Consider the following 230686-nt stretch of genomic DNA (forward strand, 5'->3'; position numbering starts at 1 on the left):
AGGATAGAAGTCATAAGAGATTTTTTCCTACTAAAATGCTTGTTCCATAAATCTAACGAGTGAAGCCTAATCATCTAGGTTTTTGTCTATGGTTATATTGTAAAAATAAAAACTCCGAAGTTTCTCAACTTCGGAGAGCGGGTGAATATAATAATATCCATTTATTACATTGAAAAATTATCTAAATATTGATATAGAAAATAATTTTTTAGAATAATTATAAGTACAATTAAAATTATATAAATATAAAAATAAGTTGAAATTTTAAACCTTTTAACAATAAGAAAAATGAAAATTAATAAAATAGTTAATACATCAATAATGAAAGATTGAACAACTCCAATTCCTATTAAAGAATGAAAAAAATATGTGAGCCAATTTATTATAAATAATGATAAAATAAAATACCATAATTTGTTTTTTCTAAAATTTTCCATCAGAATATATATCTTTTTTTAATTCTACAATAAATGGTTTTGCTTTTCTGTATCTTTGTAGCAGATACCATGCTTTAAAATGATTCCCCGTATTTGGTGATGGTTTATAATCTTCTCCGTGAAGCAAAATATCGTTCCAATCTAGTCCAAAATGATCATACAAAGTATAACGAAAAGTTCCTGTCCAATATTTCCTTTTTAAATCACAAAAATAGTTAATTAATTCTATCTTTGTAGCATAAACTTGATGAATTGTAATTCCTAGTCCCATAGCATTATTTATAAATCCATCAAAACTCATTCTTGGTATATACAACGGCTTATTATTTAAAAATTTTAAATCTGCTGTACCTTCATAAATGACAGCCTTGATACTATTTGTTATTTTTTTGTGATATTCTTGAAACTCATCACTTCCAAAGACATGTTTTATTAATCTTTTATCCATATAGTTTCCTTTTGTACCATTAAAAAATTTTTGACACATATCTAAACCTATAGATTCCATTTCAAACATAGAAACATCAGTAAATAAGTCTTTCATCATTCCAAACAATTCATTATCAGATTTTTTGAAAATTACAGAATTTTTCTCCCAAAATTTTTTTTGAGAATTTTGAATTTCCTTTAAATAAGAAACATCTTTCAAATCCTCTGCAACTTTTCCATTTAAATCTAAACCAGGTTTTATTTCGGTTTCAGCGAGTAATTTGTAAGGAATTCTAATGATGCTGTTTTTTGCGTCCTTTCTATCCAATTCATCGAGTAAGCTTTGTACATTTGGGCTTAATAAACTATACATAATTTTAATTTTTAAAAGTTAATTTTTTTCAAAATCTCTCTCAAAAAAATGAGAGAGACTTCAAAAAGATTTTTAAATTTAGTTTGTAACAATTACATTTGTAACTTCTCTAGGCAAAGTAGTTGCTAAGTCGCTTCCTTCCATTTTAGCATCTTCTAGTAATGCAAAAGGACTTTCAAAAACCAATTCATCTGGATTTTCACAGTTTTCTAAATCTGTTTCTGGGAAAATTGGTAAAGCATCTGTAACTTCTAAACCTGCAGATTTTGCCTGTAAAATGGTAAGAGAGGTAGGGATAGTACTAATCCAATATTTGCCTTGTGGTTTGCCTGTAGGCTCTCTAAGCTCATCTGCTATAGAAAGAAACATAGGATCACCAATTACTGGTACTTCACCACCATTCCAGATTTTGCCAGTTGCCATATAGAAATTTACTGCATCTTCAAAACCAGGCTTTACCGTTACTACTACTCTTGCCATACCTGCTTGCAAGAAATTTCTAAACAATGGATCTAGCTCTTCTGATAAGTACATTTCTTTCCAATGTTTATTTTCTGCCCAGTAATAAGGATAGAAAGTATAATCCATCACATTCCACTCAAAGGCTTGTTCTAAAAATTTGGCAAGTGAAGTGTAAGCATCTAAATTCTCATCTATGGTTACACTAAAACTTTCCATGGTCTGATTGTCGTCTGTAGAAAGAGCTTTACCAATACCATTATAGTCTTGTAGTAAATAAGCAATACAATTATGCTTTAAGATATTGCTTTCCATTTCACGGTAGAATGTGCTTACTTTATCTTTATTCTTTTCTTCTTCCGCCTTAGATGCGGCGTCTGCATCTGCCTGAGCTTGTTTAAAATCTGCGTACTGCTTATCATATTCTTCAATAATCGCATCAAAACTTGTTTTTTTCCAATTATTGACAAAGACATCAGATAATTTACAACTTAGCTTCAGAGTAATGGTAACTGTGCTAAGGTCTTGTCCTTTGTATGATAATTTTAGTTTATCCTGAATATTGAGACCAGAAATTGGAGTTATATTTCCGTTAGAATCACTATTATAGTAAATTTGTTTGCCATCTAATGGATGATAAACCCATATTTTTGCATTGGTAATCCATCCAGAACTTCTTTTATAAGAAACAGAACCTTCAAATTTTTCGCACAAATAATTTTGTGGGATATCATATTCTATAATTCCGGAATTACCTGGATTCATCTTAGATTCTGAAACCGATTTAAATTTCTCTGGCATTTGCTCTAATTTCACTTTATAATAATCTGCCCAATATTGAATTGTAGCTTCTTCTGATGTTGCATCTTTCATCTGCTTAATGCCAGTAACCTTTCTTGGATCTATAGGTGGAGTTAATATTGTTTTAACCGATTTTGTTGCCAGCCTATGTAGTCGTGCAGGTTCAGGAATCATAAATTCAAACATGGTACGTTTTCCATAATTAAAAATTTGATTCTTCACTTTTTTATCTACCCATCTGTAAACCCCAGTAATATGCTGCGGAGTAACATCACTTCCAATTTTGCCTCGATTGTCAAATTCATGTACATTATTCAACTGAACATCATGCACTATTTTCTGGATTCTCTCCTCTGAAATTTTTGAAACTACACGTTCCAATGCACGCTCTGTTATTTCTTGCGCTTTAATAGTAGCCTGTCTTGTACTTTCTCTTTGTGCATTGCTGTTTGCAAAACTACCTCCCATATCAAATTTCCAAGCTGCACCGTTAGCACTATATGAGGTGTGTGCCTCTATATTTTGCTGTCTATCTAATTCTCTCGCTACCTCGCTCTGCATTTCTGAACGATTCACTTTCGAAGTATCGGTCATTTTTTCTACTTCTTGGAACTTTGTAGTTGTTGTAGTAGTTTCTGTAAGTGTTCTCTCTGATATTGATTTATGTCGAAGTTCACTTGCCATTACATTTTCAATATTTGAAACTTCACCAGGCACATAAGCATGCACACTTTGAACTACTTTTAAATAGTCTGCTACACCTAATCTTTTAATTCCAAAATTTTTAGGGTTAAATGCTTTTTTACCTGTGTTTCCTTGAGCTAATACTAATTTTGCAAAATAGTGATCAACCGTAGGATCGTTTAATTTAAAAGTAAGTATACCCTCTCTATTATTCTTGAAATAAAATTTTGCGGTAAACTCTGTAAAGTCGTATAATTCAGAAATTGTGAACTGATCATTAAAGATATTATTAATCAATAATTTTAATCCATCAATTGAGAACTCTTTAGGAATAAATTCAAGGATGTTTCCAAGAGAACCTTTCACTTGACATTCTAAAGCATCTATTTCCCAAGAAGTATCTGGTACTTCTAAAACCAAATCAAAATCATAAAGCTGTTTAAAATCAACTATATCCCATCTAATATTGACTTTAGGAGTTAATACAGCTGAAAAAGGATTCTGAGCAGTAACATTTTGAATACGAACAGACGCACCACCAATATTAGCATATTCTTCTTTATCTAATTCAGTAGCAGTAACTATTTTGGTTGCAAATTCAGAATTTTGGGCATTAATCATTCTATCTAATTCTTCTTGTGTAAAAACTCCCTCTACTGGTAGAATTCTTACATCTGGTGATGCCTCATTATTGAAACTTTGAATAGTTTGATTCGAAGATTCTACATTATAGCCACCCACAAACTCTCTATTCAAAACATCTGACATTGTTTCAAATGATTTCTGAGAAAGTTTTTCTTTGAGATATTCTGAATCAAAAGTCGAATAACTAAATTGGAAATTTGGTAAGGTAGGATAAGGAACTGCATCTAAAAGGGCTTGTTGTTCTTCAGATGTCTGTTCCTCTGTAAAAGAATATCTAACAAGATTTAACTGAGCTTCATATTCATCCAACAATGGTTCAATACTTGTCAGATAGTCTTCTTGAGAAGTTTTTAGTGCATTGTTATAGTCTCTCTGATAATTTTTAGAAATAAGATTAATCTCTGACTTCAGATGATCTATCCTAGATTTTTCTGAAATTGCTAGTGCCAATTCTTGATTTTTTTTAGCGTAGTTTGCTAATTTTCTCTCTGTTGAAGCTGAAAGTCTGTTAAAATCGGGATCCTCCGCAATGTAAGAAGTAGAAATTAAGCTTTCATTTACGGTAAATACATTAGGAGTATCTTCCGCATCTATCCCATCATCTATAATACTATCAACAAACAATCTCCCTGGCAAAACTACTTTTGCATCTCTAAGAATTAAGTGAGATTCATTATTTTGGTGTAAAGAAAAATGAATAGCTTTTATAACTTGCAGAATAGATTCTTTTACATAAAAATCTTTTTGTGTCAGTACTTGATAAATCAAATTATCCCATAATTTTGAATAGGAAGAAGGAAAAGTAACAGTCTGAGGCAAAAAATTTACAATATTCTCTAACTCATTTTTTGCAATTTTTTCAGCAGCTGGGAAATAATCTGAAAAATCTGTTACTACCTCACTTTTTGTTTTATAAAAATAGTTGCTATTTTGAGAATCTATTATAGAAATTTGATTCTCTAAGGCTGTAATTTTAGAGCCGTTAGAACTATCCCAAATTCCAACTGGAATAGCTTCTCCAAAAAGAATTGAATGATCTTTTGAGAGGTGTACAAACCCAAGATTTTTCTCAGGGTGAGTTTCTGTAAGCTGTGGATTTCTAAGGCTTACAAATCTAAATAATGTTTGTGATGCATTATTTTTACTGTTATTGTTGTTCATATTTTGTTCTGGTAACATTTTTATTTTTTTTAAATTGTTAATAATTTGTTTTTTGAGATTTACTCTCTGTATTTGCGCAAATAAGAGTGTTTTTTTAGTTTTCAAGCATAAGATATGCTGTCCAATAATTATAAATTATTGAATTTCATTAAATTAAATGCTTTTTGAATCTTTGATTAGTTTCTGAAATTTGCAGTGACACCAAAACGTGTCGTAACAAATTTTTGGCTTTTTAATCCTCGTTTTTAGTATACTCAAGAATAACTCTAACAGAAGTTCTCCCAGTTTCATTAGGTTCTATTATCTCTTGTCCTTCTGAATTAATATAACTATGGTTATTTATAATTATCAGTTTATCCCATTCCATTAAATAAATATTTTGGATAAATTTTCCATAAATTTCATATTTACCATCTACAAAGTCACTATTTAAGATTACCCCACCTTTACTATATATTCTTTGGCCTTTACGAACATTTAAAAATAAAGCATCATAATTTATAATTTTATCTATTGATAAATGAATCAAATCTACACTTGTTTCCATTTCAGTAATATCTCTTTCAATAACAGTTCTGTATAATGTTCTACCGTCATAAATACCTATATTTAGTTCTTCATTAATCGCATATTTTGTTTTGTTTATTTCGGAGAGTAATTTCCAATCGGGGTTTAGAATCTTTTCAAAATTTTCTGTAGCAGGGCATGAAATAAGTGTATAAACTATTAAATTATTATCATTATCTCTTTTATAAAAATTAGAACTATATGGTCTAGCTAAAATATTTTCACAATAATTAGAGTCTGTGATTATTCTATTTTCAAAAGGAATGCATATATAAAAAAGATCTGAATCAATATTAATAGGTAAAGGTTGACCGGCTATATAATCATTATGTATATTCTGACAAACATAAATATCATTATTAATAAGCTCATCTTCTGGAATAAATACAACATTATCTCCTGCATTAACATTTTCCAATGGGATGAATGGTTCAACACCTATTTTAGTATAGAGTATATATCTAATATCTTCAGGGATTGTTATTTTCTTCCATGAACTGTCCAACACTATATTCCTCTTATTATCATCTACTTCACTACGGTAAATCCCTCCTTCAAAAGCTACTAAATCGTATTTTTTATAATTTTCACCTTCTTTAAAATTTGATATTCCATAACCATTAATTTGACTTATAGGAATCTTTTCTTCCTTATGCCAATAAGAGTCTTGCCACTCCCAGAAATCCTCTTGCTTGGGTTTGTCTCCATTTTCAAAGACTTTTTTTAGTTCTTGTTTTGATTTCATAAACGATTGTTTTTGATAATTAAAATATTAGTAAAGAGCATTCCAGTTAGTCCCATCAAACCCATAATGCTTGTTATCTGAAGTGTTAAAGAACAAGTCTCCTGAGTTTGATGTACTAGGAAAAGTTGTTCCTTTAGAAGCATTAATTTCTAATGCCTTTTTATCTTCCCAGCCAAAAGTACCATCAGGATTTGCCACAATGTTTTTTGTATAAGAAGCATCTGCACTTGGCATATAACCTGCACCTATAATAAATTTACCGTTAAATTTCACCCATCTCTCAACAAAATCACCCGTAATAAGACCTGTAGAATAATCATTATGCCCATGTCCTGGTGTAGCATTATCCCAAAAGTTAGAAGAAGTAGTTGAAGGAATACTATGAATACAAAGCTTATTACTGAAGTTGTAGGCAGCATTGGTAGAAGTTCCTCCTGCCCTTGCTCCAATAAAGACATTGTTATTTCCAGAAGAAATTCCTATCCCAGATCCATATCCAATCATTACATTATCTTTTCCAGATGTAATATATGAGCCTGTTGAGCTTCCAACCAATACGTTTCTTTGTGCATCTTCTTTTATATTATTCCCAGCAGATGTTCCAACACATACATTATGTTTTCCGGTAATATTACCTCCTGCGTTTCCTGTCATTGCAGCACCAATAGCAACATTACCTCTACCAGTTGTTAACGTCTGTAAAGACCCCCACCCAAAAGATGAGTTGTAGTCACCTGAAGATAATACTTTTAATCCTTCTGCTGAAAAACTAGAATTACCGCCACCTGTAGCAACTGCTGACATTCCTCCAAAATATATATTAGAATCTGCACCAACTGATGGAGTGGCCACATAATTCAAAGATGCTTTACTAGAATCTTTTATAGAAATAGAGGTTGAAGAAACGCTTCCTCTCAATGATACTCTGTCTAATGTATCTGCCTCAGAAGGTGTAATATCCACATACTGTGAACCACTCCATCTATATAGTCTGTTAGAATTTTTAGCTAAAAATAATTTACCCACTTCTCCATTTATTGGAAAATCTTCCATGGCATCATATTCTAAAATATCATCTACATAGCTTGGTAATTGTTCTGATGGGACTTTCCCATTTACTAAATCTGCCTTTTTAGATAAATCAACTCTATTTGCAGGAATAATATCTCCTTCATCCTCTTTGTGCCAAAAAGAGTCTTGCCATTCCCAAAAATCTTCTTGTTTTGGTTTATCTCCATTTTCGAAAACTTTTCTTAATTCTTGTTTTGATTTCATTTTTTTGTTTTTAAGTGTTAATAATGTCTCCTAAAAGGATAAAAATTTCATTAGAAAAATTCCTATCCATTGTTCTAAAAAGCCTTCCTTCATAAAATTCAGTTTTGATTGTTAATAATTAAGTTCATAATCTTGAAATCTCAATTCCATTTCATCAAACTCTTTAGAAAAAAATTGTTCCATTTCCTTTAACTCACATTCTGAATGGAGCTCTTCTTTTTCTTCTTTAGTTAATGATGCAATAGAGATTTCTTTTTCCTGAAAAACATCAGGAACGTCTTCAGATGTTTTCATTTTTTTTCATTTTTTTGTTAAACATTTTTAAATTATTCGCGAAAAATTTTGTGATTTTAATGCATAATTCTTGCTGTTCGATTCACTGTAAAGTGTCGGATTGAAATAATGGAAATCGTAAAATTTTTAGTTATCTATGCGTCTTTCTCTTTCTTTTTAAAGAGTTTTTCTCTAATGAACATTATGGACTGTTCAAATAAGAATTTTAGAAATTTTGGTTTCATAATATTTTGTGTTTAGTGCTATTTTGATATTTCAAAGATAAATTTTGAAGGCGACAAAACTCTTCGCAATATTTTTATCTAATAGAAATTTTTCATCATTTGTGTTTTTTGTTTTGTATTTATGTTTGATTCAAAGGTATACCTAAGAAGCGCCAGAACTCGTCGTGTTAAATTTTATTTTTGATCAGTTTCTGAACAATTTGATTAAGTGCTTCTTTGTTTTCATTTACAAAAGAAAGTCCAGCTTGTATTAATGCATCAAGATTATCTTGTTTTACATTATCCATTTCTGGAGAAGCATTTTTAAGAGAAGGATTTAATCTATAATAATTTTTTTGGTTTCTATTTCCAAGGGTTTGGAACATTTGAGTAAGTTGATAATCTACGGTCTCTGCATTAGAGGACATCAAAATATCAATCACTGGACTAATCCACTTTATTTTCCCTGCCTTTTCTAAACTTTTATAAGAGTAAGGTTTAGTTTCTGAACCAGTTCCAACGGAAACAATAATCATATCATTTATTGATGGTCTATTTGGCTTCATGTGAGATTTCAAAACCTCTGAAAAAGGAATTTTTCTAGCCTCAGCATAGGCACAAAGTGCAGGATTATTGGCAAACAAACCTCCATCTATCAAACTAAAATATTGTCCATAAACTGATTTAATTTTAGCAGGAGAAAAATATGTTGGCGCTGCAGAAGTAGCTCTACAAATATCTCTGACTAGAAAATTATTAGTGGGTAGTTTTGCATCCCACGAATTAAACAGTTGAGCTTTTCTATTCTCAATATCATATGCTGTAATTAAAGATGGTTTTGCTAAATCTTTCAATTCAAGATTTCCAAAAAAATCTAAAAGGTGTTTCTCTAATTCTTCTTCAGAAATTTTTTCACTGAAAAGACCAAAAGGATTTACCAATCTTTCCCAAAATCCAACACTAAAAATATTTTCTCCTTTTTCAGAGTATAATTCAAATGCTTTCTGGATAGAAAATTTAGCTTTCTTATTTTCTTCTGGATAAAGTAAAATTGAAGCTAAAATTCCGCCAGTACTACTACCTGCAATCAAATCAAAATAATCCCCCAATTTTAAACTAGGATTATCTTTTTGCTGAAGTTGCTCTTCTATGTATTTCAAAATAATACAAGGAATAATTCCTCTTATCCCTCCTCCATCAAGAGAAAGTATAGTAATTTTTTTGCTCATTATTTGGTGTTTGTTTAAAGGTGAAAACAAAATAATTCATTAATAGAGATAAAGAATGATAATCTTCCTTGAATTATATTGTAGTGAATTAATAAAACAAATGTAGATGAAGGTTACGCCAAAACTCGTCGTAAGAAATTAATGTTAAAAAATTACATATCCCAATATGTCTCTTTTCATTTTAATTAGATTGCGCCAACTTACCTTAGTAAAGTTTTTAGAAACTGGTAGGTATCTTCGTTCAAAATGAGGCAAATCTTTAAATCTAACCCAGTTACCTCCCCAATCCCAACCATTTTTTGCAAATATTTTAACACATTCATACCAATCGGCAATTTGGTCCCCATCCCAATCTTTTTTAGTATCAAAACTTGCTTCTTTTCCATCAATAATCAGACATATATCAACTGCCAAACCATAATTATGTATACTTTGTCCTGCTTTAGCATTAGTCACTTTCTTTTCTTTTGTGAGCCTTCCTCTCGCATATAATAGTTCTTGTTCTTCAAAAGTTCTGAGTCCTTGGGTAATTCTAATCTTGGCTCTTCCATTTAATGATTCATCACACTGATTAATAATCTTAGTTACTTCTTCTCTTACTTTGGGATGAAGTTTTGCAATTCTTTGCCTGGTAATTTTGTCCATAATTTTAATATTTAATTTATTGGACAAAACTATTTTTTCGAAGCGCCAAAAGTTGACGTAAATAAAAAAATCCGCCTATAAAGGCGGATTAAATTAAAAACTATTTAGTTAAGAAAAGTAGTTTTTAATACTCTCTTGCAAATGAATTTTAATATCATCTATCAAACATTGTGGTTCTAAAACTTTCACTTCCTTACCATAAGAAAGAATCTCTTGCATAAAATCATAAGTAGGGTGAAGACACATCTCAAATATTACTTTTTCACTATTCTCAAGAGATATCTCTTGAGTTGAATGTAAAGGAAAACTTTTAATATATTCTGCTTGTTGCTTAGTGCATTCCAAAACAATTTTGTGAGGTTTTTGTTCTTCTAGATTCATCACTCCAAAAGAATTTTTGAAATGTTCCTTTACATCTATTTTATACTTCTCTTTAAAAGAAGCTTTATAAACATCTAAATATCTTATCCGATCCAATCCAAAAGATTTTGTTTTTTTATCTTTGGTATCTACTGCAAAAAGGTACCAACGATCTTTAGATTCTTTTAGAGCAAGTGGATGAACTTTTCTTTTTGTAACCTTTTGATTAAGAAAACTATAATGTTCAAATTCAACAACTTTTTTATTTCTTATTGCAAAAAGCAAATCATAGAAAGAATCAATTCCCCTTGGTTTTCTTGACTCTAAAAAAACAAAATCTGCAAAATCTGGATAAGTATTAATTGCATTTATAATCTGATAAGACTCTAAGAGTCTCTGATTATACTCATCAACTTCCATTACTGGTCTACTCGCAATAAAATATCTATTATCACCCTTCTTTTTATTCTGGATAACAAGATTAAATAAAGAATTGATATCTTTTATGTCTCTTTGCAGAGTTCTAATTGAATATTGATATACATTAGCGTCTTGAAATTCCCTCGAATTGAGAAGATAATTTTCTATTTCTTCATAAGTTGCAGGACAACGCTCAAGTCGCTTTATGATTAAAGCATAACGTGCCAAAAAGAAATCTTTTTTCATGGTTTTAATTATTTTATTGGCACAAAATTAGAAAGTCAATGCGCCAAAGGATGACGCATATAATTCAATTAATATGTAAAAAAATTAAAAAAAACAAGACTTAGCTCTTTTTTCTTTTTTTTTCCGCTTATTCTTATGAATTCCTCAACATCGTCTTCGGAATAAACTTTATTTTCTCTAATCCAATCATGAAGTTCAGCCTTAAAAAACATTAGACTCCCTTTAGTAGGCCTATAAAAAGGAATTAAAGCTCAACAAGTTAATTTTGTCAGTTTGCTATAACTTATATTTAGATATTTACAAGTTTCAATAGAATATTAATTAAATTTGTAAAAATACCAGTTTATGATAAAAACTTTTACCAACTTATTTTTTGCCACCGTTTTATTCGCGGTTAATTCTCAAGCTCAGACCATTCAAGAATCCGACTATACCTTAAACTACAAGGACAATAAAATTGAAGTTACCTTCAATAAAGGCGTTTCACTCAAAGCTTTTGACAACAAAACCCAAACCCTAAAGAGAATTGCACAGGCAGTGAATCAAAACACTTTTGTCCTAGACAGCCTTAATCCTGCACAGGTCATCAAACTGGAATATACTTTTAATGACGATACTTCCAGAACTGCAAAAGCCAATTATATTGTGGCAAAATCAGCCTCTACAGGGGTAATGAATGTCTATTTCAACCATACCGTAAACAATACCTTAGCGCAATATCAAAATGCCGTAAACTTGGCAGACCAACTGGATAACAAACTCATTGATTATATCAACGCTTGTCAAAGCACCTTAGATATTGCCATTTACAACAGCTACTCTCCAGATAGCTCTACAGGAATTGCTGGGGCAATCAATAGTGCATATGCTCGTGGGGTGAAAGTAAGAGTAATCTATGATGGAAGCACTTCTAGTGTGATGATTCCTTTGCTCAATCCTGCTATTCCCAAATTACCTAGTCCTACAACTTCTGACTATGGTATCATGCACAACAAATTTGTCATTTTCGATGCCGACAGCTCAGACCCAAACACCCCTTGGGTATGGACAGGTTCTACCAACTGGACTGCCGTTCAAATTGATGGTCCAGATAAAAACAATGCCATTGCTATTCAAGACCAAGCTTTAGCACAAGCCTATAAAAGCGAGTTTGAAGAAATGTGGGGTTCTAGTACTCTTACACCAAATACCACACTTTCAAAATTCGGACCATATAAAACAGACAACACACCTCACAATTTTGTAATTGGGGGCAAAGTAGTCAATGCCTATTTCAGCCCTTCTGATGGAGTGACAGCTAAAATTGTGAATGTCATCAACTCGGCCAATACAGACATAGAAATTGCAGATATGCTCATCACTAGAGACGATATCCGTGATGCTTTAATCAACAAATACAATGCAGGTTTGTCAACCATCAATGCAGTATTCGACAGCCAAAACCCAACGGGGAATGACTTTGCAGCTTTACAATCTGCCATTGGAACTACAAAAGTGGTAAAATATTCAGGAGCTGGAATTTTACACCACAAATTCATGTTGGTAGACAATTACAATGCGGGTTCGGACCCTCAAGTCTTGACAGGCTCTCACAACTGGTCAACTTCTGCAGAAACCAAAAATGATGAAAACACCCTAATCATTCACGATAAAGTAATCACAGACCAATATTTCCAAGCATTCGCTTACCTCTACAATTTCGCAGGGGGCGTACTCAATGCTACAGAATTTGCACAGCAAAATCATCAGCTCATTGCATATCCAAACCCAACAGCTGATGTTGCTTACATCAAATCAGACAGCCGTACAGCCAACCAAAGTGGTTCATATACCATTTTCAATGTAGCAGGAAACAAAATACTGGAGAAACAGTTTACCCAACTGAAAGATGCCCCAATAGACCTTACAACATATCCAAAAGGACTCTACTTCATCAACCTGAAAATCGGAGACAAAACCTACCAGACAAAACTCCTCAAAAAATAACACAAGAATCTATCTCCACCGAGATAGATTTTTTTTATTAATTATCCACATTTAACACAAAATATACATTTTCAGTTTCTTAAGTTAATTTATTTTGTATAAATTTGTTATAAACTAATAAGCCGAAACTCATATTACTCAATTCACACAAACGCTTACAAAAAGATTTTTAATTAATCTTCAATAAGTTATTCGTTTTTATCATATTTGAAAGATGCGTATATTATGAGTTGTTGGAAATGCTAATTAAACAAATAACTTATGGAAAATATATTAGAATTAAAGACTATTAATGAGCTGAATCAGTACTCATTTTTTATTCCAGCTTATCAGAGAGGCTATAAATGGACACCCAAAGAGGTGGAAGACTTATTGAATGACATAAATGAATTTAAGCCTAGACTCATCGGTGACACAGATGAAAAAACTTGGTACTGCCTGCAACCTATTGTTGTTAAAGAAATATCATCTTTAGACGGTAAAACACCCGAGTTTGAAGTTATTGACGGCCAACAAAGACTAACAACTATCTTCTTGATTCTTCAATATTTAAATCAAGACTATGTTCCAGAGAAGCGAGATAAACTTTTTGGACTAGACTATCAAACTAGACAAGGAACAAGTGATTTTCTTAACTCTTTAGATATAAATAATATTGTTGAGGAAAACATTGATTTTTACTACATTAATAATGCTTACCAAAAAATTAATCAGTGGTTTGATTCAAAGGGTGACAATTTTGATAAAAGTGATTTTCGTTCCAAGTTTAAGTTCCATTCAAAGGTAATTTGGTATCAAAGCAATGAAGAAAATCCTATATCTATCTTCACAAGAATAAACATTGGGAAAATTCCTTTAACTAACTCCGAACTCATAAAAGCGCTATTTTTAAATAGCTCAAATTTTGAAAAAAGTAAACTAGAGAAGTTGAAGTTACGTCAACTCGAAATTGCAACTGAATGGGATCAAATTGAGCAATCACTTCAAAATGATAGATTATGGTATTTTATTTCAGGAAATAAGATCTCAACCAATAGAATAGAATTAATATTCGACCTAATGAATGAAGAAGGAGATAAAAATGACTCTTATTCAACTTTTAGATTTTTCAGTAAAAAATTCAATAGCAAAACTCAAGAAGCAGTTGAAGAAAATTGGAAGGAAATCAAAGATTATTACCTAAGATTTAATGAGTGGTTTAACGAACGAGATTTATATCACAAAATTGGGTTCTTGGTATGTATCAATGCTGCTTCAATAAAAACTTTGTACAAAAAATCAAGTACATTAACCAAAACTGAATTCAGACAGTTTCTAGATAGTCAAATTAAAGATAATCTCAAAAATATTTCACTTGAGGATTTACAATATGGTGATAAGAATGTTAAATGGGTGCTCCTTTTATACAACATTCTGACAATGCTTAACAGCGAAAAAGACAATTCATATTTCCCTTTTGACATCTTTAAAAATGAAAATTGGGATATTGAACATATAACTTCAGTTAAAGACGCTATTCCAGATAAAAATCGTGGCGATTGGGTTCAAGATGCATCAGCGTTTATTGACGACACTAAAGAGGGAGGAAAAGAGCTAAAGGAAAGAGCAAATAAATGTGATGTAACTAACGATGATGAATTCAAAAGTTTATTTGAAGACATAGTTTCACATTTTAATTCAGATATAAATGATGAGGATATAAATGACTTATCGAATCTTACTTTATTGGATTCTCAAACAAATAGAGGTTATAAAAACGCTGTTTTTCCATTAAAAAGGAAGACAATCATAAATAGGGACAAGTCTGGAGTTTTTATACCTATTTGTACCAAAAATGTATTCTTGAAATATTTCAGTGAATATCCACCTAAAATTTCTTTTTGGACTCAAGATGATAGAGTAAAATATGAAGCTGACCTTTTTAAAGTTCTCAATAACTATATAACTGCATAGACATGACAAATTCAACATACAAAGGAAAAATACTTGGGTTTACTGAGTTAATCCAAGCACATAAACTCGAGATTCCGATTATTCAGAGAGATTATGCTCAGGGTAGGAAAGACAAAAAGGAAATAAGACTTAATTTTCTAAAGGCATTGTATGAATCAATAACAACAAATAATCCAATTAAACTTGATTTTATTTATGGTAGTTGCCAAAATGGAGCATTTCAACCTTTGGATGGTCAGCAGAGATTAACAACATTATTCCTTTTGCATTGGTATTCTGCTGCAAAAGATAAAGAACTATTTACTAACACAAAAATACTCCTTAGCAAATTTTCGTACGAAACACGCATAACTTCAAGAGATTTTTGCCTTGCACTAATTGAAAATGATATTGACATACCTGATTCCAACTCTAATATCAGTGATTTAATTATAGATTCAAATTGGTTTTTTCTCTCTTGGAAGAGCGACCCAACAATAGATGCAATGCTTAGAACCATCGATGATATTCATAAACAATTTAATAAAGTTGATAATCTTTGGGAAATCCTGAATAAAAAACCAAATCTAATTTCATTTTATTATGTTGAACTTGAGAATATTGGCTTAACAGATGATCTTTACATAAAAATGAATGCAAGAGGAAAATTACTGACACCATTTGAAAACTTTAAAGCTAGTTTACAAAAGAAAGTAGAAGATGAAAAGTGGGAAACTTTAACAAGTATTCAAGATTCATTTGCATTTAAAATTGATACTGTATGGACTGATTATTTTTGGCATCAATTCAGGAAAAACAATACAATTGATGAAGCGTTTATGCGTATGATTGCATCCGTTTGTATGATTAGACAAGCTATTGATAGAACAATAACTAAAGCAGAGGAAAGAACTAATCTTATTACAACAATACAAGAGCAACCTAACTCAATCAGACCTGGACATTTCACTAAAAGTAGTTTTGAATACCTAACAGACACATTTAATATTTACGAAAAGGTTTATAAGGAGAATACTGATCTTAAGCCTTCTTTTATTATGTGGAGGCATTCCTCACGAAAATCTATTCTTTCAGAGATAGTTTTTGATGACAATACTTATTCAACTGTCCAAATAAATAGTGCAACTTATACTCAAAAAATACTCTTTTTTGCTCAAACTGAATATCTCAAAAGAAATAACACTTTCAACAAAGAAAAATTTGAGGAATGGATGAGAGTAGTAAGAAATATAGTTTCGAGAGGGGATGTTGACAAGGATGGTAATAGACCCGACATAGTTAGAAGTCCTCAGGCTTTTGATGGTGCTGTGAACCTAATAAATGAATTATCCGAGTATTGTTCAGATATATATAATAACCTCTCGACAATAACTTCATTAAAATCACAATTCGCTAAAGAACAAATCGAAGAAGAGAAAACTAAAGCCAAATTAATTATTCAGTACCCTAACTATCGTGAAACAATTTTTAGTGCAGAAGACAATGAATTACTCAGAGGAAGAATCGAATTTCTTTTCTATTGTATGGATTATGACAAAAATCCCGAAAATTTTGATTTCCAGTTATTCTCAACACTAACTTCTGTAATGAATACCCACTTCAACTCTGAAGACAATCTAAACAATGATTTAAGGCGAGCATTATTATCTATTGAAATTGCAGGCAATTATGATTTCTATTGTTATTGGTGGTCTTATTGGCATATTGCAGGAGCAACCAAGCGTAGATTGTTTGACAGATTTAGGGAGTTAGAATACTTCATTTATTCAGAATGGAGAGAATACTTTAAGAAACTTGTTCTTGAACTATGTAACAAAGACCTTGAAGCAATTGCTACAGATTTTACGCCACCTGTAAATTTTCCTAAATGGAAAATGAGAATGATAAAGGAGAAAGATTTATTAGACAAGAAAGGCAAATCCAATTACATTGCAATATCCGATGATAATTCAAGCTGTTGGTTATTAAAAAGCAAAAGACCTCGTGATACAGACGGAAGTTATGAGATTAAATAGAAGCATTTCCCACAACAGGTTTAACTGTTACACAACTCCTCTTTTTAGAAAATAATCATTAAACAAAATAAAATTCAACCTCTTTAGAAACAATTTTAGAGAGGTTTGTTTTTTAGTTAAGGTTACCCCCATGACTCAGGTTTCTAATCCGTGACCTACAAACACATTGAAACGTTTAGTTTTTAATAACATCGTCAAGGTTCCAAAACCACCACTGTCCGCAACAAGTAACATAATGAACATTATATACACTGGAGCTGTCTCGGCGGGCTTCCGCCATCATCCCTACATACTCCCTATAATTTGGAATTATGTTTAATACCTTCCTAGCAACATGCAAAGCCTTTATGGGCTACACCTTCCAATCGCTCATTAGGTCAAAATAAATACAGAAACCAAAAGAGATCTCTAAATCTCCCTACATACTCGATCTTCAAATTCTGTTATATCTGAGTATATTAATAAACTCAACACGGTATCCAAAATATAGTTTTATATAAAATATTTCAGATATCCTAAAATTCATATCCATTAAAATTCTATTTTACTGTCTTTGGGAGTAGAAGGTAGCTTTTTATTTCTATTGTCAAGTTGAAATTATTTAATTCTACAACTCGCAGAACTATAATTAAAAAAATCAATTTCTAAATACTTAAAAAGGCAATAATCTATCATAATTAAAATAATTAGAGTCTTAATCATAATATCTAATAATTTCTATAACTATTATTAATATTGTAACTTTTTTAAAATTATCATTATAGATAGAAATAGATTTTTTAAGTTAAACTTTAGCACTTGTTAACTCTGTATAAAATAAGCATGTCCTTTACAATTACTAGAGCAATTAAATGTTTACTTTTAATTTAATAAAATATTTTTTTATTCATAAAATTACTTCTTTCTGATTAAGCGTTTTTTTAAATTATTCATGTCTTCACTTACTTTTTTATCTAAAATTTTAGCATAATGTTGAGTAGTTTTAATGCTTTTATGCCCAAGCATTTTACTTACGCTCTCCATTGATACATTATTAGATAAAGTAACAGTAGTAGCAAATGTATGTCTTGCACAATGAAAAGTAAGTTTTTTATTAATATTACAATTATCAGCTATTGTTTTTAAGTATTCATTTATTTTTTGGTTTGAATAGACTGGCAACAACTTTCCAGAATTGGAAACTAAGGGATGATTTTCATATTTTTTAATAATTTCTTCTGCTATTGGTAAAAGAGGAATATTTGAATTTGTCCCAGTTTTTTGACGATTTGTTATTACCCAAAGGTTTCCATCAACACCTATAGTAATTTGTTCATTTGTAAGATTAAAAATATCAACATACGCTAATCCCGTGTAACAACTGAAAATAAAGATATCTCTAACTAGATTTAAACCTTTACCAATAAAATCTTTATTTTTAATTGTTCTTATTTCTTCCTCCGTAAGAAAATTAACATTAACTTCCTGGAATTTACCTTTGTAAAAAATTACCAAATCTTTTTCAATCCAATTATTCTGATAACACAATTTTAATATTTTACTTAAATTTTTGGTGTGTTTTACTGCTGAATTATTATTTATATTGGGTTTGGATCGCAAGAAAAAATCAAAATCGTTTAGAAATGACGGTTCCAATTTCTGAATATCAATATCAGATTTTTTATGAACCTTCCACAAAAATTCTTTTAAATGAGCCAAGCAAGTTTTAAAATTCTTAAGTGTAGCTGGTGCGTATTCCTTACCCAAAAGTTTTTCAATTTTGGAATTGTGTTCTTCAAAAGTTGGAATGAGGTATCTTTCAGTAGTATTTGCACCTGTTAATAAGTTTTTAATGTCTAATGCAGCGAAACTTTCCCTTGACATCGCTAATTTGTTTTCCAAGATTAGAACATTGGATTGCAAGATGTCTAAATACTTATTTATAGCTCTCGCTTCTTCAGAATTACCCTTTAAACGATTTTGAGCGGAACTCCATTTGGAAATTTCAACATCTTTTCCAGTAGAAAATTCTGCGCGCTTTCCATTCACGGTAATTCGCAAATAAATAGGAACGCGTAAATTAGATTTTGTTTTGGATTTTTTCGCATAGAATAATACCGAAACTTTTGCATTCATACTGGTGACTTTAAAGGTTAAAATAAATTTAAAGTGCCCCTTTTCACAAGATGTTCAAAAATAAAACAAGCTTATTCATGGGCTTTTCCAGAGAATTCGGTTACCTATATGCTAAAAAATTTAGAGGTAACCGAATAGGTCACCTCACGAATTGAGAAAAATTGATATTATTTGATATCTAATAAAAACAAAAAGCCCCTAAATCTTGCGATTTAAGGGCAATTGCTTGAAATTGAACATTTCAACGTGGTTTCTCCAGGAATCGAACCAGGGACACACGGATTTTCAATCCGTTGCTCTACCAACTGAGCTAAGAAACCTTTTTTGTTTCATCACTGTGTTAAAGTGGTGCAAAAGTAAGCACTTTATCTATATGACGCAAGTCTTTTCAAAAGAATTTTACATTTTTTTTTGAACTCCTTGATTTTCAAGTTCATTATTTTTTAACTTTCTTTTAATTGTTCACTCATTTCTTCTAAAACGGGCTTAATCGTACTTTCTGGAAGGTCACTTATTCTGATATACATGAGTCCGTCTATCGCATCATTGAAATTAGGGTCTACATTAAATGCGATAACCTTAGCATTTTGCTTGATATATTTTTTTATTAAAACCGGCATTCTCATCTCTGGCTCTAAATCATCAATGAGCTTATCAAACTTATTCAAATCATTGTCTAAACCTTCAAAAAAGAGGTGTTTTTCCTTTACTTTAAGCTTTACCTTAAAATCGTTTTTAGGATGCACGTATTGTGCGACTACAGAATCATAATAATGTGAACGCATAAATTCAATCATCAAAGACTTAGAAAAATCGGAGAACTTATTACTGATGCTTACTCCACCCATTAAGAATTTATGTTCAGGATTTTTGAGGCAAACATGCACAATTCCTCTCCATAATAAGAACAGTGGCAATGGTTTTTGCTGGTATTCTAGGTTCACATAAGCACGACCCATTTCTATCACTTTTCTAAAGAAAGGTTGAATTTCTTGGTCAAATTCAAACAATGAACTCGTATAAAAGCCACTAATTCCATATTTTTTCATGACCTGAGCTCCTAATGCCATTCTGTACGCTCCAGCGATTTTTTGAGCACTATTATCCCAAAGAATAAGATGATGGTAATGCTTATCATACTCATCTAAATCAAAAGGCAAGTTTGTACCCTCTCCTATTGCTCGGAAAGTTAACTCACGCTGTCTTCCGATTTCTCTCATCATTGAAGGAATTTCGTCATATTCGGTGAAATACACTTCGTAATTAGAGTTGGAGAATAAGAGTTTATCTTTCTTTTTAAGATTTTCTATATCTTTTAGAATGTCTTCATGAGGTGTTTCGTCTATGATATTCTGAATCACTTCTTGTCCAGATTTCAGCGGAAATTTAATCGGCAAATTAGACAGTTTAAAAAGCGCTGCAATGGATTTTCTCCTTTCATAGTAAGACTTCATCATGTAGACTTTCTTTCTCAAGAAATCTCCTAATTCTTTCACCGATTCATATTCTTCTTGAATTTTTGGCGAAACAGGCTTTCCTATTCTTATTCTAATCGGCTTGTCTCTTTTCTTCATCATTTCAGATGGAAGCAAGAGCGTTTGTAAATCTGCATGAATTTTGGCAATGCTATAAAACTTACTCGAATTCTTGGTATGGAAATACATCGGAACCACTGGAACCTTTGCTTTTTTTATCAATTTAAGTGCTGGAATTTCCCATTCTTTATCCAGAACTTCATCAAAAACATTATTGCGATTCGACACTTCTCCCGCAGGAAAAATACCGATACAACCGCCTTCCTGAAGGTGTTTCAATGTATCACGCATTCCAGAAATACTGCTGTATGCTTCTTTTCTGGTTTCAAAAGGATTCACAGGAATCACATAATCTTTCATAGGCTCTATTTTCTGTAAAAGAAAATTGCCCATGATTTTAAAATCTGGTCTAATTTCTGTAAGGATTTTACACATCAGAATCCCATCAATCGCTCCTAGAGGATGATTGGCTACCAAAATGAAAGGTCCTGTTTTAGGGATTTTAGCCAAATCTTCTTCGAAGGCTACGTATTGGATTTCTAATTTTTTGAGAAAAGCATCGAAAAAAGCTACTCCTTCATGGTGTTTTATGCTGTCATACAATCTATTGACATCATTCAATTTGGTAAGTCCCATAATGGTAGAAGCAATCGGACTTTTAATAAATCCGAATTTCTGCAATCCTGCTGCTTTGATAAAATCTTGTTTAGAAATGAGGCTCATGGTTGGTTATTGCGTAACGATTTGTACTGTGTTTTTTGAAATTTGTTCTAAAAGGATTTTTTTGTCAGCGTAGAAAGTAGAAAGCTCGTCCATATTGGCATTTCTTACCGTGTAGAGCGAAACATTCTTCACAACATCTGTGCTGAATTGTTGAGTTAACGTTTGATTTACCTCATCTATTTTCCCAAATTTATCTTCCAGACAAAGCGCCAAAGAAATCGCAGAGTTCTGCATCATTGAAACTTTAATTTTATGTTTTGCCAAAAGATTAAAAATCTGACTGATATGATCTTCTGCAATGAAAGAAAAGTCTCTCGTAGAAATATTCATTAACACTTGATTTTCTTTTAGGATATAACTTTCTTCGCTTTGGTTTACATCAGAATTTCCTACTTTAGTTCCAGGTTTTTCTGGCTCTACAAAAGATTTCACATAAAAAGGAATGTGCTTTTGTTTCAGCGGTTGTAAGGTTTTCGGGTGAATTACCGAAGCTCCGTAATACGCCATTTCTATGGCTTCTTCGTAAGAAATATTAGAAAGCAAGGTTACGTTTTCAAATTTTCTAGGGTCACCTGTCATCACACCCGGAACATCTTTCCAAATGGTCATGGCTTCAGCATTTAAACAATACGCAAAAATCGCCGCAGAGTAATCTGAACCTTCTCTTCCTAAAGTTACGGTAAAGTTATTGGCTTCTGAACCGATGAAACCTTGAGTAACATACGATTGATTCTGGTCTAGACCGCTAATATTCTTTTCGGTTTCTTGCCAGTTGACTACGCCTTCTCTGTACGTATCATCCGTTTTAATGTAATCTCTTGCATCTAGCCAAGCATTGCTAAAATTGATATCATTAAGATACTCACTCAGAATTTTAGACGAAATCATTTCACCACAACTCACTACTTGATCATACACAAAATTGTAATTTGGCGATTTATTTCTTCTCAAAAAAGCTTCTAAATCATCAAAAAACAAAGCTACTTCCCCAAAAATTTTATGATTTTCGGCAAAAAGACCTTTAGTGATTTCTAAGTGAGATTGTTTTATTTTTTCTACCTCATTTTGGTAATCTTCCTTCTTAAAATAGTATTCTACTACTTTTTCTAATGCGTTGGTAGTTTTTCCCATGGCAGAAACTACTAATAGGCATTTTTCAAAACCTTGCGAGCTTAACACTTTCGCTACATTCTTTACACTCTCTGCATCTTTTACTGATGCTCCTCCGAATTTAAAAATTTTCATCTTCTTTTATCTAAAATCAATTCAAACCTTCAAATTTATTAAATTATTTCCATATGAATCAATTGAATATTTTTTGGGAAATATGACTAAAAATTACGAAATTTACAAACAAGCAAATACCAAAAAAATGTCTGAACAAACTTTTCAAACTTTAGGTGAATTTATCATTGACAAACAAGACGATTTTAAATATTCCACAGGGGAACTCTCTAGACTTTTGAGCGCCATAAGATTGGCTTCTAAAGTAGTGAATAGAGAAGTAAACAAGGCGGGAATCGCAGAAATCATCGGTCATGCCGGAAACCAGAATGTACAAGGTGAAGACCAACAAAAACTAGATGTTTTAGCCAATAATCTTTTTATAGAAGCCCTTTCTCAGCGTGAAGTAGTCTGCGGAATTGCCTCTGAAGAAAGTGATGATTTTATAGAAATTAAAGCGACAAGCAACGCTCACCTTAATAAATATGTGGTTTTGATTGATCCATTAGATGGTTCATCTAATATTGATGTAAATGTTTCAGTAGGAACTATTTTCTCTATCTACAGACGTGTTACGGAACCTGGAACACCTGTTCAACTGAAAGATTTTTTACAAAAAGGCGTAAAACAAGTTGCAGCAGGTTATGTAGTTTACGGAAGTTCTACCATGATTGTTTACACTACAGGAAATGGTGTGAATGGATTTACTTTAGACCCTTCTATTGGCACTTATTACCTTTCTCACCCGAATATGAAATTCCCAACTACGGGAAAAATTTATTCCATTAACGAAGGAAATTACATTAAATTTCCTCAAGGTGTGAAAGATTACATTAAATATTGTCAGTTAGAAGAAGGAGACAGACCTTATACTTCTCGATATATTGGTTCATTGGTTTCAGATTTTCACAGAAATATGATTAAAGGTGGAATTTACATCTATCCTTCTACGTCACAATCTCCAAAAGGAAAACTGAGATTATTATACGAATGTAATCCAATGGCATTATTAGCAGAACAAGCTGGCGGAAAAGCGAGTGATGGCTACAGAAGAATTCTGGAAATAGAACCTACAGAATTACACCAAAGAGTACCTTTCTTCTGCGGAAGTGCTGCAATGGTAACCAAAGCCGAAGAATTTATGGCAAAAGCTTTAAAACCTTAGAAATTTATAAAATTACTGATTATAAAATCGTAAAGTCTCTCTTGATTTTACGATTTTTTTATTATTTTTATATCAAAATATCATCATGATTCTCACTTTTTTGTCCTTGTCTATTCTGCACTTGGTTTTCGTTTTGTTCATTATTCTTTTACCTTCTGTTTTATGGATTTTTGCCCTTATTGACATTTTAAAAAGCAATTTTAAGGATTCTACCAATAAAATTATTTGGGTTTTAATTGTACTTTTGTTGCCCGTTTTAGGCTCTATTCTGTATTTTATTTTTAGAGGCCAACAAAAAACAAATTAAATGAACGCTCAATTTACTAGACACGAACTCATCTTTAAACAAGCGAGTGGAACTTCTAGAGGAGTTCTTACCACTAAGGAAACTTATCTTTTAGAAATTTCTGAAAATAACAAAAAAGGAATTGGCGAATGTGCCATTTTCAGAGGATTGAGCTATGATGACGTTCCTGATTATGAAGAAAAACTCACTTGGCTTTGCAAAAACATAAATTTAGATTTTGAAGTTTTAAAAAAAGAACTGCTGCATTATCCTTCTATTATTTTTGGATTAGAACAAGCGCTTCTTAACCTAGAACATGGCGAAGATTTGTATTTTCCGAGTGATTTTACTGATGGTAAAGATTCTATAAAAATCAATGGACTCATCTGGATGGGAAATGCAGATTTTATGCAATCTCAAATTGAAGAAAAATTAGCAAAAGGTTTTGACTGCATCAAATTAAAAATAGGGGTAGATTGGAAATCTGAAAAAGAAATCATCAAAAAACTCAGAGAAAAATTCCCGAAAGAACAATTGGAACTAAGAGTAGATGCTAATGGTGCTTTTTCTTATGAAGAGGCTAGAATGGTTTTACAAGAATTGGCGGATTTAGGAATTCATTCGATTGAACAACCGATAAAAAAGAGCCAAGTAAAAACTAAAAAGAGCCAAGAAACTGATGAAATAAATTCAACGGACTGCTGTGTTCCTTGGAATGACATGGCTAAATTATGCGCAGAAACACCTACACCTATTGCTTTAGATGAGGAACTTATTGGCGTGATAGATTTTGAAGAAAAAAAGAAACTTTTAGAAACGATTAAACCACAATACATCATTCTAAAACCAGCTTTAGTAGGCGGATTTTCGGGTTCTGATGAATGGATTGTCCTTGCTGAAAGTTTAGACATAGATTGGTGGATTACTTCTGCTCTAGAAAGCAATATTGGCTTGAATGCGATTTGCCAGTACACTTATACTAAGAAAAATCCGTTACCTCAAGGATTGGGAACAGGTGCACTTTTCACGAATAATTTTGAAACTCATTTGCAATTAGAAGGCGACCAAATGTGGCATAAAAAATAAAACCTTGAAATAATTTTCAAGGTTTCTACATAGTAGTTTTAATAGTCATGGAAAGATTAAACTGTATCTATAAAAAGTTCATCTATCCATTTTTTAATGATTAATAGTAATTTCCTCTTAGCGTTTTTCATTTTAGTCAGGACTGCCTTCTTTCTGTAATTTTTTATTATCTCTTAAATATTTTATCAATTTATCTACGATTTGTTTAGAATCATCTGAATATTCATTTTTAAGCCTTTGAACTTTATCTGCTTTCACTTTTGAAGCGCTGGTTTCCTGAACACTTACAAAAACTTCTAACAAAACAAAATCATCTGGAATGACGAATAAATCGGTAATGTATTTATAGTCATTATTCTCATCCAAAACATTAAATTGCTCTGCATTTCCTATTTCCACGAGCGGAACTTTTACATTTTGGAAAGCGAATATTTCTTTTTTTCCTCCTGATTGATAAGCAATATTAATTTTGATTTCGTAATTATTGAAATTGGTTTTTTCCCAGACTTTAGCACCACTTGCATTGCATTCTATATGGTGAAGTTGATATACCAATGCATTTCCTTTTACGATTTCAGGAATAAATTGCGCGGAGAATGCTGTTAATCTTTCCTTTTGATTTTTGGTAACGATTTCTCTTTTCACTTTAAAAGCAGGAATTCTTTGGTCAAAAAGGTAGGTTCTTTTTGCAGAAAAGGAATCGGTATACTTAAGCACATCTCTATCAATTTGATTTTTAATGATTTTGTAGCTTAAATTCACAAACGTATTAAGATTGGTATCGAAAAAACGAAGAAAGCTAGGACCAATGCTTTTTTCGGCATTTAATTCTTCGTATTTATTTACGGGAGGTTTTTCAAAAATCACAAGGGATTCTTCGCCTACAATGGGAATAGATGAAGCGTCTTTTTTATAAAAAAAATCTTGTGCAAAACTGATTTGTACAACAAAAATTAAAAAAAGAAAATAGAATTTTTTCATTTTTATTGTTTTACTATTCAAAGTTAGGATTATTGCTTGTAGCTTTTTTTTTATTGACCGTGATAATTGTCATAAAACCCAAAAAAAAGCTTCTGCAAAAGACAGAAGCTAAAATGAATTCTTTGCTATACAATAGTGTTAATTAAAAATACAGAAATAAGAATTCATAATTATTATTACAAAAATCATGCTAAACACATAAAAAAACGCCTTATTGCTAAGACGTTTGGTTGTTAGTTTTTTTTCACTTGTGTTTCTAGAATGTTTTCATGATTGTTTTTACCGTGACAAAAGTAGTGAACCATGATAAACAAGTCAATTACACTTTTGTGTAATATCACAATTTTATTTCAAAGACTAAATGCAGTCCTTTTTCACTTGGTTTAATGGTGTAATTTCCACATAAATTTTGAATTCTACGCTGCATATTATTAAGACCATTTCCTGAAGTTAAACTCTCTCCTAATCCTACTCCATCGTCTATAATCTCCATGGTGAAACGTTGATCTTTTAATGTAAAAAGAATATCTACATTTTGAGCTTTACTGTGTTTATAGACATTATTTAGCGCTTCTTTAGCACAGAGGAAGAAATTTCTTCTGATTTCTGCATTCAATTTAGTATCAGGAAGTTCTACTTTTCTGGTAATATTGATTTTAACATCTGTTTTCTTGAAAAAATTCTCAGCATAAAGCAATACATATTGCATAAAATTTCCCAGATTGTCATTACTAGAATTAAGGCTCCAAAGCATTTCTCGCATCGAGAGGTTCATTTCTTCTGAAGTCTTAAGTAAATCATCTATATCTTCTTTGAGATGCTGTTCTCCCACTTTTTGTTTTAAAAATTCTGCTTGAAGTTTCAACGCAGAAATCCCAGCACCCAGATCATCATGCATATCATGAGAAATTCTCTCTCTTTCTTCTTGAATTTTTTTCTGAATTTCTAATTCTTTTTCTAGAATTACATTACGATGTTCTATCTCCTGAAGCAGTTTTTCATTAATGAATGCTGCTTGTTTTTTTTTGTACACCATCACTACCAAAATAATAAACCCTACAAACATTAATAGAATAATGATTGCAAAAATAAGTACCAATAATACTGGGTCTGGTAGAATTTGAGTCAAAATTTATTTTTTAAAAGAGTTAAACGTACGTAAAACATTATAATCTACACATCTTAAACCTTTTATAAAAAAGGAATACATCATGATATTACAAATACTAAATAAAAAATTAATCACATTAAAAATATCTTGATTATAATTATATAACCATGTTCCAAGATACATTCTGAACAAAGAAAAAATACTCCAAAAAAGTAGAGCAAAACTTACCCAAAATGATTGTTTTACTGTGATATTCTGCTCATCTACAAATCTAATAATGTATAAAAACCACTGTAAACTCGCTAATAAGAAAAACAGAATCATCATGAGAAATACATTATTATTGAATTTTGGAAAACCAATAGAAAATTGGAAATACAATGACATTCCTACAGAAATAGCCGCAATAGCATTTAAAAAATAATGGTCTTTTTTTGTTTTATAATCTTGGATATAAAAATACCTGAAATACAGTATGGAAAATATGATAAATGGGAAAAACAAATAAGTCTGATGAATCTTAAAAGCTTTTCTTATAAATACAACCCCTAAAACATCTACTATAAATACAGCCACTAAATAGAGGAAAAAATATTTTTGTTTGGCAGTATATCCTTTTTTCACCCATAAATAAATAGAGTATATCATTGCTATGGCCACAACAATGTCATACGTATAATCTAAAATTTTATCTATCAATATCAACATTATGGGCAATCATTAGGACAAAAAGTATTCAAATCAAAACCAGACAAACTTTCTACATCACTCCCTTGAGCGTTTTGACAGTCTGTAATAAAAGTCATTTGACCAACACTTTCATCATTATACAATTTTAATTTTTTTCTCAAAATATTAGCTTCGGTTGAGGTGAGTAAAGTTTCATAATTTACCCTCTGTGCAAGTGTAATTTTAAAATTTTTGACATTTGCCTTAGCTGTTACTTTATTTTTGTAAGCTAACAATTCATCTTTGGTAATTTTTACTCTTAGCGTATTTCCTTGAGCACCTTGTACTACTGCATCTATTTGAGGTTTAATATTTTGGATATAATCATTTTCCATGATTTGGTAATCCGTCTCAGAAACTTCCACTATGTTATTTACATCTAGCATTGCATAAGCTTTATTACCTACATTATTGCCAGATTTATCCATATAGTAATACAGCAGATAAAGAGAACCATCAAATTTAGTCAATTCCTGATATTTATTCAGGAACTTCGCCTTATTAAATTGAACAAAACTGAATGCTACTCTGTCTGCATTCACAGGAATTTGATCAATCATTTTTAAATAATTTTCTTTGCTTACTTTAAATGATTTTACATTTTTAGGATTTAGTCTTTTAAGGATTTTATACGTTACGGTATCAAAACTGTGTCTCATTGCAGAATCTAATTTTACTGGCATCGGTACATGCGCCAACAGTAAATCTTCTTTAGACAAATTTTTCTTGTCTCCACAGGAAAACAACAAGAAAAATACTACAATATACCCTAATAAAGAGAGAGTAGTCTTCTTTTTCATAATTCGATTTTTAGTTATTAATTATTGATTTTTAAACAGGTTTATGGCTTCTACTTTATTATTCACATGTAGCTTTTTATAGATATTTCCTACATGTTTTTTTACAGTATCTAGTGTAACTTCTTTTATATCTGCTATTTCTTTGTAAAGATGACCTTTCGCTAGAAGATCCAGAATATCATGCTCTGTTTTAGAAAGTTCATTCAGATGATTATTGAAATTGGTTTTTTCTTCTCTAAAATATTGCAGAACTCTTTTTGCCACCCCGAAACTCATCGGAGCACCGCCTTTATAGGCATCTTTAATAGAGGCAATAATCTTATCCATGCTTTCTCCTTTTATTAGATAACCTGTGGCTCCAACTTTTAGCGCTTCATAAATGTGCAAGTCATCTTCAAAACTCGTACACATCATAAATCGAGTAGCAGGCAATGTATCTAATATTTGGGCGATGACTTCTATCCCGCTCATATCAGGAAGTTTAATATCCATTAAAACCACATCGGGGTGAATCTCTTGTAAGGAAACAAGAGCTGCTTTACCAGAATAAAATTGACCTACACAATGCAAATCGGCATCGTAATCAATTATCTTTTTGAGCGCATTGTTGTAATGCTTCTCGTCTTCTACGATAGCTACTGAGATTGACATAATATTTTCATCGTTTGTTAATTACAAATTTCAATAGAAATTTTGTAAATATCAATTACACTTTTGTGTAATTTTGTTTGTGTAAATAAAAATAGTCTTTTTTTTCATACACAGCAAAAAAAATCACATTTTTTAAAAATGCGATTTATTATTTAGAAATTAACAGCAATAATTGGCATATATTAAATTATTAACAAACACTGTTTTCACATTTTTTTAACCTCAAATCATAAACGATAACAGACTGGTTAATTATTAATTTACTTCCACTTGTAAAAATTCCTATTCTTAATTTTAATTTTTTTTTTACAAACCAATGTTTCAATTTTTTTATTCAACTAAAAATAGTTTTTTAAATATGAGAATAATAATTAAAATGTTGAAAATTCTATCATAAAACTATATTCTCATCAACGATTATTAGACTATTTTTTAATTTAAAAAAGAATTTAATTTTTCTTAAATTTGCAGGATTCAAGAACTGATTATGGAAGAAGAAAAAAAACCGCTCAATTTTATTGAACAAATCATCGAAAATGATTTAGAAAATGGTTTAGATAAATCTAAATTACGTTTTAGATTTCCACCAGAACCTAATGGTTATTTACACGTAGGACATACCAAAGCGATTTGTATCAACTTCGGTTTAGGAGAAAAATATGGTGCTCCTGTTAATTTAAGATTTGACGACACAAATCCCGAAAAAGAAGAGCAAGAATTCGTAGATGCCATCAAAGAAGATATTAAATGGCTTGGCTTCAAATACGACCAAGAGTTATACGCTTCTGATTACTTCCAGCAGTTGTATGATTGGGCCGTAGAAATGATTAAACAAGGAAAAGCCTATGTAGATGAACAGCCTTCTGAAGTAATTACAGAACAAAGAAAAAATCCTACCGAAGCAGGAATAGAGTCTCCATATAGAAACAGACCTATAGAAGAATCTCTAGATTTATTCGAAAGAATGAAAAACGGAGAGTTCGAAGAAGGTACAATGTCTGTAAGAGCTAAAATAGACATGACTTCGCCAAATATGAACATGCGTGACCCTGTTATGTACAGAATTCTGAAAAGACCACACCACAGAACTGGTGAAAAATGGAAAATCTATCCTATGTATGATTGGGCTCATGGTGAATCTGATTATTTAGAGCAAATTTCACATTCCCTTTGTTCATTAGAATTCGAAAACCACAGACCTCTTTATGATTGGTATTTAGACCAAGTCTATGAAGACGGAAAAGTAAGAAATAAACAAAGAGAATTTGCGAGAATGAACGTTACTTACATGGTAACATCTAAACGTAAATTACAAAGATTAGTAGCAGAAGGTGTAGTAACAGGCTGGGATGATCCTAGAATGCCTACGATTTCTGGAATGAGAAGATTGGGTTACACTCCGAAAGCCATCAGAGAATTTATTGATAGAGTGGGCGTTGCAAAACGCGAAAACCTCATCAATATTCAGTTGCTAGAATTCTGTGTGAGAGAAGACCTCAACAAAATTTCTACCCGAGTAATGTCTGTGGTAAATCCTGTAAAACTTATCATCGAAAATTATCCTGAAGATAAAGAAGAATGGCTAGAAACAGAAAATAATCCTGAAGACGAAAATGCAGGAACTAGAGAAGTGCCTTTCAGCAGAGAACTTTACATTGAAAGAGAGGATTTCATGGAAGAAGCACCGAAAAAGTTCTTCAGATTAACCATTGGTGGAGAAGTAAGACTAAAATCTGCTTACATTATTAAAGCCAACAGAGTAGAAAAAGACGAAAATGGCGAAATTACCACTATTTACGCTACTTATGATGAAGAATCTAAATCTGGAAGCGGAACTGAGGCAAGTATGAGAAAAGTAAAAGGAACGCTTCACTGGGTTTCTGCAAAACATGCTTTACCGATTGAAGTAAGAATCTACGACAGATTATTTACTCACGAGCAACCAGACGCAGAAAAAGAAACAGATTTCATGGAATTCGTGAACAAAGATTCCCTGAAAAAAGTTCAAGGTTTTGCTGAGCCAAGCCTTAAAAATGCAAAAGTGGGAGACCATTATCAGTTCCAAAGAATTGGTTATTTTACTCCTGATAAAGATTCTACAGCAGAGCAATTAATCTTCAACAGAACGGTTACGCTAAAAGATAGTTTCAAACTAGAACAATAAAAAAGAAAGCTTCATCACCGCGATGAAGCTTTTTTTAGTTATTTTAATTTCTATTTTTCAATAAAATCCAGCCGTTATATATTCTTCCGTCTGCTGCATTGATGAGATACCAATAAGCATCCGTGGCTAAGTTTCTTCCATTGAATTTACCATCCCAAATAAATTCGGTATTGCTAATTTGTTTGTAAACCAAATTTCCGAATTTATCAAAAATCTGCAAAGTAGAACTCTCAGGGAAAACATCTAGTCCCAAAAGTTTCCAATAATCATTAATTCCGTCTCCATTTGGCGTAAGCGTATTGATAATGCTGAAAATCCTTCCCATTCTCATATCTCCACGGCAATCTGAATCTGAATATCTTACATAAAAAGTATAATCACCAGGTTTCAAATTTCCAAAACGATTGCTTTCTTGCCAATTCATCATATCCATAGAATAGAGAATCTTTCTACCAGCGATGCCTATTGCAATTACATCATAATAATCATTTTGACCTCTAAGAGTTGTAATTTCTGGAGTGTCTATATTTATTACTTTGAAGGTTAAAGTATAATCACAATTAAGGGAATTGGTAAGTGTTAATTTATACGTTCCAACTTGTTTTACGCCAGAGATAAAATCTTTATTAGCTCCTTCAGAAATGCTTCCATCTGGATATTCCCATTTGTAATAAACAACATTTAAACCTGTGAAATTTGGCCTTATTTCTAATCCTATTTCGTCATTTTTACAATAATAATAGTCTGAAATTTCAATCATTGGAGTTTTCTTCAAAACAACATCTATTGTAAAATAATTAGGACAAAAACCACTTTGCGAAACTTTTACATAAAATTTTGTAATTCCTTTTTCTGCATCAAATAAATAAGAAGAAGACGTTTGAATTTTATTTTGAGAACTTGTCATATCCTGATAGGTTTCAAAATATTCGTAAGTGTATGAAAAGTTACTAAATGTAGTTTCAAAATCTGTTAAACTTATGGTTTCCTTATTATCATTTCCTGTATCACAAACATCTTTGTTAAATTGGTTCTGACTTAAACTTAACTGAGTTCCGTTTACAAAATTTACTTCAGCGCTACTTCCACAATCTTTTAGATTTTCTACATAGACCCAAATTTTAGAAGTATAAGGATTGAGAATAAAATTGCTTGGATTCTGTATTTCTCTACCCGAAATGCTAATATCTGTCTGATTAAGATAAAAAGAAAAAACGTTTTCCGAACTTGGAATTTGCACCATTTGAGCAGTGTAATCCATCAAATTCACATCATAAAAACCATCTACATTATTATCACAAATTTGAATAATAGAATTTCTTGCTTTTGCAGGAAAATAAGACAACAAATTGATTGGAGCTACCGAATAACAACCATAAGTTCTAGATTGAAAACGCGCATATACATATACATTACCCGCAGAAGTAGTAAAAGGTGAAGTTATTTTACCAACATTAGTTCCGTTATTAGCATCTGATTCAGTAACATAATACGTTATATTTAAATCTGAGAGTAGAACTTTATTAATATTTTGGTCAAAAATCTGAGAAGTAGCCAAATCTAAGTCAAATGATTCTCCAAAGTTTAAATCTTTATCACAAAGTTTCAGAACTGCATTTTTGGCTAAATAAATAGGCGGATAAAATTCTAAGTTAAAAGTAATTTTAGCAGCAGAAACACAATTCGAAAGCCTATCTCTTACTCTCACATATACCACACTTCCATTAGAAATAGGAATTTTGGTGGGATTATAATATGGATTACTGAAAATTTTATTTTGTGCATCATAAGACTGATAATACGCAAAATCTACATTTTCATTATTTATATTAATTTGAGATTCGTATAAAGTAGCATCTAATTCTTCTAATCCATCTGCATTATTATCACAAATATTTTTAACTACAGTTGTAACTTCCGATTTAATTTTTGGAGTACTTGTAAGATTAAATGTTACGGGAAAGATTAACACACAATCCCGATAACTCACTCTAGCATACACCACAAGACTTCCGTTTATTGTAGCTGTGGTAATATTGGTTCCACTTACATTAGCTATTGCAGCGGCATTGGAAGCAAAAAATAAAACCTGTGTTCCAGATTGATAATTAACTAATCTATAATAATTACTAAGTTGAACAGCTTCTGTATTATCATACAAATCATCACAAACAGAGAATTGATCTATATTCTTAACCAAATGAATTAAATATACATTAATCGCTTTTATTGAATAACAATCTGTACCTTTATCAAACCTTGCATAGAAAGTTTTGGTAACAAAATCTCCATCATCCGTAATGATTTGATTGGCAGGAATTATTTTATTTGGATCATTCGCCATTGCATCTTGGTAATTTCCAAAATAAACAGGTCCAGTAACCGTTCCGTCTAAAGGATCTAGAAGCATTCCTTTAGTAAGTATGTCTAGATTTACGGGTATATCTTGCGTACCATCAAAACAAATATAAGTATTAGAATCATTTAGTATTATCACTCCAAAAATTACATTCATATTAATTTCTGCAATAGAAAAACAGCCACCAGGATATTCTACCCTTGCATATACTTTATACTGTCCGTCTCTAATAGTAGTCATGCCGCTACTATAAGGAGATGCATTGTAAGCGTTGTCATAAGAACTAAAAACTCTTATTAAAGAAACTCCTAAATCTGCTGTAACTTTATCTTTAACCAAATCTATCCAATTAAAATTTTCAATTCCATCATTATTAGAATCACACATTTTAACTTCAATATCTACTGGAGACTTGACAATAGGCGTTGGATTAAATTTCACTGTTACAGGGCCTAAAACATTAGTACAAGTTTGGTAATCTAATCTTACAAAGAACTGGCTTCCATCTACTAAATCATAACCTGTTATTTGATTTATATTATTTAAAGCATCATCATAAGACTTGTAATAACGAATTATTCCATAGTAATTGTTCCCAACTAATTTTATATTAAAATTACTTAACAAATAATTACGCTCAATTTTATCATTCAGCATATCGCAAACTTCAACCTGATTGGTAAGAATATTCTCAGAAAAAAATTGAAATTGGAGCGTTGTAGTTCTTTTACAATTTGGCGTGTTTTTATTGGAAACCGTTACATTAAAATTTTTATTTGCACTTATCGAGAAAGGAGTATTTTCGTCTATAGCCAAACCACTTGCTGCATCTATAAATTCAAAATTGAAATTAGAAATATCGTTAGTTGTAAGAAACTGTTTATAATCTGCCAGCGTAATTTTATCAGCAATGTTACAAACTATTTTAGAATAAGGCTGAACTGTAGGATAATCTGTGGCAAATTTTATATTAATATCATCAGTATAAGTAATAGATTGCCCGTTACAAGTATTGTAAACGATGTTTACTTTAAATGTTTCATCTTTTTGAGGACAAACCATCTGATTTTTACTATAACCAATCACTCTTCCTGCTCCATCAAACCAAGTAAAATAAGGCACTAAATTACTTCCAGAAGGCTCAAAAATCCATGCTTCATTTTGAGCTGACCAAACTCCTGTATTTCTTCCAGGAGCTGAAAGCCCCAAATTACCAGAGGCATCATTTATTCCAATTAAAGCATTTGGATATTTTGCCAAATTACAAGGAAGCTCTTTATTTTTAACAAAAACCTCTATCTTATTGCTTCCTTCCGAAAGAACAATCTGCGAAGTGGAAGTTTGAGATTCACATCCCGAAACATTTCCTGCTTCAAAATTCACAATAAATTTTCTAAATGGAGCTGAACCTATAACAGAATAATTTATTTCAGAATTATCAGTTTTTAGAAAATACATATCGTGAAGTACTCCAAAAATAGATTTTTTAGGCAAATTTTGACTTGGCAAAGTATCTGTAAAATTAGGTGCATTAGGCTGATTTGCTTGTCCTATATCAAAACTTATCATTCCATTAGAGCCAATTACTAATTTATTATAAGTATTTTCATAAAAACAAAAAGTAAAAGGCAAATCTATTGTTCCAGAGAAAGAATCGTCTATATTTTCTTTAATTACCGTTTTGTTCGTAGCTGAATAAGGAGAATATGGAATTGACGAAACCGAATAAGAGTCTGTAAGTTTAAATTGAGGATAATTAGCCGTTAAATTAATGCAATTACCATTTACAAAAGGATAATTACAATCTATAAGCAGACTTTGATTTCCTTGACCATCGGAGATATAGAAATCCGACTGGCTTTGAGACTTAAAAAAACCAACCGATATTACAAATAATGTAAGAATATAAATAATTAATTTTCTTAATCTCATTAAAATTAGGTTTTACCAAAATTATTAATTAAAAACGAAAAAAAGAGATGTTTATTAAAAAAAAGCCGAGAAAATTCTCGGCTCGTTTTTTATCTTCTTTCGTAATATCTTGCTCCCACTAAAACTGGGCTTTCTTTTTCTACTTTTACCAATCCAAATCCTTTCCAATCTGGATTTACAGAAGTACCGAGTTTTTTTCGGTGGAGATTTTCATACGTGTCAAAATCTATTGCTCTGCGCTGATTCAGCACTTCGAAAATATTCCATTTTTCTACCACAGATTTCCATTCCTTCCCTATTTTACCGGCAAAAACTTTAGATTTACTTCCGCTTCCGTAGGCTAAAAATCCTAGTTCTTTTCCGGCTAAATCTTCCCCATTTTCATAAGAAACTTGGAAAGCAGAAAGCAATGCCATAAAAATAGAAGCGGTGTACATATTCCCAATTTCTGAACTTGCACGTTGCGTAATTTCTATTTTTTCAGCAACTAAATTTTTATACTCATCTGTTTGAGCGATGGCTTTAATATCATCAGAGCTTGCGGTATTCATTCCGTTTTCTATACCAAAAATTTCAGTGAATAATCGCTTCCCGTGGAATGCATACGGAAGGTGAAAAATCAAAAATCTCCAATTTTCATAAGGTTTCTCTCTTCCGCTTTCTTCTTTGTAGTGTTGATAAGCTTCTCTAATTCTATCTTGGTAACATTGGTTAGAATATTGACCGTCAAAAACAGGCTCATCTGTAAAAATTTCTACTTTGTCTGCGAAACTATCCGGTAAATTCTGTACCAAATCTTTAGTAGTTTCTCTTCTTGGCTTAAAAAAATCAAAAACGCTTTCTGTAGCTACTCCAAATTTATTTTCAATTTCCAAAAGTGTAGGATTTGCAGAAACCAAAAATGCAACTGCACCACCACCTTGCGTATATTCACCAGTAGAAGCCAATTCATATTTTGCATAATCAGAAGCAATTACAATGGCTTTTTTTTCTGGATTCGCTCTTACAAAATCTAGTGAATTGTGCAGCGCATCTACAGCACCTACACACGCAAAAGTCATATCTATTACGTCACAATTTTTGAAACATCTTGCTCCAAATTCTTTTTCTAGCTCTTTTTCTACCATTTGCATGGCATAAGTAGCAGTAGGTTTTGCAGCATCTAGCGCAGATTCTGTTCCTAGATAAATTCTAGAAATTTCTTTGGGATTTATTTTATAATCTTGTATTAATTTTAAAAGTGCTTCTGCGGCAAAAGTAGCTGCGTCTTCATGTACATCTGGAAAAGCCATCCTCTTCAGCCCTAAACCTTTTTCTAGTTTTGCAGGCTCTATTCCTCTTTTTTCGGCTAAATCCTTAATTTCTAAATATAAACTTGGCACAAAAAAACTTGCCGCTTCGATTCCGATTTTCATCATAATTCCTCAATTTTTGTACGAATTTAACGAGTTGAAAATTCCTGACAAAAGAATTATACTAAGAATTTTGTTTTTTATTTTAAATCTAAATAATTTTTAACATCAAAAAGCCCTTTTACAAAAAATGTAAAAGGGCTTTAATTTATTAGAAAAAATTAATTAGTTGCTGTAAGAAGTAATCGCTTTATTCAGCATTTCTATTTGAGTGTTTAGACTAGTGCTTGAAGGATTCTCTCTAAATAGTTTCATCTTTCTTTCTAACCCTTTTTTCAGCATTTGCACAATCATCATTTTCGCTTGTACATTATCGCCAATTTGACTTTTCGCTTGTCCTAAAACTTTCGTAAGATTGTGTACTGCTTTTGTATTATCAGAATCCATAATCCAATTGAAGCCTTCTTCTGCAGGTGCTGCTAATTTAGGATTTTGAAACTCAATAAAAGGATAAAACGCTACAAGAGAGGCAATATTTGGCATTTGATTAGTAATTTTATTTTTTACAATCACTGGCAAAAGCGTCATCACTAAATCTTCCGAAGCGCTTTCCAAATCTATTTTTTCAGCATAATTTACCACTTTTTCAGGAGCAACTTGTGCAATTCCAGAAAGTGAATTTCCTTTTACTGAATTAGAAACAGCATTGATTCCTTTTTCAAATAGTGGTAGATATTTAGGGTTTTTAGTCTTTGCTAAAACGCCAATTGCAGCTCCTTTTACCAAATTTTTCTCATCATTTTGCGCTAATTTTTCTACATCTGCTAAAAATGATTTTGGATCTTCTGGCAAACCTTCTAGCGCTAATAATCTATTTCTGTAAAACTTATCTTTCAAAGCTGCTGCATATAATTTATCTGCAAACGGATTTTTAGAAACTTGATCTTTGGCTTCTTCTATTGCCGTGTATTTGCTGTAAAAATCTTTAGCAGTAGTGTATTGTAGATATAATTGTTCTGGGGTTTTGTCTTGTTTAATATCGCTGAGCAATAAACCTTCAGGATTTGTATTAATCAATTCAGGATTTTTAGTCACATCAAAAACGAAGTCATTTTTCGCTTTTGCGGTTACCCAAATATCTTTTCTAGAAATTTTACCGTTTTCTAAGACATCAATAGACAATGGAAACTCAAATTTTTCTTCTTGGGTTTGAGCAATATTCACGGTGACTTGTTTTTTCATTGGGTCAAAAGTAGATTTTACTTCTAACTTCGGATAACCTTTCCCGAAATACCATTGATTAAAGAACCAGTTTAAATCTTTTCCCGAAACTTTTTCTAGAGAAAGTCTCAGTTGATGCGCTTCTCCAGTTCCATATTCATTGGTTTTAAGATAATCTGAAAGTCCAGTAAAAAACGCTTCATCTCCCAAATAATTTCTTAGCATGTGTAGAATTCCGCCTCCTTTATTATAAGAAACGCCATCAAACATGTCTTCTCTATCGGTATAATTAAATCTCACCAAATCTTTACCAAAATTTCTTGGGTCTGCTTTAGAATTTTTGAGAGATTTTAATCTTTTATAATCGGCTTCATCTTTTCCGTACTTGTATTCGTTCCAAAGACATTCTGAATAATCTGCAAAACTCTCATTTACAGTAAGATTACTCCAACTTTCTGCGGTTACTAAATCTCCGAACCAATGATGGAATAATTCGTGAGCGATTACATCTTCCCATTTGTTTTCGTCTGCTAAATCGCCCGCTTTTTGCTGTGCAGATTCTTCGTGAATCACTGCGGTCGTGTTTTCCATAGCACCAGAAACGTAATCTCTACCTACAATCTGTGCATATTTTTGCCAAGGAAAATCATAGTTTAATTTTTTAGAAAAGAACTCTATCATTTCTGGAGTATTCCCAAAAATTTGTTTCGCATACGGTTCGTATTCTTTTTCTACATAATAATCTACGTCTATATTTCTCCATTTATCTTTAATCACGGCATATTCTCCCACTCCCATGAAAAATAAATACGGAGCGTGTTTTTTGTCCATTACCCAATGATCCGTTCTCAGGTTTTCACCTAAATTTTCAGAACTTTTTAAAATCCCGTTAGAAAGGGTTACATATTGTTTAGGAACCGTCATGTAAATTTCCTGCGTGGTTTTCTGATTAGGCTTATCTATAGTAGGAAACCAACAAGAAGAAGATTCTGTTTCGCCTTGAGTCCAGATTTGTGTAGGTTTATCTGCATCTTTTCCTTGAGCATTGATGAAATAAAGTCCTTTTGCATCATTAATTGCAGCAGAACCTTTTTGTTTTACTTCATTTGGTCTCGCTACATATTTGATATAAACCGTATAATCTTGATTTTTTTGGTAAGTTTTATCCAAAGAAATTTTTAGAGTATCTTCTTTGTAATCATATTTCAAAGGAGTTCTTGCACCATTTTTCTCTAATGCTACCTCATTAATAATCATTCCTTTAGCATCTAAAACCAATTCATCAGAAGCATAAAAAAAAGGTGAAGCAGTAATCCAAGCCTCTCCGTTCATTTGCTCTTTTTCAAAATTGAAATTCACACGCAATTTGGTGTGTTTCAGTTCTGTAGATTTGGTATGAGTAGCTCTGTAAACACCAGTTCTGCCAGAAGTTTCGGTTTGTGCAAAAGTGTAATTGTCAGTAGAAAAAAGCCCTAAAAATAAGGCTGCAATGAGTAGTTTCTTCATTCTAAAATTTTGTATTTCGGTTAATTAGTCCCATTTATGTACTCTTTGTTACGTATAAAAACTTTGCCAAAGTTAAAATTATTCTAAAATTAACTTTGGCAAAATCCTAAAAAAAATCAAAATTTACTCCCTAAATCTTAGAGGAAATAAATTTTGATTCTCAAATATTTAATGAATTATCATTTAAATCGCTACTGGCGCTTTAATTCCAGGATGTGGATTGTAATTTTCTAACGTAAAATCTTCAAAATCGAAATCAAATAAATCTTTAATTTCTGGATTGAGTTTCATAGTTGGCAATGCTCTAGGTTCACGAGAAAGTTGCAATTTTACCTGCTCAAAATGGTTGTTATAAATATGAACATCTCCGAAAGTATGCACATAATCTCCCACTTCTAAACCACAAACCTGCGCCACCATCATACAAAGCAATGCATAACTCGCAATATTAAAAGGGACGCCTAAAAATACATCAGCACTTCTTTGATACAATTGTAGTGACAATTTTCCATCTGCCACATAAAACTGAAACAATGCATGACAAGGCGCTAGAGCCATATTTGGAATTTCTGCTGCATTCCAAGCAGAAACGATGAGTCTTCTAGAATCTGGATTTTTCTTTATTTGCTCTACTACTTCTACGATTTGGTCTACCACTTTTCCATCTTTTCCTTCCCAGGTTCTCCATTGTGCTCCATAAACTGGACCAAGATTTCCGTTTTCATCTGCCCATTCATTCCAAATAGAGACCCCATTATCCGTAAGATATTTGATATTGGTATCGCCTTTTAGAAACCACAACAATTCATAAATAATAGACTTCAAATGCACTTTTTTGGTCGTTACCAAAGGAAACCCTTTAGACAAATCATATCGCAGTTGGTAACCAAAAACGCTTCTGGTTCCCGTTCCTGTTCTATCGGTTTTATCGGTTCCGTGGTCTAAAATATGCTGGAGTAAATCTAAGTAGTTTTGCATAATAGTTCAATATTCTTGGTTCTAAGTTCTGAGTTGACTTCTACAAATTAAAGAAAATTTCACCAAATATTTTTGATGAATTGAGTTAAGTTATTCACAATGAATGTTTCACCAGATTTTTTACCATTCATGGCTTTTGCTAATGGCGATTCTGCTGAAATGATGAATATTTTTTCTTGATTGAAACTCAATTCGCCTAAAGAAACTGCAATAAAAAATTTGCCTTTATCTGTTTCCACTAAACTTCCCAAATTGACGGTTTTATGAGAAATAGGCTGAATATTTTTAAGAACCTGTTGAGATTTCAGTTGTTCATTCAGTTGAAGCTGAAGGTTATTAATTTCTTGCTGAAGCATTTCTCGGGAAGTTTCATACTTGTCTCCCATAGAACTTTTGGTATCATTATTAGAAGCTCTGGTTTCGGCAATGAATTGTTCTAATTTCTGTATTTTTTCAGAAATTTTTTGCTTTACCAGTTCTAAAAGTTCAGCTTTATTCATCTTTTAATTTTTGGCTAAAGCCCTAATGATTTACTTATTAAAAAGTCGGACTTTAGCCCGACTCTATTGATTATTTTTAACATCAAACCCTATTATCTAAGATTTTATATTTTATTTATTTTTCGAAAACAATATGTTCCCATTTGTACATTTCTATAGTTGGTTTTGTATCAAAATCTGTAGTTAAACCAGAGAAAATACTTTTGAATTTTCCTTTTACCGTTTCGTCTAAAATCTGTACTTTCAAGTGTTGAGAATCTGATAAATTAAGGATTACCAAAACTTCATCATTTCCATTTTTTCTAATATAAGCAAGTACTTGATCTGGAGCGCTGGTTTGCAAAATTTGGGTAGTTGCTTGGTCATCGCCTCCTCTCAAAGCAGGGTTTTTAGATTTAAGCTCGAATAATTTTTTGTAGAAATTTTCTAATTTATTTTCCCCATTCCAAGGAATTGGGTCTTTCTCGAAAAATTCTAGTCTCTTATTTAATAATGGTAATTCTTGACCGTTGTACATCAGCGGAACTCCATTCCAAGTTGCAGAAAACACGGCTAGAGTTTTGGCCATTTCGCCATACTTTTCATATTCTGTTCCGTTCCATGTATTTTCATCATGATTGGTGGTAAACCAAGCTCTCATGCTTTTATTTCCGATGGTAGAATATTGTGATAATAGATTCGTTAAATCTGTAAGTGGTAATTTTTTCTGATAAAACTCTTTGGTAAGGTGCATCCATTTCCAGCTGTAACTCGCATCAAAAACTGTAGCATAATCTGGATTGTCTAATTCATCATATTCTCCTAACCAAAAAAGTGGTTTTATGGTTTCTACTTCAGGTTTTGCTTGTTGCCAGAAATCTACTTCTACCCATGAAGCTAAATCACATCTGAATCCATCAATGTTCGTTTCTCTTACCCAATATTTCATGGCTTCAATCATGGCTTCACGCATTTTTGGGTTCTGATAATTGAGTTCTATGATGTCATCCATTCCAGAAGCAATTTGGAAATCATTGGTTTTAGGATCCATCAAATAAAAATCTGGATGAGTTTTGGTCCAAACATGATCCCATCCTGTATGATTCGCCACCCAATCGATAATTACTTTAAAACCCAATTTATGGGCTTCGTTTATCACACTTTTAAAATCTTCTAAAGTCCCAAATTCTGGATTGATAGAGGTGTAATCTTGTGCAGCATATTGACTACCAAGCGTTCCTTTTTTATTTTTTTGAGCGATGGGTGTAATTGGCATAAACCAAAGTGTTTCTACACCCATTCTTTTAAGTCTTGGTAATTCTTTTTCTACAGCTTTGAAGGTCCCTTCTTTAGAAAATTGTCTTACGTTTACTTCATAAATGTTGGTGTTATGTTTCCAGTCAGTTGTCATTGTTTTCTGATTTTGTAAAGCGGTGCAAGAGATTAGTGACAAGCCTAACATTGCAGATAAAAAAAGCTTTTTCATAGTTGAAATTTTAGCGAAACAAATGTAGTGATTGTATGCTAAAACCAATAAAAAATCCGGAAAAGTTTTCCGGATTTTTATCATAAATTTCAATATTATTTAATCATCATCACCTTCATCATCGATGAAATCATCGCCAAAACCATCATCTTCGTCTTCGTCTTCCGTAGCAAACTCGTCATCAAAATCATCTTTAAAATCTGCGTCTAAATCTGCAAAATCATCATCCATGAAAGCAGCGGCAACAGAAGCTTTGCCAGAAACGCCACCAGATTTTCCTGGAGCTTTTAATGGCACATTACCAAATCTAAAAACGGTAATTGGATAATTTACTGCTGGTTTTTCATCTATAATCTCTACTAATTCACAGAAAAATTCCCATAAATCAATAAGACCATACTGAAACTGCACTTTGTCTCCTACTTCTTGGAAGGCTTCCATGAGGTAAACATCTGACATGATTTCTCCGTCTCCATCATCGCTCATATCTTCTAGTGGAACGGTTTTCACCTCCATTCCTTCTTCATCTAGAATACTGAACATAGACAACTCGTCACCCTGCAAACTGAAAGCACTTTTGATCCCATTATGTAAGTTCCAAAGGGTTTGCTTTTCTTTAATTTCAATATCTCTAAAAATATTGTCTTTTGAATCTAGAATTACTCTAATTTTATAAACCATATTTTACTTTTTACTAATATTTAGAAGCTAATTGTATTAAAGTATTTTTATTGATTTTGATGTTTAAAATTTCGGTTACAAAGATAAAACAAAAGAAATATGACTTTCTAAAAAAATAAATTTTTATTCAAAAAAGTTTTTATTAAATTCCCAGCGTTTTCTGGTGCCAATATACAGAAATTATTAATACTACAAAGCTTTTTCTAGATAAAAAGTAAAGAGTGTTCCTTCTAGATATTTGCTTTCTACAGTAATACTTTGGTGATGAGCTTCTAGAATATGTTTTACGATGGCAAGACCTAGCCCAGAACCGCCGTCTTTACGGTTTCTGCTGGTTTCTACCCTATAGAATCTTTCGAAAATTCTAGGCAAGACTTCTGGCTTGATTCCCATTCCGTTATCTTGCACGATAATTTTCACTTTTTCTTGCTCAGTTTTAGTGATTACTTTAATCAAAGCTTCTTCCCTATTAGAATAATGAATGGCGTTTGAAATAAGATTGGTAAGTACTTGAGAAATTTTTTGCTTATCTGCTCTTACCATAATAGCAGTTTGCGAGGTTTGCAAAACTAATTTTGCAGATTTTTTATGCGCTTCGATTTCTAATAAATCGAAGATTTCTTTTGTCAAAGCATTGATATCAAAAACAGAATAGTTGATAGAAATTTCTGCAGCTTCGTATTTTGAAATTTGGTCTAAATCGGTGACGATGTTCAGTAATCGCTCTACAGAATTCCCGATGCGTTCTAGATACTTATCTCTGATGTTAAGATTTTCTACCGCGCCATCCTTCAGAGTTTCTACATAACCTTGAATAGAAAAAAGTGGTGTTTTCAGCTCATGAGAAACATTACCGATGTATTCTTTTCGGTAATCTTCCATTTCTTTCATCATGTCGATTTCTGAAACGTTTTTTTGGATTCTCTCTCCTAACTGTTGAAAATTTACATTTTCTTCTTCTTGAAGAATATTTTCGGGAAGAATATCAGAAATTCGCTTGATTTGTTTCTTTCCATACGAATTGAATAGTAATTCTAAAACGAAATAATTGAGTAATGCAATAAAAACGAGACTGATGCTTAGATAAAAGTAAAAAGAGTGAGTATCTGCAATCACTATTTGCTGTACATAATTGAAAGCCAAGGCTACTATTGTCATGGCACAAGTAAGAATACATGCTGCAAAAAGAGAAAGTCTATTGATTTTCATATCACATTTTCTGAGAAAAACGCTAGATTTACACTACTAATTTGTAGCCAATTCCTTTGAGTGTTTGGATAGAATTATCTCCTAATTTTTCCCTCAACCTTCTGATGTGTACATCTATGGTTCTCTCTCCTACGATTACATCATTTCCCCAAACTTTGTCTAAAATTTCTTCTCTTTTAAAAACTTTTTGGGTGTTAGAGGCTAGAAGATAAAGCAAATCAAATTCTTTTTTCGGGAGTAAGAAATGTTCGCCATTTTTGGTGACTTTAAAATTATCTTTATCAATCACCAAGTCGCCCAATTCTATTAATTTAGACTGTTCTGCAACTTGAGTAGTGAGTTGTAAAAGTGCATTAACTTTAGAAATAAGAACTTTTGGCTTGATAATTTTCACAATATAATCATTAGCTCCTGCATCAAAACCTGCTAACTGAGAAAACTCTTCGCTTCTGGCTGACAAGAAGACAATAAGTGTTTTTTGCAAATCCTTTATTTGACGCATTTCTTGGCACGTTTCTATCCCATCTTTTTCTGGCATCATTACATCTAGTAAGATTAAATCTGGGATAATTTCTTTGGCTTTAACGATGCCTTCATTGCCATTGTTAGCCGTAAAAACCTGATATCCTTCTTTTTCGAGGTTGTATGACAAGATTTCTAAAATATCTTGTTCATCATCTATTAAAAGAATCTTTTTTCCTTTCATCTATACATTTTAACCTCTCAAAATTAATGAAAATTTACATTGGAAACATAATTATTTAAAACTTCACAATAATTTAACATAAAAGAATTTTTGGTAAAGATTTCTTAAAACAAAATTAATTTTAGCTAAACCAGACTTGGCTGTGTTTCTTTCTTTCTTTGCGCCAAATAAGAAGTAAAAAAAATGAATTTTAGAAAAATAAGTTTAGCAGCACTATTTTTAATGGCATCGCAACAAGTGATTTTTTCTCAAGTTACTAAAACAGACTCTACAAAAACCAATTCTGAAAAAGTAATAGAAGGAATTCAATTGAGAGGCAATACCAATAAAAAATCTGAAAGCGCTATCTTAGGTGAACAAAGAAAAGCTATTGTACAGAAACAGTCTATTGGTGCAGAAGAGATTTCTAGAAAAGGAATTTCTAACCTAGAACAAGGGCTCACCAAAATCACAGGGATAAACACTGTAGAATCTAGAGGTTTATTCGTGAGAGGATTAGAAGAGAGATATAATTCACTTTTGGTAAACGGATTAGCAACTCCATCTAATAACCCATTCCAGAAAATTATTGAATTAAAACAATTTCCTACCGACATTGTAGGAAAATTTGATGTTTATAAAACCTACAATGCCAATCTTTATGGAGATTTCGCAGGAGCTACCTTTGATATTGAAACTTTAGTTCCAGAGAATTCTTTTACTAAAATGGATTTTTCGGTAGGTGTAAATTCTATAAGCACTTTTAGAAATCATTTTAAAATTAATCAAAACGCTAATAACATGTCTGGTTTCATTGGCTTAAATGCTGAAGACAGACAACTTCCTGTAGAAGTAAATGGTTACAGACCGAGTGGAGCTTACATTCCTAACACCTCATTTAAAGATACCTGGAATGTAGACAATGTAAAATCACTTCCTAATACATCCATAGGATTTACTACTTCACAAAGATTAAAATTTAAAAATGGTGGAAATTTAGGATTCCTTTTTAATCTTACTCAAGGTACTGAATATAACTACAAAGAAGGAAACGATAACACTTTTGACACTAACGGAGTTTACAAAAACAAACTTTACAAAAGAGAATACAATTATAATATCCAATCTACTGCTTTAATTGGTTTAAGCTATAAAAAAGCTGGAACTAAAGTAGATTTAAACGGTACTTTCTTACAAAACTCTTTTAACCAAATTCAAGATTATGATGGTTACAGAGATAATAAGGACCAAGATATCATGTTCTTCCGTACTAACCAGCAAGACCTTTCTAGGTTAACAGATGTACAGTTATTGGTTTCACAAAAATTAGGAGACAGACATCAGTTTAAAGCTGGTGGAAGCTGGGTAAACAACTGGTTCCAACAGCCAGACAGAAAAACTTTTTATGGTTTCAGAACGGGTGACAATCAATTATTAATGAGCTACGGTGGAAACAACTTAATCAGACAATATCTTGATTTAAGTGGAGTAAACTATTTTTCTGCAATGGCAGAGTACCAAGTAAATCTTGGCAAAAAACAAGAAGACAATTACTACCCTGTTACTATTTCTGCTGGTTATAGCGGTTTTGCAGACAGCAGAACCATGTCTTATCGTTTTATCTATTCTACAACAACTGGGGTTCAAGATATTATCAACATAGATTCTCCAGACAGCAGTTTTGCTACAGCAAATGCTAATGGAAAATTCCAATGGCAAGAAAGTGCTCAACCTAACTACAAAGCTTTCCTTTATCAGTTTGTAAATGCTGGATATGCGAATTTAAATTTCAAGCCTAATAAATCTTGGGATATTCTTGCAGGAATTAGAGCAGAAAACAACATTACCATTACCAGATATAAACTGATTACAGATAACATCAATGGTAGTTTCAGAAACATTACCAAGAATCAAAATTATTTCTTGCCTTCACTTTCTGTTAAAAAAGCGCTTAATAACAAATCTAATTTAAGACTTGCGGTAAGTAAAACGATTACAAGACCTATTCTTATCGAAACCATGCCTATAGAATATATTAACCCAGACAACAATACTATCTTGGGGAACTACAATATTCCGAATACCAGTTTTGGCAATGATTTTAAAGGTCTAGACAATAGTCAGAACTATAACTTTGACTTAAAATATGAGATTTTCCCTAAATCAAGTGAAATTTTTGCAGTTAACTTTTTCGGAAAAATCGTAGACAGAGCCATCGAAAGAAGTTTAATATCTTCTTCAAACTCTAATGGTACCACTACTACTTTCTTTAATGCTAAACAAGCAAAACTTGCAGGGTTAGAATTAGAAGGCACATTTAACTTAGGAAGAATTTCAGATAATCTAAACAGATTAAATTTTGGAGCTAATTTCACTTACATCTATTCTGATGTAGAAAAATCTGATGCTCAAAAATCTGAAACTAATTTCAGCAAAAAAAGAGGATTACAAGGTGCAGCTCCGTGGATGCTGAATGTAGATTTAAAATATGATTTCAAAAATTCTAATAACTTAAAGAGAACCGCTTCTTTGGTTTACAATACTTCTGCTAAGAAAATCTATGCAGTAGGTTTCGGAGGATTAGACCATGTTTATGAACAACCTTTCCATCAGTTAGATTTCATATTCCAATCTGAACTTTCTAAAAAAGTAGATGTGAAATTCGGAGTTTATAATATCCTTAACCAAACATACAAACTAAAAATGGGCGACGAAAGCACCATTAATATCTCAACTCCAAACTTATTGTTAGAAGACTATAAAAAAGGAATTTCTTACAACTTAAGTTTCGGAATTAAATTTTAATAAATAAGTAAAAATAAAAATTATCAATTAATATGAAAAAGAACATTTTCAAATTATTAGCTTTAGCTACAGTTTTCACCGTATCATTACAATCTTGTACTGTAGAAATCAGAGAAGATGCAGACAAACCTACTACAGATGGTTCTGGAACTACTACTGGTTCTGTAATGTCTGGTTCTGGAACACTTTCTGGAACAATTACTAAAGACTTGACCATCAAAAAAGGAACTTATTATATAGACGGACTAGTAAGAGTAACTGACGGAGTAAAACTTACTATAGAACCAGGAGCTACTTTTTATGCTAAAACTACTACAACCAGTGGTTTAATCATCTTAAAAGGTGCAAAAGCATATATGGAAGGTACTGCTACTGAACCTATCGTTTTTACTACAGAATCTAAAAAACCAGGAGATTGGTGTGGTATCACAATCTACGGTGATGCTCCTATCAAAGCTAACGGAGGTGGTTCTACTGCAACTTCTGAAGATGGATTAAATCAAATCTATGGTGGTACTGATGTAGGCTCTAACTCAGGAGTATACAGATATATAAGAGTAGAATATGGTGGTAAAAAAATTGGAGACGGAACTTCAGAATTTAACAATATTACTTTCTATGCGGTAGGTTCTGGTACTATTGTAGAAAACATAGTTTCTTACAAAGGTACAGATGACGGTGTAGAATTTTTTGGAGGAACTGTTTCTGCTAAAAACTTCATTTCTTACGGAAATTTTGATGATTCTTACGACTGGCAAGACGGTTGGTACGGACAAGACAACAGCAATTGGTTCGCTTACCAAACAGGAACAGGTAACTTCGGTATGGAAATAGAATCTTCTAACAATGCAGATGCAAACTTCCCTAAAGTAGCTGGTATTACATTAATTAGAGCGGCAGGTACTAATCCAGAAGTTGCTGGTTCTTCTGAAATCTCAGCAATTCAATTTAAAAAACATGGAAATGGTAAATTTTCAAATGTTTACATGGAAGGTTACAAAAACACTGGTGGAAAACAAGCATATCCTGTTCTTATCCAAGATTCACCAACGGATGTAAGCCAAGTAATCGCTGGAAAAATTGCTGTAACTCCAATTAATGTTGTAGATTCAGACAACGCTGGAGTATGGGGTTATTCTGGATTCACTTCTACTGCTCCAAAAACAATTACCAATTCTGCGGTAACTAAAGTTTCTATCACTGGTGGAAACTGGTCAACTGTAGAAGGTGTAGATTTAACTACTCTTTTAAAATAATGAGCTAATGTAAATCAAGTTCATATACAAATAAAAACGCCCCGAAGAATTTCGGGGCGTTTTTTATTTAATTTTTTTAAATGTAAAATCGTAAATTAAGACTCCTCATCTTCATATTGCTCCAGATAATAAGCAAAACTAAAATCTTCTACCTCATCTTCGGCATCTTCTAAAGTGGTCAATAAATCTTCGAAAATTTCTAATTGCTCTACACTCATATTGACAAACTCTAGATGAAGTGGCGTTTCTAATTCGCCTGTAATCACATCAAAAAGCGCATCGAGATTATCCCCAAAATGCTCTGGTAAAGGTAATTTTTCTTTCAGTTGAGTATAAAAATCCTCATAATCACCAATTTCTAAAAAATCTATATATACTTCCATAATTTTATTTCAAGTTTCAAAGTTAGTAAACATCTCGCTTACAGCATCCAACTATCGGCAAATTTATTTTTCCTCGAAACTTCTGTAATGATCAAACGTCACGAAAACCAACCCATCATTAGAAAAAACTACTCTATCTGCATTTCTATTGCCACAATTATAATTAAGATCTGCTTCGTAATATTTTCGTCCAGATTTTGTTGGGAGAGATTTTTGTCGGTTTGTCCAAATATCACCACCAATAGCTTTTCCGGGAGCAACTTCGCAAAGATTTCCTCTGCTTGGAACCCAACCCATAGATTTTGCTTCGGATTTTGTGATATAATAATCGGGTAATTCTCCGTGTTGTTTCAGATATTTTACCACCAATTCATCATTGGTTAATTCATTAATATTATTTCTTGAAGAATTTTCATAAGAATAAGAATTGTTGTGATTCTGATTGTCAGATTTTTGGTAAGAAATTTCTGTATTTTTTGTATTGTTTTTCTTCTCAATTTTATAATTATTGAAAAGGTACATTAGAAGCATTCCAAGTGCAAATGCAATAATTATATAAAAAAGTGACTTTTTATTATCCATGTTTTTTTGATTCTATCTCTTTAATTTTCCAACTTAATCTCTCCATTCTTCCGGAATATCACAAACCGGAATTGGATTCATTTTATGTTGCGCAGCTTTGTGCATTTTGCTGAAAATTTTGAAAACTTCTAAATCTCTTCCAGAGTATTCTGCTTCGGTTTTTGTTCCCCATTCTTTTTGGATTTTTTCCAATTCAGGATAGGTGGCGCCGATTTGTTGTTCATCTGTTCTATCCACATCCCAAAGTCCATCTGTAGGAATCGCATTTTTGATGGATTCTGGCAAATCTAAAGCTCTTGCCAAAGCATATACTTCAGTTTTGTACAAATCTGCAATCGGCGAAACATCTACTCCACCATCGCCATATTTGGTATAAAAACCAATCCCGAAATCTTCCACTTTGTTCCCAGTTCCACAAACTAAAAGTCCGTTGATTTGTCCGTAATAATACAGCGTCAGCATTCTCAATCTGCTTCTGGTATTGGCAAAAGCCAATTTTTCAGCAGGAAACTCCTGGTCTTTTACTTCAAAAGTTTTATATAACGCTTCGAAAGGTTCATTTAAATCTACCGAAAATCCTTCCACATTAGGAAATTGAGTTTTTAGAAAATCTATATGTTCCAAAGCACGAGAAGCTTGGTCTGTTTTTTGACGAATCGGCATTTCTAAAGCTAGAACCTTCAAGCCTGTCATCGCGCAAAGCGTAGAAACCACACCAGAATCTACCCCTCCTGAAACTCCTATTACATAACCTTTTGCTCCTGCTTTTTCTGCATAATCTTTTAGCCAAGAAACTATTCTTTCAATTATTTTTTCTGATTGCATGTATTTCAATTTTTACTGTTTTAAAAATTTTCTTTCTTTAATTCATACCAATAACACTCTGCACCATCCAGCTCATCTACAAACTTTTCTTTTTCTTCGAAACCCAATTTTCTTAAAGTATGGATAGAAGCGTCATTTCCAGAATGAGCATGAGCACAAATTTCATCTAAATTCAAGTCGTTAAAACCATATGCTATAAATGCTTTTGCAGCTTCTGTAGCATAACCTTTACCCCAATATTCTGGTAAAAATCGATAGCCCAAATCATACACATTTTTAATTCCGTTGATTTCTTCTGTTAAAAATTTCAATCCACTCCATCCAATTAGTAAATTGCTGGCTTTTTCTATCACTCCATACCTTCCGATTCCGTTCTCTGCATATTGCTTTTGAATCATCTTAATAACCTCTACAGATTGTTCTATTTGACTCAATGGCGCGATGCCTATATATTTCATTACCTCTGCATTAGAATCTAATAAAAACAGACGTTCTGCATCATCTAAATTCAGCGGTCTTAAAATCAATCTTTCTGTTTCTAAAAATTCTACCATCCTTTTATTTTTTACTATTTTTGCGAAACTAATTTTTTGTAAAAATAATTAAATTTTTACCGAACCAACTGATGAGTTTGGTCAAATGTTTTAACCAATGAAAAAATATATAGCATATTCTCTTCTTTGCAGCTTCTTATTAATTCTTTTTTCTTGTAATAAAGAAGCAGAAAAACGCTGGAAAGTAGAAATCAAAAACACTGAACCTGTAAAAGTTATTGATATTTCTTCTGCTTTTTACAATGACAAAATTCCGTTTCAGAATTTCAAAAAAGATTTTGGTTTTTTCTTAGCGCCACAAGTTTCAGATGCTACTTACGAAAAAAAACGTGCAGACACCATCGAAAAAAGAATATATAAAGACGCCTTAAATAAAAATAATCTAGCGAATTTAGAAAAACAATTGGCTACACTTTTTGCTCATATAAAATACTATTTCCCTGAATTTCAAAACCCACAAGTTTACGTATTCTCTTCGGCTACAGAATTGTATGAAGAACCTATTTTGTATGTCCCAAATGAAGGTGTACTTTTCATAGATTTATCTGCATTTTTAGGAGAAAAATCTGAGTTTTATGAAGGGATAGATGTTTACATGAGAAAAGAAATGACGCCTCAAAATGTTTTGCCAAAAGTAGCAGAAACCATAGCTGCAGATTATGTTCCTGCAACTCCAGACCATAATAAATTTTTGGATAAAATCATCAATTTTGGAAAGTTAATGACCTTACAAGACGCTTTTCTTCCTGAAACGATGGATCAATTCAAAATGCATTATTCTAAAGACCAACAATCTTGGGCGATTTCAAATGAAGAAAATATTTGGAATTATTTTGTAGAAAATGATTTGCTTTTCAGCGATGACAATAGATTAGATGAAAGATTTTTGGCAAAAGCACCTTTTTCTAAATTTTACACCGAAGTAGACCCAAAATCTTCTCCTAGAGTAGGTGCTTTTATCGGTTGGCAAATTTGCAGACAATATTTAGAAAACAATCCAGCGGTAACTTTGCAAAAATTCCTACATTTACCTGCAACAGAGATTTTTAACAAAAGTAATTATAAACCTAAAAATTAATTCGTGAAATCGAAAATTTGTTGAGTTGTAAAATCGTTTTTTTAGATTTCAACTTTGCAATTTTACGATTTTACAACTTTACGAAAATGAGACAAACACAGATAACAATTAACGTAGAATTAGACGAAAATCACGTTCCAGAAAAAATGACTTGGAATGCTCAAGATGGTGGTGTCGAAAATCAAGAAACCAAAGCCACCATGATTTCAGTTTGGGACGAAAAGGCGATGGAAGCATTACGTATCGATTTATGGACTAAAGATATGCCTGTAGATCAAATGAAAATGTTCCTACATCAGATTTTCGTTTCTCTAGGACACACCTACCAAAGAGCAACTGGCGAAGATGATGTAGCCGAAAAAATTCAAGAATTTGCGGAAGATTTCGCTTTTATGAGTAAGATAAAATAATTAGTTCAAAATGAAATTCAATACCAAAGTAATACATGGTGGTCAACACCACGAAAAAGTAACAGGTTCTGTAAATGTTCCTGTATTTCTCACTTCTACCTTTGCACAATCTTCACCTGGTCAGCATTCTGGTTACGAATATTCTAGAGCGGCAAATCCTACCAGACAAGCGTTAGAAGACGCACTGGCTTCTATAGAAAATGGAGCTCGAGGTTTAGCTTTTGGTTCTGGTTTAGCAGCCATTGACTGCGTTTTGAAATTGTTGAACCCTGGAGACGAAATCATCGCTGTAGACGATTTATACGGTGGAAGCTACAGAATGTTTATCAGACTTTTTGAGAAATATCAACTGAAATTTCACTTTGTAAATCTTGAGAATCCTGAAAATATTCTTCCATTAATTAACGAAAAAACCAAATTGGTTTGGCTAGAAACTCCAACCAATCCATTAATGAAATTGGTTGACATTCAAAAAGTTGCAGAACTTATCAAAGGAAAAGATATTCTTTTAGCGGTTGATAATACTTTCGCAACGCCTTATATTCAGACGCCTTTAGATTTAGGTGCAGATATTGTGATGCACTCTGCTACCAAATATTTAGGTGGACATTCTGATGTCATTGCAGGAGCGTTAATTGCTAAAACACCAGAATTAGGAGAAAAATTACATTTCATTCAGTTTGCAAGTGGCGGAATTTTAGGACCTCACGACTCTTATTTGGTTTTGAGAGGTATTAAAACTTTGGCTTTAAGAGTTCAGAGACATTCTGAAAACGGACAAAAAATTGCTGAATATTTACAAAATCATCCAAAAGTGGACAAAGTCTTTTATCCTAATTTAGCGAACAATCCTAAGTTAGAATTGGCAAAAAAACAAATGAAAACTTTCGGAGGAATGATTTCTTTCACCTTTAAATCTGGCAAAAAAGAAGATTCTATCAAATTTTTAGAAAAATTAAAGGTGTTTACTTTGGCAGAAAGCTTAGGCGGTGTAGAATCTTTAGCGAACCATCCTGCTTTAATGACTCACGCTTCTATTCCTGCAGAAAAACGTGCAGAATTAGGCATTACCGATGATTTGGTAAGACTTAGCTGCGGTATCGAAGATGCCGAAGATTTAATCGCTGATTTAGAACAAGCTTTTAACTAAAAATCTATGTTGACGAGAAAAACCATCTTAGAAGATTTACCTCAACTGTCGAATTTATTTGACCAATACAGAACTTGGTATCATAAGGAAAGTGATATTGAAGGTGCTAAAAATTTTCTAAAAGAAAGATTAAAAAACCAAGATTCTGAAATTTTTGTAGCAGAAGAAAACGGAATTTTGACTGGTTTTTCTCAATTATACCCATTGTTTTCTTCTACAAGAATGAAAAGATATTGGCTTTTGAATGATTTATTCGTCAACGAAAATCACAGAGGGAAAGGTCATTCTAAAGCATTAATAGAAAGAGCAAAAGAATTATGTATCGCAACAAACGCTTGCGGAATTCTTTTAGAAACCGATAAAACCAACGAAATTGGCAACCAACTTTATCCAAGTTGTGGTTTTGAGCATTATAATCACGCCAATTTTTATGAGTGGACCAATCCATCTTAACCAAAATTAAAACTTAGTTATGACTGAATTTCAAAAATATATTCAAAGATATTTAGACCAAATTCCAACAGAAAATTGGTTGGAAGAAATGATTAATTCTGGGGCAGACACAATTCAGATTTTTTCTGGTTTAAACAATGAAAAATCACTTTTTGCATACGCAGAAGGAAAATGGACGCTCAAGGAATTACTTCTTCATTTAATAGACACCGAAAAAATTTTCCAATACAGAGCACTTCGTTTTGCCAGAAAAGACCAAACCGAATTGTCTGGTTTTGATGAAAATCTTTTTGTAGAGAATTCTTTTGCTAACGATAGAACTTTGGTAAGTTTGTTAGAAGAGTTCAGAATTGTGAGACAAACGTCTATCATTTTCTTCGAAAATTTACAAAATGTAGCACTTACCAACACGGGGAAAGCTAATGGAAACGAAATTTCTGTAGAAACCATCGGAAGATTAATCGTGGGACACAATTTCCATCATTTAAAAATAATTGAGGAAAGATATTTACCGAATTTATAATATATAAATCATGGAAAAGGCATTAGAAATATTAAAAAACGGAGGCGTTATACTCTATCCTACAGATACGATTTGGGGAATTGGTTGTGATGCAACCAATGTAGAAGCCATCAACAAAATTTTTGAAATCAAAAAGCGTGAGAAAACCAAATCCATGATAATTTTGGTGGAAAACGAACGCAGATTACAAGATTTAGTAGACGTTCCAGAAATGGCTTGGCAAATTATTGATTTGTCTGAAAAACCTGTCACCATCGTTTATGAAAATCCTAAAAATCTACCGAAAGAAATTTTGGCAGAAGACGGAAGCATAGGCATTAGACTGGTGAAAGATGATTTTTGCAAAAAATTGATTTCTAAACTCAATAAACCTTTGGTTTCTACTTCTGCCAATTTTAGCGGAGACAAATCACCATTGAAATTCTCTGACATTTCGCAAGAACTCATTGATGCGGTAGATTATGCAGTAGAAGAAAACAGAGAAAGCGTTTCTAAATATTCTGGTTCTTCAGTGATAAAAGTTTGGAGCGATGGAAGAGTGAAAGTTTTAAGGGAATAATTAAGGTTTTATCAATTTTATAATTAATCTTATCTTTGCAAAAAATTAATTTCTCGCAGATTTAGCAGAAACCGCAGATTAAACCTGCAAAATCGGCTCAATCTGCGAGAGTTTTTATACAAAAATGAAAATCAATTTAACCCAAAATAAAAATTTCAAACTTTTTAAAATCATTTCTAAAGTCGCACAAGAAAACAACCAAACGGTCTATATTGTTGGCGGTTACGTTCGTGATTTATTGATGCAAAGAAAAGCACCAACAGACATCGATTTTGTAACCGAACAAAGCGGAATAGAACTCGCAAAAGCGGTAGGAAAAGAACTCGGAGATTTGAAAGTTTCTGTGTTCAAAACTTACGGAACTGCGATGATTAAATACCAAGACTTGGATTTAGAATTTGTAGGTGCCAGAAAAGAAAGCTATTCCGAAGATTCTAGAAAACCGGCGGTAGAAACAGGAACTTTGGAAGACGACCAAAAACGCAGAGATTTTACCGTAAATGCATTGGCAATTTCTCTCAATGCAGAAAATTTTGGAGAACTGATTGATCCTTTTAACGGAAGAGAAGATATGCAGAACAAAATTCTGCGAACGCCTCTAGAACCAGCTCAAACGTATTCAGACGACCCGCTCAGAATGATGAGAGCCATTAGATTTGCATCGGTTTTACATTTTAATATTGAAGAAAATTCCCTAGAAGCCATCAAACAAGAAGCAGAACGCATCAAAATTGTTTCGATGGAACGCATTATGGTGGAATTCAACAAAATTATGTTAAGCGAAAAACCTTCGGTTGGTTTAAAATTGATGGAAGAAACCACCCTTTTAGAAAAAATTATTCCTGAATTAACTTCACTCAGAGGAATAGAAGAAGTGGAAGGACAATCGCACAAAGATAATTTTTGGCACACTTTGGAAGTAGTAGACAATATCTCTAAAAACACTGATAATCTTTGGTTAAGATGGGCTGCTTTATTGCACGACATCGGAAAAGCACCGACTAAAAAATTTGTAGAAAAAGTAGGTTGGACTTTCCACGGACACGAATTTCTAGGTTCTAAAATGGTGAAAAACCTTTTCACGAGATTAAAATTACCATTAGGACATGATATGAAATATGTGCAGAAAATGGTAAAACTTTCATCCAGACCTATAGCTTTGATTGACGATGGAACTTCTGATTCTGCCTTGAGAAGATTGCTTTTTGATGCTGGTGAAGATTTAGAAGATCTGTTTACGCTTTGTAAAGCAGACATCACTACTAAAAACGCTTCAAAACAAGAAAAATTCAAGAAAAATTTTGAATATGTAGCGAAGAAAATAAAGGAAGTGGAAGAAAAAGACCACGTTAGAAATTTTCAACCACCCATTTCTGGAGAAGAAATTATGGAAATGTTCCTGTTGAAACCTGGTCGTGAAATTGGAATTTTGAAAGAAAAAGTAAAAGAGGCCATTTTAGAGGGCATCATTGCAAATGATAAAGACGAAGCCAGAAATTTCATCATTAAAGAAGCGAAACTTTTAGGATTAGAAATGAATTAAAAAAATATCCCTCAAAAATTTGAGGGATTTTATTTTAGTCTGATATTTTGTCTAAATAATCAAAATTTCTAACCGCTTCTAGCGTTTTATCAATTTCGGTGTCATTAATAGAATCAGAGATAAACCACGTTTCGTAACCACTTGGCGGAAGATAAATTCCCTGAGCCAACAATTGGTGGAAGAAATTATTGAAAAGTGAATGGTTAGAATCTGCAGCTTCCTCAAAATTTGAAACCCTATTCGTATGGAAGAAAATACTCATCATACTTCCTTTTCTGTTGATTTTATGGGCAATTCCTTTTTCATTAAGAATTTTACCAATTTCAAAATCTAGCGTTTCTGTGGCCTTATTTAGCTTTTCGTAAAAATTAGGATTGTTTTTGATGAGTTGAAGCGTAGTTAAACCCGCTCTCATTGCTAGAGGATTTCCACTGAGCGTTCCTGCTTGATAAACATCTCCTCTTGGCGAAAGTTTATTCATAATTTCGTTTCTTGCAGCAAAAGCTCCAACTGGCATTCCACCACCAATTACTTTTCCGTAAGTCACGATATCTGCTTTTACATTGTACAATTCTTGCGCGCCACCAAAAGCCAAACGGAAACCTGTCATTACTTCATCAAAAATCAATAAAGCACCGTTTTCATCACAAACTTTTCTTAGATTTTGAAGAAAATTATTTTCTGGCAAAACACAACCCATGTTTCCAGCAACCGGTTCTACAATAATCGCAGCAATTTCACCTTGATTATGACGGAACAAATCCTGTACTTGTTCTATATCATTGTATTTTGCTAAAAGTGTGTCTTTTGCAGTTCCAGAAGTTACGCCTGGAGAATTAGGATTCCCGAAAGTTGCCGCTCCACTTCCTGCTTTAATCAAAAATGAATCTGAATGACCATGATAGCAACCTTCAAATTTGATAATTTTTTCTCTTCCTGTATAACCTCTTGCTAAACGAATTGCGCTCATACAAGCTTCCGTACCCGAAGAAACCATTCTGATTTGGTCAATATTCGGAACATTTTCGATGATGAATTTTGCAATTTGTGTTTCTAATTCCGTAGGCGCACCAAAAGAAAAACCTTTTTCTGCTTGTAATTTCACCGCTTCTACTACCTCATCATGAGCGTGACCTACAATTGCCGGCCCCCAAGAATTAATGTAATCTACATATGTTCTATTATCTTCATCCGTTAAATAAGCACCTTTCGCAGATTTCAAAAAAACAGGAACTCCTCCTACAGATTTGAAAGCACGAACTGGCGAATTAACACCTCCTGGAATATATTTGTACGCTTCTTCGAAGAGAGCTGAACTTCTTTGGTATAACATTTTTTGAAAGTTATGATTTATAAATTATGAGTTAAATAATATTATCTAGGTTTTCTATTTTTAAGATAAATAAGTTGACCTTCTTTTACTTTATCTCCATATTCCATGCGATTTCTGTCATAAAGTTTATCGAGTCTTATTGCAAATTTCTGAGCGATAGAATACATATTATCTCCTTTTTCGGCACGATATGTTTCCACACTTCCTACAGAATTTTTCTTTTCGAGGAAGAGAATTTGTCCTTCTTTTAAAGTCTGAGAAGAAAGCTCGTTCCATTTCATTAATTTAGAAGTAGATACTCCGTATTTTTTAGAAATATCATGCAAACTAACTTCTGATGCATCATCATAATCTGGTTCAACTGGAATCACGATGTATTTCAAAGCTTCATTAGGATGTGCTTTCATCAAAACCGACAATAAAACTTCTTCTTTAGTCAATTTTACAGGTTCTGGAGCATCTATTACCACTTTTGGAGCTTCTTCTTTTGTAGGACTTGGCAAATTTTTCGCTAAAAACTCTTTATCATTCGCCAAATCAGGATACAATGCCAAAAGCTTTTCAGTGACTTGTTCTTTTTTGATATAATCAAATTCAAAAAGTTTATATTTCTGAATTTTATCAATCAAAATATAAGCATATCTAGGATTGGTCGCATAACCCGCTTTTTTCAAACCATGGGCCCAACCGTTATAATCTTTAGGATCTAAAAGAAATAAATTTTTGTAAAAAGGACGATTTACCAAGAACAAAGAATGATCTCTGTATGATTCTCTAGGATCTTCATATACTCTGAAACATTCATTAGGAGCATCATCAGTATGACTCATGGTTTTTCCCATCCAGTTTTCTTTACACTTAATCCCAAAGTGATTTTTCCCTTCTTGTGCCAATCTAGACTGGCCACCACCTGTTTCTAAAAGTCCTTGCGCCAAAGTAATAGAAGCTGGAATATTGTATAATTCCATTTCTTCTACAGCATATTGTGCAAATCGCTGAATGTACTGGTCTTCTGTTTTCCAAGTTTGGGCTTGGTAACTATTTGCAATAATTAATATGAATACTGAAAAAAATTTCTTCATTAACTTTCTATTATGATTGTAGGTCTATTTTTCTTTTTCAACATTTCGTTTGCGCCTTTTATTCCTTGCAAACCTCCTGTATGAAAAGCTAAAATCTTGCTATCTTCTGGGAAATAATCTTCTTCTATGAGTTCAAAAATCGTCCTGAGCATTTTCCCAGTGTAAACAGGCTCTAAAATAATGCCAAAATCTTGATAAAATTTATTTATAAAACGAATATTTTCGTCTGTTATTTTGCCAAAACCGCCATCAGAAGCATCAAAAATGGTGAAATTTTGTCTTTTAGAAAAATTTAAAATCCTTTTTTCTAAAGATTCATCTTTTACCGCTTTGAAACCTAACACTTTTTGATGTTCTTTAGCAAATTTAGAAATTCCTGAAATGGTTCCTCCTGTTCCTATAGCACTGCAAAGATAGCCAAAATCTTGAGTTTCTTCATTGAGCATAAACTGAATTCCCTCCACCGCATTTTCATTGGTTCCTCCTTCTGGAACCACCAAACTGTTAGGAAATTCTTCTTGAAGGTTTTTCATCAAAGTTTCCTTGTCTCTATAAGCTTCTCTAGTCACAAATCTGAAAGTCATTCCGTTTTTGTGCGCTAAAGAAAGAGTGGGATTTTCTTGCCAAGAGTTTTCTAATTCATCTCCTCTGATAATTCCTAGAGTTTCGATGCCAAATTCTTTTCCCAAAGCTGCCGCTGCTGCAATATGATTAGAAAAGGCACCTCCGAAAGTGATGATTTTTCTTTCTGAAACTTCTTTTTCTAAATATTTTTTGACATTGTAAAACATTTTCCAATATTTATTTCCTGAAATTTCGGGATGGGTAAGGTCTTCTCTTTTGATGAAAAGTCTTACTTTTTTTCCGATAGGAATTTCTATAATTGAAATTTTATGCTCGGGTAAATTCATGTTTTTATGTTTTCATTAAAAATCACACTCTGTACTTCCAAAAGCTCCAAATTTTTCTGATTTCGAGGTAGTTTAAATCTTCTTCCATAGCGTAAGCTTCTCTTTCTAAACTGATATTTCGGTAAGCCAAATGTTTGTCTTTTAACTTAAAACACCAATAGTAATATTCTACTACATACCATAAATAAAAGAAAATAATGAGGAGTTCTAATTGCTGACGAATGTGTATTTTTTCATGATTAATGAGTATTTTATTTTCCTTAAACGCAGATTCACGAAGAAAAATGAACGGAAAAATGGTAATTCCGTTGATTCTAGTCTTTCGGAGAAGGCGTAAACTGAAAATAATCATAGAACAAAGATAAGAAAAGTTAAAAGGAGCAATTAACACAATGATTTAAAATTATGATTGAATTTTTTGTAATTTTATGGAATGAAATTTGATAAAGAATTAGTAGAAGGCGAAGATTTTTATTATAATGAATTAGGTTACAAAGTTTTCACCGAAAGATACCACTTAAGACGCGGTTACTGCTGTAAAAGTGGTTGCAAGCATTGTCCTTATGGTTATGATAAAAAGACTGATTCTTTTAAAAAAATTGAGAAAAAACCACATAAATCATAAAAAATGAAAAAATATTTTTTCCTTTTGTTAGCTTCAGCAGCACTTTTTGTTACGTCTTGTTCACCATTTAATGTGAGAACAGATTATGCTGAAACTGCCAATTTTAGTTCTTATAAAACGTATCAGTTTAGAGTAGATGATTTAAAACTGAATGATTTAGACAAAGACCGTGTTTTAAACGAAGTAGCTAAAAACCTACAAATGAAAGGTTTATCAGCATCTCAAACTCCTGATTTAGTTGTAAACTTGAAAGCTTCTCATAAAAAAGTAGAAAATACCAGAATTGAGCCTAGTTTCGGAATGTACGGTTGGGGAAGACCTTTTGGATGGGGAGTTGGAATGAGCAGAGCTTGGACTACCGACTACAACAGAGGAAGTTTGATTATTGACATCGTAGATGCTAAAACTGGAAAATTAGTTTGGCAAGGTGTAGGAAGCGGAATCAATGTAGATTCTCCTAAATCTAAACAAAAACAAATTCCAGCGATTGTAGCAGAGATTATGGCCAATTATCCGCCTGTGAAAAAATAAAAATCCTTTTCACTTTAATATTATTGTTCAAAAACCTACGGCGCGAGCAAAGCTCGCACCGTAGGTTTTTTCTTACTTTAAAACAAAAAAATCGGGAAGTCTTCCCGATTTTATAATATAGTATTAGATGAAAATCTATTATTTTTCTAAAACTTCTGTAATAGGATTTCCTATGTTCCCACTTGGATTTTCAACTTTCAGCATTTGAGCTAGAGTTGGCGCAATATCTGTCATGTGATATGGTTTTGCACTTTGTCCATTTTTAACTTTCCAACCCATAAAAATTAATGGAATGTGGGCATCGTATGAATTCCAAACGCTATGAGTAGTTCCTCTTTTAGCATAAGTCGGCAACATGCTGTCATGCGTAATGATTTGAATATCACCACTTCTTTGCCAGTTATAACCATTAATAATTCTGGTTTTAATTGGTTCTGGAATTGCTGCTTCTGCTACTTCTTCTAAATCTACAGCGTACAATACTCTTTTATCTTTATTCAGCAAACCAAGAATGGTTTTCTTTACCTCATCTGTTTCTAATCCTTTTTCCTTGATAACATTTTGATTAAGATAAACTTGGTAATTATCAATTCCTAAAATCAATTTACTTCCTGCATATTTTTTTTCAAGTTCTTCACTAATACTTTTTTCTAAACCTTCATCAAAGAAACCTGTTGCCATTTTATTGGCTTGCATATAACCTTCTGAATGCGCAGCACCGTGATCAGCAGACAAGAATACTAAATAGTTTCCTTTTCCTACTTTTTTATCTAATTGCTGGAAAAATGCTTCTAAATCCTTGTCTAATCTTAAATAAGTGTCTTCTATTTCTATAGAATTTGGCCCAAAAGCATGACCTACATAATCTGTAGAAGCGATATTAATTGTTAAGAAATCTGTAATTTGGTCTTCACCCATTCCGTAACCATTGATAGAAGCTTCTGCCATTTTTAGGGTTAAAGAATTCCCAAAAGGCGTTGTTCTAATCACTCCTTTTTTAGCATCATAATCTTTTGCTAAATTTTCATAAGGAAAAGTAGGTGTTTTAGCACTTCCTAAAAGGCTTTCCCAAGCTACATTATCTGCCGTACTTTCGAAATATTCTGAAATAGGAAGTAATGTTTTCCAACCATTTGCAACTAGTTTTTTACCGTTTTCTTCTTTGTTAAATTCATTCAACCACTGTGGCAATTCTTTCAAATAATAATCAGAAGTAATGAAATTCCCTGTGGTTTCATCAAACCAAAAAGCCGCAGTAGGATTATGACCCGCTGGTAAAATAGAAGCTCTGTCTTTTAATGAAACGCCAACTACTTTTGAACGGAAGTTAGTTGCAATTCCTAACTGGTCTGTAATGGTAGTACTCCAAAGATTTCTAGGAGAATGCTGACCTATTTTTTTAGCTTCTGTTCCTACAGCATTTACCGTTTCATCTGTAGTACAGTAAACATTTTTGCCCGTTTCTTTATCGGTCCAGTCGTTTCCCGCAATTCCGTGAATTGATGGTACAGAACCTGTATAAATAGAGGTATGACCTAATGCAGTAACCGTAGGAATATAATCAATCATCACATTATTAAAACTGTAGCCTTCATTTAATAATCTTTTGAAACCACCGTTTCCATATTTTGCTTGATATTTATACAAGAAATCCCAACGCATCTGGTCTACCACAATTCCTACCACCAATTTTGGTCTTTCTACTCCATCATTGTATTGAGTATTTTTATTTTTTTGTGCATCTACAGATAACAAAGCCAATGTTACTAATGCAAGAGTGCTAATTTTTCTAAGCATTTTTCTAGAAATTTTAATTTAGGCAAATTTAAAGGTTTTTATGATAGCCGAAGTTTAATTTTACATTAAAAATTAAACCCTGTCACCTAACAAAAAACGCACCTAAAAGATGCGTTTTATTTATTTTATAAAAGGAGTTTTTTAGAATTTTAAATCTCCGTTTACTTCTCTTACCGCTGCTGCTGCAGTTGCAAACTTTTCTTTTTCTGCTTCAGTCAATTCGATTTCTACGATTTTTTCTACTCCATTTTTTCCGATAATCGCAGGAACACCTAAACAAATATCAGACTGACCGTATTCTCCGTCTAACATAAGTGAACAAGGAATCATTTTCTTTTGGTCACATGCAATTGCCTGAACCATTACAGAAACTGCTGCACCTGGTGCATACCAAGCTGAAGTTCCTAATAATTTAGTTAATGTAGCTCCACCTACTTTAGTTTCTTCTACTACATACGCTTGTTGTTCTTCTGACAAGAAAGAAGTTACAGGAACACCGTTTCTAGTTGCTTTAGATAATAAAGGAAGCATACCAGTATCTGAGTGTGCTGCAATTACCATTCCGTCTACATCAGAAATTGGAGCTTCTAAAGCTTCTGCTAATCTATATTTGAAACGTGCTGAGTCTAGAGCACCTCCCATTCCAATGATTTTATTTTTTGGTAAACCAGAAGTTTTGTGAACTAAGTAAGCCATAGTATCCATAGGGTTAGAAACCACGATGATGGTTACATTAGGAGAATATTTTACTAAGTTAGCAGTTACATCTTTTACAATTCCTGCATTGATACCGATTAACTCTTCTCTAGTCATTCCAGGTTTTCTAGGAATACCAGAAGTGATTACCGCTACATCTGAACCAGCAGTTTTACTATAATCACCAGTAGTTCCCGTAATTTTAGTATCAAAACCATTCAAAGAAGCAGTCTGCATTAAATCCATTGCTTTACCTTCAGCAAAACCTTCTTTAATGTCTACTAAAACTACTTCTGAACAGAAGTTTTTCATGGCGATATATTCTGCGCAAGATGCACCTACAGCTCCTGCTCCAACTACAGTTACTTTCATTTTTTTTATTTTTTTAAAGTTTAAAATTAAGTTGCTCAAATTTAATGATTATTTGAGGATTAGACAATTTTCTTGATATGAATTACATCCTAATTTTAAAATTTTTCAATCGTGTAAATAGATGTAAAAATTACCATAAATCAAGGACAAAAACAGAGACATTGCTTACCTTTGTTTTAAATTTTGAAGGATGGAAAATTTTTTGAAGCATTTACAAGACGGATATTCTAACAGAAAATATGATTTAGATAAAAAGAAAATCGAAACCTTTATCGATGATTTTTTCAGATTCGTATTTTTCCTAGAGCTTCAAAGATGTGCTTCAGAAAATGAAATCGCCCATCGATTACAACAATTTAAAATAGATTTTATCAAGATTCTGTATTCTGTTTTTGATGACAAAGAAAAAGCCATAGAATGTGGAGAGTATTTTTTTACCAAATTCCCAGAAATCTATAAAACTTTAGAACAAGACGCTGCATTTGCCCTAGAAAATGACCCTGCTGCAACCTCTGTAGAAGAAGTTACTTTTTCCTATCCTGGTTTTTATACGATTGCAATTTACAGATTGGCTCATGAATTGCAACTCAAAAAAATTCCGTTGATTCCTAGAATTTGGACAGAGTTGGCGCACAGCAAAACAGGAATAGACATTCATCCTGGTGCTACCATTGGTTCGCCATTTTTTATCGATCATGGTACGGGAATTGTAATAGGTGAAACCTCAGAAATTGGAAATGGTGTCAAAATTTATCAAGGAGTTACTTTGGGAGCGCTTTCTGTTTCTAAAGAAATTGCCAATACCAAGAGACATCCTACCATAGAAAACGGTGTGGTTATTTATGCGAATGCTACCATTTTAGGAGGAGAAACCGTGATTGGCGAGAACAGCATCATCGGTGGTAACGTTTGGATTACAGACAGCCTACCGAAAAATTCGGTGGTTTTTCACAAAGGTCAAGTGACGGTTAGAAATAAATTTCCGGGTAATGAACCGATAAATTATTTTATCTAGTGATGGATGATGGATGCTAGATGATGGAAGTTTAATGTGAAATAAAAACTGAACTTAATTAAAATTACGAAACTTGCTGCCCGACTTGAACGGAGCTCTTTTTAAAATTTTTTTGGTTCTCTCCTTTAGGAGAGTTAGTGAGGAAAAAATTTAAAAAAAGCGGGAGTGGAAGGCGGAAAAGCTGCCCAAATAAATAATATTTAAAATTTAAAAAATATGAAAGTTAATAATGTACTAGAAGTGATTGGCAACACTCCTTTGATAAAGTTAAATAAGATTTTCGGGAGTGATGTAGAAGTGTGGATGAAACTAGAACGCCACAATCCTGGTGGAAGCATAAAAGACAGAATTGCTCTTGCGATGATAGAAACGGCGGAAAAAGAAGGAAAAATTAATAAAGACACCTTGATTATAGAACCTACTTCGGGAAACACAGGTGTAGGTTTGGCAATGGTTTGTGCGGTAAAAGGCTATAAATTAGTGCTGGTAATGCCAGAATCTATGTCTGTAGAACGTAGAAAACTCATGTCTGCGTATGGCGCTGAATTTGTTTTAACACCTAGAGAATTAGGAACCAATGGTGCGGTGAAAAAAGCTTACGAACTGGCTTCAACGATTGAAAATTCATGGATTCCACAGCAATTTGAAAATGATGCGAATCCAGAAATTCATAAAAATACCACTGCTCAAGAAATTTTGGCAGATTTTCCAGAAGGATTTGACTACGTGATTACAGGTGTAGGAACTGGCGGCCATATTACGGGCGTAACAGAAGTTCTGAAAGAAAAATTCCCGAATCTGAAAAGTTATGCCGTAGAACCTACAGATTCACCAGTTTTAAGCGGTGGAAATCCTGGTCCGCATCCTTTGCAAGGAATTGGTGCTGGTTTCGTGCCAAAAGTGTTGAATTCTGAAATTCTGGATGGTGTAATTCAGGTAGAAAAAGCAGAAGCTTACGATTTTGCTAGAAAATTAGCAGCTCAAGAAGGAATTTTAGCAGGGATTTCTACAGGTGCTTCTCTTGCTGCAATTGCTAAGAAATTACCAGAATTACCAAAAGGCGCTAAAGTGTTGACCTTTAATTATGACACTGGCGAAAGATATTGGTCAGTTCCAGATTTGTTTCAAGAAAATGAATCTGAATTGAAATAAATAAAAAACGCTCCAAAAATTTGGAGCGTTTTTTTTAGTTTTCTTCTTCGAAGTACAGCATATAATATTTCCCGTTTTCGTCTTGTCCTTGTTGGATAAGTTTTCGGTCACCGTGAACGTAAATATGGAAGTTTTTATCTAATTTGATAACGCTTTTTAAAATTCTGGCGTTTTTCTTTACAGCCGCATCATTGATGGCAAATTCGTCTGACAAAGCATAATCTCTTTCGTCTTCGTATTGTGTTTTGAAGGCATTGAAACTTTGGATTACTTCTTGGTCTTTCAAAACTTCTCCTGTGAATTCTTCCATCTTAAATTCTTCTTTTTCTTTGAAAAAACTCAACGATTTATTCAAGAAATCTGCTTGGTCTGCTTTGGTGATTTCAAATTCCTGCGGAAGCTGTTTTGTGATGTATTCTTTATATAAATTCAAGGTTTCTTGTGTTTCAAAATACTCATCTTGACGCTGACGAACTTGCAAAAAATCGTCCATCCAATAACTGGTTTCGGCTCTACTCGTTCCATCAATAATAGACATGAGATAGCCTTGTTCTTTGTTGGTATTGTAAATCAAGCAACCTTTGTCAACTTTATTCAGATTGATTCCTTGTAAAGTTTCGAGTTCAAAGTTTTCATTTTTGGTAGAAACTTTTAGGAAAGTGTCTTTGTTTTCGGATTTAAAAAGTCCGACTGCGTCATATCTTTCTCCTTTTACGATGCAATCTTTGAAAAAACAAACGTAGAATTCTCCACCTTTGGTTCTAGGATTGGTAGAATGTTCGTAAAGCAGTTTTGCCAATTTTTTGGACTGGTTTTCTAACAATTCTGGTTGTTCAAAAATCTCTGAAACGTAGGTAAACACTTCGTTGTTTTCGATATTAGAACTATGAAAAAACTCGAAAAAGATTTCGGGTTTAAAGTTTTTAAGGAAATAATCTTTGAGCAATTCTTTCATCTCATCTGTGATGAAAACTTCTGAATCTGAGGTTACCAAAGCTTCCTGATGCGTTTGGTTTCCTACGTAATTGATGCAAAGATGTTCTAGTGTGGTTTCTTCTGTGAAAATCATGCTGCGAAAATAGGGAAATTTACGGAGATTTTTTCGCGGCCCGGCGAAAGCGGAGCTCTTTTTTCTGTCTAAAGTTGGTTTCAAATTTCTAAAAATATTCAAATGTTTACTTCTCTTCGGTTTATTCTGCTCGTTATGACAGAAAAAAAGCGGGAGCTGTAGACGGAAATGCCGCCCAAATAAAAACAAAAAAATCCCGCATTGCTGCGGGACTTTCCATTTTTAAAAATTAGACTTATTTTCTAATGATTAGCTTGATGGTTTTCTCTTGGGTAGAAGTTTTCACTTTTACTAGATATAGACCAGCGGCTAAATTAGAATTGTTAACATGAAGAGAAGCTTTATTATTATTTCTTATTACTTTGCTGCTGAAATCGCCTACTAGCGTTCCTTGAGCATTGTAAATCTGAACTAAAATTTTACCGTCTTTAGGTGTATCAAATCTTAAATTAAATTCACCAGAAGAAGGGTTAGGATAAAGAACTACTTCTTGATTTGTGATTACATCTGGTGTAGATTTAGCTGGAGCAGCCACTTTAGCTACAGGTGCTTGTTTTTCAACAGTAGGACATGGGCAAGATAATAAACCTAGATTTACTTTTCCATTGTCATAATTATTGTTGATGGCATCTACTATTGCATTCAATTGGCTTGCAGAATACATAGACGCTTCGCCTGCGAGAACTTTATTGGCTTCAGCTAGAATTTGATAAACTGTCCAGCCTGCAAATGTTCCAGAGTTTACTATTAAATCTCCTAATTTAGTTGCGCTAGAAGAGAAATTAGCATCCCATTCATCAAATCTTACGCTCAAAGTAAGTGCTACTACTTGACCAGCAAATACGTTTTGATAAGTTTGACCTGGATTAACATAAGAATTTTCTAATGCTCTAGGTGAAGAACCACTTGGTAAGAAATCATCTACGGCTTTAGCAGAAGAAAGTTTAAGATTTCTAAGGGCTGTTCCTACCATTAAACCTGTAGGGAATGCTGCTGCAAAATTAGCATCTCTATAAGCACCCCAGTTTTTACCAGCGGCTTTGGCACCCCAACCTCCTTGAGTAACAGTAGTGAATCCGTCACAAGTTGGTACCTTAACTTCTACATTTTTAGAAATCATACAACCATTGGCGTCTTTTACGGTTACGGTGTAAGAACCTGCTCCTACTGTAATTGTTTGAGTAGTTTCACCATTAGACCAAGAATAAGTATAAGGTGAAGTTCCACCACTTACATTAGCAGTAAGTTGAACTTTGCCATCATAGCAAACTAATTTTTCTGCAATTATGGTAAGCGCTAGAGGTGTAGGTTGAGTAATGGTAATCTCTTTTGAAACTTCGCATCCATTGGCATCTTTTACAGTGTAGGTATAAGTTCCAGTTGATACTTCCCAACTTCCGGTTCCTGTGTATGGTGCGGTTCCTCCATCGGCTGTTACTGTTACGGTTGATTTGCCTCCGTTACATAAGATTGGAGTGTAAGATACTTCCATAGATAGTTTGCTAGGTTCTGAAATCGTGATTTCTTTTGAAACTTCGCATCCATTGGCATCTTTTACTGTGTAGGTATAAGTTCCTGCTAATACATCCCAACTTCCGGTTCCTGTGTATGGTGCGGTTCCTCCGTCAGCTGTTACTGTTACGGTTGATTTGCCTCCGTTACATAAGATTGGAGTGTAAGATACTTCCATAGAGAGTTTGCTAGGTTCTGAAATCGTGATTTCTTTTGAAACTTCGCATCCATTGGCATCTTTTACTGTGTAGGTATAAGTTCCTGCTACTACATCCCAACTTCCGGTTCCTGTGTATGGTGCTGTTCCTCCGTCGGCTGTTACTGTTACGGTTGATTTGCCTCCGTTACATAAGATTGGAGTGTAAGATACTTCCATAGAGAGTTTGCTAGGTTCTGAAATCGTGATTTCTTTTGAAACTTCGCATCCATTGGCATCTTTTACTGTGTAGGTATAAGTTCCTGCTACTACATCCCAACTTCCGGTTCCTGTGTATGGTGCGGTTCCTCCATCGGCTGTTACTGTTACGGTTGATTTGCCTCCGTTACATAAGATTGGAGTGTAAGATACTTCCATAGATAGTTTGCTAGGTTCTGAAATCGTGATTTCTTTTGAAACTTCGCATCCATTGGCATCTTTTACTGTGTAGGTATAAGTTCCTGCTACTACATCCCAACTTCCGGTTCCTGTGTATGGTGCTGTTCCTCCGTCGGCTGTTACTGTTACGGTTGATTTGCCTCCGTTACATAAGATTGGAGTGTAAGATACTTCCATAGAGAGTTTGCTAGGTTCTGAAATCGTGATTTCTTTTGAAACTTCGCATCCATTGGCATCTTTTACTGTGTAGGTATAAGTTCCTGCTACTACATCCCAACTTCCGGTTCCTGTGTATGGTGCGGTTCCTCCATCGGCTGTTACTGTTACGGTTGATTTGCCTCCGTTACATAAGATTGGAGTGTAAGATACTTCCATAGATAGTTTGCTAGGTTCTGAAATCGTGATTTCTTTTGAAACTTCGCATCCATTGGCATCTTTTACTGTGTAGGTATAAGTTCCTGCTACTACATCCCAACTTCCGGTTCCTGTGTATGGTGCGGTTCCTCCGTCAGCTGTTACTGTTACGGTTGATTTGCCTCCGTTACATAAGATTGGAGTGTAAGATACTTCCATAGAGAGTTTGCTAGGTTCTGAAATCGTGATTTCTTTTGAAACTTCGCATCCATTGGCATCTTTTACTGTGTAGGTATAAGTTCCTGCTACTACATCCCAACTTCCGGTTCCTGTGTATGGTGCTGTTCCTCCGTCAGCTGTTACTGTTACGGTTGATTTGCCTCCGTTACATAAGATTGGAGTGTAAGATACTTCCATAGAGAGTTTGCTAGGTTCTGAAATCGTAATTTCTTTTGAAACTTCGCAACCTTTAGAATCAGTTACTACCACACTATAAGTTCCCGCTTTTACAGAAATACTAGAAGTCTTTTCTCCATTACTCCACAAATATGTATATGGAGCAGTTCCAGAAGTCACATTTGCAACTATGGTGGTATTATCTCCATTACATTTAATAGGATCAAAAGATAAGGAAACCTCTGGTTTTGGATTGACAGTTGCCACAACTGGAGTTCTAGCACTTTCACAACCTAATCCATCACTTCTGAAACAAGCAACATAATAGGTAGTTGTTTGACTGATATTTGGAGCATAATTAGAACCAGTAAATAATAAATTACCACCAGTTGGTGCGTCATACCATCTCGTTATAGCATTATCTGCACTTGCACATTCCGCTGAAAGCTGTACAACTCCTGGTCCGCAAATAGAACCCGCGGTTACTTTAGGAGCTTGTGGTTTTCCATTATATTCACCAAATGCAAAATCCTCTAATGCAGCACTTACACTAGCGGAATTTCTTGTTTCCATTAAGAAACTTGCATAACAGGTTTCAATTAATCTATCTAATTTTACATATCCTTCAAAGAATGAACCTGTAGGATATGTATTAGGAGGAGGCGTACCTACTGATGGCACGTTTTTACCTTGATAAGTCCATCCTGGATAGTTTGGCGATTGAACAGATTGTGTATTAACCACTGCCTTACTTGTTCTAGTAACCAAATCTAGTGGACCGTCTGATCCTCCAGAACCTACCCAACGATAAACTCTGATAGTTACTTGACCTCCACCATTCGTAAAATTACTCAAGATAAGCAAATCACCTATGGCATGTGGTGGTGCAAAAGTTCCAGAAGTGGTTCCTACTGGACCAGAGCCATTTTGAAAGAACCAGAAACCAATTTGAGCGTCACCATTAATAGCAGTTCTATCTCCAAAGAAATAGAGCTCATCGCCATTAATTAGCACTGCTCCAGCATTGGTAATATCTCCTTTGTCATTAACTTGACCAATTGACCAGTTCCACAAAGGGGTATCCTCTATGTCTTTAGAGGCATCAAATTTATTGTCATCACTTACGTTTGCACGATCATGAACAAAAGCTTTGACAATGTTTCCATTAAGTGCTGCAGGCCAATCACTTGGATCTCCATCTACCGTAATGGTCTGTGCACCTATAAATACATAAAAAGACGATAGTAAAACTAAAAAGAAACTGAGTCTTTTGAGAAAATAATTTTTTAAACTCATAATAAAAAGTTTTTTTTGATTAACATTAATCCTCGGGGTTATCTCCCTAAAAAACTTTCAAAAATGAAATGATTTTAATGTAGAAGTAATCAATAAGAATAATAGACTTTTTTTAAAACCAACTCATTAAAGCGACATGTCACTCGTAAAATGTTTCATTTAATTTTATAAATAAACATTTAGGCTATGTGTTAGATTAGTAAATACTTTGTTCTCATCATTTGTTTTATTTTATGGTTGTTTAGCATTACAAAATTATGACAAATGACATAGGATACACTAATACAAAATACGTAATTTAAAGTAATAGATGTCAACGAATCAAAAAACAAAGACCATAATAAGACTATACAAATCTTATTATAAATAAAAAAACCGCACCCAATTGGGCGCGGTTTGCTTTATATTTAAATGAAGTTTATTTCACTTCTTCAAAGTCTGCATCTTGTACATTTGCTCCTGCAGATTCTTGCTGCGGCTGTGCTTCTTGAGTTGCTTTGTACAATTCTTCTGAAGCGGCCATCCAAGCTGCATCTAATGCTTCTAACTTAGGTTTAATAGCATCTGCATCTTTGGTTTCGTAAGCTGTTTTCAGTTCTGCGTGTGCTGCTTCGATTGCTGCTTTTTTATCTGCAGATAATTTTTCTCCAAATTCTTTTAATTGTTTTTCAGTTTGGAAAATCATTCCATCTGCTTTATTGATGGTTTCTACATCTTCTTTTCTCTTCGCATCTGCTGCTGCATTTTCTTCTGCTTCTTTTTTCATTCTTTCGATTTCTGCATCAGAAAGTCCAGAAGATGCTTGGATTTTGATAGATTGCTCTTTACCAGTTCCTTTATCTTTAGCAGAAACGTGTAGAATACCGTTTGCATCGATATCAAAAGTTACCTCAATTTGTGGAACTCCTCTTGGTGCAGGTGGAATATCTACTAAATCAAATCTACCAATTTCTTTGTTATCATTAAACATTGGTCTTTCCCCTTGTCCTACTCTGATGGTTACCGCAGGCTGATTATCGCTTGCAGTAGAGAAAACTTCAGACTTTTTAGTAGGAATGGTAGTATTCGCTTCAATTAATTTAGTGAAAACTGAACCCATAGTTTCGATACCTAAAGAAAGCGGAGTTACGTCTAATAAAAGAACGTCTTTTACATCACCTGTTAAAACTCCCCCTTGAATTGCAGCACCAATTGCTACTACTTCGTCTGGATTTACTCCTTTTGAAGGCGATTTTCCGAAGAATTTTTCTACTGCTTCTTGAATTGCAGGAATTCTGGTAGAACCACCTACTAAGATGATTTCATCAATATCAGAAGTGCTCATTCCAGCATTTCTAAGAGCCGTTTTACATGGTTCGATGGTTCTTTGGATTAAATCATGTGCTAGTTGCTCAAATTTAGCTCTGGTCAATGTTTTCACTAAGTGTTTAGGACCAGTTGCAGTAGCAGTGATATATGGTAAATTGATTTCAGTTTGAGTAGAAGAAGACAATTCAATTTTTGCTTTTTCAGCAGCTTCTTTTAAACGTTGAAGTGCAATTGCATCAGATTTTAAATCTACCCCTTCTTCAGATTTGAATTCATCTGCCATCCAGTCGATGATTACGTTATCAAAGTCGTCACCACCAAGGTGTGTATCACCATCAGTTGCTTTTACTTCGAAAGATGCGTTACCATCTACTTCGTACATTTCTAGTACAGAAACGTCATGGGTACCACCACCACAGTCGAAAACCACTACATTTAGGTCTTTCTTGCCTACTTTATCTAAACCGTAAGCTAAAGCTGCAGCAGTAGGTTCGTTGATGATTCTTTCTACTTTAAGACCTGCAATTTCACCAGCTTCTTTAGTCGCTTGTCTCTGTGCATCGTTAAAGTAAGCAGGAACCGTAATTACCGCTCTGGTTACTTCTTGCCCTAAGAAATCTTCAGCTGTTTTCTTCATTTTCTGAAGAATCATTGCAGAAATTTCTTGTGCTGTATATTCTCTATCGTCTACTTTTACTTTTATGGTATCATTAGGACCTGCTACAACAGGATATGGAACTCTAGAAATTTCTTCTTTATCTTTAGAAAACTGTGTTCCGATAAATCTCTTGATAGAATAAACGGTTTTAGTAGGATTAGTTACTGCTTGTCTTTTTGCAGGATCACCCACTTTTCTTTCTCCATCTTCTGTAAATGCTACAATAGATGGTGTGGTTCTTTTACCTTCTGCATTTGGGATAACTACAGGATCTTTACCTTCCATTACCGCAACGCAAGAGTTGGTCGTACCTAAATCAATTCCGATAATTTTGCTCATAATATTTATATTTTATTTTTTACTTAACTAATTTGACTTGGATTTCTCCAATTTTATACCATTGAGAAAATTGTGACAAATTGACATTTTCTTAAAAACTGTCATCTTTTAAATTCTCAATTTCACTTCTCTATTCCCGTGTTTATCATTATATTTGGATAAAACTTTTTACAGATATGCCACAATTCAATCCTAGAGACATTACCTGGTTAGGTTTTAATGCAAGAGTTTTGCAAGAAGCGATGGACGAAACCGTTCCATTACACCTGAGAATTAGATTTTTAGGGATTTTTTCTAATAATCTAGATGAGTTTTTCCGAGTGCGAGTTGCGGGACTAAAACGAGCCCTAGAACTGAAAGAAAAACTTGCAGTAGAGACGTTTTTTGACAAGCCTCAAAGAATTTTGGACAAAATCAATAAAATTGTCATCAAACAACAAGAAGATTTTGAAAAAACTTGGGACAAAATCCAAGAAGAAATGGCAGAGCAAAAAGTTTTCATTAAAACTCCTAAAAAACTCACCGAAAAACAAAAGGAATTTGTTAAAAAATATTTTGACGAAGAAGTAGAAAGCAACGTCATTCCTATTCTGCTTCAAGACCATGTACCACTGCCTTATTTGCGAGAAAAAAGCCTATATCTAGGCATTGCAATGCGCAGAAAAGATTGGAAATTCAGCACTAAATTCGCCATTATAGAAGTTCCGACCAGAGCCAATGGAAGATTTGTCATTTTGCCACCAGAAAATCCTGAAGAAACTGACATAATGCTTCTAGAAGATGTTATCGCCTTTAATTTACCGCACATTTTCTCCTATTTCGGGTATGATGATTTCAAAGCAAATTCTTTTAAGGTGACCAAAGATGCAGAATTTGACCTCGATAATGACATCAGAACCAGCTTTGTAGAAAAAATTGAAAAAGGAATTAAATCTAGAAGAAAAGGAAAACCTACCCGTTTTGTTTTTGACAAAGACATGGATAAATCTTTGGTGGAATTTCTCATCAAAAAACTCAATCTTACCAAAAGAGACAGCATTATTCCAGGGCAAAAAATTCATAATTTCAGACATTTTATGGATTTTCCTGATGTTTTTAAAAATTATGAAAAACCAATAGAGAGAAGTTCTTTTACGCATCCAGAATTTGACCATGAAGGCAGAATTACAGATGTTATCGTAAAAAAAGATGTGCTTCTTACCTTTCCTTATCACACTTTTACACCAGTTATTGACTTGCTGAGAGAAGCTGCAATGGATCCTGATGTAAAGTCTATTCAAATCACGGCTTACAGATTAGCCAGCAATTCTAAAATTGTAAACGCATTGATTAATGCCGTGAGAAACGGAAAAGAAGTCACCGTAATGCTAGAATTACGCGCAAGATTTGATGAAGAAAATAACCTAGAATGGAAAGAAAGGTTAGAAGAAGAAGGTGTAAAAGTTCTAGTGGGATTACCGAATAAAAAAGTGCATGCAAAACTCTGTGTCATCAAAAAAAGAGTGAACAATAAGACCATTCAATATGGATTTGTAAGCACTGGAAACCTCAACGAAAAAACAGCTAAAATCTATGTAGACCATTTGCTCATGACTTCTAACAGAGCAATTATGGCAGATATTAATAAAGTTTTTAATGTATTCAGAAAACCAAAAATAGACCCCGTTTTAGCATTGAAATCTTGCAATCATTTATTGGTTTGTCCACACTTCATGAGAGAAAAAATTGTTTGGCATATTGATAAAGAAATTGAAGAAGCAAAAGCAGGCAGAAAAGCCGAAATGATTATAAAAGTAAATTCACTTTCTGATAAAGGTCTAATTAAAAAACTTTATGAAGCAGCGGAAGCTGGCGTGGAAATTAAAATGATTGTTCGTGGAATTTTCTGTGCAGTAGAGCAGAAAACGTTCAAGAAAAAGATTCATGCCATCAGCATTGTAGATGAGTATTTAGAACATTCTAGAGTGATGTATTTTTACAATAAAGGCAGTGAAGATGTTTATCTTTCTTCTGCGGATTGGATGACTCGAAACCTAGATTACAGAATAGAAGCTGCTGTAAAAGTGAATCAAAAAAATCTTAAAAAAGAGCTAAAAGATTTACTGGAACTTCAATTGAAAGGCAACGTAAAAGCCAGATTTCTAGATGAGGAATTGAGTAATAAATATGTAAAAAACGAAAAAAAACCATTCCGCAGTCAAATAGAAACGTATAAATTCTTGAAAAAGAAAGCTGTTGAAAATTAATTTTTGAAAATCTCTGATTTTCTTGCGACTTCAAAACATTTTAATTTTAAAAATAATTTTACGCCATTGCGTTAAAAAAATGAGGAACATACTTTTAGCATTTTTGGTTTTTTCAAATTTTCTTTTTTCGCAAAAGAAAGACAGTTTAGTTTTTTCAGAAAAACCAAAATTCACTTCAAAACAACTCATTATCCCTGCTACTTTAATGACAGCAGGAAGCATCGTTTTAACTACAGAAAATAGAGATTTCAGTGTTACAGAAAACAAAAATTTCTTGGCTTTTGGAGATTATCCCGAAGATTACCTTCAATTTGCGCCTCATATTTCACTTTACGCTTTTGAGTGGGCAGGAATGAAACCTAAAACCGACTTCTGGAACAGAACTGCTATTTTGGCAAAATCTGAAATTCTTGTTTTTGGCAGTACTTATATTTTGAAAAAAGCGATTAAAAAGCCTCGCCCCGATGGAAGCAATGAATTTGGTTTCCCTAGCGGTCATACTGCGAATGTTTTTGCAGGTGCTACAATGCTTTCTATGGAATATGGTGATAATTACCGTTGGGTGCCCTATGTTGCTTATTCTGTAGCAACTGGAGTGGGCATTTTGAGAATTGCTCACGACAAACATTATTGGAGCGACGTGATTTTTGGGGCTGGATTAGGAATTTTATCTACTAAAATCGCTTATTGGACGCATCAATATCAATGGAATAAAAAATCAGAAAAAGATAATCTCACGATTTTATACAAAGAACATTTATAAAATTCTTCAGAAATTAATGAATTAACATACATTTACCGTTAAAATTTTTCAACATCTATGAACTTAAAAAAAATATTAGGAACATTGGTTTTGGCTTCAGTTTGTGGTTTTTCGCAAACGCAGCAATTTACCATGAACGATGCTGTTTTAGGACTTAGAACCAATCTTGCCGTAAAAAACATCAGAGATTTTTCTTTCAGCAATGATGGCAAATCTTACCTTCAAATGGTTAAAAACGCTTATCTCATCACAGATATTGCGACCAACAAGACGGATACTTTGGTTTCTATATATCAAGTGAATCAAAATCTAAATGCAGACCAAAAACTGAAAGCTCTTTCTCCACTGAAATTTTTGAACAATTCTAAAGCATATTTCTCCCAAAAAGGAAAATATTTTTGGCTTCAAAAAACGGGGAATTCTTGGCAAAAAACCGAATTCGCTTCTATTCCTGAGGATGCGGAAAACGCTCAAATTCTCCCTGACAATCAAACGATTATTTACACCATTAAAAATAATCTTTTTGTTAATATTAATGGAAAGACGCTGAAAATAACCGATGACCAAAACGAAAATATCATCAACGGACAATCGGTTCACCGAAATGAATTTGGAATTGATGGAGGAATTTTTGCAGCGCCAAATTTTCAAAAAATTGCATTTTACAGAATGGATCAAAGCATGGTTACCGACTACCCTATCATCGATTGGAGCGTAACGCCTGCAGAAAACCATAACATGAAATATCCGATGGCTGGAAATAAATCTCACGAAGTTTCCATCGGAATTTTTGATGCAAAAACTCAAACTAAAAAATTCTTAAACATTGAAGGCGACAAAGAGCAATATTTAACCAGCGTAACTTGGAGCCCTGATTCTCAATCTATTTTCGTAGCGGTTCTTAATAGAGCTCAAAACCATATGAAACTAAATCAATATGATGCAGAAACTGGAAATTTTATTAAAACACTCTTCGAAGAAAAAGATGAAAAATATGTAGAACCTCAGCATCCATTAACATTTTTACCTGGCTCAAATAAAGATTTTATCTGGCAAAGCCAAAGAACGGGTTACAATCATTTGTTTTGGTACAATACAGACAAAGGTTTGGTAAAACAAATTACAAAAGGAGATTGGTTGGTAAACGAAATTCTAGGTTTTAATGAAAAGAAAAAAGAAATTCACATCTCTTCGACCAAAGAAACGCCGCTTGAAAAACATTTGTACAAAGTAAATTGGCAAACGACTAAAATCACCAGATTAGACAAAGATGCTGGTATTCACAACGGAATTTTAAGCAAAGACGGAACACATTTGTATGATGTTTTTGCCAATGCTTCTACGCCAAGAATTGCAAATATTATCAATACGCAAACGCTTCAAACCAAAAATATTTTAACGGCAGAAAACCCACTGAAAAACTTCCAAAGACCTGACATTCAGAATATCACACTAAAAGCAGACGACGGAACTCCACTCTATGGAAAACTGATTTTACCTACTGATTTTGATAAAACTAAAAAATATCCTGTAATTGTCTATTTATACAATGGGCCTCATTTACAATTGGTTACCAATAACTTCCCAGCTTCTGGAAATCTTTGGTACGAATACATGGCGCAACGTGGCTACATTGTCTTCACAATGGACGGAAGGGGCTCTTCTAATAGAGGAATGCAATTTGAACAAGCCGTTTTCAGAAATCTAGGTGAAACTGAAATGAAAGACCAATTAAAAGGTGTAGAATATTTAAAATCTTTGCCTTTTGTAAATGCTGAAAAAATGGGAATTCACGGTTGGAGTTTCGGTGGATTTATGACCACAAGTTTTATGCTGAAATATCCTGAAGTTTTCAAAGCGGGAGTTGCAGGTGGACCTGTAATCGATTGGACTCTGTACGAAATTATGTATACAGAACGTTACATGGATTCGCCAAAAGAAAATCCTGAAGGTTACGCAAAAGCTAATCTTTTAGACAAAGTTCAAAACTTGAAAGGAAAATTACTCATGATTCACGGTGCGCAAGATGATGTAGTGGTTTGGCAACATTCTGTAAAATTCCTGAAATCTGCAGTTGACAAAGGCGTTCAGTTAGATTATTTCGTTTATCCTGGTCATCCTCACAATGTTTCTGGGAAAGACAGAGTACATTTAATGCAAAAGGTTACGGATTATTTTGACTTGTATTTGAAATAAATATGAACATTATAAAAACAAAAAATCGGGAAGTAATTTTCCCGATTTTTAATATTTAATAAGTATTAATCTACTTTCTTCAAATCCAAATCTCCAAAATCAAAAGAGAAATCGGTAACATCTGAAATCGGTTTCATTTTGGCAGAAACTGCTTTTCCGTTTTCATCGAAAGTAAAGGTGAAAAATGCATCTGCATCATAACTTCTATCGTCCCATTTTATTACGAAAGTATCTCTAGAATAAGGCAAAATTTCGCCTTTTAATCTTTCAGAAGATTTACAAATAATTCTAAAACCTTTCTTTTCTTTAGAAATCACTACATCACCAAACCAAGCATCTCTATAAGTTCCTACAAATTGCTCTGGAGTCAATTTTGCACTTCTATCTTTTTGATAAGCAGCAACTTTAGCATAAGTTTCAGCTTTTTCTTTGTCATATTGTGCATTGCCTTTTGCATATCTTTCTGCATAGGTTTTCAACCAATTTCTGTCTTCAATTCCTAAATACGCATCTTTTACCGTATTGGTAATCGTGTTAAAAGCCACCCCTTGTTGTTGATTCGTGAGCACTACAATTCCTAAATTCAAATCTGGAATTAACGTAAATTGTGTAACTGTACCAATTAAACCACCTGTATGCTGAATCTGGCGATGACCTTTTACATCAGAAATAAACCAACCTAAACCATAACCGTAAAATTTAGTATCATAAGGATTTTTAGCAGCCATAGGAATCGGTTGTTGAATTTGCCACAAAATATTTGCGTTTTTCTCAGAAACCAAACGTTTTCCGTCTTTGGTTACAAAGCCATTCATTAAGAAATTTGCCCAAGTCGTCATGTCAGTAATGTTGCTCAAAATTCCCCCAGCTGCATTGGCAGTTTCATTCCAATCGTGAGGAACAGCAACTGCTTTTCCATTGACTGGAGCATGTGCATCAATTTTATTTTCAATAGATTTTGCACGGTTATAAGAACCGAAACTTGAGTTCATCCCAACAGGTTTCATAATTCTTTCTTCGATGAATTCTGCCCAGGTTTTTCCAGAAATTTTATGAATAATTTCTCCCGCTACAATAAACATAATATTGTTGTAATCCATTGTATTTCTGAAAGAATGCGCTGGTTTTAAGTAGCGAACATTATGAATTAATTGTTCTGAAGAAATATTACCACCTTCAGGAAAAAACATTAAATCTCCTTGTCCGAGACCAAGTCCAGCTCTATGTGTCACCAAATCTTTGATGGTGATTTCTCGGGTTACATAATCGTCATACATTTTGAAATCTGGTAAAAATTTGGTCACTTTATCATCCCAATTGAGTTTTCCTTCGTCTGCTAAAATTGCTAAAGCAGTGCAAGTAAAACCTTTAGAATTAGAAGCAATTCCCACCAAAGTTTCTGGCGTCATGGGTAATTTATTGTTAAGAGAACGTACTCCGAAGCCTTTAGAATAGATGACTTTTCCGTCTTTTAACACGCCAACAGACATTCCGGGAACATCAAAAGTAGTGATGGTTTTTTGGATGAGTTCGTCTAGTTTCTGCTCTGAAATTTGGCTAAAAAAGAATAATGAGCAAAGAATAAAGAACAAAGAAAATGATTTTTTCATGCTGATTTTTTTGAATTTCTGTAAAGATATATAATTTTAAAGCAATAAAAAAGACACTCAATCGAGTGCCTTTTCTTTATTATTTCATTGCTTTTTCGTAGTAATCAGAAGCCACGTTCCAATCGATTACATTAAAGAAAGCTTCTATATAATCTGCTCTTTTGTTTTGATATTTCAAATAATAAGCGTGTTCCCAAACGTCCATTGCCAAAACTGGAGTTCCAGAAATAGACATTCCCGGCATCAAAGGATTATCCTGATTTGCGGTACTTCCTACTTTCAATTTTCCTGAAGCATCGGTAACTAACCAAGCCCAACCAGAACCAAATTGTTTCGCTCCTGCATCAGAAAACTGCTTTTTAAAATTTTCAAAACTTCCAAAATCTCTATTGATGGCGTCCGCTAATTTCCCAGTTGGTTTTCCTGTTGAATTCGGAGTCATCAAATCAAAATACAAATTGTGATTGTAGTAACCTCCCGCATTATTTCTTAATGTAGCATTGCTGGTATCAAGAGTTTTCAACACTTCTTCTATCGTCATATTTGCTTGTGGTTTTCCTTCCACCGCTTTATTTAAGTTGTTCAAATATCCTACATAATGCTTAGAAAAGTGAATGTACATAGTCTTCGCATCTACATATTTTGAAAAAGCATCATAATTATGTTTCAGTGTTTTTATTTTGAAAGCACCTGCATTTGCAGTAACATCAGAAGGTTTACCATAATCTGTAGATTCTACATTTACTGTTGGTTGCGCTGTATTTCCCACTACCGCTACACAAGAGGTAACCGCAGAAAAAGCGATGGCTACAAAAGCCCATTGAACTAATTTTTTCATATATAATAGATTTAATTTTAAAAAAATTGAATTTTCCAAAAATAGCAAAAAAGTACGGGAACACTATCAATTTTTCATTAACAAAATCAATGATGACGTTTTTATTAATGAGAAATATCTGAAACATTTGATTCAAAATTCTATTTCAGTGGCTAACTTCATGTTTCCAACTTTACTCTTCGTACTTATAAAAATCTTACCTTTGTAAAAAGTAAAAAAGTAAAATGGAAAGTAAAAAAGAATTCTTCTTAGAATGTTATAAACTTGGGATTATAAAATTCGGCAGATTTACATTGAAATCCGGCATCGAAAGCCCATTCTATGTAGATTTAAGACCGCTCGCTTCTGAGCCAAAAATCTTAAAACATTTGGCCAATTATCTTTTAGAAATGCTTCCTTTAGATAATTTTGATGTGATCTGCGGTGTTCCTTACGCTGCATTACCTATGGCAACCGCTATGTCTTTAGAAAGCTATATCCCATTGATTATCAAGAGAAAAGAAGCTAAAGAATACGGAACCAAAAAACTCATTGAAGGCATTTATAAATCTGGACAAAACTGTCTACTGGTAGAAGATGTAATTACTTCTGGAAAATCTTTGGTAGAAACCATCGCCGAAGTAGAAAATGAAGGGTTAAAAGTTTCTGATATTGTAGTGGTTCTGGACCGTGAACAAGGCGGAAAGCAACTTTTGCAAGAAAAAGGTTATCATGTTCATACCCTTTTCAGCATTTCTGAAGTGGTAGAAATTTTAAAAGAAGTAGACCATCTTACGGAAGAAGAAGTTTTAAGAATTAATGAATTTATCGCAGGAAACAAAATTGAATTCAAAGAAGAAAAAAGACTTTCTTACGAACAAAAATTAGAAAATTGCGAACATTCTGTTGGCAAAAAAATCTTAGAAATTGCTATTTCTAAACAATCTAACCTTATCGCTTCTGCAGATGTTACCACTACCAAAGAGTTGCTAGAATTTGCAGAACAAGTAGGGCCACATATTGTAGCTCTAAAAACGCATATTGACATGATTTCTGATTTTGATAGTGACAAGACCATTCTTCCGCTAAAAGATTTAGCAACCAAGCATAATTTCCTTTTGATGGAAGACCGAAAATTTGGCGACATCGGAAATACTCAGGAATTACAATACAGAGGCGGAATGTATAAAATTTCGCATTGGGCAGATTTGGTTACTTCTCACGTGATTGCTGGCTATCAAAGTATTGATTGTTTCATGAATTCTGGGGTAATTGCTATTCTTTCTATGTCTTCAAAAGGTGCATTGACTGACCAAAATTATAGAACAGAAGCTTTAAAAATAGTAGAAACACATCCAAATATTATCGGTTGTGTGGCTCAAAACAAAGTTCCTGCTAATGTTTTACTTTTTACGCCAGGAGTAAATATCAGTTCCAAAGGCGATGACAAAGGTCAACAGTACAATACACCAGAACATGTTTTCAAAAATTTACATACAGATTTCGTAATTGTAGGTCGAGGAATTTATAAAGCTGAAAATGTAGAAAAATCTGCAAAACTATACAAACTAGAATCTTGGAACGCCTACCTAAAATCTCTCTAAATGGATAAAAAAACGAACATACAATTCTATTCGCCTACCGAAGAAAAATTAAACATTTGGTCTCATGCTTTCGGGATTTTTTTGAGCATCATCGCATTGGTTTTATTAATCATTAAAGCGGTGCAACAAGACAATATCTGGATGATGATTAGTTTCCCAATTTTTGGGGTGAGTTTAATTATATTATACCTAGCTTCCACCCTTTATCACGCTTCAAAGGAACCTCAAAAGAGATTTAAACTCAAAGTTTTCGACCATGCCGCTATTTATGTTCTTATCGCAGGAAGTTATACGCCTTTTACTCTAGTAAGCTTAAACGGTGAAACAGGTTGGCTTATTTTTTCGATGGTTTGGGTAATGGCTTTTACAGGAATTATTCTCAAATTATTTTTCACGGGAAGATTTAAAGTTGTTTCTACGGCGATGTACGTTTTAATGGGTTGGTTGATTGTTTTTTATTTCCAAGACTTAACCGCCAGTTTACACGAAAAAGGAGTATTTTACCTAATTCTTGGCGGAGTTTTATATACGATTGGTGCTATTTTATATAGCATTAAGAAAATAAAATTCAATCATGCTATTTTCCATTTTTTTGTTTTAGCAGGTAGTTTCTGTCACTTTTTATCTATTTATTTATACGTCTAGCTAAAGAAATTGAGCAACTTAATTTTACTTTTTGTCTGTCTGATCATAGGAATTATTTTAAAAAAGTCTAAAATAATTCCCGAGAATTTTCACACCTCATTGAATGCATTTGTGATTAATATTTCACTTTCTGCATTTTCGCTGTATTATATTTCAAAAATAGAACTCAACAGCTCGGTGATTTATCCAGTTTTAGTGGTTTGGATAGGAATTTTTGCTGCGATTTTATTCTTTGCAGGATTAGGAAAAATTTTCGGTTGGAAATCATCCTTAATTGGCGCATTAATTATGTGCGCAGGTTTCGGAAATACTTCTTTTGTAGGCATTCCTTTAATTCAGGCCATGTATGGAGAAGAAGGTTTAAAAACGGTGATGTTGGTAGACCAACCCGGATTTGTCGCGCTTTCTACTGTAGGAATTTTAGTCGCCAATTTTTATTCTGGGAGCAAAGATTCTATGCTCAAACATCTTTCTAAAATTTTAAAATTTCCGCCATTTATTGCATTTGTAATTGCTTTGTTGCTGAATATTTTCTCCATAGAAATTCCAAAAGATTTTGACGAAGTTTTAATGAAACTAGGTGCAACTACTGTTCCACTCGCTTTAGTTTCTGTAGGAAGCCAAATGCAATGGAAAAAAATTGAGAAAAAAGAAGGATTTCACCTTTTCATCGGTTTACTTTTCAAGCTCGTTCTTTTACCTTTATTAATTTTAGTGATTTACAAATATATTTTCCATCAAAGTGGAGATGTAATAGACATTTGTATTTTAGAAGCTGCAATGGCGCCTATGATTACAGCAGCGATTATTGCTTCGGCTCATGATTTAGAACCTAAATTTTGTAATTTAATGGTTGCGGTGGGAATTCCTGTTTCATTAATTACTGTGGGAATTTGGCATATTATTTTACCGTTCTTGTAATCAAAAAAGATAAAAACTTCCGATTTTTTCTGCATAAAATATTTACCCCAAAAAAGAATTGTGATTCCCAAATTCCTTTATCAATAAAAATCTAAAATTGTTGATAAATTGTAATATTTTTTCAGATTTATATAAGCAATTTTAATAGTTTCTCTCTATATTTGAATATCTAAATTCAATGACGAAGAAAACTATCATTTTACTGTGTTTACTGCTTAATCTTTTTGTTTTTTCGCAAAAAGACTCTATCATTATTGATGCAAAAATTTCAGCAGGAACACTTTCTGTGAAAGAAAAAATCTATTATCAGAACAAATCTGAAAATACACTTACTCATATTAAACTTCAGAATTTCACGGCAGCATATAAAAGCAGAAACACACCACTAGTTAGAAGAAAAATAGAAGATCGAAAAAAAGATTTATACTACGCAAAACCCAATGAAAGGGGCAGACTGGTTTATCTGATGATTGACAAAAAACCGTATGAAGGCGTCTTAGATGATGAAAATCTTTTTATAAAACTGCCAAAACCTTTAGCACCCAATAACTCTACTGAATTCTCTATTGAATATTCTGTGATTTTACCGAGTGCTCAGTTTACAGGTTATGGAATAGGGAAAAACAATACTTTGCTCAAATATTTTTTCTTAGTTCCAGACAGTTTTGACCGAGATAATTTCCTTGAAAAATATTACAAAGATTTAGAAGAAAACGTAAATGTAAACACCTATTATAGAGTAAAATTTGAAAATTCAACACAAAAAATAAGCAGTAATTTAACAGAAATTGCTCCTAATATTTTCGAAGGAAAACTTAATAGAGACGTAGAATTTCTGATTGCTGACCAAGAAAATTATCAACTAGAAACCATCGTTGACGGACAAAAGCATTTGGTAGAATTGGGTTATCCTGTGACCGAAAAAGAAAAAGAACTAATCGCGTTTTACTTACCACTCCATCTTCATTTTATCAAAGAAAAAACGGGATTTTTGCCTGAAAAAATTTTCATCAACGAAAAATATAAGTCTAAATATGATTTCTTCGGGAATGATGACATTAAATTTTGGAAATTTAAGTTCCAATTATTCACTGATTCCGAAAAAATAGATATGGATTATTTCAGCATTGTTTCTCAACAAGTTGCAGAGCAATTATTCGTTTCTGATAAAGAAAAAAATCACTGGATTACCAATGGACTTAAAACCTATTTAGAAATTCAGTATTTGAAAAAAAATTATCCAGATCATAAAATCTTAGGCGCGCTATCTGATTATAAAATACTGGGAATGAAACCATTAAAACTTTCATTCGCTTCTCGTCTGAAGTTAATTGAAAGATACGGTTTGGCTTACCAATACATTACGGCGCAAAACCTTGACCAAAAAATAGACGAAAAATTTTCGGATTTAAGTAATTTTAATGAAATGGCAATTAGTCAATTCGAAACGGGAAGCCTTTTTACCTTGATTGCCGAAAAAATGGGAACTTCTTACTTTGAAAATTTCCTAAAAAGTTTTATTGAAAAAAATCACACTTCTGAATTAGACAAAAGAGAGTTTCTAGACCAGCTTACTGTAGCTTCTGGCTATTCTTCTGAATTTTTAGAAAAATACATCAAAAGAAAACAGCGAATCAATTTTAAACTCAACGATTTTGAGAGAAAAGATAACGTAATCAATATTAATGTTTCTAAAAATACAGCACAGAATATTCCTTTTAAATTAGAAACTTTTCATGAAGATGGCAGTAAAAAAACCTTTTGGTATGACACCAATTATCAAGAAAACTCATGCGGATATGTGATTCCAGATAATGAAGCGGTAAAACTTGTCATTAATGATTTATATGCTTTCCCAGAAAACAACTTTAGAGATAATTATCTTTATACCAAAGGAATTAAAGACAATGCTAAAAAATTAAGATTTAAAATTATTCCTGACAATCCGAATTCTGAAATCAACGAGGTGTATCTTACTCCGGGAATCGGGTGGAATAATTATGATAAATTTCTACTGGGAATTAGATTTAAAAACAAATCCTTGATTGACAAGAAATTTCAGTATTTAGTTTCTCCTTTTTTCAGTACGGGAAGTAAGGATATTAACGGTTCTTTTAATGCATTTTACAAGATTCAACCTGCTGAAAGTTTTTATAGAACAATCACTCTAGGAGTGGCTGGAGCAAAATACAATTATGATTTCGGTTTGTCCTATAAAAAACTGAGTTTATCTGGGCTCGTGTCTTTTAATAAAAATCCAAGGAGCGAAATCTCTAGAATTTTATCCGCTTCTTACAATTTCTTCGAAAGAGATTTAAGCCCAACAATGATTGCAGAAAATGATTATGCTAAATACAATATTTGGAACCTTGGATTTGTATATTCAGACAATAATGTGATTAAAGAGAAGTATATTTTCGGGAATTTCCAATACATGGAGGATTACACAAAAGTTACTGCAGAAAGCTACTACAGAATAGAATATGCCAAAAATAGAAAACTGAGTTTGCGACTTTATGGAGGTTATTTCTTAAGAAATGATACCAGAAATAATAATTTTGACATCGGGATTTCTAAAGTTTCTAACTATGCTTTCTCATATAATCTCTTAGCTCAAAGTGCAATAAGTGGAATTCTTTCTCAACAGTTTATCATGGCAGAAGGCGGGTTTAAATCTTATATTAACGGCACCGTAAACCAATGGATGCTTACGCATAATGTAGAGGCTAACGTTTGGAAGATGATAGATGTTTATGCAGATTTTGGCTTGTATAAAAATCATGAACATTCTGCGAAATTTATATGGGACAGTGGCATTAAATTTAAATTAATTCCAGATTTTATAGAGGTTTATTTTCCTATGCAATCGAGCCTTGGTTTCGAACCGAAGTTCAAAGATTACGGTAATAGAATACGATTTACCTTTAACTTGAATGTAGGTGCTCTGATTGGCTATTTCAGACGTGGCTGGTACTAAATAAAAAAAGGTTGCTCAAAATGAGCAACCTTTTTTTATATCAATAAGTTTTAATTATTGTTTTACTATTTTCTGAGAAACTGTTTCTCCGTTTACATTTCCTTTGATGATATAAACCCCTTTCGCTAGAGAAGAAATATCTAAAGCAGTACCATTTTCTACAGAAGCAGATTTCACCACTTGTCCATTCATATTAACAAACTGTACATTCGCTTTAGCTCCAAAATTCAATACATCTTTAACAACAGTATTTTTAACCAAGTTGATTTTTGATTTATTCAAATCGTTTACAGCAAGATTAGATGTTATAGTTACATTATCTATATAATAAGTTGTTGTTTTCAAATCAACAGAATTCCCTAAATATTCAAATGCTAGGAACCCAACCCCACTGTATGAAGTTAAATCTAGAGTTTCTGTGTTAAAAGCTACAGCGTTACCAGCATCACCTGTAGTAATAGTTTTTAAGAGATTTTTTTGCATTGGCTGTCCATCCACCAATTTAAATAAATAAACATTAAGAGTAGCTCCGTTAGTATAAATTCCAGCCCAATCAAATTTTACAGTATTTTTTGAAATCTGATCAATATTGATTGCTGGAGAAATAAGTAATGATATATAATTGCCAGTTCCACCAAAAGCGGTCATCTGAGCAGCATTAGTAGATAGTGCAGAAATAAGTTTTACACTCCAAAGCTTACTAATATCTTGAGCAAAATTAGTCCACCCTGTTATTGCAGTCACATCAGCTGCATAAGATTGAAAATTTTCAGAAATACCTGTTACAGGAGTTCCTACTGCTAAACCATATGGGTTAACAGGGTCTAACGCATTACCTGTTAAAGTAACATTCGCTGTTGCTGATCCACTAGTAATAGTTAATGTTGCTGATTTAGCTCCTGTAGAAGTTGGTGAAAACACAACATTTAAATTCCCTCCAGTTGTTGTTAATGTGCCAGTCGCATTAAACATAGATGCATCTGTGCCAGTAATAGTATACGTTGGATTAGATGGTAAATTCGTTCCTGTAACTGATAAAGTTTTTGTACTAGACGACTCATTAACGATTACATTATTCATATTTAAAGTTGAACTTGTTGTAATTACAGGAGCCGTTTTATCATAAATTTTAATATCATCTACTCTAAACTGTGAAGATGTGACTGTATTTGTAAATCTAATACCTAAATTACTAGTAGACGGAATTGTACCTGTTGGTGTTATTAAAGTCCAATTTGATGTACCTGTACCTGTAGCTCTAGTATATGACAACTGAGTCCAAACTGGTATAGCTTGAGTCAAATCAGATACTTCAACCTTCAATTCATTATTACTTCCCGTTACACTTTTATAATGACCAAAAGACATCTCCAAATTAGAAGCGGCAATACTAGATGTATTAATTCCTGAAATCATGAAGTATTTACCCGCTACTGAATTGGTAAAAAAAACGTTTGCTGATCCAGATGCTCCAGAATATCCAGTAGATGCAGTTGAAATTCGCACATCCGCATCTCCACTATAAGTAATCCCAGAACTTATACCATTTTGATAACCTGTATAATCGGCAACAGTAGGATAAGGAGATGATGATGGTGCAATAGTACCAATATTTTCAGAATAAATTTGTGCATTAGCAACAAATCCTATTACTGCGATTAATAGAGTAAAGATTTTTTTCATAAGCTATTTTTTATATTTACAATCCCAAAATTACAAATAATATATTATAAACAGGATTTTTTAATTCTAATTTAACGTTAATTAATTATCAACAAAAAAAGCTAAATGAAATTCATTTAGCTTTAGTTTTTCAATAAAAATAAATTAAATTTATTTTTTAATCACTTTTAGAGATACTTTCTCACCATTTAATTCAGCAGTAACTACATAATTACCTTTTGGCAAAGATGACACATCTACATTAGAATTTTGAGCTGAAATCATATTAGATTTCACCAATTTCCCGTTTACATCATATACTTTCACAGAAGCATTACCTTTGGTTTGGAAAGACATTGTATTGTCTATTATTGTATTTTTAAGGAAAATATTTTTTGTTTTTGATATGCCATTAACAGAAAGAGTAGAATTCTTAGGAGTTAAAGAAAAATCGTCAATTGCTAAACCATCATCATTCCCAGAAACATTTACATCTACAAAGCGAATCCAAAAACTTTGACCAACTCCAATATTCAAACCTGAAATAGTATTAGATAGAGTTGTTCTATAAGCTGCATCATTACCATTCCTTAGCCCTACAGTCCCACTAAGGTTAGTAGTTTCATACATTAATGCATTAACAGAAGTCCATGTTCCAGTAGTAAGAGAGGTAGCATCTGTACTATATTCGAAAGTAATCTGATCTTTAATTGTAGTACCTCTAGCTGGGTCAAATCTCCATTCTTCACCAACGTAAGAAATTTCTAATTGATCAATTATATTACCTGTATCATTTTTAAATTGCGCTCCATACTTTGATAATAAATTACTACTTGCAATAGATCCTAAAGCTCTTTCAGTAGAAGAAGAAGCACCAAAGCTATAAGTATCACCAGTTGTTGAACTACCTGTACCTGCTGTATAAATTCCATCTGCATTAGTGGTAGACTCAACAAAATACCATCCAGAGAGACTCCCAGCTGGAAAAGTCACACTAACAACTTTACTACCCGATGAACCTGTTGTAGTACTTGTACCTGTTCCTGTACCTGAATTTGCTAAACCATCAAAATCTTGAGTATAGGATGTATTAAGTGCTGTTAAACTTACTTGGGAATAAGAAAAACTCGCTAAAGACAATACACTTAAAAGAGTAAATATTTTTTTCATAAATTGTTTTTTTTAAAAATTTTTTACTAAAATAATACCATTTTATTGAATTAATGATAAAAAAAATATTAATTTATAATTTTTTTTCCACAATAATCATCATTTTTTTTAGTTACTTTTACAGAGCGGTTTACAGGGGTAACTGTTGCACAACTCCCATTTTTAGAAATACTATTTCAAAAACATAAAATTTTGACCTCTTTAGAAGCAATTTTAGAGAGGTTTGTTTTTTAGTTAACGGTCAAAATTATAAAATTGGGGGTGCTTAAAATTGAGTTGTTGATGCTTTGAAAGACTGTTTTCATAAAAGCAAAGCACTTCCCTTGTTTTAGGGAAATAACTTGAGCTAAAATACTCGATTTTTTGATGGTAAAGCGCAAGTATTTTTTCAAGTTGTACGTTAAACTTGCCATTAATACGTGTTTGTTTGCGTTTTTGATTCCTCGTGTATTGACTCTCTTCATGTTCGTAAAGTTGACTAACGTTCCAATCACAGGTTCGACTGTTTTACTTCTTATTCTCGACATTTTTTTGGCATATTTTTCATTCTGTGTAAGCTTTTGATGCATGCGGTCGTAATGTTCTTTATGGATGCTGTCGTCTAGCTTTTTGAACTTGGTGCTTTTACCACAACAAGGTTCTCTTAGTGGACAGTTTTTACAATCTGTTTCACTGCTTCGGTAGGTGCGTTTGGTGTAGCCTTTACTATCGGTTTTTTCGCCTTTGAAAAGCAGTTTGGCTTGGTTGCCTTCGGGTTTTGTGCATTGGTAATAGTTTTCTTCTTTGTGGAAGGTAAATCCTTCGCGCTCGGGTTTGTATTGTCCAAAGTTGGGTATGTAGGCGTTGATATTTTTTTCGTGTAAATACGCCAACGATTCTCCACTGCTGTAACCACCATCGGCTAAAAGTTCTTGTAACTTTATTCCGTTTTCCTTTAGGTTTTCTTCTGTGAGTTCTACAATTTGTTCTAAACACTGACTGTCTCTTTTATCCGCAAAATCTGAACACGCTCCTGTAATGACATGGTGCGCATCGTCTACTACGATTTGTCCAAAATAATTTAATTGTCGCGCTTTGCCTGGTTTTACACTCACTCTAGCATCGCTATCTGTAGGTGAATAATGCGTATGATTCGATACATATTTTGGACGAATGATGTTCCCAAATTCATCTATTTTGTCTTTTCCTGTAGCGTTAGGCATTCCTTTATACGCTTCTGCTTTCCAAGCGTGGTGCTGCTCTACCAACTTCTTCCTTGCACTGGTGGTTTTAAATTCGCTGTTTTCTTCTAATTCGTTTACAAAAGCACTAACATCTTCCAAAACTTCCTTCTCTACTAAACTATCCATACTGGCGTTGGCTTTGATGAAAACGCTGTCCACCGCTTGTCGTTTTCCACGAACCATGCCTTTAGAAACGCACATTTTCAAGACTTCTTTAAACAAGTTTAAAAACACTTCTTCGCCATATAAACCGCGAGTTCGGCTAATGGTACTGTGCCAAGGAAGTTGCTCATGTACATCATAACCTAAAAACAAGCGTATCGATAAGCTATCACTACAAAAAGCAATTAATTGTCTATCTGAATTGATATTGTTTAAATATCCCACCAACAATATCTTAAAGAAAACTACAGGATCTATACTCTCCTGTCCTTCCTTACCATAATACTTTTGAGTTGCTTTATAAATGAAATCTAAATCGAGTTCGGTTTGCAATTTTCTGTAAAAATTATCCTCGGGAACTAGGTCTAATAAATTGACCGATACAAATAATTGTGGTCCAAAACTCTTCTTGCCTTGCATACATAAATTTACGAAATACCCCGTTTTTATACAAGTTTATTTGTATATTTGAGTTGTGCAACATGCACAGGGGTTTTGTGAAAAAAAAATTATTGGTATTATTCATTTTTTGTAGTGCTTTTTTTACAAAAGCACAGATTTTCACATGGAAAAACCCCAATTTCCCTACCCAAGACTCTTTAAAAACAGACTCTCTCCTATCAAAAAAACTGACTGGTGATTTTTTCAGAAAAGATACCGCCAATTTTGTTTGGAAAGAAAAGAAAATCCTTTACGATGAATCGGTTTTGGTTAAGAAAAATTCTCGTTCACAAATTCTTGGCGACTTAAACGCTAAAGGTTCCATCATTAGAGGAATCACTTTCGGGAATAACCAAGGGCAATCGGTGCAATCTTCAATGGATATGCAAATTGCTGGAAAGCTGAGTAAAGATGTTTCCATTCTCGCGAGCATTTCAGACCATAATTTGCCGATTCAAGCGGATGGTTATACCCAAACTTTACAGGAATTTGATAAAATCTATCTTCAACTCAATATTAAAGACAGAAGCATTTTAAAAGCAGGACATCTTGATTTGCAAGACGACCAAACCTACTTTGGGAGATATCAACGCAGAAGTATGGGAATTGGATTCCAAACTAATTTTGGGAAAGACAACAAAACTTTTCTGGATTTTTCAGCAGGAGTTGCCAGAAGTGAATTTAACCGAATTCGCTTTCAAGGCGTGGAAGGAAACCAAGGGCCATATCGTTTAAATGGCAAAAACGGCGAAAATTTCATCACTATTCTTTCGGGTTCTGAACAGGTTTTCATCGATGGAATTCTCATGAAACGTGGCGAAAACCAAGATTACACAATCAATTACAACACGGGAGAAATTACTTTCACGAGTTTTAGACCGATTTTCAAACAGAATTTCATCACCATTTCCTACAATTACACGATCCGAAACTACAACCGTTTCATCGTAACTTCATCAGTGAAACATCAAACAGAAAAACTGAAACTTTCCTTTGATGCTTTTCTAGAAAACGACAATAAAAACGCTCCACTTTCACTCAATTTATCCAAAGAAGACGAGCAAATTTTGGCCAATGCAGGAAACAATCAAGACTTAATGTTGGCTCCTTCTGCTGTGGTTACAGAATACGATGTGAACAAAATTTTGTACAAATTGATACAAAGCCCACAAGGAAATTATTACGAATTTTCCATTGACAAAGCGGAAACCTTGTACAACGTTTCTTTTACTTACTTTGGAGTTGGAAAAGGAGATTATAAACTAAAACAATCTACTAATAACGGAAGAGTTTTTGAATTTGTAGGCGCTGGAAACGGCGATTTTTCTGCACTTAGAAAGTTGCCTTCTCCGCAGAAATCTCAAGTATTTTCTACTTCGGCAGAATATACTTTTAACAAAGGAAAAATTGGTGGAGATTTCTCTTTGAGTAATTATGATGTTAATTTATTTTCATCTAAAAACAACGACCAGAATACAGGTTTTGCAGGAAGAATTTTCGGGAATAAAATCTTTACCAAAAACAATTGGAGCGGAACAGTTGGTGCAGAATTTCAGAGAATTTCTTCGCAGTTTCATATTTTAGATAGAATTAATGATGTGGAATTTTCCAGAGATTTTAATCTAAATCAAGAATTTAACCAAATCACACAAAACAGATTGATTTTCAGTGTTGCAAACCAATGGAAAAACACCAATTTTATTAATTACAAACTGAATTACCTAAACGAAAAACAAAGTTATAACGGCATTAAAAACGATTTAGATTTTAAATTTCTAAAGAAAAAAATAGAAACTCGAGGAAATTTATCTTACCTAAATACCACTTCAGATTTTCAAGACACAAAATTTGCAAGAGGAAATGTTTCCACTGAATTTTTAGGCAAAAAAGGAAGCTGGAGTTTTGGCGGAAGTTTCGAGCATAATGTGAAGAATTTTAACCAAACTAAAACACTTGATGTTACCAGTTTTTCCTGGAAAGAAGTTTTTGTTCAAAAAAGAGTTGGCGACAGTTTACGAACCAAATTGTTGGCAAAATCTTATTTCAGAGCCAATGATTCTGTGCGTGATAATGCTTTAAAAAAAATGAATAATATTCTCGGTTTAATGCTGGAAAGTCAGTTGATTAGAACCGAAAAAACACAACTTTCCACTCTCGTTCATTATAGAAAATTTTTCTACGAAAATGAATTAAAAACGCAATTTAATTCAGATTTTGTGATTGGAAACATTCAGTACAATCAACAATTTTTCAAAAACGGAATGCGTTTACAAGCGTTTTATGAACTCGGAAACGGACAAGAAGCACAGCGAGAATTCCAGTATTTAAAAGTAACAGACGGACAAGGAATTTACAAATGGACGGATTATAATGGCGACGGAATTCAGCAGTTAGATGAGTTCGAAATTGCAGAATATGCTGATTTAGCGCAATATATAAGAGTTTACACGAATACTGTAAAATACACACCTTCCAACAAAAATAAATTGCAACTTTCGCTTTCGGTGAATCCTTATATTGTTTTTAATTCTGACAATCAGTTTTTAAGACGTTGGAATTTTAACATTTCACTCAATGCCCAAAATTCCTTCTTCAAAGAAGACCGAATTTTAGAATTTAATCCATTTAAAACCGAAAATAATCAAATTTTAAAAAATCAGAATTTGCTATTTTCTGTACTTTTCAATCCGACCGAAAAATCTGGCTGGAACGGAAATTATCGTTTTATCGACAATCAAAATTTAGTCAATGCCAACTTCAGCATCGAAAAGAAAAACACGCAAACTCATTTGGTCAATTTTGGATATTGGTTTAATAAAAATCTCCGCGCAGATTGGGAAAATCAGTTGCAGAATTACCAATCTTCGTCACAATTATTCAAAACACGCGATTACACTTTAAACATCTACGAAACCAAGCCAAAATTGGTTTACAAACTTTCAGAAAGCATACAAACCGAAGTTTCTACCGCTTATAAAATCAAGGACAGAAAAGACGGTGCAGAATTCTTAAAAACCTTTGATGCCACTGGAACTTTGCAATGGGAAAAACAGAAAACTTCCATCCGTGGAAATTTCAGTTTCATCAATAATGATTTCACAGGAAACGCTTTCAGCATTGTAGGAAATCAAATGCTCGACGGATTAAAACCTGGCAAAAACCAGGTTTGGAGCGTTATTCTTCAACAAGCATTAAACTCTTTCCTTCAACTCAATGTGAATTACGAAGGCAGAAATTCTGGTGAAAGAACAATTCATATCGGAAGTGTGCAAGTTCGTGCTTCATTCTAAATCGTTTTGCTTATTTTTGCAAAATGGTAAAAATAGGCAACATAGAACTTCCTGATTTTCCGCTTTTATTAGCACCTATGGAAGATGTGAGTGATCCTCCTTTCCGCAGATTATGCAAATTACACGGCGCAGACTTAATGTATTCAGAATTTATTTCTTCTGAAGGCTTGATTCGTGATGCGATGAAATCTAGGAAAAAACTGGATATTTTTGATTACGAAAGACCTGTAGGAATTCAGATTTTTGGCGGCGATGAAGAAGCGATGTCACTTTCTGCCAAAATTGTAGAAACTGTAAATCCTGATATTGTGGACATCAACTTCGGTTGTCCCGTGAAAAAAGTAGTTTCCAAAGGAGCCGGAGCTGGCGTTTTGAAAGATGTAGATTTAATGGTTCGTCTCACTAAAGCTGTGGTAAATTCTACACATCTTCCTGTTACGGTGAAAACGAGATTAGGTTGGGATGTTGATACAATTAATATTGAAGAAGTAGCACTCAGATTGCAAGATGCAGGAATTAAAGCGTTGACGATTCACGCAAGAACCAGAAGTCAAATGTACAAAGGTGAAGCAGATTGGGAATATATTTCTAAAATCAAACAAAATCCTAATATTGAAATTCCGATTTTTGGAAATGGTGATATTGATTCTCCTGAAAAAGCTTTAGAATACAGACAAAAATACGCTTGTGATGGAATGATGATTGGTAGAGCGGCGATTGGTTATCCTTGGATTTTTAATGAAATTAAACATTTTTTTGAAACGGGAGAAAAATTACCAGAACCAACGATTTCTGACCGACTTCTTGCCGTAAAACAACACGCAGAATGGAGTGCAGAATGGAAAGGCGAAAGATTAGGCTTGATAGAAATGCGACAACATTACAGCAATTATTTCCGTGGAATTTCTCATTTTAAAGAATTTAAAACCAAATTTTTGCAAGTTTTAAGTTTGGAAGAATTTTATGAATTGTTAGAAGAAACGGAAGAATTTTATAAAAACAAAATCGAAATTTTATAAATTTAATTCAATCCTTCAAGGATTTAAAATCCTTGAAGGATTATTTATATAACTATGAAAATCATCTCTTACAACGTCAACGGAATTAGAGCAGCTTTTACCAAAGATTTTATCGGTTGGTTGCAAGTGGCTAATCCTGATATTATCTGCATTCAAGAATCTAAAGCTGGAAACGACCAAATAGACATCGAAAGTCTGGAAAAAGTAGGTTACAAAAGTTATTGGCATTCTGCGGTAAGAAAAGGTTATTCTGGAGTGGGAATTGCGAGCAAAATAGAACCAAAACACGTAGAATACGGTTGCGGAATAGAACATTATGATAACGAAGGCAGAATTATAAGAGCAGATTTTGAAGATTTTTCGGTGCTTTCCGTGTATGTACCGAGTGCTTCTAATATTGAGCGATTAGGCTTTAAACTTCAGTTTGCTGAAGATTTTCTAGAATACATTAAAAATTTACAGAAAGAAATCCCGAATTTGGTGATTTGTGGCGATTTCAACATTTGTCATGAAGAAATAGACATTCACAATCCAAAAGGTCTCAAAAACACTTCAGGATTTTTGCCTGTAGAAAGAGAATGGATGACAAAATTCCTAAAAGAATGTAATTTGATTGATAGTTTTCGTTATTTGCATCCAGATAAGCAAGAATTTTCTTGGTGGAGTTACAGACAAAATTCTAGAGCGAAAAACTTAGGCTGGAGATTAGACTACCATTTCATTACAAAATCCCTTGAAAACCAATTAGAAAGAGCTTTAATTTTAAAAGAAGCCGTACACAGTGATCATTGTCCAGTATATATTGAACTAAAAGATTAAAAATAGATCTTTTTATAAACAAAAAAACCACCTTTTCAGGTGGTTTTAATCGTTAATCGACAATTTCATATTCTATAGGAATAGTTCCAGAACTATGATCACCAATTTCTTTAAAAGCAGCTTTTGTCATATCAAAAGCTCTACTTTTGTGAAATGGACCTCTGTCATTAATTCTAACTACAACAGATTTTCCTGTTCTTAAGTTAGTAATTTTTACTTGTGTTCCAAATGGTAATCTCATATTTGCAGCAGTAAGTTTAGAATTATCAAAAACTTCACCACTTGCAGTTTTTCTACCGTTAAATTTATCGTGGTAGAACGATGCAAAACTTGTGTTAGCATCATTGGTATTATATTTGAAAGAATATAAACCAAGAGTTGAAATCATCATTATGATTACGAGAATTGCTCTTTTCATCATTTTGAATATTTTTTGTGGGTTTTACAGGCGCAAAGTTATCATGAACCTCTTTTAGCACACAACCAAGTTGTTAAATTTTCTTAATTTTATGTTAAAAATTTGTTAAACAACTCTCTCAACTACCTATTCATAGGAAATAACAGAAAATGTTAAAAAATGTTAAAAAATATGTTAAAATTGTTAACATTATTAACTATTTAAAGCATTGTTTTTTGCCAATTCAAAAACATTATCAACGAAAACAATTGAATAAAATCAAAAAAATCACCAATTAATTGATGATTTTCTATTATTGATTACATTAATTTAAATTTAACTTAATGTAAATTTTATGGTTTTACGTAAAGAAATAAGAAATATTATTCTGCAATTTCACCATACAAATCGAACTCTTCTGCGGAAGTAATTTTAATATTTACAAATTCACCAATTGAAATATAAGTGTCTTTTGCTTCCACTAAAACCGTGTTATCTACATCTGGAGAATCATATTCCGTTCTTCCCACGAAATAATTTCCTTCTTTTCTATCAAAAATACATCTGTAAGTTTTTCCGATTTTTTCTTGATTCTTTTCCCAAGAAATCTGAGACTGTAATTCCATAATTTCTTCTACCCTAGCTTGTTTTACCTCTTCTCGAACATCATCTTCTAACACATACGCGCTTGTATTTTCTTCATGAGAATAGGTAAAACAACCCAATCTATCAAAACGTTGCGTACGAACCCAATCTTTTAATTCTTGGAACTTTTCTTCCGTTTCACCAGGGAAACCAACAATTAGCGTAGTTCTGATAGCCATATCTGGAACTTTCTCACGGAATTTATCCAATAAAGCATTGGTTTTTTCATAAGTAGTTCCACGCTTCATGGCTTTCAGAATTTCTGTATTAATGTGCTGAAGCGGAATATCTATATAATTACAAATTTTAGGCTCTGATTTAATCAATTCTAATACATCTTCTGGAAAACCTGAAGGAAATGCATAATGCAGACGAATCCATTCTATTCCTTCTACTTTTACCAATTCCTTTAATAAATCTCCTAATGCTCTTTTCTTGTATAAATCTAAACCGTAATAGGTAAGGTCTTGAGCAATTAAAATGAGTTCTTTCACACCAGATTTTGCAAGTTTTTGTGCTTCTATGACTAGGTTTTCAATTGGAGTAGAAACATTACCACCTCTCATCAAAGGAATGGCACAAAATGCACAAGGTCTATCACAACCTTCAGCGATTTTCAGGTAGGCATAGTGTTTTGGAGTAGTAGTTAAACGTTCTCCTACTAATTCATGTTTATAGTCTGCACCAAGATGTTTTAGCAAAATTGGTAAATCTCTAGTCCCAAAATATTGGTCTACATCTGGAATTTCTCTGATTAAATCTGGCTTATATCTTTCTGAAAGACAACCTGTAACGAAGACTTTCTCTACTTCTCCTCTATTTTTAGCTTCTACAAAATCTAAAATAGTATTGATGGATTCTTCTTTGGCATTATCGATAAAACCGCATGTGTTAATCACTACGATGTCTCCACGTTGTTCGTGGACTACTTCTTTGCCGTTTGCTTTGAGCTGTCCCATTAAGACTTCTGAGTCGTAGATGTTTTTTGAACAGCCTAGGGTTACGATGTTAATTTTCTTTTTGCCTACAGATTTTGTTCTCATGTATGATAATTGATGGATGGTAAGTATTGAATTATTTAAGATTGCAAATTTATGAAATTAAAAAGGAACTTTAGAAAAGAGTTTTTTTGAGGTAAAATTTGCTTATTCATTTCATGCACTTTTCATGCACTATCTATGCTTTATCTATGGAGTATCTATGGATTTGAAGTGATGTGGTGATGAGGTGATGAGGTGATGAGGTGATGTGGTGATGTGGTGATGTGGTAATGTGGTGATGTGGTGATTTGGAAATTTGAAAATGAGAAAATTGATAATAAATGATTTTTGGATAAAAAAAAGAACCGAAAATTCGGTTCTGGTATTTTTTAGTAAGCTCCTGTTTTTTTGTAGATGTAATATTTGGAATATATGTAGGTGATGAAGGTAGGCAGAATTAAATACAACACACCTTCCCAGAAGTTGAGTCCGAATTTAATGACACAAGCGTTAATCAGTAACTGAACGCCTCCATATAAAGTAGCCACCAAAAGATGTGACCATTTCATTTGGTTGACCAACAACTGATATAAATGATGACGGTGTGCTTCAAAAATATTTTCCTTTAGTTTTATTCTTTGAAGAATGGTTGAAATCACTTCTATTCCATACACTGCGATGAATAATAAATATGTTAAATCTTCGGTTTTTACCATCAACAATCCTAATAAAGCTAAAACCCAAAATGCAATGCTCATGCTTCCAACATCTCCTGCGAAACATTTGGCTTTTTTTCTAAAATTGAAAAATAAAAACACCAAACTTGCCAAAATTGGGTAGATAATAAAATGAGCATCGGTGAATGTAACTCCATATTGATTGATGTAATAAAACGTGAGCAACATGACCAAGCTGTACACTCCCGTAATTCCATTGATGCCATCCATAAAATTGTAGGCATTCAGTACTCCTATTACAAAAATATACACCAAAGGAATGAACCAAATGGATGCAGAGGTGAATAATCCTAAGAAATAAATCAGCAAGGTTACGGCTACAAAATGAAATAATAATCTCAATTTGCTCGATAAATCTAAAATATCATCCAGAAAACTAATGGTAGATAAGGCTAATAATCCTAACCCAAAACTCCAATAATCTTCCGGTAAAAAGTAATCTTTTCTGTACGCAGCACTCACCACAAAATACAGCACAAATGCAATCGGAAAAATAATTCCACCTCCACGAAGTGTAATCTGCGTATGAGAACTTCTGTGATTGGGCTTATCTATAATATTAAACTTGTCTGCTATTCTAAAATAAAGCAGTTCTAAGACCAACAATATAAACGTAACGATGATGAATTCCATAAATTATTTAAAACTTTTAATCGTTTTTTCTAAACCTTCACTTGCAGAAACAGGCAATTGGTCTATTCCTAAAGCATTTTTTATTTTCTGATTGCTTACCCAATAATTTTCGGTCAACTTTTTTAGTCTTTCTGAGTTTAAAGGTAATTTCATCACATCTCCCATTTTGGCAGTTGCCGAAATGAGTTTTGAAGAAATTTTCCATAATTTTTCTTTTTTTCCAGAAGTATTGGCAATGAGTTTTACCAATTCATTGGTAGAAAGCACCTCATCATCTGCAAAATTATAAATCCCTGAACCTACGTTCTTATTAGAAAGCATTTCTAAAATTAAAAAATTAAGATTGTCAATGCTTAAAAATGAACGTTTATTTTCAAAAGCGGCTAATGGATAAGGAATGCCTTTTTGTACAAATTTATACAAAAGATTTAAGTTTCCTTTATTTCCTGGTCCGTGAATCATGCAAGGACGAATGATGAACAATCGTTTATTTTTTGGTAATTCCTTATTTAATAAAAATTTTTCAGCTTCTAATTTAGACTTCCCATAAGGTGTTTTGGGGTCTGATGCATGGTTTTCATCTAAGAACCCTTCTACGGAGTCTGCTGTAGCTTTAACACTACTGAAGTAAAAAAAATCTTTCACTGATGAGTTTAAAAAATTTTCAAATAATTTTTTTGTAAGTTCTGTATTTACTTCAAAATATTCTTTTTCGATAGATATATTTTTTGTATCATGAGCTTTCCCCGCCAAATGAATAATGGCATCTGCAGAAGAATCTAAAGTCCAGGAATTTCTTAAGGAAAGGCTTTCTATTTGACATTCTTTATTTTCTAAAAAAGAAGATAAATTTTTTCCTACAAAACCTGATGCCCCTGTAATAGTTATTCTCATTTTAATTTTTAAAAATATAGTCCATTAATTTCCACAAAACCCTATACTTTACTCTAAATTTTGAATAATTCAAATCATTTTCATTGAATGCTCTTTGAACTTCATTAGTGATTATTTTATAACTACTAGCACCAGAGCTACTAGCCCCACCAACTAACATTTTGGTTGTAATAATTCCCGAATATTTAAAATTTATTTTATTCTTCAAAAAATATCTTATAATTAACTCATAATCTGCAGCTATTTTATAGCCTAACTTATAAAGTCCCAATTTATTATAAACTAATTTCTTTATAAATATGGATGGATGAGGAGGCATAAACCCAAGTCTTAGCTTGTTTGGTGTCCAATTTTTAGAACTATACTTTCTGATTATCTTATTATTTTTCACTTGAACAATATCACCAATAATAGCATCTACATCTTTTTGTTGTTCCAAAAAATTTATTAAATCTTGTATTGTATTATTTGAATAAAAAACATCATCTGAATTTAATATCCCTATAAAATCCCCACTTGCTTTTTCAATTCCTTTGTTAATTGCATCATAAAGACCTTTATCTGATTCAGAAATCCATGAAGAAATAATTTTTTCATATTTTTTTATGATTTCTATTGTTTCATCTTTGGAGCCTCCATCAACAACAATATATTCAATATTCTGACAAGTTTGACTTTTAACAGATTTAAATGTGTCTTCTATAGTTTTAGCACTATTAAAACACACAGTAATTATTGAAATTTTCATATTAATGTTTTTTATTTTTATTATACAAATAAGTATAATAATCTATATATAGATTAAAAGTATTGTCCCAATTAAATTTTTCGCTTTGCTTTAAACCCCTTTCTGTTAACTGGTTTCTAAATTCTGAATTTTCAAGTCTTTTTAAACTTTCAAAAATAGCTAAAGGATTTATATTATCTATTAATATTGCCCCATTACCTGCTACTTCAGGAATTGAAGAGCTATTAACAGCTATTACAGGACATTTAGTCTTCATTGCTTCTACTATTGGAATACCAAACCCTTCATAAAGTGAGGGGTACAAAAGTGCAAAAGCTTTATTATATAGATAATTCAATTCTTTATTTTTCAATTTAGATATTATTAAATACCTATTTCCTATCTCTTTTTCTACAAATTTTTTTTCTTCATCAGAAAGAGCTTCACCTACAATTACCAATTTATATTTTTCTTTTACTAGACTTGCTGCCTTTACAGCTACGTTGAAGTTTTTATAGCTTGCGGTTCTATGCCCTACATATAAGAGATATTTTTGATTTTCTAAAGATTTAAATCTTTTTTCTTTATCTTGAATACTAAAATCTTCCTCTATTACAAAAAAATCATCACTTACTCCATTATATATTACTCTTATTTTGCTTTCATCTATCTGTGGTATTAGTTCTAATAAATCTTTTTTTGTGTTTTCAGATATACATATGACTCCATCCGAATTCAATACTGCATGTCTTTTCTGCTGAAAATTCACCCATCTTGCCAATCCCTTTCTAAATTTTTCAGTTGTTAGATCGTGAATGGTAGTTACATTAATAGCATTTTTAGATTTGGAAACCCTATAATAACTAGAATGAAATATAGATCTGTCATTTATTTTAGGAGTAAAATTTAAATACCTTCTAATACTTAAAGTTAAAAAACTTTCTGTTTTTACATTATTCAAAATTAAACTATTTCGAAATAAATTATGATTACTTTCTATTTGATCATAAAATACTATATCATGTTTTTTTGAAACATTTAATCTTTTAGATAATTCTGCCCAATAAACAGAAACACCACCTGACTTTTGTAGATTATAAACTATGTTGTCGTATATTATTCTCATATTAACATTTGTCATTATTTAAACCACTCCTTAAGTTATTAATAAAAAGTGTCCACTTTTTGCTGACGATTTACATCTGTTGATTTTTTTTCTATATATTTATCTAGCAGATACTATTTTTTTATCAGTTTTTTCTAACTATTAAATTAAATAGTCTAGTAAAAACTTTACAACCTTCTATGTTTATGTATAGGGTATCTATTAGAATTATTTTACTTTATTAATTATTTCATTATATAAAAATATGTATTTTTCAGTAATTATCTCTGGCAAGTAATTCTTAATATTTTGTTTACCTTTTAATATCAAATCTAATCTGATTTCATCATTTTCTAAAACATCTAAGGCCTCACTAATATCTTGAACGCTATTTGGGTCAACAAAAATTGCTCCATCACCTGCAACCTCTTTTAATGGAGATATATTAGAAGTAATAACAGCACAATTTCTAGCTTGTGCTTCTAAAATAGGCAAACCAAAGCCCTCATATAATGAAGGGAAACACAATACATCTGCATTGTCATAGCAATTTAATAATACTTCATCAGAAATATTAATCAAATTATTATAATGCAAATTATTTTCATTTATTTTCTGTAGCAGGGATGAACTTAAATCACCTATAATAGTTATTTCAATTTGTTTACCTTTTGCAGCATCAAAAATTTTTTCGATGTTTTTATTACTTCTAGTACCAACTACTAAAACATTTAGCAATTTATTTTGTTTCAAAAAATTAGTATCAATTGGTTCTACAGTTAATAAATTTGGAATAACAGTAATTTTTGACTCAGCAGAAGGAATTAACTCTAAGATTTCATTTTTAGTTTTATCAGAAATAACCGTAATATATTTTGCTTTTTTTATAGGAAGATAGACCCAAAATATATAATAAATCCATTTTTTTATACCATTGTATTGATTCATCCCTACCAAATCATGAATAGTGAGTATCGTTTTTTTGGCATTTAATGTAAATATAGCCCAATGGATGTCTCCTGTAATATGATTAATTTCTGCTTGATTTTTTCTAAAATATAACATAGATCTAATTATGCTAATAATAGAAAAATTATAAGGATTAACGATATTATAAGTTTTAACACCTCTTTTCTCTATAGATTTTATAATAGTATCAAATAATTTTTCGATACTAATCTGATGTTGTTGAAATTCTCTAAAAAAAAAATTAATTTTCATATTTAATATATACTGAAAATGGTTTTAAATGGAATCACTATTGTACGATAAAAAATATCTCTTATTTAATTTGTTACAATAAATTATTAAAAACACTTCTATAAGGAATAAAAATTTCAGGATATGCTGAAATGGATTGATTAAGATAAAAAATAGATACAACAATAAAAATTAACACAAAAATAGGTCTGTACTTCTTATCAACAATAAAAAACAAAGACGAAGTTAATAAAGCTTCGAATACGTTAAAGTAAAAACCACCTCTACTCACCATAACTAAAAGAGTTTTGTAGAATAAAAAATAAAAACAAGTTCCAAAAACATATGCATTAAGAAAAACATTAAAATACTTTTCTTTTAATGATATTTTATTTCTAAAATAAATGAAGAACAAAGGTATAATAATACGCTTAGCAATACCAAAAGTAGAGACCTGTGCCCTTTCAAGCTCTTGTTTTGCACTATCTAAATATGCTTCAGTTTTAGACATTGCATGTTCACTGACAACTCCAAACAAAGAAAATATTTTAAAAGGTAATTGTGTATTGCCAATTATAAAAGAACATAATATAGCAATCAAAATATACTTAGAATCTATTTTTCTATTAAAAAAAAGATATATAGAAAATAAAAGTGCAGAAGTATGAAATAAAAATCCGCCAACTATAAAACCAAAAAAAATATAATAATTATTGGTTTTAAGATAATAATATAAACCCATCAAACAAAATGCTAATGCAATCGATTGTCTATTTGCCCCTACCATGCCTATAAAAAGAGAATAAAAAAGCATTATAGCAACGAATGGCGCAGATGAAATTTTGTAAAAAACAAAAAATATTACGAAATAAAAAACTAAACTTTGGAATAGGACAAACAGATTATAATTATCTGAAATATAATGAAAACCTATTTGCAAGATCTGAAATGCAACTTCAACAGAATAATTTTTAAAATCTAAATCTTGAATAGATATAAAATAATATTTAAAAAAACTTTCGTACATATCCCAATCTGTTGCCATTTTATCACGTAGCCCAAATTGCAATGCTACTAAAAGATAGGCAATCCCATAAAAAAATGTTCTAAATTTAGAATATTGAGTATTACTAATTAGATTATCTAATATGGCAAAAAAACCTAATAAGAAAATGGTACTTATATACAAAAGCATTTTTAAACTATATAATAAATTTTTAAAATAAATTAAGTTTATTCAATATATCTTTCATTCTATTTTCATAGGTATGGTGCTTGTGAAAATGTTCACATTGCTTTTTAGAAATCTCATGCCTAAGCAATGGCTGATCAAGAAAATATTTTATTTTTTCAATCGCTTCGTCTATTGTCTTATAGGTGAATTTTTCTACATCTACAGCTGAATATTCTTCCAAAACTGGTTTATAGTCACACAATTGAAATGCTCCAATCCCATTAATTTCAAAAAACTTCACATTAGCTGAATTTATTTCTGCATAATGAAAATTATTTAATACTATTTTAGACCCAAAAAGTACTTCAGCTTTTCTATCTCCGGTAATGTACTCATTTCTAAAACTTTTTGTAATCTCTTCTCTAGGAAATCGCCTGTCAGGCACCCCAAAAAGCGCTACATTAACACCTGAATCAATAACTTCAGAAGCCATTCTAGCTCTATACGGATACATGGTACCAAACATTGTAACATCTATATTAATTTCATTTTCCAGCTGAAATCTATCCCTTTTAATAGGTTTGTGTACTCTTGGATTAAGTGCTTCTGGTAGATAAAAGGTATTCAACTTCATTTTATCTTTCATAAAATCTACAATAAAAGAATCTTTGGTAAAATAAGCGTCATAGTCTGAAGCAAAAACCTGTTGATTTTCAAATGTAGTGATTGCATCTGGGTTGATATGAATAACCTTTGTATTTCTTAAATTGGTTTTAATCTTTTTAATACAATTAGGGTGAATAAATCTATAGGTAGCAATTACCAAATCTGGGGCTTGTTCTATTACTTTATTTGCAATTTTATCAAAAATATAATCATCATATTTTTTAAATAGTTTTGTAGCGTAATAATTATATCTGTATGGAATTTTTATTACATCTGAAATATCAATATGAAATACCTCATGTCCTAAAAAAGTAAGAGAATCATGTATGTGATATTCTAGACTATCAAAATCTTTGCTTCCTATAATTGCTATATTCATAAAAGCTTATTTATATTATTTCTAAAGAAACTCATATTTTCTTTAAAAGTATAATTTGAATTAAAAAATCTTACAGGAGTACATAATATTTCAAAAAAAGCATATTTAAAAAAATTTCCAGGATCATTCTTTTTGAAGTATAATGTTTGACTATTTTGTATGATCTTTCTTTTCCAGTTGTTTACCTTAGAACTTGCACCTTCAAGGTGAATGATCTTTGTCTGATTAATAATATAATTTGTTTTAGAAAGGTTGGAAATTCTCTTCTGAAGATCCGTTTCTTCAAAATACAGAAAAAAATCTTCATCAAAGCCATTCACCTTATTAAATAAATCCCTTCTTAAAAACATATCTGCTCCGCTCACCATATCAACTTTTGTGATATCTTTGAATTCGATATTATCATAAGTTTTATATTTTGTTTTGAAAAACAAATTTAAATAATCTGAAATATAATATTTAATCTGAGGAAAAGATCCGGCAGAATTTATTCTGTTTAAGTTCTCGTCACATAAAACCGCTCCTAATACGCCGATATTCAATTTACGTTCGTTAGCTTCAAAAAAATCTTTTAAAATTTTTATTGAATTTTCTATCAATATTGTATCCGAATTCAATATGAATAAAAACTCTCCATTGGCATACCTATTACCTAAATTATTTGCTTTTCCAAAACCGAGATTTTCTTTGGAATAAATATATTTTATCTCATTTCTTCGTTCAAAATATTCCTTTGAGCCATCAGTAGATCCATTATCAACAAGTATAATCTCATATTCTACGCCCTTTGTTTGAGATATAATGGATGCTATACAATTCTCCGTTATATCTTTTGTATTATAATTTACAATTATTATTGAAACCTGCATTTACTGAATTTTATCTAGTGAGAAGACTTTATGTTCTTCAAGTTAATATACTCAATAATGTTATCTATCTCTTTGTAAAATATACTTTCTTCTTCGACAATTCTACTTCTATAGTAGACAAAGTCTTTATTATGCTGTTCGTAATTATCAAATATATTATTTATTGTATTTTTAATCTTTTTAATATCGATTCTAGAAAATTTATAGTTTTCACTTATTGGAACATCCTCGAAATATTTTGCAGATCCTTTTGCAGCTACAATAACACAACATCCATTTATACATGCTTCCCTTGGGATCCTATCCTTTCCTGGATGATTACCAAAATCAATATAAACTTTTGCCGTTCTAAGTAATTCCTTCATTTGTACACGTGTAAGTCCAGATAATGGTACAAATTTTATTTCTGGTGCAGATTTAATTAATCTTCTGGTTGTCCTAATTCCTTTTGCTGGATTGTATAAAACTATATTTTGTTTAACAAGATTGGAGTTTCCTGCAAGATAATCTTGTATAAATTCTTTATTAATATAATCACTTAGGGGCAATTGATTGTAAAATCCTAAATTAAATATTTCATGCTGAGCATATTTGGACTGATAAACATTGATTAGTCTATCTTTATAGCATTTTCTAAGTGATGAAATACTTGTACACAACTTAATATTATAAAAATATATCTTAATTAATAACTGTTTCCATGTAAAATACCCCTTAAAAAAGTACTTTAAGTAGTCAAAAATTGAAGCTATGCCAAAGAAGTTATCAAAAGACATCCACCAAAAAAATAATTTAATATTTTTTGTTTGTCTAGCAAAGTATAAAGAACTTTCTGGTATAAACAAATAGTTTTTATCATTATCTTCAATATCAACAGAAGTTTTAATCTTATATTTTCTAAAGCCTTCTGGAATTTCCTCATTTACTATTTTATCCTTTGAATAATAAACTATATAACATTGCAGACCTTTTTTATTAAGATAGTCCACAAGTTGATGAGCTAATTCTGTCCCTCCTGTCTGGTAATTAGCTGGACATAAAACATATATCTTATTTTCCATAACTTTTACAAATTTCTAAAGCTTCGCCTATTACATGATGCATATCCATATATCTGTAGGTAGCAAGCCTTCCTACAAAAGAAATTTTATATAGTTTCTTTACCTCATTTTCATATAGAGTAAGTTTTTCCATATCATCTTTTAACCTTTTAGGATAGTAAGGAATATCTGCTTCCTCAGTTTCTTTACTGAATTCTTTGAAGTAAGTTGTTTTCTCATGTTCTTCCCAAGGAGTAAAATGTTTATGCTCATGTACTCTGGTATATGGAACTTCAGGATCTGCATAATTTATGACAGGATTACCCTGATAATCTCCTTCTGCTACAGCTCTTTCAAAATAAACGGTTCTATACGAAAGTCTTCCGTATTTATAATTAAAAAAAGCATCTATAGGCCCGGAATAGAAAACTTTTTCATATTCTGAAAGATCCCATGAAGAATCAAACTTTGTATTAAGTTTAACTTCAATATTACTGGAGGAAAGCATTTTCTCGAAAATTGCGGTATATCCATCTCTTGGAATTCCCTGATAAGGATTTGCATAATAATTATCATTATAATTAAATCTTACAGGTAATCTTTTGAGAATACTTGCCGGTAATTCTGTTGGTTCACATCCCCACTGCTTTTTTGTATAACCATAAAAGAAAGCTTTATAAAGATCTTCCCCGATAAACTTCATGGCTTGCTCTTCAAAATTTTGAGGCTCTTCAATATCTTTTTTTGCAATTGATTCTATAAATATTTTTGCCTCATCCGGACTCATAGTTTTATTAAAAAACTGGTTTATGGTATGCAAATTAATAGGCATAGAATAAACATTTCCTTTATAAATTGATTTTACGCGATTTACAAACGGAACCATTTCGCAAAAATTCTGGATGTAATCCCAAACTTCTTTATTGTCTGTATTAAAAATATGTGGACCGTATTTATGTACCATTACATTGGTTTCCGGATCTCTCTCTGTATAGCAGTTTCCCCCTATATGATCACGCTCATCTATTACAGTAATGTGATTTTCTGGATTTTTACTTAACTGCTCTGCTATGACTGCTCCTGAAAATCCAGAACCTATAACCAAAAATTTTTTCATAATATTTTATTTTCTATTTTTGATTGTCCTAATGATTTCTTGCGGTGCAAAATAATCTAGGACAAAAATCTTTATTTTTTCTCTTTTTAAAGCCAAATACATTATAATGGTAACAAAACTTTCAACGATTAGGCAATTCCATGCAGTACCTATATATCCGTAGTATTTACTCATTACTATATTAAGTAGAATCCCTATTACACTCGCTATAAAAGTGGTTTTAAAAAAAAGCTTGTCAAGTCCTAAATTTAACATTATCTGAATTCCAAATATATTAGACATACCAATAATAAACGGAAGAAAAGAAATAATTTGAAGAACGGGGATAGAATTATCAAATTTATGCCCATAAACTAATCTTATCATCCACGGAGCAAATATTAAAATAGATATAGATGCTAAAAATGTTATATAAAAAACTATAGGAACAACTCTGTTTATAAGGCTAATCCCGTATTCTTTTGATACGGAAAATCCTTTTCCAATGAAAGGATAAAGCGACATAGAAATAGGTATAGTGATTAGAGAGCTTATAATATTTAAAAAATTCTGGCTTGTAGTATAGTAGCCAATCTCTCTTGTATTTGCAAAAAAACCTAATACCACAACATTGGTTGAAGTGTATAAACTTATCACCACAGTAGAAAAAAACACCATTCTCTCTGCCAAAATTACCTTATAAGCTTTATCCAAGGAAATTAATTTATAATTTATTTTATATTTCTTTTTAGCCAATATAAATAGAAAAAGATTTATTCCTATGAAGAATATTGTAGTTAATGTTGGAATCCAGTAATAATCACTCGCTTTTTTAACCAATATAAATACAAAAATAGTATTCACTAGCCCTCTTATAAAATTTAGCTTTGCAAAAATCTGAAGATCCTGAAATCCCTGGTAAATGTATTGAGGAGAAATTACTGTAGCAATGCATCCAATAAATAAAATGACTGGAACATAAATATCCTTTTGGATAGGATTAAAAAAATATATAGAAATGATAAATAAAAAAACAGAAATAACAAATAAAATCAACCTAGAAGTAATTACTTCAGATACTATATTATCAATATTTTCTTTTTCCTTCGAGTGCAGAGTTATTTTTCTAGTTGCTGTCAAATCAAATCCATAGCTTATTAAAAGAGCAAAATATGCAATAAACGCTGTAGCATAATTAATTAAACCATAACCATCAGGCCCAATTATCCTAGATACGTATGGTACAGTTATTAAAGGAAAAACATAGTTTACAAGCTGTATAATTCCTAATGATGCAATATTTTTAAACAATCTGGTTTTAACCATAATTTCTAATTAGAATTTTTAATCAATAAAGAATTAATTAGCAACATACCATTCATAAATACTTTCTATCCCTTCTTCAATTCCCACCTGATGTTTCCATCCTAATCCATTCAATTTAGAAGGGTCAGTCAATTTTTTCATGGTACCATCTGGCTTTGAAGAGTCGAAAGAAATAGCTCCTTGATAGCCTATTGTTTTAGAAATAAGAATAGACAAATCTTTAATGGTTATATCAGAACCAGTACCAATATTGATGTGCGTGTTTCTTATCTCTTTTTTATCTTTTATCAAATCTTTAAAGTCAACATTCTGCATTACATAAATACAAGCATCTGCCATATCTTCGCTCCAAAGAAATTCTCTCATAGGTTTACCTGTACCCCAGAGCTCTACTCTATTCTCAAATACCCCATATTTTGATAAAATAGCTTTTATTTCTTCTAATGAATGTTCTCCATTTATTCCTTCTACCGGTCTTTTATTAAAATCTTTTTTCAGTAAGTCTATATTATTTTCCATTAAACACTTTGATAAAAAAATTTTTCTTATCATGGCAGGTAAAACATGACTTTTTTCTAAATCAAAATTATCATTAGGCCCATAAAGATTAGTAGGCATTACCGAAATAAAATTGGTGCCATACTGTATATTCAAGCTTTCACACAATTTAATTCCTGCTATCTTAGCAATAGCATAAGGTTCATTGGTGTACTCTAACACATTAGTCAATAACTCTTCTTCATTTATTGGCTGCCTGGCTTCTTTAGGAAAAATACAAGTACTGCCTAGAAATAATAATTTCTTCACTCCAAATTTATAAGCATTATATATTACATTTTGCTGTATCTGAAGATTATTGTAAATAAAATCTGCTCTATAAATGTTATTAGCCATAATTCCTCCCACATGTGCTGCAGCTAGAAAAACATATTCTGGCTGTTCTTCTTCAAAAAATTTTTGAGTAGCCACTGCATCCATTAAATTGAGCTCAGACGAAGTCCTCCCCACAAGATTTTTATACCCTTTAATTTCTAATTGCTTCCAAATGGCAGAACCAACTAAACCTCTATGACCTGCAATATATATTTTACTTTCTAAATTCATTTTACGAAAATTGTTTTTTAGCCAATAGAAGATCAGAAGTGATCATATCCTTTACCAACGCTTCGAGATTATATTTCGGTTTCCATCCTAATTTAGTTTTAGATTTTGTAGGATCACCAATCAAAAGATCAACTTCTGTAGGGCGATAATATCTAGGGTCTACTCTTACCACGACTTTATCAATTTCTAATTGATATTCTGGATTATTACAAGCTTTTACTTTTGCAATTTCATTTTCTTGCTCTCCTTCAAATTCTAACTCTATTCCTACTTCTGCAAAAGACATTCTTACAAAATCACGAATATACGTAGTAACCCCTGTAGCAATTACATAATCCTCTGGGGTTTCTTGCTGAAGAATTCTCCACATGGCCTCTACATAATCTTTAGCATGCCCCCAATCTCTTTGTGCATTTAGGTTTCCTAAATATAAACAGTCTTGTTTTCCTAAAGCAATAGCAGCGGTAGCCATTGTAATTTTACGGGTTACAAAAGTTTCACCCCTTCTAGGAGATTCATGATTAAACAAAATGCCATTACAAGCAAACATGCCATAAGCTTCACGATAATTTTTAGTAATCCAAAACCCGTAAATTTTAGCCGCACCGTATGGCGATCTAGGATAAAATGGGGAGTTTTCATCATAAAACCCCTTTTCGTTTTTGTTTTCCGATAATCCTCCATATAATTCTGAAGTAGATGCTTGATAAATTCTGGTTTTATTTTCTAAACCTAGAATTCTAACCGCTTCTAAAATCCTCAATGTTCCTATTCCATCAACATTTGCTACATACTCTGGTGAGTCAAAAGAAACTTTAACATGAGACATTGCACCTAAATTATATATTTCGTCTGGCTGAACTTCTTGTATAATTCTAATGATATTGGTAGAATCTGTAAGATCCCCATAATGGAGTTTAAAGTTCACATGTTTTTCATGTTGGTCAATATATAAATGATCAATTCTCTGGGTATTAAAAGAAGAAGCTCTTCTTTTAATTCCATGAACCATATATCCTTTTTCTAGCAAAAGCTCTGCTAAATAAGAGCCGTCTTGACCTGTTATCCCTGTGATAAGTGCTGTTTTTTTCATTATTTTCGATTATAATCGTCTTCAATTCTTACTATATCATCTTCGCCAAAATAAGATCCATGCTGAACCTCAATAAATACAACTGGTTCTTGAGTTTTATTTTCAATTCTATGATGTGCTCCTTGAGGAATTATTGCTACTTCTCCTTCTCTGTAGTCTTTAATTGTTTCATTAATTGTAATTGTTCCTATACCAGAAACAATAGTCCATACTTCTGCTCTATGGTGATGGTACTGTAAAGAAAGTCTTCCTCCAGGATTTACTTGTATTCTTTTCACTTTGTGAGTATTGGCATCCTCTAAAACCCAATATTCTCCCCAGGGTCTGATATCGTGCTCCATATTAGTTTCTATTAATTTTATAATTTCTCAGTTTTTTAAAATTTATCCCTAAGCTTTTCCAAGAAAGTCTTTTCCTTAGCGCTATATCCATATCCATATTTATTTCCGTACCCAAAATAATCTTTGTCTACATCATTCAATACAAAAGCTACATTATTAATTTTTCCTGCATCTATATTTTTACTTGCAAATTCTATTAAAGTTTTTTCTGTGTATTTAGACCTGGTCACATAGAGGGTAATATCTGCTACTTCTGAAATTAAGAAGGAATCAGTCACCAACATTAATGGTGCAGTATCTAGAATGATATAATCATATTTTTCTTTAAGCGTTTCTACAAGCGTTTCATATTTGCCATTAGAGAGTAAATCTGTTGGATTTGGTGGAATACTTCCTGAATAAATCACATCTAAATTTTTGTTGAATGAGCTAGGATGGACTATCTCTTCAAGTTTTACATTTTCATCATTTAAGTATTCTGTAAGTCCTATAAGTCCTTTTCTAGCAGTGTTATATCTCTGTAACTGAGGATTTCTAATATCAGAACCAATAATAATGGTTTTTTTAGACGGAGAAGCTAAAGTTAAGGCTAAATTTACCGATATAAACGTTTTTCCCTCTCCTTTTACTGTAGAGGTAACAAAAACCACTTTACCTTTTTTCTTAGGAAGCATAAAATTCATATTCGTGATCAATATTCTAAATGCTTCTGCCATAGGTGACAAGTCATTCACTTTAATTAGTTCATCTGCTCCTTTTTCTAACTGAGGAATTTCTCCAATTATAGGTTTACCATTTGATAGTTTTTCAATGTCATGTTTTGATTTTATTTTATTATCAAACAATTCCAATAAATATACTAGCGCAAACGGTAATAATAAACCTATCATTAATCCTGTTAAAAGGATTATTGCAGATTTAGGTGCAACTTGTTTGTTCTTAAAAGCTTTGTCTACAATTCTCGCTTTTGGGGCTGTAACGGCTAAGGAAATTTGAGTCTCTTCTCTTTTTTGAAGTAATAATAAATATAAAGCTTCTTTAATTTGCTGTTCACGCTCTATACTTCTAAACATCTTCTCTTGGGTAGGAATTTTTGCTATTTTTCCTGATACAAGATTTTGTTCTTGTTCGTAACTACTAACAGCCAATTGTAAACCATCTCTACTTTTCTGAAGATTTTGTAAAATAGTGGGCCTCAAGTTATTAATCTGATTGGTAACTTCTATAACCAATGGGTTTTGAGGGGTTGCATTTTCTAAAAGACGGTTTCTTTCTAATATCAGTTGATTATAGGAAGTAATGTTCGTAACAGCACCTGGATTATTTAGTCCTATATTATTGGGAATGATTTGATAATTTCCTTGTCTTGACACAAAAGAAATTAAACTATTGGTTAATTCTAGCTGAGAAGCTACCTCCAATTGTTTCGCTCTGGCTTCCGCCGAAGTTTTAAGCCCTATTTCACCTTCTACAGCTAAATCTGTTATCTGATTTGCTTTTTTGAATTGCTCTTTTTGGAGTTCTACATTTCCTAAGTCTCTCCCTACATTGGCAATTCTTTCTTCAATAAATTCTGCAGTTTTTCTAGATTCTGCATTTTTATCATTTACCGCATCTGCATTGTATACCTCCACTAATTTATTAATAATATCTTTTGCTTTATCCACATTAGGATAATTCATAGATAATTTAATAACTGTAACATCTTTATTAGCTAAAGCAGCTGTTAATTTTTCTTGATAGTTATTGGTTTTAGATTCTAAAGAAGAAATATCTAAAATCAATTCATTGACTATTTTTTTAGCATCTGCAACATATTTTTTATTTTTTAGAATAATGATGTTGGCATTTTTCAATGAAATTAATTTATTAAAACTAGAATTGATACTACCTATGTCTTCAGAATTTAATATTAGTTTATCTCCATTGATTGTTAAATGTACAGGTTTAACAGGTTTAAGTGTTTCTTTTTCACTTATAATTTTGACAATAATTGGAGAGGTCTTTCCATACACTTCAGTATCTTTAAAAAAACCAGGCACATAGATATCCGTTTCTAGTCCTAAGTCTTTAATAACAGTGGTCATTAGTTTTTTAGACTTAAATACTTCAATTTCATTGTCTACTCCATCAGAACTCATTTTGCCAAGACCTGATAAGTCTCTTAGCATTTCAAAATCTTGGCCTCCTATGGATTTTTTAGAATCTTTGATGAGCACTGTAGAAACTACTTCATATACTGGATTTTGTGTTTTTAGAAAAAGATAAGCGATAAATAATGCAAATATTCCACCTAATACAAACCATTTCCAACGTTTTAGATAAGGTCTGATTAATTCATTAATGTGGATTTCTTCTTCTTGAAAATTATTATTGTTCATGTATTAATTTTTAAAAATCAATGCTAAAATTGTTACAACGATAGAGGCTACAGATATATAAATTCCTGCATTTGGGTCTAATCGAGAGGTTTTTTGTTTGGTCTCATTAGGTGATACAATAATCACATCATTTTGTTTAAGATAAAAGTATGGAGAATTAATAAAATCTGCCTGCGTAAGGTTTATTCTTTCTTTACTCATCGTTCCATCTATATTTCTCAGCACCAAAACATCTTCTCTGTTTCCATAGATGGTAAGGTCTCCAGCCAAACCTAAAACTTCTAATACTGTTGTCTGTGCTTCTGGAATATTATAAGTTCCTGGTTTGTTTACTTCACCTAAGACAGTGATTTTATAATTGGTGTTTTTCACTGAAACTTGTGGATTTACCACATATTTTGAAATTTCTTTTTTTAGAATATCTCTTAATTCTTCTGTGCTTTTATTCTCTGTGTTAATTTTTCCAATGACTGGAAATTCTATATCCCCCTGAGAATCTACGATGTACGTAGGCCCAGAAGTAGAGGTTTGGCTTTGAGCTGGTGAGTTATTGCTAGGCAAAGAATACTGTAAAATTTGACCAGAAGAAAAATTTTGGTTGAAAGGCTTCACTACATCCATGTCTTTAGCTGTTACCATAATTACCAATTGATCATTTGGTTGTATAGTAGATTTTGCATTCTTCACAGAAGCTTCTAGTGCCACACTTTCAATATTTTGTAAGTAATCTAGTTTCTTTTTACTCGTACATGAGTTCAAGAAAATAAATACAATACTGCATATTGCTATAAAAACATTTTTCTTCATTTTAATATTTATGATTAAAGTTTATAATTACTATTTTGCAAAACTCCTTTTACATCATACAATATAGTATTTTCTTTTTTAAGAAATGAAAAATCCATCTCTAAAAATTCCTTGTGTGCTACTCCTAAAACGATAGCATCATATTTTTTCAAAGGAATTGAGTTTTGACAATTTAATTGATATTCGTGATATACCTCTTCAGGATTTGCCCATGGGTCGAAGGTTGTAACCGTCACTCCAAAATCTTCTAATGCATTAATTACATCTACTATTTTGGTATTTCTAACATCTGGGCAATTTTCTTTAAATGTAATCCCCAGCATTAAAACTTCTGCACCATTTACATTGATGTCTTTTTTAATCATCGCTTTTACCACTTGTTCTGCTACATATTTCCCCATAGAATCATTCAGTCTTCTTCCTGCTAAAATAATCTCAGGATGGTAACCAAATTCTTGTGCCTTCTGAGCCAAATAATATGGGTCTACTCCTATACAATGCCCTCCCACCAGACCAGGCTTGAATGGCAAAAAGTTCCACTTGGTTCCTGCAGCTTTCAGCACTTCATGGGTATCAATATCCATCAGATTAAAAATTTTAGCCAGCTCATTTACAAAAGCGATATTGATATCTCTTTGTGAATTTTCAATCACTTTTGCAGCTTCGGCTACTTTGATGGTTGGGGCCAGATAGGTTCCTGCTGTAATGACAGATTTGTATAAATCATTTACTATTTTCCCTGTTTCTGGGGTAGAACCTGAGGTTACTTTTAGAATTTTTTCTACTGTATGTTCTTTATCTCCAGGATTTATCCTTTCTGGAGAATATCCTGCAAAGAAATCTTCATTAAATTTAAGCCCAGAAACTTTTTCTAATACTGGAACACATTCTTCTTCGGTTACTCCAGGATATACTGTAGATTCATAAATCACGACATTTCCTTTTTTAAGGACTTTTCCTACAGTCTCACTAGATTTGTATAAAGGAGTTAAGACTGGTCTATTGTTTTTATCTACAGGTGTAGGTACAGTTACAATGAAAATATTGGCATCTGCAATATCTTCTATTTTGTCTGAACAAAATAATCCTATCGTTTCATCCGATGGGTTTTTATCTAACAAAACAGATTGCAATAGATGATCTTCTACTTCTAAAGTAGAATCTTTTCCTGATTGGAGCTCTTGTATTCTTGCAGCATTAATATCAAATCCAACTACAGGATATTTTGTAGCAAATAATCTTGCCAAGGGTAAACCTACATACCCTAACCCAATTACTGCTATTTTATTTTTATGATTCATTACCAATAAATGGAACCTAAATTCCTTTGTATGTTTCTTATTTTTCTAAAATCAACTTGATTCCTAAACTCTCTAAACGCAAAATTATTTTGCTGCCTTTTTGCTCTATAAAAATAGCTTCTTGACCTTTAAAAGTTCCTTCTTCTATGGTAAACTTTTGCCCTTTTTCTAAATCCGAAACCTGAACCTCTTTAAAGTCATGGTTTAAGGTTTCTTTCATAGCATTGATTTCATTTTCCTTTATTATAGTGGGCTTTCCTAGAAAAAAAAGATACCGAACAACACCAGGAACACTAAATACTAAATCTCTTTCTTGTTCTTTTATCTTGATAAAAACATAAGAAGGAATCAGTGGTTGACTCACCTTTTTTTTCCGATCACTCCACTGTTTAACTACAGATACTTTGGGACAGAAAACCTCTAACCCCATTTTATGGAGCTGCTCTTCCACTTTTTTTTCATTTCGTGGCTTTGTGTATAATGCATACCAATTCACAAAATTTCTTTTTAATATTGAAAAAGTATTTCAAATGATGACATTTTTCTACGGCTTCGCCACTGTGAGTCACAGACAGATTCACAAAACAAGTATTAAACTATAGTTTAAAGAACAATTAGGTTCAAAAACTATACAAAAGTAACAATATAAAAATTCAATATGCTATTTACTATTATTAAATAATTATAAAAAATAGCAAAAAATATTAATATTAATTCTAATACAATATTATTTTTTTGTTCAAAAAAATGAATTTAGATTTTTCCGCTTATTTTAAATTTTCCCAATACCATTTCACAGCTTCTCTAAGCCCCTCTTTCATGGAAAATTCTGGATTATAATTTAAAAGTGTTTTAGCCTTTTCTATGCTTGCTAAAGAATGTGGAACATCACCTTTTCTATAGTCTCCATATATTACTTCTACCTTTGCAATATCTTTATCAAATTCTGCTAGGTATTCTTTCAAATATTTAACTAAGTCATTCAAGGTGGTTCTCTCACCAAAAGCGGTATTGTATACTTGATTCAAAGCATTTTCGTTTTCTACCGTCAATGCTAAGAGGTTCATTAAAATTACATTATCTATGTATGTAAAGTCTCTAGAATATTCTCCTCCGCCATTAATTACTGGAGATTCATGATTCATAAATTGCATCACAAACTTAGGAATTACGGCTGCATAAGCTCCGTTTGAATTTTGTTTTCTTCCAAAAACATTAAAATATCTTAAGCCGATGGTATCAAAGTCATACGTTTTCTTGAACACATCTGCATAGAGTTCATTTACATATTTGGTAATAGCATAGGGTGAAAGTGGTTTACCAATTCTTTCTTCTATTTTCGGTAAAGCTTCAGAATCTCCATAGGTAGAAGAGCTTGCTGCATAGATAAATCTTTTCACTCCAGCATCTCTTGCTGCTACTAGCATATTAAGAAACCCTCCTACATTAACTTCATTACTTGTAATAGGGTCATTGATGGAGCGAGGAACAGAGCCTAATGCGGCTTCATGCAGAACGAAATCTTGGTTTTCACATGCCTTTTTACAGGTTTCTAAATCTCTTATATCACCTTCTATTAGAGTAAAATGAGAATTTTGAAGGCATTTTTCTAAATTTTCTTTTCTTCCTGTAGAAAAATTATCTAAACAAGTTACTACTGCGCCTAAAGCTAGTAATTCTTCACAAAGATTAGAGCCTATAAAACCAGCTCCCCCAGTTACTAAAATGTTCTTGTTTTTTATTTTCTCAAAGTTATAATTTACGAACAGCATGTTATGACGAAAAATTACAATCCATATTAGAAAACTAAAAGTTATCTAATAGTGGAAAATTCATGGTTATTATTATTTAGTTTTAAAATCTGATGGCACAAATATACAATTTTTATTTATCTAGTTTTTCAAAAAGTGAATTATTGCTGATAAATTCGGGTACAATTTTTTTGAGAAGTTTTACAACATCTAATTGATCTCTTCTTAGTGCAGCTTTGGTAATTTTATTTGCTAACTCTTCAATTTCTTCAAATTTCATATGAGGATCCATAGAAACCATAATTTTTTCATGTGGTGTAGGAAGATTTTTTGTATCATCACTTAGGAGTTCCTCATATAATTTTTCACCTGGTCTCAGTCCTGTATATTTTAATTTGATATCTATATCAGGTTCGTAGCCAGAAAGTTTAATCATTTTGATTGCCAAGTCTCTAATCTTTACAGGTTCTCCCATATCGAAAACAAAAATTTCCCCACCTTTGCCCATAGTCCCTGCTTGTAAGACTAATTCACAAGCTTCGGGAATGGTCATAAAATACCTTACAATTTCTGGATGAGTTATCGTTACTGGACCTCCTTTTTCAATCTGTTTTTTAAAGTGCGGAATAACAGAACCATTACTTCCCAATACATTACCAAATCTTGTAGTAATGAATTTAGTTGCATGCTCTGTTACATCTTGAAGCGCTTGTACTAATAATTCTGCAGCTCTCTTAGAAGCTCCCATCACATTGGTAGGATTTACGGCTTTATCAGTAGAAATCATTACAAATCTTTCGATATTGTATTTACATGAAAGTGTTGCAAGGTTTTTAGTCCCTAGTACATTGACTAAGATGGCTTCATGAGGATTATTTTCTATGAGGGGTACATGTTTATATGCTGCTGCGTGGTAGACAATCGAGAAATTATGCTTTTGGAAAACAGGCTCCATTCTATGTTTGTTAGAAATATCTCCTAGTATGAATCTAAAGTTAATCTCTGGAAATTTTTCTTCCATTTCTAGTTGAATCTCATGAAGTGGGGTTTCGGCTTGATCTAAAACAACAATAAGTGATGGTTTAAACTGAGCAACTTGTCTTACAATTTCGCTTCCGATAGAACCAGCTCCTCCTGTCACTAGTATTGTTTTACCAAAATGGCTTTCCTTAACTCCCTCATTTTGAATACAAATAGGCTCTCTGTCTAATAAATCTTCAATCTGAAGATTTCTAATTTTTATCTCATTATTTTTATTAAATTCTTGAACTGCAGGGGATTGAAAAATCTCAAGGTCTTTTGCTAAGAGTATGTTTACCCATTCGTCTAATTCTTCTTTTGTAAGCCTATCTTTCAATAGCAATACTCCTTCTAAACCTAATTCTTCTTTAGTTTTATTAAGAAATTTATCTTGAGTTAATATTTTAAGTCCTAAAATTTTAGCATATTTAGAGTCATTTCTTTTGGTAAGAAACCCAACTAATTCATAAGGAAGGTTAGAGTTTTCTAGAATAGACCCTGCTACTGCGACTGATTCATCTGAAATTCCTAAAATTAAAATTCTCTTTTTATTAGTGGTTACATTAATCTGCTTTATAAAATTAAAAGATTGTTTCACCACAATTCTAAATACAAGTAGAGTGGCAGAAGAAATAATGAAATAAAAAATGAGTAGTGGTGTAAAAAATATAGTGAACTTATAAACCCAAAATACGATATATTTTACTAATAATAAAGTGCCGAAGGTTAATAAAGAAGATCCTATAATTTTTTGCAAGTCAACAAAATTAGAATGCCTAATAATCCCGGCAAAGGTTTTGAGGATATACATATAAAATATGTTAATCCCAATAATAATTACATACTTCCATTCTATTGGTAAGTAATTAGGAAGGCTCGTTAATTTTTCTAATGTATGAAAAGCAAAGTATAGTGATATGAATAAAATAAAAATATCTATCAAGAAAATCATCCATCGAGGAAGATATCTTAGACTTGAAAGACTTAATCGGTTATCATTTTTTACTTGTGAATGATTGCTGGTTAACATGATTTTAGTTTTAATTATTAATCTAATAATTTTTTAATTACATTTTCAATTCTTATTTTTTCATTGTTTGTTAAGTTTGATCCAGAAGGTAAGCACAATCCTTTTTGGAATAGTCCTTCAGCAAAATTTGAGCCAAAATACATGTTTTTTTCAAAAAGTGGTTGTAGGTGCATGGGCTTCCATAGGGGTCTGGTTTCTATATTTTGCTCTGCAAATGCTAATCTCCAAAAAACAGAATCTCTATTCTTTAATTTTTCAGGGTGAATAATGATTGCATTGAGCCAATGGTTAGATTTATAATCTTCTGATGGCTCAGTAAACAGCTCTATTCCTTCGTCATTTTTAAAAATATTTTTATAAAATTCATGATTAGCTCTTCTCTGAGAAACTCTCTCTTCTATTACTTCCATTTGTCCTCTACCAATTCCTGCACAGACGTTGCTTAATCTATAATTATACCCTAATATAGAATGCTGATAATGTGGCGCATCATCTTTGGCTTGAGTAGAAAGAAATACAGCTTTTTTCTTATAGATTTCTTCTTTGAAAACCAGAGCTCCTCCACCAGATGTCGTAATGATTTTATTACCATTAAAACTCAAAACAGAAATAGCTCCAAAGGTTCCGCATTTTTGTCCTTTATAAGTACTTCCCAGAGCTTCTGCACTGTCTTCTATGATTGGAATTTCATATTTTTCTGAAAGTGCATTAATTTCTTCAACCTTATATGGCATTCCATACAGACACACTGTTATGATGGCTTTTGGTTTTTTACCTTTTGCTAAACAAGATTTAATTGCATCTTCTACCGCATTGGGACAAAGATTCCAAGTTTCTTTTTCACTGTCTACAAAAACGGGAATTCCGCCAAGGTAAATAATAGGGTTAGCAGAAGCTGCAAAAGTAAGCGATTGACATATGACAAAATCATCTTTTTCTACACCTAGCATAGCCAATGCTAGGTGTAAGGCTGCCGTACCGGTAGACACTACAGCCACGTGAGATTCTTCGCCTAGGAAATTTTCTAGGTCTTTCTCGAAGCCATCTACGTTTGGTCCTAATGGAGCAATCCAATTCCCATCAAAGGCTTCTTGAATATATTTCATTTCTTTTCCACTCATATGAGGAGTAGAAAGCCATATTTTTGAATTATTATTCTCCAATTTCACTCAATTTAATAATTTTCCCTGGGTTTCCTACTACTGTAGCACCTGCAGGAACATCTTTTAGCACTACTGCTCCAGCTCCTACTATAGCATCTTCACCAATGGTTACACCAGGTATAATTCTTGCTCCAATTCCAATTTGTGCTCTTTTTTTAATCAAAATATTTCCTGCCATGGTAACACTTGGCGAGATATGCACATAATCTTCAATGATACAATCATGCTCTATAACTGCTGCTGTATTGATAATACAATGTTTGCCTATTTTTACTTCTGCATTTACACAGACTTGTGGCATTACTACAGTTCCTTCTCCTAGTTCAGAGAATCTGGAAACAAAAGCACTTCTATGAATAAGGGTTTCGAAATCACACCAGGCTGATAGTTTATTCACTATTCTTTCTCTGGCCAGAGCATTTCCTATTGCTACTATTACTTTATGTTTTTTCAGTAATTCTTCGGTAGGTTTATAAATTTCTAGGTGATGAAAAAAATCTGCTGGAGGATTATCATCTACCAAATATTCTAGCAACATATCATTTGATAAAATGATATCATAAATTACTTTGGCATGACCACCTGCCCCATATAAAACCAGACTATTCATTTCCTTTAAATGCAATATTAGTAGCCTATCCTTCTCTATTTATCCCTTCTAGCTTAAGTACTTTTTTCAAAGTTATAAACATTATTTGTAAATCTAATAAAAAACTCATGTTTTCTACATACCATACATCAAAGGTGAATTTTTTATTCCATTCTACAGCATTTCTTCCATTGATTTGTGCCCAACCTGTAATCCCGGGTTTTACCAGATGTCTTTTTCTCTGAAAATCATTATAAAGGGGTAGATATTCTGGAAGTAAAGGCCTTGGTCCTATGAGGCTCATGTTCCCGAGGAGAACATTTATTAACTGAGGAATTTCGTCTAAAGAAGTTTTTCTTACAATTTTCCCCACACTAGTTAATCGTTCTTCATCTGATAAAAGACACCCCTGTTCATCTTTTCTATCATTCATAGTTTTAAACTTGATAATTCTAAAAATTTCACCATTTTTACCGGGTCTATTTTGCAAGAAAAAAACCTTTCCTTTGTTTGTTATTAACAAAGCAATACATATCATTATAAAAATAGGACTTAGCACTAAAATCCCAATTAAAGATAGTATTATATCCAGAAATGGTTTGAAAATTTTTTTATACATATAACCCACAAATTTAATTTTTTTTCAAGTGAAAGGCTAATTATTTAACATTTTTTTAGGAAGGTAATTGGTTTAAAATTTCATCGTATTCATAACCTTTTGAAATCAAGAATTTTATCATTTTTTGCTTCTTTTGATATTCTTTCATTCCTTTATAAGTGGGCATTTGTTTTTCTATAAAATTTTGGATGACATCGTAATAATCTTTTGGGTTAATCTCTTGAAATGAGATGTTTATAAGTTTATCAGTAATCCCTTTTACGCGAAGATTTTGTTTTATTTTATTTTTTCCCCATTTTTTAATGTAGAATTTTCCTCGTGTATAACTTCTGGCGAATCTTTCTTCATTTAAATAGTTTTCTTTTATAAGAAAAAGTATCAATTCTTCTTTTGCTTCAGGAATGAGCAAAAACTCTTTCATTTTTTGCTCTACCTCTGCATGACAACGGTCTTGGTATACGCAATAGTTTACCAATTTTTGTTTAATTTCTTCAAAAGTATAGCTCTTATTTTCTTTCATTTTCAAAAAAAAAACCGAAAGTTTTATTTCTGTTTTTGATAGTTATTTTTTGTTCTAAAAGTTTTCTCTTTATTTACATAAAAAATAAGCAACAAAGCAGAAATAACCAAAATGGATAAAAATCCATCTATGGGGATTGCATCTGTTTCTGGTCCAGGAGGGTTTGAAGGACCATCTCCTGTAGCCTGACTTTCTATAGCAGAACTTGATGTTTCTGTAACTGCATTTTCAGACTGCTGAAAACTATTTTGGGTAGCTTCTTGGCTATTAACCAACAAGTTAAAGACACATAAAAATAATATGGATAAAAAAAATCTCATTCGTTTTTTCTCTAATTTTTAGAAATTTATTTTTCAGCAAATATAATTCTAAAAAACACATTAATCACATTAGATAATTTATTTTTCTACTCTTTTAACTATTTTTCTAAAGCTTTATTATGTTAAATTAAAAGTTTTTTAACTTAATGCCTTTAAAAATTTACAATCTATTTATTGACAGTATGCCTTCTACAAATAAAAAATAATTACGTGACTGTATATTTATATTTTTTAATTCATTTTACTATGAACTCTTATTTAATAATTTTTTTTGTTATTATTTTTTCTGAAATTTTTATTTCTAAAACTGATACTCCTTTACTAAGCATATGCCCTTGTATAGTAAGTTTTTTCAGATTACTAGATTTAAAAGTTCTAAGCAGTTTTCCCGAAGCATCATAAACCTTCACACTTTCTATAATATCTCCTGCTTCTATTACAAAATCATCTGCATTCTTATATATAATTACTTCTTTTTTATTTACTTCAACTGTACTTAGTACTGAACCTGGCTTATATACAATTTGAAAACGAGTTCTATCATCTCCCGATTCTGCATAGAATTTATATGATTCATTTGAAAGACTGGCATAGATATTTTCCTTCTTGTCATATAGATAAATTTGTTGACCTGAAGCAAATACGCCTTCTACTTTTGACAAAGATATTTCATGAATTCCAGATTCGTAAAACTTGGCTCCTAATGAAACCTTGTCTTCAATACTTAATGGATAATTTCTTCCTTCAATTACTAACTTTTCATTATCTAATATTGTATAAAATGAATCTGCTCCTTCTACCATTATTGGTGCATCATAATTTACATCAAAACCATCTGTAGAGCCTTGTACGTATCCAATTAATATTGGGCTTACAAAGTTCAAAGGTGTTTTCAGTTCTATCCAAAAACGATCTTTTGTGACTTGTGCTGCTCTAAATGTATTGAAGAACGCTCCTTGATTTGATTTATCTCTAGTATTATTATAAAAATAAATAGTTCCTGGCGTATGAGCTCTTATGACAAACCCCTGACCTGGTTTAATAATATTATTTGGAGTAACCGCTGGTGGTCTTGATGGATCAAATCCATAAGGTGCAGCAACTCCTCCTACTCCTGTATATACAGCATAATTATTTATATAACCTACTTTAGGATACTCATTTCCTTGCATTTCAGGATTAAAATTGGTATTGGTCCAGAAATAAGCAATTTTATTAATATTACCCTGATTAAGAGTGAAAAATGTCTCAAAATTAACATTTGAAGGATATGGATTCGAAATAAGATTATACCCTAAACCGTTTTTCATTACTTGAATTGGTATACCTCCATTATTAGGCACTCCCACAAAAACTCCTTCAAAGTTTACTTTGTCTGTAGTGTAATCATTAGGTGCTCTTATCGCATATCCTTTACCTGGAACAAAATTATATGTAGATGTGTTTTCTAATGAAGTGGTACTATATACCCCTGTAGGATAAATATTTCTAACAAATATCCCATCAAAGTAATTAGTAGTTTCATTGTAAACATAAAATCTGCTGGTTAAAGTATTCGGTGAAAAATTCCTTAGATTTTGTCCATTAACAGGGGGTCCCCAGTAGGTATAATCTAACCTTTTCATATTACTTATTCTTTTCACCGTAACATTTCCTATATTGACTGCAGCATCATTATTCTGCTTTAGGTTAGCGTCTGAGTCTACAACTACATCTCCGGCAAGGCTTTCATTTTTAATATAATTCTGAATTTCCAAACTTGATTTAGGTTTTACCAAAAGTTTTCCACCAGATTTTACAATTACGCTTCTAGCTAAGCCGTGTGTCCCGTTTGTATTTGTTGGGAGCTCTACTGGAGTTCTTATGATTACACATTTCTTGATATCCGGAACATTAGAAGGTTTCCACTTGTCTCCTTGGTTCCAATCTATCATTCCCGGCTCTCTCCATACTTTTGTATCATTATAAACCACTGTAGTTCCCACTGCTGGGCAACCACTAAGAAAAGTTGCACTCGCTTGAATCGTCCAAAAAGGTTTTTCGAATTCATCTAAAGGTGGTTTCACACAAACCTCTCTGGCTAATGTATTTCCAAGAGGTGTGGTACAGGTTTTATCATACAATACTACATTATCCGCTCCAGACCAGTCAAAGTCTCTATCTAGTGGAATATTACCATGCAGTTTAATATTGTCTAATGTTGCTACACTTTCATAATACCCTGAACTAAAGCCTCTAGAATACAGAGAAAAACGGATAAGTAAATTACTAGATCTAGGAACTCCTGAAGCATCTAAATCTATTGATACTTTATTCCAAAACAAAGGATTTCCTGTATTCAAGACATAGGTTTTAAAAGACACCCAATTAGTTCCATCTATTGAGTATTCAACTTTAAAATAACCATCAGTTTCTATTAATGCAATCGAAAAATAGTAAAGGTCAAAATCTAATTTTATTTGATTCGGCAAAAATAAAGTAGTATCATAAGTAGAAGTTGTAACCAAATGTCTTAAAACATTCTTATTAATCCTTTCGGCTCCATCAGAATTCATAATAGCAAAGTTACCTCCAAAATAACCAGATGAAACGGATGAAGCAATAGCTTCATGAGGAGGATTAGTTTGCGCATAAGGACTTGCTTTAACTGTCCAATTATAAGAATAAGGAGTAGTATTTGTCCCAAGATAAGTATCTGCTACAACATTATAAAATGCACCAAGCCCAGCATCAAATTTTTCATCCAATAAAGTAACCTCTCTATTATCTCCCCAAACAGAAAGCAATAGATAAGGATCATCTTCACCACAAATTGTCTCAGGAGTTGGTGTGAAAGTAACTTGAGGTATAGGGTCAATTCTTGCTAGAATAGGATATCTAAAAGGTGTTTCTTTACCATTTGTATCTACTACACTCACATAGAATGTTGTAGTTGCAGACAAATTAGGAGCATAGTTAGCTCCTGTGAATAATAAGTTACCTCCATATTTTGCATCATACCATTTAAAATCAACTGCATTAGCATCACTTCCATATACAATCATAGGAACTACGCCTACATCACATCTACTAAATTCACTTGGTTTTGATGTATCAAGTTTAGCATTATTATCTTCAACTACAGAGAATACATAATCTTCTACCTCTCCATAAGAAGTACTTAATCCACATGAACTAGTAGTTTTGACAGACATTACAGCAATACGAATTCTATAATCCCCTAAAGCCTGATTTGCCGGAATAATAAAACCAAAGGTTACCGAACCTGTGCTATAATTCTGTAAAGAATAAACCACTTCTGAACTGCTAAAAGTACCATCTCTATTCCAATCTACCCATGCCATCCAATATCCCCAACCAACAGTACTACCAGATGAAACGGTACCTGTACAAATTGACTCTACATTTACTACTGAGCCCCGAACCTGTTGTGCTTTTGGAGTAAGTCCAGTAAAATCTTGATACACTCCATTGGTTCCTGATTGTGTAGAAACATTGGCTGTAAGAAAATCATCATTTAAAACTCCAATATATTTAAAACTTTTTATATACAATTTACCTGTATTGGATGTATTAAAAGTAGGGGTACAATATGTTAATGTAGTTGTATACGAAACACTACTCGAATAATAGGTGCTTCCTGAACTAACACAAGTTATTTTCCTTCTATAATAATAGGTGGTAGAAGTGCTTTCAGAAGTAATACTAGCTGTAGGAGAGGTAGCTCCTGCTATTGTAGACCAATTGAAATTGTCTGGAGATTTTTCCCATTGATAAGTATAGGCTACCGTATTATTACTGCTACCTGATACAGATGCGGTAAATACTGAAGTTGGATTTCCTGATGTAGGACTTACAGAGGCTGTTCCTCCACTTGAAACACTACAAGTAGGTTCTGAAACCACCACTATATAATCTTCGGCCTGACCATAGAGAGTAGCTGCGCAAGGATCTGTAATCGCCCCTCTATTTTTTATTACCCTCATAGTAGTATTACCTGCCAACGCTGTAGCAGGAACAGCTATGCTCCCAGTAACTGAACCAGAAGATACATTAGTAATGGTGCCAATATCATAAATTTCATTAGCATTATTACCAAAAACTCCGTTTTGATCCCAATCTATATAAACTCTGAAATTATTAGTGTTGTTTCCATTTGTATTTCCTGATAATGAAATGGAATAGGAATCTCCTTTTAATACACTTGATGATGCACAAAAATATTCATTAGAAGGCGATCCATTAATTGTACCCGATGTGGTATTATTTATACCTGCAAAAGTTACATTGGTAATAGGTTCAACGTCTGTGGTAAAAGATTTAGCACAGTATTTAGTTGTATAAGTAATCTTTATCTGGCCATTACCGCCTGAACCTCCTAATCTTTTTGTAGGATTATTTACAAAAGCGCCTCCGCCTCCGCCTCCAGGCAAACTTCCTGCTAATCCATCACCTCCACTAGCAACACCTCCATTTCCTCCATTTCCTCCATTTCCTCCATTTCCTCCATTTCCTGCGAATGTTGCAGACCCATCCCCTCCATTTGCTCCTAAAACTATCACTGTTCCTACCGAACCTGCCTGAATCATTCCTCCTAAAACATTTCCTCCATTAGGAGCTTGTCCCCCTAAACCTCCTTTTGCTAAAAGTGTTGAAAACGAGGAATCTCCTCCTGAGGCTCCAGCTGTAGCAGCACCTATTCCACCAGCTCCCACTACATAATTAAAACTTGCTCCAGGTGTAACCGTTAATGTAGAACTTACGTAAGTGCCTCCTGCTCCACCGCCACCTCCTTTTACGTTATTAACAGAACTTCCACCGCCAGCTCCGCCACCGCCCCAAAGTTCTACTGTAATAGAAGTAACATCACATGGTACTGTAAAGGTTCCTGCCCCAGTTGCAGTTATGGTTTGTGTTACTGGTGTTTGTGCAAAAAAGAAATGAGATATAAAGAAAAACAAAATATAAAGATACTTCTCATTCTTTCGATAAAAGAAAGTTAATAAGGAGTCTATATTTATTTTCATATTACTATTTTATTATATTATTTAATTAAACGAAAGTTTAATTTGTATTATTTTTTCACGATCAAAAAAAATAATTTATATCATTATTTTTTCTTAAAGAATATTTGTCATATTTCTTTATGACCTCTTGCTATTTTTTAATCCACCTATACTGATGTGACTCAATTTCAATCATATAGCTTCCTACAGGTAATGCAGCAATATTAATACCATTATTTGCATTTACTACTCCTGACTGCCATAATTTCCCATCTAAATTATAAATTTTATATGGTTTTTTCTCTTTATTTCCTAAAAATTTAATCTCATAACTAGCTGGGTTTGGATAAAGTTTCAATGGCTGAATTTTATCTGAACTCACGGTAGAGAGAAAAGAGGTATTATTATTTACCGTAGATCCTTTAGTTAAAATTTGATTTTCTTCATTAAAAGTTATGGAGCTAACAGTAAAACTAACTGGCACTGCAAAAATCTGACCATTCACATTGTGATCTAATACAACATCCATAACATCCCCAGAAGCGCTTTTTATTTTTATAGGAAGTAGCATTTCAAAAAATTCTGGAGCAGACGCTATGCTTTTCGTTTGTAGAACTTGAAACACTACTGTTTTATCTGGGTTTTGTTTCCAATTGATATTATAAATTGGGTAGCCTTCTCCGAAATACCAGTCATTAAAAAATTCTGTAAAATCTTTTCCAGTAGAAGTTTCAAAAGAAGATTTAAAATCCATTCCAGACGCATATCCATAAGCATAATTGGTAGAGTATTCTCTCAATGCTTGATAAAAAGCATCTTCTCCTACCATCCATTTTAGCATTCTGAGCAAATATGAACCTTTATCATAAGAAAGTCTGCCACTGAAAAGTATACCTAATGATTCTAAATTGGCATCAGAAACAAAAACACTTCCTCCGGGAGCACTTGTGATATTATTTATAATTCCCTGTAAATAACTTGTAAATGCCGTCTTATTTCCTGCATTGGTTATTTTTTCATTGTACAGATGTTCTGCAAATCTTGCAAACCCTTCATTTATCCATACACCATTCCATGTTTTACAAGTTGTTTTGTCACCAAACCATTGATGGGCTAATTCATGTGCTGTGGTACTTAAACTTGTCCACACTCCCATAGAAGACATGGTAGGATGTTCCATTCCACCAGAGAAATCAAACTCCATGTGGCCATATTTTTCGTCTCGATAAGGATATGGGCCGAAGTAAGTCTCAAAGTGTTCCATCATTGGCTTGGTTGCATTGATGGCATTAAGATTAGTAGTCGTAGCATTAGAAGGATATACATAATTTAAAAATGGAAAAGGAGGATTCCCTATGGTATCTGTATATTTGTTATAATTGGTAACCCCTATTGCTATTAAGTATGCAGGAATAGGATAATTGGTTTGCCAAATTGTTTTTAATTGAGTCCCAGAAATCGCTGTTTCTGAAATTAATTTACCATTAGCCGCTACAAAAATCCCCGAAGGGGTAGTGACCTCTATTCTTACTTTTTCTATTTTATCATTAAGACTTTGTTTGGTTGGGAACCAATCTCTTGCGCCGTATGGCTCTGAAAGAGTGTAAATTACATATGGCTTACTGCCACTATTATCTTGCCTTGCCCTGGTATAAGAGGGAATAATGTTTTCGTTTACGGGAGTTCCAGAATAAGAAACGGAAATTGAGTCTAATACGTTTTCATTCAATTGAGTAGGGAAATCAATTTTAAGTTCATTGGTGGTTAGTTGAGAAAATGGAATATTCGCTCCTTTGTAATTAACCTCAGAAACCGTAAGTGCATCATTTAAATCAAAATAAATACTACTTATTTTCTGATTGGGAACAAAATGAGAAGTAACAGTTCCTGTAATTTTCCCTGTGGCAGAAGGATCTAAAGAGAGTTCTAGTCTCTGATACCTTAAATCATAATTTAATGTATTAGGGTTTACGTTCCTCCCAGAAACCATCATTTTTTGGTATCTAGCCAGTTCACTTTTAGTATGGGCATCTAAAGCGGTGTCTTTTGGCTGCTGCCCAGTAAGCCAAAGACCTGCTAATGAGAGCATTAGCATGTAGAGATTTTTCATATAACTTTTTAATTAGCAATCAAATATAAAATTTTTTAGTGCTTACACACTCATCGTTTGTATTTTTTTTATATGTTGCAAGAATTATTCTCTATAATCCTCTCATTACTAATTTTTTATTGAATCAAAAAAATATTTATTTTTTCATTGGCTCAATTTTTATTTTCTTTCAAAATTTTTTCATATTCTTTTTTGAGCTCTGCCCAAACTATTTCTTTATTAAAGAGTTCTACCACTATTTTACGAGCATTTTTTTGTAAGCTCTCTACCAATTGAGGTCTTTCTAGCATCATCTGCATGGCTTCTTGCAGTTTTAGCGTATTCTTACGTGGGACCAATATTCCATTCATATGATGAGTAATAATTTCATTACAACCCGATATGTCTGAAACTATACATGGTAATCCCATAGCACCCGCCTGCAAAACCACATTTGGAAAACCTTCGCGATAACTTGGCAAAACTAAAACATTACTTATTGCAAAGTATGGTCTCACGTCTTCCTGAAAACCTACTGAAATTATATTTGCATGATTATGAATGTTGCGAAATATATTTCTCTTGTGTAAGTGATTCACCTTTTCTTTTGACCCTACTAATATAAGTTTTATTTTTTTATTGTTTTTATTTTCCTTTTCAAATGCTTTTACCAGTTCTCGCAAACCTTTATCTATAACCAATCTTCCTACGAAAATAAAAACAAAATCGTCTTTATAAATATGGAGTTCTTCTCTCAACAGGTCTTTTGTCTCCTGTGAAATAACTTTAGGACAATAATAGTCCACATCTACTCCGTTTACATTACCGTTTGCTATAACCTTAAGTGGTTTATTGGTAATCTTATAGTTTATCAAATCTGCCTTTACCCCTTTTCCCTCTGGATATAAATGTGTAGCACATCCGCATAAAATTTTGTCCATAATGATGAGTGTACTTTTCATGTACCCACTTTTATGGGGAAATATCAACCCTGTAAATGTATGCATTCTTATTGGAACTCCTGCCAATTTCCCAGCCAACATAGAAAGTAAACCCGCTTTGGGAGTAATCGAATGTATGATGTCTGGTTTTTCTTTTTTAAAATACCAATACAATTTCCACAGTGATTTAAGGTCTTGTCTTAGAGAAATAGGTCTGTGCATCTCTATTTCATGAACCTTTACTCCTTCTCTATCTGCTACCGTTTCTAAATCATCTCCCGCTCCAGAAATAGCAGTAACCTCAAAATGCTCATTCAGAAATCTTAATTGGCCCCTTAGTAAGAGGTTAAGTGACATAGGCACTGTAGAGATTCTGAAAAGTTTTGGTTTATTTTGCATGGTGAAATTTCGTCATTCTAAATATAATATTTATTACCTATTTCATGAATTCTCTATGTCTTATTCATAGTCATTCTTTGAGTATAAAATATTCTATCTGTGGTATAATCCTCCCTGTTTTTTATTTTTATACATAGTGTAAAGGTATAAAACAAAACCCAATGGAATCATGGCTATCGTGAGAAATTTTCTTGGAGATTCTGCAATAAAGCGCCCATTTCTGGATTTAAAACTATGAGAAACATAGTGTATTGCGTCTAACAGTCTTTTTTTTCTAGACTTAGAAAGCAGCATTCCTTGTTTTCGGATGAAGGCAAATCCCTTTGGATTTTTATAATACTGTCTCCACATGTTGTTCGATGAACCTTCTGGTTGGTAATCTATCAGACACACCACTTCATTCAGCGTTGCCAATTCATAATCTTGGTCTGCCAACAAATATTTATACCCTAATCCGACGTATTTTTCTCCTTCAAAAATGGGATATTTAGGATATTTATTCATTATTTCTGTACGGTAAATCAGTTTTTTATCACCACTCCCACCGTTCAAATAAAAATCTTCCAGCGTAGTAGATTCCGTAGAAAACACCGTTCCGATGAGTTGGCCATCAAAATAAGCATCCAATGCGATGATTCCGCTGTATTTATTTTGTTTTTCGCCAAGAGCATTCCATTTTTCTAGAATCACTTCTACTGCATTTTCGGGCATTTTATCATCATCATCCACACAGGTATTCAACACGGTTTTGCAATTTTCATAAGCCGTATTGTGCGCGCCATGCATTCCCTGATTTTCTTGTTTGATATACTGAATTTCCAACACCTTATCGTCTATAAATCCTTTTACCACCTCATCTGTATGGTCTGTAGAACCATCGTTGATAATCATCCACACAAAATCTTGGTTGGTCTGCGCTTTCAAAGATTCATACAATCTCTGAAGCAAAGATGCTCGGTTAAAGGTGGGGGTGAAAATGGTGAGGGGTTTCATGGGGAAGGTTATGAGTGATGAGTGATGAGTGATGAGGTTATATGTCAATGGTGAATGGTGAATTTTTAATGTGAATTTTTAATTATTAATGGTGAATTACTATTGTGAATGGTTTTATTGATTTTCATTTGGATGAGATAAAGGTGGGACTTTTTTATATTGTTGGATGAGTTCTTTGTATTTTTTTTCTAGTTTTTGGGCGTTTTCTTTGATGTCATAGCCTTTTTGTTTTATGATATCAGAAACATCTTTTCTTTCAAAATTATGGATTTCTGCAATTTTTTCCGCCCATTGTTGAGCAGAATTTTTCAAAGGAATGACGGTTACATTTTCAGGAATCAGAATAGACTCTTGTGGAACACCATCAGAAATCACACATTTTATCCCCGTAGCTTGTGCTTCAACCAAAGACACTGGCAATCCTTCGAATAGTGATGGAAACAAGAAAATATCCATCGCCTGTAATATTTCTGGAATATCATCTCTTAGTCCTAGCAATTGTACTTTATCTTCTAATTTTAAATCTTTAATTTTTGAAATAATTTGTTGATTAAGCTCACCATCACCCACCAGAAATAACTTATAATTAGGATTTATTTTAATTACTTCAGCAAAAATTTCTAAAAGAAAGATATGATTTTTTTGTATATTAAATCTCCCCACATTTACTAGATTGATAGATTTCTCTGAATACAATTCTTTACGTTTTTCGTTTCTTATTTCTAGATTGTATATAAATTTATCAACATCTATTGCATTATGCATTACTTCAAATTTTCTTTTCCCAAACATCCATTTTCCAGCTTCCAATCCACAAGCAAATAATTCTGTTGCAACTAAAGGAATTTTTTTATTTAGATATTTACCTAATAAAACTTTCTTTTTACTATCACTAAGAGCACTTATATGGCTATGAATAATTCTTACTTTATTTCCATATTTTTTAGCATATTTTAATGGATAATATCCAAACGAATTATTGTGAACATGAACAATATCAAATGGATTTTTTTTAAAAAAATCATCTAATTCTTTTTTATATTTAATAAAATTTTTAATTGAAAATGACAGAGAAGATACTCTGTGAATATGAGCACCTCCTTCCAATAATTCTTGTTCATAATGTCCTTGATTACGATGCACTAAAAAATGAAACTCAAATTGAGATTTCTCCATGTTTCTAAAATAATTCATCAGCATGGTTTCTAAGCCTCCCTTATCAAGCACTGTAAGAACATATAAAATTTTTATTTTCTTCATTTGCTTGTTATTCTTTTATAAATATCTATATATTGATTAGTCATTTTACTGATACTAAATTCTTTCGAAAGCAGTAAACATTTATTCACTGTCTCTTTATACCATTCTTCTTGCTCATTTAGTTCTAAAATTAATTTAGCAAGTTGCTCAGCGTTGCCCTTTTCAAAAAGAAGTCCATAATTTTTGATAAAATTTAGACCAGAAACATTAGATGCAATGAAAGGTTTACCTGCCGCTAACCCTTCTAACGCTGACAGCGAAAAACCTTCAAAATGAGAACTTAAAACATTATAGTCTACCATTTTCATAATATTAAAAATATCTTGTCTATTTCCTATAAACGCAACTCTTCCCTCTAAATTTTCTTTATTTACTAGCTCTTTATAATGAGACCATGTAGACCCTTCTCCCGCAAGAATTAGTTTAAAGTTATAGGGTAAAAATTTAAATGCCGCTATCATGGTATCGTGATCTTTTTGAGGTTCAAATCTTGCAGACATAAGAAGTAGTTTATCTTCCTTCATATATCCCCATTTATCTCTATCATATGGTAACGCATCATTAATCTTTTGTAGATTTATGCCGTTTTCAATTACTGAAAGTTTATGATTTTGTATTTTAAGATTTTTTTTCACAAATGCCTTAACATCTTCTGTAAGGCAAACCACCATTTCAAACTGTGAATAAATAAATTTTTCTACATAACGAAAAAGTTTATTTTTAGCTCTTCTATTTTGAGAATTATGTTCTGTAAAAACGACAGGAGTTTTGGACTTACTGAAAATTTTTGCAAATGCAACAAAATATGATGCAGGAAATATGTGTACATGTACTAAATCATATTGTAAAAAATAAGGAATCAATTTTTTAATATTTCTATAGTTCCATCTATTTCCAATAGTTAGAGCATGTATAGTACAAACCTTGCTTTTTTTAAGTTCCTTATAAAAATCAGTTTCTTGCCCATCTAATAAAAGAACATCGGATTGGATTCCTTTATTATTGAGTTCAAGAACAAAATCTACAACAAACCTTGCTCCTCCACCCGTTGGTAAACTATCTATGACTTGTAAAATCTTCATAAAATTAACCTTTCAAAAACATAAAATACGTAAACAGATAATAGGCAAGAAAAATTCTGCCCACATTCTTATAGTGATCATCCCAAAACTTCACTTTCAACAAAGGGTAAGCAATTATAATTGCCATAAGAAACCAAGAAAGGTAAGCAAAACGATTAGAAAAATTAGCTCTAATCACTAAAATCCAAAAAGCATTGGCTATCATATATGTTCCCCAAAGATGGGTGTAAAATTCATCTTTAAATCCCCTTCTGATGATATAATAATACCCTGCAAAAACAGCAAAAGCACTATACACTACAAAATCCCACCTAAAGCCTGTATTACTCATTTGATCTTGGTACTCTTTGTTTTGGGTAAGATATTGGTTTACACGTTCGTCTCCTATCCCTAGAGAACCAAAAAAAGATTCCCAAAAACCACTAGCTACTAGAGACAACGGGATGGCTGCTAACCAAATATAGAGATAAATTTTCGGATTTTTATACAACCCCGAAACCAGAAATGCAGCAATAGGTATCATTAATGAATTATGAAAACCATACGCAAAACCCATAATAGGGTACATTAGCCATTTTTGCTTTTGATAAAACAATAATGAAAAAATAAAAAGAGAAGTCGCCATACCGTTTCTTAATCCGTTGGTACCAAAAGACCAAAAAGAAAAAGAACCTATCATCATTAAAAAGGGTATGAACCAATAATCAGAAAAATATTTTTTTGCAAAAAGATAACAAGGCAGTATGTAAATCACATCAATTAATAAGAAATAGGTTCTTACGTCCATTAGCTCTGCACAGAGCTTGGTAAAATAACCAAAGAAGATTTCTCTTTTTATGGGAAGATTTGGGTCTAATTGCATTTTGGTAAATCCTCCCGCATAAGTACCCATATCACCAAATGCCCAAGAAATAGGACGAGTACCCATATACAACAATGTGAAAACAAGCAGAATATACCCCAAATTTTGTGTGGCTTTTACACTTTCTACTTGTTCTATAAAATATACCCTAGACTGCATAAACATATACAAGGTAACTATTAACAAAAGGTGATAATAGATGGCTGTATAATCAGATGCTGGGATAAAATCAAACATTATGAAGAAGTCATTTTTGCAGGATTTCCAACCATTACAGCGTTTTCTGGCACATCTTTGACCACCACAGCTCCCGCCCCGATTATTGCGTTTTTCCCAACAGTAATTCCTCCAATAACAATAGAATTAGCGTATAGCTTTACCCCATCTTCTATGATTGGCCTTTTTCCATTTTTTTCTCCTACTGTTACTAAGTGATTGACATATACATTTTCTCCAATTTTTTCGGCATTCAGAATCGTGGCATACGGGTGAGCCAATTGAAGACCTCCTCCGATTTTGGTATTGACATCAATAATAAATGAAGAGTTTCTTGGATAAAAAAACCTTAATATTTTTGAAACGATACCATTAGTTCTAAAGTAAAAAAGCGTTCTAAAATATTTGTTTGTTAGGAGTTCTTTTGATAAGGAATATATTTGATGTACCAAGGAAGGATTAAAATTTTTTTTTGCATAGATATCCTTAGCTATTACCTCTCTTTCTTTTGAAAAAATAAATAACAGCACATGAGGAAGAAATAGCAATTGTCCAAAAAAATACAAGACATCTCTCATGAATTAAATTAATTTTAAACCTTACATAATTATTTTTACAACTAATCGATAACAAAAATAAACATTCTTAAAATAATAAAACCTTAATGGTCTTACATATTAATGGACTACTCTATTTTTATTTCAAATTATAAATTAATTTATTGGAGTAGGAAGTTTCCATTTTTTATTTTTCCCCAAGGTCTTATCATAGATTAATCTAGATATTTTAAATAAACTTGAAAAATACAATAGAGAATATTTAAGGTAGATTGTTCTTATATCTAGAAATTTATCTTTGGATCTTTTCAGGCGTTTTTTCGTTTCTATCCCCAAGCTTGAATGGTGAGTTTCATCATCATATAATGCTCTGTATACAGAAATAAGTTTATTAAGATAAAATTGATTTCTAACATTATCTATGTTTAGACCCTGTAATTTTTCATATACAAGTTCCGTAACCTTTAACACACTTTCTTGTATTTTATAATTTGGTGTACTTCTAGAAGCTGAAAGAGGATTATAAATGTACTTGTATAGAGGAAGATCTTCAAATACTATTTTATTAGCATTTTTAAAAGCCTCAACATTAAATAGTAAATCTTCATTAAATTTTATTGTAGTATCAAATTTAATATTTTTAATCACCTCTCTTCTATAAAGCTTTGTACAAGAAGAAGGTTCAAACAAATCTGCCTTTAACAAAGAAACCAAAGTTTCTTTTTGAGACTGTATATAGATTTTACCACTACCATTAAATACTCTTGATAAATTTTCACCTACTAACTCAAAACCACAATGAGAAATATCTGCATTATGTTTTACCATATTTAACAGCAATGTTTCATACATTTCTGGATTTACTTCATCATCGCTGTCAATAAATCCTATATAATCACCCTTCGCTATTTCTAAACCAACATTTCTGGTATCTGAAACCCCTGTATTTTCTTTATGAATTACTATTATACGAGAATCTTTTTTTTCTAAGCCTTCTATTATTTGTTTTGTATTATCTGTGGAGCCATCATTCATTATAATTATTTCTAAATTCTTATATGTCTGATGAAGTACACTATTTATACATTTCTCTATATCTTTTTCCGCATTGTATGCTGGAATAATTATACTAATCATTTCTATTATTTTATAAAGACTCTAGTAGATTTTCAACTTCTCTCACCGTATTCTCTTTAGAAAAAAAACTACCTCTTTCTATTGCCCGTTTTTTATACAGTAATCGTTTTTCAGGGTTCGAAATCATTTCTTTAAGTCCTTCATAGAGTCCTTCTTTGGAATTTTCAGTTACTATTCCATATTCATTGTTTTCACCCAAAAGTTCTGCTGCACCAGAAACATTGGTGCTTACTACTGGCAAACCTAAAACCAAAGCCTCTGTAACGGCCGTACTAAAACCTTCTCTTCTAGAAGAGCATACATAGAGATCACACTTGCTTATATATTTATAAGGATTTTTATCAAATCCTAAAAACAAAAAGGAATCTGAAATATGTAATGCTTTTACTCTTTTTTTTAGAATACTCATGTCTTCTCCTATTCCCAGAATATGTGTTTTTATTCTGTAGCCTTCCTGCGTGAGTTTTTTATGCACTTCAATCAGCCGGTCGAATCCTTTTGTTTTTGTTACTTTAGCTACTGAAATAAGGTTAATATAACTGTCATCAAAATTAATTTCAGCTGGTTCTTTTCCCATTTCCTGAATGAACTCTGTTTCATTGGTATTGTATAGTACTTTAAATGGTAAATCATCTAAAACTAATTCTCTAAAATTTTCAATTACTTTCTTTGAAACACCAATAATATAATTAAATCCTGCATAGTATTTTCTTGCTTCTTTTATATTTATAAAGCCAATATATTTATGTTGTTCATTTAACTCAATATGTATCCAAGCCAATTTTTTAGTCTCTGATTCTTTGCATCCCGAAACAATTCTGGTAGCAGGGCCTTCTAAATAAGAAATTGCCACATCATAATGTTCTTTTATAAACCAGCGGTATAAAAATTCAGGAGAAAAGAGATTAAAAAAATAAGTATTGGCTCTGAAAATTTTCTTGAATTTATATTGGTATTTTACATCTTTATTCAAAAACTCTTTATTGACTCCAACATCAAAAATTGAAAAAAGGGTAACCTCATATTTAGACTTGTCTAAATTATTAACCAGATTTATCAATACTTTTTCCGCACCGCCATGTTTAAGATTGGGTATCAAAAAAATAACTTTTTTCATCTATAAAATTTCTGGATTTAATTTAAAATTATTAGGTCTCGTTTTTTTAGAGTTTTTATTACAAATATAAATAAATGTATGGGCTTACCGTACTTAAGATTATTTAATTCAATAATCGTTTACCTTTATAAAAAAAACATAAAATGTATATAAGCCCTATATTTACTCCTATATTTTCTGCAATTTCTTTATATGATAATTTATCTTTTAGTGAAAGGAAATAAGAATACACCATTTTAAGTTTTGCTAGAAAGCTATAGTCACAAAATTCTGCTTTTTCTTTTAGCCATAGGCCATATCCCTTAGGATTCTCTAGAAACAATTTGTTGCCTGTTAAGGTTAGCCCTCCTTCCAAAAATTTATAAATGTAAATAATATCATTATACACTCTCATTTTATAACCATCTTTTGCCATTCTGTTCCATGCTACAGCTTCGGTTATAAATTTTTCATTTGAAAATACTGGATATTTGTAATTTCTATGTATTTCAGTAAAAAAAACGTAGGCTCTTTCTCCGTCAATTGGCTTATCGGAGACTTCAGAATATCTTTCTAGTAGATTTACATCTCTAAAGAGAGCCTCAAAAATTGTATTATCTGTTATTTTATGATTTATCCCCATATTTCCAACAACGCCACAAAACATTTCTTTTTGAGGTAGAGTACTTGCCCAAGTCTCTACTTTTTTTAGCGCATCTTCTGTTAAATAGTCATCAGAATCTACTGTAAAAAATAATTCTCCTTGGGCTAAATCTAACCCGTAATTAATTGCGGTATGTTTTCCTCTATTTTTCTTTGTATAATAACGAATAGGAAAAGTATTACTTTCTTTTTGCCATTTATCAATAAGCAAATTTGTATGGTCTAAAGAGCCATCATCTATCACCAACCACTCAAAATCTGTAAACGTTTGTTTTTGTAGTGATTTATATAAGCGTTCTAATGTATGTGCTCTATTATAAGTGGGCGTAAATACAGTAATTTTATTATTAAACATAGTTTTTTCTCTATTCAATTATGATTTATTACCTTACATGTAGTTTCCATTTAAAGAAGAATTAAAAGATCAAACTAAAACAAAATGATACAATACTAAAAATACCGATTATTAATAATTTATGATCATAATTACTAATTTTTAGATTAATTTTCAAACTATTTACAACTCCAATTAAAAGAAAAATATAATAAAACATTAATAATCTGAAGTCAAGAACATCAATTTTAGTAGTAAATGCAGCAATGAAATTACAAACTATAAAAATTAATGATGATAATAAACAAAAGAATGTAAAAACATCAAAATTTTTATTTTTTTGTTTGAAGTAAAAATATATAAATAATAGATTTAATAAATATGATAAAACATATGGTACTAAAGTTATATAAAAGATTTCGTATTCAAGTTTTATTTTTACAGCAATTCTATGAAGTGAAAATGATAAGGGATCAATTACTAATGGCACATTTACCAAAGAATGAAAAAGGAATGATAGATAATTAAAGTTAATCCCCCCCCCTCTTACACCAGTTAAATTTCCAGTGTGATAAAAGTTAAACATGAGATATCCTAAGAAAATTGAAAGTGATATTATTGCTGATAATAAATAGTTTTTTGAAAAAATAATATTTCTTTTCCTAATCAGCAATGCAAATAAAAAGCAAGAAAATAATATAAAAACCGAATTATATTTTATAAAAAGCATTGCTAATAATAAAAGAGTATTATAAAATAAAAATTTGTTTTCATTAATTCTACCTTTCAAAAAGTTGTAATTGTAATAACAATATAATATTATAAAAACTAATAGAATATTTTCAGACCATGCCATTGGGTAGATATTTTGAAGAGCTGAAAAAGTCATCATCACCCAGACCTCTTTCCAAAAAAAATTTTTTATTCTTACAAAACTTAAAATAAAAATTACAGAAAAGAGATTGATAATTTTAAAAGTTAAATCATAGTTTTTTGTAAAAAACTCAACAAACCATAATATTATTGGTAAAAATAATGGAAATACACTATCCTTGATATTTGGTAAGTCTTTGGACAACCTGATATAATTATATGAATCTGGAGTATAATAATTTAAATATTTCCAAGATAAAAACATATTAGTAATTATTCCTAAAGGAATAATATTAAAAATTTTATCTATCCATTTATTTTTAAACCAAATCATTTTAAAATTTTAATCCTTATTTTAGAACACTGCTCTGGAAATACTAGAAAGAATTTCAACCACAACTGTTCTTTTATTTTCCATTCAGAAATATATTCTGATAAAGCATATTTTTTGACTTTTGCAACAATATTTTTTCGATGGTTAAAATCTACATCAACATTCGGATTTTTTGTTATCAACTGGTAGTTGTATAAAGCAGCATGCCAAAAAGATTGAACTGCTAAAGAGGTTAGTTTAGGGAATTTTTGTTTTACAAATTCTATTCTTTTTTCTCTAGCCTCTATTCCTGCAAGACGTTTAACCGAATATTTCTCTGCCATTATGCTATCATTTTGTTGACGATAAAAGTATAATGCTTTATTTACTCTTACTATTTTTTTTGCTCTGGCAAATATCTGATAGGCCCAGAATTCATCTTCATGAATTTTACCTTTTTCAAAGAGTAAATTGTTTACCACATCGGATTTATATAGTTTATTCCATACCACCTGTCTTAAGTCTTCTTTCAATAAAAGTTCTAAGGCTTTTTCTGTTTCAAATTCTTCTACTTTATTATGCTCTATTGTTTTTTCCAAATCTTTTTCGTCTTGGAATTTAAGAAATCTGCATTCCACAATATCTGCATTGTACAAAATAGATGTTTCGATTAAATTCTGGTATAAGTCTAAAGCTACCTTATCATCACTATCTACAAAAGCTAAATAACCACCTGTTACTTTTTCATATCCTGCATTTCTCGCATCAGATAAACCTCCATTTGTTTTATGAATTACTTTTATTCTTTGATCTTTAGTGGCATATTCATCACAAATTTGGGGGCATGCATCAGTAGAACCGTCATTTACCAAAATAATTTCTAGATTTTGATACGTTTGATGGATTATGCTTTCTACACATGCAGACAAATATTTTTCTACATTATATACGGGGATAATAATGCTTATTTTGTTCATGGTCTAATTTTTATGATGAAATCATTATTTAAATAAACTTTATTCTATCTTATAAAATACATCAGGGGTAAAAGGAGCAAGTTGTTTATTTTCTTCTAATTTTTCTATTTTGTATTTTATATTTCTTTCTCTAAATTTAATATAATATTGTCTAAAGGCAAATGGATGAGATAAATCAAAAACAATGGTTTTAGTCCCCACAGCATTAACAAAATTATTTACAATTTCATTATCCTTTTGCAATTTAAGTGCGGTAATTCCTCCAGAGACTAAAACATTAGTCATAAGAAGCACTAAAGTGATTTGGGACAGTACCATAGCTTGTTTGTTTTTAAGAATAAGACCGGCAATAATAAAAACTAAGGGGATTAACCAAATCTGAGCTGATAATCTAGACCACCAGCTGGCAGGATTAATCATTATACTTAACAAAAAAGCCAGTAAAACAAAAACTATTATTTTCTTCTCTAATTTATTTGTTTTTAGAAACAGAAATGATGCAAGTAAAAGTGTTATTACTAAAACTCCACTAAATAAAAAACCAAAGCCTCCTAATCTGGTATCAAAATTAATAAACAATTCATCTTTACTAAATGTAAAAGGGATTTTTAGTGTATCCGGAAATGTTGCATTTTTAAAATCATTATTTGTTTTGGAAAATAGAGAAATAGCAGTTCTTTCAACTCTATTCTTATTCAATAGGAGTTTTGGGATATTTTGATTAATGATGTCTATTTTTTTATCTCCCGCAAATGGATGCAAAACATTATTCCCACTTAGGATATTCGTCATAAAAGGGTTTACATTACAGAAAAAACTCAAGACTAAAATGTAAAAAAATGGAGCTATCATTATTTTTTTTTGGTCAATGAAATGGTAAATAACTGCTATGATTACAAATACCATGAAGATTGGTATAGAAGAAAATTTTAATGAACAAAAAGTCACTGAACTTAAAACAAAAATGATTAGATACGGTAATTTCTTATTCGAAAAATAGGTAAGAAGAGATGCTAAAGAAACGAGTAAGGTAAGATACCAATTGCCATCTATGTAATAAGTAAAAACTTGTGTAAAGACTACAGGATTAAAAACCGCAACAAAACAAAGAAAGAAGCGATAGCTCTTTTTCAATTTTAGTGTATCTAAAAAAGACCAAAACACAAAAAATGCAATATAAACTAAGATGATATTCAGCAGTTTGCCCGCTTCTATTTTATTGGTAATCAAATAGATATTTGCTTGAATAATTTCATTTCCCTTTTGGTATAGATTTATCCAAACTCTGTATGAATTACTCTCTTCTAGAATAGGATTCCAACCATTTTTTAATAGATAAACAGCTTCTTGATGATACCCCTGTCCGTCCCAAGACGTATCAAAATAGTGAATCGCAGCAAAATAGCTTATTAATACGATAAATACCGACAAAAACATTGCTGCAAAAATCTCCAAGGTGTTTTTCAGTGTATACCTAAGAATAAACACACTGATTATAAAAGCAATAACAGTATTCCAAACATTTAAATCAAACCCTAATAAAAAAACTACATTAGAAACTACCAATGTTATTGAGAAAAAACTCAGTAAGAACAAAGAGGAATTAACAAATATTTTTTCTAGCATCTTTCAATAAAACTACAATATTATAAAACTAATTCTTCAAAAAGATTTTAAACAAACCTAATTTCCTTAAAGCCTTAAAGATAAAAGATTTATTGTATCCATCAATTTCTTTTTGCAGTGCAACCTCTCTTCTGCTTAGTAGGGCTTTCTCTGTAAAAAGATGTTCAATATTTACATTTCTTCTTTTTGCTGCATCAATAATGGTTACCCAAAACCAAAAATAAGCTTTGTCTTCATTTTGATTGGTAGAAATGCCATTATTATGAATTCTATATTTGTAAAATGATTTATCTAGCAAAATAGCAGGTCCAACTTCGTATAGAATAAATAACAAATCTCTATCTACGGCTCTTTGTAAATAACTGTTTATACCTTCAGTTTTGCTATAAAATTCTTTTTTAAATGAAAGGAAAGCAGAAACATTCCCTTCAAAGTCAAAAAAATAAGCATCTGAGTTTTCAATTATTTTAGATTTTCTTTCGTATTGAATATTCAAATATAGATCACAGAAGTATAGATTAGAGTATATTAAAGAAGCTTCTGGATGTTTCTCATGTTCGGCAACCATTAGTTCTAACGCTTCACTTGTAATGGCATCATCTGGGTCTAGGAATGCACAAAGCTCACCCGTTGCTAGTTCTGCACATTTTCTTTTGGTAAATCCGCAACCTTTGTTTTCTGGGTTTTCATATACTTTAAAACGAGTATCTTCTCCTATGATTTTTTTAATTATAGCAACGGAGTTATCGGTAGAAGCATCGTCTACTATAATAACTTCCCAATGGGAGTAGGTTTGCGCCATAATGCTGTTATAACAATCTTGGAAAAATTTGCCGTTATTATAATTGGCGATAAGTATTGAAAAAAGAGGATTTCCCATTTTTAAATTATTTTTGAAGCAGAAGAATTCTATAATAAATACTTCTTAAGATTCTTGCTTTATATTTTTTATTTATAAATAAATACAAATACCCTTTTACTAGAGCATAGAAAATATATGAAATTTCTTTGGTTTTTTTTATGTTTTCTAATAATGCCAGATTTTCTACGTAAGTACCATGATTCATGAAAAAGAAGTAATTGTTTTTAAAAAAAACGGCCAACTCTTTTTTATAAGGAGAATGCAGTAGCCTCTCAAAATAATAATTCAGTACCCTTAATCTGTCTCTATGAATATTCCCATTTTCTACATTTTTCTTCGTAGTGTTGTGTTCATGCCATCGCATATAATTAAGCGGTTGTGGCATATAAAGAATTTTACTATTTAGCGCAATCCCTATATATGCGAAACGGTCTCCTGTATTATTATAATAACTGAGTTCTTCTAAATTAATTGCTAAAAGTTGAGATTTTCTAAACAAAACACTACTCGCATTCTCTACTAGCATCTGAGCAACTAAAAATAAAGGTAAATTTTCTTTATCTATGATATTGTTAAAACTCGCCAGTTTTTCCCATCTATTTTCCTTGGCCTTCCAAGTATTATTAATGGTCTCTCCTTTTTCATTTACTGCTTGGCTTTTTGTAAAAACCATTCCAAATGAAGCATCATTTTGCAAAGCACTTAGCGTTTCTTGTAAAAAAAATTCTGAGGCATAATCATCACTTTCTGCAATCCAAATACAATCTCCTTGACACAGTTCTATTCCTTTTATCCATTGTTTAAAAACGCTGCCCGAATTTTGCTGATTGTAAATAATGTGGCTTACTTTAGGGTGTTTTCTGTACAGTTCTATAATTGTTTTGCTCTGATCTGTAGAACAATCATCTAAAATAATCAATTCAAAATCCTGATGCGTTTGATTCAACACAGACTCTATTCTTTGCTTTAGGTATAAAGCATGATTATAGTTGGGGATGATTACGGATACAGAGGGGCTGGGTTGCATATTAATAGACTATTTTTAATTTTTATTTATGCTTAAAAAAGTAATACATATATCCTTTAAAAATGAGAAATTTGTTATACCTAGTAAGTTGATGTGGAAAAAATCTTAAAGTAAAAAAAATGTTTTTCAAATTACAATTATAGTATGAAAAGTATCTTCTCAAAAAGGCATGAAATAATATTGATTCTACTTTTTCATCAAAATTTTCTTGATAACGATGCATAATTTTTTCTCTAATTTGAATGTTATTATCAAACCATAGTTTATTAGAATCACCTTCAGAAAAATGTTCTATCAAAACATCATTTATTACATAATTATGATATCTTGTCGCCACTCTAAGACTAAAATCAGTATCATATCCGTGAAAACCTTTAACTTTCACATCAAATAAGAATTCATTATAAACAAACTTTGTCACAGCCATAAACACTCCATCAACTGCAAATACTTTTGCATAAGGAATTAACATTTGTTTTATAGTTCTTCTAGTTCTTTCTTTGTTATTTTGAATATAATTTTTAAAATTATATATTTCATCAAATATAAACCAACCACATGGAGCTTTAGGCACATAATTAGAACCGGCTAAACCAACAACACCAACATTTTCTTTTTCTAAATGATTTATCAATTTCTGCCCCCATTCTTTTGTATGAAAAATTACATCTTCATGTACAAAAAGAAGATAATCATATTTAGACAATGAAGCTCCCTTGTTGTATGCTTCACATATTCCCATTAGATTAGGATTATCAATTTTTATGATTTCATAAGGAATACCAATAGTCTCAGCTATATTTTTTTCTAAAGCAGAGTAAAATTGAGGATGATATGATGAAATAATAATAGATAACACTAATTAAGAATTTTTATGATTTTAAACAAAAACTTAGTTATTTTATTTTTATGAATGAGATTGAGTAATAAAGTGTAATGTTTTATTTTTTCATTTATTAGTAAGCTATTTTTAATGGCATTAGGTGACTCTGATAAATATTTACTTAGATGCTTTTTATAAATATAATTTTCAGCATTATTTAATACTTCTACATTTTTATTTATATTAACATCCCTTGAATCATCTTTTCTTCTATAATAGAATCCTAAATAATCTAGTTTAATAACTAAACTTGTTTTATTCAAAATTGAAATCCAAAACTCCCAGTCTTCTTTTCCAAATTCCAAGTCATCATCATATCCATTTACTCTTTGCCAATCTGTTTTTTTATAAAATCCTGAACAAAAAATTTGATTATAAAATTTAATTGTTTTGTAATCATAAAAAGATATATCCCAGAACCTTTGAAAAACTCCAAAAAACTCTGCATTACAATATATAATTGTAGGATCCTTAGTAAATTCTTTTTCAGCCAATTCTAAATATAAATTTCCTATCCTATCATCTGCATCTAATGGTAATATCCATTCTCCCTCTGCAATTGCTATTCCTGCATTTCTGGCAGAACTTACACCTCCATTCTCTTTATGCATATATTTAAAACGAGGGTCTTTTTCTAGCCATTTTTTTGCCACTTCTTCTGTATGATCTGGGCTTCCATCATTTACAATAATACACTCCCAATTTTGGTAAGTTTGGTCTAGTACAGATTGTAAACATTCGTCTAAATACTGCGCTTGGTTATAACAAGGAACGATAACAGAAATAAGAGGATTCAACTTGTATTTTTTTTAAAATATTGAAACTATAAAAATGACACCTTATAAAATAAAATTCGTTTAAAGTTACCCTTTTGTTCGAATCACGTTCGAATCACAGTCGAGTCTGCTTCGGAAAACGGGTACTTTTTCCGAACAAAAGTGCACTTTGACTGCACTTTGATTCAAATGAAACCTTAAATAGACTCCCATTTTTATTTTTTTTATATCAGTCTTTTCCACCAAGGTTTCTTATCATGATCTGCGGTGTAAGAATATCCGTAACCGTATTTATAACCGTATCCATATTTATTGCTGTAGGTAAGGTTAAGGTAGCTTACATCATTCAGCACAATAGCCATTTTTCCTTTGGCGTGGTCTTTGGATACCTGATTCGCAAATCCTATCATCTCCTTATCGGTATATTCTGAGCGCATTAAAAATAACAACACATCTGAATATTTGATTAAGTTATAGGTATCTCCTACCATGAGCATAGGCGCTGAGTCTATGACCACATAATCAAAATGCTGCTGTGCATAGTCTAACAAGTCTGCAAATTTTTCACTTTCTAAAAGTTCATTAGGATTGGGAGCAATGGCACCTGAATGGATGAGCTTAAGGTTTGGATTAATGGCAGATTCTGAAATAAATCTCTCAGGCTGTGAAGCGTAATTGCTTAAGAATTCTGAAAGTCCCTCTCCTTTGAGGTGCATAAATCGTTTGAGCTGAGGATTTCGGATGTCTGCTCCTACTAACAATACTTTTTTGCTTTGTGCCAAGGTAAGTGCTGTATTTACTGAAATGGTGGTTTTCCCTTCTCCTTTAATAGAAGAAGAAATGAGGATAACGGGACATTTATTTTCTTTGTTAAAGAAATATTTTACATTAGAATAGAGAATTCTAAAAGATTCTGCAAAAGCTGAGAGGTCGTTCTTACCGATAATGTTTTCTGCCCCTTTCGGTATATTGGGAATTTCTGCTACTACAGGTATGTCTTTTACTGAGTCTAGTATGTCTTCTTTTGTATGAATGTAGGTATCTAATGCATTCTTGACAAAGAAAAATAATAAAGGTAACAATAACCCTAGTGCATAGGCATAGAGCATTATTTTGCTTGCGTTGGGTGATACTACCCCTGTCGTATAAGCAGGGTTAAGGGTTTTCACTTTTGGTGTGGTTACTGCCAAAGCCATAGAAATTTCTTCGTTTTTCTGCAACAAGTAAAGATACAGCGCTTCTTTAATTTTCTGTTGGCGGTCTATATTTTTAAAGAAGTTTTCTTGCTCTGGAAACATAGACATTTCTTGTTTGTATTTAGATATTTTGCCTTGTTGATACCCTAAGTTCGTAGATATTACTTCTTTGGATTTATTCAAACTTTCTCTAATGAGACTTTTGAGCTGAGACAAATCTTTATTGAACTGCACAATCATAGGATTGGCAGGTGTGGCTTGTCTCAGGGTTTTATTTTTTAAGAGGAGCAATTCATTATATTGGGTGATTAAGCCTTCAGCAGCATTAGGTACCCCAATATTGGTAGGAAGCAACTGATCATTGGGAGCATTGACCATTCTGAGTACTGCATTTACCATCTCTAGTTGAGAAGCGAGTTCTAGTGTTTTTTGGGTTCCCTCATCTAAACCTTTGATGCTAGATAGCGCCTGCGTTTCTATATCAAAAATCTGGTTGGATCTTTTATAATTGGTTTTCTTCCCTTCAATGTTAGACAGCTCACTGGTAATGAGTTGCAGCCTTTCATTGATAAAAGCAGCAGAGTTACGAGCTTCTAACTTTTTGTCATTGTCTGCATCTAGATTATATTGCTTTATTAATTCATTGAGAATATCTTCTGACTTTTGTGGGATTTCTCCTCTATAGAAGAGGTCCATGATATTGGTATCTGTATTGAGATTGGTTACCATGATGGCTCCCTCTAAACCAGCCGCAATATTCTTGTAGTTGAAAAAATTTACATTGATATAGTCTTGGTAATTTATCCCTTCAACTTTAGAAATTTTTACTATCCCAAATCCTAAGTCATAAGGAACATCAAAATAATAGGATTTAGGATTCTTGCCTTCTAGATTTGCAAGCAGAAATCGCTTATTGTCTAAGGCTTTAATTTTATATGAAGCCCCTCCGAAATTTTTTTCGTCTTTTAGCGCAATAATCTCCCCTCGAAAAGGGCTTAATTCATATAATTCTATTTTCTTGATTTTGGCTTCTTGAACAAAGGTTACATCTAGATTAAGATGCTTCACCACTTTATTTAAAATGGGTTTAGACTTCATGAGGGCTATTTCATCTGAAATGGGATTTTTGGCGATCCCTCCTGTTCCCATGTTTTGCAAATCATTGAGCCCAATAACGCCTGTACTTTTTTTGGTAGAGTTATTAAAATATACTGATGCTTGGGAGCTGTAGATAGGAGTGGTATATCTCAGGTATATTTTTGCTGCTATGGCAAAAAGAACAAAAGAGAGTACAAACCAATACCAAACCCTTACGTATTTAAAGATTTCTTTTTTAATATTGAGCTTTTTAGTTCTTTGTGGTAGAGAAGATTGTATGGGCTGAAGCGTTTCCATTTTAATTTTTTATAAAATTATATGCCGCAAATAAAAGTCCTAATACTCCAGAATAGGTTAATATTTTACTTAAAATAGGGGTTTTGTTTGCAGCAATCTGTGCATCTCTGTTTGGAAGAGCGTACAAGATATCATTATTTTGGATATAATAATATGGAGAATTAGATAGGTTATAATCTGTAAGGTCTAAGGTAATGGTTTGGTCTTTGCCATCTATATTTCTAATTAATCTTACATTGGTAAGGTCTGAATTTTCATTGGTTCCTCCACCGAGTGCAATAGCTTGTAAAATATTTAATCTTTCATCAGAATAGGTTACCATTCCTTTTTTATTAAACTCTCCTAAGAAAGTTAATTTTTGATTTTGCTGATTGATGATGACAATAGGTTCTACCAAATATTTTTTGAGTCTTTCTTCTAAGTCTGTCTTCAGTTCATCTACTGTGAATCCTGAAACTTTGATTTTCCCTAAAGTAGGAAAGTTAATTTCACCTTCTTTGTCTACTGTATAATTTAAGTTTGCTGAGGAAGAAGTATTTCCTACCTCGGCATTATTAATTTGACTTATTGTATTTAAGTTAAAGGGTTTGATGGCAATTTCATCATAACCTGTAACTTTTATATCTAATACATCTCCTATCATTAACTTATTTCCCTGAAATCTAGCTTGGGTGATTTCGGAATTGTAGTTTATGTCTTTGTCCATGTAAATCATGTCCTTTTTAGGACCGCATGAAATTACAGTTAGTGAAACAAGCAGTATTAAAAATCTTAGAATGTTTTTCACGTGATAATAGGTCATTTATTAGACAAAAATAATATAAATTTATGATAAACAATCATTTTAAAAAGTGAGAGATTGGATAAATTTAGTTTCCCTTGTTGCTTTTGGTGAAAAGATTTATTTCTTGGTGTCACCTTTTATTAAATTAAACTCTATAACACCTTCATTTTATATGCAAAAAGCACAGTAATAAAATACTGTGCTCGATTTAATATGTGATTTATTTAGTTAAAATAATAACTTATTCCTAACCCCATTAATCTGTTCCAGGTTTTATGGTCTTGATAATTAGGGTATACCCCTGATATTCCTTGGTCATATCTTAGATACACCTCTACCTTATCACTTATTACATACCCAAACGCTCCGGAAACTGATAAATTTAGCTTTTTCATGTCATCATCCCTCAGTCCTATGTACCCTGCATCTTCATTGGTAGGGCCTGCTCTATTTTCTGAAACATTATAAGCAAATCTAGGCCCAATCATGAAATAGAAATTCTCAAAATACCCTCTGTACAAGTGGAATTTTCCGTATAGGGCAAATGCTATATAATCATTTCTAAAATACTGTCTTCCTTGTTCGAGAATGGTTTTTTCGCCTTCCATACTGTATTCTATCACGGGGTAAATGTAATAACGAAGTGGTGCGTAGATGCTTCTTTGAAAGGTCTCCAAAGGAATTTCCATGAATAAGCCAACACTTGGCGCAATTCTACCTCTAGAGAAGTCATGAATTCCTTCGATAGACGAAGAATGCACATTTGCAGTCGCTCCCCATTTCACCTCTTGAGCAAAAGAAAATCCTGAAAGCAAAATAGCAAAAACAAAGAATATTTTTTTCATATTTAGCGAAATATAGTACAAAATAACATTTTTCATTTTAGTTGAGTAAAATTATCCGTTAAATAATGCTCTTCCTTCCATTAACTGATGTACTTTTTGTTTTACTTGTTCTAGGGTATTTTCATCTTTAATATTGGTCACCACTTCATTGATTAAATCTGCAATGGTCTCCATGTCTTTTTCTAATAAACCTCTCGTGGTGATGGCGGCGGTTCCTAATCTGATTCCAGAAGTGATGAATGGAGACTTATCGTCATAAGGAACCATATTTTTATTACACGTAATGTCTGCTTTTACTAAAGCTTTTTCGGTTTCTTTACCGTTTACGCCTTTATTTCTAAGGTCTACCAACATCAGGTGATTATCTGTGCCTCCACTAACAATGTCAAAACCTCTGTCTATCATTGCTTGAGACAATGCTCTAGCGTTTGCTACGACTTGTTTGGTATAGGTTTCAAATTTCTGGTCGATGGCTTCTGCATAGGCCACTGCTTTTGCAGCAATTACGTGTTCTAGCGGCCCACCTTGAGTTCCTGGGAATACTGCTCCATCTAATACGGCACTCATCATTTTGGTTTCGCCTTTTGGTGTTTTGTGACCGTAAGTATTTTCGAAATCTTTGCCCATCATGATCATTCCTCCTCTTGGTCCGCGAAGCGTTTTATGCGTAGTAGTGGTTACAACATGGCAATGTTCGAATGGTGAGTTCAATAATCCTTTGGCAACCAAACCTGCAGGATGTGCAATATCTGCCCACAATGTAGCGCCTACCTCATCAGCTATTTCTCTGAATTTGGCATAATCTAAATCTCTAGAATACGCTGAGAAACCTGCAATCAGCATTTTTGGTTTTTCGCGCAATGCTACTTCACGCATTTGGTTATAATCGATAAGACCTGTTTCTTTTTCAACTCCGTAAAATACAGGACGGAAATTAATTCCCGAAAAATTCACATGAGAACCGTGTGTCAAATGACCTCCCATTGATAAATCCATTCCCATAACGGTATCTCCAGGTTTTAACACCGAAAGATAAATGGCAGCATTGGCCTGTGAACCAGAATGCGGCTGTACGTTGGCATATTCTACGCCGAAAAGTTGTTTTGCTCTTTCAATGGCCAGTGTTTCTACTTCGTCTACCACTTCACAACCTCCGTAGTATCTCTTACCTGGGTAGCCTTCTGCATATTTATTCGTTAAGACACTTCCCATGGCTTTCATCACGTTATCAGAAACAAAATTTTCTGATGCAATAAGCTCTATGCCATGCGTTTGTCTCTGTCTTTCTTTTTCAATCAATTCAAAAATGATATCGTTGCTCATATTAGATTTTTTATTTTGCTCAAAAATAAGAAATTATGCAGATATTTGCAGATAACTTTACATTAATAATTATGGGAAAGAAAAAATATAAAAAACAGTTGCTTAAATCTCTGAAATCTTTAGGGAAATCTGAACATCTTCTGTTGGAAAGCATGACCAATTTGATGCTTCTAGGAGAACTGAAGAAAAACAATATTGAGTTTAAAGATGGAGATACCTTTACTTTTAAAGACAATATTTTTGATTACAGCGAAGACAAAAACATCAGAAAAATGGCAAAACTTCGTCATAAAATGATGAAAACCATGAATAAACTGGTGGAGAAAAATAATTTTAAGGATAAGGAAATTAAGTTCTTATCGTAAAAATAAAAAAGCAATCTTCAATGGAGATTGCTTTTTATTTTATTAAAAAATTAAAGAATTTAAAAATTAAAAGATTTATCATCCTCAACGTATTCTTTTATTAAAACAAAGTCTTAGTTTCAGCCATTACAGGAACATGAATCTCTGTTCCGAATGCTTCGTTAATTTTCTCAATGAAATAAGCTGACAACAACGGAGAAGCCAATTCTACATTTTGATGAACGAAAAAACACAGGTTTTTCAGGCCTTCTTCTTTCCAAAGTTTTATCCGTTCTAACCAATCATCTAATCTTGCATAATCGCTGTCTGCATTGGCGCCTACATATCTTACAAAAGCGGTATCTGATGTGAGTCTCATGTGCAACATGTCTCTTCTACCTGCTGTATCTACGATGATATTCGCAATGTTATTCTCTTCTAGCAACTGAGAGAATTTTTCAAAATTTTCTTCTTCAAACCATTCTGCACTGCGCACTTCTATCGCCAGTGGAACTTCTTTTGGCCATTCTTTTACAAATTTTTCTACCCTGTCAAAATCTTTAGGCTTGAAATTATCATGCAGTTGTAAGAACACCATTCCCAACTGGTCTCCGAAATTCAAAACTGAAGTCGCGTAATCCGTAACCACATCAGTCACATTAATCAGTCTTCTGAAATGTGAAACGGTATTGGTGATTTTTGGAAAAAACTTAAAATTGGGCGGTGTTTTTTCTTTCCATGTGAGCACTTGTTCTGGACTTGGCAAAGAGTAAAATGTAGCGTTCAACTCAATAGAATTGAATTGGGTAGCGTAGTATTTCAACTCGTCTTTGGTTCCTTTTGGGTAAAATCCTTTCAGGTCGGTTTTGTTCCATTTGGCACAACCGATGTAGATATTGAAATCGTTTCCATTAGATTTTTCTAAAATTTCTTGGGTTTTAGGATGATCTTTCGGAAGGGTGAAGTCTATTTGTGATGGGTCTGCTACTTGTCCGAATTTCATTTTTTTAGTTTTTAGGGATTAGGAAAAAGGGATTGGTTTCAAAGGTAAAAATTTCTTGTAGATTCTAAAAAGAAAGTGAATTTATATTTCCCGCAGATTGCGCTGATTTTTTAACACAGAGAGCACAGAGTTTTTTCACAGAGAACACAAAGATTGGATTTTATGTTTATCGTTCCGTAGGAATCTAAAAGAATTTATGATTATTTCAAGTATTTTAAGTTTTGGCTAAAGCCAAATTGCGTTGTTAATTAAAAAGTCGGGATTTCTTCGTCTCCGCTCAGAACCTGCGACTCTATTGAATAAAAAATTTCAATCATTATCTTCAAGTTGGAAAATTTCTTCAACATTCTTTTTAAAATATTTTGAAATTTTCAAAGCTAAAACAGTAGATGGAACATACTTTCCTGCTTCTAAAGCGTTAACAGTTTGTCTAGAAACCCCAATTCTTTTTGCTAATTCTTCTTGCGTTATATTTAAAATTGCTCTTTGAACTTTTATGTTATTTTTCATTTTCTCGAAAGTAAATAATTGAACTTAAACACATAAAGAACCAATGGTAAATACATTGATAAAATCATCACATTAAAAAAAGCCATTCCATAAATAGTTAAAAATAGAATTAAGACAATTAAATAGCTTATCATTAGACTCCAAAATACGGATTTTAAACGAAGAAAATTTATATATTCATCTTCATTCTTTTCATTGGAAAAACCTACAAGTAATCCACCAATAATAATTAATAAACCCGTAAGATTAGTCACCCAATCAACTTTAGTAATTTGAAAGAAACCGCTTTCCGAAAACAATCCAGAATTAAAAAAAACTGGTAAATGAATTTTAAAAACTTCAAAATTGATTTCAAAAATAATCATTATTAATCCCCATATTAATGACGGAATAAAAATTAGCCAACCTACTTTTTTACACCTGTTTGGCAAAAGTTTTAAATTTTTCATATTATATTTTTTTACACTTACGAATGTAAAAATTATTTTACATTTAGACAAATATTTTTTACATAAATCTTATAATTAGACTGATATATCAGTTTTAATTTTCTGACAAAAAAAAACCGCAGAAATTTCTGCGGTTTGTATATTGTAAATCAAAAATCTTCAATTGTCAATTGAATTACGCTTCGCAAGAACTACAAGTAACAAAATTCACCATCAGTTCTTTAGAAACAGATTGTGAACGCTGGTAGTATAAGGTTTTTACCCCTAGTTTCCAAGCTTCAATCATTAGATTGTTGACATCTTTAATCGCCAATGAAGCTGGGATATTCAGGTTCAATGATTGCGCTTGGTCGATGTACTGTTGGCGTTGTCCTGCTTGTGTAATGATTTCCATTGGGGAAATTTCCTTAAAGGTTTTGAACACGTCTTTTTCTGTTTGGGTTAACTGTGTCATGTGTTGTACAGAACCGTGATTCAACATGATTTCTCTCCAAACATCTTCATTGTCTAAGCCTTTTTCTTCTAGCAATTTTGCTAAATATTTGTTCTTTCTCATGAAATTTCCTTTTGCCAAACCTGCTTTGTAGTAATTCGATGCAAAAGGTTCAATTCCTGGGGAAGTTTGCCCTAAAATTGCTGATGAAGAAGTGGTAGGTGCGATTGCCATCGTAGTAGTATTGCGCATTCCGTAGCCTTTCAACATTTCTGGTTCGCCATAAATATTCGCCAATTCTTTTGATGCTTGAATAGATTGCTCTTGAATTTGTTTGAACGCTCTAGCGTTGAACATTTTCGCTTCCATGCTTTCAAAAGGAATCATGTTTTTTTGCAAATAAGAGTGGTATCCTAGAACGCCCAAACCTAATGCTCTATGTCTCAAAGCAAATTTACGCGCAGAAGACAGGTAATAGTTTCCTTCGGTTTTTTCTATAAATTCTGACAATACTGCATCCAAGAAATAGATGGCTAATTTCACTGCATTGGTATCTTTCCATTCGTCATACAATTCTAAGTTCATGGAAGAAAGACAGCAAATAAAACTTTCGTCTGCTGTAGAAGGCAACATGATTTCTGAACACAAGTTACTCGCATTGATTACTGCTCCAGAATCTTTGTAAACTTGAGGTTTATTACGGTTGACATTATCCGTAAAGAAAATATAAGGAAGTCCTTTTTTCTGACGAGATTCTAACACTTTTGCCCAAACTTTACGTTTCTCCATGTCTCCATCAATCATATCTTGCATCCAATAATCTGGAACGCAAACTCCCATAAACAAGTTCTGAATGGGGCTACCAATTTCTTTGATGTTTAAGAATTCTTCAATATCTCCGTGGTCAATATCTAAATATGCAGCAAAAGCTCCTCTTCTTACGCCTCCTTGAGAAACCACATCCATCGCAGTATCAAATAATTTCATGAAAGAAACCGCTCCTGAAGATTTACCATTATCGGTCACGGCTGTTCCTCTATGACGCAGTTCACCAAAATAACCAGAAGTTCCTCCTCCGATTTTGGTTTGCATAATTACTTCTCCTAATTTATGGGTAATGCCTTCGATATGGTCTGGAACGTGAACATTAAAACAAGAAATAGGCAAACCTCTTTGAGTTCCCATGTTTGCCCAAACTGGAGACGAAAAAGAAATCCAACCTTTGGTAATCATTTCCTTAAACGCAGGAATGAGTTCTGGTTTGTACAAGCGTTTTGCTGCCGCTGTAGTAATTCTGTCAATAGCTCCTTCTACGGTTTCTCCTTTTAGAAGATACCCTCTGTTCAGCATCTGTTCCGACTCTTCATTAAGCCACCAAATATCTAATTTTTCTTCCATATCGTTTAATTTTTTTTCACAAAAAATGAATTCTAAATCTGCATTTAAAATTCAAGATTATTATTTATAGCAGAAAGTTTTCTGCGAGTTTTAATTTTTTATAAAATTATTGACGCTCGCCGTGCTCTTTGTCTAATTTTCATAAAAAAGCAATAGCGAATATGAGTTGTGCGTCAAATAAAGGGCTTATCTTTTAGAACAAATCGTTAGCAGTGATGCTCTTATCGTGCTTAGTGTAATCTACTGGTCTTTTGGCAAAAAAGTCATCTAATGAATTGGCGAAAACTTCTTCTTCGAACCACGTCATCGGTCTGTATTGTTCAGGTGTTACGTTGTAACGAGTTTTCATACCAATTTTTTTCAAAGAATCATCTACTCTGTATTTCATAAAGTTGAGCAAGTCTTCTTTTGAGAACATATCTAGCTCTCCTGCTTCAAAAATCCAATCTAGAATTTTCGCTTCCAGTTCTACAGAACGGTCTACTAAACCATAAATATCTTCGATATCTGCATCTGTCAATAATTCTGGTTGTTCTTCGCGGATTTTATTAATTAAATAGATTCCAGCATTGGCGTGAATTTGCTCATCTACAGAAGTCCATGCGATGATGTTTGATACATTTTTCATGTAACCTTTGAATCTTGTAAAAGATAAAATGGTCGCAAACTGACTGAACAAAGAAACGTTTTCTATTAAAATAGAGAATAATAACAGTGAAGAAACGTACTCTTTATGATTGGTAGATTTCGCATTGGCTAAAACCGTATTCAAATAATCTATTCTCTCTCTGATGGCAGGTATTTCTATCACATTATTGAATTCATCATTATATCCTAACACTTCCAACAATCTAGAATAAGCCTCACTGTGACGGAATTCACATTCTGCAAAAGTAGCACCTAAACCATTCAATTCTGGTTTCGGCATGTGGTTGTACAGATTTCCCCAGAAGGTTTTTACAGAAACTTCAATTTGTGCAATAGCTAAAAGGGCATGCTTTACAGCATTTTGTTCGTACGGCTGAAGATTAGAATGGAAATCTTGTACATCTGCTGTAAAATCTATTTCTGAGTGTACCCAAAAAGATTTATTAATAGCATCAACAAATTGTAGTACTTCTGGATATTCAAAAGGTTTATAACTGATACGTTTGTCAAAAATTCCCATAGATTGTTGCGTTTTTTGGTTAATTATTTGAATGAGTTTGATTACAAAAATAGAAATTGAAGTTATAAATCAAAAATGAAAACGGCTCATTCATGTTAATTTTTTGGTTTTTAGTGGCAAAAGTTTTCCACAATCACATAGAGGTTTGATGAATAAAGCATTTTCGTACTCTTGGTACATAATTAAAGCTTTTCAAGCTATTTTTAATTAAACATATCATAAAAAATATAGTATTAATAATTAATTACAGTTAAACAAATCTTTTTAAAAATTTAGCATTTATTTTGTTGTAACAAGTTCTTAAAATTTTCTACTTATTGCAAAAAAGCCCATGCTAGTCATCAAGGATTTACATAAGTCTTACGATATCGGTCATAATAAGTTGCACGTATTGAAAGGAATTAACCTAGAAATCGGCGAAGGAGAATTCGTTTCGATTATGGGAAGTTCTGGCTCTGGAAAATCTACTTTACTCAATATCATTGGTATTTTAGATGAAAAAGACAGCGGAACTTATGAGCTAGATGGTATTCCTATTGAACATCTCACCGAAACTAAAGCGGCAGAATACAGAAGTAAATTCTTAGGATTTGTTTTTCAATCGTTTAATTTAATTGGTTATAAAACTGCATTAGAAAATGTAGCACTCCCGCTGTATTATCAAAATGTACCTAGAAAAGAGCGAAACCAACGCGCGATGGAATATTTAGAAAAAGTAGGTTTAACGCAATGGGCGAATCACTTGCCTAATGAACTTTCGGGGGGACAAAAACAGCGTGTAGCTATTGCAAGAGCTTTAATTACCAATCCTAAAGTGATTTTGGCAGATGAGCCAACAGGAGCACTCGATTCTCAGACCACTCATGATATTATGAAACTTCTTCAAGATATTAATAACGAAGGAAAAACCATCATCGTAGTTACCCACGAACCAGATGTAGCGGCTCAAACCAAGAGAAATGTACATTTGAAAGACGGTATCATTGAAACGGATGAGTATATACAGCAGGTGGTTTTGTAAGGTGGTGATAAGGTGATGAAGTTATGAGGTTATGAGGTTATGAGATTATGAGGAGGAAAAAATACAGTAAGTGAATGGTAAATTTTTTCAACAAAGTTGAAAAATGAATGGTAAATTTTAAAAAAAATTGACAATTGACTGCAAAGCAAATTGACTTTGCAAAGCAATAAATTAAAAAAATAATATGTTTGATATAGACCGTTGGCAAGAAATTTTCAGTTCTATTCGCAGTAATGTATTGCGAACAGTGCTCTCTGGATTTACCGTAGCGCTGGGTTTATATATTTTTATTGTTCTCTTCGGTATTGGAAAAGGATTGCAAAATGCCTTCCAAGAAGGATTTACCAGAGATGCACAGAATCTTATTTCCATTTTTACTGGAAAAACCACCATTGCTTATGAAGGCTTACAAGCTGACAGACAAGTAACCCTCAATAATAGTGACTATAATGCTATTGTAGATGCGCATCCTGAAAAAGTGCAGTATTCTACTCCACGATATTCTACCAATCTTAATGTAAAATATGGAAAAGAAAGTGGTTTCTACCAAATCAGCGGAGCCAATGATGAAGAGGTAAAAATAGAGAACCGACAATTACTCAACGGAAGATTTATCTCTCCAAAAGATATTGACGAAAAACAAAATGTAGCAGTTATCGGTAGAATGGTGCAGCGTGACCTCATCAAAAATGGTGATCCCGTAGGTAAAGAACTCGAGATTAACGGTAGTGTTTTCAAAGTTATTGGGGTTTTTGCTGATGATGGCGGCGACTGGGACGAACGTATGATTTCTATTCCTATTTCTACGCTTCAGCAGATGAAAAAAGGTTCTGATACAGTAAACAGAGTATTCATTGCTTATGATGAAAACCTAAAACCAGAACAAGCCATCGCTTATAGTGACCAGTTGAAAAAAGAATTAAAGGCCAGAAAAAAAGTTTCTCCAGATGATGAAAATGCGGTAATCGTAAGAAACCGAGCAGAAAGTCTGAAAGACTCCTTCCAGTTTTTATTTGTAATTACCATGATTGTGGGATTCATTGGAATGGGAACTTTATTGGCAGGAATCATTGGTATTAGTAATATCATGGTGTATATCGTGAAAGAAAGAACTCAGGAAATTGGAGTAAGAAAAGCCATCGGTGCTAAACCGAGAAGCATTATCACTTTAATTATTCAAGAAAGTATTGTCATCACCGTAATTTCTGGATTGATAGGCGTTGCATTAGGCGTTTTGACCTTGAAATTAATTGGCAATAGTTTAGAAGAATATTTCATCAAAGACCCAAGTGTTGGTTGGCTATTGATTACCGTAGCATTTATCAGTTTGGTGATGTCTGGATTGCTTGCTGGATTTGTCCCTGCATACAGAGCGAGTAAAATAAAACCGATAGAAGCACTGAGAGCAGAGTAAATTATGAGTCATGAGTTATAAGTTATGAATTTTAATTCTTCAATCTTTTAATTTTTAATTAAATCTAAATGAACATCATATTCAAAAAAGATACGTGGCAAGAAATTTATTATTCACTTAAAAATAATAAACTTCGTACTTTCCTCACCATGATTGGTGTAGGTTGGGGTATGTTTTTGTTTGTTAGTTTATTAGGTGCTGCAAAGGGTATGGAAAACGGTTTTGATAAATTATTTTCTGGATTTGCTACCAATTCTATTTTTATGTGGGCACAGAATACCACCATTCCTTATAACGGTTTCCCAAAAGGCAGACAACTGAGTTTGCACCTTCCAGATATGGATTTATTGGAAAAGAAAATCCCACAAATTGATTACATTTCACCTCAAAATTCCAGAGGAAATTTTGGAAATCCTGGTGAACAAATGAACCGCAACGGAAAATCTACCACGTATACGCTTACTGGGGATTACCCAGCAGGAAATAAAATTTCTGAAAAGAAATTAATCTTTGGAAGATATCTAAATGATGCAGATGTTACTGCCAGCAAAAACGTAGTAGTCATCGGCGAAGAAATTTATAAAAACTTCTTTGATGCCAAGAAAAATGAAAACCCTATTGGGAAATCGATCAATATCAAAGGAATTTTCTTTAACGTCATCGGCGTTTATAAGGTAGCCAAAGCAGGTGGCCCTATGGATAATGACACTACTGCATACATCCCACTTTCTACCTATACTAAAATGTATAATGATGGAGACAAAGTAGGCTTTTTTGCAATAGTGAGTAAACCAGAAGCCAATCTAGAAACCGTAGAAGAGCAAGCTAAACTAGAACTTAAAAAGAAAAACAACGTTTCTCCTGAAGACACCAACGCTTTTGGAAGTTTCAATTTGGGGAAGATGTTCGGGAAAATGTATGGGTTTTTAACAGGAATGCAATTGCTTACCATTATTGTAGGGGCGCTTACCATTTTGGCGGGTGTGATTGCGATTTCTAACATTTTATTGATTACCGTAAAAGAAAGAACCAAAGAAATAGGCATCAGAAGAGCTCTAGGAGCTAAGCCATCTGAAGTTAGAAATCAGATTTTGCTAGAAAGTGTGGTAATTACCTTGACTTCGGGACTATTAGGATTTATTTTTGGAATTTTCCTTTTGATGATCATCAATGCAATGACCCAGAATCAAGATGCCTTCCCATTTTATAATCCTACGGTTAATTATTCACACGTTTTTGCGGCTATGGCTGTAATGACGATTTTAGGACTTCTCATCGGGATGATTCCTGCACAACGAGCAGTGAAAATTAGACCTATAGAAGCGTTGCGTTCTGAATAAGATCATATGGTAATTTAAGAATGTGATAATTTGTTTAAAATAATTTAGAAATTTCGATTTTCGAAATATATAACTGAAAACTTGACTTTAAATTCAATAAGTATATGAAAAACTTAACCTTCAAAAAAGTAGTTTATATTCTCTTAGGTTTGCTTTTTGCAGCCGGACTTCTGATGGGAATAAGTTACCTGATTAAATCTAATTCTAAAGAAAGCGAAGCCTTTTTGACCAGAAAACCCTTCGTACAAAATTTAGATGATAAAGTAATGGCTACTGGTAAAATAGTTCCTAGAGAAGAAGTGGAAATCAAACCGAATATGTCTGGGATTATAGACAAAATCTTGGTAAAAGAAGGCGACCATGTAACTGCGGGAGAACTTATTGCTACCCTTAAAATTGTGCCAAGTGTTCCTCAGGTAAACGCGGCTCAACAAGAAGTGCAAAATGCTAATCTTCAAATTAACAATGCTAAAATTAATTTGGCTAACCAGCAACAGCAGTTTGCTATGCAACAGCGTTTGTACAATCAAGGCGTGATTTCTAAACAAGAATTTCTTACCGCTCAACAGCAACTGCAATCCATGCAAAATCAGTTGAAAAACACTCAACAGCAATTGCAAACCGCTCAGAAAAATTTACAAATCGCCAGAACTGGTGTTGCAGAAGGTTTACAAAGTCTTGCCACTACACAAATCCGTTCTAAAGCAACTGGAACTGTGCTAGAAGTTCCTGTAAAAATAGGATACCAAGTAATTGAAGCCAACCAGTTTAACGCTGGAACCACTATCTGTAGTGTAGCAGACCTTAACTCTCTTATTTTTGAAGGGAAAATAGATGAAGCGCAAGCTGGAAAAATCAAAGAAGGTATGAATATGAACATCGTGATTGGTGCTTTACAAAATAAAACATTCCCTGGAAAAGTAACCATGATTGCTCCAAAAGGAAAAGATGAAAACGGAACCATCAAATTCCCAATAGAAGGAGATGTTTTTAACCCTACCAATGAATACATCAGAGCTGGTTTTTCTGCCAATGGCGAAATCGTTCTCAGTTCACAGAAAAACGCTTTACTTCTAGACGAAAGTCTTATTCAATACGAAAAACAAAATGGCAAAGATGTTCCTTTTGTAGAAGTAAAACAGAAAGACGGAAAATTCAAAAAGACCTTTATAAAACTTGGTGCATCTGATGGAATTAATGTACAAATTCTTTCTGGAATCACTGAAAATTCTGAAGTAAAAGTTTGGAACCCATCTGATAAAGATAAAGAAGAACTCAAAGAAAAGAAAAAATAAAAACCGCTTAATTATACAAATGAAAAATGAAAAACTTCTAGAAATTCTAGAAGTTTTTTTATTTCTTTCTCGTAAGAAGAACGATATTTAAGAATAATAGCAATAGTGTAAGCGAAACAAAAATACTTTGATTTACATTTTCTAGTTTATTCTTTTCTATTACTCTTTCTGCGATGTCTGACAATTTTTGACTTTGATTTAAAAATGTTCTTACCTCTATTTTTTGATCTTCTTCTTTGTTCTGAACGCTATGTTGAGAAAAATAAACCAATTGGTTCTTTATGTTGTATGCAGTAATCCAAAATTCATTAGAATTACTCATTACAAAATAGTCTATTTGATAGTGATTGGTTCTTACTTTACCTAAATGCTTAGTAAGAAATTTATTTTGGTCTTTGTCGATAACTTTTATGGCATAAATATCCAATGGCTGATTAACCCTGTTAATGACCTGTATAGACATGGAATTTTCTAAAAAATTACTAAAACTTTTTTGAAAAAACCAATATCCAAAGAATGCCAAACCTAATATCACAATAAAAACCCTAATATTCTTAGCCAATTTTGCTCCTGCTCCTGTTTTAAATAAACTTAAAATTAGAGCTAGAGTTAAGAGGAAAAGTAAAACAAAATTGAGACTATTCATTATAACAAAGATATTGTTTTTGATTGACTTTTGAAAAAATCAGAATCGAGCATGGGAAATTCTAAAATTCCACATTCCATTCTTTATAAAATTCATCTAGAAATTGCAGCATAAAATCATGTCTTTCTGATGCGATTTTTTTTGCCGTTTCAGTGTTCATTAAATCCTTGAGCAACAACAATTTTTCATAAAAATGATTAATAGTTGTTCCATTTGATTTTTTGTACTCTTCTTTGTTCATGCCTATATTCGGCTTGATTTCCGGATGATACATCAAATTATTCTTAAATCCCCCAAAGTTGAACGTTCGGGCAATCCCAATTGCTCCAATGGCATCTAGACGGTCTGCATCTTGCACAATTTGCAATTCTAAAGAAGGATTTTCTGGAGCTTCTGCTCTATTTTTAAAGGAAATATTTTTAATGACGAACAACACTTGCTCTATTAATTCAGCATCTACATGAATTTCTTCTAGAAAGTTTTTAGAAATTTTAAGTGCTAAAGTTTCATCACCATTATGAAATTTAGGATCTGCAATATCATGCAACAAAGCAGAAAGTTCTATTACTTCTAGATTTCCACCTTCTTTTTCGGCAATTTTTTTAGAGAGTTTCCACACGCGTTCTATATGAAACCAATCGTGTCCCGCTTCTGCGCCTTCTAGTTTTTCTTTAACAGAATTTATGGTAAGCGTAATGTGATTTTTCATGTCCCAAAACTACGAAAACCAATCGAAAACAATGCTCCAAAGTTTACTGTGTTTTGCTCTAAAAAAATTAATATGTCCTATTTCTTCACCATTGCTTTCGTGAGGATGCACGGTTCTGTAAATAGGTTTCATATTGACATACGTTTCGTTCATGAGTAGTTTCATTCCCGTTTCTGTAATCCAATCATCATCTTGCATATTGAGATATAAGACTTCTTGATGTAAATTTTTAGAGAAATCCTCCGTTTTTTCGAGTAATCGATTTACGGATTTTCGGTTCATGATAAGGGTTCGCCAATCATCTGAAACACCTTTGGGTAAAGACTCGCCTAAATTCACAAAATACGTCTTAAAATACCCTTTTACCCGAGTTAGAACGGGCTGATACAATCCAAAACCCAATAATCCTAACATTTTAATTCTCGGAGAAAGATGCCCAAAATAAGTATTTTGAGTGGCCACGAAACAGAATTTTTCAAAAATTTCTGAACCTTTGTTCATCCCAAGAATTAAAGCACCCACAGAATGACCAATTAAAAATTTTCGGTGATTGGGATAATGCTCCTCTATAAAATTTGTAATGGCTTTGTAATCTGTATTTCCCCATGTTCTCATACTCGCTTTAAAACCTTTGAGCTTTTCTGGTTTAGAAAGCGCCACTCCTCTGTAATCATAGGTAATCACCACAAATCCCAAGTCTGCAAAATATTGTGCAAAAGCATAATAGGTCTGTTGCTTCACGCCAGTCGCAGAATTCACCAATAGTAGTTTCCCATTTGCATTTTCTGGCTCGAAAAGAGTTGCTATAATGGGATATTGGTCTTGAGTATGGATGGTAATGGTATTATTCATAAGAGAAAATCTGTTGAGATTCTGTTTTCAAAAATATCTAAAAAAAGAAGAGAATTTCAAAAATTTGAAATTCTCTGCATATTATTCTATGGTCATACGCTACAAACCGAAATCACTTAATCTTGGCAAACCAGTTTGTGAACCTCTTTTTTGTGCCACTTTTAATGAGACATCATTCCCGAATTTTACACAATCATCAACATCATTCCCATGACATAAAGCGATGGAAAAGCCAGAAGTAAAAGCATCTCCCATTCCCATTTTATTTGGCATGTCTTCTGGGTCATTTCTGTGATACTTCATTTCTGAACCATTATAATAAATGGTAGAATTGGCATCATCTCTTACAAAAAGTTTATTTGGGTATTTTCTCAGAATTTTTTCTCGGGATTCTTCACCAAAAACGATAGAAAGTTCATTGCTTTTTGCCACAATAAAAGAAGCATATTCTAAAATTTCTTCTGAAATTCTAACAGCCGGAGAAGCATAAATTCCTAATTTTTTATTGTAATTTTTAGCCAATTCATATGTTTTTTCTACCACATTCATTGGAATTTCTAATTGGGTAAGTACTAAATCTACCGTAGAAAAAAACTTCTCGGGATTGTCTAAATGTTCTGGAAGCAATGAATAATTAGCTGAAGGTACAACTACGATGGCATTTTGCCCTTTGCAAGCAGTAACGTAAGCTGTTCCTGTAGCATGGTTTACCTCTTCATGCACAAATCCTACATTTACATTTTCATCTACCAAATTTCTAAGAATCTGCTGACCGTAAGGATCCATTCCTACACAACCCACAAAATATACACTTGCTCCTAATCTAGCTGTTCCTACTGCTTGATTTGCTCCTTTTCCTCCAAAAAAAGTTTCAGATTTTTGGGCAATTACCGTTTCATTTGGTTCAGGATGAAAAGATGTATTGAGAACTAAATCGATAGAAGAACTTCCTACCACTATAATTTTGGGCTGTTCTGCGCTTACTTTCATTGAAGTTTAATTTTTATTAGTTTTAAAATTTCAGCGTTTGGTCTACAACAAAATTAGTCTTTTTTTATTTTGAGAAGAATAATTATTCAGATTTTATTTCAATAAACTCTGTTATAATTTTAACTGGTTGATTTTCTGCTCCAAAACCAATATAGCTCGCATAGAAACCCTCTCCGTATCCTGTTTCAAAAGCAAAAATATTCCCTGGCTTTTCTTCGTCTGGTTTTAAGAAAGCAAACTGATCAATCGCTCCATTTTCATCGAAAAAATAACTATGAAAAAACTCTTCGTAAATCCCCATGAAGTCTGCTCCTTTTCTATGAAACAATCTATTTTCGAGATGGTTAAGAGCATCTTGTGTTTCTGCATCCATAAAACAACCCATTCCAGATTCTACAGGATACCCGAAAACTTCTTCCTCTTTTAAATCTTCAATATGCTGACCTTCTGTAGTTGCCATTTTAAAGGATTCTACTTCCTCATTTTGGAACACTACTTCTACATAAGCAATACAATTGCTGTCTCTTTCTTTGTGTACAAAAACAGGAAAATCACCTACAGGAAAATGAATCACAAATTCCTTCATATCATGAGTAATCAATGGGTCACAAGCTACTAACTTTCCGCTAGGAAGATGAATTTTCCCTACCTCGAATGTTTCTAGCATGGGATTTTCTACAAAATTTTTAGAAAAAAGTTTTGATATGTTTTCTAGGTGTGACATGATAATGATGGATGTTTGATGAAAGGAAGTTGGGTGTGGTCTCATGCAAAATGCAAAAGAGCACTTCACATCAGACTTCCAATCCCTACAATGTTTTTAATTTTTCTTCTAAAATTGCAATTTTATCTTGCGCATCTTTTTGTTTTTTGCGCTCATTTTCTACTACTTGAGCAGGAGCACCAGCAACAAATTTTTCGTTAGATAATTTCTTTTCTACCGAAATTAAGAATCCTTTTAAATATTTTAGTTCTTCTTCTGTTTTTGCTTTTTCTTCACCTAAATCTAGGTTTTCACTCAATGGAATAGAAACTTCTGTAGCTCCTACTAAGAAAGTGAAACTTGGTTTATCTGTTTTATTTCCGAAGTTAATTTCAGAAATATTCGCTAATTTTTTTACCACCGCTTCATTTTCGAAAGAAACAGCATTGGTAAATAATTCTACGGCTTCTCTAGGCGAAATCCCTTTGCTTTGACGGTAATTTCTAACGCCAGAAATCAATTCTTTTGCAGTTTCAAAGGCTTTTATATTTTCTTCGCTGAAAAATTTTGCTTTTTTCTGTTGAGCAATCACCAAAGCTTCTTCTGCGCTTCTTTCTGAAATGGCTTGGTACAATTCTTCCGTTAAGAACGGCATGAAAGGATGCAACAATCTCATCAATTCCTCAAAATAAGCAATGGTTTTATCATAAACTTCTTGAGAAATTCCTTCTCCATAATTTGGTTTAATCGCTTCTAAATACCAAGCACAGAAATCGTCCCAAATCAATTTATAAATTAGATGCAAGGCATCAGAAATTCTGAATTTTGAGAATTGGTCATTGATTTCGGCAATGGTTTTATTCATTTGGTTTCCGAACCATTCTATGGTTTGTACATCTGCTTCATTTGCTGGTTTGTCTTCTTTTTTCCAACCTTGAATTAATCTGAAAGCATTCCAGATTTTAGTCGCAAAGTTTCTTCCTTGCAACATTAAGTCTTCATCAAAAAGCAAATCATTACCCGCTGCTGAACTCAGTAAAATCCCTACTCTTACTCCATCTGCGCCATATTTTTCAATCAATTCTATTGGGTCTGGAGAATTCCCGAGTGATTTAGACATTTTTCTGCGTTGCTTATCCCTTACAATTCCTGTAAAATATACATTTTTGAAAGGAACTTCACCACGGAATTCTAATCCTGCCATAATCATTCTGGCTACCCAGAAGAAAATAATGTCTGGACCTGTTACCAAATCAGAAGTTGGATAATAATACTTAATGTCTTCATTGTTTTCGTCTAACATTCCATCAAAAACGGACATAGGCCATAACCAAGAAGAGAACCATGTATCTAGAGCATCTTCGTCTTGACGAAGATTTGAAATTTGTAAATCTGAATTTTGAGATTTTTCTTTGGCTAAAACCAAAGCTTCTTCTATATTTTCTGCAACTACATAATCCTCACTTCCTTCTCCGTAATAATACGCTGGAATTTGTTGACCCCACCAAAGTTGACGAGAGATATTCCAATCACGGATATTTTCCATCCAATGTCTGTAAGTGTTTTTGAATTTTTCTGGGTGGAATTTCACCTCGTCATTCATTACTACATCCAAAGCTGGCTTCGCAATTTCAGACATTTTCAAGAACCATTGTTGAGAAATTTTAGGCTCAATCACTGCGCCAGTTCTCTCAGATGTCCCTACTTTATTCACATAATCTTCTGCTTTAAGTAAAAGATTTTTTTCTTCTAATTCTTTAGCAATAAGTTTTCTAACTTCAAATCTATCTTTACCATTGTAATGCAACCCGTGTTCATTCAATTTACCATCATCATCTAATGCATCAATCATTTGCAAATTGTGCTTCTGACCGATTTCGTAGTCATTGATATCATGCGCAGGAGTAATTTTCAAAGCTCCAGTTCCGAATTCCATGTCTACATATTCATCTTCAATAATTGGAATTACTCTATTTACAATCGGAACAATTACATTTTTGCCTTTCAGATGAGCATATTTTTCGTCGTTAGGATTTACACAAACCGCTACGTCACCGAAAATGGTTTCTGGACGAGTTGTAGCCACAGAAATAAATTCTTCAGAACCTTCAATTTTATATTTAAGGTACCAAAGCTTCCCGTTAAGTTCTTTGTAAATTACCTCTTCATCAGAAATATTGGTTTTAGCTTCTGGATCCCAGTTCACCATTCTATAACCTCTATAAATCAAACCTTTATTGTATAAATCAACGAAAGATTTGATGACTTGAGCAGACAATTTCGGTTCCATTGTGAAACGCGTTCTGTCCCAATCACAAGAACAACCTAATTTCTTTAATTGTTCAAGAATTGTTCCGCCATACTTATGCGTCCAATCCCAAGCGTGAACTAAAAATTCGTCTCGGGTAATATCAGATTTATTAATTCCTTCAGATTTCAGTTTTGCCACCACTTTAGCTTCAGTAGCGATAGAAGCGTGGTCGGTTCCCGGAACCCAAAGTGCATTAAACCCTTGCATTCTGGCTCTTCTGACCAAAACATCTTGAATGGTATTATTTAACATGTGTCCCATGTGAAGAATTCCCGTCACGTTTGGTGGCGGAATTACAATCGTGTAAGGAGGTCTGTTATCTGGGGTAGAATGAAAATAATTGTTTTCTAACCAGTAATTGTACCATTTCTGTTCTGTTTCCTGAGGATTATATTTTTCTGAAATTTGCATAAATTTTTAAATAAAAATGAGTTTGGCTTGTAATTTGCAAAAATACGATAAAATGTGAATTTTTAAATGGTTAAATTTCTTCTTTTTAAGAATTGTAGCGCATAAATCACATAAAACAAAATAAAAAAGAGGAATTTGAATTTATTTACAAAATTTATTTATAATTTTGAACTATAATTATAACAAAAAACTTTATTAAATATGAAAAAATTTATTGGAGGTTTGTTGCTCATCGGAGGTTTTGTTTTCTCTTCTGCACAAACTATTTCTTTTGAAAAAACAACTATTGATTACGGCACTGTTCCTGTAAACGCAGACGGAAACAAGGTTTTTACTTTTAAAAATACTGGTGACAAACCTTTAATCCTTTCAAATGTACAACCAGGTTGTGGTTGCACTGCTTCTGAATGGCCTAGAGATCCAATTATGCCAGGAAAATCAGGACAGATTAAAGTTCATTATAACACTGCAAATGCTGCACCTTTCAAAAAATCTATTGACGTATTTTCTAACGATCCTGTAAACGGAAGAGTAGTACTATACATCCAAGGAACAGTAGATGCAAATGCTAAAGCTGAAGAAAAAACATTAGCTCCTAAAAAATAATTCACACCTAAATTATTATATAAAACCGACTTTAATCAGTCGGTTTTTTTTTATTATCTTTAGTTGAACAAAAGACTTCAAAAATGGACATCAATTTCACAGAAAACTTTCTTGTTAAAGAAACTCAAAAATTCAATCTCAAAGATTTCAATACCGATTATAAAGGCGACCTCACCAAAGAAGAAGGTCAAAAAATGCTCGATGCAGAGAAGAAAAAACTTTATGAACTTCAAGAAAAACTTTATGCAGATGGTAGCCAGTCTCTTTTAGTGGTGATACAAGCAATGGATGCTGCCGGAAAAGATAGCTTGATAGAGCATGTTTTTTCTGGAGTAAATCCGCAAGGTTGTGAAGTAACCAGTTTTAAAACGCCAACTTCTAAAGAATACAATCATGATTTCATCTGGAGGCATTATTTGGCTTTACCAGAAAAAGGAAAAATAGGAATTTTCAACCGAAGTCATTACGAAAGTGTCTTGGTGTGTAAAGTGCATCCTGAATATAATCTAAGCGAAAAAGTTTGGAAATCTACTGACGAAATCCATGAGAAATTCTGGAAAAACAGATATGAGAGCATCAAAAATTTTGAAAAACATATTGCAAGAAATGGAACGAAAATTGTGAAAATTTTCTTACATGTTTCCAAGGAAGAACAAAAAAAACGTTTTCTAGACCGAATTGCTGAACAAGAAAAAAATTGGAAATTTTCTTTAGGCGACTTAAAAGAACGTGCAGTTTTCGACCAATATATGAAGGCTTATGAAGAAGCCATTTCCGAAACCAGTAAAGATCACGCGCCTTGGTTTGTGATTCCGGCAGATCAAAAATGGTTTGCCAGAGTGGCAGCTATACAAATTATTATAGAAACGCTGGAAAAAATGAATCTGCAATATCCTACACTTTCAGAAGAAGAGAGAGCAGGATTAGATGATGCGAAAAAACAGCTGGAAAGTGAATAAAAAACCACGAGAAAAACGATAAGCCGGATTCTGTTTCCCGATAAATCGGGACGCTTGTTATTTATCTACGGTTTACATTACTGCAAACCTTGAGCTGGTTACCCCTCGATTTTCGGAGCGAGCTACTCCTATTCTTAGATTGCTCTAAAAAGCATCGATATACTTACCATTGCATCGCATAGAGTTTACCTGGTTTCACTACAGCCGAACTGTACTTGCTTTCTGTTGCACTTGTCCTCATCTCACGACGGAAGGCTGTTAGCCTTTATGCTGCTCTGTGATGTCCGGACTTTCCTACCCCAATTTCTTGGAATCAACAAGCTGTTTTTCTCGTGGAGTGCAAAGATACGGAAATTTGATGTGATAATTTGGTCATGTGATGATGTGATAATGAAAAGTTGAAAAGGTTTCTTTTGTGAAAATATTGTACTGAAAATCCAAAAGGATTCTGAGTTGCGCCCCGAGTTGAGCGGAGCTCTTTTTGTTTTTTGTCATTCTGAGCATTCTAAGATAAAAACAAGAGTTTAGTTAAAAAGTTTTACAAAATTTTGTTTTCTTTTAGATACGGCAAAAATTCTTAGCACAATTTTACTTGCTACAGCGTTTATTACAGATAATTTGTGTTTTCCCTCAGAAGTTTTTCTTAAGTAATAATTTTTCAGTTGAGGGTCATGCTGTATAGCTGAGCAAGCAGCTTTAAAAAGGATGCTTTTAAGGGATTTGTCACAGAGCGAACTTGTTTTAGTTTTCCCTCTAATACTGCTTCCAGATTGATATTTAAAAGGGGCTAAACCGCAGTGACAACTGAACTTTCTTGGGTTGTTGAATTTGGTAAAATTATCCGTTTCAAGAATGCATTTTATAGCAGTAATCTCTCCTACACCAATAACAGAAGTTATTTTCTGAAAGTTGTTTTTCAATTCATCGTTTTGTATAATAATTTCTCTCATTTGTTTTTCCGTAGACAATATAGATTTTTCTATTTGAAGAATGATTCGCTCCATTTCTTGAGTGTGAGACTTTAGAGAGATTATTTTTGCTTCTATTTCTAAGCTTTTTAAACCGTTTTTCATTTGTACATGGACTTTAACCAAACGTTCTCTAGAACTCATTAATATTTTGAGTTTTCTAAGTTCTTTTGCTGGTAATATGTATGGTTTTAGTTTATGTTTATTAGCTAAAGCATAACTTGCGATTCTCCAAGCATCTACTGCATCAGTTTTTCCTCTGCTAATTCCAGTAGCATGTTTCATTTCTAAAGGATTGATTAAGGAATAACAAAGTTGACGAATAGAGAACTCATAACATAGTAAACTTCCATAATGCCCAGTGTGTTCCATGGCAATCCAGATAGAATACTCTTTTAATTGGTCAAGTTTTTGACAAAATTTTTCAATTCCATCTTTGGAATTTGGGGCAACTTGTTTATTGATGATTATTTGGTTTTGCTCATCAATAGCACAATAATCAAATACCTCTTTGGAAATATCAATTCCAATAAATAGATTTTTCATAAATTTACAATTGAAAGGTCATTCTGATTTCCAGCAAGGTTCTAACTAACGCTATTACTAAGTCTAGAAACTTAAAATTCTAAATGGTTCAAGAACCTAAAAGGCGCTAAGGTCTAATGCTCAGTATAAGTCTTATTTATTAGTCGAACTAGTTCACCATAGCGCCTCTGGTATCAGTATAACTTAAATTAATATTTAAAGTTACTTTTTCTTTTGCAAATCTAATAGCGGAGTCGAAGAATCTAAAAAACAAAAAAGCGAGAGCGGAACGAGAAACCTAACGAAGTGGTTCGATGACTTTAGGAGTCAAATTTGGCGCCCAAGAAAAAAATTACGTTTTGACATCCATTAATTAGCGCATTTTCTTATCTTCGTTTTTTAATTTCTGAAAAATTGGATTCTAAACAAAAAGAATTTTCTAAGTTGGTAAAGGAAAATCAGGGGCTTATCATAAAAGTCTCCAGATTATATACCAATTCTCTGGAAGATGAACAGGATCTTTTTCAAGAAATTGTGTTACAACTTTGGCGCAGTTACGACTCATTCAAAGGACAATCCAAAATTTCTACTTGGATGTACAGAGTGGCGCTCAATACGGCAATTACGCTTTTCCGAAAGAAAACTAAATCTCCTCAAACCGATGAGTTGATGGATTTTCACCATCGGGATTATGTGGAAGATGATGACGAAAAACAACAACAGATTACCCTGCTCTACAAGGTGATTAAAATGCTCCCAAAAGTAGAACGTGCGATTGTGATGATGTATTTAGACGATTTACCTTACCGTGATATTGCAGAAAACCTAGGGATTACAGAGGTAAATGCCCGTGTAAAAATGAACAGACTCAAAAAAACACTTAAAGAATTGATGACTCAACATGCTTAATGAAGATTTCAATATAGACCAATTTAAAAAATCCTGGCAGGAACAACCCGTTTCTGATGTGTATAACACGTCTGAAATAGAAGGAATGCTCAATAAAAAATCTACCAACTATGTGAAATATATTTTCTGGATTAGTTTGGCAGAATTTTTATTTTTTGCAATCGTTGGGATTTGTACGATTTTTTCTACTCAAAGAAGCAATAGTTTTACTAATATTTTAGAAAAATTAGGTGTAGAAATGAATGATAATGTAGAAATGAATTTTGAGCATCTTTATTTTGCCTTAAAAGTTTTCAGTTTACTGATTACAGCGATTTTTGTTTTTCTTTTTTACAGAAATTACCTGAAAATTAAGGTAGAATGCAATTTGAAAAATTTTATTCTTCAGATTATCAAGTTCAAAAGAACCGTTAATTTATTTATCTTCACCAATATTGGTTTATTGATAGTTTTTTCGGGTATTATTACTTATTTCATTATGAATGTGCTTCAAGCTCAAAACATTCATTTAAATCAATCCACTTTGATAGGATTTATCACTGGAATTGTTATTAGTATTAGTTTAGGCGTTCTCCTGATTTGGCTGTACTACAGAATCGTCTACGGAATTATTATGAGCAGACTGAGCAGAAATCTAGAACAATTGCAAAAAATAGAACAAGAACAATAAAGCAATAAAAAAAACCTTCAGTAAATGCTGAAGGTTTTATTTTTATAATTCTTTTCTCAATCTCGCGACTGGAATATTGAGTTGTTCTCTGTATTTCGCGATGGTTCTTCTGGCAATATTGTATCCTTTTTCCTTCAAAACATCTACCAAAGCATCGTCTGTAAGTGGTTTTCTTTTATCTTCGTGACTGATGACTTCTTGCAAGTGATTTTTAATTTCCTTAGTCGAAACTTCTTCGCCATCATCATTAGTCAATGAATCTGAGAATAAGTTTTTAAGCAAAATAATTCCACTTGGCGTGTCTGCGTATTTGCTTTTCACCACTCTAGAAATCGTAGAAATATCAAATCCTGTTATATCTGCTACATCTTTCAGAATCATCGGCTTGATGTTTTTTTCATCTCCGGTTAAGAAATATTCTTTCTGTAATTTTACAATCGCAGAAATGGTTTGCATCAGCGTATTTTGTCTCTGATTAATGGCGTCAATATACCATTTTGCAGCATCTAACTTTTGTTTGATGAAAAGTGCGGCTTGTTTATGTTCCGCAGAGTTTTTATCGTGAGAATAAGTGCTTAAAATTTCTTTGTACTCCTCAGAAACTCTAAGTGTAGGCGCATTTCTACTGTTCAGAAGCGGTAAAACCTGTCCATCTTTTATTTGAATCACAAAATCTGGAATAATTTCTTGATTAATGGTGATGGTTTGCGTATCAAAATTCCCACCTACTTTTGGAGACAATTTAGAAATCACTTCCAGAGCATCTTTTAAATCCTCCTCTTCTATATCATATTTATTGATGATTTTGCCGTAATGCTTATTGGTTAATGCATCAAACTGATGCCTTAAAATATTACCCGCTAAAATCACCGATTGATCTCTGCTTACTTTTTTCTCAATTTGCAGTAAAAGACATTCTTGTAAATCTCTCGCTCCTACTCCAGCCGGATCAAGCTTTTGCACATAATTTTCTAGAATTTCCTTTACTTTTTCTTGAGTGGTATAAATCCCTTGCGAAAAAGCCAAATCATCTACAAGAGACTTGATTTCGCGTCTCAGATAACCGTCATTATCTAGATTTCCGATAATGTATTCTGCAATTTTCAGGTCTTCATCGTCTATACTAGACAAGTGAATTTGCTCCATCAAATAATCATACAAAGACTGTCCCTCTGTTAATAAACTTTCGTTATCAAAATCTTCGTCATCTGCAGAATAATTGCTAGAAGCGGTTTTATAAGATGGCTCATCATCATACAGATATTCATCTACATCAAAATCAGTATCTATGCTTTCACTACCTTCACTCTCGTAATCAGAATCTAGACTCGAAAAATCTTCATCTTCATCTTCTGTTACTTTTTCTAAGGCAGGATTTTCTTCTAACTCACGCTCTAGCTCTTCCTGAAATTCTAGCGTGTGAAGCTGTATCAACTTCATCAACTGAATTTGCTGAGGAGCTAATTTTTGTCCTAATTTTATTTGTAGGTTTTGTTTGAGCATTGTTTATTATTTAGAAAGCCAAAAAAAAGTTTTTTGATTTCCGTTTTTGTTACATCTTTATTTCAAAATCTTATGAAATTCTATTTAGAATTCAGCGTTTTTCGGAGTTCTAGGGAAAGGAATCACGTCTCTAATATTAGTCATACCTGTTACAAAAAGAATTAATCTTTCTAGACCTAAACCGAAACCAGCATGCGGAACAGAACCGAATTTTCTGGTATCTAAATACCACCATAATTCATGCTCGTCTACGTGCATTTCTTGCATTTTGGTTTTCAAAACATCTAATCTCTCCTCTCTTTGTGAACCACCAATGATTTCTCCGATTCCTGGGAAAAGTACGTCCATTGCAGCTACGGTTTTTCCATCTTCGTTTAATCTCATGTAAAATGCTTTGATTTCTTTAGGATAATCAAATAAAACGACTGGAGACTCAAAGTGTTTTTCTACCAAGTAACGCTCGTGTTCTGATTGTAAATCTGCTCCCCATTCTTCAATTGGGAACTGGAATTTTCCTTTTTTATTTTCTTTAGAATTGAGCAAAATCTCGATGGCTTCTGTATAAGAAACTCTCATAAAACGTTTTTTAATTACGTTTTCTAGTTTTTCTATCAAACCTTCTTTTGCTCTTTCTTTTTCAGGTTTTTGTTTTTGTTCTTCAGCAAATCTTTGGTCTAAAAACTTCAAATCGTCTTTGCAATTTTCCAGAACATAACCAATTACATATTTCAAGAAATTTTCTGCCAAATCTATGTTGTCTTCCAAGTTATTGAAAGCCACTTCTGGTTCTACCATCCAGAATTCTGCCAAGTGTCTTGTGGTATTAGAATTCTCAGCACGGAAAGTCGGCCCGAAAGTATATACTCTACCTAATCCCATCGCTGCTGTTTCTGCTTCTAGCTGACCAGAAACCGTCAAATTGGTTTTTTTGCCAAAGAAATCTTGTGCAAAATCAATGTCGCCATTTTCATCTCTTGGAATTTGGTTTAAATCAAAATTCGTCACTCCAAACATTTCACCAGCACCTTCTGCATCAGCACCTGTAATGATTGGCGTGTTCATGTAGAAGAAATGATTTTGGTTAAAGAACTGGTGAATCGCAAAACTTACCGCACTTCTCACTCTGAAAACCGCTCCGAAAAGATTAGTTCTGAATCTAAGATGTGCCTGCTCGCGAAGAACTTCCAAAGAGTGTTTTTTCGGTTGAAGAACAGTTTTTTCCATCTCTTCAGAGAAGTTATCTCCTAAAATGGTAATTTTTTTGGCAATAATTTCAATATCTTGACCTTTTCCTTCACTTTCTACTACCTCACCAGTAATTTTAAGCGAAGAAGCAGTTTTAATATTTTTAATGATATTTTCGTCGAAATTTTCGAAATCTACTACAATCTGAATATTGTTAATTGTAGAACCGTCATTCAATGCGATGAAACGGTTAGAACGGAATGCTCTCACCCAACCTTGAATGGTAATATCGTGATGTAAAAGTTTTTTATAATCTCCTAAAATTTCTTTAATGGTCTTCTTACTCATGACTTCATAATTATTCAGCAAAAATAAGAAATTTTGGCGTAATTTTTGATGTAACGCGGAGATTTTTACGGTTTTAAAAATTAGTTTTCGAAAAGAATAATTTTATTGTTCGTCATTCTTGGCTGGCGTTAAGAAAACATCCATCAAACCTTCTGGCAATTGCATTTTAATAAATTTCTCTTCACGATTGACTTCTAGAATCCAGTCTTTAATAATCGGAATGATGATTTCTTTATCCGCTAATTTTAAGATAAAGTAATGTTGTGCGGTTTGGTCGTTTATTTCTACAATGTTTCCGCAAGATTTTCCATCTTCTTCTCTGATTTCATACCCAATGACTTCGTGATAATAAAACTGATTCCCTGAAAGTTTAGGCAATGTAGAGAGCGGTAAAAAAACATTTTTACCAATAGACTGTTCTACCAACTGTTCCGAAGAATTCTTGAAAGTAATGATTTTAGAGTTATCATTTCCCCATTGTTGCTTTTCCACAAAAAAAGGCACGAGAAGTCCGTTAACTTCCACAAAAATCCCTTCCAGTTTATTGTATAATTCTGGTTGGTCAGTATCTAATTTTATGATTACATTTCCCTTTAGACCGTGTTTTCTGGTAATTTTTCCTAAAAAATAGCAATCTTCTTTTTTCATGGGTTGATATTTTAAATTTTAAAAACCAAAAAGAATTTTATTTGGTTTTATGATGCAAATATACTTTGTTTTAAAAGAATAAAGACGCAATAAATTGCGTCTTTAGTACATTTTATTTCTAAAATTGTTATGCTTCTGCTTCAGTTCCTTCAGCTTCAGCAGCTGGAGTTTCTTCAGTAGTTTCTTCAGCTACAGGTTCTGCGTTTGCAGCTTCTTCAGCAGCTTTAGCATCTGCTTCTGCTTGAGCAGCAGCAGCAATTCTAGCTTCGTTTACTTTAGCTTCAGCTTCTAGAGCAGCTTTTCTAGCAGCTTCTTTAGATTGAGCTAAACCGTCTTTTTTAGCATTTACAGCAGCTTCTTTAGCTTCTAACCAAGCGTTGAATCTTTTTTCAGCTTCAGCTTCGTCGAAAGCACCTTTTGCTACACCACCTTGTAAGTGTTTTTTGTATAAAGCACCTTTGTAAGAAAGGATAGCTCTAGCAGTATCAGTTGGTTGAGCACCATTGTTTAACCATTTAACAGCTGAATCTACATCTAGTTCAATTGTTGCAGGGTTAGTAATTGGGTTATAAATCCCTAATTTTTCGATGAATCTACCATCTCTTCTTGCTCTAGCGTCTGCTACTACGATGTGGAAAAAAGGTTTTCCTTTTTTACCGTGTCTTTGTAATCTAATTTTTACTGACATATTGTTGTGAATTTATGGGAACTCGTCCCTGTTAATATTTTTAAGTGTGCAAAGATAGTAAAATATTTTGTTTCAAAAAAATTTTGATAGGCGTTTGTTACTAGAAGATGGAACTTAAATTTTCCCTAAATAAAAAAGTCCGAGACAACGCTGATTTTCTTCTAAATTTAAAAACCCGCCAAGATGATTTATTACTGTATGAGAACTCCAATAACAGCCTATTTTATTTACTGTACAGGTTAGATACATATTCTGAACCGCCATCGCTGTAGCTGCAATTTCTTCCCACTCTGGAAGCAAACCACTGAAATTTACAGAAATGGTAACAACGGTGTCTGTTTTCGCTATTTTATCGGCAAAATCAAGATATTTTTTCTCTAAAAACAAGTGTTCTGGTGTAGTTGCTTTGTAAATTTTCTGAATTTCTTTTGCCAGTTGCTGTTTTTCTTCTCCTCTGAAAACACAGAATCTCCAAGGCTTTGTTTTCTTGTGATTTGGAGCAAACTGTGCAGAACTTAAAATTTCATCTAAAATTTCCTGAGAAATTTCTTCGCCAGTATAATCTTTGGGATACGTACTTTTTCTGCTTTCTATGATTTGTTTTAAAATTTCTGAATTGTTCATGTATTTTTTAAATAATTTTTTCAATTTTTTGGTGAATTCTATTGAGAACAAATTCTTCGCCTTCGGTTTTGCCTAACATGATTTTAGCCATCGGACTTTCTTCTGAAATTGCATAAAACCGATCACCTTCATAAAAAAACTCGCCGAGAGAAACCGAAAGATAAAATCTGGCTTTATTGGTAATGACCAGCGAACCGAGTTTTACTCTATCAGAAGAATGATGAAGTACCTGATTCATTTTCTTTTGCATGGTTTTAAGCGCAAACATTTGTTTATCTAAGTGATAAATTTCTTCTTGCATTTCTTCCCTTATCGAATCATACTTAGATGTTTTTTTGACTTCCCTAGTTGCTTCCAAAGTAAAATTAAGATAAAACTCCAGCGTTTTTATCTTCCCAGAAATCGTGTCTTTCACAAAATTTCTCAGTGCAGTTTTATCATAATCTTTGACCAGCATCTTCATTAAAATATTCAGCGAAGATAAAATTCTCTTTTGAAATACCGAAAAATAAAAAAACGGGAAATTTCCCGTTTTTAATATTTCTAAAATTTTAAATTAAGGTTTTTCTGAAAGCTTTTTCAAATTTTGGAGCCCTTCTTCATACGATTTACCCATCCAGTAATCCATCAATGGTTTCATGAGGTTAGAAGGATATTCCATTTCTGCATCTAGCGTCCAAACAACTTTTGTAGCATTTCCTTCTTGAGTTAATACAATATCAGAAGTGGCTTCACCTTGACCTTCAAAAGCCATTTTAGTACTTTGTTTCTGATTCAGGACGAGTGCCGTAATTTCTTGGCAGCCATTTCCTACATCTTTTTTATCACTTTTCCAGCAATGTTTATCACCAACCTGTCCAGAAACTCCAGAGTAAGTAGATTGTAACTGCGGATCTAATTTCATCCAAGGATTCCATTCATTAAATGCTTTCATAGAATTGAGATGTGAATACACTTTTTCTGCAGGGGCATTAATGACAATCGATTTTTCATAATGGTATTTTTCGCCAATAACAAACATGGCTATTACCAAAACAGCTAAAATAGCCAAAAGGATTTTTAAAAACTTTTTCATAGTGTTATAATGTTTATTTTGTGATTCCTTAAAGATAAATATTTTTAATTTAACTAAATTTACAGTCCAAAATTTTGAAAAAAGATGACAAATCCACTTTTACAATCCTTCAATACAAAATACCAATCAGCTCCTTTTACAGAAATAAAAGAAGAACATTATTTACCCGCTTTCAAAGAACTGATAAACAAATCTTTGCAAGAAATACAAGAAATCTCTCAGAATCCTAAAACGCCTACTTTCGAAAACACCATCGAAGCATTGGCTTATTCTGGCGAACAATTAGATGTGGTTTCTAATATTTTCTTTAACCTTAATTCTGCAGAAACTAATGACGAAATTCAACAAATCGCTCAAGAAGTATCGCCTTTATTGACTGAATTTGCTTCTAAAATTTCGCAAAACGAACAACTTTTTTCTAGAATTAAAAAAGTTTACGACGAAAAAGAACATTATACACTTAACGAAGAGCAAAAAATGCTTCTAGAAGAAACCTACAAAGGTTTTGTAAGAAACGGCGCATTGCTAAATGACGAGAAAAAAGAACAACTCAAAAATATTAATATTGAGCTTTCTAAAAAATCTTTACAATTCGGACAAAACGTTTTGGCAGCGACCAATCAATATTATAAACACTTGACCAACAAAGAAGATTTAGCAGGAATTCCAGAGGCTATTCTTGCGCAATATGAAGAAGAAGCAAAAGAAAGAAATCTTGAAGGCTATGTGATTACGCTACAGTTCCCGAGTTTATTACCCATTCTTACCTATGCAGAAAATCGTGAGTTGAGAAAAGAATTGGCGATTGCAAACGGAAAAAAATCTTTTGATGGTGGTGAATTTGACAACCAAAACCTCATCAAAGAATTGGTACAACTTCGTCAAGAAAAAGCGCAATTGTTAGGCTACAGGTCTTTTGCAGATTATGTTTTAGAAGAAAGGATGGCAAAATCTCCACAGAAAGTGTTAGAATTTTTGAATGAATTATTGACTAAAGCAAAACCTTTTGCCCAAAAAGATGTGGAAGAGCTTTCCGTTTTAGCAAAAGCTGATGGAATTACAGAAATGCAAAGTTATGACCACTCTTATTATGCCGAAAAACTCAGAAAACAAAAATTTGATTTCAATGATGAAGAATTGAAACCTTATTTCCAGTTAGACAAAGTACAAGAAGCGGTTTTCGGGTTAGCAGGAAAACTTTTCGGGTTAGAATTTGTAGAAACTACTGATATTCAGAAATATCACACTGATGTGAAAACATATGAGATTTTTGAGAACCAAGAATCATCAACTCAATTCAAAGCTTTGCTATATGCCGATTATCATCCAAGAAAGGGAAAAAGAGCGGGAGCATGGATGACGAGTTTTAAAAATCAATACATCAAAAATGGTGAAAATCACAGACCGCATATTTCTGTAGTTTGCAATTTCACGAAACCTACCTCAGAAACACCAAGTTTATTGACCTTCAATGAAGTAACCACACTTTTTCATGAATTTGGGCATGCTTTACATGGTGTTTTGGCAAACACTCAGTATCCTAATCTTTCAGGAACTTCTGTAAAATGGGACTTCGTAGAATTGCCTTCACAATTTTTAGAAAATTACTGTTACGAACCAGAATTCTTAAAAACATTTGCGAAACATTATCAAACGGGTGAAGTTTTACCAGATGAAAAAATTCAGAAAATAGAAGATTCTAAAAACTTTATGGAAGGTTATCAAACCTTAAGACAACTCAGTTTCGGAATTTTGGACATGTCTTATCACGCCGAAAACGTAAAAGTAGAAGATGTAAAAACTTTTGAAACTGAAACCATCAAAGCGACTCAGATTTACCCTACTCTGGCAGAAACAGCTATTAGCACCAGTTTTTCACATATTTTCCAAGGAGGATATTCGGCTGGATATTATTCTTACAAGTGGGCAGAAGTTTTAGATGCAGATGCTTTTCAATATTTCAAAGAAAATGGAATTTTCAATCCAGAAATTGCAGAAAAATACAAAATTTTACTTTCTAGCGGTGGAACAAAAGACCCAATGGAATTGTATAAAAATTTCAGAGGAAGCGAGCCTAAAGTGGAAAGTTTGCTGAAGAGAGCTTTTGGTTAATTGAAAATGAATTTTTGATGATGAATTGCCCTTGTTGTTCAGGAAAATTATACCAAGAATGTTGCGAACTGTTTCATTCTAAAAAAGAGTTTCCCAAAACTGCGGAAGAACTGATGCGTTCTCGTTATGCTGCATTTGCCATTCCGAATGGAGAATATTTATGGCAAACCACATTGCCCAGCAAAAGAAAATTCCATGACAAAAGTGAATTGGAAGCTTGGGGAAAAGAAAACACTTGGACAAAACTGGAAATCATCAATTCCAGCGAAAAAGAAGTAGAATTTAAAGCCTATTTCACAGATAAATTTGGGAAAGAAAACATTCATCATGAGTTATCTACTTTTAAAAAGGTAGATAAAAAATGGTATTATGTTTCGGGAAAATTTTTAGATTAAAGTAAACCTTTTTTCTTCTTTTGTCTTAATACATAAAGATAAAGGCTTTCTACTTTTTTCCTTGCCCAATCTGTTTTTCGTAAGAATTTAAGCGAAGAGTTAATGCTCGGATTTTCGTTAAAACAACGGATATTAATTTGCTTCCCCAGTTCATCGAAACCATTATAATAGTCTACCAATTCTTCCAGAATGGCGTCTAATCTTTTTCCATGTAAAGGATCTTTAGATGTCTGTTCCATGTTATAAAATAAAATCCCGAAAATTTCGGGATTTTTTATTTTAAAAATTTATTTTAAAGTATAATTTCAAAAATAGATTAGAAATTAGTGACCAGAGTTACCATCAATTCCGTGCGCATGTCCATGTGCTAGTTCTTCTTCAGTAGCCTCTCTATGATCTACGATTTCTACATCGAAGTATAAAGTTTTTCCAGCCATTGGGTGATTAAGATCTGCTACTACAGCTTCTGAAGTAACTTCTACCACCACTGCTTGAAAATTATTTCCTTGGTTATCTGAAAGTGGAAGAATTGCACCTACTGGTGGCATTCCTGACTCATTGAACATATCCAAAGGCAATTGTGCTACTGCTTGAGGATTTCTTTCGCCGTAACCTTCTGCTGGCAAAATAGTGAAAGAAGCTTTATCGCCAGAAGTTAATCCTTTGATGCTTTCTTCAAATTTTGGAATCATCATTCCCACTCCATATAAAAATGTAAGCGGATTTCCCGCATCTGATTTTTCTACAAGAACTTTTTCGTTATTTTCTCCATCTGTGTGAAGAATGTAGTTTAATGCAACTACGTGTTTGTTGTCTATTGTCATAATATTTTTGATTTTAGAGAATCTCTCTTTTTTTATTGTATTGGTGTCAATTTTCTTGCCTTTAGAGAAAATAAAACTTTTAACTGCCAAATTGACCTATTTTACAAAAAACTCTATCTAAATTGAACCAATAATCTTTCAAAAAAAATTAATTCTTTAGAATTCGACCAATAAAAAAGTTCTTCTATAATATTTATTGTGATATTTCTTTTGATTTTATCGCTTCATTTCTAGCTTTTGCTAACATAGGGATAGAAATTAGCCCCATCACTAGCATAATTACCAATTGCATGGTATGAGATATAAAAGCATAGCTTAATCCTACTTCACTTCCTACTTTAGCATCTTTTCCCATAGAAAGAAATAGAGCTGATATCCCAAGCTTCATCGCTAAGTGAAACGCTCCAATCCCGCCAGAAGCTGGAACCATCATTCCTAATGTTCCTACTACAATTAAGAAAAATCCGTCTGCAAATGTAAAATCTGAAGTCTCTGGCAATGCGAAACAAACTAAATATGCCGCCAAATAATAAGCAACCCAAATCGCGATAGATAATATAATAAATTTTCCTTTTTGCTTGAGTTTAAAAATAGTAGTTAACCCATGGAAAACTCCTTCTACAAATTCTATCACTTTTCCAATGAGAGGAAGATGTGTAAATTTGTCTTTGAATTTAAAGAAAATAAAAGTTCCTACTACCAATACTGCAATTCCACCTATAATATAAGTGGGATTTATTTTAATCCCTGATTTTTGGTAAAAAGTAATAATAGCATCTTCTTTAAAAACTACTGTGAGAACCAAAAAACCTAACATGCAAAATAAATCGACTACCCTTTCTAAAATGATGGTTCCGAAAGATTTATCTACCGGTACTTTTTCTACACCATATAAGGCAGTAGAACGTGCTAATTCACCACTTCTAGGAATAGTAAGATTCATGAGATACCCGAAAGAAATCGTCCACAATGAATTAGAATTAGAAATCTGGTAACCCATAGGTTCTAAAAGTAAATTCCAACGAATAGCTCTAAACCAATAGGCTAATAACCCAAAAATCATAGCAGCAAAAACCCAAAAATAATTGGCTTTGGCTAAAGAGGTTTTAATATTTGTAAAATCTAGTCCTTTTAATGCAAACCACATAAAAATGGCAGCAAAAGCAATAGATACCAGTATCGTAGAAACTGTTTTAAGAGACGATGATTTTTTTTGATTTTCCAAAAGAATAGCGATTAAGTAAGAAGATTGGTTTTTTCGTCTGGGAAAATAATTTTAGGCTGGAAGTTTTGTGCTTCCTCTACAGACATCTGTGCGTAAGAAATAATGATGATTACATCTCCTTTTTGTACTTTTCTAGCGGCAGGTCCGTTGAGACAAATTTCACCAGATTTTCTTTTACCTTTTATAACATAAGTATCAAAACGTTCGCCATTATTTACATTTACGATGTAAACTCTCTCTCCTACCACTAAACCGGCGGCATCAATAAGGTCTTCATCTACTGTAATACTCCCGATGTAATTAAGGTCAGAAGCAGTAACCGTAACACGATGAATTTTTGATTTAAAAACTTCTATTAACATGGCGCAAATTTAAATAAATTAATTGATTAGTAAAGAATTATCTGACATTTAAACAAATATAATATTCAGCATCTTTCCCTTTAAAATTAGACATTTTAGCAGTCATAAAACTTAAACATTAGATTTAATAGCAAAAAAGATTAAAAAAAATATCAAATTAACAAATTCATAATTCAAGAATTCTTTAAACACTTATTTAAAAAACACTTTATTCAAAGCATATAAAAAGAATTTAAATGCTTGAAAAAGCCTATTTTTTGTGATAGATAAAGATTATCATTTTCTCGTTAAATTATATGAAAATCTATAATTATCATTAAAATTGTGAAAAAAATTTGCACAATATGAAAATTGTTATATATTTGTCTAACGTAACAAATTAACAATTAATATTTATAACTATGAACAAGTCTGAATTAATCGACGCAATGGCAAAAGATGCCGGTATTACTAAAGTTGCTGCTAAAGCTGCTCTTGAATCTTTCGTTGCTAACGTAACTGCTACTCTTAAGAAAAAAGATGGTAAAGTTGCTTTAGTTGGTTTTGGTACTTTCTCAGTAGCTGAAAGAGCTGCAAGACAAGGTATTAACCCTGCAACTAAAAAACCAATCAAAATTGCTGCTAAAAAAGTTGCAAAATTCAAAGCTGGTGCTGATTTAGCTGCTGCTGTTTCTGGTGCTAAAAAGAAATAATTTAAATTATTCTAAAAAATTAAGCCTCACCAATTGGTGAGGCTTTTCTTATGGAGCTAATCTAGAAATTTTCCAGTCGTAATTTTCATCAAGTTCATAGATAATCCTGTCATGTAAACGGTTTGGTCTTCCTTGCCAAAATTCTATCTGATAAGGCTTTGCGATGAATCCACCCCAGTTTTTAGGCCTTGGAATTTCTTTTCCTTCGTATTCTTTTTCTAATGCTGCTAATTTATCCTCTAAATATTCTCGGTTGGGAATTACAGAACTCTGCGGAGAAACCGCTGCGCCTAATTGACTCCCTCTTGGCCTTGAGCTGAAGTAGCCATCACTTAAATTCTCAGCCACTTTTTCTAAATCCGCTTTTATTACAATCTGTCTTTCTAAACCTGGCCAAAAAAAGTGAAGGCAAGCCTTATTATTTTTTTGAAGAGCCTTCCCTTTTTTGCTATCATAATTGGTGTAAAAAATAAAACCCTCCCATGTATAAGCCTTTAGCAAAACCATTCTGGTTCTGGGACAACCATCATCTTCTACTGTGGAAATCGCCATCGCATTAGCTTCAGAGACAGAAGGACTCTCTTCTGCATCTAGAAACCAATCTCTAAACATTTCGATTGGATTTTCCTTAATTTCGCTTTCTAATAATTGTGACTTATCGTATACTTTTCTCTTATCATGAAGATTTTCCATCAAAATTTTTTTTAAATTTGAGTAATGAATAATTCTTACAAAGGTAAAATTTTAATTTCTACACCTGATATTTCAGGCGATATATTTTCTCGCTCTGTAGTTTTAATTATAGAGCATGATGCTCATGGCGCTTTCGGATTTATCTTGAATAAAAAAAATTACTTATTGAGCGAAAACATGCACCATTTATTAGGGCATGAGATAGATGTCTATGAAGGCGGCCCTGTAGAGAATAATCGAGTGTTTTTTATGGTAAAAGGAAAACCCATCACTTCTGAATACTTATCGATTGATGAAGAGTTTTATATTACCGAACAGCAAGAAGAAGTGGTGACAGCCATGGTAAATAATGACCTCAATAAAAATGATGTAAAAATTTTTACTGGATATTCTGGATGGAGCCCTTATCAGTTAGATCAAGAAATTAAAAATAAAATGTGGACAGTGGTAGATTCTTTCCAACTAGATTACACCTCACCAAATGACCAAACGCTCTGGAAAAAAATTATGCAAAATCTAGGCGGAGATTACTTGCTCTGGGCCAATTCTCCCGAAGATGTGAGTTTGAATTAACCCAATCTTATTTTTAACAAAAGTTTAGGATTTCGTTTAGAAATAATTATCGCTTAAATAGAGTTTTTATATAAACTCTCAATATAAAGAACTCGGTCATTGACTCTAAAAAAGGTTGATTGCCGAGTTCGTCAATTTTAAGCGAAACTATTTCCCCAAGATTCTACCATTGCAGAAAATCTTTCGTTGCCAATTTCTTTATTTCTAATTTTAGAAACCGAAAAAATTCCTTTCTCTTCAGAAATAACCAGAATTTCTTCTGCTTTTTGTGTTTCGAAAGCACTTAATTCTGCTTCTTCTATCATCACAAAATCATTTTTATGAAGAAATGTTACAAAATTTTCCATTAATGGCGAAATATAAGCACCTTCTGATTGTTTAGGAATTTTAATCGTATTTTCTTCAAGCAACAAGAGATTTCCAGAGATAGTTCTCGCTACTCTTTTATCTGGATTTAGCAATATTACATCATCTAAATCATTTTCTACAGCGTAGATTTCGGCATAAATATTTTCTGGTGAATGCGTTCTGATGTTACTCAAAATATTCGTATTTACTGAAATTTCTTTAAGCAAATCTATTTCAATATTTTTATGGATAGACAGTACATTTACACCATTATCCAACTCATAATAAAATTGCACAGGGGTTTTAGAAGAAAGTACATCTTCTCTATTTCTAAAAGCCATAAAAGCAATAACACCTTTAGCGAAATCATTCTCAGAAATAGCTTTATTAAAGGTTTCTGTGAAAAATTCAAGAGTAAAAGAAAGCGGAATATTCATTCTCATTTTTCGCATAGAAGCCATCAAAAAAAAGTAGCATTCTTCTGCCATGATTAACTGATGATTCTTTACAAAAAAATAAACCTTTACAGCATCTCCATTTAAAAATGCATTATTCTGAAGTACTATTTCCTGTGTTTTTTGTCCGTTTAAATAAATCATGTTGTAATGATTTTAGTTATGAAAATTGCAAAAAAAATGATAACTGAAATTTCAATTATCAATCTTTTTACTTGGGTTGAAAGATTAAGCTGCGCCTAGTTTGATTTGTAAATTTTCGATGAGATTATCCCAATATAATCTGGTTTCTTCTTCATCTCCTTTTTCGCAGAAATCTGTGATATTAAGAGAAAGATCATTAGTAATTTCATCAATTATAATAGTCATTTCGAAGAAATATTTAGTTCCTTCATCTTCTTCCCAACGGAAACGTACAAAAGATTCAGGTTTATATCTGATTAATGTCGCTTTTTCTGCGGGACCACCATTCCAACTGAAATAAAAATCATCACCTCTTTCTACTGCTTCATCTGCAAACCATTCTGAAAGGCCTTCTGCAGTTGCCATATATTCATACAAAATCTCTGAAAGACAATGCATTGTATATTCAAACTGTACCTTATGTTTCGTCATATTTTCACCATTTTTGGTGTCGCAATATATAAATTAATTTCATATATCTGCAACTATTTTTCGATAAAATCTATAATTTTTATATGAATTTTCGCATAAAAAAAAGAGTTTTAAATATTTAAAACTCTTCATTTTATTTAATGGTCATTTAAAGCTTCTAAAATAATTTCGCAACCTTTTTTTATCTCTTCTTTACTAATAGTTAAAGGTGGAGAAATCCTCATAAATTCGTTTCGGTAGAGTTGCCAAAAAACAATGAGTCCTTTTTCCATACAACGTTTCGCTACGTCTAATGTATATCCTGGTGATTCTAATTCTACCGCGAGCATTAATCCTCTGCCGTTTACTTTTTTAATTTTAGGGTGAACCAATAATTCTCTGAACAGTTTCTCTTTTTCATCTACTTCATTCATTAAACCACTTTCTAAAACTTCTTTTAAAGTAGCATAACTAGCAGCTGCAATTAGTGGATTGCCACCAAAAGTAGTAATGTGTCCTAGTTTAGGAGAATGCTGAAGAGATTTCATTATTTCTGCAGAACTCATAAAAGCTCCAACAGGAACTCCACCTCCCATGCCTTTTCCCATCACGAGAATATCTGGAACCATATCATAATGCTCGAAAGAAAACAATTTACCTGTTCTCCCAAAACCTGGCTGTATTTCGTCTAGGATTAATAAAGCCCCAACTTCTTCACATCTTTTTTTCAAATTTTTGAAATAATTTTGAGAAGGCTTCAAAAAACCAGCAGCTCCTTGAATGGTTTCGGCGATAACACAAGCTGTTTTTTCAGTAATTTTAGAAAATTCTTCTTCATTATTAAATTCTATGAAGGAAATCATAGGCAACAGCGGACGAAATTCTCTTTTGTGAAACTCATTTCCCGAAACCGACAAAGCGCCATGGGTATTGCCATGATAAGAATTTTTCATGGAGATAATTTCTTCTCTTCCCGTGTATCTTTTCGCTAATTTCAATGCTCCATCAATGGCTTCTGCTCCAGAATTTACCAAGTAGGTAACTTCTAAAGGTTCTGGAGTAGCGGCAGCTAAAAGTTGACATAATTCTACTGGTTTTTCTTGAGCATATTCCCCATAAACCATTACATGAAGATATTTATCTGCCTGTTCTTTAATTGCATTAACCACTTTAGGATGAGAATGCCCTAAAGTATTGGCAGAAACTCCCGCTACAAAATCTAAATAAGCTCTACCATCTTTACCATAAATATAACTTCCTTCTGCTTTTTCTACTTCGAAACCTGCTGCATAAGGTGTAGTTTGCGCTTGATATTTAAAAAACTCTTGTTTCATTTTGCAAAGATAAAGAAGATAAAAGATGGAAGATGGAAGTTTTTGAAAAAAATTTCAAAGAAAAAGTCGGAACTTGAATTCCGACTTTTCTATTTATAGTTTTCGATCTCTTTTGATAGTTTTTGGTTTTTTCTTGGCTTCTTCCTTTTTACGAAGTTCTTCCGCTTTTTGGAACAGCGCATCATCTGTTTCGTATTTCACTTCTTCGTAATTAGGTGTATCAAGGAAAATATCTTCCCATTTTCGTGGTCGGTCTTTGGTATTCCAATTAAAATCGGTGAATTTTCTTTTGTCTGGAGCAATCATACTCATAGGATAAATATCAGAATTAGCACTAATATTACATGAAATAATCTGAATTTTTCTTTCTTCAAAAAGTGCTTCAATTTGTCCGCAAGTAGAAAGCGCAATGCCAATTCTGTCTAACTGTTTCGTCTGTGCATCTTCAGAATCTGCATAGGTAATGGCTTGAGCGTTTCCTGTTACTTTGGCAATTTTAATTTCGTTGTTTTGATAAAAAACAGTCATTAAATTCCCTTTCACTTGGTTAAACTCATCTTTCAATGTAAGAGAATCTGCTTTAGAAATTGCAAAGGAATTTCCGATGACTTTTAGAGAGTCTATATTTTGTTCCGTTGTGTTGAAATATGCTTCTATTTTATCTCCAGAAATTTGTTTTTCTCCACTCCAGAAAAGAGGTTTCACGTTTAGATGAAGAATCCCATCAGTTTCATTAAAACTCAAAGAATCTGCTCTACCTTGGGCTTTGGTCATGAACAATCTTACTTTTTTATATCCACGAAGGAAACTTTTTTTCTTATTGGTAGAATCTAATTTTTGGTAACTTAAAAATCTTTCTGTAGCGATGTAAGCTGTATCTTGATTCATAATTTTTACCGCATAAGGTTTTTGGGTAATCATCGCCGAATCTATTTTTTCATAGATCTCTCCGTAACCACCGATGATGTAACGATTTTCTTTCGGGTCATCTAATCTTACATTTCCTTCTGCCTTTCCAAAACCTGTGAGTTGATTAAAAAACATTTTATCTCCTTTCAGAATTTTACCATTGTAATAAATTCTAGAATTTTTGTTGAGATAAACCTGTTTTTCGTTCATGAGGTACTTACCGTTTTCCGTGTAAACGTAATTAGAAGGTTTCTCTTTATTGATAATGGTTGTAGGTCCGAAAAATTCTGCAATATTGGTGTTTTGATAATGTTTGATATTTTTTCCTTCTACTCTATACTGGGCATTATCAATAGTGTAATTATTGGTAAATTCATTGGTTTTAGAATCAATGAAATAAGTAGCAGACTGAGTCCACATGGTATTTCTGCCATCATTAATGGTTCCGCCAGAATTGAAATAAGCTGTATTTTTTACTCTATCATAATACAAAACATCTGTAGAAATGGTTTGTTTCGCATCAGTGAGAACAACTTTTCCACGGGAAATTCCTCGTTGGGTATTTCCATCATACTCCATTTCGTTTGAGGTAATCCTGTTTCCGTCTGAAGTAACAAGCAAAACGTTTCCAATGGCTTTAGCGAAATTTTCTTTTTCGTAGAAAATCACTCGGTCTGCCGTCAACATTGCACCTTGATGCTCGAATTGTACATTTCCTGTGAAGAAAGGATTTCCTCCGTACATGTCTGGTTTTCTTTCGAATAAATCTGAGTGAATGAAACGTACTTTTTGACCGGGCTGAACCGCTACATTGGTTTCTTTTTTGAAATAAGGTTCTTTTACTAAAGGTTCTTTGGAATTGAGTTTATCAATCTGCGAAAAACCTAAAGTGTGAATAAAAATGAAGATTGCGAAAAGGATTTTTTTCATTATTTTTTTTTGTGGCCGTAAAAATATAATGAATGATTGTCAATTTTCACGCCAAACGCTTCTTCGATGGATTGTTTGATGCCCTGAATTCTAGGGTCGCAAAATTCTATAATTTCTTCAATTTCTTTGTCTGAACCATCTTTGTAAATCACTAAATGGTCATGTTGTTTATCAAAATAAGACTTTTCGTATGAAGATGAAGAAAGTGTCTTTTCGCCGAACTGGTGTTTACGAATCAAGCCTGCATCTAGAAAAATTTCTATAGTATTATAGATGGTTGCTTTAGAAACATGATATTTTTTATTAATCATGATGAGATATAAATCATCTACATTAAAGTGATGATCCATATTATAAATCTCTTCTAAGATAGCATATCTTTCTGGAGTGTTTCTGTAGGCTTTATCTTGTAAATATTGCTTAAGAACATCTTTTATTACGCCTATATTTTTTTCTTTTTGAGTAGCTTCCATTGTTTTAATTGAAAAGCAAATTTATTAATTTTTAACTAATAAAAGGTAAATTTTAATGAGATACAAAATCTAAAAACCTCAATTGCTTGAGGTTTTCATTTTATATTAAGAATCGTAACGTTTAAATTCTTCTAAAATAATTTTTTTCTCTCTAATCGGGTTATTGATAAGCGGCACAGATTCTACCAAAACATTATGTGGAGCCAAACCGTACGCTTTGAAATCACTACTACCAATATATTTCACGAAATTATATATATTTAATGTAATTTTTTCTTTTACCGTCAATAAGAAGTCATTAATATAAACATTGTCAATAATCACATATTTTAAATCTGGCGGAATATTGTGATTTCTAAGAGAAGGGTGACTACTTCTATCTGGAATAATACCTTCTTTCATCATATCAAATAACACCTGATTAAAGTAATCATTGATTTTTCTATCAATTTTAAATCCTAAAAGGAAATTAATTTTATATACCGTTCCTGGCATTACCTCATCAATAGAATATCTATAGGTAAAAGGATCTTCTTGGTTAATGATATTTAGAATAAAATAATGGTCTGCTCTTTTTGGTTGAGAACGCATGATTGAGTAAATAATTTTAGATTCAACCTCATCTTCTTTTTTCGCTCTACTCAAAAATGCTAAATTGGTAGCATATTTAGGAATAGACTCATCTAGTTTAATATCCTTGATGGTAGAAACATAATCTTTCAGTTTTACAAACTTGATGAAATTCTGTTTAATCATTCTACCATTATACCAAGCGTACATACATACTGCCACGAAGCCTGCCAAGAATACTGTAATCCAACCTCCTTCAAAGAATTTAATGATGTTTGCACTAAAAAATCCTATTTCTATAGACAAATGAACTAATGCAAAAATGGCAATTAAAAACTTATTCACTCTATTTCTCCATAACCAAGCTATTAATAAGATGCTGGTCATCATCATAGTCACTGTAATAGATAAACCATAAGCAGCTTCCATATGTACTGATTCCTTGAAATAAAATACTATGATAAGGCAGAAAATAAGTAAGCCCCAATTGATTCTAGGGATATACATTTGACCTTTTAAACCAGAAGGATATTGAATTTGCTGGAACGGCCAAAAATTAAGCGACATAGCTTCGGAAAATATCGTAAACGAGCCTGTAATTAATGCTTGAGAAGCGATAATAGCTGCTGCTGTAGCCAATATTACCGCTGGAATAATTAAGTAATGAGGCAACATACCGAAGAAAGGATTCGTACCTGTGAAAACCATACCGTAGTTCTGAAGCAACCAAGCTCCTTGACCTAAATAATTTAAAATCAACATGGCTTTTACAAAAACCCAACTCACTCTGATATTTTTATAACCACAGTGTCCTAAATCTGAATATAAAGCTTCTGCCCCTGTAGTACATAGAAAAACAGCACCTAAAATGAGAATAGCACTGGGAGAAGTTACTATTAATTTATATGCATAGTAAGGATTAAATGATTTTACAATTTCTGGATGCTCCATCAAATTAACAACACCGAATCCACCTAAAAATAAGAACCAAACAACCATAACTGGACCAAAAAACTTCCCAATAAAGCTGGTTCCAAATTGCTGAACTACGAAGATAACCACCAAAATTACAGACGTCATTGCCAAAATAGAATTGATTCCTAGATCCAATCCTTTAATTTGTTTAAGACCTTCAATAGAAGCCATTACTGTAAGAGAAGGTGTGATTACACCATCTGCAATTAATGCCGAAGCTCCTACTATTGCAACCAGATAAAGCCATTTCGTTTTCATTTTTTTTACCAAAGAAAACAAAGCCAGAATGCCACCTTCACCTTTGTTATCTGCTCTAAGTGAGATCAGAACGTACTTGATGGTAGTTTGTAGAGTTAGTGTCCAAATAATACAAGAAAGTGCTCCTTCTATATATTCTTCAGAAATCATTTTGGCTTCTTTTCCAGATTTGATAATCGCACTCATTACATATAGCGGTGATGTACCAATATCTCCGAAAACGATTCCTAATGAAACCAAAACTCCTATGAAAGTTAATTTTTTGGTGTCAAAATTGTGACCACCAGATAAAACGTCTGACATTTTTCAAGTATAAAAATAAGTGCAAATTTAATCTAATTTCTAGAGGAAATAGTTTTTGATTAGAAAATTTTACATTAAAATTAAAAAGCGCAACCAAAAATGATTGCACTTTTTATAAAATATGATTAAAGTTTTAAGATTTTACGTATAAAACGTTTTTAATCTCTTGTTTTACTTTTTCTAATTTCGGGAACCATTCTGCAAATAATGCTGCTGAGTATGGAGCCGGTGCATCTGGAGTTGTAATTCTCTTAATTGGTGCATCTAAATAATCAAATGCTTTTTGCTGAACCATGTAAGTAATTTCTGAAGCTACAGAACCAAATGGCCATGCTTCTTCTAGAACTACTAATCTATTGGTCTTCTTCACAGAATTAAGAACTGTTTCGTAATCTAGCGGACGAATTGTTCTTAAATCTACTACTTCCACAGAAATTCCTTCTTGTTCTAAATCAGCTGCAGCTTGCATTGCTAATTTTAAGATTTTACCAAAAGAAACCAAAGTTACATCTTTACCTTCTTTTTTGATATCAGCTTTACCAATTGGGATATAGTATTCTTCTTCAGGAATTTCCATTTTATCTCCGTACATCTGTTCAGATTCCATGAAAATTACAGGGTCATTATCTCTAATTGCAGATTTTAATAATCCTTTTGCATCATATGGATTAGAAGGAACAATTACTTTAAGACCAGGGCAGTTTGCATACCAGCTTTCAAAAGCTTGAGAGTGTGTAGCTCCTAACTGACCTGCAGAAGCAGTAGGTCCTCTAAAAACGATTGGCACATTCCACTGTCCACCACTCATTTGATACATTTTCGCTGCATTAGAAATAATTTGGTCAATAGCAACCATAGAGAAGTTAAAAGTCATAAATTCTACTATAGGTCTATTTCCGTTCATCGCAGCTCCTACAGAAATCCCTGCAAAACCAAGTTCTGCAATGGGAGCATCTATTACTCTTTTTGGACCAAATTCTGCTAACATTCCTTTTGAAGCTTTGTAAGCTCCGTTATATTCTGCTACTTCTTCGCCAATGAGATATATCGATTCGTCTTTACGCATTTCTTCGCTCATTGCTTCACAGATAGCCTCACGAAATTGTACTTCTTTCATTTTGATTAATTTGTTGAGTTGCAAATTTAAGGAATTTTTATCAAATTATTATGTATCAATTATTACTTTCGTCAACAAATAAAAAAGACACATCTTTTAGGATGTGTCTCACATGTTAATATCTCTAGATTTAGATTAATCTGCTTTGTGCCAAGTTTGGTTTCTACCGATTAATGAGATTCCTATAAATCCTCTTACATTTAGTTTATCCCCATTTCTGGTAACCGTACAATTGTAAGTTTTACCTTTTTTAGGATCTGTAATCGTTCCATCAGTAAATTCTGAACCATCTTTTGATAAACCTCTGATGATTTCTAAACCAATTAATGGCTTGTTTTTTCTATCATCTGTACATTTTACACAGTTGTTATTTTCTGGCTTTTGTAATAATTGTACAATTTTACCATAATATTTACCGTCTGATTTTTTAAAAATCTCTACGATAGATTTAGGCTTCCCTGTTTCGTCATCAATTGTTTTCCACTTACCTTCTATCTGAGCATATGAAAGAACACTGAAGAACAAAGCTAAAAATGCGAATGCTAATTTTTTCATGTTTCTAATTTTAAATTTTTGTTAAAAGTAAATATTTTTTGTTAAACAACAAATTTATTATTATTCTTATCATATTAATAACAAAGCAGGTGCCAAATTTCAGAAAATTAAACACTAGTTTAATATCTCTATTAAATATAAATTTTTAAACTTTTCATTTCTGGTTTTAGGATTCAGAAATTTAAGAGAAAGCCTAGTAATTTTAAAATGTGTTTCCTGATGGAGAATTTTATACGGTTGCGTAATACTTCGTAAATCATTTTCATAGACCAGCACTCTATCACCTTTTTTCAGAAGAGAAACTTCTTTTCTTGGCGTGTTTTGTTTTGAATAAAAATCAAAAGACCAGATTTCATAATCTTTCGGCATGAAAAGATTTCGGGTTGAAAGGTGATTTTTCTCAAAATAATTTGCCATTTTTAAACCACCTTGGTATTGCGTCAAAACAGGATAAAACTGCGAATTGAGAAAAATATTAATGGTAATTGCAAAAAGCAAAGAGACTAAAACCCATCTTCTTACTATATTTTCTTTTTTGAAAATATAAAGCAGTAAAGTTCCCACAAAAAACAAACCTACCATAAATAAAACCACTTCATGAATTCCTGTAAAATAATACGTGAGCAATAAAACGCCTACTAAACTTACCGAAATAACCATCAACTGAATCACCCAAAAACCTCTGGCTTTCTTCCATTGATTTTTTTCGAAAATTTCAAAAATATAAGAAGCGGTAAAAACCGAAAGAATGGGAATTAATCCGTTTAAGTAATGAGGCAACTTAAATTTAGAAAAACTAAATACCAACATCACCAACCAGAACCCGCCTAAAGTTAAAAACTCTACGCCTTCTATTTTTTTAAATCTTTCTTTAATCAAATTTTTAGTTCTTTCGAAAACACCTGTATAAAATGCTACAGAAAAAGGTAAAAACGCCCAAAGTAATGTATGAAAAAAGAAAGAATAATCAGGACTATTCTGCTCAAAACCTTTGGCCTGTAAACGATTTACACTTTGATTAAACAAAATAAATTCTACACCTTCGTTTCCAAACTGATGATAGTATGCGTACAAAATCGGTAAAGTCCCCACTCCAAAACTGAGCGCAGCAAAAATAATTTTCAGATTAAAAAATTTCAACCATTCTCTAGAATACAGCAAATAAGAAAATACAGAAAATCCTATAATCACAATCGCCATCAATCCTTTTGAAGAAAAGGCTAAAGCTGTAAAAAATCCTGCTAAAAATACATTAATGATTTTTTGTGTTTTGATAAAAGCTAAAAATTGCCAAATAGAAAGTGCTATAAAACCCGTCAAAACAGCATCTGTTCTTACATCGTGTGCAGAAAGTATAATCGTTTGTGACGCTAAAAATATCAGTGAGGCGGTATAACTTAGATTTTCGTTTTTATACAATAAGTCAGCAATCTTTTTTACAGAAAAAGCTGCTAAAAACAAACATAAAACCGCCGGAATTCTATAAGCAATGTGACTAATGCCAAAAATTTTCATCGATAAAGCTGCGAGCCAAAAATGCAAATGCGGTTTATCTAAATAAGGATTATCACCTTTATAAATTTCTAGAAAATTGCCAGAATTGGCCATTCTCATCGCCATTGTAGCATGTTGAGCAGAATCATTTTCCATCAATGGAATAAAAAGTCCTACTAAGTACACCAAAACAAAGCCTACAAAAAGAAAAAAGATTTGATTTCTAGAAAGTAATTGATTTTGATTCATTATAAAAATCAGGTTTTTTAGTATTTTTGCAAAAATTTGCTTTGCAAAGGTAACAAATCAAGCGCTACAATGGATAAAAATAAATTCTACTCTCTCGTTATTCCTATGTATAACGAAGAAGGAAACGCAGGAATTTTAATCGATAGAATTTCTGATGCTATGAATGGATATCACTACGAACTCATCTTAATAGATGACAATTCTACGGATAAAACCATACAAGAAATTAAAGAAAAAAAACATCCAAATGTAGTGTTGATTGAGCTCAAAAAAAATTACGGACAAAGTTCTGCAATGATGGCTGGTTTCGATTATGCAACTGGTGATTATATAATTACACTTGATGGAGATTTGCAAAATGATCCTTCAGACATCCCAGCAATGGTAGAACTTTTAGAAAACGGAAATTATGATTTGGTGGTAGGAAAACGTCAGAAAAGAAAAGATTCTTCCATCAGAACTATTCCTTCAAAAATTGCGAATTTCATCATCAAAAAATCAACAAAACTCAATATTTCTGACCAAGGTTGTGCGCTGAAAGTTTTCACCAATGAAACTGCAAAAGAACTGAATCTCTATGGAGAAAATCACAGATTCATCAGTTTAATGGCGCATTTAAATGGTGCTAAAATCACAGAAATTCCCGTAAAACACCACCCAAGACAACACGGCGTTTCTAAATACGGAATGAACAGAACTTTCAAGGTCATTAATGACTTGCTTTTAGTTTTGTTCAATAAAAAATACCTTTCTAAACCCATTTATCTTTTCGGGAACATCGGTTTAATTACCTTTACACTAGGAGTTTTAGTTAATATTTATTTATTGGCTCTCAAAATTTTAGGAAATGATATTGGCGGAAGACCTTTATTAATCCTTGGCGTGTTACTTATTTTCATTGGCATTCAGTTTTTTACCACAGGAATCATTGTAGATATGCTCATGAAAACCTACTACGAATCTCAGGAAAAAAGACCTTTTAATATAAGAAATATCACAACATTTGGAGAAAGTCAATCTTAAAAAACTACTCATCAACTTTGCTAAAATTTTAATTAGCGTTGCTTTGTTGTATTTTGTTTTTCAGAAAATTCCTTTTCGGGAAGTAACTGTTTTATGGGCAAAAACGAATGTTTTTTATCTCTTGATGGCTGCAATTCTATTTTTGGCATCTCAAATCATTTCTACCAAAAGACTTGAACTCTATTTTAAAGCCAATGATTTCCATTTGAGTTTCAGAAGCAATTTAGAACTCTATTTTTTGGGAATGTTCTATAATTTTTTTATTCCAGGTGGAATTGGTGGAGACGCTTACAAAGTCTATCTTTTGAATAAAAATTTCGGTTGGAGTGCCAAAAAAATTACCTCATCGCTTTTTAATGACCGATTAAGCGGACTTTTGGCGATTTGCGTATTGATTTTAGTATTGATTTTAGTATTTTCCTTCAATTTACTGGAAGCCAAATTCTTCCCCATCTTATTTGTGCTTTTAGTGACAGGATTTTTCTTTACTTATTTTTTGACTAAAAAGCTTTTTTCTATCTATACCACAGTTTTTTTTAAAGCTTTCTCTTACTCATTTTTAGTCCAAATTTTACAAGTCATCAGTTTTATATTTTTATTGAAAAGTTTAGACGTTACAAACAATTTCACCATTTACTCAGTAGTATTTTTGGCAAGTTCGGTGCTCAGTTTAATTTCTTTTGCAGGAATTGGAGTGAGAGAAATGCTCTTTTTACAAGCGTCTAAATGGTTTAGTTTTCAGCCAGAGATTTCGGTTTCTGCCTCTTTACTTTTTACAATGATTACTGCATTTTTTTCACTTTTTGGAGTGATATTTCAAATAAGAAAGTTAAATTTGAAACTTGCTGAAACGCCATGAATTTTATAAAAAATAATCTAGCCAATGCTTTCACTCTCGGGAATTTATTTTCTGGAAGCATCGGTGTTATCAATTTAGTAGACGGAAATTATAAAGTTGCCGCACTTTGTATCATCATTTCTTTGGTTTTAGACTTTTTAGACGGATTTGTTGCCAGAGCGCTTAAAGCCAATTCTAATCTTGGCGCACAATTAGATTCTCTAGCAGACATGGTAAGTTTCGGACTTTTGCCTGGTGTAACGATGTTTAAAGCACTAGAAGGTTTCGGCAATCAGTTTATGGATTTTGAACTTCCATTTCAGCTAAAATATTTGGGACTTTTCGTGGCTTTATTTTCATGTCTCAGATTGGCTATTTTTAATTTAGATGAAGAGCAAAGCTATTATTTCAAAGGACTCAACACACCCAGTAATACCGTTTTACTTTTCGGAATGTATTACGCGTTTCAAGAAACAGGAATGTTCTGGCGAACGTTTGAAAATCCTATGTTTTTGGTAGGACTCATTGCAGCAAGCTGTTGGTTACTTATCAGTCCCATCAAAATGATTGCGCTTAAATTTAAATCGATGAAACTGAAAGATAATTACCCAAAACTTATCTTACTTTTGGGCGGAATTCTACTGATTTCTATTTTAGGATTGGCAGGAATCCCGATGGTTATCGTTTTTTATATAATCGTTTCTCTAATTTTTCAAAAACAACTTAAATAGTTTTGAGTTATGAATTAGAAGTTATAACCTAACTATAACTTTTAAAACTCATCACTCATAATTGATAACTCATACTTAAAAAAATGAATCTAAAACTCCATAAACCGCTCTGTATCTTTGATTTAGAAACTACCGGAATCAACATTTCTAAAGACAGAATTGTAGAAATCTGCATTTTAAAAGTTTTTCCAGATGCTTCTAGAGAAAGCAAAACTTGGTACGTAAATCCTGAAATGCCTATTCCTGCAGAAGCTACTGCTGTTCACGGAATTTCTGATGAAGATGTAAAAGATTCTCCTACTTTTAAAGAATTGGCTCCGAAAATCATCGATATGATTAAGGATTCTGATTTAGGAGGTTTTAATTCGAATAGATTTGATATTCCACTTTTGGCAGAAGAATTGTTGAGAGCTGGCTATGATTTTGATTTATCTAAACACAAACCTGTAGATGCACAAACCATTTTCCACAAAATGGAACCTAGAAATCTAAGTGCTGCGTACCAATTTTATTGCGGAAAATCTCTAGAAAATGCACATTCTGCGGAAGCAGATACATTGGCAACCTTCGAAGTTCTGGATGCTCAAATCGAAAAATATGAAGATTTACCGAATGATATTGCTGCTCTGAGTGAGTTTTCTTTCCATAATAAATTTGCAGATTTGGCAGGATTTATCGCCTTCGATGATAAAAATGAAGAAATTTTCACTTTCGGAAAATACAAAGGTCAAAAAGTGAAAGATGTCTTCACGAAAGATGTAGGATATTTCGGTTGGATTCAGAATGCTGATTTCCCACTTTACACCAAGAAGGTCTTGACTAAGATTCAATTGAGAAGTAAATTCTAATTAAATAAAATGTCTAAACTCATTCGCATAAAATACTACGAAAGCTCTATTGAAGCCAATAGAGACAAACAAATTTTGGCAGAAAACGGGATTGAAAGTTTTATTGCAAATGAACAGACTATACAATCAGATTGGTTGCTTTCTCAAGCCATTGGAGGTTTACAACTTCAGGTTTTCGAAGACCAAGTAGAAAAAGCCAAAGAAATTTTACAGAATTTTGTAGAAAATGAAGAAGTTGCCTTAGAAGTAGAACATACAATTGAAAATCCTGAGTATGATTTTACTTGTCCTAAATGTGGTTCTAACCATATTTATCAATATGAAAAACCAGATGGGATTTTTGGGGTAAGTTGGCTATTATTAGGATTCCCAGTAAAAGTTCCGAGCAGTAAATACATTTGTTATTACTGCGGAAATGAATTTAAGCATTAACTATTTAAAATTTTCAAAAGATATATTATGAAAATCATTTGCATAGGAAGAAATTACGCAGAACACGCGAAAGAATTAGGAAACGAAATTCCCGAAAATCCAGTTATTTTCATGAAACCTGACACTGCTGTATTGAAAAAAGGTAGTGATTTTTACATTCCAGAATTTTCTGATGATGTGCATTATGAATTAGAAGTGGTGCTAAAAATTTCTAAAGGAGGAAAATATATCCAAAAAGAAAATGCACCTAAACATTATGACGAAATTGCGCTTGGAATAGATTTTACGGCTAGAGATTTACAGTCTCAGCTCAAAGGAAAAGGTTTGCCTTGGGAACTCGCAAAAGGTTTTGACGGAAGCGCTGTAGTTTCTGATTTTTTCCCAAAAGAGAATTTTGATTTGAGTAATTTGAAATTTCAACTTCAAAAAAATAAAGAAATCGTGCAAGATGGCAATACCAATCTGATGATGTTTTCACCAGATGATATTATTGCTTTTGTTTCTCAGTACTTCACTTTAAGAGTAGGAGATTTAATTTTCACAGGAACTCCAAAAGGTGTAGGAAAGGTGTCAGAAAATGATGAACTAGAAATGTTTTTAGAAGGCGAAAAGGTTTATCATCTTCGTGTACAATAATAAATCATGTCCAAAAGCTTTTATTTCCAATTTAAAAATTGTAATTTAGTAGTGTTTTAAAAGCACGCCATGAAAAACATTATTTTACCAATCGATTTTTCTGACACTACAGATGTTCTAGTAGCAGGTGCTATAGATTTTGCGAAAGAAATAGCCGGAAAAATTTATTTAATACACGTAGCTCCAGCAGATATTGGTTTTGCTATTGGAGATATGGGATTTCAATATTTCCCAGAGATAGAAAAATCTGAAATTTCTGAAGAACTCGCAGAGTTAAATGAAATAGAGAAAAGAATAGAAGCAAAAGGAGTAGCTTGTGAGCATTTGCTGAAACAAGGCATCGCTGCTGAAATTATTTTAGACTATGCTAAAGACAAAAAAGCCAATTATATTGTAATGGGCAGTCATGGAAGAAGCGGAATATATGATGTTTTTGTAGGTAGTCTTACGAAGGATATTACTAAAAAATCTCCTATTCCGGTTTTGGTAGTACCTTGCCACAAATAATTTTAACAAAAAGAAAATAAAAAAATCCCGAAATTCTAGAATTTCGGGATTTTATATTGTTAAGAAATCTGATTAATCTTCTTTAGTGTGTAATTCTGGGTTGTAATATGGGAATTTACCTTCTGTAGGCGAATAATATTCTTTATCTTTATTGTTCCCTAATGTAGTTACTAAAACATAACACCAATAGCAAAATAAAGTACTAGCTACAATAAAAAGAATCCAGTTCAACACGTTTCCAGCGAAATCATAGAATCCGAAAGACCATTTGAACAAATCACTTAAGAATAACCAAAAAGACGTCATTTTTTTCTTATTTTAAATTAACTTTGCACAAAATTAATAAAAATGTTCAGATTACTATCAAAAGAAAGCAATATTTTTTCGATTCCTGTCTATATATTTTTTTTATTTCTTTTGATAATAACATTTAATATATTGGATTTCAAAACGTTAGGCGTTTTTTCTAGCATTATTACGTTTTGTGGATTTGCATTAGGATATTTTCTTTTCAATGCTATTGGCCTGAATTACAATACTCATCTTCCTCTTTTTCTGTATACATTTTTTGTATTTGCATTATATCCGGGAAGTTTAGATATAGGAATTGCAATGTCACTGTTTACCAACTCCTTTATAATGGTTTTATTGACCAGCAATCAAGATGAAGTAAGAAAAAATTCATACCTAATCATCGGAGCGATTTTGGCAGTTAATTTCTTATTTCTGCCTACAACGTGGCCTATGTTTATTTTTGTATTGATTCACCTTATTTCTACTTCAGACCATATTTCTCTTAATCTTTTTAGACTTTTCTTTGGGAAAATTTTGGTTTTCGGGACTTATTTTGGTGTAATGTATTTAATTGGTTATCATGATTTTGACGAGAACTACATTCCATATGTAGAAACCTCTCTGATGCAAGATTATTACCCATTATATTTTCTTTTGCCTGTGGCTTTATATGTTTTATATGCAATAATGGACCACTTTGCCAATTTTAATAAAAAAAGTCCGTCTAGTAAATTTAAGTATACTTTTATGCTCTTGTTTTTCTTGGCACAATTGGTGACGGTATTTCTCTACATGGGCAAAAATTACGAGTATTTACTTCTACTTGTTTTACCAAATGTAATTATTCTTTCCAGAGCATTGAGATTTTTAAAAAAATATTGGATGAAAGAATTAGGTTTATGGATACTTATACTCACTTTATTACTTTTTAAACTTACTACCTATATAGATATAGATGAACTAATTAGAATATGATTCAAATAGATGATAAATTAATTTCTGAAGATATTTTTTCTGAAGAATTTGTATGCAACCTTAGCAAATGTAAAGGTATCTGCTGTGTAGAAGGAGATGCGGGGGCTCCGCTTGATAAAAACGAAACTGAAATTCTGGAAAGAATTTACCCTAAAATTAAAAGTTATTTAAGGCCAGAAGGAATTGCTGCCATCGAAGAGCAAGGAACACACGTTACCGATATTGATGGAGATTTGGTAACGCCACTCGTAAATGGTGGAGAATGTGCTTATGTAATTTTTGATGAAAAAGGCATTATAAAATGTGGCATAGAAAAAGCATATGAAGATGGTATAGTAGATTGGCAAAAACCCATTTCTTGTCATCTCTATCCTATTAGAGTAACGGAGTATAGAACATTTACCGCTCTCAATTATCATGAGTGGGATGTATGTAGTGACGCTTGTACTCTTGGAAAAGAACTGCATGTTCCTGTGTATAAATTTCTAAAAACGCCACTGATTAGAAAATACGGAGAAGATTTTTACAAAACCCTCTGCGAAGCTGCAGAAGAGTGGGAACGCGAATTTAATTCGTAGGAAAATAAATTTTTATTTTAAATATTAAAAAAATCCGTCTCGAAATTCGAGACGGATTTATATTTTTATGAAATATCTAGAAAATTACTTTTGTAATTCTGCTAAAAATTTCTCGTGTGTAATTTTAGTTTCTTTTTTCTTTGCTTTTTCTAGGATAACATCTTTCAGTTTACCCATAGCAACTTCTTGAGAAATCTGTCTTACTTGCTCTTCTTGTTTTAGCATTTCTACAGCATATTTCTGCACTTCTTCTTGCGGAAGATTATGAATTCCATACATTGCTAACTGATTGTTAACTAATACTTCTGCCTGACCTAAAACATCTGCATAATCTACTTTTACATCATAATCTTGGAATAATTTTCCTTCGATGATTTGATTTTTGATGATAGTTTTTTCTGCTTCTAAAATTTCTTTAGCTTGTTCTTCAGAAGTAATGTTTGGATTAGAGAATAGTAACCATTTTACTAAGAATGCTTCTGGTAAATGAACATCTGTCTTTTCAGAAACGCTTTCTAATACTTTATTCACAAAGTGAATATCAGCATTTTGTTGGAAATATTCGTCTAATTCAGTTTTTACTCTTGTTTTTAGTTCTTCTTCAGAATTGATGTTTCCTTCACCATATACTTTATCAAATAATTCTTGATCTAGTGGTGCTAAGTTTAATTTATAGATTTCTGTAACTGTAGCTTCTAAATCTTCGTGATGAATGTGACCTAGTTCATGCTCGTTGTAATTTAAATCTTTAGCCAATGTTTCGTTTTCAGTTAACTGAGTTTTAGTTAACTTCACTACATCACCTACTTTGTGAGATTTTACCAAACCGAAAGCTTCTTTTTGCTCCGCAGAAACTACTACATTTTTCGGTGGATGATTGTGCTCTCCCTCTGCATCAGCTTCTACTACTTGTGCAATAGAAAGTGCTACATAAGAATCTTTAGTTGCTTTATCTTGAGCATCTTTGTCTGCAAATCTTTTTTGCATGTTTTCGATGCTTTGGTTGATTTCTTTATCAGTAGCTTCTACTTTGTAGTGAGGAGCTTCGTAAGAAGATAAATCAATATTAAAATCTGGTTCAAAACCAACTTCGAAACCTACAGAAACTTCTTCTGCATTGTAATCTAGTTCGTTCATAGGAACTGGAACTGGCTGACCAACTAATCTTAAATTACTTTCGTTTACATAGTTGTTCAATACTTCAGAAATTTGTTTGTTAATTTCTTCAAAAGCAATACCTGCTTCAAATTGTTTTCTAACCATGCTCAATGGAACTTTTCCTTTTCTGAAACCAGGAACAGTAGCATTTTTAGCATAATTGATCAGTTGTTTTTCAACTTTATCTTTGTAATCAGATTTATTTAAAGTTACTGTAAGCAAAGCACTTACTTCGTCATGATTGGTTCTTGTAACATTCATCTTGTTAAAAATTTTGAGTTGCAAAAATAGTGTTTTTTTATGAAAACAGAAAGCATTTTTTATAGGTAAATTTTCCTTATAAAAAGTCAATTCGCTTTACAGTGAATTTTATAATCTCAAGAAAGTAATTTTCTTAGATTTTTAGAAATTCATCATCAGTTTCACACTGAAATTTCTTCCCATATTGTAAACACCTATTCTGCCTGTTGTTGGATTTTCAGGAGCATATTTTAATCTGCTCAAATGGTTTTGATACGCTACATCTGTTAAATTTTCTCCGCTAATAAAAATATTGAAAAAGTCTTTTTTGCCAAAAGCTTTAACGTCTGCACCAATTCCAACACTCAAAAGTGTGTAACTAGGAGTAGCTGTTTCGGTATCAAAAGCACTGTAAATATCATTTTGTTTGAAATAATGGTCTACCGAAAATTTAGCATAAAAATCAGAAAAAGTATTATTCACCTTCTCGAAATTAGTTTTAATTTCTCCACGATATTTTGGTGCTGGAATAAATGGCAAGAACTTTTCGTTTTCTGGACGATTGTTCTGCGTAGCTCTTACATAAGAAAATGAGTTTTCTACATGCAACCAATCAAATGGATGCGGGTGAAAATCTAAGAAAATCTCTCCACCGAAAAGCTGAGCGTTTCCTTGGGTAAATTTAAATGCAGGAACTGGATCATTTGGGTCTACAATCACATCATTTCCGTTTGCATCTTGCATTTTTTCAGTATAAATATAATTAGAAATGAAGTTTACAAACGGCGTAAACTCAAAACTAATGTGGTCTGAATTCAAGAAATAAGCCGCATCAATCTGGTGACTGATTTCGGATTTCAGGTTGATGTCACCAATTTCGTATCTGAAAGTTCCTTCGTGAATTCCGTTAGAAGAAAGTTCTGCAATATTCGGCGCTCTGAAACCTCTAGAAAGATTTAATTTAAAAGTAGATTGCTTGTCTAATTGGTAAGACAAGCCTAAACTACCAGAGATTCCGCTGTAATTTTTATTAAATTTAGCAAATTTCACTTCAGCATCTTCCAACATTTCTTGAGCATCTACATTTCTATTGTCAAATCTCAATCCTCCCGCTAAAGTTAGATTTTTGTTAAAAGTTTTTTGTGTAAAAACAAACGCTCCTGCATCGAAAAATTGATAATCAGGAATGAGCGCTTCTACTCCTTTGTTGGTATTCGATTGCTGCATACCTCCAATTCCGAAAGAAGTTTCCCAATTATTGGTTTCTTTCAAGTTATATCTTACGTTATAGTTGAAGGTATTTAAATCGAAGAACAATTCTTTTTCATCAGGATTAGTTGCGTCTGCAAATTCTTTTCTTTTATTGTTTTGAAAGGCAAAATCAGCATTAATGGTTCCGTTTTTCAATAAAAAATAATTGTTTGAAGTTAATCTCAAATGATTAATTTCTTGGTGCGGAAATCCTACTTTATATCCTTTATAATCTTCATCAGTAGCGGTAACATCATCGCCATTGCTATTGATGAACGTGAATTTTCCATCAGCATCTCTTTCTCCTTCTACAATATTCAAAGTGGTATTATATGAACTCACATTGAAATAAGAATGCCCCCAGTTTTTATTGATTCCTAGCATTAAGTTGCCGTCAAATTCTTTGAAACCAGAGTTCAGTACTTTTCCGTCATACTTGTTTTCATAATTTCCTGCCAATTTGTTGGTGAATCTCCCTTCCCAAACGAAGCCCTTTTTGTTTCCTTTATTCGAAAAAGAAGTCGCAATTAAATTGTTATTCGTCTGATAATTGGTAATCAATTGATTTTCGATTTTACCATTTGCAGCCACTTTTGGAGAAATAAAATTCAGTACCCCCGCAATTCCGTCTGAACCATACATTAAACTTCCCGGACCTTTTACAATTTCTACTTTCCCCACGGAAAATTCATCAATTTCTATTCCGTGTTCGCCTCCCCATTGTTGACCTTCTTGCTTAATTCCATCTACCAAAGTGATGACTCTGTTATATCCTAAACCTCTGATTACTGGTTTAGAAATCGCCGCTCCAGAGGTAATTTGATTGACTCCTGGAATATTTTTTAACCCATCAATTAAATTGGTGGATGAGTTTTGGTTGATGATATTTTTATCTACAGATTTAATGACTACTGGAATCTTTTTCAGTTCCGAAGCTCTTGTTACGGCTGTTACCACCACCTCATCTATTTCTTTGGCCGATTTTTGAAGAGAGAAATCAGAAACAGCTTCTTGGTTTACTTCTATTGAAACCAATAATGAAGTATAGTTATCACTAGTAATTTCTACGAAATATTTTCCAGATTTTAGATTTTGGAAAAAATAATTACCATTTTGGTCTGAAACGGTACTGGTTTTAAGGTCTACCAGATAAACAGAAGCATTTTTTACAGGCTCTTGAGTATCAAAATCAGTGATTTTTCCACTTAATTTATATTGGGCCATCACCAATTGTGTTGCAAAAAACAATGCAACAAGAAAATATATTTTTTTGATTAACATTTAGATTAATTTTTGTTAAAATTGAAATAATAATAGTATATGCGAACTTCTAAAAATAGCATCGCAACTCGTAAAATTTCTAAATGAAAACTGGTGGAGCCCGTAATGAAAAGAATACTACTTTTTCTGTAGGTACAGTAAAGTGATATTGGAAATTTTTTGGTATAAATTTTTTAGAAATAATGAACTGAAAATTTGACTCGGCATCTAAAATTCCTATCCCAGCATTAAAAAAGTGTGAAGAGAAACAATCATCTACTCCACCAAAATTTACAATTTTTCCAGAGACTGGTGTCTTGCTAAAAGACAGTAAATCTTCTTTGAAATTATTGGTATGAGTATGAAAAAAGCCCGAAAACACTACAGCAAACAGATATACACTTGCGAAAAGTGACGCCAGAAATCTCCTGTTAGAATGTAGTTTTTTGTTCATTTTTGCAAAAATAGCAATATTTTATTAATAGCCAAAAAATCAAATATGACCAAAAACATGGTACCCCGTTTTGTATTATTTTGTAAATTTGCATGTCAAATTAAAACACTATGGGTAACGCAAGTTTGAAAAAAATCGCGGTGCTTACTTCGGGTGGAGACGCACCGGGAATGAATGCAGCAATTAGAGCAGTGGTAAGAACTGCTAATTACCATAAAATAGAATGTGTAGGAGTAAGAGGAGGTTACTCTGGTCTTATAGAAGGTAATTTTACCAAAATGGGACCTCGTTCTGTAAGCAATATCATCAATTTAGGAGGAACAATCCTTCGTTCGGCTCGTTCTAAAGAATTCAGAACCGAAGAAGGTAGACAAAAAGCTTTCGAGCAATGCCAGAAAAATGGTATTGACGCATTAGTATGTATTGGTGGGGATGGTACATTTACAGGAGCTAAAATTTTTGCAGAAGAATTTGGCGTAAAAGTAATTGGTGTTCCAGGAACCATTGACAATGACATCTTCGGTACAGACTTTACCATCGGGTATGATACTGCGTTGAATACTGCAATGGAAGCCATTGACAAAATTAGAGATACCGCTACTTCTCACAATAGAGTATTTTTCATCGAAGTAATGGGAAGAGATGCTGGTTTTATTGCTTTAAACAGTGGTATAGCTTCTGGAGCATTAGACATTCTTATTCCTGAGAAGAAAGATAGTTTAGAAGACCTATTTGACACGTTTGAAAAAGCTCAAAAAAGAGGAAAAACTTCTAGTATTGTAATTGTAGCTGAAGGCGATAGACTAGCGTCTACTTATGAATTAGCCGAACAGACTAAAGTAAGATTCCCAGATTATGATATTAGAGTTTCTATTCTAGGACACATCCAGAGAGGCGGCGCACCTAGCTGTGCAGATAGAGTATTGGCAAGCAGAATGGGATACGGAGCTGTAGTGGGACTTATGAAAGGATTAACGAATGTAATGGCAGGAATTAGATCTAATGATTTAGTTTTTACGCCAATAGAAGATGCTATTAAAAAGCATAATGAAATCAATCAAGATTTACTCCAGATTGCAGAAATCTTGGCAATGTAACTTAATTAAACAACTAAAAACAAAAAATATGTCAACAATCAAAGTAGGAATCAACGGATTCGGTAGAATTGGAAGTCTAGTTTTCAATGCAATGTTAGAAAGAGATAACATTGAAATCGTAGGGATTAATGACCTTATCAATGCAGAATACATGGCTTACATGATGAAGTATGATTCTGTTCACGGCAAATTTAATGGCGAAGTAAGAGTAGAAGGAAATAATTTAGTAGTAAACGGAAAAACAATCAGAATCACTTCTGAAAGAGACCCTAATAATTTAAAATGGAATGAAGTAGGTGCAGATTATATCGTAGAATCTACAGGACTTTTCTTAGATAAAGGTACAGCTTCTGCTCACATTAATGCAGGTGCTAAAAAAGTAGTTCTTTCTGCTCCATCTAAGGATGACACTCCAATGTTCGTAATGGGAGTAAACCACAAAGAATTACCTGCTGATTTACAAATTTTCTCTAACGCTTCTTGTACTACTAACTGTCTTGCTCCTTTAGCAAAAGTAGTTCACGAAAACTTCGGTATCGTAGAAGGTCTTATGACAACTGTACACGCTACTACAGCTACTCAAAGAACGGTAGATGGTCCATCTATGAAAGACTGGAGAGGTGGTAGAAGTGCATTATTAAACATTATCCCTTCTTCTACTGGTGCTGCTAAAGCTGTAGGTAAAGTAATTCCTTCATTAAACGGAAAATTAACGGGTATGTCTTTCAGAGTACCAACTGCTGACGTTTCTGTAGTAGACTTAACTGTAAGATTAGAAAAAGCTACTTCTTACGAAGAAATTTGCGCTGCTATGAAAGCTGCTTCTGAAGGAGAATTAAAAGGAATTCTTGGTTACACTGAAGATTTAGTAGTTTCTCAAGATTTCGTAGGAGATAAGAGAACTTCTATCTTTGATAAAGACGCTGGTATTATGTTATCACCAAACTTCGTAAAATTAGTTTCTTGGTATGATAACGAAACTGGTTACTCTAACAAGTTAACAGATTTATTATTACACTCTGCTTCTTTATAATTAGCAAGAAATAATATCAAACATAAAAACCTTCAGAATGTTTCTGAAGGTTTTTTTATGACAATATTTTTCAAAAATAAAAAAGCCACTCGGAAAGAGTGGCTTTTTAAATTGATGTTCTAATATCTATTTGATAATCACTTTCGAGACAGACATTCCTTGATCTGATTTCAGTATCAGTAAATAGTTACCACTTTGTAAATTGTTGACAAAAATCGTTTCGTCGCCTGAATTAGAATTTACTTTTTGAGTTTTAAGCATTTTACCGCTCAAATCATAAAGATAAAGATTACCGCCTTTTGCATTAGAGTATCTTATATGAATCACTCCATTTAAAGCAGGATTTTGTAAAACCTCTAAGGTTACCTTTTTAGCGTTCAAAGCTAAATCATCAGTAGATAAATTCACTTGTTTGACAAATAAAGAATTAGTTGCATCCCATTCATACCAAGAATCCTGAGTTACATTAACAATATCACCTGTTTGAGTCTGTCCTAAAGTACCAGTAGCATTCCCGTCTCTAAACAAGAAACTCACTTGAATGATGCTTGGAAAAGTATACTTAAACCATCCTGGATTATTTACGTCTGCTGTCATATCAATGGGTGTATTCCAGTTTGCAGCAGGAAGAGCATTGGTTGGAGAATAATTCCAATAATGGATTTTTGGCAAAGGCCAATTTGGATTTGTTGTTGGTGGTTTAAATCTTACTACAATATCTTTTGGTGTTTCAAAAGTATAAGTTTTTTCTATAACGCCTGAACTTAACCCTAAATTATCAAAAGCCACTGCTTTAATAGTTGTATTAGAATTTACTGTAAAAGAAGAAGTATAAATTGGCGATGAAGATGTAGGTTCTGAACCATCTGTGGTGTATCTAATTGTAGGAGCATTTCCACTATCATCAGTAGCAGTAATACTAACGCTAACATTAGTTCCAGCTAAATATTTACTACTAGAAGGAGCAAGAGTTATGGTTGGAGCAACATTTATTGCTATTTTAGTCCAAACAGCATAGTCCGTACCCGAAGCAGAAAGAATCCAACCTGTTCCTAAAGAAGGTGTCCATCCATAAGGCCCTATTTTAACCGCAACTACTGGCTCGGTATCCGATGCATTTTTTTTAATATATGCAGCATACAAGCCTGCTTCCGCCTTGTCAATTGTAACATTACTATAAGCATTAATACCTGTAGTTTTTCTTATTGCCATTAACAAGTTAATGGCTGTAGCATAACCAGACCCGTAACTTCTAGTAACTCCATCTTTAGAATAACTACCACCATAATAATGTGGGGCAAAAACACTTGGTATACCCGGATGGGTAAGAATATAAGCATAAGCTTTCGGAATATTAGTCCCCAAAAAAGATGAATCATGCACAAAAGTATCATGGTTATCTACGAAGGTTACCGCTTTTTCGCTGAATCCATATTGACCTGCTAAACCAGCCATGCTTCCTGACCAATTTAGTGATGCATAATTATTAGAAGCAATTTGTTTTCCATTAGTAACCATAACTCCAGAAAGAGTATAATATAAAGAAAAGTCAAAGGCGCCAGAGATTGTTGCTCCACCAGCATAAGTTCCATTAATCCAAGTTTTTAGAGCATTTACATCACTATCCCAAAATTCACCTACAGAGTAATATGGTTTACTATCATTGATATAGTTTCCAAAATATGATGCAGAAAAACCTTTAGCTACATCCCATCTCCATCCTTTGAAGCCTAATCCTTTTAACCTTGTTAAAAACTCTTTATACCCATTTTGTACTGTTAAGTTGGTATGATCCATATCCCTTGAACCTCCAAATTCCATTCCTGTATCTAGTGCACCAGAAGGTCTACAACCTACATAAGAAGCACTCGCTGCATCATCATTACTACAGATGGTTTCACAACCCCATGCTGGATTGGTAAAGTCTACCCACCCAGTAGTTCCACTTCTGTGATTAGCTACAACGTCTGCAATAGGATAAAGCCCTCTCGCATTCATATTAGTTAACATTTTTCTCAATTGTGCTTCAGATCCCCAAGTAGTTTGAGAAAAATTATACAATTCTGTAGGGAAATAACCCACTCCTCCAGTAGAAGCACTTGGTGGCGGTAGCCAAATCATATCAAATCCCATCGCTTTTAAATTACCTGCTCTAGAATTATAATATTGATAAAAACTACCCTCACTTGTTATTCTTGATTGTGAATACTCATCCCATCCAAAGGACTGAAGCATAATATCATCTATATAATCTTGCGATTTCACTGAGATTACAGATAATAATAGCACTACTAATAAGGTAAACCTATGTTTCATTTCGTTTGATTTTCAAAAGGTAAAGATATATAAAAGAAATCTTTTTTAGTGGCATTTTTTTATGACTTTTTTAATTTCTCTTGAGAATTATTAGACGTAGTATTCACTATTACAAGATACTTCATTGTGATATAATACATCACAACTCAATGTTTATTTTCTAAGAAGTTAAAGTAGGTTCTTCAACTATAGTCAAAGTAGAATTTTATGAAACCAATAAACTACAACCGCGAATATCAGAATGGTCAATTCTTCCTAGAACCTGAAAAGCATTTTTCCCATTCAGATTATAGCGAGCACCCTCAAAATCATTTACAATTTTGCCCAAATCTTGTGTCGCAATAAAACTGCAAGAATGTCTATTCGCTAAGTCTATAATATTAATGGCGCCAGTTCTCCCTGATTCCATATAAGAAAATGGATCTTCGGTATTTCTGATGAGAACTCGCATACAGTTCGGCGTTTCATATACATTTTCTCCTAAAGAATATGCCTGAGAAAGCAGTTCTGTCATAGAATATTCAGAGAAAATTTTATCTGTCCCGAAACCTTTTTGTAGAATTTTCAAAAGTTCATCTTTGGTCATTTCCTCTTTTCTGCCTTTCATTCCACCCGTTTCTATCACTGTGAGAAATTCAGAATGAATTGAAACAGATTCTTCACTTCGTTCAGAATGACAGTAGTCTAAGAAATCTAATAAGGCAAAAGAAACCCCAAAAAGAATAACGTTTTTATTTTCTTGACCTAATTTTTGTAAAAGTTCAAACAATTCTTGGTGATTATAGAGAAAATACCCGTTTTCTAGCTTTGCTGATTTTTTCATCAAAAAATCTACCATATAGATCAATGAAGAATGCGGATTTTCTGAATAATTAGGAAGAAGACCTAAGAAAATATAGTCTTCTGGCTTGCCAATAAACTGTTCAAAACTCTTATAAATACTTTCTTCGTAAAGGTTAAAATCTGCAATATAATGTTTTGAACGAGTCTGAATTTGCGTAGTTCCCGAACTTTGAAAATAATCTTCAGTTTTAAAATTCTTGTCTAAGACCAAATGATTTTTAAACATTTCAATTGGTAAAAAAGGAATATCTTTTATTTCTTTAATTTCCGAAGGATTTTTACCTAAAAAATCTACAAATTTTCGGTAAACTTCTACATTTTCGTACTGATAAAGAAATGTTTCCAAACATGCTGCTTGGAAATCTGCTTCAGATTTTATGTTGAAAATGTTTTTCAAAACTTACTCCTTATTTATATTCTAAAACTTTAAATTCTTCTCCATCAAAAACACCATACGTAAAATACGAAATCCAGTCACCTAGATTTACGTGTTTTGCTTCTTTTCCATCGACTTTCAAATCTAAAATCATAGGCAAATGACGATGACCATAAACGAAGTAATCTAAATTTTCAGACTTCAATTTTTCTTTAGAATAAATGATGAGAAATTCTTTGTCCTCGCCTAAAAACTTCATGTCTTCTACTCCACTAATCATCTTATTTTTGGTAGAAAAATAAATCGCAACTTTCATCGCAATATCAGGATGAAGCCACTTAAAAAACCATTGCGCAATAGGATTAGTAAAGAGTTTTTTCATTCTCTTGTAACCTTTATCACCTGGTCCAAGTCCATCACCATGAGCTAAAAGAAAGTTTTTCCCAGAAACTTCATAATATTGCTTTTCAAAAAAAACAGGAATCCCAATTTCTTCTTCCAGATAATCTTTCATCCACAAATCATGGTTACCCACGAAGAAATAAATGTCAATTCCACTGTCTTTCAATTCTGCTAATTTCCCTAAAATTCTTACATAACCCTTCGGAACTACATATTTCCATTCGTGCCAAAAATCAAACAAATCGCCCATTAAAAAAAGCACTTGTGCATCTTGTTTTATTTCGTCTAACCATGCTAAAAATTTAGCTTCTCTTGGCTTACTCAACTCAGGAGTTGGCGCACCAAAATGCTGATCAGAAGCAAAGTAGATTTTTTTATTAGGCTGTAATTCGATTTTCATTTTTTTATCTAAGATTAAAATCTTAGGGTAAAATATTTTTCGTCGCTCTGCGACTTCATTAATAATTCTATTTTTTGGCTCTTTTAACTTTTTTCTTGGCTCTTTAAGAATTCTCTTCCGCAAACCATTCTCCGTAAGAATTTTCGGTTTCGTGGAGTTTCAGATACGCCAATTGAACGTGAGAAGGCAATTTATTCTTAATTTTTTCGGCAATTTCGTAGAGCATATTTTCGCAAGTCGGTTGGTAATTGCACTCAATTACTTTATGTCCTTTTTGCGCCAAATCTTCTCCCAATTCTTTATGTGGCGTCAATGCATTCAATAAAACAGCATGATCCCAAACATCTACAATTTCCTCTTTTACAATTTTTTTGATATCTCCGAAATCCACCACCATTCCGTTTTTCACGTTATTGATGTCATTAATTGGAGTTCCTTTTACGGTCACAAAAAGTTTGTAAGAATGTCCGTGCATATTTTTGCATTTGCCGTCATAGTTATACAAAACATGCGCCGTCTCGAAGGTGAAAATTTTAGTAATGCGTATCATGGTGCAAAGATAATTAGAAATTTAATACCTTTTGTAACTTATAATACATGTCAAATTTCCTTACCTTTATGCATATAAAATTGACAACCATGAAACTTTTTTTTAAAACATTCTTCTTTCTCATATCAATTCATTGCTTTGGAAGCCCACAAATCCCTGATTACATCATTTATAAAAAAGACACGATTCCTACTTACAATTTGATTGTAGAAAACTATTTACAAAGTTTAAATCCAAATGAAGATAAGTTATTTGGTTTAAGTTTTAGAAACACAACAGAAGGATTGGGAACAAGCCTAAATTGTTGGAGAGGCTACCAAGCAATTTATGAAGTAGAAAATGACAGTTTATTTGTAAAGCATATTATTTCATGTTTTGAATTAAAAGATAATAAAAAAATAAACCTCGTCGCATCACAAGAGAGAATGAATAAAATTTTTGGTAAAAAAGTAAAAAACGGAAAAGTCTTTATTGATTGGTATTCTGGAATTATAAATTTTCCACTAAAAATTAAAAAAAATAAAATGTTAAGATGGGATGGTGTTTTCTATAGAATTTATGAAAATGAAAATATTCTGGTTTTTTCTGACGGACTTCTTAAAAAATACGACATTGTAAATAATTATGAAAAAGTTCCGAATGGAATATATAGAAAAGATAAAACTAAATTATCAGATATTATTTTCAAAAAACTAAAAAAAATAAAATGGAAAGGAGATTGCTCTGAAAAATTTTTAGTCACCATAAACGAAAAAGGGAAAATATCTAAAATTATAATGCAAGACTATAAAACAGATAAGGAAATTGATGAGGCTTTTGATAGAAATGAATACAACTATTGTATAAATACCATGCTTGAAGCATTGAAAAACTTACAATTTGACATTATAAAAAATAAAGGAATTCCAATTTCTGAAGATGTCTATTTAGAAATTTGGCTAGATTCAGATACTGGAAAACTTGAAAACTGGACAGATTAAAAATCATAGAAATTTAAATTTCCTTACCTTTACGCTAACAAATTTTAATGCTTTAGGAAATGAATAACGTTTTCAAGTTTTTGTTGCTTTTCTTAGCAGCAAATCTTTTCGCACAAAACAATCAAAGATTTTTTCAAAAAATTAAATTTAAAAATAACACCGCCGAAATTTCTGTCAATGATGGATTATATCAAGTGAAATTCTACACTCCAGAAATGGTAGAAACGGCATTTATTCCTAAAAACCAAACGATTACAGAAAATTCTCACGCTGTAATTCTTGCTCCACAATCTGTAAAATACAATTTCAGAGAAACCAGAGGTTTTGCATGGATTGAAACATCTGGAATTACCGTAAAAATTCAAAAAGTACCTTTTCAAATTTCATATTATAAAGATGATGAACTCTTGATTTCCGAAAAAAACGGTTACGGAACGTATGAAAATGGCGAAATCAATAATCATCCACAAAATTTTGAAACGTTGAATTTTAATATAACACCAGACGAAATTTTATTTGGAGCTGGTTCTAGAGCTCTTGGAATGAACAGACGAGGAAACAGATTAATGCTCTACAATCGTGCTCAATATGGTTTTGAAACTCACGCTCCATTGCTCAATTTCTCGATGCCCATCGTAGTTTCGAGTAAAAAATATTTACTGCATTTTGATAATTCACCAATTGGTTACCTAGATTTGGACAGCAAAAAAGACAATTCTCTCACTTACGAAACGGTTTCTGGAAGAAAAGTTTACCAAGTGATTTCAGGAAATTCTTGGGACGATTTGGTTAAAAATTATACGGATTTAACAGGAAAACAACCGATGCTTCCAAGATGGAGTTTAGGAAATTTTTCGAGCAGATTTGGATATCATACACAGCAACAAACTTTAGAAACGATTGAGAAATTCAGAGCCGAAAAAATTCCGGTTGATGCCATTATTTTAGATTTATATTGGTTCGGAAAATCTATTCAAGGAACGCTCGGAAATTTTGCTTGGGACAAAGATAATTTCCCAAAACCTCAACAAATGATTGACGATTTGCGAAAAAACAACGTAGAAACCATTCTCATCACCGAACCTTTCGTGGTGAATACTTCTTCGCGTTATCAAGAAGCTCTTGACAAAGAAATTTTGGCAAAAAACAATGAGGGAAAAGCATTTATGTACGATTTTTATTTCGGGCACACTGGTTTGATTGACATTTACAGCCAAAAAGGAAATTCTTGGTTCAAAAATATTTACAAAGACTTATTAAATCAAGGCGTTACAGGAATTTGGGGAGATTTAGGTGAGCCAGAAGTTCATCCTTCTACCATTCTTCACGGAAACGGTAAAAACGGCGACCAAGTTCACAATATTTACGGAATGGATTGGGCGAAATTGGTCAAAGAAAGTTTTGCAGAAACTTCACCAAATGCTCGTCCGTTTATTTTGATGAGAGCTGGTTATTCTGGTGCTCAAAGAAATGGCCTCGTTCCTTGGAGTGGCGACGTTTCTAGAAGTTGGGGCGGTTTGCAAAGTCAGCCTGATATTGCACTACAAATGGGACTTCAAGGAATAGCTTTTATGCACAGTGATTTGGGAGGTTTTGCAGGAAAAAATGAAGACGATGAATTGTATGCTCGTTGGTTGCAATACGGCGTTTTCAACCCAATTTACAGACCTCACGCTGATGAAAATGTACCAAGCGAACCAATTTACAGAAGCGAAAAAGCAAAAAATTTAGCCAAAAAAGCGATTGAATTGCGTTACGCTTTGCTTCCTTACAATTACAATTTAGTTTTCGAAAATCACAAAAACGGAACTCCGTTAATGAGACCTTTATTTTTTGAAGAACCAGAAAATCAAAAATTGTACACGTATAATACCGCTTATTTTTGGGGCAAAGATTTCTTAATTTCTCCGATTTTAAATAAAGGACAAAAAGAACAAAGCATTTATTTTCCTAAAAATTCTGATTGGGTAAATTTCTATACTGATGAAAAAATTTCTGGCGGAACTACTCAGACTTTTGCCACGGAAGAAGATAAAATCCCAACTTTTGTAAGAGCAGGAAGCATCATTCCGATAGCGAAACCGATGCAATCTACCAAAGAATATGATGGAAATTCTTTGATTTTGCATTATTATTTTGACGAAAAAGTAAAAGAAACCGAACTGAAATTGTATAATGACGATGGTTTACAAAACGAAGCCTACGAAATAGGACAATTTGAACTCATGGAATTCGAAGCCAAACCCAATGGAAAAAACATCACTTTTGAGTTAGAAAATGAAGTGGGCGCAAATTTTTCTGCAAAATCTAAAAGTATAGAACTCATTATTCACCATGTTTCTAAAAATCCAAATTATGTAAAAGCAGGTTGTAAAAAATTAGAATACACTTATGATTCTGAGAAGAAAACATTGAAAGTAAATTTAGTTTGGGATTCTGCTAAAGAAAGTAAAGTGAAAATAAAACTATAATTACAAAATCGCCTCGCAAAATTGCGAGGCGATTTTTTCAACAAATTAAAAACTATGGACTCTTAGTTTGTTAAGAGTGACAAATGGAAATGAATTATGAATAAATCATTTTTTATTTTCTAAAATTTAAGAATCCTTTTAAACTATATTCTTACTTTTTACTTGAGTCTTTTTACTTGGCTCTTGATTAATGGAATTGCTCCGCTTCCGTAGAACCAGCTAAAGCTGTAGTAGAAACATTTCCAGAAGTAACAGTGGTTTGAACTGCATCAAAATAACCTGTTCCCACGAAACTTTGGTGTTTCACTGCACGGAAACCTTTAGCCTGTAAAGCAAATTCTCTTTCCTGTAATTCGCTGTAACCAGCCATTCCTCTTTCTTTATAAGCCAACGCCAATTCGAACATCGCAGTATTCAATGCGTGGAAACCTGCCAAAGTGATAAATTGGAATTTGTATCCCATTTTCGCTAATTCTTCGCGGAATGTTTCCATTTCAGGAACCGTCAATTTCGCTGCCCAATTGAAAGAAGGTGAACAGTTGTAAGCCAACATTTTACCAGGGAATTTTGCTTGAATTCCTTCTGCAAATTTTCTCGCATATTCCAAATCAGGATTAGAAGTTTCCATCCAAATTAAATCAGCATAAGGCGCATAAGAAAGTCCTCTATCAATACCTTGTTCTACTCCACAATTCACTTGGAAGAAACCTTCAGAAGTCCTTGCACCAGTAACGAATTTTTTATCTCTATCATCAATATCAGAAGTCAATAAATCTGCTGCATCAGCATCTGTTCTTGCCACTAAAACAGTAGGAACTCCGCAAACATCTGCTGCTAATCTTGCTGCAATCAATTTATTAATCGCTTCTTGAGTAGGAACCAAAACCTTTCCACCAAGGTGACCGCATTTTTTTGCAGAAGACAATTGATCTTCGAAGTGAACACCAGCTGCACCAGCTTCTATCATTTGTTTCATCAGTTCAAAAGCATTTAGATTCCCCCCGAAACCAGCTTCTGCATCTGCAACGATTGGAACCAAATAATCTTTTTCACCACCTCCATTTACAGACTGAATTTGGTCTGCTCTCAAAAGTGCATTATTGATTTTTTTCACAACTGCTGGAACTGAATTCGCAGGATAAAGCGATTGGTCAGGATACATTTCTCCAGAAAGATTCGCATCTGCAGCAACTTGCCAACCAGAAAGATAAATAGCTTCTAAACCTGCGTCCACTTCTTGAACCGCTTGATTTCCCGTTAAAGCTCCTAATCCGGCTACAAAATCTTGATTATTTAGCTTTTCCCAAAGCAACTCTGACATTTGTGTAGCGATGGTATAATCTAGCTTGTATTTTCCTCTTAGTTTTAAAACTTCTTCAGCCGAATAAGGCCTTGTAATTCCGCTCCATCTTGGATTTTCTCTCCATTCTTTTTCGAGCGCTTGGATTTGTTCTTGTCTGTTCATGATATTTTGGGTTTGTTTGTTAAATTTTAGGGCTCTTAAATAAACGGATACGCTTTTAAGGTTAAAAAGTCCTCGAAATTTTCATCGAAAACCAACTCATTAAAGAGTTTTGTTGCCAAATCAAATTTTCCCTTTTCGTAACGATTTTCGCCTACATATTTTTTGATATTTTCGAGTTCTTCTTTCTCAAATTCCAGAACCATTTCTTGGGTCAATGTTCTTCCATCATTTAGTTTTGCTTTATTTTTCAGCCATTGCCAAATTTGAGTTCTAGAAATTTCCGCAGTTGCAGCATCTTCCATTAAATTATACAATGCAGCAGCTCCAGTTCCCATGAGCCAAGATTCTATATAAAGAATTCCTACGTTAATATTTTTTCTCACGCCTTTTTCGGTGATTTCCCCTTTTGGAACTTCTAATAAATCTGCCTCTGTAATATGATAATCTTCGTGTTTTTCAGAAATTTGATTTGGAGTAGGCATAAATTCATCAAAAATTTGCTTCGCAACAGGAACCAAACCAGGATGTGCTACCCAAGTTCCATCGTGCCCGTTTTTCACTTCACGTTCTTTGTCTGCTCTAACTTTTGCATATGCCAATTCGTTTTCTTCTTCATTATTTTTTACGGGAATTTGCGCTGCCATTCCTCCCATTGCATGAACTCCTCGTTTATGACAAACCTGAATCACTCGTTTTGAATAGGCACTCATAAAAGGAGAAGTCATGGTCACTTGATCTCTATCTGGAAATAAAAATTCCTTATGATTTCTAAATTTTTTGATGTAAGAGAAAATGTAATCCCATCTTCCACAATTGAGTCCAGAACTATGTTCTTTGAGTTCGTATAAAATTTCATCGAGCTGAAAAGAAGCAGTAATGGTTTCTATAAGAACTGTGGCCTTAATTGTGCCTTGTGAAATACCTAAATAATTTTGTGAGAAATTGAAGATCTCATTCCACCATTGTGCTTCTTTATAGTGCTCTAATTTTGGTAAATAAAAGTAGGGACCGCTTCCGTTTTCTAATAATTTCTTCGCATTTCTGAAAAAATAAATCCCGAAATCTATAAGAGAACCAGAAGCTTTTTCTCCGTTTATCATTATATTTTTTTCGTCTAAATGTAACCCACGAGGTCTTACCAAAAGTACCGCCAATTTTTCGCCCAATTGGTATGCTTTTCCTTCTTCGTTTAAAAAATCTATGGTTCTATTGATAGCATCAGAAAGATTAATCTGTCCTTCCATGCAATTTTCCCAAGTTGGCGAATTAGAATCCTCAAAATCTGCCATAAAAGTAGACGCTCCAGAATTTAAGGCATTGATAATCATTTTTCTATCAACCGGACCAGTTATTTCTACACGTCTGTCTTGTAAATCTTTTGGCAATCTGCTGCACACCCAATTTTCTTCTCTAATTCCTAAAGTTTCTTCTGGGAATTTAGGAAAAATGCCTTCATCTATTTTTTGTTGCACCATTTTCCTTGCAGACAATAATTCTAATCTGTTTTGATTAAAATTTTTATGCAAGTGAATTAAAAATTTCACCAGTTCTTCCGAAAAAATTTCGGGATAATGATGAGCGGATGTGATTTTAAAATTAGACTCCATAGTATATTTTGTTGTGGGTTTCAAAAAAATGTGGTTATTAGTTTTATTTGAAACGAAATGAATAGATTTTGAATTTGTTCTTTTGCAAATATAAAAAATATTTTCACTTACAGCGAACGTTCGCTAAATTTTTAATAAAAATTATTATGCGAAAAATCGCTTATAATTCTTATCTTTGAATTTTAAAGGGTTTTTACCTCTTATTTAGATTCAATAAAAATTTTATAATGAACAGCGAAAGTGATTTTATCAAAACCGTTTTTGGTTTAAAACTGAGACAACAGAGACAAAAAAGAAATTGGTCACTGCAAGATTTGGCAGACAAAACCAAACTTTCAAAATCTTATCTTAATGAAATAGAAAACGGAAAAAAATATCCTAAACATGATAAAATCATTCAGTTAGCTGATGTACTGAATTGCAAATTTGACGATTTAGTCTCTACCAAACTGGACAAAAACCTTGCTCCTTTTAGTGAAATTTTACAAAGCGATTTCTTCAAAGAAATTCCGCTAGAACTTTTTGGAATCAATAAAAATACACTCATTAATATCATCAGTGAAGCTCCTAAAAAAGTAACTGCATTTATCAACACTTTGATTGAAATTTCCCAAAATTACAATCTCGGAAAAGAGCGTTTTTACTTCGCTGTGGTCAGAAGTTTTCAAGAATTATACGACAATCATTTTCCAGATATTGAAGAAAAAGCCAAAAATTTCGCTGATGAAAATCAATTAAAGCTCGGAAAAAACATTGATATTAAACATTTAGAAAAAATTCTACTTGATGTTTTCGATTATGAAATAAAATCCGAAGATTTTGAGCAATATGGAACTTTAAATCATCTTCGTTCGCTTTACGTTCCTGAAAAAAAATTATTGATTCTCAATCGTTTACTTGATGAGAATCAAAAAACCTTCATTCTTGCTAAAGAAATTGGCTTTCAAGTTTTAGAACTCAATCCAAGACCAAATACTTATTCCTGGTTAGACTTCACCAGTTTCGAAGAATTATTGAGTAATTTCTACGCTTCATATTTTGCAGGTTGTATTCTGATACCAAAAGATGAATTGATCGAAAAAACAGAAGAATTCTTTGACGAACCAGACTTTGATTCTCAAAAATTCGATGAATTAATTGCCCATTTCACCAATTCTCCTGAGACTTTTTATTATCGCTTAACCAATTTACTTTCAGCCGAATTCGGGATAAAAGATTTATTTTATTTGTGTTTCGTCAAAAAGAAAAACACTGACAAGGTGCAAATTCTGAAAGAATTACACTTGAATCAACAACAAGCTCCTCACGGAAACGCTACCAACGAACATTACTGCAGACGCTGGGTTGCAATTAAAAATTTAAAAGAATTGCAAGAAAATGAAACCGCAACTTCTGCACAAATTTCTCATTACAAAGATTCTGGATTGAGCTATCTGGTAATTTCTACTTCGCACAGAAACCCATTTTCAGACGGAACCAACAGAAGTTACTGCTTGGGAATTTTACTGAATTCTAATTCCTTGAAAAAAATAAAATTTGCAAAAAACGACAGCATTAAATCTGAAGACGTAGGCGTTACTTGCGAAACATGCAGCATCTCTGACTGCGAAGTAAGAAAAGCACCACCAACCCGATTAGAAAAAGAACACTTCAACGAAAGCATGAAAAAAGCGATTGCTAAAATCAGAAAAGAAGTGCTCTAAATTTTAACATTTTTTGCGGATAACTTTAGACAAAATCTATTGAAATTTTATTTTGCGCGAACTATCTTTGACCTAAGAAGATTATGAATTTAGACAGAATAAAAGAAAAATTAGAAATCCTTGCAGACGCCGCTAAATACGACGTTTCCTGCTCTTCGAGTGGTGGAAATCGTAAAAACAAAGGCGGATTAGGCAATAGTCATACTGCGGGAATTTGTCACTCCTTTACAGAAGATGGCAGATGTATTTCTTTGCTCAAAATTCTCTTAACCAATCATTGCATTTACGACTGTTTATATTGCGTTTCCAGAAAATCAAACGACATAAAACGGGCTGCTTTCACGGTAGAAGAAGTGGTAGACCTCACGATGAATTTCTACCGCAGAAATTATATTGAGGGCTTATTTTTAAGTTCTGGAATTTTTAAAAATGCAGATTTCACTATGGAACGATTGGTGAGAATTGCCCAAAAATTGAGAGAAGAACATAACTTCAATGGCTACATTCACCTAAAAACCATTCCTGGAGCAAGTGATGAACTAATTAGAGAAGCGGGTTTATACGCAGACAGACTTTCCATCAATTTGGAAATTCCTACAGAATCTGGTTTAAAACTTCTCGCTCCCGAAAAATCTCATCAAGACATGATAAAACCGATGGGTTTTATTAAAAATGCTTTAACGGTTTATCAAGAAGAAAGAAAAATTTTTAGAAAAGTTCCCAAATTCGCTCCAGCTGGTCAATCTACCCAAATGATTGTGGGTGCAACCAACGAAACTGACCTGAAAATCATTCATGTAGCCAAACATTTTTATCAAAATTACAACATGAAACGGGTGTATTATTCTGGTTACGTTCCTGTTTTAGAAGATAAAAATTTACCTTCCATTCATGCTCAAGTTCCGATGCAAAGGGAAAACCGGCTGTATCAAGCAGATTGGCTGATGCGTTTTTATGGTTTTGATGCCAATGAAATTTTAGATAAAAATCATCCGTTTCTAGATTTAGAAGTAGACCCAAAATTAGCTTGGGCACTTAGAAACAGAGAAAAGTTCCCAGTAAATATCAATACTGCACCGAAAGAAATGCTACTAAGGATTCCTGGAGTGGGTGTAACTTCTGTAAATAAAATTCTGATGGCGAGAAAATTTCAGAAATTGAATTTAGAACACCTCAAAAAAATGGGCGTTGCAATCAACAGAGCCAAATACTTTATAGAATTTGAAAGTCAAAATATTTTCAGCCGATTAATTGATGAGCAAAATTTCAGACAAATCATTGTAAATGGCATGAAATCTAAATGGCAAAATCCGTTTTCGGAGCAGTTAAGTTTGTTTTAATTGATTTCGATTGAAATGACTACATTAATATATGATTCCACTTTTGAAGGATTAATGACCGCTGTATTTGAAGTTTTCGAGTACAAATATGATACTGTGGAAATTGTTGCTCAACAAAATTACAGTCAAGAAAATTTCTTCGCAGAAACACATGAGGTGATTACTGATTTTACCAAATCTGACCGAGTTCTGAAAAAATTGGAAGAAAACCTAGGAAAGCAAGGCATTTCTCAACTCATGATGGTTTATTTGTCGGAGAGAAAAGACTTGGAACGATTAATTTTGAGTGTAATTCGACACTCCATAAAACATCCAAAACAAAATATTTTACAAGATTTTGGGAATGAAGATATTTTAGAAATTTCTAAAATATGCAGAAGCGTGAGCAGAGAACGACACAGAATGCTGGCTTTTGTACGTTTTGAATTATTACAAGACGAAGTTTATTTTGCCAAAATAGAACCTGATTTTAATGTTTTACCACTTATCAGAAAACATTTTAAAGAAAGATACGCTGACCAAAAATGGATGATTTTCGATTTGAAAAGGCATTATGGAATTTTTTACGATTTAAAAGAAGTTCATTTTTTCACGACTGATTCTTCTCAAATGCAAAATTTCAGAAACTCTGAGCAGTTCCATCACGATGAAGAGAAAAAATACCAAAAACTTTGGCAACGTTACTTTGTAAAAACTGGAATTCCTGAACGAAAAAACATGAAACTTCATATTCAGTGGGTTCCGAAACGCTATTGGAAATATCTGACGGAGAAGTTTTAATTCTTAAAAAAAACAGAAACCGTCTTGCTCTAATAAAAAAAAATCATTTCTTAACTTACATCAATGCATCTAGGTTTAAGTACATCGTACATTTGCACCATAATAATTAACTAAAATACAAAATATTATGGCAACAAAATGGAACTTAGACACTACACACAGTGAAATCACTTTCAAAGTAAGACACATGATGATTTCTAACGTAAAAGGAGCGTTTAACACTTTTACTGCAGAAGTAGAAGCAGAAGATGATACTTTTAAGAATGCAAAAGTAAGCGCAACCATCCAAACAGATTCTATTGACACAAATAATGATGACAGAGACGCTCACTTAAAAAGCGCAGACTTTTTCAATGCTGAGCAAAACCCAACGATTACTTTTGAAAGTTCTTCTTTAGCAGATGATGTAACAGGACATTTGACCATCAATGGTGTAACTAAGCCTGTACAATTAGAAGTTGAATTTGGTGGAATCAACCAAGACCCTTGGGGAAACACTAAAGCTGGATTTACTTTTGAAGGAAAAATCAAAAGAAGTGATTTCGGTCTAAACTGGAATGCAGCCTTAGAAACCGGCGGTGTTTTAGTAAGCGATGATGTAAAAATCGCTGGAGAATTACAATTTGTAAAAGGATAAAAAACAAACGATGAAAGATGCAGAATGTTTTTTCAATATTCTGCATCATTTTTTTTAATCAAAATGAACATCAACGTATTAGAATACATTTCTGAACAATTGCCAAAAAGCGAGAAAATGCCAGTTCTATTTTTAGGACATGGCTCGCCAATGAATGCAATAGAAGAAAACCAATTTGTAAGAGGTTTTAGAGAAATTTCTAAGAAAATTCCTACTCCTAATGCTATTTTGTGTATTTCTGCGCATTGGTACACCAAAGGGACCTATGTAACTTCGGGAGAAATTCAGAAAACGATTCATGATTTTTATGGATTCCCGCAAGAACTTTTCGAGGTAGAATATCCCGCAAAAGGAAATCCTGAATTAGCCAAAGAAACCGCAGAACTTTTGGCACCAACTTCTGTAATAGAAACCGATAGTTGGGGACTGGATCATGGAGCGTGGAGTGTGATTAAACACTTATATCCTTCTGCGAACATTCCTGTGATTCAGATGAGTATAGATTACACTCAGCCTGCTCAATATCATTTTGATTTGGCTAAAAAATTACAAAAATTAAGAGAAAAAGGAATTCTGATTATCGGAAGCGGAAACGTAGTTCATAACCTAAGAATGATTGACTGGAAAAACATCAATACCATTGGTGCTGGTTGGGACTGGGCAATAGAAGCTAGAGCTAAAACGAATGAATGGATTCTTGATGGAAATTTTCAGAATTTAATTCATTTTGAAAAACAAGGTGCAGCTTTACAAAATGCAATTCCTACTCCTGATCATTATTT

Annotated in this window: 196 protein-coding genes, 1 tRNA gene and 1 other RNA gene (1 of these 198 cut by a window edge); 61 read left to right on the forward strand and 137 right to left on the reverse strand. The window is 32.6% G+C overall.

The features are described from left to right. Positions 1–423: 423 nt before the first annotated feature. The 8 genes from N7277_RS00005 to N7277_RS00040 all read right to left on the reverse strand — a co-directional run bounded on the left by N7277_RS00005 (position 424) and on the right by N7277_RS00040 (position 10973). Positions 424–1239, reverse strand: a complete 816-nt coding sequence (locus N7277_RS00005) for a DUF3289 family protein (RefSeq protein ID WP_274779749.1) — start codon at positions 1237–1239, stop codon at positions 424–426. Positions 1240–1317: 78 nt separating this feature from the next. Continuing rightward, entirely contained in the window at positions 1318–5007 is a 3690-nt protein-coding gene (locus N7277_RS00010) for a hypothetical protein (RefSeq protein WP_274779750.1), read from the reverse strand. A gap of 214 nt (positions 5008–5221) precedes the next feature. Then, positions 5222–6301 (reverse strand): hypothetical protein, encoded by a 1080-nt coding sequence (locus tag N7277_RS00015; protein WP_274779751.1) that lies wholly within the window; start codon positions 6299–6301, stop codon positions 5222–5224. Between the two features lie 27 nt (positions 6302–6328). Continuing rightward, complete coding sequence (locus N7277_RS00020) at positions 6329–7576, reverse strand: hypothetical protein (RefSeq protein ID WP_274779752.1); 1248 nt, start codon at positions 7574–7576, stop codon at positions 6329–6331. Between the two features lie 111 nt (positions 7577–7687). Then, positions 7688–7870 carry a hypothetical protein gene (locus N7277_RS00025; RefSeq protein ID WP_274779753.1) on the reverse strand — a complete coding sequence of 61 codons (183 nt, stop codon included), beginning with the start codon at positions 7868–7870 and terminating at the stop codon, positions 7688–7690. Positions 7871–8261: 391 nt separating this feature from the next. After that, the gene (locus tag N7277_RS00030; protein WP_274779754.1) at positions 8262–9302 is read right to left on the reverse strand and encodes a patatin-like phospholipase family protein; all 1041 of its coding nucleotides are present in this window, start codon (positions 9300–9302) and stop codon (positions 8262–8264) included. Between the two features lie 144 nt (positions 9303–9446). Next, positions 9447–9947, reverse strand: a complete 501-nt coding sequence (locus N7277_RS00035) for a M15 family metallopeptidase (RefSeq protein WP_274779755.1) — start codon at positions 9945–9947, stop codon at positions 9447–9449. Between the two features lie 108 nt (positions 9948–10055). After that, positions 10056–10973: a helix-turn-helix transcriptional regulator gene (locus N7277_RS00040; RefSeq protein ID WP_274779756.1), complete on the reverse strand. Its 918-nt coding sequence runs from the start codon at positions 10971–10973 to the stop codon at positions 10056–10058. A gap of 345 nt (positions 10974–11318) precedes the next feature. Here N7277_RS00040 and N7277_RS00045 point away from each other — a divergent pair, with 345 nt between their 5' ends. From N7277_RS00045 to N7277_RS00055, 3 genes are all read left to right on the forward strand, one after another. Continuing rightward, entirely contained in the window at positions 11319–12959 is a 1641-nt protein-coding gene (locus N7277_RS00045) for a phospholipase D-like domain-containing protein (RefSeq protein WP_274779757.1), read from the forward strand. Between the two features lie 261 nt (positions 12960–13220). After that, positions 13221–14912, forward strand: a complete 1692-nt coding sequence (locus N7277_RS00050; protein ID WP_274779758.1) for a DUF262 domain-containing protein — start codon at positions 13221–13223, stop codon at positions 14910–14912. A gap of 2 nt (positions 14913–14914) precedes the next feature. Next, on the forward strand, positions 14915–16927 hold the full coding sequence (locus N7277_RS00055) for a DUF262 domain-containing protein (RefSeq protein ID WP_274779759.1): 2013 nt from the start codon (positions 14915–14917) through the stop codon (positions 16925–16927). Positions 16928–17821: 894 nt separating this feature from the next. On the opposite strand, the gene N7277_RS00060 is transcribed toward N7277_RS00055, so the two are convergent. From N7277_RS00060 to N7277_RS00075, 4 genes are all read right to left on the reverse strand, one after another. Then, entirely contained in the window at positions 17822–19042 is a 1221-nt protein-coding gene (locus N7277_RS00060) for a site-specific integrase (RefSeq protein WP_274779760.1), read from the reverse strand. Positions 19043–19289: 247 nt separating this feature from the next. Next, positions 19290–19362: transfer RNA gene (locus N7277_RS00065), tRNA-Phe, on the reverse strand. 123 nt (positions 19363–19485) lie between these two features. Continuing rightward, entirely contained in the window at positions 19486–21300 is a 1815-nt protein-coding gene (locus N7277_RS00070; protein WP_274779761.1) for a lysophospholipid acyltransferase family protein, read from the reverse strand. Positions 21301–21306: 6 nt separating this feature from the next. Further along, complete coding sequence (locus N7277_RS00075) at positions 21307–22545, reverse strand: aspartate kinase (protein ID WP_274779762.1); 1239 nt, start codon at positions 22543–22545, stop codon at positions 21307–21309. A gap of 127 nt (positions 22546–22672) precedes the next feature. Between N7277_RS00075 and fbp the strand changes: the two genes are divergently transcribed. From fbp to N7277_RS00090, 3 genes are all read left to right on the forward strand, one after another. Beyond that, the gene (gene fbp, locus N7277_RS00080) at positions 22673–23689 is read left to right on the forward strand and encodes a class 1 fructose-bisphosphatase (protein WP_069797829.1); all 1017 of its coding nucleotides are present in this window, start codon (positions 22673–22675) and stop codon (positions 23687–23689) included. Positions 23690–23774: 85 nt separating this feature from the next. After that, positions 23775–23996 carry a PLDc N-terminal domain-containing protein gene (locus N7277_RS00085; RefSeq protein WP_274779763.1) on the forward strand — a complete coding sequence of 74 codons (222 nt, stop codon included), beginning with the start codon at positions 23775–23777 and terminating at the stop codon, positions 23994–23996. After that, the gene (locus tag N7277_RS00090; protein ID WP_274779764.1) at positions 23997–25061 is read left to right on the forward strand and encodes an o-succinylbenzoate synthase; all 1065 of its coding nucleotides are present in this window, start codon (positions 23997–23999) and stop codon (positions 25059–25061) included. It abuts the gene before it with no gap. Between the two features lie 132 nt (positions 25062–25193). Here the strand turns inward: N7277_RS00090 and N7277_RS00095 are convergent, their stop codons facing one another. The 5 genes from N7277_RS00095 to N7277_RS00115 all read right to left on the reverse strand — a co-directional run bounded on the left by N7277_RS00095 (position 25194) and on the right by N7277_RS00115 (position 29333). Further along, the gene (locus N7277_RS00095; protein WP_274779765.1) at positions 25194–26042 is read right to left on the reverse strand and encodes a hypothetical protein; all 849 of its coding nucleotides are present in this window, start codon (positions 26040–26042) and stop codon (positions 25194–25196) included. Positions 26043–26379: 337 nt separating this feature from the next. Next, positions 26380–27171 carry a sensor histidine kinase gene (locus tag N7277_RS00100; RefSeq protein ID WP_274779766.1) on the reverse strand — a complete coding sequence of 264 codons (792 nt, stop codon included), beginning with the start codon at positions 27169–27171 and terminating at the stop codon, positions 26380–26382. Positions 27172–27174: 3 nt separating this feature from the next. Next, positions 27175–27852 (reverse strand): hypothetical protein, encoded by a 678-nt coding sequence (locus N7277_RS00105; RefSeq protein WP_274779767.1) that lies wholly within the window; start codon positions 27850–27852, stop codon positions 27175–27177. An 8-nt stretch (positions 27853–27860) separates the two neighbouring features. Beyond that, positions 27861–28682 (reverse strand): hypothetical protein, encoded by an 822-nt coding sequence (locus N7277_RS00110; RefSeq protein ID WP_274779768.1) that lies wholly within the window; start codon positions 28680–28682, stop codon positions 27861–27863. A gap of 21 nt (positions 28683–28703) precedes the next feature. Next, a complete protein-coding gene (locus tag N7277_RS00115) occupies positions 28704–29333 on the reverse strand; it encodes a response regulator (RefSeq protein WP_274779769.1) in 630 nt (209 codons plus the stop codon). 487 nt (positions 29334–29820) lie between these two features. Here N7277_RS00115 and N7277_RS00120 point away from each other — a divergent pair, with 487 nt between their 5' ends. Next, positions 29821–31497 carry a glutamine--tRNA ligase/YqeY domain fusion protein gene (locus tag N7277_RS00120; protein ID WP_274779770.1) on the forward strand — a complete coding sequence of 559 codons (1677 nt, stop codon included), beginning with the start codon at positions 29821–29823 and terminating at the stop codon, positions 31495–31497. 43 nt (positions 31498–31540) lie between these two features. Here N7277_RS00120 and N7277_RS00125 read toward each other — a convergent pair whose 3' ends face one another. From N7277_RS00125 to N7277_RS00165, 9 genes are all read right to left on the reverse strand, one after another. After that, complete coding sequence (locus tag N7277_RS00125; RefSeq protein ID WP_274779771.1) at positions 31541–35788, reverse strand: T9SS type B sorting domain-containing protein; 4248 nt, start codon at positions 35786–35788, stop codon at positions 31541–31543. A gap of 89 nt (positions 35789–35877) precedes the next feature. Then, a complete protein-coding gene (locus tag N7277_RS00130; RefSeq protein ID WP_274780839.1) occupies positions 35878–37203 on the reverse strand; it encodes a hydroxymethylglutaryl-CoA synthase family protein in 1326 nt (441 codons plus the stop codon). A gap of 162 nt (positions 37204–37365) precedes the next feature. Next, entirely contained in the window at positions 37366–39867 is a 2502-nt protein-coding gene (locus N7277_RS00135) for a M1 family metallopeptidase (protein WP_274779772.1), read from the reverse strand. A 183-nt stretch (positions 39868–40050) separates the two neighbouring features. Continuing rightward, positions 40051–40845 carry a thymidylate synthase gene (locus tag N7277_RS00140; RefSeq protein WP_069797779.1) on the reverse strand — a complete coding sequence of 265 codons (795 nt, stop codon included), beginning with the start codon at positions 40843–40845 and terminating at the stop codon, positions 40051–40053. 59 nt (positions 40846–40904) lie between these two features. Continuing rightward, positions 40905–41345 carry a hypothetical protein gene (locus N7277_RS00145; protein ID WP_274779773.1) on the reverse strand — a complete coding sequence of 147 codons (441 nt, stop codon included), beginning with the start codon at positions 41343–41345 and terminating at the stop codon, positions 40905–40907. A gap of 115 nt (positions 41346–41460) precedes the next feature. Beyond that, positions 41461–42810, reverse strand: a complete 1350-nt coding sequence (locus N7277_RS00150; RefSeq protein WP_274779774.1) for an alpha-amylase family glycosyl hydrolase — start codon at positions 42808–42810, stop codon at positions 41461–41463. 99 nt (positions 42811–42909) lie between these two features. Beyond that, positions 42910–43491 (reverse strand): IS1096 element passenger TnpR family protein, encoded by a 582-nt coding sequence (locus N7277_RS00155; protein WP_274779775.1) that lies wholly within the window; start codon positions 43489–43491, stop codon positions 42910–42912. Between the two features lie 189 nt (positions 43492–43680). Beyond that, positions 43681–44700 carry a sensor histidine kinase gene (locus N7277_RS00160; protein WP_274779776.1) on the reverse strand — a complete coding sequence of 340 codons (1020 nt, stop codon included), beginning with the start codon at positions 44698–44700 and terminating at the stop codon, positions 43681–43683. Positions 44701–44728: 28 nt separating this feature from the next. After that, a complete protein-coding gene (locus tag N7277_RS00165; protein WP_274779777.1) occupies positions 44729–45406 on the reverse strand; it encodes a response regulator transcription factor in 678 nt (225 codons plus the stop codon). Positions 45407–45589: 183 nt separating this feature from the next. Here N7277_RS00165 and N7277_RS00170 point away from each other — a divergent pair, with 183 nt between their 5' ends. Together N7277_RS00170 and N7277_RS00175 are read left to right on the forward strand one after the other, a co-directional pair. Further along, positions 45590–48190, forward strand: coding sequence for a TonB-dependent receptor plug domain-containing protein (locus tag N7277_RS00170; protein ID WP_274779778.1), 2601 nt, complete (start codon positions 45590–45592; stop codon positions 48188–48190). Positions 48191–48222: 32 nt separating this feature from the next. Further along, positions 48223–49446: a hypothetical protein gene (locus N7277_RS00175; RefSeq protein ID WP_274779779.1), complete on the forward strand. Its 1224-nt coding sequence runs from the start codon at positions 48223–48225 to the stop codon at positions 49444–49446. 95 nt (positions 49447–49541) lie between these two features. Here the strand turns inward: N7277_RS00175 and N7277_RS00180 are convergent, their stop codons facing one another. Genes N7277_RS00180 through N7277_RS00195 form a run of 4 tightly spaced genes read right to left on the reverse strand, consistent with a single transcriptional unit; the run spans position 49542 to position 51790 of the window. Continuing rightward, positions 49542–49832: a barstar family protein gene (locus tag N7277_RS00180; protein ID WP_274780840.1), complete on the reverse strand. Its 291-nt coding sequence runs from the start codon at positions 49830–49832 to the stop codon at positions 49542–49544. 60 nt (positions 49833–49892) lie between these two features. Next, positions 49893–50411 carry a ribonuclease domain-containing protein gene (locus N7277_RS00185; RefSeq protein ID WP_274779780.1) on the reverse strand — a complete coding sequence of 173 codons (519 nt, stop codon included), beginning with the start codon at positions 50409–50411 and terminating at the stop codon, positions 49893–49895. Between the two features lie 33 nt (positions 50412–50444). Beyond that, entirely contained in the window at positions 50445–51236 is a 792-nt protein-coding gene (nadE, locus tag N7277_RS00190; protein ID WP_274779781.1) for an NAD(+) synthase, read from the reverse strand. Between the two features lie 20 nt (positions 51237–51256). After that, on the reverse strand, positions 51257–51790 hold the full coding sequence (locus tag N7277_RS00195) for a GNAT family N-acetyltransferase (protein ID WP_274779782.1): 534 nt from the start codon (positions 51788–51790) through the stop codon (positions 51257–51259). Positions 51791–51887: 97 nt separating this feature from the next. On the opposite strand from N7277_RS00195, the gene gldB reads away from it, so the two are divergent. The 7 genes from gldB to N7277_RS00230 all read left to right on the forward strand — a co-directional run bounded on the left by gldB (position 51888) and on the right by N7277_RS00230 (position 57506). Then, the gene (gldB, locus tag N7277_RS00200; RefSeq protein WP_274779783.1) at positions 51888–52868 is read left to right on the forward strand and encodes a gliding motility lipoprotein GldB; all 981 of its coding nucleotides are present in this window, start codon (positions 51888–51890) and stop codon (positions 52866–52868) included. An 86-nt stretch (positions 52869–52954) separates the two neighbouring features. Then, a complete protein-coding gene (gene gldC / locus N7277_RS00205) occupies positions 52955–53278 on the forward strand; it encodes a gliding motility protein GldC (protein WP_069797807.1) in 324 nt (107 codons plus the stop codon). A gap of 10 nt (positions 53279–53288) precedes the next feature. Then, the gene (locus tag N7277_RS00210; RefSeq protein WP_274779784.1) at positions 53289–54428 is read left to right on the forward strand and encodes a trans-sulfuration enzyme family protein; all 1140 of its coding nucleotides are present in this window, start codon (positions 53289–53291) and stop codon (positions 54426–54428) included. 6 nt (positions 54429–54434) lie between these two features. Then, positions 54435–54881 (forward strand): GNAT family N-acetyltransferase, encoded by a 447-nt coding sequence (locus tag N7277_RS00215; protein WP_274779785.1) that lies wholly within the window; start codon positions 54435–54437, stop codon positions 54879–54881. 19 nt (positions 54882–54900) lie between these two features. Continuing rightward, positions 54901–55404 (forward strand): DinB family protein, encoded by a 504-nt coding sequence (locus N7277_RS00220; protein WP_274779786.1) that lies wholly within the window; start codon positions 54901–54903, stop codon positions 55402–55404. Between the two features lie 10 nt (positions 55405–55414). Continuing rightward, the gene (locus N7277_RS00225) at positions 55415–55963 is read left to right on the forward strand and encodes an L-threonylcarbamoyladenylate synthase (protein ID WP_069797817.1); all 549 of its coding nucleotides are present in this window, start codon (positions 55415–55417) and stop codon (positions 55961–55963) included. Between the two features lie 124 nt (positions 55964–56087). Continuing rightward, entirely contained in the window at positions 56088–57506 is a 1419-nt protein-coding gene (locus N7277_RS00230) for a CCA tRNA nucleotidyltransferase (RefSeq protein ID WP_274779787.1), read from the forward strand. 34 nt (positions 57507–57540) lie between these two features. Here the strand turns inward: N7277_RS00230 and hemL are convergent, their stop codons facing one another. From hemL to N7277_RS00250, 4 genes are read right to left on the reverse strand one after another with little or no spacing between them, the layout of a single operon-like run. Continuing rightward, on the reverse strand, positions 57541–58839 hold the full coding sequence (gene hemL, locus N7277_RS00235; RefSeq protein WP_274779788.1) for a glutamate-1-semialdehyde 2,1-aminomutase: 1299 nt from the start codon (positions 58837–58839) through the stop codon (positions 57541–57543). Between the two features lie 41 nt (positions 58840–58880). Further along, the gene (locus N7277_RS00240; protein WP_274779789.1) at positions 58881–59921 is read right to left on the reverse strand and encodes a glucosaminidase domain-containing protein; all 1041 of its coding nucleotides are present in this window, start codon (positions 59919–59921) and stop codon (positions 58881–58883) included. Then, positions 59921–60832, reverse strand: coding sequence for a 1-aminocyclopropane-1-carboxylate deaminase/D-cysteine desulfhydrase (locus tag N7277_RS00245; RefSeq protein WP_274779790.1), 912 nt, complete (start codon positions 60830–60832; stop codon positions 59921–59923). Before N7277_RS00245 ends, N7277_RS00240 begins: the two co-directional genes overlap by 1 nt. Positions 60833–60854: 22 nt before the next feature. Further along, positions 60855–61184: a hypothetical protein gene (locus N7277_RS00250; RefSeq protein ID WP_274779791.1), complete on the reverse strand. Its 330-nt coding sequence runs from the start codon at positions 61182–61184 to the stop codon at positions 60855–60857. Between the two features lie 81 nt (positions 61185–61265). On the opposite strand from N7277_RS00250, the gene N7277_RS00255 reads away from it, so the two are divergent. Next, complete coding sequence (locus tag N7277_RS00255; RefSeq protein WP_274779792.1) at positions 61266–61457, forward strand: DUF5522 domain-containing protein; 192 nt, start codon at positions 61266–61268, stop codon at positions 61455–61457. A gap of 3 nt (positions 61458–61460) precedes the next feature. Then, positions 61461–61988: a DUF4136 domain-containing protein gene (locus N7277_RS00260; protein ID WP_274779793.1), complete on the forward strand. Its 528-nt coding sequence runs from the start codon at positions 61461–61463 to the stop codon at positions 61986–61988. A 138-nt stretch (positions 61989–62126) separates the two neighbouring features. Here N7277_RS00260 and pafA read toward each other — a convergent pair whose 3' ends face one another. Both pafA and N7277_RS00270 read right to left on the reverse strand, forming a co-directional pair. Continuing rightward, a complete protein-coding gene (gene pafA, locus N7277_RS00265; protein WP_274779794.1) occupies positions 62127–63785 on the reverse strand; it encodes an alkaline phosphatase PafA in 1659 nt (552 codons plus the stop codon). Positions 63786–63926: 141 nt separating this feature from the next. Beyond that, a complete protein-coding gene (locus N7277_RS00270; RefSeq protein WP_274779795.1) occupies positions 63927–64853 on the reverse strand; it encodes a malate dehydrogenase in 927 nt (308 codons plus the stop codon). Between the two features lie 190 nt (positions 64854–65043). Here N7277_RS00270 and epsC point away from each other — a divergent pair, with 190 nt between their 5' ends. Both epsC and cysK read left to right on the forward strand, forming a co-directional pair. Then, on the forward strand, positions 65044–65868 hold the full coding sequence (gene epsC / locus N7277_RS00275) for a serine O-acetyltransferase EpsC (protein ID WP_274779796.1): 825 nt from the start codon (positions 65044–65046) through the stop codon (positions 65866–65868). A gap of 216 nt (positions 65869–66084) precedes the next feature. Further along, positions 66085–67020 carry a cysteine synthase A gene (gene cysK / locus N7277_RS00280; RefSeq protein ID WP_274779797.1) on the forward strand — a complete coding sequence of 312 codons (936 nt, stop codon included), beginning with the start codon at positions 66085–66087 and terminating at the stop codon, positions 67018–67020. Between the two features lie 34 nt (positions 67021–67054). Here the strand turns inward: cysK and N7277_RS00285 are convergent, their stop codons facing one another. The 3 genes from N7277_RS00285 to dnaK form a co-directional block, all read right to left on the reverse strand. Continuing rightward, positions 67055–68089: a nucleoid-associated protein gene (locus N7277_RS00285; protein ID WP_274779798.1), complete on the reverse strand. Its 1035-nt coding sequence runs from the start codon at positions 68087–68089 to the stop codon at positions 67055–67057. A gap of 235 nt (positions 68090–68324) precedes the next feature. Next, positions 68325–72242 carry an Ig-like domain-containing protein gene (locus N7277_RS00290; protein WP_274779799.1) on the reverse strand — a complete coding sequence of 1306 codons (3918 nt, stop codon included), beginning with the start codon at positions 72240–72242 and terminating at the stop codon, positions 68325–68327. A 418-nt stretch (positions 72243–72660) separates the two neighbouring features. Next, positions 72661–74547 carry a molecular chaperone DnaK gene (dnaK, locus tag N7277_RS00295; protein ID WP_274779800.1) on the reverse strand — a complete coding sequence of 629 codons (1887 nt, stop codon included), beginning with the start codon at positions 74545–74547 and terminating at the stop codon, positions 72661–72663. 176 nt (positions 74548–74723) lie between these two features. On the opposite strand from dnaK, the gene ppk1 reads away from it, so the two are divergent. From ppk1 to N7277_RS00310, 3 genes are all read left to right on the forward strand, one after another. Further along, complete coding sequence (ppk1, locus tag N7277_RS00300; protein ID WP_274779801.1) at positions 74724–76793, forward strand: polyphosphate kinase 1; 2070 nt, start codon at positions 74724–74726, stop codon at positions 76791–76793. 79 nt (positions 76794–76872) lie between these two features. Next, positions 76873–77556 carry a phosphatase PAP2 family protein gene (locus tag N7277_RS00305; protein WP_274779802.1) on the forward strand — a complete coding sequence of 228 codons (684 nt, stop codon included), beginning with the start codon at positions 76873–76875 and terminating at the stop codon, positions 77554–77556. 57 nt (positions 77557–77613) lie between these two features. Further along, positions 77614–79752, forward strand: coding sequence for a S9 family peptidase (locus tag N7277_RS00310; RefSeq protein ID WP_274779803.1), 2139 nt, complete (start codon positions 77614–77616; stop codon positions 79750–79752). Positions 79753–79817: 65 nt separating this feature from the next. On the opposite strand, the gene N7277_RS00315 is transcribed toward N7277_RS00310, so the two are convergent. Both N7277_RS00315 and N7277_RS00320 read right to left on the reverse strand, forming a co-directional pair. Next, positions 79818–81362 carry a serine hydrolase gene (locus N7277_RS00315; RefSeq protein ID WP_274779804.1) on the reverse strand — a complete coding sequence of 515 codons (1545 nt, stop codon included), beginning with the start codon at positions 81360–81362 and terminating at the stop codon, positions 79818–79820. A 79-nt stretch (positions 81363–81441) separates the two neighbouring features. Next, positions 81442–82200: a superoxide dismutase gene (locus tag N7277_RS00320; RefSeq protein ID WP_274779805.1), complete on the reverse strand. Its 759-nt coding sequence runs from the start codon at positions 82198–82200 to the stop codon at positions 81442–81444. A gap of 224 nt (positions 82201–82424) precedes the next feature. Between N7277_RS00320 and pyrF the strand changes: the two genes are divergently transcribed. The 4 genes from pyrF to N7277_RS00340 all read left to right on the forward strand — a co-directional run bounded on the left by pyrF (position 82425) and on the right by N7277_RS00340 (position 88326). After that, on the forward strand, positions 82425–83783 hold the full coding sequence (gene pyrF, locus N7277_RS00325) for an orotidine-5'-phosphate decarboxylase (RefSeq protein ID WP_274779806.1): 1359 nt from the start codon (positions 82425–82427) through the stop codon (positions 83781–83783). Next, on the forward strand, positions 83784–84428 hold the full coding sequence (gene trhA, locus N7277_RS00330; protein ID WP_274779807.1) for a PAQR family membrane homeostasis protein TrhA: 645 nt from the start codon (positions 83784–83786) through the stop codon (positions 84426–84428). Positions 84429–84437: 9 nt separating this feature from the next. Further along, entirely contained in the window at positions 84438–85349 is a 912-nt protein-coding gene (locus tag N7277_RS00335) for an AEC family transporter (protein WP_274779808.1), read from the forward strand. Positions 85350–85527: 178 nt separating this feature from the next. Continuing rightward, complete coding sequence (locus N7277_RS00340) at positions 85528–88326, forward strand: aminopeptidase (protein ID WP_274779809.1); 2799 nt, start codon at positions 85528–85530, stop codon at positions 88324–88326. Positions 88327–88380: 54 nt separating this feature from the next. On the opposite strand, the gene N7277_RS00345 is transcribed toward N7277_RS00340, so the two are convergent. The 3 genes from N7277_RS00345 to N7277_RS00355 all read right to left on the reverse strand — a co-directional run bounded on the left by N7277_RS00345 (position 88381) and on the right by N7277_RS00355 (position 92963). After that, the gene (locus N7277_RS00345) at positions 88381–90009 is read right to left on the reverse strand and encodes a T9SS type A sorting domain-containing protein (protein WP_274779810.1); all 1629 of its coding nucleotides are present in this window, start codon (positions 90007–90009) and stop codon (positions 88381–88383) included. Positions 90010–90159: 150 nt separating this feature from the next. Beyond that, positions 90160–91128: a T9SS type A sorting domain-containing protein gene (locus N7277_RS00350; protein ID WP_274779811.1), complete on the reverse strand. Its 969-nt coding sequence runs from the start codon at positions 91126–91128 to the stop codon at positions 90160–90162. 260 nt (positions 91129–91388) lie between these two features. Continuing rightward, positions 91389–92963, reverse strand: a complete 1575-nt coding sequence (locus N7277_RS00355; protein ID WP_274779812.1) for an IS1182 family transposase — start codon at positions 92961–92963, stop codon at positions 91389–91391. 62 nt (positions 92964–93025) lie between these two features. Here N7277_RS00355 and N7277_RS00360 point away from each other — a divergent pair, with 62 nt between their 5' ends. The 3 genes from N7277_RS00360 to N7277_RS00370 are packed head-to-tail and all read left to right on the forward strand — an operon-like array spanning position 93026 to position 98112. Continuing rightward, positions 93026–96274, forward strand: a complete 3249-nt coding sequence (locus tag N7277_RS00360; protein WP_274779813.1) for a hypothetical protein — start codon at positions 93026–93028, stop codon at positions 96272–96274. Positions 96275–96297: 23 nt separating this feature from the next. Next, positions 96298–97293: a tRNA dihydrouridine synthase DusB gene (gene dusB, locus N7277_RS00365; protein ID WP_274779814.1), complete on the forward strand. Its 996-nt coding sequence runs from the start codon at positions 96298–96300 to the stop codon at positions 97291–97293. 54 nt (positions 97294–97347) lie between these two features. Then, positions 97348–98112: an exodeoxyribonuclease III gene (locus tag N7277_RS00370; RefSeq protein ID WP_274779815.1), complete on the forward strand. Its 765-nt coding sequence runs from the start codon at positions 97348–97350 to the stop codon at positions 98110–98112. 52 nt (positions 98113–98164) lie between these two features. Here N7277_RS00370 and N7277_RS00375 read toward each other — a convergent pair whose 3' ends face one another. The 49 genes from N7277_RS00375 to glyA form a co-directional block, all read right to left on the reverse strand. Then, positions 98165–98533, reverse strand: coding sequence for a septal ring lytic transglycosylase RlpA family protein (locus N7277_RS00375; protein WP_274779816.1), 369 nt, complete (start codon positions 98531–98533; stop codon positions 98165–98167). Positions 98534–98892: 359 nt separating this feature from the next. Further along, positions 98893–100197 (reverse strand): 30S ribosomal protein S12 methylthiotransferase RimO, encoded by a 1305-nt coding sequence (gene rimO, locus N7277_RS00380; protein ID WP_274779817.1) that lies wholly within the window; start codon positions 100195–100197, stop codon positions 98893–98895. A gap of 326 nt (positions 100198–100523) precedes the next feature. Then, on the reverse strand, positions 100524–101504 hold the full coding sequence (locus N7277_RS00385; RefSeq protein WP_274779818.1) for an MraY family glycosyltransferase: 981 nt from the start codon (positions 101502–101504) through the stop codon (positions 100524–100526). A 3-nt stretch (positions 101505–101507) separates the two neighbouring features. Next, a complete protein-coding gene (locus N7277_RS00390; RefSeq protein WP_274779819.1) occupies positions 101508–102398 on the reverse strand; it encodes an NAD-dependent epimerase/dehydratase family protein in 891 nt (296 codons plus the stop codon). A gap of 1 nt (position 102399) precedes the next feature. Next, positions 102400–103146, reverse strand: a complete 747-nt coding sequence (locus tag N7277_RS00395; protein WP_274779820.1) for a glycosyltransferase family 2 protein — start codon at positions 103144–103146, stop codon at positions 102400–102402. 1 nt (position 103147) lies between these two features. Next, positions 103148–104251, reverse strand: coding sequence for a glycosyltransferase family 4 protein (locus N7277_RS00400; RefSeq protein ID WP_274779821.1), 1104 nt, complete (start codon positions 104249–104251; stop codon positions 103148–103150). A gap of 207 nt (positions 104252–104458) precedes the next feature. Next, a complete protein-coding gene (locus N7277_RS00405; protein ID WP_274779822.1) occupies positions 104459–105451 on the reverse strand; it encodes a glycosyltransferase family 4 protein in 993 nt (330 codons plus the stop codon). A gap of 73 nt (positions 105452–105524) precedes the next feature. Then, positions 105525–106625 (reverse strand): EpsG family protein, encoded by a 1101-nt coding sequence (locus tag N7277_RS00410; protein ID WP_274779823.1) that lies wholly within the window; start codon positions 106623–106625, stop codon positions 105525–105527. Between the two features lie 22 nt (positions 106626–106647). Then, positions 106648–107649, reverse strand: coding sequence for a CgeB family protein (locus N7277_RS00415; protein WP_274779824.1), 1002 nt, complete (start codon positions 107647–107649; stop codon positions 106648–106650). Then, positions 107646–108518 carry a glycosyltransferase family 2 protein gene (locus N7277_RS00420; protein ID WP_274779825.1) on the reverse strand — a complete coding sequence of 291 codons (873 nt, stop codon included), beginning with the start codon at positions 108516–108518 and terminating at the stop codon, positions 107646–107648. The genes N7277_RS00415 and N7277_RS00420 overlap by 4 nt, the downstream gene beginning before the upstream one ends. 14 nt (positions 108519–108532) lie before the next feature. Then, entirely contained in the window at positions 108533–109579 is a 1047-nt protein-coding gene (locus N7277_RS00425; protein ID WP_274779826.1) for a hypothetical protein, read from the reverse strand. Continuing rightward, positions 109569–110675, reverse strand: coding sequence for a UDP-galactopyranose mutase (glf, locus tag N7277_RS00430; RefSeq protein WP_274779827.1), 1107 nt, complete (start codon positions 110673–110675; stop codon positions 109569–109571). Before glf ends, N7277_RS00425 begins: the two co-directional genes overlap by 11 nt. Before the next feature lie 6 nt (positions 110676–110681). Beyond that, entirely contained in the window at positions 110682–111980 is a 1299-nt protein-coding gene (locus N7277_RS00435) for a flippase (RefSeq protein WP_274779828.1), read from the reverse strand. 33 nt (positions 111981–112013) lie between these two features. Further along, on the reverse strand, positions 112014–113084 hold the full coding sequence (locus N7277_RS00440; RefSeq protein WP_274779829.1) for a GDP-L-fucose synthase family protein: 1071 nt from the start codon (positions 113082–113084) through the stop codon (positions 112014–112016). A 1-nt stretch (position 113085) separates the two neighbouring features. After that, the gene (gene gmd / locus N7277_RS00445; RefSeq protein ID WP_274779830.1) at positions 113086–114177 is read right to left on the reverse strand and encodes a GDP-mannose 4,6-dehydratase; all 1092 of its coding nucleotides are present in this window, start codon (positions 114175–114177) and stop codon (positions 113086–113088) included. Further along, the gene (locus tag N7277_RS00450; RefSeq protein WP_274779831.1) at positions 114177–114518 is read right to left on the reverse strand and encodes a phosphomannose isomerase type II C-terminal cupin domain; all 342 of its coding nucleotides are present in this window, start codon (positions 114516–114518) and stop codon (positions 114177–114179) included. The genes gmd and N7277_RS00450 overlap by 1 nt, the downstream gene beginning before the upstream one ends. A gap of 35 nt (positions 114519–114553) precedes the next feature. Then, positions 114554–116899, reverse strand: coding sequence for a GumC family protein (locus tag N7277_RS00455; RefSeq protein WP_274779832.1), 2346 nt, complete (start codon positions 116897–116899; stop codon positions 114554–114556). A 3-nt stretch (positions 116900–116902) separates the two neighbouring features. Continuing rightward, entirely contained in the window at positions 116903–117706 is an 804-nt protein-coding gene (locus N7277_RS00460) for a polysaccharide biosynthesis/export family protein (RefSeq protein ID WP_274779833.1), read from the reverse strand. Positions 117707–117720: 14 nt separating this feature from the next. After that, the gene (locus N7277_RS00465; RefSeq protein WP_274779834.1) at positions 117721–119007 is read right to left on the reverse strand and encodes a nucleotide sugar dehydrogenase; all 1287 of its coding nucleotides are present in this window, start codon (positions 119005–119007) and stop codon (positions 117721–117723) included. A gap of 37 nt (positions 119008–119044) precedes the next feature. Continuing rightward, complete coding sequence (locus tag N7277_RS00470) at positions 119045–119503, reverse strand: UpxY family transcription antiterminator (protein ID WP_274779835.1); 459 nt, start codon at positions 119501–119503, stop codon at positions 119045–119047. Between the two features lie 271 nt (positions 119504–119774). Then, the gene (locus tag N7277_RS00475; protein WP_274779836.1) at positions 119775–120779 is read right to left on the reverse strand and encodes an SDR family oxidoreductase; all 1005 of its coding nucleotides are present in this window, start codon (positions 120777–120779) and stop codon (positions 119775–119777) included. A 112-nt stretch (positions 120780–120891) separates the two neighbouring features. Then, a complete protein-coding gene (locus N7277_RS00480) occupies positions 120892–122808 on the reverse strand; it encodes a polysaccharide biosynthesis protein (protein WP_274779837.1) in 1917 nt (638 codons plus the stop codon). A gap of 17 nt (positions 122809–122825) precedes the next feature. Continuing rightward, positions 122826–123929, reverse strand: coding sequence for an aminotransferase class I/II-fold pyridoxal phosphate-dependent enzyme (locus N7277_RS00485; protein ID WP_274780841.1), 1104 nt, complete (start codon positions 123927–123929; stop codon positions 122826–122828). Positions 123930–123960: 31 nt separating this feature from the next. Beyond that, positions 123961–124581, reverse strand: coding sequence for an acetyltransferase (locus N7277_RS00490; protein ID WP_274779838.1), 621 nt, complete (start codon positions 124579–124581; stop codon positions 123961–123963). Positions 124582–124606: 25 nt separating this feature from the next. Then, a complete protein-coding gene (locus N7277_RS00495) occupies positions 124607–125179 on the reverse strand; it encodes a sugar transferase (RefSeq protein ID WP_274779839.1) in 573 nt (190 codons plus the stop codon). Between the two features lie 55 nt (positions 125180–125234). Further along, positions 125235–125699: a regulatory protein RecX gene (locus N7277_RS00500; protein WP_274779840.1), complete on the reverse strand. Its 465-nt coding sequence runs from the start codon at positions 125697–125699 to the stop codon at positions 125235–125237. 23 nt (positions 125700–125722) lie between these two features. Beyond that, complete coding sequence (locus N7277_RS00505) at positions 125723–125974, reverse strand: hypothetical protein (protein WP_274779841.1); 252 nt, start codon at positions 125972–125974, stop codon at positions 125723–125725. A gap of 299 nt (positions 125975–126273) precedes the next feature. Further along, positions 126274–131046, reverse strand: a complete 4773-nt coding sequence (locus N7277_RS00510; RefSeq protein WP_274779842.1) for a GEVED domain-containing protein — start codon at positions 131044–131046, stop codon at positions 126274–126276. A 130-nt stretch (positions 131047–131176) separates the two neighbouring features. Then, entirely contained in the window at positions 131177–133135 is a 1959-nt protein-coding gene (locus N7277_RS00515) for a M1 family aminopeptidase (RefSeq protein ID WP_274779843.1), read from the reverse strand. A 152-nt stretch (positions 133136–133287) separates the two neighbouring features. Then, positions 133288–134454 (reverse strand): glycosyltransferase family 4 protein, encoded by a 1167-nt coding sequence (locus N7277_RS00520; protein ID WP_274779844.1) that lies wholly within the window; start codon positions 134452–134454, stop codon positions 133288–133290. Positions 134455–134547: 93 nt separating this feature from the next. Then, positions 134548–135447, reverse strand: a complete 900-nt coding sequence (locus N7277_RS00525; protein ID WP_274779845.1) for a glycosyltransferase family A protein — start codon at positions 135445–135447, stop codon at positions 134548–134550. 114 nt (positions 135448–135561) lie between these two features. Then, complete coding sequence (locus N7277_RS00530; protein ID WP_274779846.1) at positions 135562–136707, reverse strand: glycosyltransferase family 1 protein; 1146 nt, start codon at positions 136705–136707, stop codon at positions 135562–135564. Continuing rightward, positions 136704–137789, reverse strand: coding sequence for a glycosyltransferase (locus tag N7277_RS00535; protein WP_274779847.1), 1086 nt, complete (start codon positions 137787–137789; stop codon positions 136704–136706). The genes N7277_RS00530 and N7277_RS00535 overlap by 4 nt, the downstream gene beginning before the upstream one ends. Before the next feature lie 4 nt (positions 137790–137793). Beyond that, complete coding sequence (locus N7277_RS00540) at positions 137794–138888, reverse strand: EpsG family protein (protein WP_274779848.1); 1095 nt, start codon at positions 138886–138888, stop codon at positions 137794–137796. Next, positions 138888–139445 carry a serine acetyltransferase gene (locus N7277_RS00545; RefSeq protein ID WP_274779849.1) on the reverse strand — a complete coding sequence of 186 codons (558 nt, stop codon included), beginning with the start codon at positions 139443–139445 and terminating at the stop codon, positions 138888–138890. The genes N7277_RS00540 and N7277_RS00545 overlap by 1 nt, the downstream gene beginning before the upstream one ends. A 135-nt stretch (positions 139446–139580) precedes the next feature. Continuing rightward, positions 139581–140561: a glycosyltransferase family 2 protein gene (locus N7277_RS00550; protein WP_274779850.1), complete on the reverse strand. Its 981-nt coding sequence runs from the start codon at positions 140559–140561 to the stop codon at positions 139581–139583. Positions 140562–140571: 10 nt separating this feature from the next. Then, entirely contained in the window at positions 140572–141678 is a 1107-nt protein-coding gene (locus N7277_RS00555) for a glycosyltransferase (protein WP_274779851.1), read from the reverse strand. Positions 141679–141781: 103 nt separating this feature from the next. Beyond that, a complete protein-coding gene (locus N7277_RS00560; RefSeq protein WP_274779852.1) occupies positions 141782–142675 on the reverse strand; it encodes a glycosyltransferase family 2 protein in 894 nt (297 codons plus the stop codon). 61 nt (positions 142676–142736) lie between these two features. Further along, entirely contained in the window at positions 142737–143861 is a 1125-nt protein-coding gene (locus N7277_RS00565) for a hypothetical protein (RefSeq protein ID WP_274779853.1), read from the reverse strand. Continuing rightward, positions 143858–144817, reverse strand: coding sequence for a glycosyltransferase (locus tag N7277_RS00570; protein ID WP_274779854.1), 960 nt, complete (start codon positions 144815–144817; stop codon positions 143858–143860). Before N7277_RS00570 ends, N7277_RS00565 begins: the two co-directional genes overlap by 4 nt. Before the next feature lie 39 nt (positions 144818–144856). Continuing rightward, a complete protein-coding gene (locus N7277_RS00575; protein ID WP_274779855.1) occupies positions 144857–146443 on the reverse strand; it encodes a hypothetical protein in 1587 nt (528 codons plus the stop codon). Between the two features lie 28 nt (positions 146444–146471). Further along, positions 146472–147323, reverse strand: coding sequence for a glycosyltransferase family 2 protein (locus tag N7277_RS00580; RefSeq protein ID WP_274779856.1), 852 nt, complete (start codon positions 147321–147323; stop codon positions 146472–146474). A 7-nt stretch (positions 147324–147330) separates the two neighbouring features. Then, positions 147331–148332, reverse strand: a complete 1002-nt coding sequence (locus tag N7277_RS00585) for a glycosyltransferase family 2 protein (protein ID WP_274779857.1) — start codon at positions 148330–148332, stop codon at positions 147331–147333. A 22-nt stretch (positions 148333–148354) separates the two neighbouring features. Further along, complete coding sequence (locus tag N7277_RS00590) at positions 148355–149191, reverse strand: glycosyltransferase (protein ID WP_274779858.1); 837 nt, start codon at positions 149189–149191, stop codon at positions 148355–148357. Beyond that, a complete protein-coding gene (locus tag N7277_RS00595) occupies positions 149191–150012 on the reverse strand; it encodes a glycosyltransferase family 2 protein (RefSeq protein WP_274779859.1) in 822 nt (273 codons plus the stop codon). The genes N7277_RS00590 and N7277_RS00595 overlap by 1 nt, the downstream gene beginning before the upstream one ends. Positions 150013–150215: 203 nt before the next feature. Next, the gene (locus tag N7277_RS00600; RefSeq protein WP_274779860.1) at positions 150216–152582 is read right to left on the reverse strand and encodes a GumC family protein; all 2367 of its coding nucleotides are present in this window, start codon (positions 152580–152582) and stop codon (positions 150216–150218) included. 1 nt (position 152583) lies between these two features. Further along, positions 152584–153288 (reverse strand): polysaccharide biosynthesis/export family protein, encoded by a 705-nt coding sequence (locus N7277_RS00605; protein WP_274779861.1) that lies wholly within the window; start codon positions 153286–153288, stop codon positions 152584–152586. A 302-nt stretch (positions 153289–153590) separates the two neighbouring features. After that, positions 153591–154211 (reverse strand): outer membrane beta-barrel protein, encoded by a 621-nt coding sequence (locus N7277_RS00610; protein ID WP_274779862.1) that lies wholly within the window; start codon positions 154209–154211, stop codon positions 153591–153593. Between the two features lie 51 nt (positions 154212–154262). Beyond that, a complete protein-coding gene (gene glyA / locus N7277_RS00615; protein WP_274779863.1) occupies positions 154263–155534 on the reverse strand; it encodes a serine hydroxymethyltransferase in 1272 nt (423 codons plus the stop codon). Between the two features lie 35 nt (positions 155535–155569). Here glyA and N7277_RS00620 point away from each other — a divergent pair, with 35 nt between their 5' ends. Beyond that, positions 155570–155899: a hypothetical protein gene (locus N7277_RS00620; protein ID WP_133159982.1), complete on the forward strand. Its 330-nt coding sequence runs from the start codon at positions 155570–155572 to the stop codon at positions 155897–155899. A gap of 100 nt (positions 155900–155999) precedes the next feature. Here N7277_RS00620 and N7277_RS00625 read toward each other — a convergent pair whose 3' ends face one another. The 5 genes from N7277_RS00625 to N7277_RS00645 form a co-directional block, all read right to left on the reverse strand. After that, complete coding sequence (locus N7277_RS00625) at positions 156000–156881, reverse strand: DUF72 domain-containing protein (RefSeq protein ID WP_274779864.1); 882 nt, start codon at positions 156879–156881, stop codon at positions 156000–156002. 309 nt (positions 156882–157190) lie between these two features. Then, a complete protein-coding gene (locus tag N7277_RS00630) occupies positions 157191–157391 on the reverse strand; it encodes a helix-turn-helix transcriptional regulator (RefSeq protein ID WP_274779865.1) in 201 nt (66 codons plus the stop codon). Continuing rightward, entirely contained in the window at positions 157388–157840 is a 453-nt protein-coding gene (locus tag N7277_RS00635) for a hypothetical protein (RefSeq protein WP_274779866.1), read from the reverse strand. Before N7277_RS00635 ends, N7277_RS00630 begins: the two co-directional genes overlap by 4 nt. A gap of 175 nt (positions 157841–158015) precedes the next feature. After that, complete coding sequence (locus N7277_RS00640) at positions 158016–159671, reverse strand: ribonucleoside-diphosphate reductase subunit alpha (RefSeq protein WP_274779867.1); 1656 nt, start codon at positions 159669–159671, stop codon at positions 158016–158018. Positions 159672–159864: 193 nt separating this feature from the next. Next, a complete protein-coding gene (locus tag N7277_RS00645) occupies positions 159865–160839 on the reverse strand; it encodes a ribonucleotide-diphosphate reductase subunit beta (protein WP_274779868.1) in 975 nt (324 codons plus the stop codon). A 331-nt stretch (positions 160840–161170) separates the two neighbouring features. On the opposite strand from N7277_RS00645, the gene N7277_RS00650 reads away from it, so the two are divergent. The 4 genes from N7277_RS00650 (at position 161171) to N7277_RS00665 (ending at position 165909) form a co-directional block, all read left to right on the forward strand. Further along, complete coding sequence (locus tag N7277_RS00650) at positions 161171–161860, forward strand: ABC transporter ATP-binding protein (RefSeq protein WP_274779869.1); 690 nt, start codon at positions 161171–161173, stop codon at positions 161858–161860. 184 nt (positions 161861–162044) lie between these two features. Next, positions 162045–163274, forward strand: a complete 1230-nt coding sequence (locus N7277_RS00655) for an ABC transporter permease (RefSeq protein ID WP_274779870.1) — start codon at positions 162045–162047, stop codon at positions 163272–163274. A gap of 68 nt (positions 163275–163342) precedes the next feature. After that, the gene (locus tag N7277_RS00660) at positions 163343–164614 is read left to right on the forward strand and encodes an ABC transporter permease (protein ID WP_274779871.1); all 1272 of its coding nucleotides are present in this window, start codon (positions 163343–163345) and stop codon (positions 164612–164614) included. Positions 164615–164718: 104 nt separating this feature from the next. Continuing rightward, a complete protein-coding gene (locus tag N7277_RS00665) occupies positions 164719–165909 on the forward strand; it encodes an efflux RND transporter periplasmic adaptor subunit (RefSeq protein ID WP_274779872.1) in 1191 nt (396 codons plus the stop codon). 58 nt (positions 165910–165967) lie between these two features. On the opposite strand, the gene N7277_RS00670 is transcribed toward N7277_RS00665, so the two are convergent. From N7277_RS00670 to N7277_RS00695, 6 genes are all read right to left on the reverse strand, one after another. Continuing rightward, the gene (locus N7277_RS00670; protein WP_274779873.1) at positions 165968–166555 is read right to left on the reverse strand and encodes a hypothetical protein; all 588 of its coding nucleotides are present in this window, start codon (positions 166553–166555) and stop codon (positions 165968–165970) included. Between the two features lie 61 nt (positions 166556–166616). Beyond that, entirely contained in the window at positions 166617–167264 is a 648-nt protein-coding gene (locus N7277_RS00675; RefSeq protein WP_274779874.1) for an HD domain-containing protein, read from the reverse strand. A gap of 9 nt (positions 167265–167273) precedes the next feature. Continuing rightward, positions 167274–168116, reverse strand: coding sequence for an alpha/beta hydrolase family protein (locus tag N7277_RS00680; RefSeq protein ID WP_274779875.1), 843 nt, complete (start codon positions 168114–168116; stop codon positions 167274–167276). A 99-nt stretch (positions 168117–168215) separates the two neighbouring features. Beyond that, the gene (locus tag N7277_RS00685; RefSeq protein ID WP_274779876.1) at positions 168216–169106 is read right to left on the reverse strand and encodes a ribokinase; all 891 of its coding nucleotides are present in this window, start codon (positions 169104–169106) and stop codon (positions 168216–168218) included. Positions 169107–169188: 82 nt separating this feature from the next. Further along, complete coding sequence (locus tag N7277_RS00690; protein WP_274779877.1) at positions 169189–169830, reverse strand: DUF4241 domain-containing protein; 642 nt, start codon at positions 169828–169830, stop codon at positions 169189–169191. Positions 169831–169915: 85 nt separating this feature from the next. Continuing rightward, positions 169916–172531: a valine--tRNA ligase gene (locus N7277_RS00695; protein ID WP_274779878.1), complete on the reverse strand. Its 2616-nt coding sequence runs from the start codon at positions 172529–172531 to the stop codon at positions 169916–169918. 201 nt (positions 172532–172732) lie between these two features. Here N7277_RS00695 and N7277_RS00700 point away from each other — a divergent pair, with 201 nt between their 5' ends. Together N7277_RS00700 and N7277_RS00705 are read left to right on the forward strand one after the other, a co-directional pair. Then, positions 172733–173137 (forward strand): DUF1573 domain-containing protein, encoded by a 405-nt coding sequence (locus tag N7277_RS00700; protein WP_274779879.1) that lies wholly within the window; start codon positions 172733–172735, stop codon positions 173135–173137. Between the two features lie 83 nt (positions 173138–173220). Continuing rightward, the gene (locus tag N7277_RS00705) at positions 173221–174096 is read left to right on the forward strand and encodes a polyphosphate kinase 2 family protein (RefSeq protein ID WP_274779880.1); all 876 of its coding nucleotides are present in this window, start codon (positions 173221–173223) and stop codon (positions 174094–174096) included. A gap of 3 nt (positions 174097–174099) precedes the next feature. Here the strand turns inward: N7277_RS00705 and rnpB are convergent. After that, positions 174100–174429, reverse strand: an RNA gene (rnpB, locus tag N7277_RS00710) — RNase P RNA component class A. 191 nt (positions 174430–174620) lie between these two features. Beyond that, positions 174621–175610 (reverse strand): IS110 family transposase, encoded by a 990-nt coding sequence (locus N7277_RS00715; RefSeq protein WP_274779201.1) that lies wholly within the window; start codon positions 175608–175610, stop codon positions 174621–174623. A 393-nt stretch (positions 175611–176003) separates the two neighbouring features. Here N7277_RS00715 and N7277_RS00720 point away from each other — a divergent pair, with 393 nt between their 5' ends. Together N7277_RS00720 and N7277_RS00725 are read left to right on the forward strand one after the other, a co-directional pair. Next, entirely contained in the window at positions 176004–176498 is a 495-nt protein-coding gene (locus tag N7277_RS00720) for an RNA polymerase sigma factor (RefSeq protein WP_104794334.1), read from the forward strand. Beyond that, positions 176491–177168, forward strand: a complete 678-nt coding sequence (locus tag N7277_RS00725; RefSeq protein WP_274779881.1) for a beta-carotene 15,15'-monooxygenase — start codon at positions 176491–176493, stop codon at positions 177166–177168. The genes N7277_RS00720 and N7277_RS00725 overlap by 8 nt, the downstream gene beginning before the upstream one ends. A gap of 42 nt (positions 177169–177210) precedes the next feature. On the opposite strand, the gene rpoN is transcribed toward N7277_RS00725, so the two are convergent. The 7 genes from rpoN to N7277_RS00760 all read right to left on the reverse strand — a co-directional run bounded on the left by rpoN (position 177211) and on the right by N7277_RS00760 (position 183239). After that, positions 177211–178671: an RNA polymerase factor sigma-54 gene (gene rpoN / locus N7277_RS00730; RefSeq protein ID WP_274779882.1), complete on the reverse strand. Its 1461-nt coding sequence runs from the start codon at positions 178669–178671 to the stop codon at positions 177211–177213. A gap of 84 nt (positions 178672–178755) precedes the next feature. Continuing rightward, positions 178756–180204, reverse strand: a complete 1449-nt coding sequence (gene asnS / locus N7277_RS00735; protein ID WP_274780778.1) for an asparagine--tRNA ligase — start codon at positions 180202–180204, stop codon at positions 178756–178758. 102 nt (positions 180205–180306) lie between these two features. Beyond that, the gene (gene rimM / locus N7277_RS00740; protein ID WP_274779883.1) at positions 180307–180852 is read right to left on the reverse strand and encodes a ribosome maturation factor RimM; all 546 of its coding nucleotides are present in this window, start codon (positions 180850–180852) and stop codon (positions 180307–180309) included. A gap of 127 nt (positions 180853–180979) precedes the next feature. Beyond that, entirely contained in the window at positions 180980–181540 is a 561-nt protein-coding gene (locus tag N7277_RS00745; RefSeq protein WP_274779884.1) for a 30S ribosomal protein S16, read from the reverse strand. A 114-nt stretch (positions 181541–181654) separates the two neighbouring features. Then, on the reverse strand, positions 181655–182164 hold the full coding sequence (locus tag N7277_RS00750; protein WP_274779885.1) for a nitroreductase family protein: 510 nt from the start codon (positions 182162–182164) through the stop codon (positions 181655–181657). Positions 182165–182171: 7 nt separating this feature from the next. Beyond that, complete coding sequence (locus N7277_RS00755) at positions 182172–182627, reverse strand: hypothetical protein (RefSeq protein ID WP_213190639.1); 456 nt, start codon at positions 182625–182627, stop codon at positions 182172–182174. 93 nt (positions 182628–182720) lie between these two features. Further along, positions 182721–183239: an SRPBCC family protein gene (locus tag N7277_RS00760; RefSeq protein WP_274779886.1), complete on the reverse strand. Its 519-nt coding sequence runs from the start codon at positions 183237–183239 to the stop codon at positions 182721–182723. 84 nt (positions 183240–183323) lie between these two features. Here N7277_RS00760 and N7277_RS00765 point away from each other — a divergent pair, with 84 nt between their 5' ends. Then, on the forward strand, positions 183324–185351 hold the full coding sequence (locus N7277_RS00765; RefSeq protein WP_274779887.1) for a M3 family metallopeptidase: 2028 nt from the start codon (positions 183324–183326) through the stop codon (positions 185349–185351). Between the two features lie 17 nt (positions 185352–185368). Further along, positions 185369–185746 (forward strand): YchJ family protein, encoded by a 378-nt coding sequence (locus tag N7277_RS00770; RefSeq protein ID WP_274779888.1) that lies wholly within the window; start codon positions 185369–185371, stop codon positions 185744–185746. Here N7277_RS00770 and N7277_RS00775 read toward each other — a convergent pair. From N7277_RS00775 to panD, 4 genes are all read right to left on the reverse strand, one after another. Then, positions 185743–185985, reverse strand: a complete 243-nt coding sequence (locus tag N7277_RS00775) for a VF530 family protein (RefSeq protein WP_274779889.1) — start codon at positions 185983–185985, stop codon at positions 185743–185745. The genes N7277_RS00770 and N7277_RS00775 overlap by 4 nt on opposite strands. 84 nt (positions 185986–186069) lie before the next feature. Next, the gene (locus tag N7277_RS00780; protein WP_274779890.1) at positions 186070–186570 is read right to left on the reverse strand and encodes an FKBP-type peptidyl-prolyl cis-trans isomerase; all 501 of its coding nucleotides are present in this window, start codon (positions 186568–186570) and stop codon (positions 186070–186072) included. Positions 186571–186763: 193 nt separating this feature from the next. Next, the gene (locus N7277_RS00785; RefSeq protein ID WP_446715129.1) at positions 186764–187717 is read right to left on the reverse strand and encodes a lysylphosphatidylglycerol synthase transmembrane domain-containing protein; all 954 of its coding nucleotides are present in this window, start codon (positions 187715–187717) and stop codon (positions 186764–186766) included. A gap of 89 nt (positions 187718–187806) precedes the next feature. Continuing rightward, entirely contained in the window at positions 187807–188157 is a 351-nt protein-coding gene (gene panD / locus N7277_RS00790; protein ID WP_069798631.1) for an aspartate 1-decarboxylase, read from the reverse strand. A 401-nt stretch (positions 188158–188558) separates the two neighbouring features. Here panD and N7277_RS00795 point away from each other — a divergent pair, with 401 nt between their 5' ends. Beyond that, positions 188559–188849, forward strand: a complete 291-nt coding sequence (locus N7277_RS00795) for an HU family DNA-binding protein (RefSeq protein ID WP_069798629.1) — start codon at positions 188559–188561, stop codon at positions 188847–188849. 48 nt (positions 188850–188897) lie between these two features. Here the strand turns inward: N7277_RS00795 and pdxH are convergent, their stop codons facing one another. Further along, entirely contained in the window at positions 188898–189542 is a 645-nt protein-coding gene (pdxH, locus tag N7277_RS00800; RefSeq protein WP_274779892.1) for a pyridoxamine 5'-phosphate oxidase, read from the reverse strand. Between the two features lie 24 nt (positions 189543–189566). Here pdxH and N7277_RS00805 point away from each other — a divergent pair, with 24 nt between their 5' ends. Next, complete coding sequence (locus tag N7277_RS00805) at positions 189567–190115, forward strand: YqgE/AlgH family protein (RefSeq protein ID WP_274779893.1); 549 nt, start codon at positions 189567–189569, stop codon at positions 190113–190115. A 137-nt stretch (positions 190116–190252) separates the two neighbouring features. Here the strand turns inward: N7277_RS00805 and N7277_RS00810 are convergent, their stop codons facing one another. From N7277_RS00810 to N7277_RS00850, 9 genes are all read right to left on the reverse strand, one after another. Continuing rightward, positions 190253–191059: an aminotransferase class IV gene (locus tag N7277_RS00810; RefSeq protein WP_446715130.1), complete on the reverse strand. Its 807-nt coding sequence runs from the start codon at positions 191057–191059 to the stop codon at positions 190253–190255. An 87-nt stretch (positions 191060–191146) separates the two neighbouring features. Further along, complete coding sequence (locus N7277_RS00815) at positions 191147–191533, reverse strand: START-like domain-containing protein (RefSeq protein ID WP_104794296.1); 387 nt, start codon at positions 191531–191533, stop codon at positions 191147–191149. A gap of 137 nt (positions 191534–191670) precedes the next feature. Next, the gene (locus tag N7277_RS00820; protein ID WP_274779895.1) at positions 191671–192846 is read right to left on the reverse strand and encodes an aspartate aminotransferase family protein; all 1176 of its coding nucleotides are present in this window, start codon (positions 192844–192846) and stop codon (positions 191671–191673) included. 93 nt (positions 192847–192939) lie between these two features. After that, entirely contained in the window at positions 192940–194685 is a 1746-nt protein-coding gene (locus tag N7277_RS00825) for an OstA-like protein (RefSeq protein ID WP_274779896.1), read from the reverse strand. Further along, the gene (locus N7277_RS00830; protein WP_069798615.1) at positions 194685–195158 is read right to left on the reverse strand and encodes a Fur family transcriptional regulator; all 474 of its coding nucleotides are present in this window, start codon (positions 195156–195158) and stop codon (positions 194685–194687) included. Before N7277_RS00830 ends, N7277_RS00825 begins: the two co-directional genes overlap by 1 nt. Before the next feature lie 105 nt (positions 195159–195263). Beyond that, positions 195264–197264 carry a KUP/HAK/KT family potassium transporter gene (locus N7277_RS00835; protein ID WP_274779897.1) on the reverse strand — a complete coding sequence of 667 codons (2001 nt, stop codon included), beginning with the start codon at positions 197262–197264 and terminating at the stop codon, positions 195264–195266. Between the two features lie 133 nt (positions 197265–197397). Next, a complete protein-coding gene (locus N7277_RS00840) occupies positions 197398–198381 on the reverse strand; it encodes a pyruvate dehydrogenase complex E1 component subunit beta (RefSeq protein ID WP_446715114.1) in 984 nt (327 codons plus the stop codon). A gap of 135 nt (positions 198382–198516) precedes the next feature. Continuing rightward, the gene (locus N7277_RS00845; protein WP_274779898.1) at positions 198517–198936 is read right to left on the reverse strand and encodes a DUF2147 domain-containing protein; all 420 of its coding nucleotides are present in this window, start codon (positions 198934–198936) and stop codon (positions 198517–198519) included. A 114-nt stretch (positions 198937–199050) separates the two neighbouring features. Further along, on the reverse strand, positions 199051–200679 hold the full coding sequence (locus tag N7277_RS00850) for an ArnT family glycosyltransferase (RefSeq protein ID WP_274779899.1): 1629 nt from the start codon (positions 200677–200679) through the stop codon (positions 199051–199053). A gap of 69 nt (positions 200680–200748) precedes the next feature. On the opposite strand from N7277_RS00850, the gene N7277_RS00855 reads away from it, so the two are divergent. The 7 genes from N7277_RS00855 (at position 200749) to N7277_RS00885 (ending at position 205694) form a co-directional block, all read left to right on the forward strand. Continuing rightward, complete coding sequence (locus tag N7277_RS00855; protein ID WP_274779900.1) at positions 200749–201702, forward strand: glycosyltransferase family 2 protein; 954 nt, start codon at positions 200749–200751, stop codon at positions 201700–201702. Then, a complete protein-coding gene (locus N7277_RS00860; protein WP_274779901.1) occupies positions 201683–202561 on the forward strand; it encodes a lysylphosphatidylglycerol synthase transmembrane domain-containing protein in 879 nt (292 codons plus the stop codon). The genes N7277_RS00855 and N7277_RS00860 overlap by 20 nt, the downstream gene beginning before the upstream one ends. Then, positions 202558–203271 (forward strand): CDP-alcohol phosphatidyltransferase family protein, encoded by a 714-nt coding sequence (locus N7277_RS00865; RefSeq protein ID WP_274779902.1) that lies wholly within the window; start codon positions 202558–202560, stop codon positions 203269–203271. Before N7277_RS00860 ends, N7277_RS00865 begins: the two co-directional genes overlap by 4 nt. Before the next feature lie 83 nt (positions 203272–203354). Then, entirely contained in the window at positions 203355–204119 is a 765-nt protein-coding gene (locus N7277_RS00870; RefSeq protein ID WP_274779903.1) for a 3'-5' exonuclease, read from the forward strand. Positions 204120–204128: 9 nt separating this feature from the next. Further along, positions 204129–204551 carry a putative signal transducing protein gene (locus N7277_RS00875; protein WP_274779904.1) on the forward strand — a complete coding sequence of 141 codons (423 nt, stop codon included), beginning with the start codon at positions 204129–204131 and terminating at the stop codon, positions 204549–204551. 27 nt (positions 204552–204578) lie between these two features. Continuing rightward, positions 204579–205187 carry a fumarylacetoacetate hydrolase family protein gene (locus tag N7277_RS00880; RefSeq protein WP_274779905.1) on the forward strand — a complete coding sequence of 203 codons (609 nt, stop codon included), beginning with the start codon at positions 204579–204581 and terminating at the stop codon, positions 205185–205187. Positions 205188–205256: 69 nt separating this feature from the next. Next, positions 205257–205694 (forward strand): universal stress protein, encoded by a 438-nt coding sequence (locus N7277_RS00885; protein WP_274779906.1) that lies wholly within the window; start codon positions 205257–205259, stop codon positions 205692–205694. Between the two features lie 72 nt (positions 205695–205766). Here N7277_RS00885 and N7277_RS00890 read toward each other — a convergent pair whose 3' ends face one another. Next, positions 205767–206000 carry a DUF6341 family protein gene (locus N7277_RS00890; RefSeq protein WP_274779907.1) on the reverse strand — a complete coding sequence of 78 codons (234 nt, stop codon included), beginning with the start codon at positions 205998–206000 and terminating at the stop codon, positions 205767–205769. A 42-nt stretch (positions 206001–206042) separates the two neighbouring features. Between N7277_RS00890 and N7277_RS00895 the strand changes: the two genes are divergently transcribed. Further along, a complete protein-coding gene (locus N7277_RS00895; RefSeq protein WP_274779908.1) occupies positions 206043–206963 on the forward strand; it encodes a DUF6427 family protein in 921 nt (306 codons plus the stop codon). Beyond that, entirely contained in the window at positions 206960–207541 is a 582-nt protein-coding gene (locus N7277_RS00900; protein WP_274779909.1) for a DUF3109 family protein, read from the forward strand. Before N7277_RS00895 ends, N7277_RS00900 begins: the two co-directional genes overlap by 4 nt. An 84-nt stretch (positions 207542–207625) precedes the next feature. Here the strand turns inward: N7277_RS00900 and N7277_RS00905 are convergent, their stop codons facing one another. The 3 genes from N7277_RS00905 to N7277_RS00915 all read right to left on the reverse strand — a co-directional run bounded on the left by N7277_RS00905 (position 207626) and on the right by N7277_RS00915 (position 211904). Beyond that, a complete protein-coding gene (locus N7277_RS00905; RefSeq protein ID WP_274779910.1) occupies positions 207626–208960 on the reverse strand; it encodes a trigger factor in 1335 nt (444 codons plus the stop codon). A gap of 141 nt (positions 208961–209101) precedes the next feature. Then, complete coding sequence (locus N7277_RS00910) at positions 209102–211471, reverse strand: TonB-dependent receptor (protein ID WP_274779911.1); 2370 nt, start codon at positions 211469–211471, stop codon at positions 209102–209104. 79 nt (positions 211472–211550) lie between these two features. Continuing rightward, complete coding sequence (locus N7277_RS00915; protein ID WP_274779912.1) at positions 211551–211904, reverse strand: hypothetical protein; 354 nt, start codon at positions 211902–211904, stop codon at positions 211551–211553. A 110-nt stretch (positions 211905–212014) separates the two neighbouring features. Between N7277_RS00915 and pfkA the strand changes: the two genes are divergently transcribed. After that, a complete protein-coding gene (gene pfkA, locus N7277_RS00920; RefSeq protein WP_274779913.1) occupies positions 212015–213001 on the forward strand; it encodes a 6-phosphofructokinase in 987 nt (328 codons plus the stop codon). A 28-nt stretch (positions 213002–213029) separates the two neighbouring features. Beyond that, positions 213030–214034, forward strand: coding sequence for a type I glyceraldehyde-3-phosphate dehydrogenase (gap, locus tag N7277_RS00925; protein ID WP_104794269.1), 1005 nt, complete (start codon positions 213030–213032; stop codon positions 214032–214034). 126 nt (positions 214035–214160) lie between these two features. On the opposite strand, the gene N7277_RS00930 is transcribed toward gap, so the two are convergent. From N7277_RS00930 to queD, 4 genes are all read right to left on the reverse strand, one after another. Next, positions 214161–216350 (reverse strand): chitobiase/beta-hexosaminidase C-terminal domain-containing protein, encoded by a 2190-nt coding sequence (locus N7277_RS00930; RefSeq protein ID WP_274779914.1) that lies wholly within the window; start codon positions 216348–216350, stop codon positions 214161–214163. Between the two features lie 205 nt (positions 216351–216555). Beyond that, positions 216556–217590: a LuxE/PaaK family acyltransferase gene (locus tag N7277_RS00935; RefSeq protein ID WP_274779915.1), complete on the reverse strand. Its 1035-nt coding sequence runs from the start codon at positions 217588–217590 to the stop codon at positions 216556–216558. Between the two features lie 10 nt (positions 217591–217600). After that, the gene (locus tag N7277_RS00940; protein ID WP_274779916.1) at positions 217601–218371 is read right to left on the reverse strand and encodes a UDP-2,3-diacylglucosamine diphosphatase; all 771 of its coding nucleotides are present in this window, start codon (positions 218369–218371) and stop codon (positions 217601–217603) included. A 103-nt stretch (positions 218372–218474) separates the two neighbouring features. After that, a complete protein-coding gene (queD, locus tag N7277_RS00945) occupies positions 218475–218921 on the reverse strand; it encodes a 6-carboxytetrahydropterin synthase QueD (protein ID WP_104794264.1) in 447 nt (148 codons plus the stop codon). 89 nt (positions 218922–219010) lie between these two features. On the opposite strand from queD, the gene N7277_RS00950 reads away from it, so the two are divergent. Together N7277_RS00950 and N7277_RS00955 are read left to right on the forward strand one after the other, a co-directional pair. After that, positions 219011–219901 (forward strand): hypothetical protein, encoded by an 891-nt coding sequence (locus tag N7277_RS00950; protein ID WP_274779917.1) that lies wholly within the window; start codon positions 219011–219013, stop codon positions 219899–219901. A 59-nt stretch (positions 219902–219960) separates the two neighbouring features. Then, the gene (locus N7277_RS00955; protein WP_274779918.1) at positions 219961–222372 is read left to right on the forward strand and encodes a glycoside hydrolase family 31 protein; all 2412 of its coding nucleotides are present in this window, start codon (positions 219961–219963) and stop codon (positions 222370–222372) included. Between the two features lie 187 nt (positions 222373–222559). Here the strand turns inward: N7277_RS00955 and aceA are convergent, their stop codons facing one another. Next, a complete protein-coding gene (gene aceA / locus N7277_RS00960) occupies positions 222560–223837 on the reverse strand; it encodes an isocitrate lyase (protein WP_446715115.1) in 1278 nt (425 codons plus the stop codon). Positions 223838–223872: 35 nt separating this feature from the next. Continuing rightward, complete coding sequence (gene aceB / locus N7277_RS00965; protein ID WP_274779919.1) at positions 223873–225444, reverse strand: malate synthase A; 1572 nt, start codon at positions 225442–225444, stop codon at positions 223873–223875. Positions 225445–225671: 227 nt separating this feature from the next. Here aceB and N7277_RS00970 point away from each other — a divergent pair, with 227 nt between their 5' ends. The 5 genes from N7277_RS00970 to ygiD form a co-directional block, all read left to right on the forward strand. Continuing rightward, on the forward strand, positions 225672–227147 hold the full coding sequence (locus tag N7277_RS00970) for a helix-turn-helix domain-containing protein (RefSeq protein ID WP_274779920.1): 1476 nt from the start codon (positions 225672–225674) through the stop codon (positions 227145–227147). A gap of 83 nt (positions 227148–227230) precedes the next feature. Beyond that, positions 227231–228487 (forward strand): putative DNA modification/repair radical SAM protein, encoded by a 1257-nt coding sequence (locus tag N7277_RS00975; RefSeq protein WP_274779921.1) that lies wholly within the window; start codon positions 227231–227233, stop codon positions 228485–228487. Positions 228488–228502: 15 nt separating this feature from the next. Beyond that, positions 228503–229267 (forward strand): TIGR03915 family putative DNA repair protein, encoded by a 765-nt coding sequence (locus N7277_RS00980; RefSeq protein ID WP_274779922.1) that lies wholly within the window; start codon positions 228503–228505, stop codon positions 229265–229267. A gap of 127 nt (positions 229268–229394) precedes the next feature. Beyond that, positions 229395–229904, forward strand: a complete 510-nt coding sequence (locus N7277_RS00985) for a YceI family protein (RefSeq protein WP_274779923.1) — start codon at positions 229395–229397, stop codon at positions 229902–229904. Between the two features lie 63 nt (positions 229905–229967). Next, on the forward strand, positions 229968–230686 hold the 5' portion of the coding sequence (ygiD, locus tag N7277_RS00990; RefSeq protein WP_274779924.1) for a 4,5-DOPA-extradiol-dioxygenase. It continues 109 nt past the right edge of the window; 719 of the gene's 828 nt are visible here — the first part of the coding sequence; it begins with the start codon at positions 229968–229970; the stop codon falls past the right edge of the window.

It is taken from the genome of Cloacibacterium sp. TD35 (genome assembly GCF_028864635.1).
Lineage (GTDB): Bacteria > Bacteroidota > Bacteroidia > Flavobacteriales > Weeksellaceae > Cloacibacterium.

Coding starts and splice junctions, on each gene's coding strand:
- N7277_RS00305 (WP_274779802.1), top strand. CDS start 76,873: ATGAGGAACATACTTTTAGCATTTTTGGTTTTTTCAAATTTTCTTTTT.
- N7277_RS00395 (WP_274779820.1), bottom strand. CDS start 103,146: ATGAAAATTTCAATAATTACTGTGTGTTTTAATAGTGCTAAAACTATA.
- N7277_RS00660 (WP_274779871.1), top strand. CDS start 163,343: ATGAACATCATATTCAAAAAAGATACGTGGCAAGAAATTTATTATTCA.
- N7277_RS00980 (WP_274779922.1), top strand. CDS start 228,503: ATGACTACATTAATATATGATTCCACTTTTGAAGGATTAATGACCGCT.
- N7277_RS00690 (WP_274779877.1), bottom strand. CDS start 169,830: ATGTCACACCTAGAAAACATATCAAAACTTTTTTCTAAAAATTTTGTA.
- cysK (WP_274779797.1), top strand. CDS start 66,085: ATGAAAGTTAATAATGTACTAGAAGTGATTGGCAACACTCCTTTGATA.
- N7277_RS00685 (WP_274779876.1), bottom strand. CDS start 169,106: ATGAAAGTAAGCGCAGAACAGCCCAAAATTATAGTGGTAGGAAGTTCT.
- N7277_RS00885 (WP_274779906.1), top strand. CDS start 205,257: ATGAAAAACATTATTTTACCAATCGATTTTTCTGACACTACAGATGTT.
- pyrF (WP_274779806.1), top strand. CDS start 82,425: ATGGAAAGTAAAAAAGAATTCTTCTTAGAATGTTATAAACTTGGGATT.
- N7277_RS00310 (WP_274779803.1), top strand. CDS start 77,614: ATGAACTTAAAAAAAATATTAGGAACATTGGTTTTGGCTTCAGTTTGT.
- N7277_RS00475 (WP_274779836.1), bottom strand. CDS start 120,779: ATGCTGTTCGTAAATTATAACTTTGAGAAAATAAAAAACAAGAACATT.
- N7277_RS00480 (WP_274779837.1), bottom strand. CDS start 122,808: ATGTTAACCAGCAATCATTCACAAGTAAAAAATGATAACCGATTAAGT.
- N7277_RS00905 (WP_274779910.1), bottom strand. CDS start 208,960: ATGAATGTTACAAGAACCAATCATGACGAAGTAAGTGCTTTGCTTACA.
- asnS (WP_274780778.1), bottom strand. CDS start 180,204: ATGAGTAAGAAGACCATTAAAGAAATTTTAGGAGATTATAAAAAACTT.
- N7277_RS00120 (WP_274779770.1), top strand. CDS start 29,821: ATGGAAGAAGAAAAAAAACCGCTCAATTTTATTGAACAAATCATCGAA.
- N7277_RS00320 (WP_274779805.1), bottom strand. CDS start 82,200: ATGAAAAAATTAGTTCAATGGGCTTTTGTAGCCATCGCTTTTTCTGCG.
- N7277_RS00465 (WP_274779834.1), bottom strand. CDS start 119,007: ATGAATCATAAAAATAAAATAGCAGTAATTGGGTTAGGGTATGTAGGT.
- aceB (WP_274779919.1), bottom strand. CDS start 225,444: ATGGAGTCTAATTTTAAAATCACATCCGCTCATCATTATCCCGAAATT.
- dusB (WP_274779814.1), top strand. CDS start 96,298: ATGGTAAAAATAGGCAACATAGAACTTCCTGATTTTCCGCTTTTATTA.
- N7277_RS00775 (WP_274779889.1), bottom strand. CDS start 185,985: ATGGAACAGACATCTAAAGATCCTTTACATGGAAAAAGATTAGACGCC.
- N7277_RS00545 (WP_274779849.1), bottom strand. CDS start 139,445: ATGAGAGATGTCTTGTATTTTTTTGGACAATTGCTATTTCTTCCTCAT.
- N7277_RS00490 (WP_274779838.1), bottom strand. CDS start 124,581: ATGAATAGTCTGGTTTTATATGGGGCAGGTGGTCATGCCAAAGTAATT.
- N7277_RS00865 (WP_274779902.1), top strand. CDS start 202,558: ATGAATTTTATAAAAAATAATCTAGCCAATGCTTTCACTCTCGGGAAT.
- N7277_RS00970 (WP_274779920.1), top strand. CDS start 225,672: ATGAACAGCGAAAGTGATTTTATCAAAACCGTTTTTGGTTTAAAACTG.
- N7277_RS00420 (WP_274779825.1), bottom strand. CDS start 108,518: ATGCAGGTTTCAATAATAATTGTAAATTATAATACAAAAGATATAACG.
- N7277_RS00580 (WP_274779856.1), bottom strand. CDS start 147,323: ATGGGAAATCCTCTTTTTTCAATACTTATCGCCAATTATAATAACGGC.
- N7277_RS00040 (WP_274779756.1), bottom strand. CDS start 10,973: ATGAAAAAAGATTTCTTTTTGGCACGTTATGCTTTAATCATAAAGCGA.
- N7277_RS00375 (WP_274779816.1), bottom strand. CDS start 98,533: ATGATGAAAAGAGCAATTCTCGTAATCATAATGATGATTTCAACTCTT.
- N7277_RS00015 (WP_274779751.1), bottom strand. CDS start 6,301: ATGAAATCAAAACAAGAACTAAAAAAAGTCTTTGAAAATGGAGACAAA.
- N7277_RS00440 (WP_274779829.1), bottom strand. CDS start 113,084: ATGAATTTAGAAAGTAAAATATATATTGCAGGTCATAGAGGTTTAGTT.
- N7277_RS00830 (WP_069798615.1), bottom strand. CDS start 195,158: ATGGAAGCTACTCAAAAAGAAAAAAATATAGGCGTAATAAAAGATGTT.
- N7277_RS00140 (WP_069797779.1), bottom strand. CDS start 40,845: ATGCAAAACTACTTAGATTTACTCCAGCATATTTTAGACCACGGAACC.
- aceA (WP_446715115.1), bottom strand. CDS start 223,837: ATGAACAGACAAGAACAAATCCAAGCGCTCGAAAAAGAATGGAGAGAA.
- N7277_RS00005 (WP_274779749.1), bottom strand. CDS start 1,239: ATGTATAGTTTATTAAGCCCAAATGTACAAAGCTTACTCGATGAATTG.
- N7277_RS00145 (WP_274779773.1), bottom strand. CDS start 41,345: ATGAATAAAGCTGAACTTTTAGAACTGGTAAAGCAAAAAATTTCTGAA.
- N7277_RS00165 (WP_274779777.1), bottom strand. CDS start 45,406: ATGAAAGGAAAAAAGATTCTTTTAATAGATGATGAACAAGATATTTTA.
- gmd (WP_274779830.1), bottom strand. CDS start 114,177: ATGAAAAAAACAGCACTTATCACAGGGATAACAGGTCAAGACGGCTCT.
- N7277_RS00635 (WP_274779866.1), bottom strand. CDS start 157,840: ATGAAAAATTTAAAACTTTTGCCAAACAGGTGTAAAAAAGTAGGTTGG.
- N7277_RS00625 (WP_274779864.1), bottom strand. CDS start 156,881: ATGAAATTCGGACAAGTAGCAGACCCATCACAAATAGACTTCACCCTT.
- N7277_RS00485 (WP_274780841.1), bottom strand. CDS start 123,929: ATGAGTGGAAAAGAAATGAAATATATTCAAGAAGCCTTTGATGGGAAT.
- N7277_RS00170 (WP_274779778.1), top strand. CDS start 45,590: ATGAATTTTAGAAAAATAAGTTTAGCAGCACTATTTTTAATGGCATCG.
- N7277_RS00620 (WP_133159982.1), top strand. CDS start 155,570: ATGCAGATATTTGCAGATAACTTTACATTAATAATTATGGGAAAGAAA.
- N7277_RS00115 (WP_274779769.1), bottom strand. CDS start 29,333: ATGTCAATCTCAGTAGCTATCGTAGAAGACGAGAAGCATTACAACAAT.
- N7277_RS00795 (WP_069798629.1), top strand. CDS start 188,559: ATGAACAAGTCTGAATTAATCGACGCAATGGCAAAAGATGCCGGTATT.
- N7277_RS00915 (WP_274779912.1), bottom strand. CDS start 211,904: ATGAACAAAAAACTACATTCTAACAGGAGATTTCTGGCGTCACTTTTC.
- N7277_RS00825 (WP_274779896.1), bottom strand. CDS start 194,685: ATGAAAAAAATCCTTTTCGCAATCTTCATTTTTATTCACACTTTAGGT.
- N7277_RS00360 (WP_274779813.1), top strand. CDS start 93,026: ATGCACAGGGGTTTTGTGAAAAAAAAATTATTGGTATTATTCATTTTT.
- N7277_RS00435 (WP_274779828.1), bottom strand. CDS start 111,980: ATGGTTAAAACCAGATTGTTTAAAAATATTGCATCATTAGGAATTATA.
- N7277_RS00805 (WP_274779893.1), top strand. CDS start 189,567: ATGAATAATTCTTACAAAGGTAAAATTTTAATTTCTACACCTGATATT.
- N7277_RS00075 (WP_274779762.1), bottom strand. CDS start 22,545: ATGAAAATTTTTAAATTCGGAGGAGCATCAGTAAAAGATGCAGAGAGT.
- N7277_RS00030 (WP_274779754.1), bottom strand. CDS start 9,302: ATGAGCAAAAAAATTACTATACTTTCTCTTGATGGAGGAGGGATAAGA.
- N7277_RS00345 (WP_274779810.1), bottom strand. CDS start 90,009: ATGAAAAAAATCTTTACTCTATTAATCGCAGTAATAGGATTTGTTGCT.
- N7277_RS00195 (WP_274779782.1), bottom strand. CDS start 51,790: ATGGTAGAATTTTTAGAAACAGAAAGATTGATTTTAAGACCGCTGAAT.
- N7277_RS00665 (WP_274779872.1), top strand. CDS start 164,719: ATGAAAAACTTAACCTTCAAAAAAGTAGTTTATATTCTCTTAGGTTTG.
- N7277_RS00655 (WP_274779870.1), top strand. CDS start 162,045: ATGTTTGATATAGACCGTTGGCAAGAAATTTTCAGTTCTATTCGCAGT.
- dnaK (WP_274779800.1), bottom strand. CDS start 74,547: ATGAGCAAAATTATCGGAATTGATTTAGGTACGACCAACTCTTGCGTT.
- N7277_RS00025 (WP_274779753.1), bottom strand. CDS start 7,870: ATGAAAACATCTGAAGACGTTCCTGATGTTTTTCAGGAAAAAGAAATC.
- N7277_RS00355 (WP_274779812.1), bottom strand. CDS start 92,963: ATGCAAGGCAAGAAGAGTTTTGGACCACAATTATTTGTATCGGTCAAT.
- N7277_RS00550 (WP_274779850.1), bottom strand. CDS start 140,561: ATGATTAGTATAATTATTCCAGCATACAATGCGGAAAAAGATATAGAG.
- N7277_RS00400 (WP_274779821.1), bottom strand. CDS start 104,251: ATGAGAATAATATACGACAACATAGTTTATAATCTACAAAAGTCAGGT.
- N7277_RS00050 (WP_274779758.1), top strand. CDS start 13,221: ATGGAAAATATATTAGAATTAAAGACTATTAATGAGCTGAATCAGTAC.
- N7277_RS00680 (WP_274779875.1), bottom strand. CDS start 168,116: ATGAATAATACCATTACCATCCATACTCAAGACCAATATCCCATTATA.
- rimM (WP_274779883.1), bottom strand. CDS start 180,852: ATGAAAAAAGAAGATTGCTATTTTTTAGGAAAAATTACCAGAAAACAC.
- N7277_RS00765 (WP_274779887.1), top strand. CDS start 183,324: ATGACAAATCCACTTTTACAATCCTTCAATACAAAATACCAATCAGCT.
- nadE (WP_274779781.1), bottom strand. CDS start 51,236: ATGCAATCAGAAAAAATAATTGAAAGAATAGTTTCTTGGCTAAAAGAT.
- gldB (WP_274779783.1), top strand. CDS start 51,888: ATGAAAAAATATATAGCATATTCTCTTCTTTGCAGCTTCTTATTAATT.
- N7277_RS00875 (WP_274779904.1), top strand. CDS start 204,129: ATGTCTAAACTCATTCGCATAAAATACTACGAAAGCTCTATTGAAGCC.
- hemL (WP_274779788.1), bottom strand. CDS start 58,839: ATGTTATACCAAAGAAGTTCAGCTCTCTTCGAAGAAGCGTACAAATAT.
- N7277_RS00225 (WP_069797817.1), top strand. CDS start 55,415: ATGGAAAAGGCATTAGAAATATTAAAAAACGGAGGCGTTATACTCTAT.
- N7277_RS00870 (WP_274779903.1), top strand. CDS start 203,355: ATGAATCTAAAACTCCATAAACCGCTCTGTATCTTTGATTTAGAAACT.
- gap (WP_104794269.1), top strand. CDS start 213,030: ATGTCAACAATCAAAGTAGGAATCAACGGATTCGGTAGAATTGGAAGT.
- N7277_RS00530 (WP_274779846.1), bottom strand. CDS start 136,707: ATGAAGAAAATAAAAATTTTATATGTTCTTACAGTGCTTGATAAGGGA.
- N7277_RS00035 (WP_274779755.1), bottom strand. CDS start 9,947: ATGGACAAAATTACCAGGCAAAGAATTGCAAAACTTCATCCCAAAGTA.
- N7277_RS00135 (WP_274779772.1), bottom strand. CDS start 39,867: ATGAAGAAACTACTCATTGCAGCCTTATTTTTAGGGCTTTTTTCTACT.
- N7277_RS00095 (WP_274779765.1), bottom strand. CDS start 26,042: ATGAAAAAATTCTATTTTCTTTTTTTAATTTTTGTTGTACAAATCAGT.
- N7277_RS00415 (WP_274779824.1), bottom strand. CDS start 107,649: ATGAATATAGCAATTATAGGAAGCAAAGATTTTGATAGTCTAGAATAT.
- N7277_RS00090 (WP_274779764.1), top strand. CDS start 23,997: ATGAACGCTCAATTTACTAGACACGAACTCATCTTTAAACAAGCGAGT.
- N7277_RS00460 (WP_274779833.1), bottom strand. CDS start 117,706: ATGAAGAAAAATGTTTTTATAGCAATATGCAGTATTGTATTTATTTTC.
- N7277_RS00930 (WP_274779914.1), bottom strand. CDS start 216,350: ATGAAACATAGGTTTACCTTATTAGTAGTGCTATTATTATCTGTAATC.
- N7277_RS00955 (WP_274779918.1), top strand. CDS start 219,961: ATGAATAACGTTTTCAAGTTTTTGTTGCTTTTCTTAGCAGCAAATCTT.
- N7277_RS00020 (WP_274779752.1), bottom strand. CDS start 7,576: ATGAAATCAAAACAAGAATTAAGAAAAGTTTTCGAAAATGGAGATAAA.
- N7277_RS00780 (WP_274779890.1), bottom strand. CDS start 186,570: ATGACAATAGACAACAAACACGTAGTTGCATTAAACTACATTCTTCAC.
- N7277_RS00515 (WP_274779843.1), bottom strand. CDS start 133,135: ATGAAAAATCTCTACATGCTAATGCTCTCATTAGCAGGTCTTTGGCTT.
- N7277_RS00070 (WP_274779761.1), bottom strand. CDS start 21,300: ATGAGCCTCATTTCTAAACAAGATTTTATCAAAGCAGCAGGATTGCAG.
- N7277_RS00555 (WP_274779851.1), bottom strand. CDS start 141,678: ATGAAAAAAGTTATTTTTTTGATACCCAATCTTAAACATGGCGGTGCG.
- N7277_RS00385 (WP_274779818.1), bottom strand. CDS start 101,504: ATGGAATTCATCATCGTTACGTTTATATTGTTGGTCTTAGAACTGCTT.
- N7277_RS00260 (WP_274779793.1), top strand. CDS start 61,461: ATGAAAAAATATTTTTTCCTTTTGTTAGCTTCAGCAGCACTTTTTGTT.
- N7277_RS00525 (WP_274779845.1), bottom strand. CDS start 135,447: ATGAAACCCCTCACCATTTTCACCCCCACCTTTAACCGAGCATCTTTG.
- N7277_RS00585 (WP_274779857.1), bottom strand. CDS start 148,332: ATGCAACCCAGCCCCTCTGTATCCGTAATCATCCCCAACTATAATCAT.
- N7277_RS00565 (WP_274779853.1), bottom strand. CDS start 143,861: ATGATTTGGTTTAAAAATAAATGGATAGATAAAATTTTTAATATTATT.
- N7277_RS00835 (WP_274779897.1), bottom strand. CDS start 197,264: ATGTCAGACGTTTTATCTGGTGGTCACAATTTTGACACCAAAAAATTA.
- N7277_RS00455 (WP_274779832.1), bottom strand. CDS start 116,899: ATGAACAATAATAATTTTCAAGAAGAAGAAATCCACATTAATGAATTA.
- N7277_RS00695 (WP_274779878.1), bottom strand. CDS start 172,531: ATGCAAATTTCAGAAAAATATAATCCTCAGGAAACAGAACAGAAATGG.
- N7277_RS00750 (WP_274779885.1), bottom strand. CDS start 182,164: ATGAACAATTCAGAAATTTTAAAACAAATCATAGAAAGCAGAAAAAGT.
- N7277_RS00890 (WP_274779907.1), bottom strand. CDS start 206,000: ATGACGTCTTTTTGGTTATTCTTAAGTGATTTGTTCAAATGGTCTTTC.
- N7277_RS00220 (WP_274779786.1), top strand. CDS start 54,901: ATGACTGAATTTCAAAAATATATTCAAAGATATTTAGACCAAATTCCA.
- N7277_RS00630 (WP_274779865.1), bottom strand. CDS start 157,391: ATGAAAAATAACATAAAAGTTCAAAGAGCAATTTTAAATATAACGCAA.
- N7277_RS00125 (WP_274779771.1), bottom strand. CDS start 35,788: ATGAGATTAAGAAAATTAATTATTTATATTCTTACATTATTTGTAATA.
- glf (WP_274779827.1), bottom strand. CDS start 110,675: ATGAAAAAATTTTTGGTTATAGGTTCTGGATTTTCAGGAGCAGTCATA.
- N7277_RS00540 (WP_274779848.1), bottom strand. CDS start 138,888: ATGTTTGATTTTATCCCAGCATCTGATTATACAGCCATCTATTATCAC.
- N7277_RS00160 (WP_274779776.1), bottom strand. CDS start 44,700: ATGAAAATCAATAGACTTTCTCTTTTTGCAGCATGTATTCTTACTTGT.
- N7277_RS00605 (WP_274779861.1), bottom strand. CDS start 153,288: ATGGACAAAGACATAAACTACAATTCCGAAATCACCCAAGCTAGATTT.
- N7277_RS00610 (WP_274779862.1), bottom strand. CDS start 154,211: ATGAAAAAAATATTCTTTGTTTTTGCTATTTTGCTTTCAGGATTTTCT.
- N7277_RS00185 (WP_274779780.1), bottom strand. CDS start 50,411: ATGGATAATAAAAAGTCACTTTTTTATATAATTATTGCATTTGCACTT.
- N7277_RS00950 (WP_274779917.1), top strand. CDS start 219,011: ATGAAACTTTTTTTTAAAACATTCTTCTTTCTCATATCAATTCATTGC.
- N7277_RS00670 (WP_274779873.1), bottom strand. CDS start 166,555: ATGAATAGTCTCAATTTTGTTTTACTTTTCCTCTTAACTCTAGCTCTA.
- panD (WP_069798631.1), bottom strand. CDS start 188,157: ATGTTAATAGAAGTTTTTAAATCAAAAATTCATCGTGTTACGGTTACT.
- N7277_RS00510 (WP_274779842.1), bottom strand. CDS start 131,046: ATGAAAATAAATATAGACTCCTTATTAACTTTCTTTTATCGAAAGAAT.
- N7277_RS00910 (WP_274779911.1), bottom strand. CDS start 211,471: ATGTTAATCAAAAAAATATATTTTCTTGTTGCATTGTTTTTTGCAACA.
- N7277_RS00745 (WP_274779884.1), bottom strand. CDS start 181,540: ATGTCAGTAAAAATTAGATTACAAAGACACGGTAAAAAAGGAAAACCT.
- N7277_RS00785 (WP_446715129.1), bottom strand. CDS start 187,717: ATGTGGTTTGCATTAAAAGGACTAGATTTTACAAATATTAAAACCTCT.
- N7277_RS00975 (WP_274779921.1), top strand. CDS start 227,231: ATGAATTTAGACAGAATAAAAGAAAAATTAGAAATCCTTGCAGACGCC.
- rpoN (WP_274779882.1), bottom strand. CDS start 178,671: ATGCTCAAACAAAACCTACAAATAAAATTAGGACAAAAATTAGCTCCT.
- N7277_RS00010 (WP_274779750.1), bottom strand. CDS start 5,007: ATGTTACCAGAACAAAATATGAACAACAATAACAGTAAAAATAATGCA.
- N7277_RS00255 (WP_274779792.1), top strand. CDS start 61,266: ATGAAATTTGATAAAGAATTAGTAGAAGGCGAAGATTTTTATTATAAT.
- N7277_RS00390 (WP_274779819.1), bottom strand. CDS start 102,398: ATGAGAATAACTATTACAGGGGCATCAGGTTTTGTAGGAAAAAATTTA.
- N7277_RS00760 (WP_274779886.1), bottom strand. CDS start 183,239: ATGAAAAAGTTTTTAAAAATCCTTTTGGCTATTTTAGCTGTTTTGGTA.
- N7277_RS00570 (WP_274779854.1), bottom strand. CDS start 144,817: ATGAACAAAATAAGCATTATTATCCCCGTATATAATGTAGAAAAATAT.
- queD (WP_104794264.1), bottom strand. CDS start 218,921: ATGATACGCATTACTAAAATTTTCACCTTCGAGACGGCGCATGTTTTG.
- N7277_RS00895 (WP_274779908.1), top strand. CDS start 206,043: ATGTTCAGATTACTATCAAAAGAAAGCAATATTTTTTCGATTCCTGTC.
- N7277_RS00600 (WP_274779860.1), bottom strand. CDS start 152,582: ATGGAAACGCTTCAGCCCATACAATCTTCTCTACCACAAAGAACTAAA.
- pafA (WP_274779794.1), bottom strand. CDS start 63,785: ATGCTTAGAAAAATTAGCACTCTTGCATTAGTAACATTGGCTTTGTTA.
- N7277_RS00705 (WP_274779880.1), top strand. CDS start 173,221: ATGGACATCAATTTCACAGAAAACTTTCTTGTTAAAGAAACTCAAAAA.
- N7277_RS00285 (WP_274779798.1), bottom strand. CDS start 68,089: ATGATTTTCACAGAAGAAACCACACTAGAACATCTTTGCATCAATTAC.
- N7277_RS00820 (WP_274779895.1), bottom strand. CDS start 192,846: ATGAAACAAGAGTTTTTTAAATATCAAGCGCAAACTACACCTTATGCA.
- N7277_RS00150 (WP_274779774.1), bottom strand. CDS start 42,810: ATGAAAAAGCTTTTTTTATCTGCAATGTTAGGCTTGTCACTAATCTCT.
- N7277_RS00425 (WP_274779826.1), bottom strand. CDS start 109,579: ATGGAAAATAAGATATATGTTTTATGTCCAGCTAATTACCAGACAGGA.
- N7277_RS00940 (WP_274779916.1), bottom strand. CDS start 218,371: ATGAAAATCGAATTACAGCCTAATAAAAAAATCTACTTTGCTTCTGAT.
- N7277_RS00215 (WP_274779785.1), top strand. CDS start 54,435: ATGTTGACGAGAAAAACCATCTTAGAAGATTTACCTCAACTGTCGAAT.
- N7277_RS00520 (WP_274779844.1), bottom strand. CDS start 134,454: ATGCAAAATAAACCAAAACTTTTCAGAATCTCTACAGTGCCTATGTCA.
- N7277_RS00650 (WP_274779869.1), top strand. CDS start 161,171: ATGCTAGTCATCAAGGATTTACATAAGTCTTACGATATCGGTCATAAT.
- N7277_RS00700 (WP_274779879.1), top strand. CDS start 172,733: ATGAAAAAATTTATTGGAGGTTTGTTGCTCATCGGAGGTTTTGTTTTC.
- glyA (WP_274779863.1), bottom strand. CDS start 155,534: ATGAGCAACGATATCATTTTTGAATTGATTGAAAAAGAAAGACAGAGA.
- N7277_RS00290 (WP_274779799.1), bottom strand. CDS start 72,242: ATGAGTTTAAAAAATTATTTTCTCAAAAGACTCAGTTTCTTTTTAGTT.
- pdxH (WP_274779892.1), bottom strand. CDS start 189,542: ATGGAAAATCTTCATGATAAGAGAAAAGTATACGATAAGTCACAATTA.
- N7277_RS00815 (WP_104794296.1), bottom strand. CDS start 191,533: ATGACGAAACATAAGGTACAGTTTGAATATACAATGCATTGTCTTTCA.
- N7277_RS00045 (WP_274779757.1), top strand. CDS start 11,319: ATGATAAAAACTTTTACCAACTTATTTTTTGCCACCGTTTTATTCGCG.
- N7277_RS00840 (WP_446715114.1), bottom strand. CDS start 198,381: ATGAAAGAAGTACAATTTCGTGAGGCTATCTGTGAAGCAATGAGCGAA.
- N7277_RS00880 (WP_274779905.1), top strand. CDS start 204,579: ATGAAAATCATTTGCATAGGAAGAAATTACGCAGAACACGCGAAAGAA.
- gldC (WP_069797807.1), top strand. CDS start 52,955: ATGAGACAAACACAGATAACAATTAACGTAGAATTAGACGAAAATCAC.
- N7277_RS00755 (WP_213190639.1), bottom strand. CDS start 182,627: ATGAAGATGCTGGTCAAAGATTATGATAAAACTGCACTGAGAAATTTT.
- N7277_RS00155 (WP_274779775.1), bottom strand. CDS start 43,491: ATGGTTTATAAAATTAGAGTAATTCTAGATTCAAAAGACAATATTTTT.
- N7277_RS00230 (WP_274779787.1), top strand. CDS start 56,088: ATGAAAATCAATTTAACCCAAAATAAAAATTTCAAACTTTTTAAAATC.
- N7277_RS00715 (WP_274779201.1), bottom strand. CDS start 175,610: ATGAAAAATCTATTTATTGGAATTGATATTTCCAAAGAGGTATTTGAT.
- N7277_RS00250 (WP_274779791.1), bottom strand. CDS start 61,184: ATGATTATTTTCAGTTTACGCCTTCTCCGAAAGACTAGAATCAACGGA.
- N7277_RS00560 (WP_274779852.1), bottom strand. CDS start 142,675: ATGTTTAATAATAAAATTACTGTATTTACGCCCACTTATAATAGAGCA.
- N7277_RS00725 (WP_274779881.1), top strand. CDS start 176,491: ATGCTTAATGAAGATTTCAATATAGACCAATTTAAAAAATCCTGGCAG.
- N7277_RS00410 (WP_274779823.1), bottom strand. CDS start 106,625: ATGCTTTTGTATATAAGTACCATTTTCTTATTAGGTTTTTTTGCCATA.
- N7277_RS00240 (WP_274779789.1), bottom strand. CDS start 59,921: ATGAAGAAATTTTTTTCAGTATTCATATTAATTATTGCAAATAGTTAC.
- N7277_RS00535 (WP_274779847.1), bottom strand. CDS start 137,789: ATGAAGATTTTACAAGTCATAGATAGTTTACCAACGGGTGGAGGAGCA.
- N7277_RS00770 (WP_274779888.1), top strand. CDS start 185,369: ATGATGAATTGCCCTTGTTGTTCAGGAAAATTATACCAAGAATGTTGC.
- N7277_RS00500 (WP_274779840.1), bottom strand. CDS start 125,699: ATGAAAGAAAATAAGAGCTATACTTTTGAAGAAATTAAACAAAAATTG.
- N7277_RS00845 (WP_274779898.1), bottom strand. CDS start 198,936: ATGAAAAAATTAGCATTCGCATTTTTAGCTTTGTTCTTCAGTGTTCTT.
- fbp (WP_069797829.1), top strand. CDS start 22,673: ATGTCTGAACAAACTTTTCAAACTTTAGGTGAATTTATCATTGACAAA.
- N7277_RS00315 (WP_274779804.1), bottom strand. CDS start 81,362: ATGAAAAAATCATTTTCTTTGTTCTTTATTCTTTGCTCATTATTCTTT.
- ppk1 (WP_274779801.1), top strand. CDS start 74,724: ATGCCACAATTCAATCCTAGAGACATTACCTGGTTAGGTTTTAATGCA.
- rimO (WP_274779817.1), bottom strand. CDS start 100,197: ATGAGAACAAAATCTGTAGGCAAAAAGAAAATTAACATCGTAACCCTA.
- N7277_RS00370 (WP_274779815.1), top strand. CDS start 97,348: ATGAAAATCATCTCTTACAACGTCAACGGAATTAGAGCAGCTTTTACC.
- N7277_RS00675 (WP_274779874.1), bottom strand. CDS start 167,264: ATGAAAAATCACATTACGCTTACCATAAATTCTGTTAAAGAAAAACTA.
- N7277_RS00210 (WP_274779784.1), top strand. CDS start 53,289: ATGAAATTCAATACCAAAGTAATACATGGTGGTCAACACCACGAAAAA.
- N7277_RS00640 (WP_274779867.1), bottom strand. CDS start 159,671: ATGGAAGAAAAATTAGATATTTGGTGGCTTAATGAAGAGTCGGAACAG.
- N7277_RS00175 (WP_274779779.1), top strand. CDS start 48,223: ATGAAAAAGAACATTTTCAAATTATTAGCTTTAGCTACAGTTTTCACC.
- N7277_RS00060 (WP_274779760.1), bottom strand. CDS start 19,042: ATGAATGCAAAAGTTTCGGTATTATTCTATGCGAAAAAATCCAAAACA.
- N7277_RS00340 (WP_274779809.1), top strand. CDS start 85,528: ATGACGAAGAAAACTATCATTTTACTGTGTTTACTGCTTAATCTTTTT.
- pfkA (WP_274779913.1), top strand. CDS start 212,015: ATGGGTAACGCAAGTTTGAAAAAAATCGCGGTGCTTACTTCGGGTGGA.
- N7277_RS00495 (WP_274779839.1), bottom strand. CDS start 125,179: ATGTATAAAAAAATTTTCAAACCATTTCTGGATATAATACTATCTTTA.
- trhA (WP_274779807.1), top strand. CDS start 83,784: ATGGATAAAAAAACGAACATACAATTCTATTCGCCTACCGAAGAAAAA.
- N7277_RS00130 (WP_274780839.1), bottom strand. CDS start 37,203: ATGAAAATCGGAATCGAAGCGGCAAGTTTTTTTGTGCCAAGTTTATAT.
- N7277_RS00450 (WP_274779831.1), bottom strand. CDS start 114,518: ATGGAGCACGATATCAGACCCTGGGGAGAATATTGGGTTTTAGAGGAT.
- N7277_RS00900 (WP_274779909.1), top strand. CDS start 206,960: ATGATTCAAATAGATGATAAATTAATTTCTGAAGATATTTTTTCTGAA.
- epsC (WP_274779796.1), top strand. CDS start 65,044: ATGGAAAATTTTTTGAAGCATTTACAAGACGGATATTCTAACAGAAAA.
- N7277_RS00245 (WP_274779790.1), bottom strand. CDS start 60,832: ATGAATTTACCCGAGCATAAAATTTCAATTATAGAAATTCCTATCGGA.
- N7277_RS00110 (WP_274779768.1), bottom strand. CDS start 28,682: ATGAAAAAGAAGACTACTCTCTCTTTATTAGGGTATATTGTAGTATTT.
- N7277_RS00055 (WP_274779759.1), top strand. CDS start 14,915: ATGACAAATTCAACATACAAAGGAAAAATACTTGGGTTTACTGAGTTA.
- N7277_RS00575 (WP_274779855.1), bottom strand. CDS start 146,443: ATGCTAGAAAAAATATTTGTTAATTCCTCTTTGTTCTTACTGAGTTTT.
- N7277_RS00855 (WP_274779900.1), top strand. CDS start 200,749: ATGGATAAAAATAAATTCTACTCTCTCGTTATTCCTATGTATAACGAA.
- N7277_RS00270 (WP_274779795.1), bottom strand. CDS start 64,853: ATGAAAGTAACTGTAGTTGGAGCAGGAGCTGTAGGTGCATCTTGCGCA.
- N7277_RS00085 (WP_274779763.1), top strand. CDS start 23,775: ATGATTCTCACTTTTTTGTCCTTGTCTATTCTGCACTTGGTTTTCGTT.
- N7277_RS00405 (WP_274779822.1), bottom strand. CDS start 105,451: ATGAAAATTAATTTTTTTTTTAGAGAATTTCAACAACATCAGATTAGT.
- N7277_RS00645 (WP_274779868.1), bottom strand. CDS start 160,839: ATGGGAATTTTTGACAAACGTATCAGTTATAAACCTTTTGAATATCCA.
- N7277_RS00985 (WP_274779923.1), top strand. CDS start 229,395: ATGGCAACAAAATGGAACTTAGACACTACACACAGTGAAATCACTTTC.
- N7277_RS00850 (WP_274779899.1), bottom strand. CDS start 200,679: ATGAATCAAAATCAATTACTTTCTAGAAATCAAATCTTTTTTCTTTTT.